This window comes from Terriglobia bacterium (genome assembly GCA_020073495.1).
Classification (GTDB): domain Bacteria; phylum Acidobacteriota; class Terriglobia; order Terriglobales; family Acidobacteriaceae; genus JAIQFD01.
This window is the reverse complement of record JAIQFD010000002.1, coordinates 229,206-459,346: the sequence shown is the minus strand read 5'-3', so window position 1 is coordinate 459,346 and position 230,141 is coordinate 229,206. Positions and strand designations below refer to the sequence as shown.

The 230,141-nt window shown below is 63.1% G+C and carries 215 protein-coding genes, 1 tRNA gene and 1 other RNA gene (2 of these 217 cut by a window edge); 115 read left to right on the top strand and 102 right to left on the bottom strand.

Annotated elements, in window-relative coordinates; all coding sequences use genetic code 11:
• The 8 genes from LAN37_05880 to LAN37_05845 form a co-directional block, all read left to right on the top strand.
• A protein-coding gene (locus tag LAN37_05880) for a tetratricopeptide repeat protein (protein ID MBZ5646739.1) crosses the window boundary here: on the top strand, positions 1–1,171 show its 3' portion. Its footprint begins 158 nt before the window's first position; only the last 1,171 of its 1,329 coding nucleotides appear in the window; its start codon lies beyond the left edge, outside the window; its stop codon occupies positions 1,169–1,171.
• Positions 1,171–1,611 carry a hypothetical protein gene (locus LAN37_05875; protein MBZ5646738.1) on the top strand — a complete coding sequence of 147 codons (441 nt, stop codon included), beginning with the start codon at positions 1,171–1,173 and terminating at the stop codon, positions 1,609–1,611. Before LAN37_05880 ends, LAN37_05875 begins: the two co-directional genes overlap by 1 nt.
• 4 nt (positions 1,612–1,615) lie before the next feature.
• Positions 1,616–2,173 (top strand): hypothetical protein, encoded by a 558-nt coding sequence (locus LAN37_05870; GenBank protein ID MBZ5646737.1) that lies wholly within the window; start codon positions 1,616–1,618, stop codon positions 2,171–2,173.
• Positions 2,174–2,221: 48 nt separating this feature from the next.
• On the top strand, positions 2,222–2,908 hold the full coding sequence (locus LAN37_05865) for a M48 family peptidase (protein ID MBZ5646736.1): 687 nt from the start codon (positions 2,222–2,224) through the stop codon (positions 2,906–2,908).
• A gap of 129 nt (positions 2,909–3,037) precedes the next feature.
• Positions 3,038–4,294: a Fe-S-containing protein gene (locus tag LAN37_05860; GenBank protein MBZ5646735.1), complete on the top strand. Its 1,257-nt coding sequence runs from the start codon at positions 3,038–3,040 to the stop codon at positions 4,292–4,294.
• Positions 4,295–4,296: 2 nt separating this feature from the next.
• Positions 4,297–5,550, top strand: coding sequence for an ABC transporter permease (locus LAN37_05855; GenBank protein ID MBZ5646734.1), 1,254 nt, complete (start codon positions 4,297–4,299; stop codon positions 5,548–5,550).
• Entirely contained in the window at positions 5,547–6,650 is a 1,104-nt protein-coding gene (locus tag LAN37_05850) for an ABC transporter permease (protein MBZ5646733.1), read from the top strand. The genes LAN37_05855 and LAN37_05850 overlap by 4 nt, the downstream gene beginning before the upstream one ends.
• Positions 6,650–7,879, top strand: coding sequence for an ATP-binding cassette domain-containing protein (locus LAN37_05845; protein ID MBZ5646732.1), 1,230 nt, complete (start codon positions 6,650–6,652; stop codon positions 7,877–7,879). Before LAN37_05850 ends, LAN37_05845 begins: the two co-directional genes overlap by 1 nt.
• Positions 7,880–7,978: 99 nt before the next feature.
• On the opposite strand, the gene LAN37_05840 is transcribed toward LAN37_05845, so the two are convergent.
• Positions 7,979–8,917, bottom strand: coding sequence for an energy transducer TonB (locus LAN37_05840; protein MBZ5646731.1), 939 nt, complete (start codon positions 8,915–8,917; stop codon positions 7,979–7,981).
• Positions 8,918–9,290: 373 nt separating this feature from the next.
• Between LAN37_05840 and ileS the strand changes: the two genes are divergently transcribed.
• Positions 9,291–12,065 (top strand): isoleucine--tRNA ligase, encoded by a 2,775-nt coding sequence (ileS, locus tag LAN37_05835; protein MBZ5646730.1) that lies wholly within the window; start codon positions 9,291–9,293, stop codon positions 12,063–12,065.
• A gap of 46 nt (positions 12,066–12,111) precedes the next feature.
• Complete coding sequence (gene lspA, locus LAN37_05830) at positions 12,112–12,615, top strand: signal peptidase II (GenBank protein MBZ5646729.1); 504 nt, start codon at positions 12,112–12,114, stop codon at positions 12,613–12,615.
• Positions 12,616–12,652: 37 nt separating this feature from the next.
• Here lspA and LAN37_05825 read toward each other — a convergent pair whose 3' ends face one another.
• The 3 genes from LAN37_05825 to LAN37_05815 form a co-directional block, all read right to left on the bottom strand.
• Complete coding sequence (locus LAN37_05825) at positions 12,653–14,938, bottom strand: transglycosylase SLT domain-containing protein (protein MBZ5646728.1); 2,286 nt, start codon at positions 14,936–14,938, stop codon at positions 12,653–12,655.
• An 8-nt stretch (positions 14,939–14,946) separates the two neighbouring features.
• Entirely contained in the window at positions 14,947–16,008 is a 1,062-nt protein-coding gene (locus tag LAN37_05820) for a hypothetical protein (GenBank protein MBZ5646727.1), read from the bottom strand.
• A gap of 89 nt (positions 16,009–16,097) precedes the next feature.
• Positions 16,098–16,469, bottom strand: coding sequence for a cupredoxin domain-containing protein (locus tag LAN37_05815; protein ID MBZ5646726.1), 372 nt, complete (start codon positions 16,467–16,469; stop codon positions 16,098–16,100).
• A 134-nt stretch (positions 16,470–16,603) separates the two neighbouring features.
• Between LAN37_05815 and LAN37_05810 the strand changes: the two genes are divergently transcribed.
• Both LAN37_05810 and LAN37_05805 read left to right on the top strand, forming a co-directional pair.
• Entirely contained in the window at positions 16,604–17,236 is a 633-nt protein-coding gene (locus LAN37_05810; protein ID MBZ5646725.1) for a sigma-70 family RNA polymerase sigma factor, read from the top strand.
• Positions 17,233–17,478: a zf-HC2 domain-containing protein gene (locus tag LAN37_05805; GenBank protein MBZ5646724.1), complete on the top strand. Its 246-nt coding sequence runs from the start codon at positions 17,233–17,235 to the stop codon at positions 17,476–17,478. The genes LAN37_05810 and LAN37_05805 overlap by 4 nt, the downstream gene beginning before the upstream one ends.
• A 70-nt stretch (positions 17,479–17,548) precedes the next feature.
• Here LAN37_05805 and LAN37_05800 read toward each other — a convergent pair whose 3' ends face one another.
• The 3 genes from LAN37_05800 to LAN37_05790 all read right to left on the bottom strand — a co-directional run bounded on the left by LAN37_05800 (position 17,549) and on the right by LAN37_05790 (position 20,925).
• Complete coding sequence (locus LAN37_05800; protein MBZ5646723.1) at positions 17,549–18,046, bottom strand: CBS domain-containing protein; 498 nt, start codon at positions 18,044–18,046, stop codon at positions 17,549–17,551.
• 165 nt (positions 18,047–18,211) lie between these two features.
• Positions 18,212–19,324 (bottom strand): M48 family metalloprotease, encoded by a 1,113-nt coding sequence (locus LAN37_05795; protein ID MBZ5646722.1) that lies wholly within the window; start codon positions 19,322–19,324, stop codon positions 18,212–18,214.
• Positions 19,325–19,650: 326 nt separating this feature from the next.
• Positions 19,651–20,925, bottom strand: a complete 1,275-nt coding sequence (locus LAN37_05790) for an inositol-3-phosphate synthase (protein MBZ5646721.1) — start codon at positions 20,923–20,925, stop codon at positions 19,651–19,653.
• A 195-nt stretch (positions 20,926–21,120) separates the two neighbouring features.
• On the opposite strand from LAN37_05790, the gene LAN37_05785 reads away from it, so the two are divergent.
• On the top strand, positions 21,121–21,687 hold the full coding sequence (locus tag LAN37_05785) for an SgcJ/EcaC family oxidoreductase (GenBank protein MBZ5646720.1): 567 nt from the start codon (positions 21,121–21,123) through the stop codon (positions 21,685–21,687).
• Positions 21,688–21,782: 95 nt separating this feature from the next.
• Entirely contained in the window at positions 21,783–22,529 is a 747-nt protein-coding gene (locus tag LAN37_05780; protein ID MBZ5646719.1) for an SDR family NAD(P)-dependent oxidoreductase, read from the top strand.
• Here LAN37_05780 and LAN37_05775 read toward each other — a convergent pair.
• The 4 genes from LAN37_05775 to LAN37_05760 are packed head-to-tail and all read right to left on the bottom strand — an operon-like array spanning position 22,526 to position 24,558.
• A complete protein-coding gene (locus LAN37_05775) occupies positions 22,526–23,149 on the bottom strand; it encodes a DedA family protein (GenBank protein ID MBZ5646718.1) in 624 nt (207 codons plus the stop codon). The two genes, LAN37_05780 and LAN37_05775, sit on opposite strands and share 4 nt — an antisense overlap.
• A gap of 22 nt (positions 23,150–23,171) precedes the next feature.
• Positions 23,172–23,444 (bottom strand): hypothetical protein, encoded by a 273-nt coding sequence (locus tag LAN37_05770; protein ID MBZ5646717.1) that lies wholly within the window; start codon positions 23,442–23,444, stop codon positions 23,172–23,174.
• 19 nt (positions 23,445–23,463) lie between these two features.
• Complete coding sequence (locus tag LAN37_05765; GenBank protein ID MBZ5646716.1) at positions 23,464–23,691, bottom strand: hypothetical protein; 228 nt, start codon at positions 23,689–23,691, stop codon at positions 23,464–23,466.
• 48 nt (positions 23,692–23,739) lie between these two features.
• Positions 23,740–24,558: a heme-dependent peroxidase gene (locus tag LAN37_05760; GenBank protein ID MBZ5646715.1), complete on the bottom strand. Its 819-nt coding sequence runs from the start codon at positions 24,556–24,558 to the stop codon at positions 23,740–23,742.
• Between the two features lie 107 nt (positions 24,559–24,665).
• Here LAN37_05760 and nth point away from each other — a divergent pair, with 107 nt between their 5' ends.
• The 3 genes from nth to LAN37_05745 are packed head-to-tail and all read left to right on the top strand — an operon-like array spanning position 24,666 to position 28,683.
• Positions 24,666–25,511 carry an endonuclease III gene (nth, locus tag LAN37_05755; GenBank protein MBZ5646714.1) on the top strand — a complete coding sequence of 282 codons (846 nt, stop codon included), beginning with the start codon at positions 24,666–24,668 and terminating at the stop codon, positions 25,509–25,511.
• A gap of 44 nt (positions 25,512–25,555) precedes the next feature.
• Complete coding sequence (locus LAN37_05750; protein ID MBZ5646713.1) at positions 25,556–27,490, top strand: S9 family peptidase; 1,935 nt, start codon at positions 25,556–25,558, stop codon at positions 27,488–27,490.
• A gap of 53 nt (positions 27,491–27,543) precedes the next feature.
• Positions 27,544–28,683: a potassium channel family protein gene (locus LAN37_05745; GenBank protein ID MBZ5646712.1), complete on the top strand. Its 1,140-nt coding sequence runs from the start codon at positions 27,544–27,546 to the stop codon at positions 28,681–28,683.
• Here the strand turns inward: LAN37_05745 and LAN37_05740 are convergent, their stop codons facing one another.
• The 4 genes from LAN37_05740 to LAN37_05725 are packed head-to-tail and all read right to left on the bottom strand — an operon-like array spanning position 28,684 to position 32,521.
• Positions 28,684–29,496, bottom strand: coding sequence for a uroporphyrinogen-III synthase (locus LAN37_05740; GenBank protein ID MBZ5646711.1), 813 nt, complete (start codon positions 29,494–29,496; stop codon positions 28,684–28,686).
• Positions 29,493–30,428, bottom strand: a complete 936-nt coding sequence (gene hemC, locus LAN37_05735; protein ID MBZ5646710.1) for a hydroxymethylbilane synthase — start codon at positions 30,426–30,428, stop codon at positions 29,493–29,495. Before hemC ends, LAN37_05740 begins: the two co-directional genes overlap by 4 nt.
• Before the next feature lie 6 nt (positions 30,429–30,434).
• Positions 30,435–31,709: a glutamyl-tRNA reductase gene (hemA, locus tag LAN37_05730; GenBank protein ID MBZ5646709.1), complete on the bottom strand. Its 1,275-nt coding sequence runs from the start codon at positions 31,707–31,709 to the stop codon at positions 30,435–30,437.
• The gene (locus tag LAN37_05725; GenBank protein MBZ5646708.1) at positions 31,706–32,521 is read right to left on the bottom strand and encodes a cytochrome c biogenesis protein; all 816 of its coding nucleotides are present in this window, start codon (positions 32,519–32,521) and stop codon (positions 31,706–31,708) included. Before LAN37_05725 ends, hemA begins: the two co-directional genes overlap by 4 nt.
• 179 nt (positions 32,522–32,700) lie before the next feature.
• Here LAN37_05725 and LAN37_05720 point away from each other — a divergent pair, with 179 nt between their 5' ends.
• The gene (locus LAN37_05720; GenBank protein ID MBZ5646707.1) at positions 32,701–33,162 is read left to right on the top strand and encodes a nuclear transport factor 2 family protein; all 462 of its coding nucleotides are present in this window, start codon (positions 32,701–32,703) and stop codon (positions 33,160–33,162) included.
• Here the strand turns inward: LAN37_05720 and LAN37_05715 are convergent.
• From LAN37_05715 to mutS, 8 genes are all read right to left on the bottom strand, one after another.
• Complete coding sequence (locus tag LAN37_05715) at positions 33,159–33,539, bottom strand: hypothetical protein (GenBank protein MBZ5646706.1); 381 nt, start codon at positions 33,537–33,539, stop codon at positions 33,159–33,161. The genes LAN37_05720 and LAN37_05715 overlap by 4 nt on opposite strands.
• 11 nt (positions 33,540–33,550) lie before the next feature.
• Entirely contained in the window at positions 33,551–35,371 is a 1,821-nt protein-coding gene (locus tag LAN37_05710; protein ID MBZ5646705.1) for a hypothetical protein, read from the bottom strand.
• 98 nt (positions 35,372–35,469) lie between these two features.
• A complete protein-coding gene (locus tag LAN37_05705) occupies positions 35,470–36,270 on the bottom strand; it encodes a TIGR00282 family metallophosphoesterase (GenBank protein ID MBZ5646704.1) in 801 nt (266 codons plus the stop codon).
• A 77-nt stretch (positions 36,271–36,347) separates the two neighbouring features.
• Positions 36,348–36,905 (bottom strand): hypothetical protein, encoded by a 558-nt coding sequence (locus LAN37_05700; protein ID MBZ5646703.1) that lies wholly within the window; start codon positions 36,903–36,905, stop codon positions 36,348–36,350.
• Between the two features lie 9 nt (positions 36,906–36,914).
• Positions 36,915–38,348 (bottom strand): ABC transporter substrate-binding protein, encoded by a 1,434-nt coding sequence (locus tag LAN37_05695; protein MBZ5646702.1) that lies wholly within the window; start codon positions 38,346–38,348, stop codon positions 36,915–36,917.
• Positions 38,349–38,508: 160 nt separating this feature from the next.
• Complete coding sequence (locus LAN37_05690) at positions 38,509–39,696, bottom strand: anhydro-N-acetylmuramic acid kinase (protein ID MBZ5646701.1); 1,188 nt, start codon at positions 39,694–39,696, stop codon at positions 38,509–38,511.
• Positions 39,693–40,775, bottom strand: a complete 1,083-nt coding sequence (gene nagZ / locus LAN37_05685) for a beta-N-acetylhexosaminidase (protein MBZ5646700.1) — start codon at positions 40,773–40,775, stop codon at positions 39,693–39,695. Before nagZ ends, LAN37_05690 begins: the two co-directional genes overlap by 4 nt.
• Positions 40,776–41,100: 325 nt before the next feature.
• Positions 41,101–43,710: a DNA mismatch repair protein MutS gene (gene mutS / locus LAN37_05680; GenBank protein MBZ5646699.1), complete on the bottom strand. Its 2,610-nt coding sequence runs from the start codon at positions 43,708–43,710 to the stop codon at positions 41,101–41,103.
• A gap of 141 nt (positions 43,711–43,851) precedes the next feature.
• On the opposite strand from mutS, the gene LAN37_05675 reads away from it, so the two are divergent.
• A complete protein-coding gene (locus tag LAN37_05675; protein ID MBZ5646698.1) occupies positions 43,852–44,847 on the top strand; it encodes a hypothetical protein in 996 nt (331 codons plus the stop codon).
• Positions 44,848–44,886: 39 nt separating this feature from the next.
• Here the strand turns inward: LAN37_05675 and LAN37_05670 are convergent, their stop codons facing one another.
• From LAN37_05670 to LAN37_05635, 8 genes are all read right to left on the bottom strand, one after another.
• Positions 44,887–45,687 carry a thioredoxin domain-containing protein gene (locus LAN37_05670; GenBank protein MBZ5646697.1) on the bottom strand — a complete coding sequence of 267 codons (801 nt, stop codon included), beginning with the start codon at positions 45,685–45,687 and terminating at the stop codon, positions 44,887–44,889.
• A gap of 138 nt (positions 45,688–45,825) precedes the next feature.
• The gene (locus LAN37_05665) at positions 45,826–47,466 is read right to left on the bottom strand and encodes an NAD+ synthase (protein MBZ5646696.1); all 1,641 of its coding nucleotides are present in this window, start codon (positions 47,464–47,466) and stop codon (positions 45,826–45,828) included.
• 48 nt (positions 47,467–47,514) lie between these two features.
• The gene (locus LAN37_05660; GenBank protein ID MBZ5646695.1) at positions 47,515–48,552 is read right to left on the bottom strand and encodes a hypothetical protein; all 1,038 of its coding nucleotides are present in this window, start codon (positions 48,550–48,552) and stop codon (positions 47,515–47,517) included.
• Between the two features lie 77 nt (positions 48,553–48,629).
• On the bottom strand, positions 48,630–49,517 hold the full coding sequence (locus tag LAN37_05655) for a CPBP family intramembrane metalloprotease (GenBank protein ID MBZ5646694.1): 888 nt from the start codon (positions 49,515–49,517) through the stop codon (positions 48,630–48,632).
• Positions 49,518–49,534: 17 nt separating this feature from the next.
• Positions 49,535–50,569, bottom strand: a complete 1,035-nt coding sequence (locus LAN37_05650) for a GHMP kinase (GenBank protein MBZ5646693.1) — start codon at positions 50,567–50,569, stop codon at positions 49,535–49,537.
• Positions 50,559–51,974, bottom strand: coding sequence for an aminotransferase class V-fold PLP-dependent enzyme (locus tag LAN37_05645; protein ID MBZ5646692.1), 1,416 nt, complete (start codon positions 51,972–51,974; stop codon positions 50,559–50,561). Before LAN37_05645 ends, LAN37_05650 begins: the two co-directional genes overlap by 11 nt.
• 99 nt (positions 51,975–52,073) lie before the next feature.
• Positions 52,074–52,649: an NADH-quinone oxidoreductase subunit B gene (locus LAN37_05640; protein ID MBZ5646691.1), complete on the bottom strand. Its 576-nt coding sequence runs from the start codon at positions 52,647–52,649 to the stop codon at positions 52,074–52,076.
• 64 nt (positions 52,650–52,713) lie between these two features.
• Positions 52,714–53,736: a zinc-binding dehydrogenase gene (locus tag LAN37_05635; GenBank protein ID MBZ5646690.1), complete on the bottom strand. Its 1,023-nt coding sequence runs from the start codon at positions 53,734–53,736 to the stop codon at positions 52,714–52,716.
• A gap of 80 nt (positions 53,737–53,816) precedes the next feature.
• On the opposite strand from LAN37_05635, the gene LAN37_05630 reads away from it, so the two are divergent.
• Genes LAN37_05630 through LAN37_05615 form a run of 4 tightly spaced genes read left to right on the top strand, consistent with a single transcriptional unit; the run spans position 53,817 to position 57,698 of the window.
• Complete coding sequence (locus LAN37_05630; GenBank protein MBZ5646689.1) at positions 53,817–55,373, top strand: glycosyltransferase family 39 protein; 1,557 nt, start codon at positions 53,817–53,819, stop codon at positions 55,371–55,373.
• Between the two features lie 48 nt (positions 55,374–55,421).
• Entirely contained in the window at positions 55,422–56,252 is an 831-nt protein-coding gene (locus LAN37_05625; GenBank protein MBZ5646688.1) for an XdhC/CoxI family protein, read from the top strand.
• Positions 56,253–56,301: 49 nt separating this feature from the next.
• The gene (locus LAN37_05620; protein MBZ5646687.1) at positions 56,302–56,985 is read left to right on the top strand and encodes a nucleotidyltransferase family protein; all 684 of its coding nucleotides are present in this window, start codon (positions 56,302–56,304) and stop codon (positions 56,983–56,985) included.
• 53 nt (positions 56,986–57,038) lie between these two features.
• The gene (locus tag LAN37_05615; GenBank protein MBZ5646686.1) at positions 57,039–57,698 is read left to right on the top strand and encodes a haloacid dehalogenase-like hydrolase; all 660 of its coding nucleotides are present in this window, start codon (positions 57,039–57,041) and stop codon (positions 57,696–57,698) included.
• Here LAN37_05615 and LAN37_05610 read toward each other — a convergent pair.
• Positions 57,695–58,006 carry a cytochrome c gene (locus tag LAN37_05610; GenBank protein MBZ5646685.1) on the bottom strand — a complete coding sequence of 104 codons (312 nt, stop codon included), beginning with the start codon at positions 58,004–58,006 and terminating at the stop codon, positions 57,695–57,697. The two genes, LAN37_05615 and LAN37_05610, sit on opposite strands and share 4 nt — an antisense overlap.
• A gap of 104 nt (positions 58,007–58,110) precedes the next feature.
• The gene (locus tag LAN37_05605) at positions 58,111–58,500 is read right to left on the bottom strand and encodes an iron-sulfur cluster assembly scaffold protein (GenBank protein ID MBZ5646684.1); all 390 of its coding nucleotides are present in this window, start codon (positions 58,498–58,500) and stop codon (positions 58,111–58,113) included.
• Positions 58,501–58,519: 19 nt separating this feature from the next.
• On the opposite strand from LAN37_05605, the gene LAN37_05600 reads away from it, so the two are divergent.
• From LAN37_05600 to LAN37_05580, 5 genes are all read left to right on the top strand, one after another.
• Complete coding sequence (locus LAN37_05600) at positions 58,520–58,714, top strand: hypothetical protein (protein ID MBZ5646683.1); 195 nt, start codon at positions 58,520–58,522, stop codon at positions 58,712–58,714.
• Positions 58,715–58,837: 123 nt separating this feature from the next.
• Positions 58,838–59,290 (top strand): (2Fe-2S)-binding protein, encoded by a 453-nt coding sequence (locus LAN37_05595; protein MBZ5646682.1) that lies wholly within the window; start codon positions 58,838–58,840, stop codon positions 59,288–59,290.
• Entirely contained in the window at positions 59,287–61,368 is a 2,082-nt protein-coding gene (locus LAN37_05590) for a xanthine dehydrogenase family protein molybdopterin-binding subunit (protein MBZ5646681.1), read from the top strand. The genes LAN37_05595 and LAN37_05590 overlap by 4 nt, the downstream gene beginning before the upstream one ends.
• A gap of 107 nt (positions 61,369–61,475) precedes the next feature.
• Positions 61,476–61,967: a GAF domain-containing protein gene (locus tag LAN37_05585; GenBank protein ID MBZ5646680.1), complete on the top strand. Its 492-nt coding sequence runs from the start codon at positions 61,476–61,478 to the stop codon at positions 61,965–61,967.
• Positions 61,968–62,013: 46 nt separating this feature from the next.
• Positions 62,014–62,406, top strand: coding sequence for a (deoxy)nucleoside triphosphate pyrophosphohydrolase (locus LAN37_05580; GenBank protein ID MBZ5646679.1), 393 nt, complete (start codon positions 62,014–62,016; stop codon positions 62,404–62,406).
• A 3-nt stretch (positions 62,407–62,409) separates the two neighbouring features.
• Here the strand turns inward: LAN37_05580 and LAN37_05575 are convergent, their stop codons facing one another.
• Together LAN37_05575 and LAN37_05570 are read right to left on the bottom strand one after the other, a co-directional pair.
• Positions 62,410–63,660 carry a divalent metal cation transporter gene (locus LAN37_05575; GenBank protein MBZ5646678.1) on the bottom strand — a complete coding sequence of 417 codons (1,251 nt, stop codon included), beginning with the start codon at positions 63,658–63,660 and terminating at the stop codon, positions 62,410–62,412.
• Between the two features lie 76 nt (positions 63,661–63,736).
• On the bottom strand, positions 63,737–64,981 hold the full coding sequence (locus tag LAN37_05570) for a CBS domain-containing protein (GenBank protein ID MBZ5646677.1): 1,245 nt from the start codon (positions 64,979–64,981) through the stop codon (positions 63,737–63,739).
• A 230-nt stretch (positions 64,982–65,211) separates the two neighbouring features.
• On the opposite strand from LAN37_05570, the gene LAN37_05565 reads away from it, so the two are divergent.
• The 5 genes from LAN37_05565 to LAN37_05545 all read left to right on the top strand — a co-directional run bounded on the left by LAN37_05565 (position 65,212) and on the right by LAN37_05545 (position 67,219).
• The gene (locus LAN37_05565) at positions 65,212–65,661 is read left to right on the top strand and encodes an ATP-binding protein (protein ID MBZ5646676.1); all 450 of its coding nucleotides are present in this window, start codon (positions 65,212–65,214) and stop codon (positions 65,659–65,661) included.
• Positions 65,658–66,005, top strand: a complete 348-nt coding sequence (locus LAN37_05560) for an STAS domain-containing protein (GenBank protein MBZ5646675.1) — start codon at positions 65,658–65,660, stop codon at positions 66,003–66,005. The genes LAN37_05565 and LAN37_05560 overlap by 4 nt, the downstream gene beginning before the upstream one ends.
• 116 nt (positions 66,006–66,121) lie before the next feature.
• Positions 66,122–66,364, top strand: coding sequence for a hypothetical protein (locus LAN37_05555; protein ID MBZ5646674.1), 243 nt, complete (start codon positions 66,122–66,124; stop codon positions 66,362–66,364).
• A gap of 129 nt (positions 66,365–66,493) precedes the next feature.
• Positions 66,494–66,649, top strand: coding sequence for a hypothetical protein (locus LAN37_05550; protein ID MBZ5646673.1), 156 nt, complete (start codon positions 66,494–66,496; stop codon positions 66,647–66,649).
• Between the two features lie 120 nt (positions 66,650–66,769).
• Positions 66,770–67,219, top strand: a complete 450-nt coding sequence (locus tag LAN37_05545; GenBank protein MBZ5646672.1) for a hypothetical protein — start codon at positions 66,770–66,772, stop codon at positions 67,217–67,219.
• 11 nt (positions 67,220–67,230) lie between these two features.
• Here LAN37_05545 and LAN37_05540 read toward each other — a convergent pair whose 3' ends face one another.
• The 3 genes from LAN37_05540 to queF form a co-directional block, all read right to left on the bottom strand.
• Positions 67,231–68,412, bottom strand: a complete 1,182-nt coding sequence (locus LAN37_05540; GenBank protein ID MBZ5646671.1) for a glycosyltransferase family 2 protein — start codon at positions 68,410–68,412, stop codon at positions 67,231–67,233.
• Positions 68,412–69,653 carry an MFS transporter gene (locus tag LAN37_05535; protein MBZ5646670.1) on the bottom strand — a complete coding sequence of 414 codons (1,242 nt, stop codon included), beginning with the start codon at positions 69,651–69,653 and terminating at the stop codon, positions 68,412–68,414. Before LAN37_05535 ends, LAN37_05540 begins: the two co-directional genes overlap by 1 nt.
• A 97-nt stretch (positions 69,654–69,750) precedes the next feature.
• Positions 69,751–70,146 (bottom strand): preQ(1) synthase, encoded by a 396-nt coding sequence (gene queF, locus LAN37_05530; protein ID MBZ5646669.1) that lies wholly within the window; start codon positions 70,144–70,146, stop codon positions 69,751–69,753.
• Positions 70,147–70,449: 303 nt separating this feature from the next.
• Here queF and LAN37_05525 point away from each other — a divergent pair, with 303 nt between their 5' ends.
• From LAN37_05525 to LAN37_05510, 4 genes are all read left to right on the top strand, one after another.
• Positions 70,450–71,679 carry an efflux RND transporter periplasmic adaptor subunit gene (locus LAN37_05525; GenBank protein ID MBZ5646668.1) on the top strand — a complete coding sequence of 410 codons (1,230 nt, stop codon included), beginning with the start codon at positions 70,450–70,452 and terminating at the stop codon, positions 71,677–71,679.
• Positions 71,676–72,641: a tetratricopeptide repeat protein gene (locus LAN37_05520; protein MBZ5646667.1), complete on the top strand. Its 966-nt coding sequence runs from the start codon at positions 71,676–71,678 to the stop codon at positions 72,639–72,641. Before LAN37_05525 ends, LAN37_05520 begins: the two co-directional genes overlap by 4 nt.
• 135 nt (positions 72,642–72,776) lie before the next feature.
• Entirely contained in the window at positions 72,777–74,060 is a 1,284-nt protein-coding gene (locus LAN37_05515) for a TolC family protein (protein ID MBZ5646666.1), read from the top strand.
• A complete protein-coding gene (locus LAN37_05510) occupies positions 74,057–74,830 on the top strand; it encodes a prolipoprotein diacylglyceryl transferase (GenBank protein ID MBZ5646665.1) in 774 nt (257 codons plus the stop codon). Before LAN37_05515 ends, LAN37_05510 begins: the two co-directional genes overlap by 4 nt.
• Here the strand turns inward: LAN37_05510 and LAN37_05505 are convergent.
• Entirely contained in the window at positions 74,820–75,545 is a 726-nt protein-coding gene (locus LAN37_05505; GenBank protein MBZ5646664.1) for a class I SAM-dependent methyltransferase, read from the bottom strand. The two genes, LAN37_05510 and LAN37_05505, sit on opposite strands and share 11 nt — an antisense overlap.
• An 89-nt stretch (positions 75,546–75,634) precedes the next feature.
• Between LAN37_05505 and LAN37_05500 the strand changes: the two genes are divergently transcribed.
• Positions 75,635–76,831, top strand: coding sequence for an ABC transporter permease (locus tag LAN37_05500; protein MBZ5646663.1), 1,197 nt, complete (start codon positions 75,635–75,637; stop codon positions 76,829–76,831).
• Positions 76,832–76,836: 5 nt separating this feature from the next.
• Positions 76,837–77,568: a polyprenol monophosphomannose synthase gene (locus tag LAN37_05495; protein ID MBZ5646662.1), complete on the top strand. Its 732-nt coding sequence runs from the start codon at positions 76,837–76,839 to the stop codon at positions 77,566–77,568.
• 433 nt (positions 77,569–78,001) lie between these two features.
• Here LAN37_05495 and LAN37_05490 read toward each other — a convergent pair whose 3' ends face one another.
• The 4 genes from LAN37_05490 to dcm are packed head-to-tail and all read right to left on the bottom strand — an operon-like array spanning position 78,002 to position 81,227.
• Entirely contained in the window at positions 78,002–78,457 is a 456-nt protein-coding gene (locus tag LAN37_05490; GenBank protein ID MBZ5646661.1) for a very short patch repair endonuclease, read from the bottom strand.
• 5 nt (positions 78,458–78,462) lie between these two features.
• Positions 78,463–79,254: a hypothetical protein gene (locus LAN37_05485; protein ID MBZ5646660.1), complete on the bottom strand. Its 792-nt coding sequence runs from the start codon at positions 79,252–79,254 to the stop codon at positions 78,463–78,465.
• The gene (locus LAN37_05480; GenBank protein ID MBZ5646659.1) at positions 79,248–80,285 is read right to left on the bottom strand and encodes a hypothetical protein; all 1,038 of its coding nucleotides are present in this window, start codon (positions 80,283–80,285) and stop codon (positions 79,248–79,250) included. The genes LAN37_05485 and LAN37_05480 overlap by 7 nt, the downstream gene beginning before the upstream one ends.
• A gap of 3 nt (positions 80,286–80,288) precedes the next feature.
• Complete coding sequence (gene dcm, locus LAN37_05475) at positions 80,289–81,227, bottom strand: DNA (cytosine-5-)-methyltransferase (protein MBZ5646658.1); 939 nt, start codon at positions 81,225–81,227, stop codon at positions 80,289–80,291.
• Between the two features lie 562 nt (positions 81,228–81,789).
• On the opposite strand from dcm, the gene LAN37_05470 reads away from it, so the two are divergent.
• The 4 genes from LAN37_05470 (at position 81,790) to LAN37_05455 (ending at position 84,742) form a co-directional block, all read left to right on the top strand.
• A complete protein-coding gene (locus tag LAN37_05470) occupies positions 81,790–82,164 on the top strand; it encodes a hypothetical protein (protein MBZ5646657.1) in 375 nt (124 codons plus the stop codon).
• 266 nt (positions 82,165–82,430) lie between these two features.
• A complete protein-coding gene (hpnJ, locus tag LAN37_05465) occupies positions 82,431–83,945 on the top strand; it encodes a hopanoid biosynthesis associated radical SAM protein HpnJ (GenBank protein MBZ5646656.1) in 1,515 nt (504 codons plus the stop codon).
• 12 nt (positions 83,946–83,957) lie between these two features.
• The gene (locus LAN37_05460) at positions 83,958–84,362 is read left to right on the top strand and encodes an EamA family transporter (protein ID MBZ5646655.1); all 405 of its coding nucleotides are present in this window, start codon (positions 83,958–83,960) and stop codon (positions 84,360–84,362) included.
• A complete protein-coding gene (locus tag LAN37_05455; GenBank protein ID MBZ5646654.1) occupies positions 84,362–84,742 on the top strand; it encodes a hypothetical protein in 381 nt (126 codons plus the stop codon). The genes LAN37_05460 and LAN37_05455 overlap by 1 nt, the downstream gene beginning before the upstream one ends.
• 10 nt (positions 84,743–84,752) lie before the next feature.
• Here LAN37_05455 and hpnE read toward each other — a convergent pair whose 3' ends face one another.
• From hpnE to recN, 13 genes are all read right to left on the bottom strand, one after another.
• Positions 84,753–86,147: a hydroxysqualene dehydroxylase HpnE gene (gene hpnE, locus LAN37_05450; GenBank protein ID MBZ5646653.1), complete on the bottom strand. Its 1,395-nt coding sequence runs from the start codon at positions 86,145–86,147 to the stop codon at positions 84,753–84,755.
• Positions 86,144–87,034, bottom strand: coding sequence for a phytoene/squalene synthase family protein (locus LAN37_05445; GenBank protein ID MBZ5646652.1), 891 nt, complete (start codon positions 87,032–87,034; stop codon positions 86,144–86,146). Before LAN37_05445 ends, hpnE begins: the two co-directional genes overlap by 4 nt.
• Positions 87,031–87,978: a squalene synthase HpnC gene (gene hpnC / locus LAN37_05440; GenBank protein ID MBZ5646651.1), complete on the bottom strand. Its 948-nt coding sequence runs from the start codon at positions 87,976–87,978 to the stop codon at positions 87,031–87,033. Before hpnC ends, LAN37_05445 begins: the two co-directional genes overlap by 4 nt.
• A 27-nt stretch (positions 87,979–88,005) precedes the next feature.
• Entirely contained in the window at positions 88,006–89,043 is a 1,038-nt protein-coding gene (locus LAN37_05435; protein MBZ5646650.1) for a zinc-binding dehydrogenase, read from the bottom strand.
• 14 nt (positions 89,044–89,057) lie between these two features.
• Complete coding sequence (locus LAN37_05430; protein MBZ5646649.1) at positions 89,058–90,176, bottom strand: zinc-dependent dehydrogenase; 1,119 nt, start codon at positions 90,174–90,176, stop codon at positions 89,058–89,060.
• Positions 90,177–90,902 carry a hypothetical protein gene (locus tag LAN37_05425; GenBank protein MBZ5646648.1) on the bottom strand — a complete coding sequence of 242 codons (726 nt, stop codon included), beginning with the start codon at positions 90,900–90,902 and terminating at the stop codon, positions 90,177–90,179. It abuts the gene before it with no gap.
• Positions 90,889–91,875 carry an NAD-dependent epimerase/dehydratase family protein gene (locus tag LAN37_05420; protein MBZ5646647.1) on the bottom strand — a complete coding sequence of 329 codons (987 nt, stop codon included), beginning with the start codon at positions 91,873–91,875 and terminating at the stop codon, positions 90,889–90,891. The genes LAN37_05425 and LAN37_05420 overlap by 14 nt, the downstream gene beginning before the upstream one ends.
• A gap of 18 nt (positions 91,876–91,893) precedes the next feature.
• Positions 91,894–92,292: a hypothetical protein gene (locus LAN37_05415; GenBank protein ID MBZ5646646.1), complete on the bottom strand. Its 399-nt coding sequence runs from the start codon at positions 92,290–92,292 to the stop codon at positions 91,894–91,896.
• Between the two features lie 23 nt (positions 92,293–92,315).
• Entirely contained in the window at positions 92,316–93,437 is a 1,122-nt protein-coding gene (gene hpnH / locus LAN37_05410; GenBank protein ID MBZ5646645.1) for an adenosyl-hopene transferase HpnH, read from the bottom strand.
• Positions 93,438–93,441: 4 nt separating this feature from the next.
• On the bottom strand, positions 93,442–95,451 hold the full coding sequence (gene shc, locus LAN37_05405; GenBank protein MBZ5646644.1) for a squalene--hopene cyclase: 2,010 nt from the start codon (positions 95,449–95,451) through the stop codon (positions 93,442–93,444).
• 8 nt (positions 95,452–95,459) lie between these two features.
• Positions 95,460–96,434 (bottom strand): 4-hydroxy-3-methylbut-2-enyl diphosphate reductase, encoded by a 975-nt coding sequence (locus tag LAN37_05400; GenBank protein MBZ5646643.1) that lies wholly within the window; start codon positions 96,432–96,434, stop codon positions 95,460–95,462.
• A gap of 137 nt (positions 96,435–96,571) precedes the next feature.
• The gene (locus tag LAN37_05395; protein ID MBZ5646642.1) at positions 96,572–97,027 is read right to left on the bottom strand and encodes a cytochrome c oxidase assembly factor 1 family protein; all 456 of its coding nucleotides are present in this window, start codon (positions 97,025–97,027) and stop codon (positions 96,572–96,574) included.
• Positions 97,024–98,700: a DNA repair protein RecN gene (gene recN / locus LAN37_05390; GenBank protein ID MBZ5646641.1), complete on the bottom strand. Its 1,677-nt coding sequence runs from the start codon at positions 98,698–98,700 to the stop codon at positions 97,024–97,026. Before recN ends, LAN37_05395 begins: the two co-directional genes overlap by 4 nt.
• A 147-nt stretch (positions 98,701–98,847) precedes the next feature.
• Here recN and tolQ point away from each other — a divergent pair, with 147 nt between their 5' ends.
• The 6 genes from tolQ to bamD all read left to right on the top strand — a co-directional run bounded on the left by tolQ (position 98,848) and on the right by bamD (position 103,934).
• Positions 98,848–99,540 (top strand): protein TolQ, encoded by a 693-nt coding sequence (gene tolQ, locus LAN37_05385; protein MBZ5646640.1) that lies wholly within the window; start codon positions 98,848–98,850, stop codon positions 99,538–99,540.
• Positions 99,541–99,543: 3 nt separating this feature from the next.
• Positions 99,544–99,966, top strand: a complete 423-nt coding sequence (locus LAN37_05380) for a biopolymer transporter ExbD (GenBank protein MBZ5646639.1) — start codon at positions 99,544–99,546, stop codon at positions 99,964–99,966.
• On the top strand, positions 99,950–100,726 hold the full coding sequence (locus LAN37_05375) for a TonB C-terminal domain-containing protein (protein MBZ5646638.1): 777 nt from the start codon (positions 99,950–99,952) through the stop codon (positions 100,724–100,726). Before LAN37_05380 ends, LAN37_05375 begins: the two co-directional genes overlap by 17 nt.
• Positions 100,727–100,775: 49 nt before the next feature.
• Positions 100,776–102,107: a Tol-Pal system beta propeller repeat protein TolB gene (gene tolB / locus LAN37_05370; GenBank protein ID MBZ5646637.1), complete on the top strand. Its 1,332-nt coding sequence runs from the start codon at positions 100,776–100,778 to the stop codon at positions 102,105–102,107.
• A gap of 114 nt (positions 102,108–102,221) precedes the next feature.
• The gene (pal, locus tag LAN37_05365) at positions 102,222–102,932 is read left to right on the top strand and encodes a peptidoglycan-associated lipoprotein Pal (protein ID MBZ5646636.1); all 711 of its coding nucleotides are present in this window, start codon (positions 102,222–102,224) and stop codon (positions 102,930–102,932) included.
• Positions 102,933–103,100: 168 nt separating this feature from the next.
• Positions 103,101–103,934: an outer membrane protein assembly factor BamD gene (gene bamD / locus LAN37_05360; GenBank protein MBZ5646635.1), complete on the top strand. Its 834-nt coding sequence runs from the start codon at positions 103,101–103,103 to the stop codon at positions 103,932–103,934.
• 4 nt (positions 103,935–103,938) lie between these two features.
• Here bamD and LAN37_05355 read toward each other — a convergent pair whose 3' ends face one another.
• The gene (locus LAN37_05355) at positions 103,939–104,250 is read right to left on the bottom strand and encodes a (2Fe-2S)-binding protein (protein ID MBZ5646634.1); all 312 of its coding nucleotides are present in this window, start codon (positions 104,248–104,250) and stop codon (positions 103,939–103,941) included.
• A gap of 530 nt (positions 104,251–104,780) precedes the next feature.
• Here LAN37_05355 and LAN37_05350 point away from each other — a divergent pair.
• Positions 104,781–105,011, top strand: coding sequence for a hypothetical protein (locus tag LAN37_05350; GenBank protein ID MBZ5646633.1), 231 nt, complete (start codon positions 104,781–104,783; stop codon positions 105,009–105,011).
• A gap of 251 nt (positions 105,012–105,262) precedes the next feature.
• Entirely contained in the window at positions 105,263–105,538 is a 276-nt protein-coding gene (locus LAN37_05345; GenBank protein MBZ5646632.1) for a hypothetical protein, read from the top strand.
• A gap of 230 nt (positions 105,539–105,768) precedes the next feature.
• Here LAN37_05345 and LAN37_05340 read toward each other — a convergent pair whose 3' ends face one another.
• Positions 105,769–107,154 (bottom strand): peptidase C45, encoded by a 1,386-nt coding sequence (locus LAN37_05340; GenBank protein MBZ5646631.1) that lies wholly within the window; start codon positions 107,152–107,154, stop codon positions 105,769–105,771.
• A 133-nt stretch (positions 107,155–107,287) separates the two neighbouring features.
• The gene (locus LAN37_05335; GenBank protein ID MBZ5646630.1) at positions 107,288–108,592 is read right to left on the bottom strand and encodes an FAD-dependent oxidoreductase; all 1,305 of its coding nucleotides are present in this window, start codon (positions 108,590–108,592) and stop codon (positions 107,288–107,290) included.
• A gap of 216 nt (positions 108,593–108,808) precedes the next feature.
• On the opposite strand from LAN37_05335, the gene LAN37_05330 reads away from it, so the two are divergent.
• Both LAN37_05330 and LAN37_05325 read left to right on the top strand, forming a co-directional pair.
• Positions 108,809–109,189, top strand: coding sequence for a hypothetical protein (locus LAN37_05330; GenBank protein MBZ5646629.1), 381 nt, complete (start codon positions 108,809–108,811; stop codon positions 109,187–109,189).
• A gap of 210 nt (positions 109,190–109,399) precedes the next feature.
• Positions 109,400–110,137 carry a phosphate uptake regulator PhoU gene (locus LAN37_05325; GenBank protein MBZ5646628.1) on the top strand — a complete coding sequence of 246 codons (738 nt, stop codon included), beginning with the start codon at positions 109,400–109,402 and terminating at the stop codon, positions 110,135–110,137.
• 136 nt (positions 110,138–110,273) lie between these two features.
• Here the strand turns inward: LAN37_05325 and LAN37_05320 are convergent, their stop codons facing one another.
• From LAN37_05320 to LAN37_05305, 4 genes are all read right to left on the bottom strand, one after another.
• Positions 110,274–119,696, bottom strand: coding sequence for a hypothetical protein (locus LAN37_05320; protein MBZ5646627.1), 9,423 nt, complete (start codon positions 119,694–119,696; stop codon positions 110,274–110,276).
• Between the two features lie 200 nt (positions 119,697–119,896).
• Positions 119,897–119,973: transfer RNA gene (locus LAN37_05315), tRNA-Arg, on the bottom strand.
• A gap of 29 nt (positions 119,974–120,002) precedes the next feature.
• Positions 120,003–120,284 (bottom strand): OsmC family protein, encoded by a 282-nt coding sequence (locus LAN37_05310; GenBank protein MBZ5646626.1) that lies wholly within the window; start codon positions 120,282–120,284, stop codon positions 120,003–120,005.
• Positions 120,285–120,488 (bottom strand): hypothetical protein, encoded by a 204-nt coding sequence (locus tag LAN37_05305; GenBank protein MBZ5646625.1) that lies wholly within the window; start codon positions 120,486–120,488, stop codon positions 120,285–120,287. It abuts the gene before it with no gap.
• A gap of 176 nt (positions 120,489–120,664) precedes the next feature.
• On the opposite strand from LAN37_05305, the gene LAN37_05300 reads away from it, so the two are divergent.
• Entirely contained in the window at positions 120,665–121,138 is a 474-nt protein-coding gene (locus LAN37_05300) for a hypothetical protein (GenBank protein ID MBZ5646624.1), read from the top strand.
• Positions 121,139–121,196: 58 nt separating this feature from the next.
• On the opposite strand, the gene LAN37_05295 is transcribed toward LAN37_05300, so the two are convergent.
• From LAN37_05295 to LAN37_05285, 3 genes are all read right to left on the bottom strand, one after another.
• Positions 121,197–122,165 carry a phosphoesterase gene (locus LAN37_05295; GenBank protein ID MBZ5646623.1) on the bottom strand — a complete coding sequence of 323 codons (969 nt, stop codon included), beginning with the start codon at positions 122,163–122,165 and terminating at the stop codon, positions 121,197–121,199.
• Positions 122,166–122,361: 196 nt separating this feature from the next.
• Positions 122,362–122,793, bottom strand: a complete 432-nt coding sequence (locus tag LAN37_05290) for a zinc-ribbon domain-containing protein (protein ID MBZ5646622.1) — start codon at positions 122,791–122,793, stop codon at positions 122,362–122,364.
• A 192-nt stretch (positions 122,794–122,985) separates the two neighbouring features.
• The gene (locus tag LAN37_05285) at positions 122,986–123,435 is read right to left on the bottom strand and encodes a transcriptional repressor (protein ID MBZ5646621.1); all 450 of its coding nucleotides are present in this window, start codon (positions 123,433–123,435) and stop codon (positions 122,986–122,988) included.
• 279 nt (positions 123,436–123,714) lie between these two features.
• Between LAN37_05285 and LAN37_05280 the strand changes: the two genes are divergently transcribed.
• The 4 genes from LAN37_05280 (at position 123,715) to LAN37_05265 (ending at position 129,282) form a co-directional block, all read left to right on the top strand.
• Entirely contained in the window at positions 123,715–126,273 is a 2,559-nt protein-coding gene (locus LAN37_05280) for a penicillin acylase family protein (GenBank protein ID MBZ5646620.1), read from the top strand.
• A 121-nt stretch (positions 126,274–126,394) separates the two neighbouring features.
• Positions 126,395–127,426 (top strand): flippase-like domain-containing protein, encoded by a 1,032-nt coding sequence (locus LAN37_05275; GenBank protein ID MBZ5646619.1) that lies wholly within the window; start codon positions 126,395–126,397, stop codon positions 127,424–127,426.
• 90 nt (positions 127,427–127,516) lie between these two features.
• Complete coding sequence (nrdR, locus tag LAN37_05270) at positions 127,517–128,008, top strand: transcriptional regulator NrdR (protein MBZ5646618.1); 492 nt, start codon at positions 127,517–127,519, stop codon at positions 128,006–128,008.
• 242 nt (positions 128,009–128,250) lie between these two features.
• Positions 128,251–129,282 (top strand): NAD-dependent isocitrate dehydrogenase, encoded by a 1,032-nt coding sequence (locus tag LAN37_05265; protein MBZ5646617.1) that lies wholly within the window; start codon positions 128,251–128,253, stop codon positions 129,280–129,282.
• Positions 129,283–129,342: 60 nt separating this feature from the next.
• Here the strand turns inward: LAN37_05265 and LAN37_05260 are convergent, their stop codons facing one another.
• The 4 genes from LAN37_05260 to LAN37_05245 all read right to left on the bottom strand — a co-directional run bounded on the left by LAN37_05260 (position 129,343) and on the right by LAN37_05245 (position 132,046).
• Positions 129,343–129,723: an STAS domain-containing protein gene (locus tag LAN37_05260; GenBank protein ID MBZ5646616.1), complete on the bottom strand. Its 381-nt coding sequence runs from the start codon at positions 129,721–129,723 to the stop codon at positions 129,343–129,345.
• A gap of 190 nt (positions 129,724–129,913) precedes the next feature.
• The gene (locus LAN37_05255; GenBank protein ID MBZ5646615.1) at positions 129,914–130,345 is read right to left on the bottom strand and encodes a c-type cytochrome; all 432 of its coding nucleotides are present in this window, start codon (positions 130,343–130,345) and stop codon (positions 129,914–129,916) included.
• A gap of 290 nt (positions 130,346–130,635) precedes the next feature.
• Positions 130,636–131,388 carry a 1-acyl-sn-glycerol-3-phosphate acyltransferase gene (locus LAN37_05250; GenBank protein ID MBZ5646614.1) on the bottom strand — a complete coding sequence of 251 codons (753 nt, stop codon included), beginning with the start codon at positions 131,386–131,388 and terminating at the stop codon, positions 130,636–130,638.
• Between the two features lie 139 nt (positions 131,389–131,527).
• Positions 131,528–132,046, bottom strand: a complete 519-nt coding sequence (locus tag LAN37_05245) for a DinB family protein (protein MBZ5646613.1) — start codon at positions 132,044–132,046, stop codon at positions 131,528–131,530.
• A 548-nt stretch (positions 132,047–132,594) separates the two neighbouring features.
• On the opposite strand from LAN37_05245, the gene LAN37_05240 reads away from it, so the two are divergent.
• The 18 genes from LAN37_05240 (at position 132,595) to LAN37_05155 (ending at position 150,852) form a co-directional block, all read left to right on the top strand.
• Positions 132,595–133,011, top strand: coding sequence for a hypothetical protein (locus LAN37_05240; GenBank protein ID MBZ5646612.1), 417 nt, complete (start codon positions 132,595–132,597; stop codon positions 133,009–133,011).
• A gap of 558 nt (positions 133,012–133,569) precedes the next feature.
• The gene (locus LAN37_05235; GenBank protein MBZ5646611.1) at positions 133,570–134,091 is read left to right on the top strand and encodes a hypothetical protein; all 522 of its coding nucleotides are present in this window, start codon (positions 133,570–133,572) and stop codon (positions 134,089–134,091) included.
• Positions 134,092–134,334: 243 nt separating this feature from the next.
• A complete protein-coding gene (locus LAN37_05230) occupies positions 134,335–135,360 on the top strand; it encodes an IS110 family transposase (GenBank protein ID MBZ5646610.1) in 1,026 nt (341 codons plus the stop codon).
• Between the two features lie 831 nt (positions 135,361–136,191).
• Complete coding sequence (gene hemH / locus LAN37_05225; GenBank protein ID MBZ5646609.1) at positions 136,192–137,223, top strand: ferrochelatase; 1,032 nt, start codon at positions 136,192–136,194, stop codon at positions 137,221–137,223.
• Between the two features lie 101 nt (positions 137,224–137,324).
• Positions 137,325–137,936, top strand: a complete 612-nt coding sequence (locus tag LAN37_05220) for a Rieske 2Fe-2S domain-containing protein (GenBank protein ID MBZ5646608.1) — start codon at positions 137,325–137,327, stop codon at positions 137,934–137,936.
• 154 nt (positions 137,937–138,090) lie between these two features.
• Positions 138,091–138,957: a cytochrome b N-terminal domain-containing protein gene (locus LAN37_05215; protein MBZ5646607.1), complete on the top strand. Its 867-nt coding sequence runs from the start codon at positions 138,091–138,093 to the stop codon at positions 138,955–138,957.
• Positions 138,958–139,045: 88 nt separating this feature from the next.
• Positions 139,046–139,975, top strand: a complete 930-nt coding sequence (locus LAN37_05210) for a cytochrome C (GenBank protein ID MBZ5646606.1) — start codon at positions 139,046–139,048, stop codon at positions 139,973–139,975.
• A 213-nt stretch (positions 139,976–140,188) separates the two neighbouring features.
• Positions 140,189–143,446 (top strand): cytochrome c, encoded by a 3,258-nt coding sequence (locus tag LAN37_05205; GenBank protein ID MBZ5646605.1) that lies wholly within the window; start codon positions 140,189–140,191, stop codon positions 143,444–143,446.
• 170 nt (positions 143,447–143,616) lie between these two features.
• Complete coding sequence (locus LAN37_05200; protein MBZ5646604.1) at positions 143,617–144,381, top strand: carboxypeptidase regulatory-like domain-containing protein; 765 nt, start codon at positions 143,617–143,619, stop codon at positions 144,379–144,381.
• 269 nt (positions 144,382–144,650) lie between these two features.
• Positions 144,651–145,553, top strand: a complete 903-nt coding sequence (locus LAN37_05195; GenBank protein MBZ5646603.1) for a COX15/CtaA family protein — start codon at positions 144,651–144,653, stop codon at positions 145,551–145,553.
• A complete protein-coding gene (gene cyoE / locus LAN37_05190; protein MBZ5646602.1) occupies positions 145,550–146,482 on the top strand; it encodes a heme o synthase in 933 nt (310 codons plus the stop codon). The genes LAN37_05195 and cyoE overlap by 4 nt, the downstream gene beginning before the upstream one ends.
• 38 nt (positions 146,483–146,520) lie before the next feature.
• Positions 146,521–147,468, top strand: a complete 948-nt coding sequence (locus tag LAN37_05185) for an ATP-binding cassette domain-containing protein (GenBank protein MBZ5646601.1) — start codon at positions 146,521–146,523, stop codon at positions 147,466–147,468.
• A gap of 30 nt (positions 147,469–147,498) precedes the next feature.
• Complete coding sequence (locus LAN37_05180) at positions 147,499–147,708, top strand: hypothetical protein (protein MBZ5646600.1); 210 nt, start codon at positions 147,499–147,501, stop codon at positions 147,706–147,708.
• Positions 147,698–148,543, top strand: coding sequence for an ABC transporter permease (locus LAN37_05175; GenBank protein MBZ5646599.1), 846 nt, complete (start codon positions 147,698–147,700; stop codon positions 148,541–148,543). Before LAN37_05180 ends, LAN37_05175 begins: the two co-directional genes overlap by 11 nt.
• Entirely contained in the window at positions 148,543–148,965 is a 423-nt protein-coding gene (locus LAN37_05170; protein ID MBZ5646598.1) for a DUF420 domain-containing protein, read from the top strand. Before LAN37_05175 ends, LAN37_05170 begins: the two co-directional genes overlap by 1 nt.
• Positions 148,966–148,968: 3 nt before the next feature.
• The gene (locus LAN37_05165) at positions 148,969–149,235 is read left to right on the top strand and encodes a hypothetical protein (GenBank protein MBZ5646597.1); all 267 of its coding nucleotides are present in this window, start codon (positions 148,969–148,971) and stop codon (positions 149,233–149,235) included.
• A 49-nt stretch (positions 149,236–149,284) separates the two neighbouring features.
• Positions 149,285–150,148 carry a hypothetical protein gene (locus LAN37_05160; protein ID MBZ5646596.1) on the top strand — a complete coding sequence of 288 codons (864 nt, stop codon included), beginning with the start codon at positions 149,285–149,287 and terminating at the stop codon, positions 150,146–150,148.
• 17 nt (positions 150,149–150,165) lie between these two features.
• On the top strand, positions 150,166–150,852 hold the full coding sequence (locus LAN37_05155) for a hemerythrin domain-containing protein (GenBank protein MBZ5646595.1): 687 nt from the start codon (positions 150,166–150,168) through the stop codon (positions 150,850–150,852).
• Here the strand turns inward: LAN37_05155 and LAN37_05150 are convergent.
• The 6 genes from LAN37_05150 to LAN37_05125 form a co-directional block, all read right to left on the bottom strand.
• Positions 150,839–152,029 (bottom strand): PAS domain-containing sensor histidine kinase, encoded by a 1,191-nt coding sequence (locus tag LAN37_05150; GenBank protein ID MBZ5646594.1) that lies wholly within the window; start codon positions 152,027–152,029, stop codon positions 150,839–150,841. The two genes, LAN37_05155 and LAN37_05150, sit on opposite strands and share 14 nt — an antisense overlap.
• Before the next feature lie 304 nt (positions 152,030–152,333).
• A complete protein-coding gene (locus tag LAN37_05145) occupies positions 152,334–155,009 on the bottom strand; it encodes a serine/threonine-protein kinase (protein MBZ5646593.1) in 2,676 nt (891 codons plus the stop codon).
• A gap of 235 nt (positions 155,010–155,244) precedes the next feature.
• Positions 155,245–155,625 (bottom strand): 4Fe-4S dicluster domain-containing protein, encoded by a 381-nt coding sequence (locus tag LAN37_05140; GenBank protein MBZ5646592.1) that lies wholly within the window; start codon positions 155,623–155,625, stop codon positions 155,245–155,247.
• A gap of 52 nt (positions 155,626–155,677) precedes the next feature.
• Positions 155,678–155,992 (bottom strand): hypothetical protein, encoded by a 315-nt coding sequence (locus tag LAN37_05135; protein MBZ5646591.1) that lies wholly within the window; start codon positions 155,990–155,992, stop codon positions 155,678–155,680.
• 410 nt (positions 155,993–156,402) lie between these two features.
• Complete coding sequence (locus tag LAN37_05130; GenBank protein MBZ5646590.1) at positions 156,403–159,987, bottom strand: acyl-CoA dehydratase activase-related protein; 3,585 nt, start codon at positions 159,985–159,987, stop codon at positions 156,403–156,405.
• Between the two features lie 47 nt (positions 159,988–160,034).
• Positions 160,035–161,654 carry an activator of (R)-2-hydroxyglutaryl-CoA dehydratase gene (locus LAN37_05125; protein ID MBZ5646589.1) on the bottom strand — a complete coding sequence of 540 codons (1,620 nt, stop codon included), beginning with the start codon at positions 161,652–161,654 and terminating at the stop codon, positions 160,035–160,037.
• Between the two features lie 641 nt (positions 161,655–162,295).
• Between LAN37_05125 and LAN37_05120 the strand changes: the two genes are divergently transcribed.
• The 4 genes from LAN37_05120 (at position 162,296) to LAN37_05105 (ending at position 165,773) form a co-directional block, all read left to right on the top strand.
• A complete protein-coding gene (locus LAN37_05120; protein MBZ5646588.1) occupies positions 162,296–162,790 on the top strand; it encodes a single-stranded DNA-binding protein in 495 nt (164 codons plus the stop codon).
• A 62-nt stretch (positions 162,791–162,852) separates the two neighbouring features.
• Entirely contained in the window at positions 162,853–164,103 is a 1,251-nt protein-coding gene (locus LAN37_05115) for a hypothetical protein (protein ID MBZ5646587.1), read from the top strand.
• 57 nt (positions 164,104–164,160) lie between these two features.
• Positions 164,161–164,493, top strand: coding sequence for an iron donor protein CyaY (cyaY, locus tag LAN37_05110; GenBank protein MBZ5646586.1), 333 nt, complete (start codon positions 164,161–164,163; stop codon positions 164,491–164,493).
• Positions 164,490–165,773, top strand: coding sequence for a phospholipid carrier-dependent glycosyltransferase (locus LAN37_05105; GenBank protein MBZ5646585.1), 1,284 nt, complete (start codon positions 164,490–164,492; stop codon positions 165,771–165,773). Before cyaY ends, LAN37_05105 begins: the two co-directional genes overlap by 4 nt.
• A gap of 47 nt (positions 165,774–165,820) precedes the next feature.
• On the opposite strand, the gene LAN37_05100 is transcribed toward LAN37_05105, so the two are convergent.
• Together LAN37_05100 and LAN37_05095 are read right to left on the bottom strand one after the other, a co-directional pair.
• Complete coding sequence (locus LAN37_05100) at positions 165,821–166,621, bottom strand: FecR family protein (GenBank protein MBZ5646584.1); 801 nt, start codon at positions 166,619–166,621, stop codon at positions 165,821–165,823.
• A gap of 109 nt (positions 166,622–166,730) precedes the next feature.
• Positions 166,731–167,720 carry a YpdA family putative bacillithiol disulfide reductase gene (locus LAN37_05095; GenBank protein MBZ5646583.1) on the bottom strand — a complete coding sequence of 330 codons (990 nt, stop codon included), beginning with the start codon at positions 167,718–167,720 and terminating at the stop codon, positions 166,731–166,733.
• A gap of 250 nt (positions 167,721–167,970) precedes the next feature.
• Between LAN37_05095 and fumC the strand changes: the two genes are divergently transcribed.
• Positions 167,971–169,359 (top strand): class II fumarate hydratase, encoded by a 1,389-nt coding sequence (gene fumC, locus LAN37_05090; GenBank protein MBZ5646582.1) that lies wholly within the window; start codon positions 167,971–167,973, stop codon positions 169,357–169,359.
• Positions 169,360–169,456: 97 nt separating this feature from the next.
• Here the strand turns inward: fumC and LAN37_05085 are convergent, their stop codons facing one another.
• The 3 genes from LAN37_05085 to ffs form a co-directional block, all read right to left on the bottom strand.
• Positions 169,457–170,884, bottom strand: a complete 1,428-nt coding sequence (locus tag LAN37_05085; GenBank protein ID MBZ5646581.1) for a beta-lactamase family protein — start codon at positions 170,882–170,884, stop codon at positions 169,457–169,459.
• Between the two features lie 69 nt (positions 170,885–170,953).
• On the bottom strand, positions 170,954–171,952 hold the full coding sequence (locus tag LAN37_05080) for a ketoacyl-ACP synthase III (GenBank protein MBZ5646580.1): 999 nt from the start codon (positions 171,950–171,952) through the stop codon (positions 170,954–170,956).
• A 280-nt stretch (positions 171,953–172,232) separates the two neighbouring features.
• Positions 172,233–172,330, bottom strand: an RNA gene (ffs, locus tag LAN37_05075) — signal recognition particle sRNA small type.
• Between the two features lie 100 nt (positions 172,331–172,430).
• On the opposite strand from ffs, the gene LAN37_05070 reads away from it, so the two are divergent.
• The 15 genes from LAN37_05070 (at position 172,431) to LAN37_05000 (ending at position 189,329) form a co-directional block, all read left to right on the top strand.
• Positions 172,431–174,623, top strand: a complete 2,193-nt coding sequence (locus LAN37_05070) for a DUF3488 and transglutaminase-like domain-containing protein (GenBank protein MBZ5646579.1) — start codon at positions 172,431–172,433, stop codon at positions 174,621–174,623.
• Positions 174,620–175,462, top strand: coding sequence for a hypothetical protein (locus tag LAN37_05065; GenBank protein MBZ5646578.1), 843 nt, complete (start codon positions 174,620–174,622; stop codon positions 175,460–175,462). Before LAN37_05070 ends, LAN37_05065 begins: the two co-directional genes overlap by 4 nt.
• A gap of 21 nt (positions 175,463–175,483) precedes the next feature.
• Positions 175,484–176,977: a 30S ribosomal protein S12 methylthiotransferase RimO gene (rimO, locus tag LAN37_05060; GenBank protein MBZ5646577.1), complete on the top strand. Its 1,494-nt coding sequence runs from the start codon at positions 175,484–175,486 to the stop codon at positions 176,975–176,977.
• Positions 176,978–176,999: 22 nt separating this feature from the next.
• Positions 177,000–177,263 carry a DNA gyrase inhibitor YacG gene (yacG, locus tag LAN37_05055; protein MBZ5646576.1) on the top strand — a complete coding sequence of 88 codons (264 nt, stop codon included), beginning with the start codon at positions 177,000–177,002 and terminating at the stop codon, positions 177,261–177,263.
• Positions 177,244–177,744, top strand: coding sequence for a phosphatidylglycerophosphatase A (locus LAN37_05050; protein ID MBZ5646575.1), 501 nt, complete (start codon positions 177,244–177,246; stop codon positions 177,742–177,744). The genes yacG and LAN37_05050 overlap by 20 nt, the downstream gene beginning before the upstream one ends.
• A 30-nt stretch (positions 177,745–177,774) precedes the next feature.
• Entirely contained in the window at positions 177,775–178,830 is a 1,056-nt protein-coding gene (locus tag LAN37_05045) for a gluconolaconase (protein MBZ5646574.1), read from the top strand.
• A 63-nt stretch (positions 178,831–178,893) separates the two neighbouring features.
• On the top strand, positions 178,894–180,138 hold the full coding sequence (locus tag LAN37_05040) for a competence/damage-inducible protein A (protein MBZ5646573.1): 1,245 nt from the start codon (positions 178,894–178,896) through the stop codon (positions 180,136–180,138).
• An 89-nt stretch (positions 180,139–180,227) separates the two neighbouring features.
• Positions 180,228–180,815, top strand: a complete 588-nt coding sequence (gene thpR, locus LAN37_05035) for an RNA 2',3'-cyclic phosphodiesterase (GenBank protein ID MBZ5646572.1) — start codon at positions 180,228–180,230, stop codon at positions 180,813–180,815.
• 103 nt (positions 180,816–180,918) lie between these two features.
• Positions 180,919–181,608 (top strand): glycerol-3-phosphate 1-O-acyltransferase PlsY, encoded by a 690-nt coding sequence (gene plsY / locus LAN37_05030; GenBank protein ID MBZ5646571.1) that lies wholly within the window; start codon positions 180,919–180,921, stop codon positions 181,606–181,608.
• Positions 181,605–182,627 carry an NAD(P)-dependent glycerol-3-phosphate dehydrogenase gene (locus LAN37_05025; GenBank protein ID MBZ5646570.1) on the top strand — a complete coding sequence of 341 codons (1,023 nt, stop codon included), beginning with the start codon at positions 181,605–181,607 and terminating at the stop codon, positions 182,625–182,627. Before plsY ends, LAN37_05025 begins: the two co-directional genes overlap by 4 nt.
• 178 nt (positions 182,628–182,805) lie before the next feature.
• Positions 182,806–184,599 carry an HD domain-containing protein gene (locus LAN37_05020; GenBank protein ID MBZ5646569.1) on the top strand — a complete coding sequence of 598 codons (1,794 nt, stop codon included), beginning with the start codon at positions 182,806–182,808 and terminating at the stop codon, positions 184,597–184,599.
• 148 nt (positions 184,600–184,747) lie between these two features.
• Positions 184,748–185,695, top strand: a complete 948-nt coding sequence (ftsY, locus tag LAN37_05015; protein MBZ5646568.1) for a signal recognition particle-docking protein FtsY — start codon at positions 184,748–184,750, stop codon at positions 185,693–185,695.
• 200 nt (positions 185,696–185,895) lie between these two features.
• A complete protein-coding gene (ribD, locus tag LAN37_05010) occupies positions 185,896–187,035 on the top strand; it encodes a bifunctional diaminohydroxyphosphoribosylaminopyrimidine deaminase/5-amino-6-(5-phosphoribosylamino)uracil reductase RibD (GenBank protein MBZ5646567.1) in 1,140 nt (379 codons plus the stop codon).
• Positions 187,036–187,677 (top strand): riboflavin synthase, encoded by a 642-nt coding sequence (locus LAN37_05005; protein ID MBZ5646566.1) that lies wholly within the window; start codon positions 187,036–187,038, stop codon positions 187,675–187,677.
• 647 nt (positions 187,678–188,324) lie between these two features.
• Positions 188,325–189,329 carry a hypothetical protein gene (locus LAN37_05000; protein MBZ5646565.1) on the top strand — a complete coding sequence of 335 codons (1,005 nt, stop codon included), beginning with the start codon at positions 188,325–188,327 and terminating at the stop codon, positions 189,327–189,329.
• A gap of 29 nt (positions 189,330–189,358) precedes the next feature.
• On the opposite strand, the gene LAN37_04995 is transcribed toward LAN37_05000, so the two are convergent.
• From LAN37_04995 to LAN37_04980, 4 genes are all read right to left on the bottom strand, one after another.
• On the bottom strand, positions 189,359–190,150 hold the full coding sequence (locus LAN37_04995; GenBank protein ID MBZ5646564.1) for a hypothetical protein: 792 nt from the start codon (positions 190,148–190,150) through the stop codon (positions 189,359–189,361).
• A 62-nt stretch (positions 190,151–190,212) separates the two neighbouring features.
• Positions 190,213–190,536, bottom strand: a complete 324-nt coding sequence (locus LAN37_04990; GenBank protein MBZ5646563.1) for a hypothetical protein — start codon at positions 190,534–190,536, stop codon at positions 190,213–190,215.
• Between the two features lie 81 nt (positions 190,537–190,617).
• A complete protein-coding gene (locus LAN37_04985; GenBank protein MBZ5646562.1) occupies positions 190,618–191,421 on the bottom strand; it encodes an ATP-binding cassette domain-containing protein in 804 nt (267 codons plus the stop codon).
• Positions 191,418–192,017, bottom strand: a complete 600-nt coding sequence (locus tag LAN37_04980; protein MBZ5646561.1) for a molybdenum cofactor guanylyltransferase — start codon at positions 192,015–192,017, stop codon at positions 191,418–191,420. Before LAN37_04980 ends, LAN37_04985 begins: the two co-directional genes overlap by 4 nt.
• 178 nt (positions 192,018–192,195) lie before the next feature.
• On the opposite strand from LAN37_04980, the gene LAN37_04975 reads away from it, so the two are divergent.
• Positions 192,196–193,245, top strand: coding sequence for a potassium channel protein (locus tag LAN37_04975; protein MBZ5646560.1), 1,050 nt, complete (start codon positions 192,196–192,198; stop codon positions 193,243–193,245).
• A gap of 47 nt (positions 193,246–193,292) precedes the next feature.
• Here the strand turns inward: LAN37_04975 and LAN37_04970 are convergent, their stop codons facing one another.
• Positions 193,293–193,640 carry a hypothetical protein gene (locus tag LAN37_04970; GenBank protein MBZ5646559.1) on the bottom strand — a complete coding sequence of 116 codons (348 nt, stop codon included), beginning with the start codon at positions 193,638–193,640 and terminating at the stop codon, positions 193,293–193,295.
• A gap of 209 nt (positions 193,641–193,849) precedes the next feature.
• On the opposite strand from LAN37_04970, the gene LAN37_04965 reads away from it, so the two are divergent.
• From LAN37_04965 to LAN37_04935, 7 genes are all read left to right on the top strand, one after another.
• Positions 193,850–194,995, top strand: a complete 1,146-nt coding sequence (locus LAN37_04965) for a BON domain-containing protein (GenBank protein ID MBZ5646558.1) — start codon at positions 193,850–193,852, stop codon at positions 194,993–194,995.
• Between the two features lie 5 nt (positions 194,996–195,000).
• The gene (locus LAN37_04960; protein MBZ5646557.1) at positions 195,001–195,531 is read left to right on the top strand and encodes a hypothetical protein; all 531 of its coding nucleotides are present in this window, start codon (positions 195,001–195,003) and stop codon (positions 195,529–195,531) included.
• A gap of 104 nt (positions 195,532–195,635) precedes the next feature.
• Positions 195,636–196,457, top strand: coding sequence for a hypothetical protein (locus tag LAN37_04955; GenBank protein MBZ5646556.1), 822 nt, complete (start codon positions 195,636–195,638; stop codon positions 196,455–196,457).
• Between the two features lie 121 nt (positions 196,458–196,578).
• Complete coding sequence (locus LAN37_04950; protein ID MBZ5646555.1) at positions 196,579–197,553, top strand: prepilin peptidase; 975 nt, start codon at positions 196,579–196,581, stop codon at positions 197,551–197,553.
• Complete coding sequence (locus LAN37_04945; GenBank protein MBZ5646554.1) at positions 197,550–198,878, top strand: PAS domain-containing protein; 1,329 nt, start codon at positions 197,550–197,552, stop codon at positions 198,876–198,878. Before LAN37_04950 ends, LAN37_04945 begins: the two co-directional genes overlap by 4 nt.
• A 66-nt stretch (positions 198,879–198,944) precedes the next feature.
• On the top strand, positions 198,945–199,520 hold the full coding sequence (locus LAN37_04940; GenBank protein ID MBZ5646553.1) for a hypothetical protein: 576 nt from the start codon (positions 198,945–198,947) through the stop codon (positions 199,518–199,520).
• A gap of 53 nt (positions 199,521–199,573) precedes the next feature.
• Positions 199,574–200,923, top strand: coding sequence for a sigma-54 dependent transcriptional regulator (locus tag LAN37_04935; GenBank protein MBZ5646552.1), 1,350 nt, complete (start codon positions 199,574–199,576; stop codon positions 200,921–200,923).
• Between the two features lie 20 nt (positions 200,924–200,943).
• Here LAN37_04935 and LAN37_04930 read toward each other — a convergent pair whose 3' ends face one another.
• Positions 200,944–201,531 carry a DinB family protein gene (locus LAN37_04930; protein ID MBZ5646551.1) on the bottom strand — a complete coding sequence of 196 codons (588 nt, stop codon included), beginning with the start codon at positions 201,529–201,531 and terminating at the stop codon, positions 200,944–200,946.
• 26 nt (positions 201,532–201,557) lie between these two features.
• Between LAN37_04930 and LAN37_04925 the strand changes: the two genes are divergently transcribed.
• Positions 201,558–202,190: a hypothetical protein gene (locus LAN37_04925; GenBank protein ID MBZ5646550.1), complete on the top strand. Its 633-nt coding sequence runs from the start codon at positions 201,558–201,560 to the stop codon at positions 202,188–202,190.
• Here the strand turns inward: LAN37_04925 and LAN37_04920 are convergent.
• A complete protein-coding gene (locus LAN37_04920; protein MBZ5646549.1) occupies positions 202,159–203,307 on the bottom strand; it encodes a tetratricopeptide repeat protein in 1,149 nt (382 codons plus the stop codon). The two genes, LAN37_04925 and LAN37_04920, sit on opposite strands and share 32 nt — an antisense overlap.
• 206 nt (positions 203,308–203,513) lie before the next feature.
• On the opposite strand from LAN37_04920, the gene uvrC reads away from it, so the two are divergent.
• Positions 203,514–205,340, top strand: coding sequence for an excinuclease ABC subunit UvrC (uvrC, locus tag LAN37_04915; GenBank protein ID MBZ5646548.1), 1,827 nt, complete (start codon positions 203,514–203,516; stop codon positions 205,338–205,340).
• Between the two features lie 14 nt (positions 205,341–205,354).
• On the opposite strand, the gene LAN37_04910 is transcribed toward uvrC, so the two are convergent.
• Together LAN37_04910 and LAN37_04905 are read right to left on the bottom strand one after the other, a co-directional pair.
• A complete protein-coding gene (locus LAN37_04910) occupies positions 205,355–206,170 on the bottom strand; it encodes a hypothetical protein (protein MBZ5646547.1) in 816 nt (271 codons plus the stop codon).
• Between the two features lies 1 nt (position 206,171).
• On the bottom strand, positions 206,172–207,098 hold the full coding sequence (locus tag LAN37_04905) for a hypothetical protein (protein ID MBZ5646546.1): 927 nt from the start codon (positions 207,096–207,098) through the stop codon (positions 206,172–206,174).
• Between the two features lie 166 nt (positions 207,099–207,264).
• On the opposite strand from LAN37_04905, the gene LAN37_04900 reads away from it, so the two are divergent.
• The 3 genes from LAN37_04900 to LAN37_04890 are packed head-to-tail and all read left to right on the top strand — an operon-like array spanning position 207,265 to position 210,490.
• Entirely contained in the window at positions 207,265–208,644 is a 1,380-nt protein-coding gene (locus LAN37_04900) for a sodium:solute symporter (protein ID MBZ5646545.1), read from the top strand.
• Positions 208,641–210,044 carry an amino acid permease gene (locus LAN37_04895; protein MBZ5646544.1) on the top strand — a complete coding sequence of 468 codons (1,404 nt, stop codon included), beginning with the start codon at positions 208,641–208,643 and terminating at the stop codon, positions 210,042–210,044. Before LAN37_04900 ends, LAN37_04895 begins: the two co-directional genes overlap by 4 nt.
• A complete protein-coding gene (locus tag LAN37_04890) occupies positions 210,044–210,490 on the top strand; it encodes a hypothetical protein (protein ID MBZ5646543.1) in 447 nt (148 codons plus the stop codon). The genes LAN37_04895 and LAN37_04890 overlap by 1 nt, the downstream gene beginning before the upstream one ends.
• A 1-nt stretch (position 210,491) precedes the next feature.
• On the opposite strand, the gene glgA is transcribed toward LAN37_04890, so the two are convergent.
• A complete protein-coding gene (glgA, locus tag LAN37_04885; protein MBZ5646542.1) occupies positions 210,492–211,949 on the bottom strand; it encodes a glycogen synthase GlgA in 1,458 nt (485 codons plus the stop codon).
• Positions 211,950–212,045: 96 nt separating this feature from the next.
• Between glgA and rsmA the strand changes: the two genes are divergently transcribed.
• Together rsmA and amrB are read left to right on the top strand one after the other, a co-directional pair.
• Positions 212,046–212,894 carry a 16S rRNA (adenine(1518)-N(6)/adenine(1519)-N(6))-dimethyltransferase RsmA gene (gene rsmA, locus LAN37_04880; GenBank protein MBZ5646541.1) on the top strand — a complete coding sequence of 283 codons (849 nt, stop codon included), beginning with the start codon at positions 212,046–212,048 and terminating at the stop codon, positions 212,892–212,894.
• An 82-nt stretch (positions 212,895–212,976) separates the two neighbouring features.
• Entirely contained in the window at positions 212,977–213,786 is an 810-nt protein-coding gene (gene amrB / locus LAN37_04875) for an AmmeMemoRadiSam system protein B (protein MBZ5646540.1), read from the top strand.
• A gap of 58 nt (positions 213,787–213,844) precedes the next feature.
• On the opposite strand, the gene LAN37_04870 is transcribed toward amrB, so the two are convergent.
• From LAN37_04870 to ruvC, 3 genes are all read right to left on the bottom strand, one after another.
• A complete protein-coding gene (locus LAN37_04870; protein ID MBZ5646539.1) occupies positions 213,845–215,380 on the bottom strand; it encodes a FecR family protein in 1,536 nt (511 codons plus the stop codon).
• An 88-nt stretch (positions 215,381–215,468) separates the two neighbouring features.
• Positions 215,469–216,185, bottom strand: a complete 717-nt coding sequence (locus LAN37_04865) for a hypothetical protein (GenBank protein ID MBZ5646538.1) — start codon at positions 216,183–216,185, stop codon at positions 215,469–215,471.
• A complete protein-coding gene (gene ruvC, locus LAN37_04860; GenBank protein ID MBZ5646537.1) occupies positions 216,182–216,688 on the bottom strand; it encodes a crossover junction endodeoxyribonuclease RuvC in 507 nt (168 codons plus the stop codon). Before ruvC ends, LAN37_04865 begins: the two co-directional genes overlap by 4 nt.
• Positions 216,689–216,835: 147 nt before the next feature.
• On the opposite strand from ruvC, the gene LAN37_04855 reads away from it, so the two are divergent.
• The 4 genes from LAN37_04855 to LAN37_04840 are packed head-to-tail and all read left to right on the top strand — an operon-like array spanning position 216,836 to position 222,600.
• Positions 216,836–218,359 carry an insulinase family protein gene (locus LAN37_04855; protein MBZ5646536.1) on the top strand — a complete coding sequence of 508 codons (1,524 nt, stop codon included), beginning with the start codon at positions 216,836–216,838 and terminating at the stop codon, positions 218,357–218,359.
• Complete coding sequence (locus LAN37_04850) at positions 218,356–220,539, top strand: insulinase family protein (protein ID MBZ5646535.1); 2,184 nt, start codon at positions 218,356–218,358, stop codon at positions 220,537–220,539. Before LAN37_04855 ends, LAN37_04850 begins: the two co-directional genes overlap by 4 nt.
• Complete coding sequence (locus tag LAN37_04845; GenBank protein ID MBZ5646534.1) at positions 220,536–221,174, top strand: FkbM family methyltransferase; 639 nt, start codon at positions 220,536–220,538, stop codon at positions 221,172–221,174. Before LAN37_04850 ends, LAN37_04845 begins: the two co-directional genes overlap by 4 nt.
• Positions 221,175–221,208: 34 nt before the next feature.
• Positions 221,209–222,600, top strand: a complete 1,392-nt coding sequence (locus LAN37_04840) for a cytochrome P450 (GenBank protein MBZ5646533.1) — start codon at positions 221,209–221,211, stop codon at positions 222,598–222,600.
• Positions 222,601–222,624: 24 nt separating this feature from the next.
• Here LAN37_04840 and LAN37_04835 read toward each other — a convergent pair whose 3' ends face one another.
• The 8 genes from LAN37_04835 to LAN37_04800 all read right to left on the bottom strand — a co-directional run.
• Positions 222,625–223,725: an aromatic ring-hydroxylating dioxygenase subunit alpha gene (locus LAN37_04835; GenBank protein MBZ5646532.1), complete on the bottom strand. Its 1,101-nt coding sequence runs from the start codon at positions 223,723–223,725 to the stop codon at positions 222,625–222,627.
• A 42-nt stretch (positions 223,726–223,767) separates the two neighbouring features.
• Entirely contained in the window at positions 223,768–224,589 is an 822-nt protein-coding gene (locus LAN37_04830; GenBank protein ID MBZ5646531.1) for an acyl-CoA dehydratase activase, read from the bottom strand.
• Positions 224,567–225,412 carry an acyl-CoA dehydratase activase gene (locus LAN37_04825; protein MBZ5646530.1) on the bottom strand — a complete coding sequence of 282 codons (846 nt, stop codon included), beginning with the start codon at positions 225,410–225,412 and terminating at the stop codon, positions 224,567–224,569. The genes LAN37_04830 and LAN37_04825 overlap by 23 nt, the downstream gene beginning before the upstream one ends.
• Positions 225,409–226,683: a 2-hydroxyacyl-CoA dehydratase family protein gene (locus LAN37_04820; GenBank protein ID MBZ5646529.1), complete on the bottom strand. Its 1,275-nt coding sequence runs from the start codon at positions 226,681–226,683 to the stop codon at positions 225,409–225,411. Before LAN37_04820 ends, LAN37_04825 begins: the two co-directional genes overlap by 4 nt.
• Before the next feature lie 9 nt (positions 226,684–226,692).
• The gene (locus LAN37_04815; GenBank protein MBZ5646528.1) at positions 226,693–227,865 is read right to left on the bottom strand and encodes a 2-hydroxyacyl-CoA dehydratase; all 1,173 of its coding nucleotides are present in this window, start codon (positions 227,863–227,865) and stop codon (positions 226,693–226,695) included.
• 23 nt (positions 227,866–227,888) lie between these two features.
• Positions 227,889–228,659: an SDR family oxidoreductase gene (locus LAN37_04810; GenBank protein ID MBZ5646527.1), complete on the bottom strand. Its 771-nt coding sequence runs from the start codon at positions 228,657–228,659 to the stop codon at positions 227,889–227,891.
• Positions 228,656–229,552 (bottom strand): amidohydrolase family protein, encoded by an 897-nt coding sequence (locus LAN37_04805; protein MBZ5646526.1) that lies wholly within the window; start codon positions 229,550–229,552, stop codon positions 228,656–228,658. The genes LAN37_04810 and LAN37_04805 overlap by 4 nt, the downstream gene beginning before the upstream one ends.
• A gap of 229 nt (positions 229,553–229,781) precedes the next feature.
• Positions 229,782–230,141, bottom strand: the end of a protein-coding gene (locus LAN37_04800) for a 2-oxoacid:acceptor oxidoreductase family protein (GenBank protein MBZ5646525.1). Its footprint extends 1,098 nt past the window's final position; only the last 360 of its 1,458 coding nucleotides appear in the window; the start codon falls outside the window, past its right edge — the gene reads right to left on this strand; its stop codon occupies positions 229,782–229,784.

The following is a 230,141-nucleotide window of genomic DNA, read 5'->3' as shown; positions in this document are numbered from 1 at the left end:
CGACAAGAACGACTACACCACCGCCGAAGCCAAACTCCAGCAGGCCACGGCCGCCGATCCCAAGGACTACCGCGGATGGTACGACCTCGGCTTTGTGTACAGCTCGACCGATCGTAAGCCGCAGGCGATCGAAGCCTACCGGAAATCTGTCGACCTGAAGCCCGACGCCTTCGAGCCGAACGCGAATCTTGGGGTGCTGCTTGCCGCCCGCGGCGACGCCGACGCGGAAAAGTACTTGCGCGCTGCCACCCGGCTCAAGCCTGCCATGTCCAAGCCCGAGCAAGGTCAGGCACGCGCCTGGATCGCGCTGGGATTGTTCCTTGAGAACAGGAATCCGGCCGAAGCCATTCGCGCATTCCAGGCAGCTTCCCTGTTGACGCCAGCCGATTCCCAGCCGCACCTCACCGCTGCCATGCTCCTGGAGAAGCTGGGCAACTACGATGATGCCGAGAGGGAGTTCCAGGCGGCAATCCGGCTGGATCCCAACTCCGATCAAGCGCAGGCGGGACTGGCGAATGTCTACATGCGCTCGAAGCGTCTGCCTGAGGCGGAGACCGCGTTGCGCAAGTACCTGGAACGCAATCCCAATAACGTCAACGCGCATCTCCAGCTGGGACGCATCCTTCGCGAACTAGGCCACGCCCCGGAGGCACGCGCCGAGTTCGAAACCGCGGCGAAACTGGCTCCGTCCGACGGGGCCGTCCTGCGTGAACTGGCAGCCGGCTACTCCCTGGAGGGAAAGTTTCCCGAGGCCGAAACCCGCTACCGCGCCCTTGTCCAGCAGCAGCCCGACGACCCCGACCTGCGCTATGCGCTCGGCTCGGTTCTCCTGCAGCAAAGGAACTTCCCCGAAGCAGAGCAACAGATCCTCGGCGCGGTAAAGCTGAAGCCCGATTTTCCGGAAGCTTACGGCGACCTGGCCGTCGCGGCCGCGGAAAACAAGCACTACGAGCTGGCCATCCGGGCCTTGGACGAGAGAGGGCGTTCCCTTCCTGAGATGCCCGGCACTTACTTCCTGCGTGCCACCTCTTACGACAATCTCCGGGCGTATCCTCAAGCCGCCGATTTTTATCATAAGTTCTTAGTCGTCTCGGCGGGCAAGTACCCCGACCAGGAATGGCAGGCGCGCCATCGGTTGCTCGCGATCGAACCCAAGGGGAAGAAGAACTGATGCGGAAGATGCTGATCATCCTCAGCCTGGCGTTGCTGGTGACCGGGGCGGCCGCCAAGGAACCGGAGACGCTGGAGCAGTTGAAGGCACGCACCGAAGCTACAACTGGAGCACGCAAGGCCCTGCTCTATGCCGAGGTGGTGCAGCGCGAGATTGAGATTGCCAACCAGCTTTTCACCGGTGGTGAGGCCGAGAAAGCACATGCCCTGGTCAGGGAGGCGGTCGGCTACGCTGAAAAAGCCCGCGACTCCGTCCGCGAGCACCCGCGCAGGATCAAGGACACCGAGATCGCCCTGCGCAAGGCCGAGCACCGCCTCAACGACATCCGGCGCACCCTGGCGCTCGAAGACCAGCCCGACGTCCAGGCCGCAGTGGACCAGATCGCCGCCATTCGCAAACAGCTCCTCGACCTGCTGTTCGCACCCAGGCACCAGAGGTGAAGCCGTGAGACCCCAAACTTTGCTCGTGCTGCTCCTGCTCGTCGCCGCGCTCGCGTCCGCCCAGCGACTCCGCCGCGACCCTCTCACCGAAGCCGAAGCCGACCACTTGCGCGAAGTCGCACAGGAGCCGGAAAAGCGCATCAAACTCATCATCAAATTCGCCCAAGCGCGCCTGGAGGCCATCGAGCAACTCCGCGGTGATCCTAAGATGGCCGAGGGCCGCGGCAAGAAGATCCACGATCTGCTCGAGGACTTCACCGTGATCGTGGACGAACTCGACGACAACGTCGACATGTATGCGAAGCGCAAGGACGACATCAGCAAATCGCTGGGCGAGGTCATCATCGCCGATGGCGCTTTTCAGTCGCGGCTGCAGGCTCTCAGAGACGCCGCCCAGTCCGATGCCAGGAACGCGCAGGAGTCGAAGGACTACCAGTACGTGCTGGAGAACGCCTTTGAGGCCGTCAAATCCAGCGAGCAGGACGCCCAGGACCTGCTCCGCGAAATTGCCAAGGCAAAACAGGAAGCCAAGAATAAGGGCAAAGAGAAGAGCAAGGACTAGCCGGCGGGCGTTCCTGTTCCGGCCCTGGTGTCTGGTAATCTATCCGCAGTGACCCCCGACCTCTCCCGCCTCTTTCAGGAGGCGCATCGCGAGCTGTGTCCGCGCACGCGGATGCCCGAGTTCCAGGTCGAGTTCTACGCCTTCGCCAACATCAATAACACCATCCGCCTGCGCCAGGACCGGCTCCTGGTGCGCCTCTCCGACCTTCTTCAAGGCGCTCCGGAGGCGGTGCTGAAGGCCATCGTCCACATCCTGCTGGCCAAGATCTACCGCAAGCAGATCGAGCCCGCGTGCGCCCAGCGTTACCGGCGCTACATTTCCAGCCGCGACCTCGCCGCCAAATCCCACGTCGTGCGCCAGGTCCGCGGGCGGAAGCAGCGGAACGGCGCCCGCGGCCAGGTGTACGACCTGCACGAGATCTTCGACGACCTGAACCGCCGCTTCTTCCACGGCCTGCTGGGGCGGCCCGAGATGACCTGGAGCCGTGATCACGCGCGCAAGAACCTGGGGCACTACGACCCCGCCCACAACACCATCGTGGTCAGCCGCGCCTTTGACCGCCACGAGGTCCCCCGCTGCGCCATCGAGTATCTCGTCTACCACGAGATGCTGCACCTGAAGCATCCGGTGAAGCTGCGCGGCAGCCGCCGCTGCTTCCACTCCCGGGAATTCCAGGCAGAGGAGAAGCTGTTCCCCCGCCTCGACGAGGCAAAACGCTTTCTCCAGCGGATGTAAGCTGCGGGGGAGGCCTCCGCGGCGTGACGGCCGTCACAACGGGGCGTGATATGGGTGATTGACCGCCGCCCGCCGCGGCGCGTATCCTATGAAGTTGAAATTGAAAATCATTTTCATAATCGTGGCACCATGCTCCAGGCACTGATCGTCACCCTTCGCGAAGGCGTCGAGGCCGCCCTCATCGTCGGCATCACCCTCGCCTACCTGGCCAAGATCGGGCGGCAGGACCTGCGCAAGAGCGTCTACGCCGCCCTGGCCGCAGGCTTTCTGGGCAGCATCGGCGTTGCCGTCCTGCTCTCCCGCACCGGCTTCAACCAGGACGTCTTCGAAGGCTGGGTCATGCTGGCGGCCGCTTTCTTCGTGGTCACCATGATCATCTTCATGGCGCGGACCTCCAAGGCGCTCAAGGGAAACATCGAGAGCAAGGTCGGGTCGTTGGCTACGCGGAGCTCCCGTATCGGACTGTTCGCCTTCGTCTTTATCATGGTGCTGCGCGAGGGAGTCGAGACCGTGCTGATCCTCTCCGCTGTCTCGCTCAACTCCACCGAGCTGATGAACTTCCTCGGGACCCTCGTGGGCGTCACCCTGGCGGTGGTTTTTGGCGTGATGTTCGTCAAGGGCAGCGTGCGCATCAACCTGGGCAAGTTCTTCAAGGTCACCACAGTGATCCTGGTATTTGTTGCGATCCAGTTGACCATCGCCGGCCTGCATGAGCTCTCGGAAAACGGCGTTCTTCCCTCCAGCAAGAAGGAGATGGCGCTCATCGGCCCCATCGTGCGCAACGACCTGTTCTTCTTCATTACGATCCTGGCCCTGGCCGCAATGATGGCGCTGTTCGAGTATCGGCGGCGCGTTCCCGTGGTCGCCCCCGACGCCTCCAGAGCGGAGCGCCGCAAGGCCAACTGGACGGCCCGGCGGGAGCGCCTGTGGATGGCCTCGATCTATGCCAGCTCGTTCCTCTTCATCCTCCTGGTGACGGCGGAGTTCATCTACGCCAAGAGCACCTCCGCGTTGTCGCCCGCGACCGAAGTGCAGTTCGTCAACGGCCAGGTCACGCTCCCGATCAACACGCTGGGTAAGGACGATTTCCAGCGCTTCCAGACCAACGTGAACGGTACCGAGGTACGGTTCTTCCTTTATCGCAAACCGGACAACAACGTCGTCGCTCTCTTCGACGCCTGCGAGATCTGCGGCCCGGTGGGCTTCTTCAAAGGACCGAACGGCGGGGTGATCTGCAAGAATTGCGCCGCGCCCATCAATCCGCAGACCGTGGGACAGGCAGGCGGCTGCAATCCCATCCCGCTGAAGGCCACGGTCGCAGGCGACAACCTGGTCATCGCCCAGGCTGATCTAGCGGAGGGCGCAGCGCACTTCAAGGCGCAGTAGCCATGTTCCTCCGCCTCGTCTATCAATCGTTCCTGCGGCAAAAGCGGCGCAAGCTGCTGGCCGGTGTGGCCATCACTCTGGGCGTGGCCGTGGCCACGGCCATGATCGCCGTCGCCACCGACATCGGCGACAAGATGAATCGCGAGCTGCGCAGCTACGGCGCCAACATCGTCGTCTATCCGCAAGAGGACACGCTCGATGTCGAGATCGGCGGAGTGAACCTGAAGCCCGCCAGCGATGGCGCCTTCTTAGACGAGAAAGACCTGCCGGCGATCAAGGGCACCTTCTGGCGTCACAACATCGCCGGTTTCTCGCCCTTCCTGCCGGCGCGCGCGAAAGTGGGCATGACCGACGTCGAGTTGGTCGGCACGTACTTCAACAAGGAGCTCAAGTACGGCGACGACACATTCCGCACCGGCGTGATCATCACCCATCCCTGGTGGAAGGTGAAGGGAGCCTGGCCGGCCGACGATTCCACGCAGGTCCTGGCCGGCGAATCGCTCGCCGCCAAGCTCGGCATCAAGACCGGTGACCAGATCGAGATTGCAGGACGAAAGCTACAGATCTCCGGCCTGCTCAGCACCGGAGGTCCGGAGGACCAGCAGATCGTCGGCCCCCTCTCGCTTGCGCAGCAAGTCGTCGGCCGCCCCGGCGCGGTACGCCGCATCCTGGTCAGCGCCATGACCAAGCCGGAAGACGCCTTCGGCCGCCGGGATCCCAACAGCATGAGCCCGGTGGACCGAGACCGCTGGTATTGCTCGCCGTACGCGAACGCCATCGCCTTCCAGATCATGGAAGTGATCCCGCACGCCCGGGCGGAGCAGATCCGCCAGGTAGCGCAGAACGAGGGCGTAGTCCTCTCGCGCATCAAGGGCCTGATGCTGCTGGTCACGTTGGCCGCGCTGATCGCCTCGGCGCTGGCGGTGTCGGCGGCCATGGCTACTGCTATCTTCGAGCGCAAACGTGAAGTGGGCCTGATGAAGGCCATTGGCGCCGGCAATTTCGCTGTGGGCGCGCTGTTCTTCACCGAGGCCGCATTGCTGGCCTTGCTCGGGGGCGTGGTCGGATTCGCCGCAGGTGTGGGCATGGCGCAACAGATCGGCCGCTGGATCTTCTCGTCGCGAGTCGCCGTTCAACCGGTTCTCTTCCCCGTGGTGCTGGCTGTGGCCGTGTTGGTGACCTTTGCTGGAAGCGCGGCGTCCATCCGGAAGGCCATGCGGTTCGACCCGGCGATCGTCCTGCGAGGTGACGCATGACCAAGAGGCAGATGTTCCTGCGCTTGCTCACCCAGCCCACACTGGTGCGCCGCGGTCGCACCCTGACGGCGTTGCTTGCAGTAGTGGTTGCGGCTTCGGTCGCCACGGCCACCTTGAACCTGTATACCGACGTACAGGCGAAGCTGCACAAGGAGTTCCGCAGCTACGGCGCCAACGTCGTCGTGACCGCGAGGGACGGCCAGTCGCTTCCCTCCGACGCTCTCTCCCGCATCGATTCCCTGCTCGCCGGGCACGGCATGGCGGTTCCCTACTCGTATGTCGTCGCCAAAACCTCGGATGGCACACCGATCGTCGCAGCCGGGGTTGACTTCGAGCGAGTCCGCAGGCTGAACAACTGGTGGTCCGTGACCGCGTGGCCTAGTGGAAGCGGCCAGGGGCTGGTTGGAGTACGCGCTCTCGCGGCCCTCTCATCGAGGGACAAGAACTTCAAGCTTATCTTTAATAATCACCCTGTAAACTTCGCTGCAACGGGGATATTGAAGACTGGCTCTGGCGAAGATAGCCGCGTATATCTTGCGCTCGACGAGTTCGTCGCCTGGTCCGGCGTGCCCACCTCCACCATCGAGATCGCGGTGACCGGCTCCACCGTGGAAATCTCGCAGATGATTGCCAAGATCGCGGAGGCTGTCCCCGGGGCGAAGGTCGAGCCAGTGCGCCAGATCGTCGAGGCCGAAGGACGCGTCCTGAACAAGACCCGCTTGGCACTGCTGGCCTCGACCTTGCTCATCGTTCTGACAGCAGCGCTTTGCATGCTGGCTACGCTCACCGCCTCTGTGCTCGATCGCCGCAAGGACTTTGCCGTCATGAAGGCGCTGGGCGCATCGGAGCGGACGGTCAACGCCGTCTTCGCCGCGGAAGCCGCCACCCTGGGCGCGCTCGGCGCCGTGCTGGGCTTCCTCGCCGGGCTGGGGATCGCCTTCCTGATCGGCAGATTGAACTTCAATGCTGCGGTTTCGCCACGGTTCGCCATCTTCCCTGCTGTGTTGCTGGGAAGCGTGCTGGTATCTCTGGGATCCGCGCTCGTTCCCCTGGCCCTGCTGAAGCGGGTACAGCCGGCCACGATTTTGAGAGGAGAGTAGTGTCCATCGAGCTCAAACACGTCAGCAAGGTTTATCCGGCACGGGCGGAAGGCAATGGTGGAGTGATCCGCGCGCTCGACGACGTAGGGCTGTCGGTGACGCCCGGCGAGTGGCTCGCTATCATGGGCCCCTCCGGCTCCGGGAAATCGACGCTGGTGAACCTGATCGGGTGCCTCGACCAGCCAAGCTCGGGCGAGATCTGGCTCGAAGGCGAGAACGTTGGCGCCCTGTCGGCCGCCGAACTGACCCGCTTCCGCGCCGAAAAGATCGGCTTTGTCTTCCAGCAGTTCCACCTGATCCCCTATCTCACCGCGCTAGAGAACGTCATGCTGGCGCAGTACTTCCACAGCATGACCGATGAGAAAGAAGCGCTCGAGGCGCTGGAACGCGTAGGCCTGGCCGACCGCGCGCATCATCTGCCGGCACACCTCTCCGGCGGCGAGCAGCAGCGCGTCTGCATCGCCCGCGCGCTGATCAACGACCCCAAGATCGTCCTGGCCGATGAGCCCACCGGCAACCTGGACGCACAGAACGAGGAGATCGTGCTGCGCCTGCTGCGTGAGCTCCACGCCCAAGGGTGCACCATCATCATGGTGACCCACGACCCGGTCATGGCGCGGCTGGCCGAGCGCCGCATCGACCTGCACCACGGCCGCATCGCCGCGCACGAGATCTTCTCTATGTCCGACGAAGAGCAGTTTGACGAGGTGCTGGAGGAAATGTGGGTGCTCCACGAGCATGGCGAGCTTGCGGAGGTCGGCCGCATGTCGGTGGACGGCGTGCTGCCGGTCTCCCTTGCGGTCGAGAAGATGGCGGAGCTGGGCCTGATCAGCGTGCGGCCGCATCCCCCGGAGCCGCACGACCACAAACACGTGGTAAATCCCTGCCACGATCAGATCCATCCCGGCGAGGTTGGCACGGCTGACGGCAGCCTGCTCGTCGAGTTCACCGACCGGGGCCGCGCCAAGGCCGCCGACATCATCCGCCGCCACCGCCTGGCCGAGCGGCTCTTCACCCAGACGCTGGAGATGGAGAACGAAGCCGAGATCGAGCAGCAGGCCTGCAAGTTCGAGCACATCCTCTCGCCCGAGGCCACCGAAAAGATCTGCACCTTCCTCGGCCACCCGGAGAAGTGCCCGCACGGCGCGCCCATCCCGGCTGGAACGTGCTGCACAAAGGTCCGCGCTGCGAAAGCGGTCGCAGCCAACACCCCGGTGTACGGCGACTGAGCTAAGATCCGGAAGGCTCCTCACACCGCAGCACGACAGTTCTTCGCGCAATAAGAAGGGGAAGGCGGCTTCGCCTTCCCCTTCGGAGTGTTGATCCACCTAGTACAGCCGGAAATTCACTTCCACGTTGATCTGCACCGCGACCGGACGGCCGTCCTTCATCGCGGGCTCAAACTTCCATTGTTTGACGGCTTCGACCGCCTTCTGATCCAGCCCCATGCCCAGACTGCGCGACACGCGGATGTCGTGTGGCCTGCCGTCCGGCCCCACGACGAGCCACAGCAAAACCACGCCCTGGTACTTGGCCTTGCGGGCTTCTTCGGAGTATTCCGGATCAGGCGTGGCGATCGCCCGCGGCGCCGATACGCCTCCGCCCACGCGGAAGACGCCGCCGCCGATCCCACCCCCGGAGCCGGGGCCTACGCCAGGTCCGCTGCCAGATCCAACCCCTCCGCCGGAGCCGGATCCGATCCCGCCACCAGAGCCCACGCCGTTCGACGGCGGGCCCACCACCTTCGACAACGGGTCGCCCAGGTTGGGCAGCCCATTCGCCGGGAGCTTCACCTGCGGCGGGATCACGACCGTGGGCTCCACCGCCAGCTTCGGGTTCTCATTGCGGATCACTACCGCCGGGGGCGTGATCTGCTCCATCGAAAGCTTGGGCAGCTTACCCTTGGGGGCCTGTAACTTGTCGCGGTCACCGCCGCCACCGCCACCGCCGATGGTGTCATTCTTCTTCGCAGAGATGGGAACGTAGTCCGATAGGTCAGGTGCTACCAACTGCACCGACTCCTGCGTCCTGACCTGCTGCACTACCTTGGCGCCTGCGAGGGACATCGCGATCAGCAACACCACCATGCCTGCGTGGATGACTAGCGAAGTGGCTGTCGCCTGCTTGCGATTGTCGTACGCGCCCCAGATGTCGCGCACCTTTACCGGCTTCGAGGTTAGTTGCAGCGGTGGCAGCTTCTCCGGAAAGAAGACATCGTGCAGGTTGCTCTTGAGCGAACTCCACCAGGACTGTTCGACGTTCTCCATGAGCCGCGCCAAGTGCAGGCTCGCATCGGACGCGTGGCCCGAAGAGTTGATTTCCTTGGGAAGGATGGACATCGAATTCGCCATAAGTTGTTTGGACCCGCTTGCCCCCGTTCCGGCTATCGATCAGCCGAGTTGCTGGTCAACGCATTAGATGCGTCCCAGCCCAGGAACGAAGAGAAAAAAACACCCCCGATGCCACTATGCCAAACCCTAGGAATCCTGGAAAGTTGCTGTGGGACATGTACATCCGGACGCCCTCGGCTTCTCCGCGCACGAGGGACTTAGGTGCCTCTATAATTGAGTTCTAGTCCTGCAACTGGAGGCACCGCTGGACCTGAAGGCTACGATCAACCTTCCTAAGACCGCCTTTCCCATGAAGGCCAACCTGCCGCAGAACGAGCCCAAGATGCTCGAGCGCTGGGACCAGATGCGCCTCTACGACCGCATCCGGCAGGCCCGGAAGGGTGCGCCCATCTACGTGATGCACGACGGCCCGCCTTACGCCAACGACGTCATACACCTGGGCACGGCGCTCAATAAGACGGTCAAAGACCTGGTGGTGAAAACCAAGACCATGGCCGGCTTCGACGCCCCATACGTCCCCGGCTGGGACTGCCACGGCCTGCCCATCGAAATTAAGGTGGACAAGCAGCTCGGCGGCAAGAAGCGGGACATGCCGGCCATCGAGGTGCGCCGGGCCTGCCGCGCCCATGCCGAGAAGTACGTGGACATACAGCGGCAGCAATTCAAGCGCATCGGGACCTTCGGACGCTGGGACGACCCCTACCTGACCATGTCGCCGCAGTACGAGTCCTGGGTGCTGCGCACGCTCTACGATATCTTCGAGAAGGGCCTGGTCTACAAAGGCCTTCGCCCCGTGTACTGGTGCATCCACGACCGCACCGCGCTGGCCGAAGCCGAGGTCGAATACGAACCGCACACTAGCCCCAGCATCTGGGTGAAATACGCGCTCACCAGCGACCCGGCGAAGATCGATCCCGCACTAGCCGGCAAGAAGGTCAACACCATCATCTGGACGACCACCCCCTGGACCCTGCCGGCTTCCATGGCGGTGGCGTTTCATCCCGATCTTGACTACGTCGCGCTGGAGTCCGGAGGAGAGGTGTACCTCGTTGCCGAGCCTCTGGCGGAAGCCACCGTCCAGGCCTGCAAACTGGCCAACACTCACTCCGTGGCGAAGTTCTCCGGCCGCAACCTGGAGTACGCCGCCTTCGCCCACCCATTCCTCGACCGCAAGATCCTCGGCGTACTGGCGACTTACGTCACGACGGACCAAGGCACGGGCGCGGTGCATACGGCTCCCTCGCACGGCGCCGACGATTTCTATACCGGCGTGAAGTACAAGCTCGACCAGACCTGCAACGTGGATGCGGCTGGGCGGCTGCACAACGGCTTGCCTGAGTACGAAGGCCTTACGGTATTCAAGGCCAATGAGCCGATCATCGAGCTCCTGAAGTCGCGCGGCGTGCTCATGGGCCGCGACAACATCGAACATTCGTACCCACACTGCTGGCGCTGCCACAACCCGGTCATCTTCCGCGCCACCGAGCAGTGGTTCATCTCCATGGACGCACCCATGGACGGAAGCAGCCTGCGCCAGCGATCGCTGGAAGAGATCAAGAAAGTAAAATGGGACCCGGCGTGGGGCGAAGAGCGCATCACCAACATGGTGGCCGAGCGGCCCGACTGGTGCATTTCGCGCCAGCGCGTCTGGGGCGTGCCCATCGCCTTTTTCTTCTGCGCGGCCTGCGACGAATTGCTCAAGTCAAAGGACGTGAACGGAGCGGTAGTCGACCTGGTTGCGCGCGAAGGCGTGGATGCCTGGTACACCAGGGAAGCTGCCACCATCCTTCCTTCCGGCACCAAGTGCCCCAAGTGTAGCGGCACAAAGTTCCGCAAGGAGATGGACATCATCGACGTGTGGTTCGAATCCGGATGCAGCCACGCGGCTGTGCTGGGGCACGAGTCCGGGCTGCCCTGGCCCGCCGATCTCTACGCCGAGGGTGGTGACCAATATCGCGGCTGGTTCCACTCCTCCCTTCTGTGCGCCGTCGGTTCCAAGAGCGCAGCGCCCTATCGCACTGTGTCGACCATCGGCTGGACCCTCGATCCGCAGGGGCGCGCCATGTCGAAGTCCCTCGGCAACACCGTCGATCCAGTGCAAGTGGCGGACAAGCTGGGCGGGGAGATTCTGCGCCTCTGGGTTTCCTCAGTCGACTTCCGGGAAGACGTGCGCAATTCCGATGAGATGATGCAGCGGCTGGCGGAACTCTATCGCAAGATCCGCAACACCTTCCGCTTCATCCTCGGGAACCTCGACGGCTTCGACCCGGCGCGGCATGTCGTTTCATTCGATCGCATGCCGCCCATCGACCGGCACATGCTTCTGCGCACCGCCGATTTCAGCCGCGACGTGCAGAAGTGGTACGAAACATTCGAATTCCACAAGGTCTACCAGGCGGTGCTGAACTTTTGCATTACCGACCTCAGCGCCGTGTACTTCGACGTGCTCAAGGACCGACTCTACACCTTCGCGCCCGACAACGAGGCGCGCCGCTCCGCCCAGACCGCCATCTGGCGCATCGGCGAAGCGCTGGTCCGCCTGCTGGCGCCCATCATGAGCTTCACCTGCGAAGAAGTCTGGCAATACCTTCCCAAGGTCGAGGGCCGCGCCGACAGCGTCCACCTGGCGCTCTTTCCCCAGGCGGAAGAGGTCACCGGGAAGATTGTCTCCACAACCGGCCTCGACCAGCTGCGTACCGACTGGGCTTCGCTGCTCGCCGTGCGCGACGAGGTCCTGAAGGCTCTCGAGTCCGCCCGCAACAACAAGCTGATCGGAAGCGGGTTAGAAGCCAGGGTAAGTGTCGTCGCAGCGGAAGCCATCTACTCGGTGCTGCAAAAGTACGCGCCCGAGCTGCGATACTTGTTCATCGTCTCTGCCGTCGAGGTGGAGCGTGCTGCCGGCGGCAATGGCGGTGCGGGCATCAAGGTAGAGGTGAGCAAGGCGCCGGGCCAGAAATGCGAGCGTTGCTGGAACTACTCGAGCCGTGTGGGCCAGAATGCGGCCTATCCCACCGTCTGCGAGCGCTGCACGGCTGCCCTGGAAGAGATCGCTGCTGCAGGATGATGTGGTTCAATTGGGTCATAAGGTGCCGACAAACTCGCCCCATGCCATGCGAAAGGCCCATCTGCTGATCGCCGTTGCGGTCCTGCTGCTGGACCGCCTCAGCAAGTGGGTCGTCTCCGGAAGGATCGCGCTGCACGAGAACATCAACATCATACCCGGATTTTTCCGTCTGACCCACGTGCAGAACCGCGGCGCGGCCTTTGGCCTTTTTTCCGAATCGCCTTCGGAGTACAAGGTCGCCGTGCTGGTGCTCTTCTCGCTGATGGCATTGGTCGTGGTCTCCGCCCTGCTGTGGAAGAACAGCCACACCCTCACCACCACCGGCGTGGGGCTGGCGCTGATCCTGGGCGGCGCCCTGGGCAACCTTTGGGACCGGATCGTCACCGGCCACGTCGTGGATTTCCTGCTCTTCTATGTCGGCAGCTACCAGTGGCCCGCCTTCAACGTGGCCGACACTGCGATCGTCGTGGGCGCTTTCCTTCTGGTCGGAGAGATCCTCTTCGCCAAGCCCCCGGCGCAGCACGCCGCCAGTCAGCGGCGACCCAGCTGACCGAGCCGGACACCCTGGCGCTTGGAATCTGGAACGACTAATGCTGCGACGCCGACTCGACTGCTGAGTCGCCGTACAGGCGCCGATACACCGCAGCATTGCGCACGATGGCTTGCACGTACTCCCTGGTCTCGGTGAAGGGGATAGATTCGACGAATTCCGCGACGTCGCGGAAGCCGCCGTGGCCACGCCACTCTGCGACCCGCTCGCTGCCCGCATTGTAGGCGGCGAGCGCGTACTCGACGTTCCCGTCGTACTTGTCCAGCATATGCCGGAAATAGCGCGTCCCCAGACGAAGGTTGACCGCCGGGGTAAGCAGCATACCGTAGCTGAAGCCGCGCATCTTGGTTTCCTTCGCCAGCTTCTTGCCCACGCCGGGCAGCAACTGCATCAGGCCGAGGGCATTGGCCCGCGAAACGGCGCCGGGATTGAATTCCGATTCCTGGCGGATGAGGGACGCCACTAAGTACGGGTCAAGCCCGTTGTCGCTGGAACTTCGCTTCAGGTCGGGCCAGTAGGGCCGCGGGAACAGGGTTTGCCAGAAATCGCGCGGGAGTTGCGGGAGGTCGAGCGCGAAATAGCCGGGATAGGCGCGCTTCAGCGTCTGCAGCGCGCGGTAGTACTGGCCGCTATCCTGGTAAATCTTGGCGATTTCCGCCAGCGCCCAATCGGCGGCGTTGGCGGCTTGAAGTTCGCGGACCGCGAGCTCCAGCAGCCCGCCGTTTTCGAGCAGCAACGCCTTCTGGGCGCGCAGGCTGTCGGCCGGCGGCGTCAGATCCGCAGGGACGGAGCGCACGGGCAGCGCAGGCACACGGGCCAGCGTGCCGTCGGATTGCGCTTCGCCGGGCTGAAAAAGCGCCAGCCGCTGCCGCGCCATCTCGGCGTAGTAGTAGCTGCGGTAGCGCTCGATGAGCTTCTGGTAATAGGCCCGGGCGCGTCCCCAGTCCTTCTCATCCTCGGCGATGCGGCCGCGCCAGTACAGCGCCGCTGTCACCTCCTGCGACTGCGGATACAGCGACACCTGCTGTTCGAATCGGTACTTGGCTTCGTCGCGGCGACCCAGCCGGTAGGTGAGCCAGGCGGCTCGCCAGTGCGAGTAGGGCGAGTACTTGCCGCCCGGGAACCGGTCGTCAATCTCGGTGTAGAGCGCGGCGGCCCGCTCGTACTCGCGGTCGAGCAGGAACATGTTGGCGGAGGAGAGCAGCGCATCCGCGAACCACAGGCTCTTGGGTGCCTGCTCCCGGAACTGGTCGAGGTACTGGCTGACCTTTTTCTGATCGGAGTGGGCCATCTGCTCCAGCACATACAGACGCTGAGCGTTGACTTCCTCCGTTGCGCCCGGGAGCTTCTCCAGAAGCTCGCGCGCCTCCCTCTCCCGTCCAGACTTGAAAAGTGCGTAGCCCAATCCCGCTTTGAGCGCGGGCAGATCATCCGGTGCCGCCTCACGCTGCAACAAGCGGAATTCCTGGACCGCGTCGGAGTATCGACGCCCCTGAACCAGCAGGTCGGCGCGCGTCTTGCGCTCGGTGAAGGAAACGGGCGGCAGCGCGACGGATCGCGCCAGGGTGTCGAGCGAGGCGCGCGCGGCGTCCGCCTGCGGGCTCAACGGCATGGTGTAGTAGACGTTCCGCAAGGTGGTGAGCGCCTTCGTGCTCTGCCCTTCCGCGGCGTAGGCGTGGCCCAGCGTCAGCTCGATATCCGCGCGTGTGGGCATGCGCCGCGCTTCGAGCAGTTCGATGGCGAGCTTGCCGTTGCCCGTAGTGACCAGCGCGTTCGCATACGCGACGAGGGCGTCTCGTGAAAGGATCGAGCCGGGATGGCGGGTATCAAAATCGCGCAGAACCTCCACCGCTGCCTCGTCCTTGCCCGTGGAGACGTATGCCTCGCCCAGGTGGTAATCAACGTAGTCGCCCAACTCATCGGCATGCAGACGTGCCTTCTTCAGCGCCTCGATCTCCTGGGGAGACTGTTGATCGAGATGGTGGGCGTAGGCGATAGCCAGCCAGGCCAGCGCGCCGGGATCTCCCGGATGGCTGCGCGCAAACTTCTCCACTCCGGCGTAGGCCGCCGGCGTGCGGTCGGACACCAGTTGCATCGCCATGGGCTTCAGATCGGCAGACGCGATGAACGCGCGGTGGATCTTGCGCAGGCGTAGCGGGATAACCGGCTTCTTCTTGCGCGATCTCTTAGTGGAGCTGTTGGTGGATTGTTTGGCAGCGCTGCCAGGTGTCTGCGAAGATGCAGGGGCCGCGTCGGACTGTCCGAACGCGAGAAACGACGCGAGAACAAAGACTACCTGGGTCACAAGCGACCGGAAGATCACATTCCAACTTACCGCGGGAATGTGTCTCCCAGCAAGGAGGGGTCGTTGTCTGCCAAGATGCGCACGACCTCCTTAGAAAAGTAATCAGCGGCGGCGGCTGGCGTCGAGCCATAGCGTTTGTCGTAGGTGGCGCGGCTCTTCTCGATGTCTTCCCTGAGCCGCTCGTAAAGGTCCTTGTGCTCGCGGCCCTTGGAAACCTTGTCCTTGTTGTAGAGCTTGATCTCGTCCACCAGCAGCTTGGCGAAGCGTTTGGCCTTCTTGTGAACCTCCTCGTCGCCAGGAGCGATAGCGGTTGCGGCCGCTGCCGGAGGCGGAGGCGGTGGTGGCGGAGGAACCTCGACTTCGGGTTCCGGCGCGCGCGGCGGAGGGGCGGCGGCGACCGGAGGCGGTGGAGCGGGCGCGGCGGCAGCCGGGGCTTCAGCCTCGGCCTTCTCCGGACCCGCGGTCTTGCGCAGCGACAGAACCTCGAGCCACAGACCGGCGCTTCGTACCAGCAGTTGCAGCGCGGAGTTGTCGATCTGCCAGGCCTTCTCGGTCCCGCAATCGCAATAGACCAGGGCAGCGACTTTCTCTTTCACGACCAGGGGCAGGATGAGCGCGTTCCCGTCAGCCGGATTGCCGACCGTCTGGTTGAACCCAGAGTCAAACTCGATGGCGGCGGCCGCGGCCGGATTCTGCGTCTGGAAGGCGCGCGCGGCCAAACCCTTGCCCGTGTCCACCTGGACATTCTTGACCACGGAATCGTCGGCAAAACCGCGGGCCTGCCAGCCGTTCGCTATGCCGCCACGGATCACGAAGAGGGCGGAGCGGCTGCAGAACTTGGCGCAGCCTTCTAGAAGGTTGCGCAGGATGTCGGTCTGAGCGGTGACGTCCTGGATGGCGGAGACGGCGCCATCGAGTTCGGCGCTGGGCGGCGCGGAGGTGAAGACAGGGCCTTTCTCTTCGAGCGCTGGCTTCACTTCGGCCAAGACGCGCGCCACGATGTCCTGGCGCAACTGAGAGAGGTGGGTATCGAGCTGCTCGCCCACCACACGTTCCACGATTTCTGCGATCTTCTTGGGATCGGCCACGGTTATGGACGGGCGCAGACCAGCCGGGAGTCCGGCAGCGCCTGTGCCGCGATTATATGGTGAATCGCCGGGGTGTCAACCGCAGGGCCTCATTCCACGATGATCTTCCCCACCATGTCATCGTGGCCGGGACCGCAGATGATCGAGCAGGTCATGGGAAAGACGCCAGCACGGTCGGCCTTGAAAATGATCTTGGCGGGGCGATGCGGCGGAATGGGTTCCTTAATGCCGAGGTCGCGGACGGTGAAGCCGTGCTGGACGTCGGCGGTCGAAACATCGAGCTCGACGAGCTGGCCTCTCTTGACCCGGATCACGGGAGGATCGAAGGAGTATTTCTTCATCACCACGGGAATGACCACGTCGGGCTTGCCGGAGTTGCAGCCCGCCGGGACCAGCGCAAGGGAGACGGCGATGGAACACAAAACCAACGATTTACGTAACACCGGGAGGGATTTTGTCATCACGCGTTTAATAGTTCTCTAACAGAGACGGGGTAGGCTCGTCCAATACCTGTCCCCCCGGAACGGCGACGGAGGGGGCGGAAGCGGGTACAATACTAGATTCGCCGGCAGCGAAATTGTTGCATCCGGAGACCATGGCTATCATCGAATCCAAAGTGAAGGACGAAGCCAGCGACGAACTGGCATTAGTCCAGGCTGCGAAGAAGGGCGACGTTTCCGCCTACGAGCAGCTGGTGAAGCGGTACGACCGGAATATCTTCCGGATCGCGCAGCACATCACGCAGAACCGCGAAGACGCAGAAGACGTCATGCAGGACGCGTTCCTGAAGGCGTACGAGAACCTCGAGCAGTTCCAGGGGAACTCGAAGTTCTACACGTGGCTGGTTCGGATCGCGGTCAACGAAAGCCTGATGAAGCTGCGGCGGCGGCGCACGGACAAGACCGTGTCGCTCGATCAGGAGATCGAGACCGAGGAAGACACCATGCCGCGCGAGGTCGCGGACTGGTCGCCGAACCCGGAGCAGCTCTACAAGCAGGGCGAGCTGAAAGAGATCCTGACGAAGACGATCAACGGCCTGCCGGCGAGCTTTAGGACGGTGTTCGTGCTGCGAGACGTCGAGGGGTTATCTACCGAGGAAACAGCCGAGGCGCTGGGGCTAAGCGTTCCGGCGGTAAAATCGCGGCTGTTGCGGGCCCGTTTGCAGCTGCGCGAAAGGCTGAACAAGTACTTTAAGAGACGGAAGAACAGCGGAGACGGCGCACAGTGACCTGCAAGGAGTTTCTGAAGGAGCTGACCGATTATCTCGACGACGCGATGGATTCCTCCACGCGCGCCGAGCTCGAAGAACACCTGCAGTGGTGCCACAACTGCTACGTCGTCTGCGATACCACCAAGAAGACCATTGAGATCTACCGCGATTCGAAGATGTACGAACTTCCCGAAGACCTCCGCACCCGGCTGGAATCGGCCATCATCAGCAAGTGCAAGGCGAAGAAGAAGACCTCATAGTTTGCAGTTCTAGTTTTCCCGTCTCGACATTTTGGACCTGCGGCACGAAGGACACTTCGTGCCGTTTCCTTCACGCCCCGGCTCCGGCAGAGAGGTCGTCGGAGAGCAGCTGGTTGAGCAGCCCTAGCATATCGGTCACGGTAAGGATGCCGACCACCTTGTCGTTCTCGATCACGACAATGGCTCCGATCTTCTTCTCGTAGAGCATGCCCACAGCGTCGCGGATGGCTGTCTCCGGCGCGACGGTGATGGGATTCTTGGTCATGGCGACCGTGATGGGCGTGGCTTCGAAGATCTGGTTGTACTCATCGGGGGTCATGCGGGCCAGCATGGAAGGGGCCATGCGGGAGACGTCGCGGTCGCTGATGATGCCAACAGGACGGCCCGACTCGTCCACGATAGGAACGTGCCGTTTGCCGGTGCGGCGGATGAGGAGGGCGGCATCGAGCAGGCGGGCTTGGTCGTTGAGCGTAGTGACGTTGGTGGTCATGTAGTCACGGACACACAACGAGCTGGCCGGCGTGGCCTCTTCGGCGGGTAGCGGCGTGCCGTCCTTCTTCTTTTTCACGGGTTCTCCCTGATTCGGCTGGTTCGCGGCGGATTTTAGCACTGGTCGGCGCAGCGCTCAATGCCAGATACGGCGCAAGTTCCGGCAGCTCACGCCCGAATAGGCCGCAAGCAGCAACGCCGGTGGCTTGACCACCGGCGTTCGAATTCTGCGTGCGATACGCGCTTAGTCGCGGCGCTTGAGTGTGGGCCGGTCCTCGTCCTGGCCCTTGGAGGAATCGTCGCTGGTCTTGCTGGGAGACGAGGTGCGCCGCAGGCTGGGACGGTTCTCCTGGTTGTCGACGATCTTGTGGCGGTTTTCGATCGCAGCCAGACGGGCTTTGACCTCATCGAATTCCGATGTGGTGACGATGTATTGCGGCTTGGGCGGAAGTACGTTGTTAATCTCCCGCTGAGTGGTTTCGATGCGCTCTGGCGTCTGCGGATGCGAGGCGAAGGCCTTGGCCAGCGTGCCGGGCTTCTTCTTCTCTTTGGCCTGAACCTTTTCGAAGAACGCGATGAAGGCCTGCGGATCGTACCCGGTGGCGTACATGTACTGGAGCCCGAGGTAGTCGGCCTCGGCCTCGAAACCGCGACTAAACTTCATGAAGGTCAGGGGCAGGCCGATTGAGGCGACGCTCTGGGCGGCATAGCCGATCCCACCGCCGATGAAGATCAGGGGGATGCTGGCCAGGTTGGCCCAGTTGAGGCGGGTCATCTGGCGGGTGGCATGGCGGGCCGCGACGTGCGCGATCTCGTGGGCCATGACCCCAGCCAGTTCGGCTTCCTCATCGGCGGCCAGGATGAGGCCGGAGTTGACGTAAAAGAAACCGCCCGGAAGGGCGAAGGCGTTGATCTCGTCGGAGTCGATCACCTTGATGGTGAAGGGGACGCGCGCGTCGGAGTTACGTACCAGGTTCTGGCCGATGCGATTCACGTACTCGGTCACGACCGGATCCTGCACCAGCTTGGCGGTCTGCTCGACCATGGCGGCATACTGCTTGCCCATAGCGATCTCTTTTTCGAGCGAGTACCAATTGCCCAGCTTGCTGCCCTTCCCGACCTTGCGATTGCCGATGTCGTCCACGTCGTTCTTGCCGCCGTCATGGCTCGCGTTCGGGGCGGTGGCTTGGGGCGTGGAGGCAGCGTCGGGGGGCGGGGCGGACGTGTCGGGGGCCTGTGCCGTGCTCCCCGACTGGGCCGCAGGCGCAGGGGCGGAGGAACCTGTCTGGTTTTGCGCCAGCAGGAACGGAGCGGCGAACAACACCACACCCAGTGCGATCAGCGCGCGAAACTTCATAGTGAGACTCCCTTGACCCATCCGAGTCGTGGTTATTTAAATTATAGCCCTCTTGTCACGCCCGTATCAGTGAATGAATCCCCTCCACCCAGTTAGACGCTAGAACGAGCACTTGGCGTTATCCGACAGCCCGGGAATCTTTCCGTTCCGGACAGACGTCGCATCTGGGGCCCAAAGATACAAACCCAGTACTCGACAACAAGATGCGCGACCGGAAAGAATCAGAGGACACGAGCCATGGGCGATTTGCGGTTCGCGATTGGGAAATGCACCCCCCGAGCGGCTGCGGGCGCAGTCACGAATAACGACTCTGGGACGGCAGGGCGCTAGTCGTAATATTCCAGGCCCAGGTGGGTGATCAGTTCCTCGCCCCTGAGGTGACGCAGGGTGTTCTTCAGCTTCATGAGCTGGATGAACAAGTCATGCTCTGGGTAGAGGCCGGGCGCGGTCATGGGTGACTTGAAGTAGAAGCTGAGCCACTCCTGGATGCCGATTCCCTTGAGTTCGTCGCTGCGCTGGGCCAGATCCATGAACATGACCAGGTCGAGGACGATGGGGGCGGCCAGGATGGAGTCGCGGCAGAGGAAGTCCACCTTGATCTGCATGGGATAACCGAGCCAGCCGAAAATGTCGATGTTATCCCAACCCTCTTTGTTATCACCACGCGGCGGATAATAGTTAATGCGGACCTTATGGAATATGTTGCCGTAGAGCTGGGGGTAGATCTTGGGCTGGAGGATGTGCTCCAGCACGCCCAGCTTGGACTCTTCCTTGGTCTTGAATGATTCGGGATCGTCCAGCACCTCTCCGTCGCGGTTGCCGAGGATGTTGGTGGAGTACCAGCCACTGAGGCCGAGCATGCGCGCTTTGAAGGCTGGCGCCAGTACGGTCTTCATCAGGGTCTGGCCGGTCTTGAAGTCCTTGCCGCAGATGGGAGCGTGATTACGGCGAGACAGTTCGTGCATGACCGGGAGGTCCACTGTCAGGTTGGGGGCACCATTGGCGAAAGGCACGTTTTCACTCAGGGCGGCGTAGGCGTAGATCATCGAGGGGGCGATGTTCGGGTCGTTCTTCAACAGGCCCTTCTCGAACGCTTTCAGCGACTGGTGCACCGCCGCGGGTCGCAGAAAAATCTCGGTCGATCCGCACCAAATCATGATGAAGCGCTTTGCGCCGGAATTCTTCTTGAAGTCGCGGATATCCTGCCGGAGCTGCTCGGCGAGCTCCATCTTGTTCTTGCCCTTCTTGACGTTGGGGCCGTCGAGCTTTTTCACATAGTTGCGATCGAAGACCGCCGGGCGTGGTGTGACCGACTGTAGGAAGTCCTTGATGGGATCGAGAAGCGAGCGCTCGAGAACGCCGGCATTGACCGCGGCCTCGTACATGTTGTCCTCGAAGATGTCCCAGCCGGTGAAGACAAGATCCTTGAGACCCGCGAGGGGAACGAACTTGCGGATCATCGGCGATCTGCCGTCAGTTCGCTTGCCGAGACGGACGGTGCCCATCTGGGTGAGAGAGCCGATGGGTGTGGCCGAGCCGCGGCGCACGGCTTCGACCCCGGCGACGAAGGTAGTGGCCACGGCGCCCATGCCCGGGATCATCACCCCAAGCTTGCCCTTGGCCGGCTCGATGTGGCTTGCCCCGGGTTTTTTCTTGTCACTCGCAGTCTTCGGCATCAGTCCCGTCCCTCTATGAAAGAAGCATCCCTGACAGGAAAACTCGTTATCTTCTCGTATCGCCGGGAGATTTGCAAATAGGTCGCGCTCATTGGAGAATGCACGCCGCGGAGGTTCACCATGCGCGGGAGCGCGATCGCGGTGCTGGTACTGACGATGCTGACGGCAGCGACGCCACAGACGAAGCGGAGGCCGTCCCGGCCGGTAATGGAAGCGTCGGCCACCGAGCAGAAGGCGCGCGCGGCAGAAGACCGCGCGGCCATCGAGGAATTGCAGCGCAAGGACATTGCCGCCAGCATGGCCTCTGACGTCGATGCCCTACTTTCGCTGTGGACAGATGACGGGGTTCTGCTGGCCCCTCAGCATGGGCCGATCTCGGGAAGGGCGGCCCTGCGGAAGTTCTACGAGCAGCAGCGCGATGCGACGGGCAACGCCGAGATCCTGGGATACGAGGAGCAGTGGCAGGAAGTACGGGTGATGGGGAAGTACGCGTACCAGTGGGGGCAGATCCACGCGCGCATGCGCACCGGCCAGAGCAGGGCGGAAAGCAGCACGCTGGTGAATGCCATGCGCATCCTCCAGCGCGCAGAGGATGGCACCTGGAGAGTCGCTCGCGCTATCTACAACGAGGCACAGTCGAGCACCTCGGTCGGAAAAGAACAGCTCCCGGAAGGAGAACGGCGCTGAAGGAGAAAATCGCGGTCATCACAGGAACGTCGAGCGGCATCGGCTTGCTGACGGCGGTCGAGATGGCGAAGGCGGGATTCCAAGTGGTTGCCACCATGAGGAGCCTTGAGCGGCGCGGGCGTCTGGACGAAGCCGCGGCCAAAGCCGGGGTGAGCGAGCGTCTCGACATCAGCAGGCTCGACATCACGGAGATCGATTCCCTGCCCGCCCTGGTGAGCGAGATCGTCCGCCGCCACGGGGGAATCGACGTGCTGGTTAACAACGCGGGGTTCCCCATGGCCGGCTTCGCCGAAGACCTCCGCCTATCGGAGATCCGAGAACAGTTCGAGACGAACTACTTCGGGACGGTGGCGCTCACGCTCGCCGTGCTGCCCCATATGCGGGAGCGGCGGTCGGGGCACGTGATCATGGTGTCATCGATCAGCGGGCGCACGGGCCAGCCCGTGGCGAGCGCATACTCGTCATCGAAGTTTGCCTTGGAAGGCTGGAGCGAAGCGCTGAGGCTGGAGATGCGATCGGTCGGGGTACACGTGGTGCTAATCGAGCCGGGCTCGTTCCAGACGGATATCTGGGACCGGAACCTGCGCATCGGCGAGGACGCACGCGGCCAGCGCTCCCCGAACTATGAACGCATCCAGCGCTATGCAGAGTTCGTAAAGAAAAAGGTCAGCAAGAAAGATCCCGTGGTAGTCGCGCAGCTGATTGCGCGCGTGGCGCGGGACCCGAATCCCCGATTGCGATATATGGTGGGCCAGGACGCGCACATCCAGCGGTTCCTCAGAACGATCCTGCCGTGGAACACGTATGAGCGGATCGTCCGGAAGGTTTCAGGGATCGGCTAAGCCGAGCGGATGCGGTGGGACCAGCGCGACCAGACGAACCAGATGGCCCCAATGACCAGCAGGGCTCCGATCACAGCGTCGAACTGGTGGAAGTACTTGCCGAGGTAGTGCCAGTTCTCCCCTGCCTTCATCCCCAGGTAGGCCAGCCCCAGGCACCAGGGGAAAGAACCGACGAACGTGTACAGGTGAAAGTGCAGGCGCGGCATGCGTGCGACGCCGGCGGGCAGCGCGATGAAGGTCCGGACCACCGGCAGCATGCGGCTGATGAGCACGGTCATGCTGCCATAGCGGGCGAAGAAGTGGTCGGCGAGGTCGAGTTCCCGCCGATTCAGCAGGATGTAGGAACCGTAGCGCTCGACCAGCGGGCGCCCGCCGTAGGCGCCGATCTCATAAGCCAGGAGCGACCCCACGTTGCAGCCGAAGGCGCCCGCCAGCGCCACCCACAGCAGCCGAAAGGTCCCGGTGTATACCAGGTAGCCGGAGAACGGCATGATGACTTCTGAGGGCAGAGGGATGCAGGCTGATTCGATGGCCATCAGGGCGACGATCCCGGGATAGCCCAGAGTGGAGATCACAGCGATGACGAAGGAACTGAGAGCCGCGATAATCTTCGCGATCATGAGTCGGATTGGGTGCGGCCGCTCAGGCGCCCGCCGCTTCTTCGGGTGGTGCGAGGGCGGCCTCGAAATCGGCGACAGCCTCGGTCACGTCCTGCTCACACTCGGCGCAGAGCGCGTGGCTGTCCTGGGGTTCGACTCCTTCGCTCTCCACCAGGATGGTCCCGCTGGTGCCGTACTCCTGCGCCTCCTCGTTCCAGACGAGGGTCTCTTCCAGCGTAGCATTGGTCACATTGCACCCGGCGAGCCGGATCGTGTAGCTGTGGGAGCCGCAGTGCGGGCAAGCGAACGGTTGCATAAGGGCTCGTTGGGTGCGATCAGAACTCCTGGGATTCCTGCGCGTAGGTATACCCCGGCAGTGAAGCGCCATCGGCGCCCTTCAGCACCTTGACGCGAATGGTGTCGGTCGAGGCGGCCGCCGCGCTGGCCGGGCGCAGCATGGCGTACTGCGTGAACAGTTCGTTGTAGAGCTTGGTCACAAGGTAGTTCTGCCCGTCTTCGTTATTACGCCAGACTTGTCCGAGCTGTATGGATTTGACTGCCATAGGGCATCAGGGTAGCCGCCGTGAGGCGCGGCGTCAATGACCGCCGCGCTAGCCCCTGCCGGGCGCCTCCCCGCTGAGCAGTTTGCCGAGTTGAGCGCCGGGCACACGAATGCCGACGTAGAAGGTGCCGAAGAGCGCGTACACGGCGCTGACCTCGTCGAAACGCATCTCGTAGATCAGCTTCTTAAAGATCATCGGGTCCTGGGCGAAGAGGTCCACGCCCCACTCCCAGTCGTCGAAGCCGATGGAGCCGGTGATGATCTGCTGCACTTTGCCGGCATAGCGGCGGCCGACCTGGCCGTGCTCGTCCATCTGGCGCTGCCGCTCTTCGATGGGGAGGGTGTACCAGTTCTTGTCTTCCCCGCGGCGACGGTCCATGGGGTAGAAGCAGATGTAGCGCGAATCGGGGATCTTGGGGAACAGGCGCGCCGACATCGCCTGCTTCTGCCGGGCCATGACTTCTTCCGTTTCCTTGTTCCACTCCGGTGTGTTGGGCTCGACACCGCGCTCGACCAGGGACCTGTAGAGCTTCACGGTAGATTCGTAGAGACCGAGCTCAACGACGGAGAGGTACGAAGTCGAGGGTTCCAGGTAGTCGGCCAGCTGCAGGTTCTGCAGTCGTATCTCGGCCGCGTTGAGCTCATCGAAGGAGTCGCGGAAGTGGACAAGCATCAAGTCACCCTTGTGCCCGAGCATGGAGTAGAGAGCCGTCTCGCCGGTCTGCTCGAGTGGCTCGAGGGCAGCAGCGGCTTCCTTGACCAAGGCCTGCTTTTCGCCTGCCGGAACCTTGCGCCAAGCAGACCACCGGACGCGCATCATCTGGTGCAAGACGCTGGAGCCTTCGATGGTCAGGGGCAGCGCGGGCAGGGGTTTACGGGCGGCCTGTATGTCAGCATTCGTGATCGGCGTTCTTTTTCCCACAGGAATCGGTCATTGTAGCGGGTACAGGCGCCATTGTAATCTCGTGGGTCGCTATGGTCCGAGGAGTCATCCCCCGACAGCCCGCAAAGACGGGACGGCACGAAGGAGCGCGCAAGGCGCTGGCCCGCCCCACGATCACGCCCACGAAGGGAAGAAAAGAAGTCCGGCCGGCCGCCAAGGCGAAGGCACCGAAGCCGGCGACAGGCCAGCCACCCGCGGGTTACAACCCGGTTGCGCCGGATCGCGTGCGCGAGATCCTGCGGCGGCTGGACGAACGGTATCCGGGCGTTACCTGTGCGCTGCACCACAAATCCGCGTGGGAGCTGCTGGTCTCGACCATCCTATCGGCGCAGTGCACGGACGCGCGCGTGAACATGGTCACGCCAGTCATCTTTGAAAAGTATCCGACTCCAGCGGATTTTGCGCGACTCAAGCCCGAGCAGCTCGAACCGGATATCCGCTCAACAGGATTTTTCCGGAACAAATCCAAGTCCATCGTCGGCGCGGCCAAGGCGGTGGTGGAACGGCACGGAGGGCAGGTGCCGGACACGATGGAAGAGCTGCTGGAGATGCCCGGCGTTGCCCGCAAGACCGCGAATGTGGTCCTGGGTACGTGGTTCCATAAAGCGGTAGGGGTGGTGGTCGATACCCACGTACACCGCATCTCGCGGCGGCTGGAGTTGACCAAGAACGATGACCCGCAGAAGATCGAGCAGGACCTGATGAAGGTGATCCCGCAGGCGAAGTGGATCGATTTCTCGCACCAGATCATCCACCACGGGAGGGCGCTGTGCGTCGCGCGTACGCCCAAATGCGCCGATTGCCCCCTGGAGAACCTCTGCCACGCCGCGGACAAGACATGGAGCACGGTGGAAAAGCATAAGACCGCAAAACCCTAGGACAGCTCATGCGCAACCTACCGATCCTCTTTGTGGTGCTACTGATGGCAACGGAAGTTCTCGGACAAATGACGCTCACCTCGCAGTTCATCACCGACCCTCAGCAGGTCAAGAGCAAGCCCAAGCAGGACCTGCTCACCTTCTCCGTCGACAAGCTATACATGACGCGCATTGTCGGAGGCACGTCGTGGTCGCCCGACGGGAAACGGATCGCGTTCGTCAGCAACATCAGCGGACGGAACAACATCTGGACCGTCCCCGCCGACGGCGGATGGCCGGAGCAGTTGACCGTCAGCGAGCAGCGGCAGGGAGCGCCGGCCTGGTCGCCAGATGGCCGGTACATTGCCTACCAGTCTGACACCAACGGCAACGAGCAGTGGGACCTGTTCCTGGTGAGCACGGCGAACGGGGACGTCACCAACATCACCAACACCCCCGAGATCGCCGAGGAAGGGCCGGCCTGGTCGCCGGATGGCAAGACGCTGGCCTACGTCGTGAAGCCGAAGACGGGAGCGAATTTCGAGATCCACCTGATGGACATGCTGACGCGGCGGCCACGGCCCCTGACCTCGGACACGCCGAAGGAATGGTCGTACTGGCGGCCACTGTGGTCGAAGGACGGAAAACGGATAGCAGCTACGCTCGCGCACGCCAACGGACGCGACGCAAACGTCTGGACGATCGACCTTAAGAGCGGACAAAGAACGAACCTTACGGAGCACAACGGAGAGCAGCTCTGGGAGGTCAACGACTGGTCGGAGGACGGAAAGACGCTGCTGGTCACATCGAATGCCGCCAACGGCTACGAGAACGTTGCGCTGCTCGACATCGCGACGAAGAAGGTCGGATGGATCACGCAAGATAAATGGGAAATCTCGGGCGGCAATTTCTCGCCTGATGGCAAGGTCGCGACGTTCACCGCGAATGTGGACGGTAATGTCGACCTTTACCTGTATGAGCTCGCGACCAAGCACTCGCAGGCTCTTCCCTTGCCCAAGGGGCTGAACGTGCCGGGTGGCGGCGCCAACACGGAATTCAGCCGCGATGGCTCGCGGATCCTGTATTACCACAATGGTCCCAAGGCGCCGAATGACGTTTGGGTGTACGACCTGCGCAGCAAACAATCGAAGCAGATCACGAACTCGCTTGTCGCCGGTGTACGGTCGGGGGACCTGGTCGAGCCGTTCCTGGTGCATTATCCGAGCACGGATGGCAAGTGGCAGATCTCGGCGTTCGTCTACATCCCCTACAACATGCCACGGGAGAACAAGCTGCCCGCCATCGTGTACATCCACGGCGGGCCGCAATCGCAGACGGTGAACGGTTTCAACCGCCAAATCCAATTCCTGGTGAACCAGGGATACGTGGTCGTTGCGCCGAACTATCGCGGAGGTACGGGATACGGTAAGGAATTCCTCCAGGCGAACCAGATGGACATGGGCGGCGGCGATTTGGCTGATGCGCTCGCCGCAGTAGAGTGGATCAAGAAGACCGGGTACGTGGACCCAAAGAAGCTGGTCGCAATGGGCGGGAGCTACGGCGGGTACCTGACCATGATGGCCGTGACCAAGGCGCCCGACCTCTGGGCGGCAGGCGTGCCCATCGTGCCCTTCGTCAATTGGTTCACCGAGTTCAAGAACGAGGACCCACAGCTCCAGGAAAGCGACCGCGCCACCATGGGAGATCCGGAGAAGAACAAGGACCTGTGGACAGAGCGTTCCCCGATCTTCTTCATCGACAAAATCAAGGCGCCGCTGCTGATCCTGGCCGGGGGTAACGATCCGCGCTGCCCGAAAGAGGAGTCGCAGCAGATAGCGGACGAACTCATGAAGCGTGGCGGCGTGGCCGCCCTGACGATCTACGAGAACGAAGGGCACGGCTTCTCCCGCATCGAGAACCAGATCGACTCCAACAAGCGGATCGCCGAATTCCTGAAGAAACACGTGCCCGTGCCCGACTGCGGCTGCTCCCTGGACTGAGCGCCGCCGCGAGAGTGAATCCCAGGGTGGTCGGGTGCCATCCATATCCTCTTATGGTGATCGCGGCAAGCGTGGTCGGCGTCGTGCTGGTGCTGCTGGTTTTGTGGGAGGGGTTCGAGACCATCGTTCTGCCGCGCCGGGTGACGCGCCACATTCGGCTGACTCGCCTCTATTACCGATCGACCTGGATCCCGTGGGTCACCGTCGTGCGCACCGTCAAGAACCGCCGGCTGCGGGAGACACTGCTCAGCGTGTATGGGCCAGCCTCGCTGCTGGGATTGCTTGCTGTTTGGGCCGCTGGTCTGATGTTCGGGTTCGGCTTGCTGCATTGGGCGGCCGGCACCGGCCCGCAGTCGCAAGCGCCGTACGGAGGGTTCTGGACGGACATCTATCTCAGCGGGACCACATTCTTCACCCTCGGGATCGGCGACGTCACGCCCCACACGCCTCTCGGTAGACTCCTGACGGTCCTCGAAGCGGGGATCGGGTTCGGTTTCCTGGCCGTCTCTATCGGCTATCTGCCCACCATCTACCAGAACTTTTCCCGCCGGGAGACCAACATCACGCTGCTGGACGCGCGCGCCGGTTCGCCTCCGAGCGCCGGGGAGCTTTTGCGGCGGCACGCTGTCGAGGGCAGCCTGGATTCGCTGAATGATTGGCTGCGCGACTGGGAAGGATGGGCGGCGGAGCTGCTCGAGAGCCATCTTTCCTATCCCGTCCTCTGTTACTTCCGCTCGCAGCATGACAACCAATCGTGGCTGACCGCGCTGACCACCATCCTGGACGCGTGCGCGCTGGTGATGATCGGCGTCGATGGCGTTCCTCCGCGCCAGGCCAAGCTGACCTTCGCCATCGCGCGGCATACGGTCGTGGACCTGGCGCAGATTTTCCGGACCAACCCGGAAGCGCCCCCGCAGGACCGCCTGCCAGCGGAGGAGATCCCGGGGCTGCGGGCATTCCTGGCGTCCGCCGGTCTGAAGCTGGGCGATGGCCCGGAGGCGGAACGGCGGCTGGGAGAATTGCGCGCCATGTATGAACCGTACGTCTTCGCCCTCGCCGATTACATGAGCATCCAGCTTCCCCGCTGGATGCCGACTTCGCAGCAGGCCGACAACTGGCAGACCAGCGCGTGGGGACGCATCGCGGGGATGGCGGCGCCCGCCTGCGCGTCCAAGCGCGGCGAACACTTCTGATCAGAGTTCTTCGGCGAGGACTTTCACCAGGCCTGGAATGGTGTACTCGCGCGCTTCCAGATGCACGGTCAGACCGAGGGTGCGGAGTGTCGCGGAAGTGACGGGACCGATGGACGCGAGGATGACCCCGGTGAGGAGGTACTTGTTGTCCTCGCCCAAGAGCTCGAGAAAGTTCTTCGCAGTCGATGAGCTGGTGAAGGTGATCGCGTGCGGCTGCTGCCCCGGCCGGGAGAGCACGTCGCGCAGGCGCTCGCGGGAGGCCTGGGGCACGACCGTCTGATAGGCTTCGACCACATTCACCGTCGCGCCAGCACTTCGTAGCTCCTGGGGAATGACGTCCCGCGCAACCTTGGCGCGTACCAGCAACACGCGCTTCCCTTCCACATTTTCTCGCAAAGCCTCAACCACCGATTCGGCGATGTATTGCTTGGGCATGACCGAGACGGTCAGCCCGCGGGCCTCAATGGCCTTCTTCGTCGCCGGCCCGATGGCGGCGATTTTCAGGCTCGAAAGATGTGCAGGAGGGAGCTTCGCCTGTTCCAGGCGTTCCATTAGGGCGCGCACGCCGTTGACGCTGGTCAGGATCAGCCAGTCATAGTCGCGAATGCCGCGGATGGCGTTGTCGAGAGGCTCGAAGGAGCGCGGCGGGCGGATCTCGATGGAGGGTATCTCTACGACGGTAGCGCCCAGCGCCCGGAGCTGCTCGGCGAGAGCGCCGGCTTGTTCTTTGGCGCGGGTGATGAGAATCCGTTTGCCCTTCAGTGGGTTTCGGACAGCGGACGGTGGCTGTAACCCACCAGAGTCGCCGCTCATGGCTGCTGCGGGGTGGTGACCACCTCGCCGTAGACTTCGCGGAGGATCTGTTCCGCGCCCTTCTTGCGGAGCGCGCGGCCGACTTCGACGCCCAGTTTTTCCGGGTCGCCGCCGGTCTGCTGCTCGCGAAGAACGAGCGAGCCGTCGGGACGGGCGACCACGGCGGTAAGGCGGAGAAGGCCGTCCACGGTTTCCGCATGAGCCCCGATCGGGACCTGGCAGCCGCCGCCCAGTGTGCGCAGCAGGGCGCGCTCGGCAGCGCAAGCCCGGCGCGTGGGAGCATCGTCGAGGAATCGCAGCAATTCTTTCGTGCGGGAGTCGTTCGAGCGGCACTCGATGCCGAGGGCTCCCTGGCCCACCGCGGGACAGACTACGTCCGGAGGAATGATCTCGCGCACGCGCTTGGTCAATCCCAGCCGGTTGAGGCCGGCAGAGGCGAGGATGATGGCCTTGTACTGCCCTTCCTCGAGCTTGCGCAGGCGCGTGTCCACGTTGCCGCGCAACGGATGGATGTCGAGGTCCGGACGGATCGCCTTGAGTTGCGCCTGGCGGCGCAGGCTGCTGGTGCCGACGCGCGCGCCCTTGGGCAGATCCTTGAAGCTGGCGTAATCGACCGACAGGAATGCGTCGCGCGGGTCCTGGCGCTTCATCACGGCGGCCAGTTCAAATTGCGGCTGCAGCTCGGTCGGCAGGTCTTTCAGGCTATGGACCGCCAGGTCCACCCGGCCTTCTTCCAGAGCCTCCTCGATCTCCTTGGTGAACATCCCCTTGGTGCCGACCTTGGCGAGCGCCACCTCGGTGATCTTGTCGCCCGTGGTCTTGATGATCTCGATCTCGACCTGGTGTCCCTGACCCTCAAGTAAAGCTTTAACGTGGTTGGCCTGCCAGAGGGCCAGTTGGGAGCCGCGCGAACCGATGCGAAGTTTGGCCATTCCGCGCTAGTTCTCCTCTTTCGAACTGCGCAGGTTGAAGATCCGCCGGATGACCGAGATCAGAGTGGTGGCTTCGGGGTCTTTGGCCGCGCTCTTGAGCGTGGTGATGGGGGTATGCAGCACCTTGTTGATGATGCCGCGGGTGATGGCGTCCACCGCCTGTTCCTGCTCGGGCGACAGCTGGCCCAGCTTGCCACGGGCGCGCTCGATCTCTGCCTGGCGGATGTTCTCCATGTGCTCCTGGAGGGAGACGATCGTGGGAACCACGCTGAGGGTCTTCAGGCGGTCCTGGAAACGGCGGACCTCGTCGGTGACGATGGCCTCGGCGCGGTCGGCTTCGCGTCGGCGGTCCGCGATGTGCTGGGCGGACACCTGCTGCAGGTCGTCGATGTCGTAGACAAAGATGCCGTCCAGCTTATTCATCTCCGGATCGACGTCGCGCGGGACCGCGATATCGATGAAGAACATGGGGCGGTTCTTTCGCCGGTGCAGGAAGGCCTCGCCATGCTCGCGGCGGAAGATGAAATGCGGTGCTCCCGTGGAACTGATGACGATGTCGGCCTTGTCCACGGTGTCGTAAAGCTGCTCGAAAAGGACGGCCTGGCCGCCGAACGCCTCCGCCATGTCCTGGGCTTTCTCGTAGGTGCGGTTGGAGACCAGGATCTGCTCCGCCCCGTGGGCCAGGAGGTGGCGGGCGGCGAGCTCACTCATCTTGCCGGCGCCGACGAGATAGACCACCTTGCCGCCCAGCTCCCCGAAGATCTTCTTGGCCAGATCGACGGCGACGGATGCGACCGAGACCGCCGAGGTCCCGATCTGGGTCTCGCTGCGGATGCGCTTGGCGACAGCGAACGCGCGGGTCACCAGCGCGTCAAGATGCGAGTTGACAGCCCCCACGGCGCGAGCCGCCGTGTAAGCCTCTTTGACCTGGCCGAGGATCTGGGGCTCGCCGACGATCATGGAATCGAGGCTGGAGGCCACTCGGAAGAGGTGGCGCACCGCATCGTCGTCGCGGTACTCGTAGAGATATTTTTCGAACTCCGTAGGATCGACCGCGAAGTATTCACGGATGAAGCCGCGCAGGTCGGCCTCGCCGCCGTTCTCGGCGTGGGCGAGGAACTCGACGCGGTTGCAAGTGGAGAGGATGAGCCCCTCCGTGATCCCGGGATACCGGCACAGGCTTTGCAGGGCGTCGGGGAGCCGCGATTCGGGGATGGCAAAGCGCTCGCGCACTTCGACCGGCGCGGTCCTGTGATTGACGCCGATGAGCCGGAATTTCATCGTTCGACGAATTTGTGCACGGCGCTGAAGTTGTTCGCCACCCAGACCACTAGCGCCGTGGTGAAGGCGAAGGCCGAAACGTAGGCGGCGCGACGTCCGCGCCACCCGGCGTTCCACCGCATGTAGAGCAAGACGACGTACACCGCCCACATCAGGACCGAGAGGACGATCTTGGGGTCACGGAAGTAGGTCGGGCCGAAAGTGGACTGTGCGATCACCGCACCCGCGATCAGACCGAAGGTCATGAACGGGAACCCGAGCAGCAGGGAGCGGTAGCCGATCTGGTCGATCGTCTCCAGCGCCGGCAGCCGCGAAATCAGCCCGCTGATCTGCTTGGCTTTGAGCGTCCGCTGCTGGAGCAGGTACAGCAGGCTGGCGGCGAAGCTGAAGAACAGGGCCGCGTAGCCGGTAAAGATCAGGGCGACGTGGATGAAGATCCATCCGCTGCGCAACAGCGGCGAACTGAACTGCGGCGGTTGCTGTCCCACCGCGGCGGAAAACGTGAGCAGGAAGACGACGGGAAAGATGAAGATCCCGAAGGCGTTGTTGCGCGAGCGCAGAAACGCGCCGAAAACGAACACCATCAGGAGGAACCCGAGGAGCGACTCGGAATTATGGATGGATGCCGGAAAAACGCGCCCCGCCTGCACGAACCCTTCGGTCAGCGAGACGAAGTGGAAGACGAAGCCGAGTCCCATGACCGGCATGATGATGCGCGAGAGCGACTCATTGCGGCGGGTAAGAGCGATGAATGCGTGGAGCAAACCCAAGCCGTAGAAGGCTGTCGCTACCCTGAGCCAAAGAAGCGGCATATCCGTAACCTTAGCATCTCCGATGAGCGCAGAACTCACTGTGACCTGCGTCACAGCAACCTGTGTTTAGAGAACACCCGATTATAGGCTGCGGTGCGTACCTCGGCAGGCAATTCCGGCCGCGCCAGAGGCTCCGTAAGCTGTGTCCAGCCGGGTCTGAACCCGGACCCGGAGGATTCATGCGCGCTGCGGCCCTGCTCTCCATCCTGGCGCTTCTCAGCTGCCGGCCCGCCTGGGCGGATACGCCGGAGAACGAGGTGCGGGCGGTCATCACCGCCTTCCAGGACGGCATGCGCGACCGCAACGTGGCCCACGTGCAGAAGACCGTCGGCAATGACGTTGTGTCGATCCTGGAGGGCTCACGACGTGACGGCTGGGAGGAGTTCCGTGACCGCCGCCTGGTGCCCGACTTCGCGCACCCTGCCCCGGCATCCCGGTGGGAGATCGTGAGGCTGAGCGCTTCGGCAGATATCGCCTGGGCTTACACCAAGACCACGCTCTCTTCCGCCGCCAAGGGCGATATGGTGATGTGGACGGTGTTCGTGCTGGAGCGGCGGGGCAAGGAATGGAAGATCGTGATGGTGGACCAGTCCTCCGGACGCCCGCATCCCGCGCCGGGGAAAAAGCCGCGCCGGCGCTAGCCCAGGTCCAACGACGACAGGACCGCTTCGATATTGCCCCCGTCGATCACCAACCGCAGATGCTCGCGGATGTTTTCGACCACGTCGAAGGCCTGGAACAGACGTAACTTGGCTGCGGCGTACTGTTCCGGATCGGTGAGCAGACGGCCGTGCTGCCCGGCCCAGACATCCAGCCCCTCCTGCTTCAGAAAGACGCTGGTGCCGTACATCGTCTTGCGGTCTGGAGTGATGTCGAAGATGAACTCGGTTGCGGGTGCGTCGGGGTCGTTTTCCAGCGCAGTCCGTTTCCCCACGAAGTAGTACTGGTACACGTAGCCGGTCGTCCCCGTGTATGTCTTCATGCGGCGGACGGTCGGCGGGTGGTTGCTGCTGCTCAAGGAATCCTCGGCTACTTCGACATCCAGACTTCCAGGTTTTGGTGCTCGGCTGACTGGATGATGTGCGGGGTGACCAGGACAAGGAGCTCGTCGGAAGCCTTCTCGTCGATTTCCTCACTGGCTATCAGGCCGAGGCCGACGACCTGTCCGAGACCCGGCAAGCCGGTCAGCGAACGCTGTTCCGACCGCGTGACATATCCCACCATGAGAGCGGTCTCGCCATTCTTCAGGTTGATGGTCCCATCGTACTCGCGGTTGGCGATGACGGGAATGCCATTGAAGGTCTGGCTCCCAAGGGCACGGATGTGCATCTCCATCTTTAGGGTCACGTCGGAGGTCGCGTGAATCTGTGGGGTCGCCTTCACGGTCAGCCCCAGGTCCTCGAAGGTGAACGAGGGAAACGCCGCCTGGAACGAGTTGTTCTGAATGACCTGGGCGATCTGCGGGGTGTTGAAGATGGGGCTGAAGCTGGCGTTCAAGATAGGATAGCGGGTGCCGATCAGAATGCTGGACGTGTCACCCTGCCGGGCGCGCATGGTCAAATGCTCCAGGCTCTTGACCGTGCTCTGGTTGAAGTTCACCGCGATTTTAGCGGGCTTGATGGCAAGGCCCATCAGCGTGATGCCACCGCCAAAGGTAGCGACCGGATTGGAGAGGATCGAGTTCGCCTGGTTCTGAAGCTGCGCCAGCAAACCTTGGATTGCCTGAGAGTTTGCCTGGTTGATGCCGCCGCCGCTAAACAATTGATTGATGAGGTCCTGGATGTTGGGCTGATTCTGCAACTGGCTCAGCACGTTGCTGAGATTGAAGAGCGTGTATTGCAGCGGCAACGTGACCCCGAGGTCTCGCAATGCGTCGGTGCTGATCTCGTACACCTGAATGTCGAGCATGACCTGCGGCGGCCCGCCGGAGAGTCCCTCCAAGAACCGGCTGGCGGCTTCCACAGTGTCTCTGGGCGCGCGGATGGTGAGGATCGACTTGTTCGCCTGGGTGGAGATGTGCCGGATATCGAACACCGCCCGCAGCATGTTCTGAAGTTCGGTCAGCGCTTGGGGCGACGTGGCGTCGGAGACGTAGAAGCTGCGCAGCGACATTCGCTCGAAGCGACGCCGGTTCTCGGGAGTGTCGGAGGCCACCAGGAACTGGTTCTCGGAAACGGGCACCCAGAAGATCTTGCCCAGCTTGCCCGCCACGAACATCGCCTGGTAGAAGCCGAGACCCGGGACATCGACCTTGGCCTGCTTCGCCTGGAACGAATCATCGAAGAAGACGGTGACGTTGAATGTCAAGGCGATGGCCTCGATCAGTCCGCGCGTGTCTCCCTTGTAATGGAAGCTGGCGGTCACGGGACGCGGTTGGAGCTGGACATCATCCACCGAGGCGGCCAAGCGCAGCGCGGGTGACGACTGGGGCGACTCCTCGCCAAGAGCGTCGCGCATGCGCTGCAAAGCAAAGTCATTCTTCGGATCGAGCTCCAGGGCGGTCCGGAACTCGGCCAGCGCCTCCACCTGCTGACGGTTCAGCATGTATCCATTGCCGCGCTGGAGGGCGTCGTACACAAGCTGCTGGCGGACGATCTCGCGAGCGGTCGCGTACTCGACGTTGTCGGGGACCAGGCGTGAGGCGTGGTTGAATTCGTCGAACGCCTCCTCGGTCTGATCGTTGTCGCGCAGCCGGACGCCTCGGGTGAACGCTTTGCGAGCCTGCTTCTGATCCTCGGGGGAAGCGACGCAGCTGCCGCCATCCGCGGCGGGGCAGGCTGGCTTGGTCGTATCCGCAGACCATGCCGGGAGCGCCAGCGCCAGGAACAGGAAAGTGGAGAGCCTCCGCATGTTTTGCGATTGTACCGCGAGACAGAGGGGCCCGGGTCAGGAGGTCGCGAGCAGGTCGCTACAGCAGTTGAAGCATGCGTCGGGGGCGTACTCTGGCATCACTCTCCCCGTAACACCAGCCGCTCGATGGAGCGAGCCCGCCCCGTGGCCTCATCACAATCGATGACCACGGCGCAGAGGCGCACATCGCCGGTTGCGGGCTCGAACTTGGCCGGCATGTTGGTGAGGAAGCGCTGCAAAATCATTTCCTTTTCCACACCGATGACGCTGTCGTAGGGGCCGGTCATGCCCACGTCGGTGATATACGCCGTCCCTTTCGGCAGCACTCGCTCGTCCGCGGTAGGCACGTGCGTGTGGGTGCCGACCACGGCGGTCACACGTCCGTCCAGGAACCATCCCATGGCAATCTTCTCGGAAGTCGCTTCGGCGTGCATGTCCACCAGCACGACCTTGGCTTTGATGCCGGAGAGCAGGGCGTCCGCGGTGCGGAAGGGATCGTCGTTGCCCCCCATGAATACGCGCCCCTGGAGATTCAGGATGGCATACGGCACGCCGGACGCGGTGGCGCCTTCGAAAAGGCCGTGGCCTGGGGCGCCGGCGGGATAGTTTGCCGGCCGCAAAACGCGACGCGCGCGACTCTTCAAATCTCCATCCGCCGACTTCAAGTACGGCATGATCTCCTTCTTGTCCCAGATATGATTGCCGGTGGTCAGGACGTCGATGCCGAGGCCGAGAAGCTCCTCGGCGATGGATGGAGTGATGCCGAAGCCGGCCGCAGCGTTCTCGGCATTGGCGATCACGAGATCCGCGCGGCGGGTCTGGGCGATGTCGCGGATGTGGTCCCGCACCACGTTGCGGCCCGGCCGCCCGAAAATGTCGCCTACGAAAACGATGCGCACTCTGGTCTGCTCCGCTCTCCACCGAGGCTTTCAGATTCGATGGTACCACGCGGGATTCGACGCCCCGTGGCGGGCGCTCAGGCGCCGGCGGCAGAGGAAGGAGCGGCTTCGGCGGCGCGCTTCACTTGCTCGAGCATAGCCCGGCGAATAAGGCCGGAGAACGGTTTGACCACCGTCCAATAGGTGCGGAAATTGCGCAACGCGGCTCGCCCGTAGCACTTCACACGCGTCTCGGTGGAAAGAAAGCAGCCGGATCCGTGCGGCTCGATCGCAAAGTTCCAGGCCACCTTGGCGTAGCCCGGCCGGCAGAAAGGAACGAAGTCGGACGGGGCGAGATCGAAGCACCGGCCGCCATCGGGACGCCAGAATCGGCCCGCTAGGCCGATCACGATCTCCTGATTCGGGGACTCCGCGAGCTCCACGAAGCCGGTTCCCGCCAAGCGCTCCTGCAGCGGTCGTTTCTGGCCGCGGCGCAATAGCCGTCCAGAGCGCACGGACATGAGGATGCGTACCAGCAAGGAACCCGCGAGGTCGGACGAGAGCAGGGCGCGCCAGGTCTCTTCCGCCGAGGCCCGGATTCGCACCCGGTGGGACGCATGGACGTCGTACTCGGGCATCTGCTCGTCGATCCTCATAGCACTACTTTAGCGGGCGAACTCGACCGTGCGCAGGAAATCGTAATTCCCAGAGGGACTGACGGCCACATCTTTCAGCCGGCCGGAATGCACCACGACGTTGTCGTAATACCAAAGGTTGATGTACGGCAGGTCCGTGGCGACGATGCGCTGGACCTCGGCATAGATCTGGCGGCGCTTGGCCTGGTCCAGTTCGCGGCGGCCTTCATCGATGAGAGCGTCCACGCGCGGGTTGGAATAGTAGCCGCGATTGGCGCGCTTGGGCGGCGTGCTGGTGGAATAAAAGACGTGCTCGAAGATGTCGGGGTCCTCGTTGCCGCCGATCCAGCGGAGCGAAAACAGTTGGAAGGCGCCCTTCTGCACATCGGCATAGAAGGTGGCGAATTCGAAGGTGCGGATGTCGAGCGCGATCCCCACCTCGCGAAGCTGTTCCTGGAGCACCGCGGCGAACAGGCGCGTGGATTCTTCGGTCGAGGTTTTCAGGGTCAGGTGAAAGCGGATGCCGTCGGGGCCGGGGCGATATCCAGCCTGGTCGAGGAGCCGGCGGGCGCGCGCCGGGTCGTGCTCGTAGGTGGGCACGTCAGCGTTATAGGCCCAGTGCTGGGGCGGCAGGATGCTGGAGGCCGGACGAACCTGGTCGCGCCACAAGGAATGGATCATGGGCCGGCGATCCATGGCGTAGGCGAGTGCCTGGCGGACGCGGACATCTTTCAGGATGGGGTCGCGCAGATTTATGGCGAGGTAGCTGTACACCGTCCCTGGTGATTGCTGAATCACTACGCCGGCTTCCTGTTTGAGCGCCGCAATCATGTCGGCTGTGAGCGAGGTGAGGGCGATGTCGGCGGAACCCTTGCGCAGCTCCAGCGCCCGGGTGGTGGTGTCCGGAACGACCAGAAAATCCACGCGGCGGATCTTCGGCTTGTCGCCCCAGTAGCTGTCATTGCGTTCCAGCACTACTTCCCTGTCCTGATCCAGACGAACGAAACGGAACGGTCCGCTGCCAATGGGGCGCGTGTTGAATCCGCGGGCGCTGCCGTAAGGGACGATTCCGATGGCCCCGTCCGAGATGTTCCACAACAGGGTCGCGAAAGGTTCCTTCAGATGGAAAATGACGGTGTAATCGTCGGGCGCGTCGATTCGGTCGACCGTGCGGTAGGTGCTCGCCTTAGGGCTGATGACCGTCCCGTTCATGACGCTGTCGAAGCTCCACTTCACATCGCGAGCGGTCAGGGGGCGGCCGTCGTGGAAGCGGACGCCGTGGCGCAGATGAAAGACATAGGTGACCGGGTCCGGGATCTCCCAGCTCTCCGCCAGGCCGGGGCGAAGGTTGAAGTGCTCGTCGCGCACCAGGAGAGCGTCGAAGATCAGCTTGTAGATTCGCTCGGACTGCGCGTCCGTGCCCACCCGGGGGTCGAGGTTCGCAGGGCTGGATTCAATGATCATCACCAGCGTGTTGGGATCGGGTCGCTCGGCACAGGAGGTCAGCAACAAGCATGCCACGAACGATAAGAACAACCACGGAAGAACCGGAGGACGCAGACGGAGAAAACACAAAAGGAATCCTCCGAGCCCCCCGCCTCCCCCGCGGTGAACTCCAGCCTGTTCACACATACGAAACCTTGCCTAGGATGGTGGGCTCTTGTGCGCCTGTGGCTGCTGGGATATTTCCTGGCCGTCGCCGCCATGTCTGGTACGCCAGGACGGCGAAGGCAACGGCCTCCTTTGCTACCGAGGGGACGCCGAAGTCTTCGGGATCGCGCAGGCGGAGACCGAGCGGGACGATCTCGGCTTCGATCATGCGCATGAGGGTCTTGTTCCTGGCGCCGCCGCCGGTCGCGATGTAGTCGCGGTAATGACCGGGGTCGGTCCCGCGAACGAGGCGCCCTCGATGCAAGCGGCGAGAAGACGGCAATACGAAGCGGCGCACCGCCCCGGCGATGGTGCGAGCGGTGAGCGCCGTTGCGGTGGCCACCATGTCTTCCTGCGGCGCTCGGCCTCGGAGGCGCAGGAAGCGCGTGACGAACTCGCGCCCGAACTGCTCCCGGCCGGCGGTCTTGGGCGGTTTCCTGCGGAAGAAGGGGTGGCGGAGTGCTTCGCGCAGAACACTTTCCAGAACTTTGCCGCGGGCGGCGATGCGGCCATCCCGATCGTAGGGGACGCCAAAGAGCTGATTTGTGACGGCGTCGATGACCATGTTACCGGGACCGGTATCGAAGGCGATGACCTGCTCAAGCGTCGCGCGGGCAGGTATGGCGGTCAGGTTGGCGATGCCTCCGATGTTCTGCACGATGCGGCCGCGGCGACGATGGCGATAGACGAGGTAGTCGAGGAACGGAACCAGTGGCGCGCCCTTGCCTCCGGCGGCCATATCCGCAGGGCGGAAATCGGAAACTACGGGAATGCCAGTACGCGCGGCGAGCACCGCGCCCTCGCCTGTCTGCCAAGTGCAGGCGAGCTTGCGTCCCAGGAACGGCGCGGGTTCGCCCTGGTGGTAAAGGGTCTGGCCGTGACAGCCGATCAGTTCCACGTCGACGCGTGCGCGCCTCTGGGCCCGGAGCACAGCGTCGGCGTAGAGCTCCCCGAGAAGGAAATTCAGGCGCGCGAGGTCGGCCACGCTTGCCTGGCGGGCGTTCATCGTACTCAGAATCATGCGGCGGATCGCCGATGGGTAGGGGAACTCGCTGTGGGCGAGAACCTCGAACCGGGTGTGCAGGCCGCGTCCGAAGCAGCGGGCGATGGCCACGTTGATGCCATCCGCCGAGGTACCGCTCATCACTCCGGCGACGATCACGAGGTCGCCTCACGGACTGTTTCTGTGAATCGGGACATCGCTTCCCGCAGCTTGCGTAGCTTGCGATCGGACGGCGCCGACGGGAATCGGCGCAATTCCCTTTCGTGATTCTTGAAGTCAAGGACGCGGCGGGCGGCTAGCCGCACCTGCTCCGCGAACTTCCTGTCTCGCTCCGCCTCGTGCACGACCGCGCGGTAGGCCGCCCAGACGTGCTCCTCGTTGTGACAAACCAGGAACATGTCGGCGCCCGCACGGATGCTTTCGACGGCTGCATGCTCGATGGATCCGGCCGCAAGAACGCCTCCCATCTCCAGGTCGTCAGAGACCACCAGACCCCGATAGCCGATCTTCTTCCGAAGAATGTCGGTGATCCACTTGCGCGAGATCGAGGCAGGCGTGCGGTCGCCGGTCACGTCGGGGTAGGCGGCGTGGGCAACCATGATGAAGGGCAGATTCTTGTGCAGCTTTCGGTATGGGTAGAGGTCCTCATTCCACAGCCGCCGCCATTTCTTCGGGACCATCGGCAGTTCGTGATGGGTGTCCAGGGTCGCCTCACCGAGACCCGGGAAATGCTTCCCGCATCCCAGGATCCGCGCCTCGCCAAGTCCTTTCAGAAACTCTTTCACGTAGGTGACGGTCTCCTTGGGCTTGGCCGACACTGTGCGCGACGTGAGCACGCCGCGCGAAGGCTCGCAGCCGAGATCCAGCACCGGCGCGAAGTCCACGTTAAAACCCAGCGCACGGCATTCCTCCCCGATCAGGAGTCCATGCCGGCGAAAAGCCTTCTTGCTCCCGGTGGCGAATACGTCGGCCGCTGCCGGAGCGGAAGCAACCACGTCCTTGAGCCGGTCCACCGTGCCGCCCTCCATGTCCACGCACAGAAACATGGGCGTGCGCGCCAGCGAACGTGTCTCATTCAGCAGTTCCCACGTCTGCCGCGGCTCCACGATGTTGCGTGCGAACAGGATGATCCCGCCGGGCTTCAGGGTGCTGATCGCCGTGCGGAGGCCAGCACTGATTCCCGCACCATCGAAGCCGAAGATCAGAAGCTGCCCGACTTGCTCGCGGAGATCAGACATGAGCCGAATCTACTCGGCCTGCCCGGAATCGCAAGGCCAATCCCAATAGAGGCAGCAGGATTGCTAACGCAGCAGCGAGATAGGCTCCGACGAAGTAACGATGTCCTGCTTCTTTCAAAATTGCCGGACCAACGTATGGATCGCGAAGTTCATCTGTAATCATGTATGCAAACACTATTGCGAGCGGTAACGCAAACAGTCCAGTCCAGGCTCTCCACCGACAAAGAACGAACCCAACAACGCCTGTCGATCCGCACACTAGGAAAAACCACCACAGCGCAGGCTCCTTGTCCATCACTTCGAAAATCAGGGATGCAATCACGTCTCACCCCAATTGCTTCTTGAGTTCGTGCAGCAGATTGAGGGCCTCGAGCGGGCTCAGGCGGTCGAGGTCGGTGGCCTTGATGCGGTCCACAATCTTCTGCGTGAGCGGGGTGAACATGGTGAGCTGCATGGAGGGCGGCGCGACTTCGTCGTTCGCCAGGTGGGCCGTGACGCGCTGCTCGGCGTCCTCGTGCTCCTTCAGCACCTCCCGTGCGCGCTCCACTACCTCGATGGGCAACCCGGCCAACTTCCCGACCTCGATGCCGTAGCTGCGGTCGGCGGCCCCGGGCTCGACTTTGCGCAGGAAGATGATCCCGCCGGCGCTCTCCTTCACCGAGACGTGATAGTTCTTCACGCCCGAAAGTCGCTCCGCCAACTCGGTCAGTTCGAAGTAATGCGTAGCAAACAGAGTTTTGGCGCGCGTGCGCGCGTGGATGTACTCGATCGCTGCCCAAGCAATTGCCAGGCCGTCGTAGGTGGCGGTCCCACGGCCCACCTCGTCGAGCAGGATGAGTGAGCGGGGCGTGGCCGTGTTGAGGATGGCGGCGGTTTCGGTCATCTCGACCATGAACGTGGAGCGGCCGCGCGCCAGGTTGTCGCTGGCCCCGATGCGGGTGAAGATGCGGTCCACTACGCCCAGGCGGCAGCGCGATGCGGGCACGAACGAGCCCATCTGCGCCATGATCGCGATCAGGGCCGCCTGGCGAAGATAGGTGCTCTTGCCGCCCATGTTGGGGCCGGTCAAGATCAGGATGGACTGCGTGGTCGAGTTCAGGAAGAGGTCATTGGGCACGAAGCGGTCGGCCGACTGCATGATCTCCTGGCGCTCGATGACCGGGTGGCGTCCCTGCACGATCTCGAGGTCGGCGGTTTCGTCAAACTCCGGCCGGCAATAGTCGCGGTTGGCGGAGAGGTGAGCAAAACAGGCGATCACATCCACCTCGGCCAGCGCCAGCGCGGTCTGCCGGATCCGCTTGGCCTGCCCGGCGATGAATCCCCGCAGCTCGGCGAAGATCCGCCGCTCTATCTCGACGATCTTCTCCTGCGCTTCGAGAATCTTTGTTTCGTATTCCTTCAGTTCGGGCGTAGTGAAGCGCTCGGCGTTGACCAGGGTCTGCTTGCGCTCATAGTCGGCAGGGGCCAGGTGCAGGTTGGGCTTGGAGATCTCGATGTAGTAGCCGAAAACGCTGTTGAATTTTACCTTTAGGGAGCCGATGCCGGTGCGTTGGCGCTCGCGCTCCTCGATGCGCGCGATGTACTGCTTGCTGTTGCGGTTGAGGTCGCGGAGCTGGTCGAGTTCCGCATCCACACCGGCACGGACGACGCCTCCCTCGGCGAAAGAGAGTGGCGGCTCGTCCACCAGCGTGTGCTCGATCAGATCACTGACATCCCGTAGCTCGTCGAGCAGGCCGTGCAACGCTGCTAGACGTTCGGCGCTGAGGCGGGCGACGGCGGCGCGAATGTTGGGAACGCGGCGCAGTGATCCCGCCAGCGCAAGCAGGTCACGCGGGTTGGCCGACTCCAACGTCACCTTGCTCAGGAGCCGCTCGAGGTCGAGTACGCCGTCCATGGCGCGCCGCAACTCCTCGCGCGCGATCGTTTCCCGGACCTGCACCTCCACGGCGTCGAGACGTCGGCGGATCTCCCCAGCGTCGATCGCAGGGCGCAGCATCCACGCCCGCAGCAGGCGCTTGCCCATGGGAGTGATGGTGGCGTCCAGGGTCCGGAACAGGGTGACATCGTCGCTGGTGCCGGCGAAGAGCGGCTCGATCAGTTCCAGGTTGCGCACGGTGACGGCGTCCAGCACCAGGCAATTCTGGCGTTCGTAGTAGCCGATGCGGTCCACGTGGTCGAGCGTGCCCCGCTGGGTGGAACGGATATAGTGCAGCACCGCGCCGGCGGCCGTTGCCGCCGCCGCACGGGCGGCGAGGCCAAAGCCTTCGAGCGAGAGCACACCGAACTGGTTTTCCACCAGCGGTATTGCGTGATCGGGTGCGAAGACCCAATCGTCAAGCGGGGTCTCGGCAAACGTGGCGCCCACGCGTTCCGTCCTGCGCTCGAACAGCGGCAGCGAGGAAGCGTAGAGCACTTCCCGGGGGCGCAGGGTCTGGAGTTCTTCCCAGACGCGGCGCTCGGCGTCGTCGCCGCTGAACTCGGTGGCGCGAAACTCCCCTGTCGAGAGATCGAGGGCGGCAAATCCGACCGCCTCCCCGACACGGGCCAGAGCGGCAAGGAAATTGTTCTCTTCCGAACTGAGAGAGGCGTCGGCCGCAGTGCCCGGCGTGACCACGCGCGTCACTTCCCGGCGCACGATACTCTTGGCTTTGCGCGGATCCTCCATCTGGTCGCAGATGGCGACCTTGTAGCCCTTGCGGATGAGCTTCGCCAGGTAGCCCTCGGCGGCATGGTAGGGCACGCCGCACATGGGCACGGCGATGCCCTTCTCCTTGTTGCGAGAAGTGAGGGTGATCTGGAGTTCGCGGGCTGCGATCACCGCATCTTCAAAAAAGAGCTCGTAGAAATCTCCCAGCCGGAAGAAGAGGAGCGCGTTGGGATGCTCCTTCTTGATGGCGGCGTACTGCCGCATGAGCGGAGTGGACGGCTCGGTCATCGCGCGGGCAACAGGGGCCGGTGCGCGGATTATAACAAGTCGCTGGTCTATGCTCTCAGATCGATCGCCGGCATTGGCGTGATGCGCTATGCGGTGTGTAAACTAATCGCCGCAAAGATCAAGGACCAATGACCGAAGTCTATGGAACTCCGTAAAGACCCCATCACACGTTCCTGGGTCATCACGGGCGATGACCCTGCGGAGCTTGAGCCCCTGAGCGAGCAGGCGTGCCTGTACTGCGCCAACGCTCCCAAACAACCCCACGTGATTTCCTCCATGCCATCGCTGGACGGGGGGCCGTGGTCGGCGCGCGCGGTGGTGCACCCAAAGGCGCTCTACCACGTCGAAGGGGACCCGCAGCGTCGCGGTGAGGGCCTGTACGACCGCATGCGGACCGTTGGGGCGCACGAGGTGCTGGTGGAAAACCCGCGACACGATGGCTGCCTGTGGAGCGCTAGCGACCCCGAGATCGAGCAGTTCCTGTTGCTGGCGGCCCATCGCATCGCGGACCTGAAACGCGACCGGCGCTTTAAGCACGTCACCATCTTCAAGAACCACGGAGCCGCCTCGGGGCAGGAGTTTCATCATCCGACCTCGCAACTGACAGCCACCACCTTCGTGCCGCGGCGGGTGCTCTACGAGCTGCGCGCCGGCCGTGAATACTTTGCCCAGAAAGAACGCTGCGTATTCTGCGACATCCTGGCGCAGGAGGAGCAGAGTGCGGTGCGCGTGGTCGAGGCACGAGGCGATTACATCGCCACTTGCCCGTACGCGCCGCGCGTGCCCTACGAGACCTGGCTCATGCCGCGCGTGCACGAAGCGTCGTTCGAGCGCATGGCTCTCTCCAAGCCGGGCACGCTCCGCGACATGGCGGCTCTGCTACGGCGCACACTCACGCGCATGCGAACAATCACCGAGGACTTCCACATGGTGCTTCACACTTCGCCTAACACCCTGCACAAGTCCGAGGTGCTCGACTACTGGAAGACCATCGACGACGACTACCACTGGCACATCGAGATCCTACCCATCCTGGACAAGAAATCGAAGTCTTATACGTTCAAAGAGGTGTACTTCACGCCGGTGACATCGGAGACGTCGGCGCGACGCATGCGCGAGGCCTCGCCGGGCGCCTAGCGACTCCCGCGTTGAGGCGAAAGCCGGCGTGAGCCGCTTTTACTGGTCGGGCTCAGATGCGGCAGGCGCTCGTATCTTTTGTCCCTCACTGGCTTCGAACTCGACCAGCTTTTTCAGGGTCTCGTAGGGGATCTGGCCCAGGTTCTGGATCTTTCGGCCGTTGATGAACAGCGTGGGTGTCCCTGAGACGCCGAGCGCCTTGCCCAGCGCCATCGAAGTTCGCACCTCCGCCTTGGCTACGTCAGAGACGACACAACGGGCGACGGCGACCCCATCCAGCCCGGACGCATTGACCAGTTCCTTGAGCTTGTCGCTGGCATTCGCCTGGGTGATGTCGAGCTGGTGGTCATAGACGGAGCGGATGAAGGTCCAGAAGGTGCGGGGCTTGCGCTGCGCTACGCAGTGGGCGAAGGACGCTGCCTTGAACGCCCAGGGGTGGAGCGCCTCCAGCGGGAAATGCTGGAATACGAGGCGCGCGGTGGGCACCTCAGCGAGAAGACGGTCGATCAGCGGTTGTGCCGCCTTGCAGTTCGGACATTGCAGGTCGCTGAACTCGACAATGGTCACGGGGGCCTTCGCGTCGCCGATCGAAGGTCCTTGGGCCTCGCGCGCCAAACGAGCCCGGTCGTCCGCGAAAGGATCGTCGCCGAAGGGCAGCGCCTCGCCGACGATCGCATGTCGTCCGTCTTGGGACACGAATAACTGCGTGAGCCGGCCTTCCCCCTCTCCGACCCGCAGGACCACCAGCGCCATCCCGGGAACTTCAGACTCGGCGATAGACAGGATCGTCCATTTGACGTTGGGGTCGTAGCCGAACATGCGATGCATGTAGGCGTTCACCGTATCTTGGGTGGGGAGGAGAACAGGCGGAGGCGAGGAAGGGGATCTCTTCTTCCCGCCTTCTTGCGCGAGAGTTGCGGACAAAAGCACAAGCACGGAGACGGCCAGGCAAAGAAGACGTCGCATGAGATCCCTTCCTCAGAGTTCGGATTTCTGGGCGATGGGGAAGCGCCGGCCGGCGCCGAACGCCTTTTCCGTGATCTTCAACCCGGGTGCGGCCTGCTGCCGCTTATACTCGCTGCGCTCGACCATCCGGATGACCGAGCGCACCACTGCGATATCGAACCCGTGGTCGCCTGCAATCTGCTCCGGCGTCCGGCATGACTCGACGTAGTCTTCCAGGATGACGTCGAGGATATCGTAGGGCGGGAGGGTATCCTGATCCGTCTGGTCCGGCCGTAGCTCGGCCGACGGAGCCTTCTCCAGCGTGTCCTGGGGAATCACCGGCCGGCGAGCGTTCACATAACGGCTGAGGCGGTACACCAGGGTCTTGGGCACATCGGAAATGACCGCCAGCCCCCCCACCATGTCGCCATACAGCGTGCAGTAGCCTACACCGAGTTCCGACTTGTTGCCCGTGCTCAGTACGAGGGCGCCGAACTTGTTGGAGAGCGCCATCAGGACGGTCCCCCGGATGCGCGACTGGAGATTTTCCTCCGTCACGTCTTCTTCCCTGCCCGCAAAGACCGGTTTCAGCAACTCGCAGTAGGCGTCGAAGACCTCCGTGATGCGCACCACTTCGAAACGGATTCCGAGGTTGGAGGCGAGAGTGCGCGCGTCGTCGATACTGCCGCGCGAGGAGTAGGGACCCGGCATGCTGACGCCGGTCACGTTTTCCGCTCCTAGCGCATCGACAGCCAGACACGCGGTCAACGCGGAATCGATGCCGCCACTCAAGCCGATGATCACCCGGGCGAAGCCGCACTTGCGCACGTAGTCGCGCGTACCCAGCACCAACGCAGCGTAGGCGCTGGCTTCGATCCCTTCCACCTGCGGATGAATGTCCCCGATCAGCGTATCGGTGTCAAAACAAACCAGGTCCTCCTCGAAGGAGCTGGCCTGCGCGACGACGTGTCCGTCCGGCGCGGCGACAAAGCTGGAGCCGTCGAAGACTAGGCTGTCGTCGCCGCCCACCTGGTTGACAAAGACCACCGGCACCTTGTACGTGGTGGCGATGGTCTGCAGCATCTTGAATCGCAGTTCCCTCTTGCCGATGTGAAACGGCGAAGCCGATACGTTCAGCAGGAAGGTCCCTCCCGCACCCAGCAGCCGCTCGACCGGGTCCACGCTGTAGAGCCGCTTGTGCCAGAAATGCTTATCGTTCCACGCATCCTCGCAGATGGTCAGGGCAAGCCGATGGCCGCAGAACGGGAGCAATTCCTGCCTCGAGGCGGGAGCGAAGTAGCGGACTTCATCAAACACGTCGTAGGTGGGCAGGAGCATCTTCGACTGGACGAACTCAACGCGCCCATCGCGGAGCAGCGCAGCCGAGTTCATGACCGACTTGCCGGTCTCTGTCTTGGCGGGAGTCACCAGCCCGCATATCACGGAGATACCGCGCGTGGCCTCGGCCACCTTCCGGGCCATCTCCTGGTTCTTGGCGACGAAGCTGGGCTTCTCGACGAGGTCGCGAGGCGGGTAGCCGCAGATCGCGAGTTCCGGAAAGACAACCAGGCTGGCGCCGGCTTGACGCGCCTGCTCAGAGACCTGGATGATTTTGGCCGCGTTGCGATCGAAATCCCCGACCGTGGGGTTGATCTGGCCCAAGGCGATCTTCACTGCACCAGTGTAAGACCCAGGGCACGGGACGCCAACCGCAAGTGGCGATTACCGTGGAGGAGGCGGAGGGCCTCCGGGCTCCCCGGGCTGAGGCGTACCGGGCCGAGCGTCGGGGTCGTGTGAGATGTCGCCCGGCTTGCGCGGCGCTGGTGGGTTCGCCGTCGCGCCGGTTCCTTCCGCCTCCTCGCCGGGACGACGCAACGTGGGCGCTGTGGCCGGAGGAGGCGCGGGCTTGGTTGCCGCCTGCTGGGTCTCCTGCCGGAGATCAATCTCCTTCGCCGTGCGGACAGCTTTCTGGCCGTCCACGCTCATGATCTCCACTCGCGCGACCTCATCTGCGACGAAGCGGATGAACTTTACCTCCTGGGGCGGCTCGCCGTAGATCCATTCCTCGTACTCGGTCGCGCCTTCCTTCTCACGCACTTTCCGGGGAGGCCGACCGATGGAGTAGAGCACCATCTGCCGGTTCATCCCTACCAGCACCTGATGGTTCTTGATGGCATCCCTGGCCTTGGACGGGATGGCCTCGAGGTAGGCCTCAAACGACGACATGGCGTGGAAGTCGAACACCCCGGCGAGCCGTTCTTTCAGTTCGTCCGCCGTGATCTGAGGAACGAACTTGTCGAATTGCAGCGCGACGAACGATCCCCACGCCTGTTCATCCGGCTGCGGCGCAACAGGCGTGCTGCCCCCAGCGCCTCCGACCTCGAGGTTGTGATACCACTTCCTCTTGTGCTTGGGACCGCCATTGATCTCAAAGATGATCACCTTGTCCTTGATGATCAGGTTGCTGATGCGGACGCGATCTCCCGGCTTGGCCGCAGGGCCATGGACGGCCACTAGCTGCTCGAGATCCTTGCCGTCGGGTACCAGCTTCCCTCTGGGCGTGATGGTCAGCCCTTGTGTGCCCATGGGGAACGGCTTGCGGATGTAAACCAATTCTCCGTTGAGGGCCCGGATGATGTCGAACCGGCCGGTCTGGCTGATGGGATGCGACCCTTGGTTCTTGTTCTTGCCTTTGTCCGCCCAGGCCATGCCGAGGAAGAGAAGCACGAAAATAGCAATCAAGGCTGGGTGACGGGGCATAAACGGCTCGTGGGTGTGTTTGCACATATCATTCGCCATTTTTCGGCGAATAGCAATGCCGGGCAAAGCTCCTGGCACTACATAGATTGGATGCCGCCGGCTGAGGTTACGTCCGCCGGTTTGTTCAATGGAATCTTGCTCCCCCGGAAGGCAACGAGCACGACCACCAGAGCCACCGCAACGGCAATCGTGCAGGCGGGCGAGGCTTCGGGCCCGTAGGCGCCTCCTGTGATCCACACCGGCCCGAGGGCCCGCGTGCGGAAGCCGATCGACATGTCCACACCGCTGACCGGCAGTCCGATCACCGCACCCAGTAAGAAATTCCACGCCCAATGCATGCCCCAGGGAAGCCAGAGCGTGCGCGCCCGCAGGTACGCGATGGCGAACACTACGCCGATGAGGACCGTATTGAGGAAACCTATCGTCGTCGCATGCGGATTTTTCAGGTGAACTGCCCCGAACGCGGCGGAGAATGCCGCGATCGCGCCGCCCCGGCCCGTAACTTCAATGAGACGTTGGAACGGGTAGCCGCGAAAGGCCACCTCTTCTGCCATGGCCGCGGTACTGAGCACTACGAAGACCTCGATGACGAACAGCGAGGCCGCATGTTGGATTGGCTTGGCCTCGACCTTCAGATCAGCGGCCGAGGCGATTACGGCGACCGTGATGATCGCCATCACCGCTCCCACCCCTATTCCCGCCAGAGCATGTCGAAGCGCCCTCCACCCGCCGGGAAGGCCCATCGCAGCCAGCCGGTGGGAAGCGACGCCATCGAACGCGCGCAGCATCCCCCCGTACCCGAGAAGCAGCGCAGCCATGAGTGCGGGGCGAAAAACCGCCTGCACCAGCTTCGTGTCTTGGCCACCGATCAGCGCGGCCAGTGAACTGGCCACGAAGTTCGCCGCGAAGAAAACGAGGACGGAGATGGAGAAGCGCCAGAACGGCCGTAGGCGGCCGTCTTCCATGTGATACCACGAGTAGCTCAGGTGCGCCTCCTGCTCCTGACGATCAAGCCGTCGCGGGCGACGCCCGAAGGCAGCACCTGACCGCCCATCCGCCGCATGACCTCAGCCACCCGCTCTTTCGCGCCTTCCTGCAGCAGGAAAACGATGCAGCCGCCGCCCCCGGCACCACAAACCTTGGCTGCCAGTGCGCCCTGGCGTCCGGCGGCAACGATGAGCCGGTCGATCAGCGGGGTGCTGATCCCAGGAGCGTTGGTCTTCCGCAGCTTCCACTCTGTCCGCAGCAGGAGTGCGACTTCCTCCCAGTCGGCCGCAGCAAGCGCCTGGTGCATCGCGCGGGCAATGGAGACGATTTCCTCGAAGTTGCGGAACACCTTGCGATCGCCGCCGATGTGCGCCTTGAAAACCTCCCAGTTGTTGATGCCGGACTGCCGGGGCGCACCGGTATACACCAGCAGGAAGCGGCGGTCGATCTCAGCGGGATCGACAGCAATGGCTTCGCGGTGGATCCCGTCGGGTTCCAGGCGGATGGCACTGACGCCGCCGTACAGCGCCGGGTAGTAATCCTGGCAGCCGGTGGGAACGCGGATCAGCTGCGCCTCCACGTTCTGGGCGATCACGCGGATCTCCTCCAAAGAAACCTTCCGCCCGGTGTAGCGGGCGAGCGCAGCGGTGGTGGCGATCACCAGCGCCGAAGAACCCGAGATGCCGGCCCCCGCGGGAGATTCGGAATGCGTCACGACCTCTAACCCGCCTACCGGGGAGAAGAAGCGCGTCAGGAGACCGGCGAGAGGGTGGTTGAACCTGTGCGCGCCGCACAGTGCGTCGAGGTTGCGGAAACGGTCTTCGCGGCCGGTATCGAGCGAGCGCAGCACGATCTCCCGCCCGCGCAGGGGCCGGACCTGGCAGCGAGTGCGGACATTGACCGCGAAATTGACGGTCAATGCCCCGGGATGGAAGAGGTACAGCGGCCAGATATCCACCGTGCCGCCCGCCAAGTCCACGCGGCATGGGGCATGCGCGATCACGCTGCTGGGAGAATCGTTACGAGCCATGGGATCTTGTGACGGGACGGACCTCGGCGGCCGCCGCCAGCACTTCGTCGACGATGGCGTCCACGTCAGCGTCCGTCGTGCGATGGTTGACGAAGCAGGCGCGCAGCGCGAACCGACCGCGCAGCGTGGCATTCGAGATGTAGACGCGACCGCGCTCGATGACCCGGCGCAGGATCGCGCTGTTGTAGCCGTCCAGATCGCTGCCCAGCTTGTAGCGGAAGCAGACGGCACTCAGTTCGGTGGGAGAAAGAAGCTCGAGTTCGGGAGCAGCGGCGATTTTGCGGACCAGCCGTTGCGCATGCTCCAGATCGCGCCGGATCGTTTCGCGGAATGCCGCCATCCCGTGATAGCGGAGCGACAACCACAATTTGAGCCCACGAAAGCGACGGGACAGTTCCAGCGACTCTTCAAAGAACGCGAATCCTTCGAGCAGGTCTTGTGACAGCGCCTTGGCGTAATCACCTGTGTGGGAGAATGCGGCCTGCGCGGCAGCCGCATCGCGATACAACAGGCATCCGCAGTCGACCGGCTGGTAGAGCCACTTGTGCGGATCGAGCGACAGCGAATCGGCGCGCGCCAGCCCGGAGAACCTCTCGGGCACGGCCAGTGCGGCGAGCGCCCCGTAGGCCCCGTCGACGTGGAACCAGGCGCCGTATCGCTCAGCCAGCTCGGCCATCTGGGGCAGCGGATCGATGGCGCCGGTGTTCACCGTTCCCGCCGACGCCACGATGGCGATGATCCTTTTCCCTGCCCGGCTGTCCGACTCGAGCGCCTGCGCCAGATCTTCGACACGCAACCGGTAGCCTTCGTCGGTCGGAAGCAGGCGCAGGCTGTCGTGTCCCAGGCCGAGCAAAGCAAGCGCCTTGGGGATGGACATGTGCACTTGATCGGAGGCGTAGACGATCCCCGGCTGCGCGCCTTTCTGGTTTGCGGGTGCTTTCGCCTCCCGGGCCATGGCGAGGGCCATCAGGTTGGCGGACGAGCCCCCGCCGCAAAGGCTGCCGGTGAATCCTTGGCATCCGATTGCTTCGGCGAGCCAACTCACGACCGTGCGCTCGATGGTGACCGCCGCCGGGGCGGATCGCCACGCGGTGACGTTCTGGTTGACAACGCTGGCCACCAGGTCCGCAACGGAAGCCACCGATTCTCCCGAGCCGAAGACGTACCCGAAAAAGCGGCCATTGCCCGGGCGCGAATGCTCGAAGATCTGGTTTACCGCATCGAAGGCCGCGGAGCCCATTCCCTGCTCTGGCAACGGCCCCGCAAATGTCTTCTGGGTCTGGTCCCCCGAGGTTCGAGGGAACGTGGAGCGGCGCTCGATCCCCGACAAGTAGTCGGTCGCGTCCTGCACGGCGCGCTGAGCGAGCCGACGGAATTTCTCCGGTGAGAGTTCTAGGGGGTTCATGTCGCGCGGTTATTCTACGACGTCACTCCACCGCTGGACGGAGCGAAGCGCAGATATCCGGCAAATCGTGCTAGGGAAAATGGTCCCGGCGCGGGTGAGCTACGCCAGGTTCAGCGCGCGCTTCAAGCTGCCCCGCTCTTTCATAATCTTGTCCTGCAGAACCATGATGGCGTAGATGAGCTGCTCAGGGCGGGGCGGGCATCCGGGAACATACACGTCCACGGGGATCCACTGGTTCACGCCCTGCACCAGCGCGTAGTTATTGAAGACTCCGCCGGACGTCGCGCAGGCGCCCATCGAGATCACCCACTTGGGCTCTGGCATCTGCTCGTAGAGCTGCTTGATGACCGGCGCCATCTTCTGCGAGACCCGGCCGGCTACGATCATGAGGTCGGCCTGGCGCGGCGACGGCCGGAACACCTCCGCGCCGAAACGCGCGATATCGAAGCGCGACGCACCCATGGACATCATCTCAATGGCGCAGCAGGCCAGGCCGAAGCTCATCGGCCAGAGCGAGCTTTTTCGCACCCAATTGACCGCCTTGTCCAGGCTGGTCAGGACCACGCCCTCAGGCGTGTCGCTTCCGAACGTCACCGAGCGGACCTGCCGCTCCCCCTGTGAGTCGCCGGCTGGGTTGGTGACGCGTTCGGCTTCCGGATTGAGGTGCTCGCTCATTTGCAACTCGCTATTGTAACCGCTCACTCCTTTAGATGCCCATCGTGCAGCGCGAGACTCCGGGTCACGGATTCAGCACGATCTTGCCGAACATCTCGCTTTTCTCCAGGCGCTCGTGCGCGGCGCGCGCCTCCCGCAGCGGGAAGGTCTTGTCCACTACCGGCTTCAGTCTGCCGCTGAAGACGTGCTTGAGCGCCTCGTGCAGTTCTCCCATGTATCCCATGTACGAGCCCAGGAACGAAAGCTGGCGCGAAAACAGGAAGCGGATGTCGAAACTGGCCTCGGGGCCGGTGGTAGCGCCGCAGGTCACCAGCTTCCCCCCGGCGCGCATCGACTTCATGCTCTCCTGCCAGGTGGCTTTGCCCACGTGCTCGAACACGATGTCCACCCCGCGCTTGGCGGTGATCTTCTTCACCTCGTCGGAGACCGTCTGCTTGTAGTGGTCAATGGTGTAGTCGGCGCCCAGTTCACGCGCCTGGTCCAGTTTGGCCTCGTTTCCCGCGGTCGCGATGACCTTGGCGTTGAACAGCTTGGCGATCTGGATGGCCGCCGTACCCACGCCCGAACTCGCACCCCAGACCAGCACGAAATCTCCCGGCTGGACCTGGCAGCGTCCCACCAGCATGTGCCAGGCGGTCAGGAAGACTAGGGGAACGCTGGCCGCTTCGTCGTAGGTGAGGTCGTTGGGAATAGGGATGACGTTGACCTGGGGTACGGCGATGTATTCGGCGTTGCCGCCGTCGTTCATATGCCCCAGCACGGTGAATTCACGACAAGAGCTCTGCCGTCCCATGACGCACTGCGCACAATGATTGCAGAAGGTCATGGGCGCCAGCAGCACGCGCTGGCCGACGTTGATGCCTTTGATGTACTCACCCACTTCGGCAACGTCGCCCGCGACATCACTGCCATTGATGTGGGGCAGCTTCAAGTTGGGCAGCCCTTTGCGGCACCAGAGGTCAAGATGATTCAGCGCGCAGGCTTTGACGCGAATGAGAACCTGGTCTTTGCGCAACACCGGGTCGGGAGCGTCCTCGTAGCGCAGGACCTCCGGCCCGCCGAACTCGTGATAGCGGATGGCTTTCATGGCGCTCTCCTGCAATGAACTTTTCGGGATGACGAAACGTAGAAAGCTAACATAAAGTCCGTGCGGGAGTCCGATATCTGATGTCCGTTACCGCTCCGGTCGAGGTTCCCTCCCAGGACACGAACGACCGCCTTCCCCGGCTCGCGTTGGGGACGGCCGCCGGTTTCGTCGTCGCCAAGATCGCGCTGCACGCCTTTACCAGCCTGCGTCACTACGGCTACTTCCGCGACGAGCTCTACTACCTCGACATGGCGCGCCATCTCGACTGGGGCTACGTGGACGCCGCGCCACTGATCGCGCTGTACGCAAAGCTGGCATTACTCATGGGCGGGTCGCTCGCCACGCTCCGCATCATCCCGGCTCTTGCCGGCGCCGGCACCATCATCCTCGCCATCCTGATCGCTCGAGAACTCGGCGGCAGCCGCTACGCCCAGTTCCTTGCCGGCCTCACCATACTTCTCTGTCCCGCGAGGATCGCCACCGACAGCCTCATGACCATGAATGCCGTGGAGCCGCTATTCTGGATGGGCTGCGCCCTGGTGATAGCGCGCATTCTGCGCGCCGGAAACTCGCGCCGGTGGCTGTGGTTCGGCCTCCTCGCCGGTTTGGGACTCCAGAACAAACACTCCACCCTGTTCTTTGGCTTCGCCGTCACCATTGCCCTGCTTCTGACGCCGCACCGCCGCGAGTTCCTGAAGCCATGGATGTGGATCGCAGGCGCCATCGCGGTCGCAATCTTCCTGCCCAACCTTGTCTGGCAGATCCGGCATCACTTTCCCACTCTCGAAGATCTGGAAAACGTCCGTCGCCAGGGCAAGAACGTGGTTCTCGGACCGGTTGCCTTTACCGTGCAACAGATCGTCTCGTTGCATCCTGCGCTATTCCCTGTCTGGTTGGCTGGTCTGATCTACTTCCTGCGCGACCGCCGCTGGCGCGCGCTTGGGATCACGTTCTTGGTCTTCTTCGTGACCATGGAGCTCGCCCACGCCAAGGACTACTACCTCTTTCCGATCTACCCCATGCTCTTCGCCGGCGGAAGCGTCTTGCTAGAAGGCTGGCTGCGAGACCGCGCGGCATGGACGCGCGCAGCAGTGGCTGCCGCCATCGCCATCCTTACGATCCCCGCGGTGCCGCTCGCGACTTGGATGCTCTCGCCCGAAAACTATCTGGCGTACTCGCAGGCCCTGGGGTTCAAGCCGCGCAAGGCCGAGGTCCACCACGAAGGCCCTTTGCCGCAGCCCATGGGTGACCAGTTCGGATGGGAAGAGCTCAGCCGCGAGGTGGCTCAAATTTACGATTCGCTGCCGCCTGCCGAGCGAGCCCAGGCGGGCATTTTCGCCGTGAATTACGGAGAAGCCGGCGCCCTGCACCTCTTCGGTCCCAAGTACGGTCTGCCCTCCGCTTTCTCCGACCACCAGAATCACTATTTTTGGGGACCTCCGCAGCAGACCTACGCCGCGCTCATCTTGCTTCAGTGGGATCAGGACGACGTCGAGCGTCTCTGCACTTCCTGGGAGGCGCCCATCGTGCACTACCATCCCTTCGGCATGGGCGAAGAGAACCAGCCCATCTATCTTTGCCGCGGCCCCAGGTTCGATATACGGCAGAGATGGGAGCGCTGGAAGCACTGGAACTGATGCTGGATTGACTGGACGGTGCGTGGCATCGAATAATCACGGCTTGGCATGGACCTCTACGAAGAGATCGTGAAACTGCGGCGCGAAGGACGGCGCGGGGCACTGGCGACTATCGTCAACGTTCGCGGCTCCATCCCGTCGTTCGAGACCGCCAAGATGCTGGTGCGCGACGATGGCTCGATCGTGGGCACCATCGGCGGCGGCTGCGTCGAGGCGGAGGTCTGGCAGGCGGCCCGCGAAGTGATGGAGCAGGAAAAGCCCCGCACCCTGACCTTCAATCTCAACAACAATCCCAAGTACGACTCCGGACTGGTCTGCGGTGGTACGCTCGACGTCTTCGTGGAGCCTGTGATGCCAGTGCCGCAGCTTTATCTTTTCGGTGCCGGACACGTGTCGCTGCACCTGTACAAGGTGGCGCGGCAAGCCGGCTTCGATGTCACCGTAGTGGACGACCGCGAGGCCTACGCCAACCGCGAGCGGTTCCCTGAGGCCCGCGAGATCCACGCCGACGACTTCGATCACGCCTGCTCCCAACTCTCCCTCAATGAGAACTCGTACCTAGTGATCGTCACCCGCGGGCACCGGGACGACATGCGCGTTTTGCGCTGGGCCGCAGGCACTCCGGCGCGCTACATCGGCATGATCGGCTCCAAGCGCAAGGTCATCGAGATCTACAAGGAACTGGAGCGGGAAGGCATCGCGCGTGAGAAGTTGGAGCGCGTGCACGCGCCCGTGGGACTCGACATTGGCGCCATCACGCCGGAGGAGATCGCCGTCGCCATCGTCGCCGAGCTGATCGCAGTCCGCCGGGGCGTCGAAGCCGGCCCTCCCCACATGAAACGTCCCGCGCGTACCGAGCCGGCGGGCCAGGACAGATAGGCGCTCCGAACTCCTACCCGCTCTCACCCCGTTCTGCTATCGTTGCCTCATGGCCCGTTCGCCCAGCCTCTGCGGCGTGATCCTGGCCGCCGGCGAATCTTCCCGTATGGGACGCGACAAGGCTCTACTGCCCTGGCCACCCGTCCCTGCCGGAGGGGAGAGCTATCGCCCCACGGAGGCGATCTCCGAGTTCGCGCGGGTGGCCGCACCGCCGCACACCCAGACCTTTCTTTTTGCGGCCATTTCCTTGCTGACTCCGTTCTCCGAGCTGGTGATCGTCGTGGGCGGCAAGAATTCCGATTCCATCGCGCCTGTGGTTTACTCCACGAGCGCCAGCCTGGTCGTGAACCAGCATCCGGAACGCGGGCAGTTCAGCTCCCTGCAAGTCGGTTTGCACGAGGTGTTGAACCGCGGGCGCGATTCGGCCATCGTGACCCTGGTGGACCGCCCTCCTTGCTCACCCGAGACCCTGCGCGCGCTCTGCTCGGGGTTCCGCGAGGCGTCTGAAGAAGGCAAGTGGGCGGTAGTGCCGGAGTACGAGGGCAAGCATGGCCATCCCGTCGTCATTGGGCGGGAGATGATCGAGGCCTTCCTGAAAGCGCCCGCCGGCTCGACGGCGCGCGACGTCGAGCACTCCGTCCAGAGCCGCATCCTCTACTTCCCAGTGACTGACCCCGGCGTCGTGACCAACGTTGACACGCCCGAGGACTACCAGCGCCTTCCCCAACCGTGACCTTCGCCACTCCCAGAAACATCTCTGACCGCGCCGAACGATTCGTTGACTCGGTGCTGCGACTCAATCCCCGCGTCGCAGTCTTCGATTGCGACGGCACCTTCTGGGAGGGCGATGCCGGAGCCGATTTTTTCTACTGGGAGATCGAGCAGGGCCTGATCCCCGAAGATGTGGCCCGCTGGGCGCTGCCCCGTTATGACGACTACAAGGCCGGCAAGGTCGGAGAAGAGACAATGTGCGGCGAGATGGTCACCATCCACGCAGGAATCGGGGAAGAGGAAATCTTCGCCGCTGCCCGGCGCTTCTTCGAAACAGTCGTGGCGAGGCGCATCTTCCCCGAGATGCAGCACCTGACCCACCGCCTGGCCGGGAACGGCTGCCAGCTCTGGGCCGTATCGTCGACGAACGAATGGGTGATCCGGGCGAGCGCTTCGCAGTTCGACGTCCCGGCCGACCGCATCCTCGCGGCTTGCGTCGCCATCGAGAACGGCCGCGCTACCGGGCGGCTGATCCGTGTGCCCACCGACGAAGGTAAAGCCACCGTGGTGCGCGAGCTGATCGGCGCTTCCGTCGACGCCGCCTTCGGCAACTCCGTCCACGACGCCGCCATGCTCGTACTGGCGCGCCACGGATTCGCTATCAATCCCAATCCTGACTTCGAGCCCCTCGCCGCCCGCAGCGGCTGGACCGTGTACCGTCCCGACCCCCTCTAGCGCTTCGTCTTCAGCGTGCGGATATGGTCCACGAGCTGTCGCACCTGAGCCGAAGTCATTCCCTTCCTCAGAAAGGTGTGGGGATACTGTTTGTGCTGCGTGCCGTTCCCGATCGTCTGAAAGAGTGCTTCGTCACTCATGTTCTGGATTTCCGGGGAGCGCAGGTCGGGGATCCGCATTTTCTTGGCGGCCTCTGTCCTGCCGTCACCGTTGATGTTGTGGCAGTGGGCACAGTTGGACTTGAACAGGGCGGCAGCTTCGTCCTGCGCGCAAAGCGGAGCTGCACACAGGATAAGCAGAATTAACAATGCTGCGGATCGTCGCAAGTTGCACCTCGTCGGCCAGGGAGCCGACATTGTGACTTTGGCGCATTTCGAATATGCGAAGATGTGACCGCGATCACTCTCCGGGTTTACGAAGGTAACGCTCCAGGTTCCTGGCGAAGCTGCCGTAGAGCCGACCGGAGCGCGTCCATGGCGAGATGGCTGGCGTGCATGGTCTCACCGCTCAAGCCGCCCAGAGCTTCAACAAGCCCCTCCCGTCGGATGGTGCCAGCCTCCGCCACGCTGCGACCGCTGAGCATTTCGGTCAACGCGGAGCCGCAGGCGATCGCGGTGACGCAGCCTTTGGTCCGGTATCGAACCTCGGCGATGCGGCCATCCTTCACGCGCAGCGCCAATTCCATGACGTCGCCGCAGGCGGGATTCTCGACTCGCGCCGACGCGGACGGATGCTCCATCTCGCCCGCGTTGCGGGGATGCTCGAAATGGTCGATCACCTGCGGCGAATACATGGCGGCCAATCCACTATAATCCCGCTTAGTGGGGGATTACGGGGGATACCTGCTCTCCGTCTTCCGTAAGAAGGAACTGGAGTCGCTGTTCCTGTTCGTCACCTCGACCTGTAAATCCCTGTGCCGGCCCTGCTTCCACTGGGATGAGCTGAACAAAGGCCGAGACCTGACGTTCGAGCAGATCGAGACCATCAGCCGCACCGCGCCCCGCCCCATCGTCTAGCTGCGCCCCGCGCCAAGCGTTTGTAACCCAGCCCCAGCGATTTCGTCTTTGACGATGTCCTTGCCAATCCTCAGATGGCAGGAGCACACTTCGTGTTCTCCAAGTTCTGCAACGGAGGCTGTGATGGCAATCAAACTCACGGTGAATGACAGGTCCTATTCGGTGGATGTCGCTTCCGACACGCCGTTGCTCTGGGTCCTACGCGACCACCTGGGACTGACCGGAACAAAGTTCGGATGTGGCATGGGAGTGTGCGGCTCCTGCACCGTCCATTTGGACGGCGAACCCACGCGCTCCTGCCAGACCGCGATCTCCGAGGTCGGCAACAAGAAGGTCACGACCATCGAAGGGCTGGCGGCCGGCCACGTCCAGCAGGCGTGGATCGCGGAGCAGGTGCCGCAGTGCGGATACTGCCAATCCGGCCAGATCATGACTGCGGCAGCTCTGCTGGCCAAGACGCCCAGACCCACGGACGCACAGATCGACAATGCCATGTCGCCCGTCCTGTGCCGCTGCGGCACTTATCAGCGGATCCGCGCGGCGATCCATCGGGCCGCCACGGGAGGTGCGCGATGAAAACCACCCGCCGTGACTTCCTCAAGGTGACCGGCGCCGCAGGAGCGGGGCTTGTCATCGGCTTCCATCTACCCTCCAGTCTTCAGGCCGCCCCGAATGATCCGGCAGCCTTCGAGCCCAACGTGTGGTTGCAGATCGATCCCGCGGGCAAAGTGACCATCACGTGCGCCAAGTCGGAGATGGGCCAGGGCGTACGCACGTCGCTCCCCATGATCGTCGCCGAAGAGTTGGACGCGGATTTCGCGCACGTGGCTGTCAAACAGGCGATGGGCGATCCGAAGTACGGCCAGCAGTTGACCGGGGGCAGCACCAGCGTGCGCACTTCGCTGGAGAAGCTCCGCAAGGCCGGCGCGACCGCGCGCGCCATGCTGGTCGCCGCTGCGGCCAAGGAGTGGAGTGTCGACGCCGGCGCCTGCCATACCGACAAAGGCTTCGTGACCGGTCCCGGAGGCAAGCGTGCCAGCTACGGGTCGCTCGCGGCAGCCGCCGCGAAGCTGCCGGTCCCCAAAAACGTAAAGCTCAAAGACCCAAAGGACTTCAAGATCATCGGCCAGCCGCTGCCCCGCACCGACCTGGGCGAAAAGGTCAGCGGAAAGGCCCAGTTCGGCATAGACGTCCGCCTGCCGGGCATGTTGGTCGCCAACATCGCTCGCTGCCCTGTGTTTGGCGGCAAGGTGGCAAAGTTCGACGCCGCCAAAGCCAAGGCCGTGCCGGGTGTGAAACACGTGGTCCAGGTATCGAGCGGCGTGGCTGTCGTCGGCGACTCGTACTGGTCGGCGCACAAGGGCCGCGAGGCGCTGGAGATCACCTGGGACGAAGGCCCGCACGCCCGCATGAATAGCGCCGACATCAGCCAACGCTTCGCTGAACTGGCCAAGGGAGAAGCCAACGTCGGAGAGAAGCACGGTGATGCGGGCTCCGCGCTATCCCAAGCCGCACAAAAAATCGAAGCGACCTACGAGGTTCCTTTCCTGGCGCACGCCACCATGGAGCCGATGAATTGCGCCGCCAGCGTGAAGGGCAACGACATAGAAGTTTGGGCTCCGACCCAGTTTCCCGAGAACCTGCGCGAACAAGGATCCAGCCTGCTCGACGTCAAGCCTGAGCAGATCAAGGTTCACGTCACCTTCCTCGGCGGCGGGTTCGGTCGACGTGCCGAATCTGATTACGCGCTCGATGCCCTCGCGGTCTCGAAGGCAATCAGTGCGCCGGTGAAGGTCGTATGGTCGCGCGAGGACGACATGCAGCACGACTGGTACCGGCCGGCCAGCTACCACGTGCTCAGCGGCGGCTTGGACGCGAAGGGGAAACTGGTGGCATGGAAGCATCGCGTGGTCGCGCCCTCCATCGGTGGCCAGCGCGGCTGGGTTAAACCGGGGGCGCTCGACAAGGATGCGCTCGATGCCGCGGTGGAGCTTCGTTACTCCATCCCCAACCTGCTCGTCGATTATGTGATGGCCAACACCGGCGTGCCGGCGGGATGGTGGCGCTCGGTGTACGCCTCTCAGAACGCGCTCGCTACCGAATCTTTCATAGACGAGCTCGCGGCGGCGGCGAAAACGGATCCGCTGGAATTCCGCCTCGCCATCGCCAATCCTCGCGCCGCCGGGGTCCTGAAGCTCGCGGCGGAAAAAGCCGGATGGGGCAAGCCGGCCGGTGGACGGGCCCAGGGCATCGCCATGGCGTTCTCGTTCGGCACCTATGTGGCGCACGTGGCCGAGGTCTCTCTGGAGCACGGCATACCCCGGCTGCGTCGCGTGGTCGCGGCCGTGGACTGCGGGATGTACGTGAACCCCGCGATCATCGAAGCCCAGATCATGAGCGCCGTGGTGTTCGGGCTGTCCGGCATGCGCTCGGCCATCACCGTCCAGAACGGCCGCGCGCAACAGAGCAACTTCCACGATTTCGAGGTCCCACGCCTGAACGATGTCCCCAACGTGGAAGTGCACCTGGTGAAGAGCGGCGAGAAGCCGGGCGGGATCGGCGAACCCGGATTGCCGCCGCTTGCCCCGGCCGTGCTCAACGCCATGGCGGCCGCCACCGGCAAGCGTGTGCGCAAACTTCCGCTCTCGGCCTGAGAACGGAGAAACGCGGAGGGGTCATGCATGCCCTTCCGCGTTTTCCGCACGCTCCGCAGCTCTAAGTAGCCGGTCCGGAGCACTGGCGACTGCTTTACAATGAGCCGATGCCTTTCGCCGTCGATACGCGACAGTTGGCTCAGGAACTCGACCGCGTGGCCGAAGGGGCGCGCACCGTCGAGGAACTGATGAGCATCATTGTGGCGCGGCTGATGGAGCGCCTGCCCAAGTACAACTGGGTCGGCTTCTACATGATCGAAAAGGGACGCACGGGCGCACCCGACATGCTGGTGCTCGGTCCCTATATCGGCGCGCCGACTCCGCACAAGCGTATCCCATTGGACAAAGGCGTCTGCGGCGCGGCCGCCAGCAGCGGCGAAACCGTGGTGGTCGACGACGTGAACAAGGACCCCCGCTACCTGGCGTGCTCGATCGCAACCAGGTCCGAGATCGTGGCTCCCGTGTACGCGAAGGGCCGTGTCGTGGGCGAACTCGACATCGACAGCCACACCCCGGCCGCATTCGATGCCGATGACCGCCGGCTCGTGGAGCACTGCGCCGAATTGGTGGGCCGCTATTTCGAGAAGACCGCCTCATGAGGATCCCCACAGGCCCCACTCCCGCACAGCACAGGATTCTCTCGCGATGAAGCAAGTCGTCGCTGCCCTGTTCCTCCATGACAACAAGATCCTCATCTGCCAGCGCACGCGGCATCAGCCCATGCCGCTCAAGTGGGAGTTTCCCGGCGGAAAAATCGAACAGGGCGAGCAGCCGCACGATGCCCTGGTCCGGGAGATCGAGGAAGAACTGGGCGTGGTGCCCACGATCGGTCCCGAGGTGGCCCGGATCCAGCACACCTACAAGAATGGCGGGGCGGTCAATCTGCGCTTCTACCTAGTGGAGAAATACAACGGCGACCTCGAAAACCGTATCTTCCGCGACATGCGCTGGGTGGACCGCTCCGAACTCCCCGCCTACGACTTCCTCGAGGCGGACCTGGAGATGGTCCGCGATCTGGCGGCGGGGAAAATCCTTTAGGGCCTATTTTCCTCTCAGGGTGAGGAACCAGCCGATGGTGAGCGCGATCATGACGAAGGTCGTCACCCATGCGATCACATTGAAGAGCCGCGAATTGGTGTGCTCGCCCATGAGCTCGCGCTTGTTCGCCAGCAGCAGCATGAAAATGAGCACGAAGGGCAACACCATGCCGTTGACCACCTGCGACAGGATACTGAGCTTCACCAGCGGGATATTCGGCGCCAGGATCACACCCGCTCCCGCCGCGATTAGGATGGTGTAAAGCCAGTAGAAGAACGGCGCTTCACTGAACTTCTTCCCCACGCCGGATTCAAACCCAAGGCCTTCACAGACGGTGTAAGCCGTCGAGATGGGCAGGATCGACGCCGCGAACAGCGAAGCATTGAACAGCCCCGCCGAGAAGAGGATGTACGCGTAGTCCCCGGCGAGCGGGCGCAAGGCCTGGGCGGCGTCCGCGGCGCTCCCGATGTCGCGCACCCCGTGGACATAGAGAGTCGCGGCACAAGCCACCACGATGAACCACGCGACCACGTCGGTGAAGATGCAGCCCGAGATCACGTCCAGCCGCGAGGCCCCGTATTGGCGCGCGGTCACTCCCTTCTCCACGATCGAGGCCTGGAGGTAGAACTGCATCCAGGGCGCGATCGTAGTGCCGACCAGCGCGATCACCATGTAGAGGTACGCGGAGTTGTCGAACGACCTCGCGGATGGCGGCCGGAAGGTTGCGGCCGCAGCTTCCCTCCAATGCGGCCCCGCCAGCACTCCGGCAAGGATGTACGCGAAGTAAAAGAACGAGGCGGTGAGGAAGATCTTCTCGACGCTTTTGTAGCTGCCCTTCACCACCATGAGCCACACGATGAATGCGCAGACCGGGACGCTCACCTGCCGGGGAACATGCCACAGTTCCAGGCTGCTGGCGATTCCGGCGAATTCGGCCACCACGTTGCCGAAATTGGTGATCAACAGTCCAGCCATCATCAGGACGGTGATGCGCAGGCCGTACTCTTCGCGGATAAGGTCGCTAAGGCCCTTGCCGGTGACCGCGCCCATGCGCGCGGACATCTCCTGGACCACGATCAACGCGACCGTGATGGGGATCATGGTCCACAGCAACGCGTAGCCGAACTGCGCGCCGGCAGCCGAATACGTCCAGATGCCACCGGCATCGTTGTCGACGTTTGCCGTGATAAAGCCCGGCCCGACGACTGCCAGGAACAGCAGGGTCCGGGTCTTCCAGCGTCTCAGCTTCCTCATGTCCGGCTTCGCATGTAGGGTTCACAGCCGAGCCAGAATAAACGCGGACCGCGAATCGTGCCAGATGAATCGAGAATTAAAGTTTGCTGCGCAGCAGGCTGATGACGTCGTCGGCGGTGATCACCCCGGTCATGCGGCCCGCGTCGTCCAGCACGGGAAGGGTCTGGAGGTTGTACTTGTCGAACAGTTCTGCCACTTCCTTCTCACTGGCCCCGGCGTGGCAGGAGATCAGCGGCTCCAGAGTGATTTGCTGCAAGGGCGTGCCTGCTGGAGAGACCACGATCCTTGCCAGCGGAACTGCTCCCAGCAACTTGGCATCGGGGCCGAGCAGGTAGATGGTGCCGACGCTCTCGATCCCGCCCTCGAACTGTTTCAGGGTCTCGACCGCGTCCTGCACCGTAGCCCCGGCGCCCATGGCGAGGTAGTCGGTGGTCATGCGGCCGGCTGCAGTATCTTCGCGGAACTCGAGCAGCTCTGCGACTTCCTCGCGTTCCTCCGGCTCCATCTCCTCCAGGATCTCGTCCGAGGTCTCCTTGGGCAGGTCTCCCAGCAGGTCCGCGGCCGCGTCCGGATCCATTTCCTCGACGATGTCCGCGGCCCGGTCGGAGTCGAGCGACTCCATGATCTTTACCTGCAGCTTGGGATCGACCTCCTCCAGCGCTTCGGCGGCGACGTGCTCGTCCAGCGTTTCGAACACGGCTTCGCGCTCGGCGGGAGCGAGTTCTTCGACGATGTCGGCGATGTCGGCGGGGTGCAGCTTGGAAAGGAGCTCGTGCTCGATTTTCAGCTTCACGCGCCGCGCCGGGTCGGTTTCGATCAGGTCGACGAACTCCCAGGGAATGATGCGCGGCGGGATCTTGGATACCAGGGCGTGCAAGGCTACCCCGGGCACCAGCCCTTTCAGCAGGCGCCGTATGGCGCCGCGGGCGCCGACGTCTACGCCGGAGACCTTCAGCTCGACGTGCGCGTTATGGTGGTCCTCGACCAGGTCCACGTCGTTGACGCGCACCACCTTGCGGCCGTGCACGTCGATGATCTGCTGGTCAAGCAGGTCGCGGGAGAGCAGCAGGAACCCTTCCCCGCCAATGAATGGCTGCCACTCTGCTGCGGGAGCGGACGCCCGCACCCCGCTCCGCTCCAATGCCTGGAGGGCGCGCGGCGGCAGCACCCGTTCGCCTTCCGGAGTCTTCACGATGATGCCGGAAACCCGGACCGCGTCTTCCTGCGGGCACATGGCGATCTCGCGCACCCGTCCGCCGACCCGGCCGGAAGAATCCAGCACGGGCGCTCCCAGCAGCTCCGATAGCGCGACCGTCATCATCCTGTGCCGAGAATACCGAATCGGGTCTCAGTTGTCAGTCGTGACATGCAACGAAGTTTCCGCCCTCACCAGGCTCGCCCACACCGGACTGACAGGGGTAACATTGACAATTGGCGACCCCCTAGGCAAACTAACCAATTCCCGGTGAATGCGTCCTGGACTTCGGAATTGGTTCCCGGGAGACACTCGCTCCAGCGACTGCCGACAGTGGACGGTAAAGCTTCTTGAAAATGACCGGGAACCGGGTCTCTTACACGCTCGAGTCGACTTTAGACAGCGTAAACAAGGCGGAGGAACTCTCTCTTCAGCTCGCAGCCAAAGCCGGCTTCGACGAGGACGAGTGTCAGAGGATCTCGATGGCGGTCCGGGAGGCGGCGGTCAACGCCGTCCTCCACGGAAACGCATATGATCCGAAGAAAAAAATGACCCTCTCTTACGAGAACACCGGGGGAGAGCTGGTCATACGGATCACCGACCAGGGCAGGGGGGTGGATTTGAACAGCATCCCCGATCCGCTCGCGCCGGAGAACCTGCTCAAGCAGTCCGGCCGGGGGATCTTTCTCATGCGTGCATTCATGGACGAGGTGCGCATCCGCATCTTGGACCCGGGAAGCGAAATTACCTTGATCAAGAAGGTGGCCGGCGGGACGCCCGCGGGCACCAAGGAGGAATCCAAGTGACGATGAAGGCCAGCACACGGCAGATGGACGGCGTGACGATCGTGGACCTGAGCGGACGCATCACCCTCGGGGAGGGCAGCGTTGTCTTGCGCGATGCCGTCCGCGACCTGGTCGGCAAGGGGAGCAAGAAGATCCTGCTGAACCTCGGCGATGTCACCTACATCGACAGCTCGGGCATCGGCGAGTTGGTCAGCGCCTTCACCACCGTTCGTAACCAGGGCGGTGAGCTCAAGCTGCTCAACCTGACCAAGAAGGTGCACGACCTGCTCCAGATCACCAAGCTGTACACCGTTTTCGACGTCAAGGACGACGAAGCGACCGCCATCGCGGCGTTCACCAAGTAGCCGGTCTTGCGGGCCCGGCCTCCGGGCCCGCTTCCCTGCCTGCCCCGCCGCTGCCGGCGCCTTTCCGGGAGCAGCGGATCACATCCGTGACGCTTGTCCGCTGCTAGACTTTCATTATGTCAAGAATCTCCCGGCTCGACCGCTCCCAAGTCGATGAGCAGGTCCAGGCCATCTTCGACGCCTTTCTGAAGGAGCGCGGCAACATCCCCAACATGTTCCGCACCGTGGCCCATCGGCCCCACATCGTGAAGACCATGATCGATCATTTCAAGGCGGTCATGGGCACCGGCACCACCGGTATCAAGCTCAAGGAACTCCTCTTTGTGCGGGTCTCGCAGATCAACCACTGCGAGTATTGACTGGCCTCGCACAGCGTCCTGGCAGGACGCCAAGGATGGAGCGAAGAGCAGATCCGGAATCTTTTCGATTTCCGGACGCGATCCGATTTTTCGCCCCGGGAAAAGGCGGCCCTCGAGCTGGCGGAACGTATGACGATCGATTCCAAGGCGGTCGACGACGCCTTCTGGTCCGAGCTTTCCAAGCACTACGACGAGGGAGAGATCGTCGAGTTGGCGGTCGCGATCGGACTTTTCAACTACTTCAACATCTTCAACAACACGCTCCAGATGGAGCCCACGAAATAACGCCGCTTGGCGCGGCGTCTGAGTCCCGCCGGCGTCATCCTGGGGACTGGCGAAGCCGCTGGAAGCATTTTTCTTACGTCACAGACTTCTCGCTTGCCGTGTCTTTACACTTGCGCCGTCGTGAGACTCGCGCTGATCCTCCTGATTACGAGCCTTGGTAACGCTGCGTGCCTGCCCTTCACCGAAGCTCCAAAGAAGCTCGGCTCGACCGTCTGCATCACCGGCAAGGTGCTGAGCGTCAAACAGAGTCCCTCAGGCGCTGCGTGGTTCCTTAATTTCTGCGAAGAGCGCAGGAACTGCCCATTCGCTGCCGTGGTTTTCACCAGAGACCTGCGCGACGTGGGCGACGTCCGCATGCTCGCCGGCAGGACCATCGAGGTCCATGGCCGGGTGCTGGAGTACAAGGGCGTGCCCGAGATCATCATCCGGGACGCGCGCCAACTCAAAGGCGAGGCTGCCAAGCTGCCGCCCGTCCCCAAGGAATTCGACGTCTCCAGGAAAGGCCGCTACAGCCCCGGCCAGACGAGAACCAAGCGCAGTACCACCAGCACAGACATCGAACAGAGATAACCCGGGCGTGGTTAGAGCGGGGTGAATTCTCCGCCCAGCATGCCTGCCCGCAGCTCCTCCAGCGGATATTTTGTTCCCCGCCACACCACGCCACCCTGCCACAGCGTCAGGAAGGTGGAGCGCAGCAGGATGAACACGAACATGACCGAGCTAATGGGGTGCGCCAGGAAGTAGATGGGAGAGATCTTCGTTTTCGTGGACATGCCCACATACAGCGCGAAGATCACGAACGTCGCCACTCCGTAACCCGCCTTCGCCCAGCCGTGCGCCAGCAGCAATCCCAGGAAGGGGCCCAGGTTGAACAGACCCAGAAGGAACGCCGCGCCGACGGCCCGCGGCCAGCGGAACAGCATCAGCGCGAACATGTTCTTGGTGAGGTTGTGCACGACTCCCATCCCGCCCTTGGCCCAATGGATCGATAGCAGGTCCGTGCCGAAGACGTTGCGCTGCGCGAACCCGTTCTGCTTGATGAGTTCGCCGAGCTTCATGTCGTCGATGACCGCCAGGCGCAGCTTTTCGTGGGTTCCGATGTTTTGGTACGCGCTGCGGCGCAACAGGTTGAATGCGCCCACCCCCATGTGGTCGCGAGTCTTGGGGTCGGCCACTTTCCATGGCCGATGACCGAAGGTAAACAGCGCCTGGAAAAAGGCGATCATCATGCGCTCGCCCGCCGATCTCATCTCAATGGTGGGGAAAATGACGAGGTGGTCGGCCTTCTGCTGCTCGACGTAGCGCAGGGCGCGGCGCAATGCGTCTGGGCGGAAGACGACGTCGGCGTCGGTGAACAGGATCCAGTCGCCACCTGCCTTCTGGGAGGCGAGCCACATGGCGTGCGTCTTGCCGAGCCAGCCGGCAGGCAATTCCTCGATGTGGATCACCCGCAGCCGCCCGCTGCCGTCCTCGGCAGCGATTCGGTCCATGACCCGGCCGGTCGTGTCCGTCGAGCGGTCGTCCACCGCGATGATCTCCAGCCGCGGATACTCCAGCCCCAGCAGCGACCGTAGGGCCCCCTCGATGTGCTCCTGCTCGTTGCGGGCCGGGACGATCACCGTCACCGAGGCGTCACTGGGTGCGCCATCCCACTCCGGACGTGCGATGTCCGGGATAGCGGGCATCCCGATCGCCGCATCCAGCAGCCGGTGCAACCACACTGCCCCCAGCAGCAGCCCTAAGATCCAAGAGAAGGTATGCATCAGTGTCCTGTCCCGGTTGGATTCGCCGCCAGCTGCTCCGGTCGCAATTTCGGGGCGAATCGCATCCCGTAAAACAAGATCGCGGTGGAAAGGGCGATGGCGAAGATGGCGGAGAGGAACGCGGTTTGCAGGTTCGCTTTGTCGGAGATCCAGCCCATCAGCGTGGGCGAGAACGCGTCGCCCAGCAGGTGGATGACAAACAGGTTCACGGCGATGGCGCTGGAGCGGATGTGGGCTCCCACCGAGTTCACCACGGCCGCATTCAATGGGCCCGTGTTGACCAGCAAAAAGAATTCCGCAGCCACGATCGCCGGAAACATCAAGGCCCCGGTGCCATAGATCGCGGCGAACATCAAAGGCACCCCGATCGCCATGCCCACGGCCGAGACAAAGTAATACGCCGCGGAAGTTCGCCGGAGCAACCGGTCGCCCAGCCATCCGCCGAAAAGCGTCGCCACCACTCCATTAACGGCTATGCTGACGCCAAAGAACCAGTCCGCGCGGTCCAGCGGCATGGCGCGCATGCGCGAGAGGAAGGTGGGCATCCACACCTGCATGCCGCCCAGCGCGAAGGTCATCATGGCCATGCCCAGGCTGGCGCTCCAGAACGCCCCGTTACGGGCAAGTCCCCACAAGGTCGCCCGCTCGGCGGTCTCCTCGAGCAGATCGTGGCTGCCACGCCGCGGCTCCGGCACCAGCGACATGAGCGCCGCCAGCACAAAGCCCGGTGCGGCGGCGACGTAGAAAGGCGTGCGCCAGCCGTAATGGTGCCCCAGGTGGCCCCCGACCACGTAGCCCACCGCCGTGCCCACCGGGATGGCCAGGTAGAAGATGGACAGCATCCGCCCGCGCTTGTGCTCGGGAAACAGGTCGGCGATGAATGCCGGCGCAATGGCCGCATAGCTGGCCTCGCCGATGCCCACGATGGTGTGCCGGATGAGCAGGGTCGAAAACTCGTGCGTCACCCCGGTCAGCAGCGTCGCGCCGCTCCAGACGGCGATGCCGGTCACGATAATGATCCGCCGCGGATAGCGGTCCGCCAGCACGCCCGCCACCGGCGCGAAGAACATGTAGGAGAAGAAGAACGCGGTGGTCAGGAACCCGAACGCGCGGTCGCTTCGCCGGAACTCCTCCTGGATCAGCGGCTGCACTGCGAACAGCACTGAGCGGTCGATGTAATTGATGAAATTGATTGCGGTCAGCAGGGCCAGCGTGGTTCGCGGGTAGAGCTTGGGTGCCATCCTGAGTTGGGCGAATATATCGTAGGAAGTACCGACTTGCGAGTCCCGAGTTGCGAGCACATTTCACAATTCGGTACCCGGCACTCGCGACTTGCCACTATTTCGGCCGCGGCCAGCGCGCCTCGACCGTCGTGCCGATCCCGCCCCGCGGACGGAAATCCCCCTTCACCACCGCCCACTTGGGTTTACAGGCGCGCACGACGTCTTCCAGCACTCGGTTGACGACGTTCTCCTGGAAGATGCCCAGGTTGCGGTAGCACAGCAGGTACTCCTTCAGCGACTTCAATTCCAGGCACCCCTGGACCGGCATATAGCGGATGGTGAGGACGCCGAAGTCCGGCAGCCCGGTCTTGGGGCATACCGACGTGAACTCGGGAATATCGATGACGATCTCATACGCCGGGAACTGATTCGGCCAGGTTTCGATCTCGGGGAGCACATGGTCGAGACCGGCCTGGGCATGCTCCGGCGTATACCGCGGCTTCTTGGGCATCAAGCCGATTCTAGCAGCGGGTTGAGCGAATCCACCACGGGGGCACGAGACCGGCCGAACCTTCCTCGGAGCTGGCGCTGTCTCCCCGCAGGCGACTCTTGGCGGTTCCTCGCATCTAAGGAAAAGGCTCGATTGCAGGCTGAAAGGCCGCTTTCAAGTCGGAAATGCAGTATTTCAGGCGCGTTCCCACGGCGGTACCAAGTGTGACAATGGGGCCAGCGGGTTCGAGCGTTGGCTATAGAAAGTCCGCTATACTTAAGGTTTTGCTGGGCTTATTTGCCGCCTTCGGGTAGGCGAGGTTTAATGAATCATCATCGGCTCATGGTGGTGGTCGCCGGGATCATAGTGGCGATCGTGATTCTAGGCGCCTTTGTCTCCCTTCGCCGGGGGGAGGTTCCGATCCGCGCCGAGCAGGCCGCTCGGGGCCCCATCGCCAGCACCATCACCACCAACGGGAAGATCGAGCCCATGGACAACTTCGAGGCCCACGCTGCCTCCCCCTCGACCGTCAAACGGGTCCTGGTCCATGAAGGCGACCGGGTTAAGCGCGGGCAGCTCCTCCTCCAACTCGATGACGCCGAGGCCCGTGCCCAGGCCGCCAAGGCCCAGGCCCAGCTCAAAGCCTCCGAGGCAGACCTCCAGGCTGTGAGATCGGGCGGGACCCACGAAGAGGTCCTGACCACCAGGTCCGACCTGGTGAAGGCGCGGGCTGAGCGCGAAGCCGCTCAGCGCAATCTGGACGCGATGCGCCGCCTGCAAGAGCGGGGAGCGGCCTCGCCGGCGGAGGTCGACGCCGCCCAGTCCCGACTCCAGACCGCACAGGCACAGCTTTCGGTTCTTGAACAGAAGGCCGGGGGCGGGCGTTACTCCAAGCCCGAAGTCGCCCGGGTCCACGCCCAGGCGGATCAGGCGGAGGCCGCGTACCAAGCCGCCCAGGAAGTTCTCCGTGACGCCAACGTGACTGCGCCCCGCGACGGTATCGTCTACTCCCTCCCGGCTCGTCACGGCGCCTTCGTGAATACCGGCGATCTGCTCGTGCAGGTCGCGGACCTCCACACCGTCCAGGTGCGCGCGTTCGTGGACGAGCCCGACATCGGCCGCCTCGCCAACGACCAGCGTGTCAACATCACCTGGGAAGGCCAGCCCGGCCGGACCTGGGAAGGGAAAGTCACGCGCGTTCCCAGCACCGTCCTTGTGCACGGGACGCGCACGGTGGGCGAAGTCACCTGCGCAGTGAATAATCAGGATCTAAAGCTGCTGCCCAACATCAATGTAAACGTGACCATCACCACCGCCAGGCGCGACGACGCGCTCCTCGTCCCCCGCGAGGCCGTCCACCAGCACGACAGCAGGAAGTTCGTGTACGAAGTGAGCAAGGGAGCGTTGCTTCGCCGATACGTCGATACCGGTGTCTCCGACCTGACCCGCATCGAGATCACCAGCGGACTTGGCGACAAGGCAGTGGTTGCGTTGGGTTCCGTGCGCGGCCAGGTGTTGAAAGACGGGATGGATGTGAGGATAGTCCAGCAATGAGAAGGCAGTTGGTCCTTATCTGTTTCCTGGCATCTTTTCTGGCCACGGTGGCCTTCGCCGCGTCTTCTACGCCGGAAGAACTTCTCTCTGCGGGACGCGTGGATGATGCGGTCAAGGCTCTCAAGACACGCACTTCCACTTCGCCCACTGATGCCGAGGCATGGCACTTGCTCTGTCGCTCGTACTATGCGAAGGCCCGCTGGGACGACGCCATCAACGCTGCCAAGCGGGCGGTCGCACTCAACCCGGACAGCAGCGACTATCACCTCTGGTTGGGCCGCTCCTACGGCTTGAAGGCCGAGAGCTCCGGTTGGTTCACCGCCCTGATGTTGGCCGGCAAGGTGCGCACCGAATTCGAAAAGGCCGTACAACTGGACGTTAACAACGTCGGTGCTCAGTCCGATCTGGCGGAGTTCTACACCGAAGCCCCCGGCATCGTCGGCGGAGGCAAGGACAAGGCTCGCCGCCAGGCCGAGCAGTTATCCCGCAGGGATGCTGCGGCCGCTCACTGGATCAAGGGCCTGCTGGCGGAGAAGGACAAAGATCTCAAATCCGCCGAGCAGGAATACCGCGCCGCCGTCACCGCCAGTAACGGTGAGGGCGGACGCTGGCTCGACATGGCGTCTTTCTATTACCGCACCGGCCGTAGCGACGACATGCAACACGCCATCGATCAGGCCATCGCCGCCGACAATAAGCGCAGCGAAGTCTTCTACGATGCCGCGTACATCCTCTACCGCTCCGACCGCAACCTTTCCGATGCCGCCAAGCTGGTGCGCCACTACCTGAGTTCGGACAACAAGGTGGAAGAGGCGCCCGCCTTCCAGGCCCACTATCTGCTCGGGAACATCCTGGAAAAGCAGGGGCAGAAGATTTCTGCGCTTGCGGAGTATCGCGCCGCGTTGGACCTCAACAGCGAGTTCTCCGACGCACGGAACGCCCTCAAGCGCCTCGGCCAGTAGTAGTTCACACCGCCAGGAAACGCAAAACCGCAGAGAGATCTGCGGCTGTTTCCTCTCGCTGCCTGATGCCTCCTGCCTTCTGTCGGCTTGTTATACTCGCCTGCCCCTCATTTTGCGGGCTTCATAGGTGGTGCCATGAGAGTTCTGCGAATCGTCCTCGTCTGCGTGATCTTGCTGGGAACGGCCCGGGCCGAGCCGATTCCTTTCCGGCGCGCGATCGAATTGGCCCTGCAGCACAGCGGCGTGACCGCCATCGCCGCCGCCGAACAGCTTCGCGCCCAGCAGTCTTACCTTGAGCTGCGCAATCTCTATCTGCCGCAGGTGGTGGTGGGATCCGGCCTCGGCTACACCAACGGGTTCCCCCTGAGCCTGGAGGGCGCGGCGCCGGCCATTTTCAACGTCACCACGCAACAGTACGTACTCAACCTGGCGAATCGCGATTTCATGCGTGCCGCCCGCACCGAGTGGGACGCCACCAAGTTCCGCAAGCAGGACAGCCGCGACCAGGTCATGCAGGAGACCGCGCTCACCTATATCCAGCTCGACCAGCTGGTCAGCGAGATCAGTGTCCTGCGCCAGCAGCAGCAGGCTACGGCAAAAGCGGAGGACATCACGCGGCAGCGCATCCAGGAAGGTGTCGACAGCCAGGTCGAGCTCACGCGCGCCCAGCTCAGCACCGCGCGCGTGCGTATGCGCCTCGCGGAAACGCAGGGCTCCGCCGACCTCTTACGCCTCCGCCTCGCGCAATTGACAGGCCTACCCGCCGATTCCATCGAGACCATGCCGGAATCAATCCCGGACCTCCCGGCTCCTCCGCAAGACGCTGACGCAATTCCCAGGTCCACCAGCAGCAGTCCGGCCGTGCAGCTTGCCGATGCGCAGGCCAAGGCCCAGGAGATCCGCGCTCGCGGCGAGCACAAGCAGCTTCTCCCCATGATCGACCTGGCCGGCCAGTACGCCGTCCTCGCGCGCTTCAATAATTACGACCAATTCTTTCTCCGCTTTCAGCGCAACAATGTGACCGTGGGGGCGGAGATCCGCTTTCCCATCCTCAATTTTTCCCAGCGCGCCCACGCAGAGGCCGCCGATGCCGAAGCTATCAAGGCGCGTCGCCAGGCGGATGGGGTCCGAGAGCAGGTCGCGACCGAAACCCTGAAGCTCCAGCGCCTGGTCCGCCAGTTGATCGTTGCACGCGACATCGCGAAGCTGGAACATCAACTGTCCCTGGCCGATGTGGACGCCGTGGGGGCGAAGATTGAGGCCGGGGCCGCAACGCTCCGGGACCAGGAGAATGCCCGCGCCTCCGAGCACGACAAGTATGCCGCCTATCTCAACGCCAGTTTCGAGCTCCAGAAAGCCCAATTGGCGTTCCTGCGCGCCACCGGCGGACTCGAGAACTGGGCCCTGGCGGCGAAATGATTCCCTTCCTCCACATCGGGCCTCTGCGGCTCGGGACCTACGGGCTGATGGTTTGGGCCGGCCTCGTCTGCGGATACCTGTCGCTTCAAGCCGACATGCGTCGCCGCAGGTTGCCCGGCGATCCGCTGAACATGATCTTGCTCATCGGCCTGGCCGGTCTCGCGGGATCGAAGCTTTATCACCTGCTCGAAAGGCCCGCGGAATTCTTCGCCCATCCCGTCCGGATGTTCTTCAGCGCCTCGGGCTTCGCCTGGTTCGGGGCGGTCCTCGGCGGATTGCTAGTGATCGCGATCTTTGCGATGTACTACAAGATCCCGATTTTCACCTTGCTGGATGCGTGCAGCCCCGCGGCGGCGATCGGCTACGGCGTCGGGCGCATCGGGTGCCTCCTCTCCGGGGACGGCGATTACGGCATCCCGACCTCCCTGCCCTGGTGCATGCGATTTCCCAACGGCCTGGTTCCCACCAGTCAGTGCGTTCACCCGACGCCCATCTACGAGTTCTTGGGCGCCGTCCTGATCTTCCTCTGGCTGTGGCGGGAGGCAACAAAGTCGGCAAATGGTGAACGCCCTGCGGGTTGGATCCTGGGCGAGTACTTCATTCTCACCGGCGCCGCCCGCTTCCTTGTGGAATTCATCCGCATCAACCCGCGCGTTTGGCTGGGCTTGACCAATGCCCAGATCGCCAGCGCGGGCTCTGCCATCGCCGGCGTCGTCCTTTTGCTTGTTCTTAGTGGAATGAAGAAGCGGCGGCTGGCAGCTAGCGGCTAGCGCCTCGAAGCCAGAACTGGGGCCCCTCCCAGAACATCGCGACCGCCAGCGGATACCTCACGAAGGAAAAATCCCGTACCCGGCGGAAGCCCTGCTCGCGCATGGCCCGGCTGAGCGCGCCACGGTCCACGTCGAAGTGCATCGGGTATTTGCGTTTCTGCGTTGTGATGGGGACGTGATACACCATCGCGCGGGCCCGCGAGGCCAGGTCGCCGATGGTTTTCGGCGCGTTCACCAGGTGCTCAATGACGTCCACGGCGAAGGTCAGATCGTTCGCCGGCAGCTCATCCTCGCCCGCGTAGAAGATCCGTGACTTCCACCCGCGTTGCTTCAGGCGCCACGCCAGGTACTCGGTCGAGGCATTGGGGAAGTCGCAGAAGCTGACCTCGAAGCCGCGCTCGATCAGCCGCAGGCCGTCGCTGCCGATGCCACACCCGAAATCGAGCAATCGCCGGCAACCGTGCTTGGCGGCGAAGTCGCCGATAATGTCGGCGTACGGATACCGCTTGCCGGCGTGCCACTCCGTCAGGTCGAAAAGGTAGGCGTTCGTATCCCGGTAGAAGCCCTCGATCTCGTCGGGGGTGTGCCTTGGCTTTGCATTCCAGTCGGTGATCAGATCGGAGCCCCCGGCCTCCTGCGCACGTTCCGCAAGGTAGGCGCGCAGTTCCTCGCGAGGCGAGGCGAATCTCTGGGCTGGCTCGACGGCGGCTGCCAAAAGTCCTCTAGAGTGGCCTGGGAGTAAGCAGAAGTTTATCATGCGCCCTGCGAGGGCCTGTCCCGCGCCTGTTATCATTTTTCCCGAGCATGAACCACGCTGAATCCTGGAGACTCGCTCTCGACGCTCTGCGCGCTGACAAGATGAAGGCCGCCCTGACCATGATCGGAGTCATCCTGGGCAGCGCCTGCATCGTGATGGTGGTCACCGTGGCGCTGACCGGCAAAAGGTACATCATGGCCCAGATCGAGGGCGTCGGCTCCAACCTGGTGTATGCCTACCTGGTGGGCGGCGGCTCCGGCCAGACTACTCCCCTCGCCGACCAGATCTCCCCCGAGGACATGATCGCGGTGCACGACACCATCCCCCAGGCCAAGCACGTGGCCGGCACCAACGACCAGCTGCTCTCCATGGTGATCAATGGCAAGGAACGCGCAGTCAGCCTGATCGGCGTTACCGAAGAATTCCAGGTGATCCGCAACCTCGAGATCCTCCGCGGCCGCTACTTCGACGCCGTGGACATGGAGACTTACAGCAAGGCCTGCCTCATCAGCGAACAGCTCTCCCGCCTCTACGGCCGGGAACCGGTGGGCGCGACCATCAAGGTGGGCGACTTGACCTTCACCATCATCGGCGTCTTCCGCGAGCGCGTCGCCACCTTCGGCCAATCGGAGATCACGCCGGAATCCATCATCGTGCCCTTCCCTCTCATGAAGTATTACATGGGGCAAGCGTTCATCCGCACCATGTACGTTCAGGCGGCCCAGCCGGAGGATGTGCTCTACGTCACGCGGCGCGTGCGCGAGATCCTGAGGAACCGCCATCGCCCCGACGCCGTGTACGTGGTCGAAAATCTGACTTCCCTCCTCGAGGCCGCGGGGAAGATCTCCTGGTCGCTGACCCTCGTGCTCCTGTTCGTCGCCTTGATTGCCCTCACCATCAGCGGCGTAGGCATCATGAACATCATGCTGGTGACGGTCACGGAGCGCACCCGGGAGATCGGCATCCGCATGGCGGTAGGAGCGAGACGACGCGAGATCCAGTACCAATTCCTGATCGAGGCCTTCATGATCAGCGGCACGGGAGCCATCATCGGCATCCTCATCGCGACCAGCATCCCGGTCATCATCCAGCCGTTCCTCCCCGGAAACCTGCACGTGCCCATCTCCGGCATCTCCGTGATGCTGGCGTTTCTGGTGACGTGCGCCTTCGGCATCGTCTTCGGCTACCTGCCGGCGAATCGGGCTGCCAGGCTCCAACCGACTGAGTCCTTGCACTACGAGTGAGCCGCGTGCGACTCAGCGTCATCTCTCCCACCTACAACGAGCGCGAAAACGTGGTGCCGCTGGCTGAGGAGATCGGACGCGCCCTCGCCGGCGTGGATCATGAACTGGTGTTCGTGGACGACGCATCGCCCGACGGCACCGCGAACGCCGTGGAGGAAATTGGCGCTCGAGATCCGCATGTCCGCGTGCTTCGCCGCTCCGGGACGCGCGCTCTGAGCGCCGCGGTGATCGACGGCTTCCAGGCCGGACGTGGCGAACTGCTGGCTTGTATCGATGCCGACCTGCAGCACGACCCTGCCATCCTGCCGCTCATGATGCAAGAGATCGAGAACGGCGCTGACCTCGTGATCGGCAGCCGCTACATCGCCGAGGGCGGTACGGGCGAATGGGGCTTGATCGGACGCATGGAATCCCGCGTTGCGACCAGGCTGGCGCACTGGACGCTGGGCCTGCGCCTGCACGATCCCCTCTCCGGATACTTCATGCTTCGTCGACAGGACTTCCAGCGCGTGCGCGCGGATTTGAATGGCAGCGGCTTCAAGATCCTGCTGGAGATTGCGGCCCACCTCAGGCCCAAGGCGCTGCGCGAAGTCCCGTACACTTTCCGGACCCGACGGGCCGGAACGTCGAAGCTGAGCACCCGCGTGGTAGTGGCGTACCTCCGCCAGCTCTGGCGGCTCTCTGCCCACGCCCGGCGCACCGATGCCCGGCCGGCACAGGCCGGCGCTCGCCGTTAGCCGGCGGCAACCGCCCTCCCCCCTGTCATCCTGAGCGAGGTGCGCGTCTTCGCACGCCGAGCGAATGGACCCCTCGAATGCAGGCAGCACAACCACCGCTCACAGGCCCTTCGGGCGTGAATGCCTCTGCAGCTTAGGGGAGAATCTGTAGCCCGGGCGTCACCGCCCGGCCAATTTCTTCACTTTCCAGTGTCATCCCGAGCGGCTGGTAGCCTTGGGCTTTAGCCCAAGGTCTCCCCGAGGGACCTGCTGTTCCTTCGCTGTGTACAAGCAGCTCCCTCACCGCTAAAGCGGTTCGGGATGACATTCATGTTGAACTTGTAGGCCGGGCGCCCTCGCCCGGCTCCTCAGACGGCGCGGCGAAAGTCGCGCCGTTCTTGTTTGGAGGAAGTACTGCCCGTGCTTTATCCGTTGCGGACGACGAAGGGCGCTCTTAGGTGCTACGCTTGACGGGTCGCGGGAATCGATTCCCACCAACTGAAAGCCGATTCTCTAATGCCCGCTGCACTCGTCGAATGCAGAGTTGTGGATCGCGGCGGAGCCGACACTCCCACATCCGAATCACAGTATACCCAGCCCTCTTCAGCGATCGGTTCGTGCTCTTGTCCCGCTGCAGGTTTCTATGAAGCTTTGCGACCCAATAGGTTCGATTCGCCTTCGGGATGTGTCCGCAATTCGGACAGACGTGCCAGAAGCAGCCGTCAACAAAGATGGCGACCCTTACTTGGTGAAAGACAAAATCTGGATTTCCCAAGATTCGAGGGGGGTGAACCGACCAACCGCGAAGACCCAACCGGATGAACATGCTTCTGAGCCGCAACTCCGTTGACCGATTGCGAACGGACTTAATTGCCCTCATGTTCGCGCTGCGAGCCTTGGTAGTCGTCATATCAGTCAAAGCACCTCGAGTCGCGGCGCACCGACCAAGTCCCCCAAATCACTCAGTCCTAAGGGAACAAAGTTCATCTGCTTGACTGGAAGATGCTGAGAGTCGATGTAGTCGTTGAAAAAAACACAGTACACGTGTACTTGTGGCTGAAATCGAGAATGACAAGCCAAAGAGGCGCTTGTTGTGCCTGTTGGCGGTCTCTCGATATCGATTTCCTTTAGAACTGCATTCTTGCACTGGACTGAAACAATCGGCTTGTGAGGAATTGCGCCGATCGGAAGCATCCAGAGAATGTCGAGCCCACCATCCTTCTCTTTCCGTCCAAGCAGGACCTCCGGCCTAAATCCGAGACCCTTGAGATAAGCATTGAATTCCGCACGTTTCTTGTTCCGAGTTCGGGGATGACCAACGCGGTGAATCGCTCCGGTCGTTCGGCGTAGTAGTTTCTCGGCGACTCCGATCTCGAACTGCTGGGCGTGGACTCCCCTGCTCCGAATACTAGCCATCGATTCGATGAAATTGATGAAGTCTATGTCGCCAGCAGTAAACCTCCCCGATTCATGGTCGTACACAAACGGAAGCGTCGAGCCTCGCTCCTCAAAGTGCTTGGCCAGAAAGTCGACGGCAGATCGCATTGCTTCAAAGCTACTTGGGCTGTGGTGCTCCTCGCGGAGTTCTGCTAGCAGCGGGGCATCCCCCAGCTTCGCTTCAAAGTCGCGCCCCGTTATCACTCGAGACTCTGTCGCCGACAACTCAGAGCAGATTGCTTCGAAGAACCTGAAGGTTGGAGTCAACATTGTTTGATGAAAGCTTTGGCTGCCGCCTCAAACTCCCGGAAATGAGCCAATAGCCGTTTTCCTTCAACACTTGATGGCTTGAGCACGAAGACCTCTCTTAACAATGTCCGCAACTGTTGCAGGATTCGACTAAGGCGCCTAACACTCTCGTCCTTCGTTTCGACAAAGAGCATTGCATCATCGAGATTACTCCCGGCTTCCAGCGCGGCAGACGCTTTGTCATCGTCGAGCACCTGCGACAATCGGGAAAGTTGTCGGGTGTCGGTGACCTTTGCCGTGTCGGGATCCCGCAATTTGGTCTTGGGGTCGAAAGTCCCATACACAAAGCCAAGCAAGCTGCGCAGTTTCTTTCGATCGACCTTCTTAACCTCAAGAGTATCCTTGTCGACATCTAACCCGATATATCCCTTAATTCCGGTACGGCTGAGTGATTCGCCGAGCTTCCAATAATCCTCGTCCTCTGGCAACGACTCCTTTGCCGTCGTCAAGGTTCTAAAGGGAACTAAGAGTCGACGGATTTCTTGTTTTGAAAGTCCAAGCTCTTTTACCACTTTCCCCAAATCCTCTTTGGAATGAATCTCCTGATCCAAGAATTTTGCCTTGCTCAGCGATGGCCATTGCCGGAATCCGAATAGGTGCCGCACGCCGAGGTAAACACGCATTTCGTTTTCTTGTTGGGGTGAGGGGTTTTCCGGAAAGCTTAGAATCGGAATTCGTGTAAGGTCGTCCTTTCGTCCGCGGTATTGATCGCTGTTAGCCAGGATATGTCTCACCGCAGCCAAACGACGATTACCCTCGATTACGATGTAATGATCTGCTTCTTTTCGGGTTATGAGGGGTTCGTAATCGATATATCCGTTCTGCAAGAGTGAATCAACGAGCTCAGCAGCGAAGTGGGGCTTGCCATAAAGATATTCTTGAATCTCGTCTTGTGACTTGCCCACTAACTCGCCGCCAAAGCGAGGATTGTCGGGATCGAAGCGAAGTTTGTCGGGGTGCTGGTAGTCGAAGACCGCATCCTGATTAGGCATGAATCACCACAATCCATCCAGTTGTTTCACAACGGCTTGAAAGAGTGGTGGCGGCACAGCATTTCCAATCATTTGGAACTTGTCCCTAGGAGTGCCGTGCCTCCAAGTGAAAGTCCTTGGAAAACCCTGCAACGCAGCACATTCAAGGTAAGAGAGCCGGCGCGCGGGCCCTTCGCGAACAAATTCCCATTTGTCTGTATGTACGCGCCTGAGCGGCGGACTGGAGGGGTGCAGCGGGACGTGCCGCCAATGGCCAACAATGCATGGCGCGGTTTCGTCCCAATCGTGCCGTCGCTTGCGAGAGAGGTAATACCAGTGCAGTGGCTCTGTATCGTATTTTCCTCGTGCGCTCCGAGACAAGCCTGCGATTGCATCCTTTTGCGTGAGGAATTTGTCGCCGCCGACCACGCCGTGCGTCGGTCGCGGAAAGGAGTACTCGAAGGAGATGTCCGATCGTACCCCGACGAGGAACACTCTCCTGCGGAACTGGGCGACGCCGTAGTCTCTAGCATTAAGAACTTTCCAGTGCACCCTATATCCGGCCGAGCGATACCTGCGCAGTTGATTGTTCAATAAGTCCTTGTTTACTCCATACGCCATTCCGTTGACATTTTCGACGACGAATACCTTTGGCAGCACCAATCTCAGCACTCGGTCAAATTCACGGTAAAGATAATTGATTGAATCGCCCCACTCTCGACGACCGCCCTGCGTAAATCCTTGACATGGGTAACAACCAGCGAGGAAATCCGCGGAAGGAAACTGAGAGTAGCTGGTGATGTCACCCTCTTCGACCTTGGCCGCAGGGATGTTGTCCCTGTAGGTCTTGCACGCCAAATCCCAGATATCGTTTGCCCAAACTATGTCAAACCCGGTTTGGTTGAGTGCATAGTCCGACCCGCCGCACCCAACAAAAAGAGAAATTGTTCTGATTTTCCGCATGACGCTAGTTGGCAGATTCTCTCCGGACACACCTTGCCGTTTGAAGCTTGATTTTGCAGTAAGGGAAGCTGTTCCTCCAAACAAAATCCGAATCCTGTTCTGGATTCGGAACAAGCCTCAGCGGCGGGTGCTTAGCTTGACGCGTGGCGCCGAACGGGTCACTTCGCCGGAATCTTGGCCTGCGCCATTCCACCCACCTTGATTGAAAAAAGTCATTTTTCACCTTTTCGTGCGGGGGCGGGTAAGCTGCCTGATTTGTGCGGGTTAGATGGTCCGATGTATAGCTTTCAGCAATGTCAAGAACTATTTTCCCAGGCTTGTAAGCTGCTGATTCGCGGCGAGTTGCAAGCCTGCCTCCCGCGGCCTGCTTCCTTCGATTTGCTAAGCTGGATGTAGTGGCCTTCATCTCTGCGCTCTGGACTCTGAACTCTGGACTTCTCCCTGCACTATGCGCTCTGTCCTATGCGCTATGTGCTCTGTACTATGCGCTTCCCCACATACCTGACATATCTTCCTCGCTAAGTCCTTTAGACCGACATATCGAGGGGGAGGGGGTACCCCAGTGACATCTGTCAGTATCAATCACGCCCGGACGCTCAGCGCCCGCCAGGCGCCCCGTTGCGCCCATCTCAAGGCCAACGGCGACCGCTGCGGCTCGCCGGCGGCTTCCGGCAAGGAGCTCTGCTACTTCCACGACAAGGCGCTCGCCGACGACCGTCCCGTCCGTCTTCCCGTGCTGGAAGACGCCAACGCTATCCAGGTCGCGGTCATGATCGTCATGGACGGCCTTTACCGCGGCAATCTCAACTACAAGAAGGCGGCTCTCCTGCTCTACGGACTCCAGATCGCCAGCTTCAACCTCCGGCATCTGCAGCTCACCCCCGCGGGAGACCTGGAGCTCGCGCCCCAGCCCAGCGAGACCAAGGAGTCCCAATGAATCGCGAAAGCGCCCTCCCACTGCCCGAGTCAGGGACCCGCGTTCATCCGCGTGCATCCGCGGCCAATGAGTTTCTCTGCGATCTCGGCGTTCTCGGCGGTGAAAAGACCGGTCCAGAGCGGGAATCGGGGCCTCCGCCGGATGCACTTTTTGCCGCTTTGGCTGCACATTTGGCATCGAATGCAGGAGAATCGCTTTACTAAATCCAATCCTTGCTTTAACTTTCGCGCTTCTCCAATGCGGGTGTTAGTATTAAAAGACTTACGATGGCTCTGAAAACGCTGTTCCTGAATCCCCCTTCGTTTGAGAACTTTGATGGCGGGGCCAGCTCCCGCTGGCCCGCGACCCGCGAGATCGAGTCGTACTGGTACCCGGTATGGCTGGCCTATCCGGCCGGCATGCTGGAGGGTTCGCGCCTGCTCGACGCGCCGCCTCACCACGTCTCCGCGGAACAGACCATCCAGATCGGCAAGGACTACGAGTTCCTGGTGCTGTTCACCAGCACGCCCGGATGGCAGGGGGACCAGAAGCTGGCCGCCGCCATGAAGTCGGCCAACCCCAAGCTCAAGATCGCCTTCGTTGGGCCCCCGGTCACCACCGAGCCGGAGCGCGCCCTGCGGGAGTGCAGTGCCATCGATTTCGTGGTCCGCCGCGAGTTCGACTTTGCCACCGTCGAGTTCGCCCAGGGCACGCCGCTGGAACAGATTCTCGGCGCCTCCTATCGCAAGAACGGCGGCATCGTTCACAATCCGGACCGCCCGGCCGTGGCCAACCTCGACGAACTGCCGGACGTGACTGCGGTCTATCAGCGGGATCTTGACGTCCGCCGCTACAACGTCCCGTTCCTGCTTTATCCCTTTGTCTCGCTCTACACTTCGCGCGGCTGCCCGGCGCAGTGCACCTTCTGCCTCTGGCCGCAGACCCTGAGCGGACACCCTTGGCGCACACGGTCCACCGACGCGGTTGCCCGGGAGATGGCCAAGGCCAAGGAATACTGGCCCTGGGTCCGGGAATTCTTCTTCGACGACGACACCTTCAACATCCAGAAAGCGCGCACCATCGAGCTCTGCGGCAAGCTGAAGCCGCTGAACCTGACGTGGTCCTGCACCTCTCGTGTGACTACTGATTTCGAGACCCTGAAGGCGATGAAAGAGGCCGGCTGCCGATTGCTTATTGTGGGTTACGAATCGGGCGACCCGCAGATCCTGAAGAACATCAAGAAGGGCGCCACCGTCGAGCGCGCCCGCCAGTTCACCAAGGACTGCCAGAAACTCGGCCTCGTGGTCCACGGCGACTTCATCCTCGGCCTGCCGGGTGAGGATCGCGAATCCATCCGGCGCACCATCGACTTCGCCAAGGAACTCGACTGCGAGACCATCCAGGTCTCGCTGGCGCATGCCTATCCCGGCACCGAGTTCTACGACTTCGCCAAGAAGAACGGCTTCATCATCAACGAGCAGGCGATGGTGGACGAAGGCGGCCACCAGATGGCCCACATCGAGTACCCGGGTATGCCCCGCGAGTACATGATGGAGATGGTCCACCGCTTCTACGACGAATATTATTTCAGGCCCAAGGCAGTGTTCCGCATCGTGCGGAAGGCGGTCTTTAACTCCACCGATCGCAAGCGGCTTTACAAAGAAGCCAAGTCGTTCCTCAAGCTGCGCGCGGCGCGCAACCGCTATGTCAAGGAACAGCGCGCCAGGCACACGCCGCTGCCCACATCCGAACCGCAGGCAGAGCCCGAGACCAAGCCGGCGGTCGAAGCGGTCGAAGTCTAACAAGGACCCGGTGTGAGCTTTCGCAAGTACCTGGTACTGGCAGCCATCGTCCTGTTCGGTTCCAGCGGCGACATCTGTCTCTCCTATGCCATGAAGAAGGCTGGCCCGCTTTCGGCCACCGACATCGCCCGCCTCATCAGCTTCGTTTTCACTCCCTGGGTGGCTATCGGGATCGTGCTGCTGATCGGCTTCTTCGCTTCCTATATGGCGGCTTTGTCCTGGGCCGACCTGACGTACGTTCTCCCGGCAGCGTCCCTGGGATACGTCATGCTGGCCTTGATGGCGCAGTTCCTCCTGCACGAACAAGTCACGCTGACTCGCTGGCTGGGGATCCTGCTGGTGAGCGGCGGCGTGGCGGTCGTGACCCGCGGACCCTCCTTGACTCCTGCACAGCCAGAGACCGAGGAAGGCGACTGATGTCCCCGATGCACACCTGGTCCGCGATCGCGGTGATTGTCGCCAGCTCGACCGCCGGAGACGTATTGACCGCCCGCGCCATGAAGGAAGTCGGACATGTCGGCGAACTGTGGCGCGAACGAGGGTTATGGGCGGTGCTGAAGGCAGTGGCCGGAAACGTCTACTTTGCCACCGGCATCGCCTGCATGGCCGTGTCGTTCTTCAGCCTGCTGGTCGCGCTTTCTTGGGCAGACGTGAGCCTGGTCGGCCCCGCCGCCGCTTCCCTCACGTTCATCACCAACGCCTTTGCCGCCAAGTTTTTCCTGAAGGAGGACGTGAACCAGCACCGCTGGGCGGCCGCCCTGCTGGTCGCTGGCGGCGTGGCGTTGCTGGCCGTCTGATTGCACGGATCTAGCCGAAGAGTCGCATCAGTCCGGACGGAGGCAGGTCCGGGATCAAGAATCGCTGCGTACGGCTGATGGCTTTCGTCAGCGCCTCCGCCGCCATGTAGCCGCTGCGCACGGCGCCTTCCATGGTCGCCGGCCAGCCGGTCGCGGTCCAATCTCCGGCAAGAAACAGCCTCGGCCAGGCCGTCCCATTTCCCGGGCGATATTCATCCGATTCCGGCAGTGCGGAGTATGTTGCGTGCAGTTCCTTAATCACCGTTGACTTCAGCACCTTGGCGTTGGCGACCCCGGGAAAGAACTCCTCCAGTTCGCGCAACGCGAGGTCGAGGATATCGTTCCGCGATTTGTCCACCAGGGACTTCGAAGAGCTCACTACGAGTTCTACATAGCTTCCGCCGTGCGCAGCTTCGCTTCCCTGCGCGTGCAACTTCGATTTGTGGAACATCCATTGGATCGTGCGGTCGAGCAGCACCGCGTGCTCCAGATCGGTGATCTGCCGGTCGAACCAGAAATGGATGCCGGTGATCGGGGAGGTCTCGAACCGCCCCAGCATCCGCCGCAGCGGGCCCGCGGCGTCGTCCTGGGGCAGTACCTTCTCCAGCGCCTGGAACGGAAGCGCTGAGATCGCGTAGTCCGCGAGCAACTCGCCCCCGGTCACACAAAGCCGTGCCCCGTTTGCCTCCGGCTTAATCGCATCCACACCCGCCCGCAGCCTCACTTCACCTCCGCGTGTCCGGATGTATTCCCCCGCCGCGCCGTAGAGTTCCGTGAGGGGCACGTTCGGTATGCCCATTCGACCACCTGCAGCGGATTTGAGGAAGGATTCGCGAAAGACCTGCGCCGCGTAACGGATCGACATGCGGTCCAGGTCTTCATTTAGCGCGCTCACCAGCACGACCTTCCAGAAGCGGTCGATGGCACGCTGCGTCTGCCGTTTGCTCTTGAGCCAGGCCAGGAACGGCTCATCCGTTTCTTCCGGCAGATTGCGCATGATTGACATCAGCGCGTGCCCGATCGCCATCTTGTCGCCCAAACCGAGCGAGTGCGCCGCCAGGAACGACAGCGTGTTGTGGAACGGCGCGGGAAGGAACGACGGCTCGATGTCCGACCGCCGCCCGCCTGGCTCCAGGAAGGTCAACCGGTCGTACCAGCGGATCTTCTGCTCCACTCCGATGCGACGGTAGAAATCGATCAGGTTGGTGCAGCAGCCCAGCAGGACGTGCTGGCAGTTGTCCACCACCTCGCCTGTGCCCGGATGTTCGTAGGACGAGGCCCGTCCGCCGACGTAGGGCCGCTTTTCTAAGATAGTGACCTGGAACCCGGCGTCTGCCAGCGCGCATCCCGCTGATAGTCCCGCCAGACCCGCTCCGGCGATGGCCACCTTGGGCGCGGCGTTCATGCGGTCAGTCGCAGCAGAAAGCCCCGCGACAGCACGCCCAACTTCTCCGGGACCGTAAGGCGCACGCGTTCGCTGAAGACGTCGTAATTGCGGCGGGCGATCTTTTCCAGCAGGCGGCGGTAGATCTCGACTAGAGTCCACAGTGCCGGGCGGCTGTCTTCGTCGATCAACGGCATCAATTCGTTGGCGGCGTTGTAGAACCCCCGCGCGCGCTCCGCCACCAGTTCGAGCACTGGCCGAACCGTGGACACATCGAATCCGTTGCCCAGGCGCGCCGGATCCAGGTCCGCCGGCGTCCGCCCGAACCGCGCCAGGTCTTCCTCGGGGAGGTAGAGGCGCCCCATGCGCGCGTCTTCCTTGACGTCGCGCAGGATGTTGGTGAGCTGAAACGCCACTCCGCACTCCTCGGCCAGCGTTTCGGCCTTGGGATCGCGATACCCGAAGATCTTGATGGCCACCAGCCCGACCACCGACGCCACGTAATAGCAGTATTTCCGCAGGTCTTCGAAGGTACGATAAACGATCGCGCCGCCTTCGCTGGGCAGGTCCATGGCGGTTCCGTACACCAGCTGGTCGAAAAGCTCCGAGCGGATCTCGAAGCGCTTCTGCGCGTCCGCCACCGCCATCAGCACGGGATCGTCGGTCGCATCCCCGGCCAGCACACGATGGAGCGCGTCCAGCCAGGCAGCAAGCTTCTCCTTGCGCTGCTCCAGGGTGACTCCCGGCGCGTCGCAGATATCGTCGCAGTAGCGCATGAAGGCGTACACCGCACACAGCGCGTCGCGCTTCTCCCCGGGCAGCACGAGAAATGCGTAGTAGAAGTTCTTCGCCGACGAGCGGGCGATGCCGCGGCAAACCGCGTACGCGTGCTCCAGCTGCGACCTCATGCCACTTTCCTCGCCGCCGCGCGCAGCACCAGCCAGAGCTTTCGGGACTTGGAGATCACCGGCCGCCCCTTCAGGACGTCATAGCTCTGGCGCTCGATGGCATTGAGGATCTCCTGCCCGCCGCGGCTGAACAGCTCGATGTCGATGGCCAGGTCGCGGTCCACCTTCTTCGCCAACGGCAGCCCGCTCTCGAACCAGGCCCGCGCCCGCGACACCTCGAATCGCATCAGCTCCAGAAACTGCGGCGTCGCCCGGCGCTGGGCGATGTCCCCCTCGCTGACGCCGAACTTGCGCAGGCTCTCCAGCGGCAGGTAGATGCGTCCCTTGGCGTAGTCCACGGTCACGTCCTGCCAGAAGTTCGCCAGTTGCAGCGCAGTACAGGTGCGATCGGAGAGCTGCTGCCGTTCCGCGTCCCGGTACCCGCAGGCGTACAGAACGAGATGCCCCACGGGATTCGCCGAATAGCGGCAGTATCCGAGCAGGTGGTCGAATGTTTCGTAGCGCGTGACCGTCTGGTCCTGACGGAAGGCCGTCAGCAGGTCGGAGAACTCGTGTTTGGGGATGTCGCAGGCGTGTACTGTCTCGCGCAGTGCGACGAACACCGGGTGCCGCGGCTCGCCCTCGTAGCAGGCATTCAGCTCCTGCTCCCACTGGTCCAGTAGCGCGAGCGACTGGGCCGGATCGCCCACTTCGTCGCCCAAGTCATCGGAGATGCGGCAATACGCGTAGAGGCTGTAGAAGTGTAGCCGCAGCTTGCTGGGCAGGAACCAGGTGGCGACTGAGAAGTTCTCGTAGTGGCGCCGGGCCAGGCGCTCGCAATAGGCCCTGGCCTCGGACAGCGACGGCGCGGATTCGGGGATAGCGTATTCGGGCGGCAGCGCCTGCCACCCGGCAGCCGGGATAGAATCGCTCTGATGGGAACCGTGGCTGATGGTCGATGACATGAGGCGCACGACTCCCGCCGCCGGCGGTCAGTGCCCGGGGATGATCGCGGTCTTGATGTCCCCGTTGCGGTTCAGCATGTGCCGCAGCACCTGCTGCAACCGCGAAAGCGGCGCTTCCCCGGTGATGTAGTCGGTCCCGCGGATCTTCCTTTCGGTGATCAGCGCGAACGCCTTCCGCACTGCCTCTGGCGTGTGGTGGAATGTCGCTTTCAGGCTGATCTCCGAATAGTGCAGGCGGTTCGTGTCCAGGGCGACGCGCGTTCCGCTGGCGCATCCGCCGAAGAAATTCACCGTGCCGCCTTTCCGCACCATGTCCACCGACCACTCCCAGGCCTGGGGACGGCCCACAGCTTCCACCACGACGTCGGCGCCGCGCCGGTCCGGACTGAGGGCGCGAACCGCCTCCACCGGGTCCTCGACGTCACCGATCTGCACGATGTCGTCCGCCCCGAAGCGCTTGGCAGCGGTGACCTGCGCGTCCCGCTTGACCACCGCGATCACGTTGCAGCCGGTCAGCTTGGCCACCTGCACGAACATCAGGCCGATGGGCCCGCCGCCGATCACCACCACGGTGTCGCCGATCTCCACGTTGGTCTCGTGCAGTCCGCGGAGCACGCAGGCCAGAGGTTCCGCCATGGCGGCTTCCTCGTAGCTGACGTTGTTGGGGATCGCCAGCATGTTGCTCTCGACGATGCGCCGCGGGATCTTGATGTACTCGGCATACGCGCCGTTATTGAATAGCAGGTCCTCGCACAGGTTCTCCTGGTGCTTGGAACAGTAGAAGCACATCTGGCAGGGCGCCGAATTCAGCGCCACGACCCGCATGCCTTTCTTAAAGCCGCGGACGTTGGGCCCGACCTCTTCGATGATCCCGGCCAGCTCATGTCCGAACAGGGCCGGCGGGACGATCATGCGGGCGTGGTAGCCGCGCTGGTACACCTTCAGGTCGGTGCCGCACGTCAACGCGACCTGTACCTTGATCAGGACTTCCCCCTCGCCCACACGGGGGATGGGAACCTTCTCGATCTTGACGTCCTCTTTTCCGTAGAGGACCGCCGCTGTCATGTGTCCGTTCACCATCAGTTTCCTTCCCAAGAGCTGCCCGGCTGAATAACCACCTTCATCGAGTCCGGATGCGGATGAGCAGCCAGATTCAACGCCTCCACCGCTTGCCCCAGTGAAAAGCGGTGCGAGATCAGGCGGGTCAGATCCATCTCCCCGCTGAAAACGAACCGCACTGATTCTTCCTGTAAATCCACGGAAGCGCTGTACGAGCCCAAAAGCGCCTTTTCGTCCACGCAGATCGCCGCCGGGTCGATGAAAGCCTCGCCCCGAACGGTCTGGGCGAATAACATCACCCGCCCACCCGGACGCGCCGCGTCCATGCCGAGCGGGATCAAGCTGTTGCCAGCCGTGGCCAGTACGACAGCATCGGCCCCGCGGCCCTCGCTCCATTGATGCACCTGTTTCACCGTGTCCTGCCTCGAGGCGTCAATGGTGCACGTGAGCCCAAACGATTTAGCTATTGTAAGCCTCTCACTGTACAAATCGGAAGTTATAACACGGGCTCCATATCGTTGGGCGAGGAATCCCAGAATGACCCCGATGGGGCCTTGCCCGACCACCAGTACCGTCTCTCCCGGCTGCGGGCGCAAGGTCTCAATGCCCTTCATGCACGTGTTGACCGGTTCGATGAACGACGCCTGCTCGTAAGAGACGCCATCCGGGATCTTGACCACGCCCTTGCGGACGATCCAATCCATGACCCGTACGTACTCGGCGAATCCGCCGCCACTGGGCTCGAACCCGGCCGTACATCCCACCTTCTTGTACACCGCGCACTGGGCGAACACCTTGTGCCGGCAGTAGTAGCACTCACCGCAGGGGATGTGGTGGAAGGCCATTACCCGGTCTCCGACGGTGACCGCGGTCACCCCGTCGCCCACCGCCGCCACTATGCCCGCCGTCTCGTGGCCGAAGATGCGGGGCGCTGAGTGCGACCCGGTGGAGATCTTCTTCAAGTCCGTCCCGCAAATGCCGCAGGTATGGACGCGGATCAGGATCTCGCCTGGCCCGGCCTGCGGTACGGGTACAGCTTCCAGGCGCACATCGCCCTTGCCGTGGTACACCGCCGCGAGCATCGTTCCCGGGATCGCATCCCGGCGGGTGCCTGTTACGGGTTGTGCTGCGACGGTCATCTACAAGAACTTCATGCTTGGTCTGAGCTTGCCGCGTACGCTGCGGAGGTCATCGATCTGAAGGATCGCGTCCAGCACGCCGCAGATCGTTTGCGCGGCCTTGCGCTGGTTCGCGGCCAGCCGGGCCACACTCCTCCACAGGTGGGGCCGCAACGCCACATGGCCCACGAACTTCGCCTCCTGGAACCTGCCCTCCGCGTCGATGAACGGCTCGACCGGTGGCAGGGGAAATTCCAGCGTGTCGGAGATCGCCTTCACCGCCAGGAACCCGCAGCCATGGCGATCCGCCACCGCCGCCACGGTGGCGGCTTCCATGTCCACGCACTGGGCGTCGTATCTGTGCGCCAGGTCGGATTTCTCCTCCTCGCGCAGCACCCGCGTGGCGCTCGCCAGCACCCCGCCCCCGAACACGGCCCGGAAGCGCGCGCCGGTTTCCGCGTCCACCACCACCTCCGGCGTGAACGGGGCTCCCGCTCGCATACGAGGCACCAGCGCTCCGGCGAAGCCGGCTGAGATCAACACCTCCACACCCTGCTTGGCAACCGCTTCGGCGGCCCGGCCTGCGGGCAGTGGACCGATCCCGGCACATACCAATACCGCGCGCTCAGTCTGGAACGCGTTCCAGTTCCTGCCCCGCGATCCCAGCGTGACGCTCCGCCAGTTCCTCACCAGCCCTGCGACCTCGCGAGGCATCGCCGTAATGATGCCGATCTTAGGCATATCCATGTGCCCGGAACCATTCCACCGCGCGGCGCAGCGCGCCGTCCACGGCGACCGTCTTCCAACCCAGTTCGCGTTCGGCCTTGGCCGAAGACGCAAACATCTTCTTACGCCCCATGCGGACCGCGTCCAGAGTCACGCGCGGTTCGCGCCTCAGCAAACGGCCCGTCACCACCGTGTCCACCACCCCCGCTGCCAGCGCCACCGCGTACGGGAGCTTCACTCTTGGCGAGGGCAGGCCGGTGATCGCTGCCAGCTTGTCCAGGATCTGCTTCAGCGTCAGGTTCTCGCCGCCCAGGATGTACCGTTCCCCCGGACGCGCCTTCTCCGCCGCCAGCAGATGCCCCTTCGCTACCTCGGCCACGTCCACCAGGTTCATGCCCGTATCCACGTAGGCCGGGAACTTCTTCTTTAAGAAGTCCACCACGATCCGACCGGTCGGGGTGGGCTTGATGTCCTGTTCTCCGATCGGCGCGGTCGGATTCACCACCACCACGTCCAGTCCGCTCCGCCCGGCCTCCAGCGCCACCTGCTCGGCCATGAACTTCGAGCGCTTGTAGTGGCCGATCATGTCCGCCAGCGCGACCGGCGAATCCTCGTCCGCCGGACGTCCATTCGCGGTGAAGCCCATCGTGGCCACCGTCGAGGTGTAAACGATCCGCCGTACCCCCGCCTCCTGTGCCGCCCGGATGATGGTGCGCGTTCCTTCGACGTTCGACCGGTACATCTCGTCCGGATCGGGGATCCAGAGCCGATAGTCGGCGGCCACGTGGAAGACCATCTCGCAGCCATCCATCGCCGTCTTGAGCGTGTCCGGTTCCCGCAGGTCACCCGTGACCCGCTCTGCATTGAGCGGATCGATCAGGTCCGTACGGCTCGTTTTCCGGACCAGTAGGCGAAGGTCCGCTCCCTGTTGTGAAAGAGCGCGCGCTACGTGGCTTCCCAGGAAACCCGTAGCGCCTGTGACAAAGACTTTCATCGCCACGCTCGGTGGCCGCTACTCGATCGCTTCCGGCTGCAGCGAAATGTTCTTCTCGCCCGCGGCTCGCCGTTCCCGGTACTGTCGCACCCAGTTTTCCCAGCTCTTGCCCGCCGCCATGTCGCGCCCCGAAAATGCCAGACCGGCGATATCGGCGTATGAGACCGAGAGTTTCCCGCTGCTGTCCTTGGGCAGCACCCGCACGTAGGAGTCAGCCAGCGTCCGGCCAGTCCGCCGGTCGAAAATATAGCCCTCGATCTTCGAGCCGTCCTTGCGCGTGATCACCACGTCGCCGCGATAACTGAACGCCTGCTCCAGGGCTACCCGCAGATCCTCTTCGGTGGCAACCTCCGGGACCCAGCCTTCGATGTGGTCCCGCTCGGCTCCGGGAACCACCTCCAGCGCCTGCGGATCGATTTCGCGCCCTGCTTCTCGGCCGCTCACGGACGGGTCTCCTGCGGCACCTGCTCCTCGATCTGCACCAGTGGCTCGAACGAATGCACGGGCTGCACCGGCTCTGTCAGAAGCTCAAGGGCCTCCGGATCCTTGTACTCATGGGAAAACGTCGCGCGGGCTGTGGCCCACAAGGCGCGCAGCGATCCGAACGTATCGTTCACCGCCGAGGCTTCGTAGCCGCTGTGCACCATGCAATTGGCGCACTTGGGGTTCCCCGATTCCGTGCCGTAGTGCTCCCACTCCGTGCTTTCCAACAGTTCTGCGAAGGAATCGGCGTATCCATCCTGGAGCAGGTAACAGGGCTTCTGCCACCCGAAGACGTTATAGGTCGGCATCCCCCACGGCGTGCAGCGATACTCGCGCTTGCCCATCAGGAATTCCAGGAACAGGGGCGACATGTTGAAACGCCAGTTCGGCTTGCGGTTCGACAGGATGGCGCGGAACAGCCGTCGCGTGCGCGCCCGCCCCAGGAAGTGGTGCTGGTCGGGGGCTTTCTCGTAGGAGTAGCCGGGCGAGAGCATCATGCCCTCGATCCCCAGCTCCATCATCTCGTCGAAAAAGGCGCGGACGCTTTTCGCATCGGCGCCGTCGAACAGCGTCGTGTTGGTCGTGACCCGGAACCCGCGAGCCAGCGCCTCTCTGATCCCCTCCACCGCCTTTTCGTAGCCGCCCTCGAGGCAGACGGAAAAATCGTGGTGCTCCCGCTGGCCGTCCAGGTGGACGGAGAAGGTCAAGTACTTGCTCGGCTTGAACAAGTGGATCTTCTGCTTCAGCAGGAGCGCATTGGTGCACAGGTAGACGTACTTCTTGCGCGCCACCAGGCCCTCGACGATTTCGCCGATCTGCGCATGCAGCAGCGGCTCGCCTCCGGGAATAGCCACGGTTGGTGTGCCGCACTCATCGACCGCCCGGAAGCACTCTTCCGGCGTAAGCTGCATCTTCAACACGTGGCCGGGGTACTGGATCTTGCCGCATCCGGCGCATGCCAGGTTACAGCGGAACAGCGGCTCCAGCATCAGGACGAGCGGATAGCGTTTGCGGCCCTTCAGCTTCTGCCGCACCACGTAGGTGGCAACCGTCCACATCTGTGAGATCGGTACCGGCAATCTTCTACTCCTGTTCCGCCTGCCGCCTGCCCCGCTCGGAGATCCTGTTGCCGCTCTCCTGCAAAACGCCGAACACTCGCTGGTAGGTCGTCAGCGCCAGCAACGGAAAATAGACCTCGTACAGGTGGTACTTCAGATAGAACACGCGCGGGAAGCCCGTCCCGGTGAATGGCGGGACGCGCCACGAGCCGTCTTTCTCCTGCGTGCGCAGCAGGTAGGCCACGCCCTGGGTCAGCGAATCGCTGCGCGTGTCACCGGCCGCCAGCAGGCCCAGGATGGCCCACGCCGTCTGCGAAGGCGTGCTCGGCCCCACCCCCTTGGTCGCCGGATCATCGTACGACCCGCAGGTCTCGCCCCAGCCGCCGTCGGGGTTCTGCACCGAGCGGATCCACTCCGCGGCATGCTGGATATAGGCTTCGTGGGTGTCCTCTCCCATCGCCTCCAGCCCCCGCAGCACCTGCATGGTCCCGTAGAGATAATTCACGCCCCAGCGGCCGAACCAGGACCCGTCCGGCTCCTGCTCCCGCTTGATGAACTCGATGGCGCGGTGCACGGCCACGTCCTGCCGCGTGTACCCGAACGCTGCCAGCATCTCCAGCACCCGTCCGGTGATGTCCACCGTGGGCGGATCGAGCATGGCGTTGTGGTCGGCGAAGGGGATGTACTGGAAGACCATCTTTTCGTTGTCGCGGTCGAACGACGCCCATCCGCCCTTCTCGCACTGCAGGGAGAACAGCCAGTCCATCGCGCGCTTGATGGACTTGAGCTGGTAGCTCTCGTCCGGGTGGTCGACGCGCGACAGCGCCAGCAGCACCTGCGCCGTGTCGTCCACGTCCGGGTAGTATTCGTTGTTGAACTCGAAGTACCAGCCGCCCGGCGGCGCGTTCTTGTTCTTGATGTACCAGTCGCCGCGCTGGGTGACCTGCTTCTTGAGCATCCAGTCGATGGCCTTCACCAGCCGGGGGTCGGTGCGCGAGACCCCGCTCTCGGCCAGGGCGAACGCTCCATAGGCCGTGTCCCAGATAGGAGACTTGCACGGCTGCATGCGGAAGGTGTCGTCCTCTTCGATGCCCAGCTTTTCGAACTCGTCCATGGCGCGGATCAGCTGCGGATCGTCGAGCGAATATCCCAGGCAGCGCAGCGCGATGATCGAGTTCATCATCGCCGGATAGATGGCGCCCAGGCCGTCGCTCATCTCGAACCGCTCCAGCATCCACTCTTCGGCCTTGCGGATGGCGATGGAGCGCAGCGGCCGCACATGCACCATTTCGAACCAGTGGGTGATGCGGTCCAGCACCAGGAAGAAGTTCCGCCAGCTGATCAGCTTCTTGTCCCAATGCAGGCGCATGTTCTTCTTGGTGCGCCCTTTGACGAACAGCTCTTGCACCCCCATCTCGGGCGGGATCTTCTTGAACGGCTTCCTGGCGTAGGCGATGGCCAGCGGCACCAGGATGCCCCGCGACCATGACGAGATCTCGTAGATGTTGAACCAGAACCAGTTGGGGAACAGCACGATCTCCGGCGGCACCGCCGGCACGCAGTCATAATCGTACTGCCCGAAGAAGCACAGATAGATCTTGGTGAAGGTGTTGACCGCGGTCACGCCCCCCAGCTCGTGGATCTTCTTCCGCGCCCGCGCCAGCGCCGGATGGCCGGCTTCGTACCCGGCGAGCTTCAGTCCGAAGTACGCTTTGACCGAGGCGCTGATGTTCGACGGGCCCCCCTGATAGATGCCCCAGCCGCCGTCCTCGTTCTGGTGCTGGAGGATGTAGTTCGCCGCCTTGGCGATGCGCCGCGGGTCGCCCGTGCCGAGCAGGGCATGGAGCACGATGTAGTCCGACTCGAGGGTGGTGTCGGCTTCCAATTCGCCGCACCAGTAGCCGTCCTCGTGCTGTAGCGAGAAGAAATACTTGCGGGTCGCATCCAGGGATGCACCCACGCGGCTCATCAAGCCGTCGATCTTGCCAAAAATCATGGGGGCGGGCCGTTGCTGCCCGCCGGGGGAGTTATCCATCGATCTGTTTACTCCGCATTCGCCGCGGCGGGGGCGATGGCTTCCACGATCTCGGGAGGCAGCCCGAAACGCACGTTCTCCGGCATCACCTCGATCTCGCGGACGTTGTCGTATCCGACCTGGGTGAGATACGAAACCACTTCCTCGACCAGGCACTCGGGGGCCGATGCCCCGGCCGTCAGGGTCACGGTCTTGACCCCGGCCAGCCACTTCGCGTCGATCGCTTTGTAATTCTCGATCAGGTAGGAGGGCGTGCCGTGGTTGCGCGCCACTTCCACCAGGCGATTGGAATTTGAGCTGTTGTCCGACCCCACCACCAGCAACAAGTCGGTCTGGTGGGCCACCTCTTTGACCGCCGTCTGCCGGTTTTGCGTGGCGTAGCAGATGTCGGACGCGGCGGGGCCCTCGATCGTGGGGTACTTCTTCTTGAGCGCAGCGATGATGTCGGCAGTTTCGTCCAGGCTGAGCGTCGTCTGCGTCAGGTACGCCACGCGCTTGGGATCGGGCACCACCAGCGCCTCGACCTGTTCCGGGGACCCCACCACCTGCGTCACCTCGGGCGCTTCACCCAGCGTGCCAATGACTTCGTCGTGATCGCGATGGCCGATCAGGATGATGCTGTAGCCCTCGCGGGCATACTTGACCGCCTCCACATGGACCTTGGTCACCAGGGGACAGGTAGCATCGATCACCCGCAGACGCCGGAGGCTGCTGCCATCCCGCACCTCGGGCGAGACCCCGTGGGCGCTGTAGATGACCCGCTCGCCCTCCGGGACTTCCTCCACACCGTCCACGAAGATCGCCCCTTTGGAGGTTAACTCCTCGACCACGTAGCGGTTGTGGACGATCTCCTTGCGGACGTAGATAGGCGGGCCGAAGGTCTCCAAGGCGATGCGCACGATGTCGATGGCGCGCACTACCCCGGCACAGAAGCCGCGCGGCTTCAACAAGAGCAGGGTCTTACCGTTTTCGAGTGGTCTCATCCCTCAACCAGTATACCGAAAGCTTCTGGACACGGAGGTGCAAAGTTATATCACTCCCGTTTCATGGTCAATGTAACTCATAGAAACTTAGGGAATTAGGATTGGCTCAGGAAATGGGGGAATGTGAAAAGGCGTGGTCACTGCTCCTGCACCGAGGCCGCACCGACGGGCAGCCGCACACGCTCTGCCTGGCCCTCGACTGCCACCTCCAGAGCTTGGAGTTCCCACCTCCCCATCCTCTTTTTCCCGACAACATAGATGGTGGCTTTCCCCGTGGGCCCGGAGATCGGGATCGCCAGATCGGCGCTGCCGGACGGCCCGCTCACGTTGATGCTGCCCGAGGTGAACCATCCCGCCTCGATGGGCGTTCCCAGCCGCTCGCGCACGGCAGGCGCCTGCTGCGCCCGGGCGACAGCCTCGCGGTACACGTCACTCGACCTCAGGCTCATCATGACCACACCCAGCACCACGACGACGAATGCGGTAAACGCGATCGCGAGCCCCATGATGATCGTGACCAGAAGGTGACGGGCGAACCAGCTCTTCTCCGGTTCGATCGGGGAGGAGGACAACGCTGCCGGTGGGGTGCTCATGCATTCGCCTTCAATAATTGCTCGGCGTGCTTGCGCGAAGTTTCGGTCAACTTGGCCCCGCTGAGCATACGGGCCAGTTCCTCCGTGCGCTCTTCCGATGTCAGGCGCCGTACGGAAGTCTTCATCCGCCCCTGGCTTTCCTTTTTCTGGATCAAATGGTGCAGGTCGGCGAAGGCGGCGATCTGCGGCAGGTGAGTGATGCAGAGGACCTGGTTGGACCGGGCCAGTGACTTGAGCTTCCTTCCCACGGCCTCGGCCGCACGCCCTCCGATGCCGTTGTCGATCTCGTCGAAGACCAGTGTGCGCTGCACCTTGCGCCTGGCCTTGCCGCTGGTGGCGCTCTCCGCGGTGGCCTTGAGCGCCAGCAGCACCCGCGACAGCTCCCCACCCGAGGCGATCTCCTCTACCGGATGCATGGGATCGCCGGGATTCGTCGCGATCATGTAGCTCACGCGGTCAAAGCCGCTCGCAGCCCAGTTCCCTGCTTCGTCGCTTCCGCTGATCTCGATCCGGAAGCGTGCCTTCATCGCCAGCTCGTTGATCTCCGCTTCGACCAGCTTCTCCAGCTTCTTCGCGGCCTCATACCGTTTTTTCGAGAGCCCGCGTGCCGCCGCGAGGTATTCGCCGGCCGCCTTGGCCAGCTCCTTCCGCAGCTCCTTCAGCACCTCGTCGCGGTTCTCGACTTCATTCAGCTTGCGGGCGGCCTCGGCGCCGTAGGCGATCACGTCGTCCAGGGTCTGCCCGTACTTGCGCTTGAGGCGATCCAGCAGGGCCAGCCGGTCTTCGATCTCGGCCAGGCGCTCCGGGGAAGCGTCGATGCCGCCGGCATAATCGCGCAACGTGGCCCCGGCGTCCTCGACCGTCGCCCGCGCCGACTCCAGCGCCGCCACCATCTCCTGGAACTTGCCGTCGTAGCGCGCCAGCTCCTCGATCTGCCGCGAGGCAGCGCGCATCGAAGTCGCCGCCGAGCCGTTCGCTTCATAGAGCGCGTCGTAAGCCCCCATAGCCGATGCGTAGATCTTCTCCGCGTTCGCCAGGACGCGCTTCTCGCTTTCAAGTCGCTCGTCCTCGCCCGACTCAAGCTTCGCCGAATCAATCTCTTTTTTCTGGAAGGACCACAGGTCCACCAACCGCAACCGGTCTTGCTCGTTGCGCTCCAACTCGGTGATGCGGCCCTGGATCTCTCGCCATTTCCCGTAGGCCGCCTCGGCGCCGCTGGTGTCTGCGCCCGCGAATGCGTCCAGCAGCTCCAGCCGCGATGCCGCGTCGAAGGAAACGATGGCCTCGCTCTGCGCGTGCACCGCCGCCAGCTCCGACGCCAGCTGTTTCAGCACCGCTACCGTGGCTGGCTGGTTGTTGATGAAGACTCGCCCTTTGGCGCCAATCTCGCGCCGCAGGATCAGTTCGATGTCCTCGGAATCGATGCCGTGCTCTTGCAGGATGGCGGGCACCCGCTTGCCTTCGACTTCGAATACCGCCGACACCACCGCCTTCTCCGCCCCATGGCGAACCATGTCGGGAGATGCTTTCTCTCCCAGGAGTAACGAGAGCGCATTGACCAGGATGGATTTCCCGGCGCCTGTTTCCCCGGTCAGCAGGTTCAGCCCCGGGCCGAACTCCACCGCCACGTTGTCGATGACCGCGTAGTTTTCGACGCGTAGTTCGAGCAGCACCAGGATCTCGAGTCAGGAAAGTTTTGCGCAGTCTAGCACAGCTTCCTTCACCCTCTGTCTCGCTGGTTCACACCCTCCGCACCCGGTACCTGCGCCTGTCGTGTCATTGACGCCCTGCTCCCGCTGGTGCTACGGTCGAAGCCGGAAATGTCAGTGCTCACAATCCCCTGTCTGTACATCGGCGGCGCGATCGTCAGTCTGATTCTGCAGAGCGGGATCGTCGCCAAGATCGTCCTCGTCATCCTGCTGTTCTTCAGCCTGTTTTCCTGGGCGATCATCCTTTCCAAGTGGCAGACCATCAGCCGCGCCCGCCAGCAGAGCGGCCGCTTCGTGCGCGCCTTCCGCAAGGCGGCGCGCCTCCAGGACGTGGCCACGGTCGCCGACCAGTTCCGTCCCAGCCCGTTGGTCACGGTATTCGAGTACGGCTTCGAGGAGTATCGCCGCCAGCTCGGCAACCCGACCGGCGTGGTGCGCAGCATGACCGCCGTGCAGCGCTCGTTGCAGATCGCCGCTTCGGAGGAGCTCACCCGCCTGGAGCGGCGCTTGCCCTGGCTCGCCACCACCGGCGCCGTGACCCCCTTCATCGGGCTGTTCGGCACCGTCTGGGGGATCATCGACGCCTTTCACGGGCTGGGCACGGCCGGCGCCGCCACCTTGCGCGCCGTCGCCCCCGGCATCTCCGAGGCGCTCGTCACCACCGCCGCCGGCCTGTTCGCCGCCATCCCGGCGGTCATCGCTTACAACCTGTTCACCCACTCTTTGCGCGAGTTCAGCGCGCGCATGGACGATTTCGCGCTCGAGTTCCTGAACGCCATCGAGCGCCCTGAGCCACCGGGGTAGCCGATGCCGACCATTGTCCCTCGCGGCCGCACCCTTTCCGAGATCAACGTCACTCCCTTTGTGGATGTGGTGCTGGTGCTGCTGATCATCTTCATGATCACCGCGCCGGTGCTGCAGTCGGGCATCGAGGTCGCGGTGCCCAAGACCAAGACGGTCAAGGAGATCACGGAAGAGCGGGTCGTCATCTCCATCACCCGATCGCAACGTGTCTTTTTGGGGAATGACCCGGTGAACATCAACGAGATCGGCGCTAAGTTGCGGCAGAAGATCCGCGACCCGCAGCACCAGCCGATCTACGTGCGCGCCGACGAGAACGTGCCCTTCGGCGCCTTTGCCACTGTCATGGACGCGGTCCAACAGGCGGGCATCACCAACGTGAGCATCGTGACCCAGCCGCTCGAGATCAAGAATGCCGGTCAGCGCTGACATCTTCTTCGAACGCGAGGAGTGGAAACGGCCGCTGGCCTGGTCCGTCATCCTCCACTCCGTCCTGTTCGGCGGCATGTTCTTCTACACCGTGTTGTTCGTCGGCTCCCGCGCCGAGACATGGGGCGGCACCGGTGGCGGCGGCGCCATCCATGCCACGCTGGTGAACAGCATCCCGTTACCCGCCAGCCAGGTGCAGACCCAGAACATCGTCGCCCACGACTCCAAGGGGCTCACCCAGTCGCTGCCGCGAACCAAAGAAGAGGCGCCGGAAGCCATCCCCATCCCCGAGCGCGAGACCAAGCGCAGGCCCGGGCCGCAGCGCAGCACCACGGCCAGGAAGATCGAGCCTCCGAAAGAGAACATCGCGCCCTTCGGGCAGGGCGGGCCGGTCAGCGGGCCCTACGGGGTCTTCCAGTCCGGGGGCGCAAAGGGCGGCTTTGGCTTCACCGGCGGCGGCGGGGACTTCGGCAGCCGCTACGCCTGGTACGTGGACGCCGTCCGCCGCAAGGTTTCCGAGAACTGGATGAAATACGAGATCGATCCCAGCATCACCGCCGCCCGCCGCGTCTACATCACCTTCGATATCCTGCGCGACGGCTCCGCCACCAACATCGAACTGGAGCAGTCCAGTGGCATCCCTTCGCTGGACCAGTCCGCTGTCCGTGCGCTTCAGCGCATCGAAACTTTCGGCCCCCTGCCCCCGGACTACTCCGGCAGCCGGGTGTCGGTCGAATTCTGGTTCGACTACCGGAGATGATTGAGAGATGCCGATGGAGCGTAGTAATATCGGAAAGCGATACTTGTGGATGAGGCGCTCACTCGCAGTCCTGTTCGCGGTGCTGGCGTGCGCGGCCGGGGCTGCCGCCCAGCAGGATTGGATCCGCACCGGCACCGGCCTCGGGGTCGAGAGGGTCCGGCTCGCCGCCGCGGACTTCAAGGCCACAACCCCGGAAGCCCCGACTCCCGACCTGCTCAAGGCATTCAACGAGACCCTTTTCTACGACCTGGAGAATGCGGGCATCTTCGACATGGTCTCGAAGAGCTTCTACCCCCTCCAGGTGCCGGGCACGCCGCAGGAGATGAATCTGGGGGCGTGGTCGAATCCCCCGCCCAACGCCAGCATGGTGGCCTTCGGCAATCTCGGCGGCGCCGCCGGCCAGGTGAGCGTGCAGGGCTGGCTGTACGACGTCAAGAACGCGCAGTCGCCGCAGGTCTTGGGCAAGCAGTACCGCGAGGCCGCCACTGCCGACAACGCGCGCCTCATCGCCCACCGCTTCGCCAACGAGATCATTTTTCGTCTTGGTGGCGGCATCCAGGGCATCGCCGAAAGCAGGATCTTCTTTATTAGCGACCGCAGCGGCCACAAGGAAGTCTGGGAGATGGACTACGACGGCGCCAACCAGAAGCAAGTGACGCACCTGGGCTCCATTTCCCTGTCGCCCCGCATCTCGCCCGACGGCTCGCGCGTGGCCTTCAGCTCCTTCGCCAAGGGCGGTGTGGACATTCTGGTGTGGTCCCTGGAGCTGAACCGGCTGGTCACCTTTCCGCGCTTCGGCGGCACCAATGCTTCGCCCGCCTGGTCCCCCGACGGCAGCAAGCTGGCTCTCTCTTCCTCCCGCACCGGCGATCCCGAGATCTACGTCGCGGACGCAGAGACAGGAGCAAACATGAAGCGCCTGACCAACTACCGCGGGACGGACATCTCGCCCTGCTTCAATCCCAAGAGCGGCGCGCAGATCGCCTTTGTCAGTGGTCGCACCGGCTTGCCGCAGATCTATCTCATGGACGCCGACGGCGCCAATCTCCAGCGCATGACCGATGGCGGCTACGCCGTCTCGCCTGCCTGGTCGCCCAACGGCCAATTCCTGCTCTTCGCCTGGTTCCGCAGGTACGGGCCGGGCGAACCGGGAGCGCAAGACATCTATATAATGGACGTCGCCAGCAAGCAGTGGGTGCAGTTGACCAGCGCGACTGGCCGCAACGATTCTCCGTCCTGGTCTCCCGATGGACGGCATATAGTCTTTCAGTCCAACCGCTCCGGCTCCGATCAGATTTGGACCATGCTGGCCGACGGCACTCAAGTCCGCCAGCTTACGACCCAGGGAAGAAACACGATGCCCAACTGGAGTTTCAAGTAGCGTGTACCCGGTGTTCCATCATGTTGTTGTCGCATCTCAGTAAGTCGGACGGCGGCACAGACCGCCGCCATGGCGAGATCGCTCGCACTGGAGGATGAGGTGAAGCAGAACAGGATGAAATGGTTGTTCTTGGTTGCATCATTCGCGGTGCTGATGACTGTAAGCGGCTGCAAAAAGAAGGAGACACCGCCTCCGCCGCCTCCGCCGCCTCCGCCGGCCCCCACGGCCTCGCTGACGGCCAATCCCAGCGCCATCGAGAGGGGACAGTCCACGACCCTTACCTGGCAGACGCAGAACGCCACGGACGTCTCTATCGGAGGTCTCGGTACGGTGGAGCCCAGCGGCTCACGCCAGGTTTCGCCGTCGGATTCGACCACCTTCCGCCTGACCGCCAAAGGCCCGGGCGGCACCCAGGATGCCACGGCGCGCGTGACCGTCTCCGTGCCTCCGCCGCCGGCCGTCGTCGGCGCGACCGACGAGGAGCTGTTCGCGCAGAATGTCAAGGATGCGTTCTTCGATTATGACAAGTACGACATCCGTCCCGACGCGCAGCAGGCCCTCCAGGCCGGCGCCCAGTTCCTGGCCCAGCATCCCAACATCCGCTTCACCATCGAGGGACACTGCGACGAGCGCGGTTCCACCGAGTACAACCTCGGCCTTGGCGACAACCGCGCCAATGCCGCCAAGAACTTCCTGGCCCAGGCCGGGGTCAGCGCCGACCGCATCAAGACCATCAGCTACGGCAAGGAGAAGCCGGTCTGCACTGAGAGCAACGAGACGTGCTGGCAGAGGAACCGGCGCGCTCACTTCGTGTACCAGAGGTAGCTCAACCTGTGTGGGCCGGGCCCAGCGCCCGGTCCACGCCCCTTTGTCGGTCGGGCCACGGCGACGCAGGCGATCGCGGACCTTTGCCTCTTCTGCGTCCTCTGTGGCTGCTTTTGCCCTGTGAGTTTATTCACGATGCGTAGCAGTCCCGCATCCTACGGACTATTTATGACCAAGAAGATTGCTCTGCTCGCTCTCTTGTCTATCGCCGTGCTCTCCACCACGCCGGCCCTTGGCGTGTCCAAGGAGATCATCCAACTCCAGACCCAGGTACAGTTGCTGCAGGACCAGATGTCCAAGATGCAGCAGTCGTTCGACGAGCGCATGGGTGTCATGCGCAATCTGATCGAGCAAAGCACCGACAACATCAACAAGGCGACCTCTGCTGTCGGCGGCCTGCAAAAGACCCTGCAGCAACAGAGCACCGACAACGCGGCCAAGCTCGACCAGCTTTCCGCCCAGATCCAGGCCTTGCACGACTCGCTGGACGAGATGAAGGCGCGCGTCGCCAAGGTCAGCAAGCAGTTGGACGACATGACCGGGGCCGGACAGAATCTGCCCCCGGGCGCGGCCACTCCCACCCCGGACCAGGCTCCTCCGCCCGACGTTCTCTACAACAATGCCCTGCGCGACTATAACGCGGCTAAATATCAGCTTGCGGTGCAAGAGTTCGCGGATTACTTGAAGTTTTATGGGAATACGGATCTGGCGGGGAACGCCCAGTTCTACATCGGCGAGATCGACTACCGGCAGCAGAACTTCGAGCAGGCCATCAAGGACTACGATCTCGTTGTCCAGCAGTACCCCGGCGGAAACAAGGCCGCTGCCGCGCAGCTCAAGAAGGGTTACGCCCTGCTCGAGCTTGGCCAGAAGAAAGAAGGGACCCAGGAGCTGAACAACCTCATCGCACGCTATCCCCGCTCAGTGGAGGCTACCCAGGCCCGCGACCGCCTCCGGCAGCTCGGCGTCACCGGACGCAAACCGCCGGCCGGCAAGCGTTAGCGGACTATTCCGACGGCAGAGTCCGCAGGCAGTACTTCACCTCCGCGGCGCAATCCACGACCCGCATGCCGGATTGCACGATCACCTTGCACGACAGGGCGACGTGCTGGGCCGTTCCCTCTCCCAGATCGTAGGTCACGCGGCAGTACTGGCATTCCTCGTTCCAGCAGAAGCGGCCATAGGAGATGGTCTCCGGCGCAAGGTACTGCAGCGCGCGCAGCAGCATGTTGCCGTCCGGCACCTCGTACTCTTTGCCTTTGACTGTGATTTTGACCAGCCGTTCGTAGGGACGGAAGACTGGGCCGGGCGTGCTCATATCGTTGCTCGGATTCTATCCACCCTCCGCCTGCCCCGTAAATAAAAAGCGCCTCCCGTGCGGCGGGAGGCGAGTGTCCTGTCGTGAGAGAGACCTGAATCCGCAGGAGCGGCGCTCTTGTGCCTGGCCTGCCCCCGAAAACCCTTCGCATCGCAAGAAGTTGCGGAAACTGAAACGGCCCCCGGAGGCTGTCCGGGAGCCGCACCCACGGGCTGTCGCTGGCGCCCAACGATTCCCTTATCGATAGGCGCCCGGCCGCATTCGCCCCCCTTACTCAAGGGCCCCTCTGGGCGGACGCAACGGCACGACTCAAGGAGGCGGCTGATTTTGGTCGGCCATTTTCCCCGTGCCCATGCAAACCCGGATCGGGAAGAAAGTTGCTCTCCGCACACTGCTCGGTGACCGCCGACACTGAAACCCGCATTCCGCCCCACTACGATCGGGGACAGCAGCGGCTTGTCGGGTCAGATCTGTGGGCGCTGCGCAGTCTCCGACGGGGCGCGGCGCTTGGGAAAAAGGAGGGTCAACCGATGGCCACCATCCTCCATCTGCACGATCGCGACAACGATTTCCATAAGGGCGCCTTTGAAGAAGACAACCCCTTCGATAAGCCCCAGACCTCGATGAGGGGACAATTGCCGCATCGCGATCAGGATCCCATGATCAAGGGCGCTGACACCGATTTTCCCGAGCCGGGCGAGAACCCAGAGCACAGTGGAGAGGAATGTGCTGTAGAGCGCAGCCCCAAGGCCGCCGCTTAGAACCAGGATTCGGGCCACAGGCAGAAAGAAGACGACCTAGCTGCATAGGGCAGCCCTCCTGATGATTGCTGCGGTATGGCGCGGCGCTTTTTCAGCCGCGCCTTTCCTATTCTCCCGAACTCCCACCAGAGCCCCCTCCGCCCCATGTGATGAAAATCACAACAGTCGGTGACACATGTCCTGTGCCGAGTGGCCACTCCAGATTTCAATGGAACCTGTAATCGGGTTCGTCCTTGTGGGAGGAGGCCCTTATGGAAGCTGAAGAGAAATTCTGGACCGCCAAAGTGATCGCTGAGATTTCGGCAGCGGATGTCATGCAGTTGGCCAGCGAGGTGGGCATGCCCGTCACTCCCGCCGAAGCCGCCGACCTGCTCAACAACGAGATTCGACGCCGCGGTATGCGCGACCACATGCTCGCCGCCGGGCGCGACTACCTTGCCGCCAGCCTCGAGTCCCGTCGCCAGCGCGCCTGGTGGGACCGCTCCTGCGGCAAGGGCAAGCACGAGGAAGCGAGGTTCGACGCATGATGCTCATCAACGTTGTCGCCGCCCTGTGCTTGCTGGCGATACCGACCACTTTCGGCTTCCTCCAGCTTCGCGACTTCTCACGAGAGCGAAAGCAGCGGTAGCTCTCGAGCAGGGTGGGCGGACTCCCCCTTCCGCCCACCTCCTCCCTGATTCTTAGGCACGTGACTGCGCCCTCGCCCCCAACCTGTCGCACGCCCCCTCTTGAGATTCAGCGCAAGCACGGCTGCTGCTCACGGCTTTTGCCCTGCCGTGAACAGCGTCCACGGGCCGGACTTCATGTCGCGCAACTTCGACGCCTGCCAGGAATACTCGGGATGTTCCGCCAGGAAGTCCTTGACCTGGAAGTCGGCGCCGCACGGGTGTCCGGCGCGCGCCGTGAAGCTGAGCGCCGACGCCATCTTGCTGTCCATCGCCTTGCCCTGCACTGCGCCCCCGGGGTAGTTGGGACCCCAAACCCACTCCGGGATTCCGCGCGAAGTGGCGTCCGCGTGCCCGCACAGCGTCCGCTCATTGGCCTGCTCCCGCTTGTCGATCACGTCGTAGTGGTCGGCCAGCGCCGTCTGTGCGAAAGCCGTGTCGATCTTCCCTTTCGACCCTTCGATGAGCTGCTCCCAGCGCGCACGCCGTGCGTTCGGCGAGCTGCGAGGGTTCTTCGCGTCGAAGCCGGTTTCTTCTGCGATCAATTTCGGGTCGCGCGCCCAATTCGAGCCGTGGAAATATCCGTCCTTCGTACGCCACACCGGCGTGTTCTTGAGGCCCAATTCCACCTGCGCGATCTCCCCCGTCTTGTTGTCCCCCACCAGCCAGTCGTTGGCGTACCCGCCATTGTTGCCGTCGCGCATGATCGAGACCCAGTCATCGATGGATTTCGCGTACTGCATCGCCTTCCGCGAGCGCACGAATTCGGGCTTGCCCTTGGGATCGAAGCCCTTGAACTGCGTGATGGTCGTCTCTGTCACCACGATTCCAGCGGCATTTACGCCGAAGTCGTCGTCGCTCGTGATCACCCCAGGGAAGCCGTCCATGAAAATGCGCTCCCCCTTCCGCGGCACGATGTCGAAGATCACCGTCCAGCGCTCGCCTTGCAGGTAGCTGGTCCAGTTGTTGTGCGCGACCACGATCTTCCCGTCGCGCGTGTAGCTGCCCGTGGCGATGAACGCGCTGCAGTTTCCCGGCGCGGCCAGCTTGGGCGGGTTCTCCGATCTCTGCTGCGCGTCCAGCCACGGGACGTAATAATCCGCCAGCTCTTCCATGGCATTGAGCGCCACCACTTCGTCCACTTCGAGCTTCACTCCGTGCGCCTTCAAGCCCTCGACGATGCCCTGCAGCTCCTGCTGGTATTCCAATTCGATGTGCGGCCACAACATCTCGCGGGCCGCCTGGCGGAAGAAACTCCAGTCCCGTTTCGTGTCGTGCGTCGCCCGCAGCTTGTAGGTTTCCATCGCATCGGCGATCTCCGGCGCCAGCAGGTAGCCGTGCTGGAATCCGATCTGCTCCGGCGACCCCTCCAGGTGAACGTAGATCCACCCGCCTTTGTCGAAGCGGTACGCCCCGCGCAGCCGCGCGTCCTCCGGGCTGGCCTGCGCCGGGAGGAACAGCGCCGCCCCCGCGCCCATCACGATGAAGATAGCGACAATTGGAAATAGTAGCGATTTCATCTGGAATCTCACCCTCGGGCCAGCATCCTAGCGGGTACGACCGCCCACATGCAATTGATCCGCTCCCCGCCCCTGCTGACCCGACCTCCGCTCACCCGATGACCCGATCCAGTATCTCGTTCGCCGCCCGGGTCCCGCTTGCCATGGCACCATTCACGGTGGCATTGTGCCCGGTGAACTCCGTCGCCTCTCCGGCGAAGAACAGGGTGTCGGCCACGGGCGCCGCCAGTTGCCGGGGCGCGTTCTCGCCGCCGGCCAACACATAGCTGTACCCGCCCCGGCAATACGGATCGGTGACCCAGTTGTGCGTGTGCGCCGACTCCACCAGCAACTCCAATCGCCCGCGCTCCACTCCCAGGATCCGCGCCAGCGACGTCATAGCGCGCTGCGCGAACTCCCCCTCGGAGCACTCTGCCATTCGCTCACCCCTCGGCCCGCCGGCCCAGCCCGTCAGCATGCGGCTGTCGAGCTTCGCCCACCAGGTCGGCACATCGGGATCGCGCGAAAAAAGAAAACTCATCCCTTTCAAGCGTCCGCCCTGCAACTCGTCCCAGAAGCGATGCCGGAAGCGGAGCGTGATGCGCAGCGCGGCGCCCATCTCCAGCAGGCGGAGCGGCTCGCGCTTGTCGCTCAGCTCGGGCTCGAACCGCACTGCCCCCGGCTCTCCCGGCGCTGCCTGCAACACCGCCAGCGGCAATGTGATCAACGCCCGTGGCGCAGTGAACGTCTGCTGCCCTCCCCCGCGGTTCGCTCGCACCTCCACCTGCTGCGCACGCCAGCGGATCTCATGCACCACCGTCCCCAGGCACACCTCGACCGAGCCCCGAAGTTGCGCCCGCAAGTAACGCACCAATGCTTCATATCCCTGCGCCACCCAATAGTGCCTCTCGCCCTCGATCTGCGCCGACGCCTCCTCGCCCCGCGCCAGCGCCCGCACGCTGATCTTCTCCGGGCGGGCGGCGTGGAAGCCCTCCACGTAGCGCATCGCGTCTGCCTTCCCTTCGTTTTCCTCTGGGAAGCACTCGTCGATAAACTCGCGGAACGACCGGTCGCGCTCTCGCGGCTCCGCCATTTTCTGCATCACACGCTCGATGTCTTGGAGAAGACCTCCGCATGGCTCCAGCCGTCCCTGGTCGGAAGACCACGGCTCCCCCGCGACTTCGCGCAGGCCCAGCCCAGCCGCCTCCGCGATCGAAAGGATCTCCGGCGGCCTCCCGTGTACGAACTCCGCCCCCAGTTCGATCGGTAGCTCCCCTCCTCCCAGGTTCAGCGTGCGGAGCCGCCCTCCCAGGCACTCGTGCGCCTCCAGCAGCGTGACCTTCAGTCCCGCGCCGCCCAGCAACACCGCCGCTTGCAGCCCGGCCACGCCGCCGCCCACGATCACCACATCAGACATCGGCTTCACCGCCTCCTGGGATAGTTCTCGGAATGGAACATTTTCATCCCTGGCGCTTGTTCCCGTTCAGAAACTGCGAAAAAACCTTTCTCCATTCGGGACTTTGTCCCAAGCAATGTGACCCGCGTCACCGCCAAATGTGGCCAGACGGGTTATCGTTTTATTAGGCTGAGAGGCAAGGGTCGGCCTTGTATCTCAGTCTGATTGGAGGCGGTTATGAAAGGCAATTCCGCTCCTCTCTTCCTGAGACTTGGGCTCCTGATGCTTGCCCTCATCGTGCTGGCCACGCTGGTCGCGGCCCAGGACAACACTGTCGGCAAGACTCGCGATCTGACGTTGCGCGAGCCCGCTCGCGCCGGTGATGTTGTGCTTCCCGCCGGTTCCTATTGGGTCACGCACGTGATGGAAGGCGAGCGCCATATCATGCTCTTCAAGGCGATGCGCGGCGAGAAGAAGGAATACCGGATCTCCTGCAAGATGCAGGCGCTCCCCAGCCAGGCGGCGCGCTCCGAGCAGCGCTTTGAAGAGACCCCCACGGGGACTCGGCAGCTGACCTCGCTGGTCTTCGCGGGCGATAAAGTCGAACACGTCTTCTGAAACGGACCCACCGCTTCGGGGCCGCATTTTCCGTGCCGCGAAAGAAGTAGTACTACATACGACGCGATTTCCCCCAATCCGGAGGCCTCACTCGACATCACAGCCCCACATGACATTCGTCACCGCCCGCCGTGCTGCCTTCCGGCTATCTTCTTCCCTTCGATGCTAGGAAGTGGGCTCATAATGGTAAATCGCGGCACGGGGCGGTCCATGGCATCGATTGCAAATCCCGGTCAGGTTCCTTCGCGCGCCAGCATCCGCGACCTCACGCTGCGTGCCGGCGAGATCGCTCGCGTCGGCTGCGAACTGGTCTCGCGCGAACTCCCCCGCAACAAGCCCGACCTCCTGAACCGCATCCGCCAGTACGAGGAAGAGCTCGATCATCTGAATCGCCTGGTCAACGAAGGCATCGTCGAGGAAATCTCCGGCGCCAGCGAGCCCGACATCCGAGAGCTGCTCGCCTGCCTGAAGTTCTTGCTGGAACTGGAGCGTATCGGCGACCTGCTGCTCAACGTGGTGAACCGCGGTCAGAGCGTTTCCGCCCGCCTCGAGAAGCGCGATCTCAAGGACCTGGCGGCCATGGCCGGCGTCCTTACCGGAATGCTCGTCGACGCGCTGAAGGCCTTTGCCGACCGCGATCTGAACCGCGTCATGGCCGTTCTCAAGGCCGACGCCGAGGTCGACCGCCTGCGCAATCTCATCTTCCTCCGCCACATCGAGAACCAGGAAGGCGAATCGCGCAGCGGCAGCTTCCACTTGCTCTACATGACGCAGAGCCTGGAGCGCGTCGGCGATCACGTGAAGAACCTCGTCGGTGAGGTCTGCCAGCTCATCACCGGGCACAGCGTTCGCCACCTCGTGCACTCCCGCCAGCAACCCGCCGAGCACGAGAAGTTCCTGGAGTGGCTCCGCCGCCGCCAAGGCAGCGAGCCCGACTCGCGGCAATAGCCTCCCGCCTGGCTGCCTGCCCTCCTGCCACCCGTCTTCTTCTGCACAAACGATGGAGGCCCCGGGCACAATCGAGCTGCCCACATGCGGGTGATTTGTTCTATTTCTTCAGCGCGCGCGTCCGTGTGTGCCGTGGCTACTGGACGTTCAGCGTGAACCCGAGCGTATGCGTCTTGCCGCCGCCGGTGCCGGTGAGTGCGATCTGGTACGTGTTTGGCAGGGCATGACCAGAGGCGCGCATGGGGAACGAGATGACCGTGCCAGCGGGCGAGGGTGTAAGCCCTGCGGGGGCGGTACAGGAGACGCCAGCGCCATTGCTCGAACACGTGAAGCTGACGCTTGTATTGAATCCGAATAGCGCGGTGACGGTGACGGGCACCTTGACGGAACCGCCGGGCGCTAAGTTCAGAGAGGTGCTCGTGGAGCTGAGGGAGAAGTCGGGTCCGCCCACCTGAATGGCTGCCGTGGCGCTATGTGCGGTCACGTTCGAGGTGGCGGTCGCGGTGATGGTATAGGGGCCGGGGGGAGTTGCAGCAATGGTTGTGACGTGCAAAGTGGTCGAGCCGCCCGCTGTCAGGCTGCTCTGGTCGAACTTGCAGGCAGCGCCGGCTGGAGATCCGGAGATGGAACAGGTCAGCTGAGCGGTGTTGGCGAAGCCGCTCGACGAGTTCATGGCAACGGAGTAATCCGCGCCCGAGCCGGGCAGTACCTGCTGCGACGGCGGAGTGAGCGAGAGAGTGAAATCCTGCACGGTCACCGAGAGCGCCTGGTTGTGCGTCTTGCCGCCACCCGAACTGGTGAGCGTCAGGTTGTACGTGCCGGGGGCGATCACGCCGAGCGTGGTCTGCACCGGCACGTTGAAGTTGCCGCCGGGCGGCACGGGGAACGGCGCCGGAGGTGTGCAGGTCATGCCCGCCGGAGCGCCGGTGCAGCTTATCGTCACGGTCGCGTTGAAAGCGTTGACCGGCGTGACCTGGAGGCCGAATGACGCACTTTCGCCGGCATTGATCGTCTGTGACGGCTGGGCGATGGCGACGTTGAAATCGTTGGTCGGAGTGACGGTGAGGTTGAATAAGGCGCCGCGAGTCGCGCCCGCGGAGATCCCCTGGATGTTGACCGTGTAGGGGTTCGGTGGAGTCACTGGCGCTGCTGCGATCGTGACCGAGAATGGCGTCCCGGCGGCGGATGCGGCGAGGGTCTGCGGAGTGAACACGCAAGAGATATTCGGATCGGGCGCGCAGGAGAGCTGCACGTTTCCGATGAACCCGTTCATTCCCGCCACGGCGCCGCTGACAGTGGTCGAGGTGCCGGCCTCGATGGTGCCGCTGGCCGTGTTCAGCGCGACGGAGAAATCCTTGACCACGAGGCTCAGGTTCGCAGTGTGGAGGTGGCCGGCGCCGTCGTCTGCGTTGATCTGCAAGGGATAGGCGCCAGGGCTTGTGCCGTTGGGCACAGTGACGCTGAAGCTGTAGGGCGTGCCGTTGGCCGTGGGTGTGATCGGCGAAACGGGGAACCCGATGCAGGACAGCGGCGCGGCCACAACGCACGACAGATTGATCGCTCCGGAGAATCCGGCGATGGCCGTGACCGTCCCGTTGATGCCTGGCGATGCGCCGACGAGCACATCACTGAACCCAGGCGCGAGCGCCAGGCCGAGGGAGTAGTCGGGCACGGTCACGGTGACCGGGACGGTGTGCGTGAGCCCGTCGGCGATGCCCTGCACGGTCAGGGTGTAGGTACCTCCGGGTAGATTCGAAGTCGCACTGAGCTGGAGCGGTACGCTGGAGCCCGGCGAGACCATAGCGCCCGACGGGAAAGTGCAGTTGATCCCAGCTCCGGCCGGTGGCGGGTTCACTCCCACGCAGGCAAGCACGACCGCCGTTGCGAATGGACCGATGGCGTTGGCGGCGATAGAGATCGAGTTGTTGCCGCCCGGGGGCACCGAGATCGTCGTCGGAGTCGCCGTCAGTTGGAAGTCCTGGCCGTTGGTGAGCTGGATGGGCAATTGACGCGTGAGTCCGGCGCCTGTGCCCTGAACCGTGAGGTTGAGCTGGCCCTTCTGCGATGCCGCGGTAGTGGTGATGGTCAGGGTCGAGGTCGCGCCGGCAGGGGTCGGAGTGACGGACGCGGGGACGAACGCGCAGGTCACGCCCGCCGGATTCCCCGGACATGTGAGCGTCACAGCGCTGTTGAACCCGCTCTGGGTGAACAGGGTGATGACGTAGTTCGCCGTGCCGCCGTTGGGATTCAGGATCGTCTGCGGCGAGCTGTTGGTGACGATGGCAAAGTCGGCGACGTTGATGGTCAGCGCCAACTGGCGGACCTGCACGCCGCCGAGCGCCTGCACGGTCAGCGGGTAGGATCCGGGACTGAGCGGGTTGGCCGGAGTCGCGGTCAGGGTCAGGTTGGTGCCGACCGTGTTGGGCGTCACTGTCGCTGGGCTGAACACGCAGCTGAACTGGTTCCCGAGGCAACTCAGGCTGACCGGGCTGATAAAGGTGGTGGTGCTGGCGCGGACATTCAGGGTGAAGATCGCGCTGGTTCCGACTGGCGCCACCTTGGTCGCGGCGGTCGTGGTCAGGAAGTACGTCGGGGTCGAAGGCGAGACCACCAGCGACACGTTCCGCAGATTGAGGTTGGGCGGCGCGCCCAGCACGAGAGCACCGCCGATAGCGATCGTCTTGGCCCCGGAGGTGATGTTCGAGGCCGTCATCACGGTCAGAGGGACAGTGTTGCCGGGCGAGGCGACGGCGGCCGAGCAGGTCACACCCACCGGCGGATTGAAGCAGGCGATCAGGACCTGCTGGGTGAAGCCGTTCAGGCCGGTGAGAGTGACGTTGTACATCCCTCCGGCGCCGGGCGGGACGGAGCGGGAGGTCGGCGAGATGGTGAGAGAGAAATTCTGCACGGACAGGATGACGGTGACGGCGTGCGTCTTGCCGCTCACCGGATCGGTGGCGGTCACGGTGATGTTGCTGTTCACCGCGGCGACGGTGGCGGGCACCTGGACGAGCAGGCCGGCCACCTGCTGGATCTGGTTCGAGATGGCGATGGGCGGCGGCGGTGCGATCGAGCACACGAATCCGGCGGGGCAGCCGGCGATGTTGAAGGAAATGTTTGCGGCGAAGCTATTGAGCGGCGTCAACGCCAGAGGCCAGCCGATGGTCTGGCCCGGCGTGGTGGTCTGCATCGGCGCCGCCAGCGAGGCAAAGGTGAAGTCCTGCACCAGGATGAGGTTCAGCGGCTCGGTGACGGTGTGCGAGGTGTTGCCGCCGCTGACGACGACATCGAACGAAGTCTGGCCGACGGAGGCGTTCGCGCCTACGGGCGCGGTGACCGTGACCGGCGTCCCAGCGGCGCCGGGCACGAAGTTATTCGCCGAGAAGTTGCAGGGGCCGACGTTGGCCGGCAGATTGTTGCAGGACAGCGTGACCGGGCCGGAGAACTGGTTGTCGGCGAAAACGGTGACGGTGTAGCTCGCCGTGTCGGTTTGAGCAAAGGTCAGCGGCGTCGGCGCGGAGAGATGGTAATCGTTCACCCGCAGGGTCAGCGGGAGGTCGTGGACCTTGGTCCCGCCGCGCTCGACGCCGTGCAGCGAGAACATCGAATCGGCCAACGGCGTGTTGCCCGGCGTGGTCGCGCTGACGGTGACGGGCGCGGAAACGGCAACGCTGAAATCCACGCTCGCGGGCTGCACCTGGCAGCTTGCTCCCGCCGGCAGCGCACCCGCGCAGCTCAGATCCACGATCGAGGTAAAGGCCCCATTCTTGCCGGAGGCGGCGTTGAACATCGCGGTCTGGCCGGGACGGACGGCGGCCAGCGGCGCGCCGCTCGAGAGCACGAAGTCGGGGAAAAATTGCAGGTTGAGCGAGAGCGGAGTGGTGTGCGTCACGCCGCCGCCGGCGCCCTGCACGGTGATGGTGTAGGGATTGGGCACGGAAGCGAGCGTGGTCATGACGGTGACGTCCACGTCCTGGCCGCCCGGGAGCGGCGTGACCGGGTTCTGGCTGAACGAGCAGCTCGCGCCTGCGGGCAGTCCGCTGCAGGAGAGCGTCACCGGCTGGTTCATTCCGCCGATGGCGGTGGCGGTGATGTGGAAGTCTGCGTTCTGTGTCTGCTGCACGGTCTGCGGGCCGGTGACGGTTGCAAGCGAGAAGTCGGCGCCGGTCATGAGAGTGACGTTCTGGGTGACGACCAGCGGGCTCGCGGTGGCTCTGATGGTCAGAGTGTTGCTGGCCTTGGGTGTGGTCGCAAGAACGGTGACCGTCAGGGTCGATGTGACACCCGCAACCGTGGGAGTGACGGTCGCGGGGACAAATGCGCAAGTGACGCCGGTAGGCAGAGGCGTGCCGCAGGAAAGCGTGACCAGCGAATTAAAGCCCTGGTCGGCGAAGAGTGTGAGTGCGTAAGTCGCTTTGCCTCCGCCCACCGGAGTGATGGCGGTGGAGGGCTGAACGCTGACGTGGAAATCCTTGACCGTGAGCGTGAAGTTCACGACATGAGAGACGCCGTTGCCGGTCGCTGTCAGGGGCACACTGTAGATGCCGGGCGGCGTGGCCGCGGTGGTCAGGATGCTCGCGCTGACAACCGTTCCCGTCGACAGCGGCGTGAACGTGCTTGGAGAGAATGTGCACGAGATCCCCGCCGCCACGGGCGGACAGGTGAGCGTGACGCTCGAGTTAAAGCCGTTTTGCGCCGTCGCACGGAGCGAGACGGGAGTCATCGTGCCAACGTTCACGGAGGCGGACGAGGTGGTGCTGGTGAGGGAGAAATCCACTACACGGAGTGTGACGGAGGTGGACTTGGTCACGCCCAGCGCCGTGCCAGTGATGCTGAAGGTGGAAGTCGGCGGGGTCACGCCGGCAGTGGTGGTCAAGGTAACCGTCGAGGGTTGGCCGGGAACCACCTGCGGTGGATTCGCCGTGCAACTCGCGCCCGCGGGAAGATTGCCACAGCCCACGGCAACCGCGGCAGTGGGCCCGGAGAAATTCTGTGCGCTATAGCTGACGGTGAAGTTCGCCGAACCTCCTGGAGGCACGTTTGCGGAAACGGGAGCGACGGACTGGGAAAGATTGAACAGCCATAAGTAGAAGTAGATCGAACGAGAGCCTGCCGTGCCCGTCGTGCGGATGTACGTCGCGTAATTAGTCAACGGAGCGGTCGAGGGAACGCTTATCGTCATCACCGACGTGCCGCCCGCAGGCCCGATCGTGGACGGGTTGAAAGTGCAGGTCGCTCCCGGGGGCGCCCCGGTGCATCCCAGCGTGGAACTGGCGTTGGTGCCGAACGATTCGACTACCAGCGGGATCTGCGCCGAGGTGCCGGCCAACATACTGATGTTGCGGTTCGGCATGGTGACGCGGAAGTCCTGGATCTGCAGGCTGTAATTGCCTGGGACGGGGACGCTCGCCGCAGGGAAGCGTAGTGGGCTCGCCGAGAGAGTGAAGGGGATCGTGCCGTTCCCGTAGACTCCGGGTGGGGCGTCGCTAGGCACAAGGGTCACAATCTGTATGGTGCGAGGCGAGGAGAGCATTTCCAACGAACCACTGCTGCTGCCGCAGTACGGAATGTTGCCCGCGCAGTGGAAGGCAATGTAATCGGAATATCCCCCGGTCGGTGTGGCCGCGACATTGTAGGTCGGGTAGGTATCGAACTTGACCCCAGTGAGACTCGTCGGCGGGATTGCCGCCAGGATGAACCCCTGGATGCCGGCGGTGATGTCCGCATTATGGACCGGCGCACCGGTTGCGTCATGAGTGAGGATGTGGACCGGGAAATTCCCTGCTGTCACTGAGGACGGAACGGTGTAAGTGATGATGACGTTCGTGAACTGGCCGGTGACGCTCGGCGGGTTCGCCGAGCAGGTGCTCGATGGGTCGATGGCGGTGCTATCGCAGCTGATCAAGACCTGGCCGGCGTAGAAATTGATCCCTTCCACGTAGAAGCTGAAGCTTCCGGTGCCGCCACTGAAGCCGGTGGAGGTCGTGCCATTGGGCATGTAGAGGATGTAATCCGGAAACACCAGAGACAACTGGATCGAATTGGTATGGTTGCCGTCGTTGCCCGAAACGGTCACAACAAAGGTGCCAGCCACAGTACCGTTGGGATTAATGGTCAGGTGGACCTGTGATGGGAAGCTGCTCACCGGGGTCACCGGAATGGAGCAGATGGGTCCCGGTTGATCCACCGAGCAGGTCAAGTTCACAGTCCCTGCGTACCCGTCGCGGGAAGCGACCGTAATGGTCGAAGTCAAGGCGTTCGGTGTGAGGATGGTGGGATTCGCGGCCAGGGTGAAGTCCGGATTCAGGTCCACTTCCAGCGTGAACGTCTGGGTGCGGGTGTCAGCAGGAAAAAGCTGGTTGGTGGCGACGATCGACGGAGTGAATGTTCCTAGGTCTGCGGTCAGGGTGCTGTGCACGACCATGGTGACGTCCGCCGTGCTGCCGTTCGCGAGATCAAGAAACGGTGACGGCTGGAACTCGCAGGTAGTGCCGTTGGGCATCCCGCTGCAGCTCAAGGTTGTCGTGCTCTGAAGCGGACCGAACCCTGTAACTGTGAACACCACCGGCACCGACATCGTGCCTCGCTTGATGACCAACGACGCGGGGCTCGGGGCTGAGACGGAGACGTCCACGGTGTGCAGTACGACCGGCAGCTCCACCGTGGTGCTGTTGGCGTCCGGGGCCACTACTTTGAGGGAGAAGCTGAAGTCCGCGACCGAGGGATCGGAGGCAGTGACGGTCACCGGAGTGCCCGATGTCGTTGGACTGACCGTCGCGCCGACGCAGCTGGAAGGAAGCGGATTGCCGCCGCCATCGCAACTGACGGTCACGGTGCCGCTGAACTTGGCCTGCGCGATGACAGTCACGGTGAACGTCGCCGGGTCGCCCACGAAGGTGGCCAGGCTGGCCGGTGAGACGCTGGCGCGGAAGGGGGTGGCGGTGAACAGGTCGGTCTGCCAGACGCCGCGGCCGTAGGTGGAGGCGCGCAGCTTGTTCTTGGAGCCGTCCTGGCTGGCGAATCCTCGAATGCGGGTGACGGGCGCGTTGGGCAATCCGGTGCCCCACTCCGTCCAATTCACGCCGCCATTCATAGTGACGAAGACACCGACGTCGGTGCCGACGTAGATGATGGTCGGGTCGTTGGGATCGACGACGACGGAATCGGCCGGGGCGTCGGGAAGGTCGCCTGTGATGTTCTGCCAGGGGAAGCCGGCAGCCGTGGTCTTCAGCACATGTCCGCTGCCGAAGTTCATGAGGGTGGCGTAGGCTGTGCGGCCGGTTGGATCGCTGGGGTCAATGGCAATGTCGGAAATCTTGTATCCGAAGGGGGTGACGTTCTGCATGGACCATGTCGAAGCTCCCCCGCTGGCATTGGTGGTGACGAAGATATTGCCGGCATTGGTACCCGCATAGATCACCTGGGAGCCGCCGGTGCCGGTGTTGCTGACCGGCCCGCCGGCAGCCAGGGCGCTCACCAGATTGTTCTCCGCACCGGTGCAGGTCGTTGCCGTGCTGGTGTCAAAGTTCGTGGTCAGAACATTCGCCGAACTCCATCCGCTGCCGTCGCTGTTGCCCCGCCAAACGCGGCAAGTGCCGATGATGATGTGGCTGGGCATGCCCGGATCGAGGATGTAGGGCGTATAGAAATCGCCGTGGTCGTTCCCGACCTTCGAATTGCCGATGGTGATGGTGGCGAAGCCGACGCCGGCATTGCAATTGATTCCCTGGGTGCAGCGCTGGATGGAGACATCGGTGTTGGCGGTGAACCACTCCAGGGGATTGCTGGGGTTGATGACGTTGAAGCCGCCGTCGCCGGCGTTCACGTTCATCCAGCCGAGGCCGCTGCCGGGATGGGTGGAGTCTACGGCTGAGGAGCCGACGTCCTGCGCGCCGCCGAGCACGGTGCTGTCGTCGGTAGGATGTTGGGAAAACGACACGAACTCGGTGAGGGATCCGAGCGTGCCGCTCAGGTCATCGAAGGCATTATGACTGCTGCACGTGCCGCCGAGCAGCCCCGGTCCGTTCAGGGCGCGGCTCACGCCGCCGTCGTGGCCAAAGTAGATGAGGTTCGGGTTCTGCAGCGGGAAGCTGAGGGAATGCTGGTCGGGGTGGACGTGCGCGGGAGCGCCCTCCACGGTGCAGCCGTACACGTGGGTCAGATTCAACCACGAGGTGCAACTCGACGCGTTCTGCGCGAGAGAGCACTTGTAGATATTGATGGCCCCGGCGTAGAGGTCGGTGCCAGTGCCGTTAGGCACGGCGGCGATCTCGAGGTCATAGTCGCCCTGGTCGATAGTGCCGCATCCGCCCTGGTCTCCGCAGCTATCGATCCCGCTTGTGCCGACTGTCAGCCAGGTGCTGCCGCCGTTGCTGGTTTTGAAGATTCCTCGGTCTTTCAGGTTGCCATCTATGTACCAGACGTAGAGGTCGCCGGTGACCGGCTGGATGGCGATCTCGCCTCGCTGGATGGGGCAAGTGGTCAACACCGCCGGCGGGCAGGCGGTGGTGGAGAGGACTGCTCCCCCGGGCTGGATTGCCAGGCGCGACCAGGTGACGCCGTCCACCGAGGAATAGATCCCGTGGAAGCGGACGGCGGCGAAAAATTTGTGCAGGGTGCGATGGTAGATGACCGAGCTGGTGCTGGCGGGCGTGATGGTGACGCCGCTGTCCTGCACACCGGCGTATTGCCAGGTGGCCCCGGCGTCGGTGGAGTAGTAGATCCCGCGAATATTGCTGGTGTCGATGCCGAGCGTGCCGGAGTTGCTGTTGGTGGTCGAGGCGACCACCAGGCTGGTGTTGTCGGTGGAGAACGCGATCTTGGAGAAGGCCAGACCCTTGAACGACTTGGTGCCGTTGTCGGCGGAGGTGATCAGCTCCCAGGTGTTGCCGCCGTCGGTGGATCGGAGGATGCCGAGGCCGTAGTAGGAGTCGCCGCTGCTGTTGGACTCGCCGGTGCCCACCAGGATGGTGTTGCTGTCATCGGGCTTAAGGGCGATGGCCCCGACGGCCAGGGTGGGCTGGTCGTCGATGAGCGGCGTCCACTGCACGTTTGCGGGGCTGGGATTGGCGGCGTTGGTGGACTTCCACACTCCTCCGTAGGCCCCGCCGACGTATACGGTGTTCCCGCTCGCATCGTTCTGGTCCACTACCACCGTAGTGACGCGGCCGGAATTGACGCCAAAATCCTGGCCGGAGCTTGGGTCCACGCCGATGGGCGCCGGACCGAGGCTTTCCCACGGAGATCCGGCGGGTGTGCCCTGAGTGGGCGCTGAAGGTTGTGAGGCGGGGGCCTGGGTGGAGGGCGGTGACGCCTGCGACTGCGCACGCTTGCTCAGCTTCTGCTGGTAGGCGCGGTGGCGGAGTGCAGCGCCGGACTCTCCGCGCAGAGTGCGTCCGCGGCGGAAGTAGCGCTCGCGTTCAGCGGGGCGGTCGCGCTCGCCTGCATCCTCGCCTTCCTTGGCGGGACGCGTTCCCTGTCCGAGGCTTGGGAGTGCGACCAGCAGGAGCAGGAAAACGACGATTAGGGACCTGGACGAACCCGCGGAAGCGCCGGACATCAAATCCTCAATCGTTCGGGGGCTTGGTTTGAGGGAGTGACCGATTTTTGAGTATGTTCCGTGCGGGAGTCGCTGTCAATCGCCGAACTATCCTGACAAGGTGACGGAAGTACCTGAAGGGCCTATGGTTAGATGCTTCCGGGGAGCCATCTCCCAGGGCCAACGCGGTGATGCAACTGATCGCTGTGGAATGAGAAGTCTGGAGGCCCCGGGCAGATTCGAACTGCCGACAAACGGTTTAGGAAACCGTTGCTCTATCCATCTGAGCTACGGGGCCCGTATCCAGTTTACGACAATCGGCGCGGCTCAGGACGGGCTGGCTGCGGCCACCAGCTCGTACGACGACGTGAGCTGGATCGCCTTGTGCAGCGTCCGATAGAGCGGGCAGCGCATCGCGTACAGGCCGTGCACCCGCTCCACCGTCTCCCGCGACGACTCCGGCGCCGCCACCTTCATGGCCACATGAATGCGCCGGATCACCAGCACCCCTTCTTCCCTCTCCACCTCGCCGGTGACGTCGGCCACCAGCCGGCCGCCGCTGGCATCGATCTGGCGCGCCTCCAGCGCGCCTGCGAAGGTGCCCATCATTCAACCCCCAGTTGCGGCGATGACGTAGTCGATGGTCGACGTGTGCGGCTCACCGATCTTCGCCGGGTCCATCTTGTAGTGTTCCGCGATCGCACCGTGCACGCTGAAGGTCACCGGATTCTTTTCTCCCGGCAGGTACGCGATCCGCACCGGCCCGGCCTTGCGCTCGATGCGTGACTTAGAGACATAGACGACGTCGCCCATGATCAGCTCCTTCCCCCCGAAACTCCGGGGCTTACCCATGCGATTCACCGGTCGCCAACAAGTCACACCTTTTATCGCACAAGCTCGCCACTTGCGCACCTACCCACCCAATCTTCATAATCGGTGCTAGGGCATTCCAGCCCTACATTCGGATCGGCTCGTGTGGGGAGTCGGCTATGCTTTTGTTGGTGCTGTCGGTAGTTCTCGGGCTCATCCCGCTGGCAGGGATCGTTCTCATCGCACTCGGGGGATGGATCGCGACCGTGGACGGCCTGTTCACCTCGCTCATTCTGGCCGCCATGTCGGGCGTGTTCTTCCTCAACGCTCTCCTCGAACTGCGCGCGCTCGGCCTGCTGCCGTTCCTGAAACGCCCGGATCCAGCCACCGCTGGCGCCGCACGGCCCGCCGCTGCTCCCCCGCCCAGCTCCGACGGCGTGGTCACCGAGACCGGTATCGTCGAAGGCGTCCACCTCTACGAGATGCCGGTCGGATATGCCGACAGGTCGTTCGTCAGCTTTCGCGCCGACGGATCCCCAGCCCCGCGCTCCATCGTTTTTGCCGGCAACGTCCAGCACCTGCGCCCCGGACACCGCATCCGCATCTCCTACAAGCCATCGGTCGAGGGTAACGTTCTGTTAGCTTCCGAGTGAAGACTGCGGCGGATGGGATGATTTGGGCGCAGCTTGGAAGGATTTCTGCTTGGCCGCTCTAGCCGGCCCGGTAGGCTTGCCGCAGCTCCGTCACGATCTCCTGCGCCGCCTGTCGCGCCTTCTCGAACTGGTTGGGTTCGAACGAGACGGCTCCCACGCGTGCGTGCCCGCCCCCGCCGTAGCGCTCGCAGATCTCCGCCAGGTTCACCATGTTTTCTTGGTTCGCCCACGGGTTCGACCCCACCGACACCTTCGTTCGGAAGCTCGACTTGCTCAATCCCACGCTGTACACCGACTCGGGATGCAGGTAGTACGGGATGAACTTGTTGTATCCCTCCAGTTCCTGGTCGGTGACGTCGAAAAACACGGTGCCGTCCTTCGATTCCGCGCGCTGCCGCAGCAGCTCGATCGACCGCTGGTGCCGCTCCAGCAGCGGCGGCAGCAACTCCGCCACGAACGGCTCGCGCACCAGCTCCCCCAGCGGCTTCTCCACCAGCAACGGGATCAGCCGCGGCACGAACTTCGGGTCCTGCGTGGACTCGATCACCATGGTCAGCTTCATCGCCGGAGCCCGCAACTCCACCGCCGTCGCCGGGTCTGAGAACTGCGCCCCGTCGATGATGTCCGCCCACTCCACCAGCTCCTCCACCGGCTTGGCGTTAAACCCGAAGTGCTTGTCGGCGATCACGGCGATGAACTTGGTGCACGACTTGAAATCCGGGTCATAGAACTTCTTGTTGCTCTGCTGCTGTTCGAAATGCGCCGCGTCTTCCGGCGTCAGGAACGCGCTTTGATGGTGGTCGAACCACCAGCTGATCTTGGGCGAGGTCGAGTACTTGAAATCCACGATGGCGTTCTCGTCGCCGTCGAACTTGCTCTCGTCGAACAGCGCGCCGGCGCGGTGCACCAGCCCTGAGTACTGGAACTCGACATCCTCCCGAATGCGCTCGCGGTAGAAGCGTGAGAACAGCGCCGCCGAGCACGCCCCGTCAAAACACTTGTCGTGATAGAAGACCCGGACCCTCAAAGCCACGTCCTTTCACTGGTGCGCGTGCCGCAAACCAAGAGCAGATACAAATGACATCCCCCGCTCCCAAAGTCAAGCCACACGGCAAGCGTGGCGCAACTCCGCGGTCTTTGATCCGCAATCACAAATCAGAAATCGAAAATCACAAATAAAACGGGGCGGCTCTCGCCGCCCCGTCTGCCTCAACCATGAGACTCTAGACTTGATTCGCCGCGAGCTCTCCCAGCACCGGCAACTTGAACTCCTGGTTGCCGTATGCCTTCACCGCGCAGATCACCGCGACCACGAAGATCGCCAGCGAGAAGAACGGCAGGATGACCCAGCCAATGAACGGCACGATCCCCAGCACGATGTGCCCGGCGATCGAGAAGATCCCCAGGAACAGCGCCTGGAACGAATGGAAGCGCACGAATTTGTTCCTGTTGTAGGGCTCGATCAGTAGGAAGATGATCGCCACGATCCACAGATACGCGAGCGCGCCCGCCAGATTGTCCTGCAATCCGCCGGACGCTTGTGCACCCGCGCCCGATCCTCCTCCCGCCGACGGCGCTCCGCTCTTCCCGCAAGCCGGACACGCCGTCGCCGTGTCCGCCATCTGCGCTCCACAACTCGCACAGAAACGTGCCATGGGTTCCTCCCTGTTCGCTTGGTTTCCCGGTTGATGTTGGGACGGCTGCCTGCGGCTGCTGCCCGTCAGCGCCCGCGCTGATTCCGCGCGAGTATCTTCGGCGCGCACAGTATCAAAGTCCTCTGCTGTAGGCAAGGACAACGAGCACGCCGGCGCCCCCAATCCGGAGAACGGGGGCCGGAATGGATCTGCTTAGGCCGGTCTCCGCGAGCCCTTCTTGCGGCAGTCTTCGCAGACCCCATACACCTGGAAGGTATGCCGCGTGGTCAAGTAGTGGTGCTTGCGCCCGATCTCCTGTTCGATCTTGTCCACCTCGGGAGAGAAGAACTCGACCGAGCTGCCGCACTCGGTGCAGACCATGTGGTGGTGGCTGCGCCGGTTGTACTGGTGCTCGAAGCGTGCGACCCCGTCGTGGAACGACACCTCGCTGGCCAGTCCGCACTCCGCCAGCAGCTTCAGCGTCCGGTACACGGTCGTGTAGCCGATCTTCGCGTCGCGCTTGCGCACCAGCCGCGCCAGCTCTTCCGTGGACAGGTGCTCGCGCGTCTCAATGAACGCCCGCAGGATGGTGTCCCGCTGCCCGGTTTGCTTGAGCCCCACCTTCTTCAGATGTTTGTGGAAGATCCCCTCGGCCTCGCGCATGGCGTCGCGCGAGATCACCGCGTGATCGTCGATCCGCTTTTGCACCATGGTTGATTCGAGCGCCGTCAGCTCCGCGAACCGGCCGGGATCCCTGGCCCCGCCCCCATTGCTTTACTCAACCGCCGATTCCGGCCACTTTTGATCAGCATACCATCCGCCCTTCCGTCCCCTCAAACAAATGCTTGCGGGGGTCATCTGCAGTCCGGCTTCTTCGCTCTTCCATCGGCGAGCGACGGCCGCAGATCCCCGCATCCCCGGATGTTAGAATCCCCCGCAGGCATGTCCACGCCCACCTCCGCTCCGGCCCCCCAACGCTCCGAGCGCGTCCCTCTATTCTGGAAGATCGTCTCCATCGCTTCGACCGTCCTTCTCCTTGTCTCTCTGGTCGCGGTCGTATGGATCGTCACCATCGCCCGCCGCGCCTTGCCCCAGCTCGACGGCTCCCTGCCGGTTCCCGGCCTTTCCGCGCCGGTGAAGGTCATCCGCGACGCCCAGGGCGTTCCGCACATTGCGGCCGCCAACCGCCACGATCTCCTCTTCGCCCAGGGGTTCGTCACCGCCCAGGACCGTCTCTGGCAGATGGACGCGCTCCGCCGCTTCGCCGCCGGCAATCTCGCCGAGATCTTCGGGACGCGCTTTCTCGCCCACGACGTCGGCGAGCGCTACCTGCTGCTCGGCCCCATAGCCGCCCGGGCCGCGGCCTCTCTCGCGGAACCAGATCGCGCGGAACTCCAAGCCTACTGCGACGGCGTCAATGCCTACATCAACTCCCATCGCGACGACCTGCCCATCGAGTTCCGCGTGCTCAAGTATTCACCGGCGCCCTGGACCCCGGCCGATTCCCTTCTCCTCGGCCTGCACATGAACTCGCTGCTCACGAACTTCTGGCCCTACGAACTCCAGCGGGACAAGATAACTGCCAAGCTCACGCCGGAGCTGGCCGCCGATCTGTATCCCGATTCGTCCTGGCGCGACCACCCTCCCGGCGCCGACTCCGCCGATTCCGAGACCGGAAGGGACCCAGATGGCGATGACGACGATGACGACTCGGACCGCCAGCGCGCCTCCGTGTGGGACAGCCTCCCGGGGTTGACGGAGCGGGATTTTGATGGCGTCATCCTGAGCGAGGCGCGCGTTTCGCGCGCCGAGTCGAAGGACCCCTACCCGGCCACAAATGCCGGCGACAAAACGCCCACGCCCCAAGTCCTCGCCGCACGGATCGCCCGTTGGGTTCCGGATCTCACTCTGCCTGGCTCCAACGACTGGGTCGTCTCCGGAGCTCACACCACCACCGGCAAGCCACTCCTCTCCAACGATATGCACCTGCCGGTCCAGATGCCCAACCTCTGGTACGAGGCACATCTGAAGGCCGCGGACCTCGACGTTGCCGGATTCACCCTCCCCGGCACACCCTTCGTCATCGTCGGTCATAACCAGCGCATCGCCTGGGGCTTCACCAACCTGGGCGCCAATGTCCAGGACCTCTTCATCGAGACCGTCAACGACAAGGGTGAGTACAAGACTCCCGCTGGATGGAAGAAACCGACTGTCTTCGTGGAGGTCGTCAAGGTGAAAGGCGGCAAGGACGTCAGGATCGCCATCGCCGCCACCCGCCACGGCCCCATCGTCAGCGAGCTTGCTCCTGGCGAAAAGCGCAAGCTGGCCTTGGCTTGGACCATCTACGACCCCAAGGGCGTGCCCATCTCATTCGGTCCCTTGAACGCCGCCCAGAACTGGCAGCAGTTCCGCGACGCGCTCTCCCGTTTCCCAGGCCCCGGACAGAACGTCGTGTACGCCGATTTGGACGGGCACATCGGCTATCAGGCGGCGGGATTCGTTCCTTTGCGCAAGTCCGGCGACGGCAGCCTGCCGGTCCCCGGCGACACCGATGACCACGAGTGGACCGGCTACATCCCCTTCGACAAGCTCCCCACCGTTTTCGATCCGCCCTCCGGCATCCTCGCCACCGCCAACGGCCGCATCGTCCCCAAGGGATATCCCCACGTCATCAGCACCCACTGGATGGCGCCCTATCGCACCGAGCGCATCTACAAGGTCCTGGAGTCGGGCAAGAAATTCAGCGCCGCCGACATGCTGGCGCTCCAGATGGATATCTACAGCGACTTCGACCACTACCTGGCGGACAAGCTGGTGTATGCGGTGGACCACACGCCCAAGGCTTCCCCGCGCGCCCGCGCCGCCGCCGACATCCTCCGCTCCTGGGACGGCCGCGTTACCGCCGATTCCGCCGCTCCCACCATCGAGACCGCTGCCCGCAACCAGCTCTTCCGCCTCCTGCTTCAGCCCAGGCTCGGCGCGCAATTCGTCGAGTACAACTGGTGGACGTCGCCGGTCGCGCTGGAGAACATCCTCGACCACCAGCTTCCCCGCTGGCTGCCCAAGACCTATCCCAGCTACAACGACCTTCTGGTTGCCGCGCTGGAGGCTGCGCTGAACGAGGGCAACGTCCCCCGCAAGCTTGAGGAATGGACCTGGGGCAAACAGGAGACCCTGACCGTCGAGCATCCTATCCTCGGCCAGATGATGATCGTGCGCCGCTGGGCCGGACCCGGTTCCGTTCCCATCTCCGGTGACGGCTACACCGTCAAGCAGATCGCCGCTGGCCTCGCTCCCTCCGAGCGCATGACCGTGGACTTCTCCGATCTCGACCGCTCCACCATGAACGTCGTCACCGGCCAGTCCGGCCAGATCTTCAGCCCGCATTTTGAGGACCAGTGGAAAGCCTGGTACGAGGGCGCCACCTTCACCATGCCCTTCAGCGACGCCGCCGTCTCCGCCGCGAAGAAACACGAACTCACCCTGGAACCGAAGAAGTAGCTACATCCGACGATCCGGCGATCAGCATGATCACGACCGGACGAGTGCTGGCTGAATGCTGAGTGCTGACTGCTGATTGCTAAATGCCTCTGCGTCATTTACTTTTCCCGGTCGGCCCTTCATGACCAAGAAGCGCATCATAGTCAGCGCGATCCTGATCGCCCTCCTGGTGGGGCTGGTGTACCTGCAATTCCGCGAATGGAAGCGCTTCAACTGGCACGTTTTCTTGGAGCGCACCCAGGACGCGAACGCCTTCTATCTCGCCACAGCAGTGGCTTTGATCTATCTGGACTACCTTCTTCGCGCCATCCGCTGGAAACTGTTCCTGAAACCGGTGTGCGAGGTGTCTTGGCGGCGGTTGCTGGGGCCAACGATGATCGGATTCACCGGCATCGCCCTGCTCGGACGCCCGGGGGAATTCGTCCGGCCCTACGTCATCGCCCGCAAGGAGAATCTGCCCATTTCCTCGCAGATGGCGGTATGGGCGGTGGAACGCATCTTCGACACCGGGGCCTTCGCCATCCTCGTGGCGCTCGACTTGGTCTTCGCCGGCAGTCTCAAATCATTGCAGCACTACCAGGCGTTCCGGAATGCCGGGGTCATTCTCCTTGTCGTAGTTCTGGCGGTTTCGTTGTTCATGGTCCTGCTGTATCGCAAGACGGAAGAGATGGCGCGCTGGGTGGAGCGCCGGTTCTCCCACGCCCCGCAGTTCGCGCGCAGGACCTCGCTGCGCATCCGCGAGTTCGGCCAGGGTCTGCGCACCATCCACTCGGTCGGACACTTCTTCAAGCTCGTGTTGATTTCGTTCGCCATCTGGCTGGTGATCGCCGCTGCGTATCTGCAGGTGGTCCATGCCTATGGCGGCAAGCTGCAGCACATGCAGATCTCGCACGTGATCCTGCTGATGGGGTCGGCCATGATCGGCTCGGTTGTGCAATTGCCGGCGGTCGGCGGCGGCACCCAGCTTGCTACCATCGGCATGCTGCACTACACCTTTGACGTGCCCCCTGAGCTCGCGGCCAGCTGCGGGGTGATGATCTGGCTGGTCACGTTCATGATGGTGATCCCGGTCGGGTTCCTCCTAGCACACCGTGAACACATCTCCTTCCGCGAGGCCACCCGCATTGTCGAAGAGGAAGAAGGAACGGCGTAGCCTTTCCCTTGACCCGGCGGCCCGATCTCCCGATGGCCCGATCCGGCGCGGCTGTTACAATGTGCAGTTCGCTTGGCCCGAGTTTTTCCCATGAAATGTCCCTTTTGCGGCTTCGTCAACGACAAGGTGGTGGATTCGCGCGAAGGCAAGGAGGGCGACTCCATCCGCCGCCGCCGCGAGTGCCTCAAGTGCGGCAAGCGCTTCACCACCTATGAGCGCATCGACGAGATCCCCTACATGGTGGTCAAGAAGGACGGCCGTCGCGAGAAGTTTGACCGCCAGAAGGTGCTCAACGGTCTGCTCCGCGCCTGCGAAAAGCGCCCCGTCTCCATGGGCAAGCTCGAGCAGATCGTCAACGAGGCCGAGGCCTTCGTCATCGACTCCCCCGAGCGCGAGCGCAAGACCAGCGAGATCGGCTCCCTCATCATGGAGCGCCTCAAAAAATACGATAAGGTGGCCTACGTCCGCTTCGCCAGCGTCTATCTCGACTTCAAGGATGTGAAGGAATTCATGCACGAGCTCAAGGACCTGCTCAGCGTCAAGGAGCAGACCACCGCTCGAGCACGCAAGACCAGCGGGTAGTAATCTATGCTGGTGTCATCCTGAGCGAGCACCGCGTGTTTCGCGGCGTGAGTCGAGGGGACCCCTACTCCGCCAAGCATAGGAAACCGATCACGCAATGGCTCATACCATCACATTGATTCCCGGCGACGGCATCGGCCCCGAGGTTGAGGCGTTTAGCGGGCGTGAGCGAAACGAGCGCAGCGAGTGCAGCGGGAGCCCGCTGCCGAAATCCCGAGCCAAGCGAGGGATCTCATAACACCATGGCCCACCGGATCACACTCATTCCCGGCGACGGCATCGGCCCGGAGGTCACCAACGCTACCCGCCGCATCCTCGAGGCTTCCGGCGTCCGCATCGATTGGGAGTCTTATCACGCCGGCGCTGAAGCCTTCGAACGCTACAAGGAATACATCCCCAAGGAACTAATCGACTCCATCGAGCGCACCCATTTGGCGCTGAAGGGGCCGGTCACCACCCCCATCGGCGGCGGTTTTCCGTCCATCAACGTCTCGCTGCGCAAGCGCTTCGACCTGTATTGCAATTTTCGCCCCATCTTGAACCTTCCCGGCCTGCCCACTCGCTATCCCGGCGTGGACCTCATCATCGTGCGTGAGAATACCGAGGGCCTGTACTCCGGCATCGAGCACGAGGTCGTCCCCGGCGTCGTGGAATCGTTGAAGATCATCACCGAGAAGGCGTGCACCCGGATCTCGCGCTGGGCCTTCGAGTACGCCCGCCGCGAGAAACGCAAGAAGATCTACGTCATCCACAAGGCCAATATCATGAAGCTCTCGGATGGCCTGTTCCTGCGCTGCTCGCGCAACATCGCCAAGGAGTATCCCGAGATCACCTACGGCGAGCACATCGTGGACAACACCTGCATGCAGCTCGTCATGCACCCCTACCAGTACGATGTGCTGCTGCTGGAGAATCTCTACGGCGACATCATCAGCGACCTGTGCGCGGCGTTTGTGGGAGGGCTGGGGCTGGTGCCGGGCGCAAACCTTGGGGACGCCTGCGCCATCTTCGAAGCCGTGCACGGCTCCGCTCCCGATATCGCGGGAAAGGATCTGGCCAACCCCACTGCGGTCCTGCAGTCTTCGATCCTGATGCTGCGCCACATCGGGGAGCGCGCGGCGGCGGACCGCGTTTACGACGCCCTCTGCCGGGTTTACCGCGCCAAGGAGCACCTGACCCGCGATGTCGGCGGCCAGGCCTCGACCAGCGAATTCGCCGACGCCGTCATCGCTGCCCTGGAAACCCCCGTCGCGGCTGAGGGCAAAGCGAACTGATCGCGCAAGATCCTTCGCCTTCGGCTTGAAATGGCCGCGGCCGGACCCGCTCCTCTGTCCTCAGCGCCCGAGCTCGCTCACCGCGATCGGCGTGGTCTCCAGGCGGAATCTCTCCACAGCCTCTTCCACCGTGTCGCAGATGGCGAACAGAGCGGTCAGCTTGGTCACCTTGAGGACGTCTTTCATGCGCTGCCCGAGCGCGGCCAGTTTCAGGTCGCCGCCCGGCGCTCGCGCCGACGTCATCAGGCTGACCAGCGCGCCGACCCCATTGCTGTCGATGGCTCGGACCTCGCTCAGGTTGAGTACGACGTGGCGGCCTTCCTGCAGCAGCTCCTTGACCTTTTGGCGCAGCAACGGCGCCTCTTCGCCGTACACGATCTCCCCATTGCAATCGACGACGGTCACGTCGCCGAGAATCCGCGTGCTGATCTGAAGCCTCATCCCTTACCTCCAGCGTCCTTTCAGACGCGCATCCGCTCGGGTTAGTCCGTGGTCCCTACGCCATCGGCTCGGGCTGACCGCCAGAGATCCGTCGCCTTCGGCTCAGGATGACCGCAGCGGGCTCGGACGCGCACCCCATCCGGCGCAAAATGCGCGCCGGCTGGGGACCCCGCTCGCCCGCTAAGCGCGGCTACTTCTGCTGTAGCGACTCGACGTACTTGTGCAAGTTGTAGATGCGCTGCTGCACCTCGGCCGGGTGGCTCTGGCTCAGCTTCCAGAAGATGGGCCCCCAGACCGGCATGTCTTGCGATCCGTGCGCAGTCACCGTCGTCTTTCCGGTCAGAATCGCTGCAAAGTGCTCCGAGGGGAATGTGCCCTTGTTCTTCTTGGCCAGCATGGTCAAGTCGGTGGGGACGGTCTTCATCGCCGGCGCCGCCGGTCCCTGCCCCTTGCCGTCCTTTCCGTGGCACGAGGCACAATAGCTCACGTACATTTCCTGCCCCGACGCCGGAGAGGTGTAGGTTGCCGGGACCTTCTTTACCGTGGGCTTGGCTGCCTGCTGCGCGACGATGGGTATCGCCGCCGCCATGACGATCAAGATCAGAGCAAACTTGCGAGACATAGGAATCCACCTTTCATGCCCGCCATGAATGAGACTACATCGTGACCGGGCCGGGGGCCGGCTCCCCCGCTCCCGCGAGCGAATGCCTCTCCACATAAGCATGTGCTTCCCGAGTCCCGGAAGCGGTGACAGGAATCACCCCGGCAGGTGACCGGCGAGCGCCTCGGCAAACGAGGAAAGTCCCGCCCCATTTACGCGATTGAATGATCGGGTAATGGATCAATCGGGTGATCGAAAACCTGTGCCCGACCGGGCGAACGGCAATCACGCGATTCCCCGATCACCCAATCCTACGATTCCGCCACAGCGGCTACCGTGGCGGCTCTCTGCACCCACTGGTACGCCAGCTTGGCGATGCGTTTCCGATCGCCTTCCATTGCCAGCGGTCCGCCGAAGCGCACGCGGCACTCGATCCCGTCCTTGGAGAACAGGTTCCAGGCGTGGGGCAGCGGCTCCATCTCGCCCCAGAAGCAGATGTCGTTGGCCACGCTGCCTTCCGCCATGGTGTAGCCGATCGTGGCCGGCGTGACCGGGACGCCAGCGTCGATCGCCGCCTGAAACATGGTCGAACGGAACGGCAGGACCCCGGTCCCATCGGTTGTCGTTCCCTCGGGAAACAACATGACCGGATGTCCCGTCTTCAGGCACCTGGTCAACTCACCGTAGGCGCGCACCGAATCGGTCGCCGAATGCCGCCATACGAACACCGTGCCGGTCAGCCGCGCGAACGGCCCGAACAGCGGCCACGACCTGACCTCCGCCTTGGACACAAAGCTGCACCCCATGGCCGCGCTGTACACCAGGATGTCGAGGTAGCTGAGGTGGTTGGAGGCGATCAGTCCGGTCGGCGGAATCACTCCCTCGATCTCGAAGCGCACCCCAAGGTGCGGCAGCAGGCGCCGGTTGTATTTCTGCAACCAGCGCGCGCGCTCGGCCAGCGTGAGCTGCCGCCGCAGCCGCATCCAGGCGAAATGCGCCAGCGCCAGGGTGGCGATGGCTACGATCCAGAAGCTCCGGCTCAGGCGGCGAAACAGATGGTTCATGCCCCAGACACGCTAGACAAGGATTTCCCCACGGTTCTGGGATTTTACCGTGCTCCGCAAGTTCCCGGTCCCGGCGGTCAGAGATCTGTGTGTGTCCGCCGGCATTGCGCCGCCCTGCACACTCGCCCGCAGTGCTGGTTTAGATCCTGTAGGAGGGCGGCTTGATGCCTTTGTCCCGGAGATAGATCTCAGCCTGGCCGCGATGATGCGCCACGTGAATGTACATGGCGAGCAGGATTTCTCGCCCCAGGAGCCGCCCATCGGGAGAGTTGTGCGCCGTGCTGAGCTGCTCCTCGGTGAGGTTGGGTATCACGGCAGAGCAATAGTCGAAGGAATCGCTTAGGAATTTGACGACAGCGTCCTTCTCGGTGGGGGACGGCAATGCCGGGGGGTCGGAATCCTTCAGACCAGCGCAAAACTGGTAGTTGGTGGTCGCGATGTGCGACATCAATCGGCCAAAGTCCATCGAGTCGGGGTGAGGGCGGAACGCGTACTGCTCCGGCGGCATGGCCTGCGCCACCTCGACCGACAGTTTACTGAGAGCGCCAAAGTGCTTGGCATATTCCCCGGCGGCATTGGCCGGGACCGCGGCGGCATCCGCCGCAAAGAGCGAAAGCGCAACCACAACAGCGAGCGCGACAACGGCGCGAGATTTCATGAGCATCTCCTTGGAGAATGTTGTTCCCTGCTAGAAATCACGGACCAGGCCTTGAGGCGCATCTCACCCCCGGCGGTGAAGGCTTGGACGATTTCAGCCCGGCTCCGTTAGCAGGTTCCGGGGCACAGCTCCTCACTGGAAGTAGCGGGCTGAGGTTTTGCTGAGTACCGAGTACTGGGTACTGGGTATTTCTTGTCAATCCCCCCAAAATCTGGATTCATCCGTAACGTGTTCTCGGCAAACGAAATATAAAATTGTGGAAAATGTCGGATTTGCCCCCTCCGATTTGTCATACTGGAGGTAGAGGGTCGAGGTTTTGCTGAGTACTGGGTACTTGGTACTTGGTACTTGGTACTTCTTGTCAATCCCCCCCAAGATCTGGATTCCTCTGCAACTGCTTGAAAACAGTCCGGAAACAAAAATCTGGAGCGTGGTACTTCCACCCCCGTCAATCTGTCATACTGGAATTAAGAGAGTGAGAAAGCAGCGCGGGCCTTGCCCGCGCTTTTTTTTCCTGCCTCCTGCATCCTGCGCGCTGCCCCCTGACTATGCCCGTTCGCCGCCGTCCCAAAGCTCAAGGCGAGCTGGCCGAACTTGTGTTCATGTGCAAGGCAACGACGGAGGGACTGGTGGTGGCCAAGCCTTGGGGCGACAACCTGCCCTTCGACTTCCTGGTGGGAGGCGGCACGCGATGGTGGCGGGTGCAGGTGAAGTCAACGCGAAAGCGCAGGTGGCGCAGTTACCAAGCGATCCTGGCACACTCGCTGAAATACAGGGGATACACGGCGGCCGACACGGATTTCATCGCAGTGTACGTGATCCCGGCCAAGGCGTGGTACGTGGTTCCCATCCGGGAGTGCGCGAGAAAGCTGGCAATCTGCTTGTTCCCGACGCGCGCCCCCGGGAAGAGGAGCGCGGGCCGCTTTGAGAAGTACCGGGAAGCCTGGCACCTGCTGCGCGGTTGACGACATTGTTGAACCTCACCCCAATTCAGAACATCCCCGCTCTAGCCAAACCCGGGCTAGGACGGGCCACCCGCCATAAGAATGCTTGGGCTCGCGCCCTCGCGGAAGTTCTGTCGCCCCTGAAGGGGCTCCGATCGCTAAACGAATGCTTACCCCGGGCTCACGCCCGGGGCTAGATTCTTACGCCCGCTGAAGCGGGCTGTGACCCTCTCTAAACGCAAATTCACAACCTTTGTCATCCTGAGGGACTTGAGTCCCGAAGGATCTCGGACCATGTGGGACCCGCGACGCTGTGTATCGGAACTGGAGGACGGCCGCCACTGAGCAAGAGGTTGGGGCGAGGCTGCGGCGGGGAAGGCGCGGCGGGAAAATCTCGTGGCCGCCTCAATCAAGGTGCTCACGCGCCCAGGTGCGCTCAGTCACTGAACCCTGGCGCTCTCTTCTGCTAACAAGGAGATAGGCCGGGAGTCGTCCGAAAGTCAGCACTCCACCCCAGCCAGCGAAGCGGGCGTGAGCGCGGCGACGCCCGGCATCCGCCCGCAGCGGCAGGAGGCTCGTATGAGCACCGCAGTCATCATCCCCTTCGCTCCGCAGACAACTGAAACCACAGCCGCCATGGAGCGGTACGAGCATGGCTACTCGGTGTCGAGGATGACCTCCGGGTTCGGCGAAACAATCCGTCTCGTTGGCATCTCTCTAGCGGGCGCTCTGTGGCTCTGCGCCCTCGTCGCCTACCAGGCGATCCCGGCCGAGCGTTCCGGCTTCCCCGTTGTGTCGGTTTCCCTGATCGCCGCCGCGCTGTGGATCGTATTAGTCTCACGCGTTGTGGGCGCGGGATTCCGGGTTCAGGCACAACTGCTCGAAGCGGCCGTCGATTCGGCCGTGACTGCCTCGCCCTTCCTCTCCAACCCGCAGCGCCTCGAGGTCATGTCGTTGCGCAAACCGCCGGAGGCGGTTGGGTGGCAGTGCTCACGCGTTCGCGACCTCGCTGTGCTCGGCCAGCACGGTCCAGGAGCATCGCCCTCCATTCCCTTGGCTGTCGTTCGGCCACGAGCAAAGGTCGAACAAAGGGTCGCTTAAGCCGCTGGCTGAGCGCTGAATCCACGCTTCTGCTGGGCACCGGGCTGTCCAGGGCGGGTACGCTTCTCCGCAACCTCTGCGATCGGGGCCGCCGCATTCCAGAGTTCGGAGCATCCTCGCCCTAGCCAACCCCGGGCTAGGACGGCCCACCCGCCCTGTAACTGGTGAGCAGGGGATTAATGAGATGGTCCGCCGCACGATCAACCGGATGGGATGATCGAGCACGACAGGAGGACCATCGACATGAAGATTCGTTCCATCGGCATCGACCTGGGCAAGACAACCTTCCATCTGGTGGCGCTTGGCGAACGAGGCAAAGCGATCATCAAGAAGAAGTTCTCCCGCCAGCAGCTTCTGAGTTTCACCGCGAACCTCGAACCATCCCTGATCGGGCTGGAAGCCTGCTCGGGATCGCATTTCCTGGGCCGGGCGCTTTCCCTGCAAGGCCACGACGTGCGCCTGATCCCAGCACAGTTCGTAAAACCCTTCGTAAAGTCGAACAAGAACGACTACCTGGATGCCGAGGCGATCGCGGAAGCGGTCGAGCGCCAGAACATGCGCTTCGTGCCCATCAAGACCGACGATCAGCTCGACCTGCAGGCCCTGCACCGAGTCCGGGAGCGATTGGTCTCGCGCCGCACCGCGGTCATCAACCAGATTCGTGCCTTCCTGCTGGAGCGCGGCCTCACCTTCTGCAAAGGGCCGGCCACCCTGCGGCGGCAGATGCCCGAGATCCTGGAGAACGGCGACCAGCATCTGTCCCCTCGGATGCGCGGCCTGCTGGCCTCGCTGTGGCAGGAGTGGAAGCAACTGGAAGAACAGATCGGCTCTCTCAGCGGCGAGATCGAGAGCATCTGCGCCAGCGATCCAGCCTGCCAGCGGCTGCGGCAGATCCCCGGCGTCGGACCGCTGGTGGCGACCGCCGTGGTCGCCGCCATCGGCAACGGTGCAGCCTTCGGCAAGGGACGCGAGTTTGCCGCCTGGCTCGGTCTGGTGCCGAGACAGTACTCGACCGGCGGCAAGCCCAAACTGCTGGGCATCAGCAAGCGAGGAAACCCGTACCTGCGCAAGATGTTCATCCACGGCGCACGGGCAGCAGTTCTCCGCCTAAAGCGGGAGGAATCTCCGATCGGCAGGTGGATGAACGGACTGGAGGCACGAGCGCCGCGCAACGTCCTGATCGTCGCCATGGCCAACAAATTGGCGCGGATCACCTGGGCCGTGCTGTCCAGCGGCGAACCGTACCGAGCCGCTACCGTGGCGGCCTAAGCAGTTCCACAAGCTTTCCCACCAAGGTCTGCAGAGGAGAACAGCAAGGACGAAAGAACAGTCAAACGGCGTGCCGGAGAACCTGGGGCGATAAATGGTCTTCCACGACCGCGGGATTTACCAGGACAGGCACGCGCGGAACTCATCATGGCCCGGAGAGGATCTCCACCAAGAGGCCGGATACATTTGCGCAGACTGAATTTCGTTCTTCACCTTCTCCCTCTTGCAGTCGCGCGGCGGACCATACATTACCAGGACAGGCACGCGCGGAACTCATCATGGCCCGGAGAGGATCTCCACCAAGAGGCCGGATACATTTGCGCAGACTGAATTTCGTTCTTCACCTTCTCCCTCTTGCAGTCGCGCGGCGGACCATACATTATCAACATCTACAGCTTAGTAGCAGGAGGAATCTTTCGCGACTTTAGTGGCGCGCATCTTTCATCGCCCCGCAAGCGTTTCTGACGGCTGAACGCTAGAGTAAGCCGATCCATCTATCAAGAGCCCGTAACTGTTGATAACAGACCTTCTCACCAGTTACGAACTGTTATCCCACCTGTTGTGGCCGTGATATCAGCGACCACAAGAGGGACCGCTGTGCGAACAGTCCTCCTCGCCCGGCCGGCTTGTGAGAAACAACCAAGCGCCACTGTATAGGCACTCCGCCGGCGGGCCTTGAATCCTCCGCGTCCTCCGAGTCCTCCGTGGTTCGTTGTTCGCTCCCACGGAACATGAAGTCCCGCTCCTGGCGCGGGTCTTCGCCGTCCGGGTTGACGCCTGCTCCGCCTCCCATTTACTATCTCGCACCACTCAGGTACTGGTGTGGGGAGAATGCCAGGCAAGCGACTCGGGGTCGTCCTCTTCCAACTCGGAGGTCCGGATACGCTCGAAGCCATCGAGCCGTTCCTCTATAACCTCTTCTGCGATCCGGACATCATCGACTTCCCTTTCGCGCGGCTGGGACGACGTCCGCTGGCCAAGCTGATCTCGGTGGCGCGCGCCAGGAAGGTGCAGCACCACTATTCCGTGATCGGCGGAGGCTCGCCCATACGGCGGCACACCGAGCGGCAGGCGCAAGCGCTGGAGTCCAGCCTGCGCCAGGCCGGGGTGGACGCGCGGTGCTTTGTCGCCATGCGCTACTGGCATCCTTTCACCGCCGAGGCCGTGGCCCAGGTCAAGGCCGCCGGATGCGACGAACTGGTCCTGCTTCCCCTCTATCCGCAATATTCCTCCACCACCACGGGCAGCAGCCTGAACGAGTGGGCGCGCCGCTGGCAGGGCGACGTCCCGGCTTGCGTGGTGCGGGAGTTCTATCGTAGTAAGATGTATTTGGCGGCGCTGGCGGAGAAGGTCGAGGCCGCCCTGTCCCGCTTCGGGAAGCGGGACGGCGTGCATCTCGTCTTCAGCGCCCACAGCCTGCCGCTCTCTGTTATAGAGAAGGGCGATCCGTATCAGCGGCAGATCGAGGAGACGGTGGCCCTGGTCTTGGAGCAGGGCGGATGGGCAAACCCCCACCGGCTCTGCTATCAGAGCAAGGTCGGGGCCAGCAAATGGCTGCAACCGTCGCTGCGCAGCACGCTGCGCGATCTGGCCGCCGCCGGAGCGAAGGACGTCTGCATGGTGCCGGTCTCGTTCGTCTCCGACCACGTGGAGACCCTGGGCGAGATCGACCACGAGGCGCGCGAGCTGGCCGCCACGCTCGGCATCCGGCGCTTCGAGATGACCGAGGGCTTGAACGACTCGCCGCGCTTCATCGCGGCCCTGGCCGAGCTGGTGATGTCCGCGGTCCCGGGTACGGTGCGCCACGAATCTCCGTCGCTGTGCGGGCTGGAGATCAGTGACGCTATGCTGGCGGCGGATTAGGCCCGTCGGGCCGGATGAATGTAGCCCGGCACGTCAGTGCCGGGAATGCGGGACAGTCAACGTGAGTCCCGTAGGGACGACTGAGCAGCGAAGGATTGTGAATGGCTGATACCGAAACCAAGACACCGCCGGCACCAGCGGCGCCTGCCACCAAGTACGTGGGCACTCCCGCGGTCGGCACCTCCAAGGCCGCTGCCGCCGGGGGCATCGCCGCCGTCGGGCCGCGCAACACCGAGGTGGACCAGCGGCGCCGCACCCTCATCTGGAGCGCCATCGTCGCCTTCCTCGCCGCCTGGCTGATCGCCTTCTTCCGCTTCTTCCTTCCCCGCACTCTTTTCGAACCCAACACCGTCTTCAAGATCGGCTACCCGGCGGACTACGGGCTGGGCGTGGATACGAAATGGCAGCAGGCGTATCGCATCTGGGTGGACCGCACGCCCGACCGCATGTTCATCATCTATGCGCGCTGCACCCACCTGGGCTGCACCCCCGACTGGAAGTCGGCGGAGAACAAATTCAAGTGCCCGTGCCACGGCTCGGGCTACGACAGCGAAGGGATCAACTTCGAGGGCCCGGCCCCGCGTCCCATGGACCGCGCCCACATCGAACTCGATCCCACCGGGCAGATCGTCGTGGATACCAGCAAGCTGTACCAGTGGCCCAAGGGGCAGCCCAGCAAGTTCAACGATCCCGGAGCGTACATCCCGGTCTAGCCGGTTGGTGTAGGACGGCCGCCCTCGGCGGTCGAGCAGGAATTGGGGGTTGTGGTTCATGGCGGAAGAAAAGAAAGACGCGCAGGTCAAGGAGACGCCGGCTGGCGGCAACGGACACGGCGACGGCAGCTTCATCAAGGACCTGAAAGACAGTATGAGCACTCTGCCCGAGGAGATGCTCGCCAAGGCCAAAGAACAGAAGGAGTTGCTGAAAGATCCGACTAAGACCCAGGTCTTTACCTCCATCTTCCGCCACAAGCACGACGACACGCCGCGCAACCGCGCCCTGGGCGTGCTGTCGAACGTCTTCCTGCACCTGCATCCCGCCAAGATCAATCGCGACGCTGTGCGCTACAGCTACACCTGGGGCATGGGCGGCATCACGTTTTACCTCTTCATCGTCCTCACCTTCACCGGCGTATTACTAATGTTTTATTACCATCCGAGTAAAGTGCAGGCGTTCCGGGACATCCTGTACCTGGAGCATGACGTACCCTTCGGAAAAATCCTGAGAAACATGCATCGCTGGGCGGCGCACCTGATGATCATCGCGGTGTGGCTGCACATGTTCCGAGTGTTCCTGACGGGCAGCTACAAGAAGCCGCGCGAGTTCAACTGGAACGTGGGCGTAATTCTTCTGGTGCTGACCCTGCTGCTGTCGTTCACCGGGTATTTGCTTCCGGACGATCAGCTGGGGTTCTGGGCGGTGACGGTGGGCACGAACATGGCGCGGGCGACGCCGGGGCTGGGACACGAGGGCCCGTTCGGTCCGCAACTGGGCATGACGCCGTACAACGACGTGCGCTTCGGGCTGCTGGGCGGATCGATCGTGGACGCGAATGCGCTGCTGCGAGCCTACATCTGGCATTGCATCGGGATCCCGATCATCGCGTCCATCTTCATGATCGTGCACTTCTGGAGAGTGCGAAAAGACGGCGGGATCAGCGGCCCGGCGCCGGTGCAGCTTGAGTCTGAGATCAAGGAAGGGCGCACGATGGTGAAAAGCGCCCGGAGTGCTTGACGAATCAAGTGCAGGTAGGGCTCCTTCGACTCGCGCCGCCGAAAATGGGCGGCGCTCGCTCAGGATGACACCAGTGGAGGAAAGGTAAATGGACTGGTACCAGCTATGGACGATCGCATCGACGCCTGACAACGTGCCAATCGTGGCGCTGCTGCCGCTGGTGATCTTCTATTGCTGGCTGGCGTGGAAGCAGGCGCGGGCCAACGACCAGCTCATCGCCCAACTGGAGACCGACCCGGCGATGGCCAAGACGCACCACCGCAAGACCTGGCCGTTCAAGCCGGGCTGGCAAAAGGAAATCCACGTGTGGCCGTTCCTGCTGCGGGTGGAGTTCCTGGCGGCGATCATCGTGACCATCATCCTGATGATCTGGTCGATCACGCTGAGCGCGCCGCTGGAAGAGCCGGCGAATCCCAACCTGACCATGAACCCGGCGAAGGCGCCGTGGTACTTCCTGGGATTGCAGGAAATGCTGGTGTACTTCGACCCCTGGATCGCGGGCGTGGTGATGCCGACGCTGATCATCGTGGGGCTGATGGTGATCCCGTACATAGACACGAATCCGCTGGGGTCCGGTTACTACACCCTCAAGCAGCGCGGGTTCGCGATCGGGACGTTCGTGTTCGGGTTCATCATCCTGTGGGTGAGCATGATCATCATCGGCACGTTCATCCGCGGACCGGGATGGATGTGGTTCTGGCCTGGGCAGACGTGGGACCACAACAAGGTGATCTACGAGGTGAACCGGGACCTGCCGGACCTGTTCGGCATCGTGTCGAACTGGGGCAAGATCATCTTCGGGGCGGTGGTGGTGGGAGCGTACTTCGTGATCGGCGGGCTGGCGGTGCACACGCTGTTCAAGAGGTACAACCCGCAGAATTACCGGCGCATGAGCTTTCTGCAATACAACACATTGATGATCTTCATTCTGCTGATGCTGTCGCTGCCGGTGAAGATCCTGATCCGGCTGTTGTTCCACATCAAGTACGTGTGGGTGACACCATGGTTCAATGTTTGAAGAGGTCCTTCGCGCTTCGCGCTCAGGATTTCGGCGGCGGGCTCCCGCGCGTGCTCGCTCACGCCCGCCAAGCGCCTCAAGGTGACACCATGGTTCAATGTTTGAGCTTCAGAAGTAGCGGTCCTTCGACTCGCGCGGCAAAAAGCGCCGCGCTCGCTCAGGATGACGCCAATCAAGTCTTTGTCGTGAACTGAAGGCGGGATAAAGAAGGCTATGGCGGAAGAACTTCAAGACGATCCGATAGTCACGAAATCGTACACGCTGCACTACCTGATCGCGTCGGTGCTGCTGATCGCGACGCTGTTCTGGGCGCTGTGGGACGAGGCCTACGGGCAACGTCCGTGGAAGCGTTACCAGGAGGAGTTCCGGACACGCTACCTGTCGCTGCTGCGGCAGACGCGCAGCACTTCCGGCAAGGCGGAAGAGCAGGTCAAGGATGACGAGGAATACAAGAAGCTGGACGCGGTGGCCAAGGCGGCGGAGGCTTCGGTTTCCGGAGAAGCGAAGCAGATCCAGCAGAGGATCAACGAACTGAACGAGAAGATCGCGATCGTGCAGAGCACGTTCACGGACGCGCGGGCGCACGTCACGGCCGACACTTACGACGCCGAGACCAGCAGCGGGAGCAGCCGGGAGCGCAAGCTGGCCGCCCTGGAGGAATACAAGAAGCAGCAGCAGTTCGAGGTCAACCTGCCCGAGTACAAGGGCAAGAAGCTGTCGTTCAACGAACTCGACGCACTCTACGCCGACCTGAAGAACCAGAAAGCGGCGCAGATCGGGCAATTGGCCGAGGTCACGAAACCAGCCAAAGCAGCGGCGGCCAGGCGCGACCAGTACCTCTCCGATCACATGTCGGAGCTGACGCCGGAGCAGATCGCGGGCCTGCAAAGGAAGATGGGGGATTCGTCGCTGAAGGACTCCCAGCGGTTCGAGCCGGAGATCCAGCAGATCAACGTGGCGTCGGCGAACATCGTAGACCGCTGCGAATCGTGCCACATGGGAGTGCGCGAGCCGGTGAAGCTGACCCTGGCGTCGATGACGCCGAAGGGGGCCAAGCCGGATGAGTACGCGCGCGCCTTCGTGGGCCATCCCAGAGAGCTGCTGAGCACTCACGACCCGGAAAAATTCGGCTGTTCGCCGTGTCATGGGGGCAACGGGCGAGCGACGACCAGCGTGGAGAAGGCGCACGGGCACTACGAACACTGGCTGTGGCCGCTCTTTGCCAAGGAGAACGTGCAGGCGGGGTGCCAGAGCTGCCACGCGGCGGACATGGTGCTGGCCGGCGATTCCGCGGAGATCATCAACGAGGGCAAGGACCTGTTCCGGCAGCGGGGATGCAACGGCTGCCACCGCTACGAGGGCTACGACAAGGAGCCGGAGGACCTGCAGAGCGCGCGGCAGCAAATCAAGCAACTGGAGCAGCAGAATAAGGACAACCTGAAGCAGGCGGCGATCTTCACCAAGCAGGGCGACAACGCCAGCGACAACGCGGAGGCCAACCGGCTGTATGCCAGGGCGGAGGCGCTGAAGATCGAGAACAGCAAGATCTTCGGGCGGATCGAGCAGCTCGACCTGCAATCGCGCAACCTTCTGCGCGACATGAAGAAGATCGGGCCGAACCTGAAGGACGTGCGGGCGAAGCTGAACAAGAACTGGATCCCGGTCTGGATCCACAAGCCGACGGAGTTCCGGCCGACGTCGAAGATGCCGAACTTCCGGCTGAATGACGAGCAGGTGAAGTCGATTTCGGCGTACCTGTGGCAGACGGCGGTGAGCGATGCCCTGCCGCAGCAGAAGCCGGGCAACGCGGCGCACGGCAAGGACCTGTTCGAGACCCGGGGCTGCATGGCGTGCCACTCCATGGGCGAGGGCAGCGAGCTGGTGGGCGGGACGTTCGCCGCCAACCTGACGCGGGTGGGCGAAAAGGCGAACTACGACTACCTGGTGCGCTGGATCCATAACCCGCGGCAGCGCACGCGCCCCTATTGCGCGTACGAGAAGAAGGACATCGGGCCGGAGGATTACGCGAAGAAGGGCCTGCCCTACGTGTTCGACGAGGCGCACAGCCGGTGCCCGAACGACGGCCACGAGCTGCAAATCCAGAACATGACGGTGATGCCGATCCTGCGGCTGTCGGAGGACGACGCGCGGGACATCGCCACCTACCTCATCGGGCAAAAGAAGAAGGACCCGTCGTCGTATGCAAACGCCTCGTTCATGGACGATCCGAAGCTGAAGGAGGCGGGACGGGGGTGGATCCGGCATTTCGGCTGCGCGGGCTGCCACGAGATCTCGGGGTTCGAGGAGGAAGGACGCATCGGGACGGAGCTGACTGCGGAAGGCTCGAAGCCGATCGAACGCCTGGACTTCGCGCTGCTGACGCATCCGGCGGAAGTGGGCGGCAAAGAGCCGATCACCGACGCGGAAGACCTGGAGCGGCTGCCGGAAGGCCCGGCCAAGGGCCCGTGGTACGACCACAAGGGCTTCTTCGAGCACAAGCTGGCGGAGCCGAACATCTACGACCAGGGCAAGATCAAGTCGGAGACGGAGAAGCTGCGCATGCCCAACCTGCACCTGAGCAAAGAGCAGGTGCGGGCTCTGACCACGTTCCTGCTGGGCAGCCAGGAGACTTCCCTTCCCGCGAGCTACCAGTACAAGCCGGAAGACTGGCGGCATGACGTGCAGGAAGGCTGGTGGATCGTCAAGAAGTACAACTGCATGGGTTGCCACCAGTTCCTTTCCGGACAGCCGAGCACTCTGATGCAACTGCCGCGCTACCAGGATCCGGACTGGAAAGAACAGTTGCCGCCCAAGCTACTTACCGAGGGCGCGCGCGTCGATCCCGAATGGCTGCTGCGGTTCCTGCACAATCCCTCGCTGAGCGAGTCGGACACAAATCGCAACGGGGTGCGTCCGTACCTGAAAGTGCGGATGCCGACGTTCAACTTCTCGGAGAGCGAGCTGCGGAAGCTGGTGCGTTTCTTCCAGGCGGCGCAGCAGCAGCCCATGCCGTACATCCGGCAGCAACTGGAGGCGCTGACGCCGAAAGAAACGGAGATGGGGCGGAGCCTGTTCTCGTCGGTGGCGGCCCCCTGTCTGAAATGCCATGCCACAGGCGACGCCGCGCACGACCAGCACGCGACGGCGCCCAACTTCCTGATGGCCAAGGACCGCTTGAAGCCAGGATGGACGGAGCGGTGGATCATCGATCCGCAGTCGATCAGCCCGGGGACGTCGATGCCGTCGGGGCTGTTCCACAGGCAAGGCGAGCAGTGGGTGTTCAGCGGGCCGACGCCAGCCTCGTTCCAGGGGTACGACAAGGACCACACCAAACTGCTGGTGCGGTACATCTTCGCGCTCACGGCGGAAGAGCAGAGGCGGGTATCGGGCATGATGAAGAGCGGGCCGGCCAAAGCGTCGAGCGCGAAGCCGGTGAAGCCTTCGTCGTCAGCAGCCGGTAGCGGAAGGTAAAGCAAGGCCTCACCACAGAGGGCACAACGGTCGCACAAAGGTCACGAAGGGATACCTGCTGGGCGGGTCGCAGATACGCCCCCACATCACCACATTAGACTCGCTAGAGTTAGAATGTCTGATTTGACTAAGAGATCTAAACGCATAAGGAAGGTACAGACGTCATGAAAATGGCAAAGTTGATCGCATTAGTGACCATGCTGGGCCTGCTGCTTTCGGTGGCAGGCTGCAGCAAGAAGGAAGAACCGGCGGCGCAACCGGCCGCCCAACCGGAGGCCAAGAAGGCGGCGCCGATCGATCCAGCCACCGCGGCCACGGTGACAGGCACGGTGAAGTTCGACGGCAAGGCGCCGAAAGCGCAAAAGATCGACATGAGCCAGGACCCGGCCTGCAAGGGCGACAACGTCAACGAGGCAGTGGTGGTGGACAACGGGAAGCTGGCCAACGTCTTCGTGTACGTGAAGGAGGGGCTGGGAGACCGGACCTTCGACGTCCCGAAGGAACCGGCGAAGCTCGACCAGCAGGGTTGCCGCTACCACCCGCACGTGATCGGCGTGATGGCGGGGCAGACGGTGGAAATCGTCAACAGCGACAACACCACGCACAACATCCACCCATCGCCCAAGGACAACAAAGAGTGGAACGAGTCGCAGCCGCCCAAGGGCGCGCCCATCGACAAGACCTTCGCCCGCCAGGAAGTGCTGATCCCGGTGAAGTGCAACCAGCACCCGTGGATGAAGATGTACATCGGGGTGGTGAAGAACCCGTTCTTCGCGGTGACCGGCAAGGATGGCAAGTTCGAACTGAAGGGCCTGCCGCCGGGAACGTACACAGTAACGGCCGTGCACGAGAAGTACGGGGCGCAGGACGTGAAGGTCACGGTAGGGCCCAAGGAGAGCAAGGCCGCGGACTTCACCTTCAAGGAAGGCGCGTAAGCAGTGGATAGTGGTTAGTGGATAGTGGCCAGGAGCGGCGGGCGGAGATGCCCGCCGCAACGGCCTGCGGGAAGCAGGCCCAGCCTTTGGTACACTGTCACGTCGGCGTGTGACCGGGATCACTGGGGGTCTTTTCCCGGATCGGGAAGCAAGAAATTCCATCGTCCGCCGGCATGGCGGAATCGATTCTCCCGTAGAAGCTTCACAGGAGCAGGGGTCTGCAAATCACCGAGGTCCAATACAACCGGCGGCTGCACAGGTTCACGTGCGTGCTCGCCGGCTGCACCTTCCTGCTGCTGATCGTGGGGGCGCTGGTCACCAGCAACGAGGCCGGGCTGGCGGTGCCGGATTGGCCGACCTCGTTCGGCAACTGGCCGGTCACCTATTCCTACTTCCAAGTGCCCATGGCGGGCGGGATCATGTACGAACACGGGCACCGCATCGTGGCCCAGGTGATCGGAGTGCTCACCATCATTCTAGCCATCTGGACGTACCGGTCGGAGCAGCGCCTGTGGATGCGCCAACTGGGCTGGGCGGCGCTGGGCACGGTGCTGGGGCAAGGGATCGTGGGCGGGCTGACGGTGATGCTCTACCTGCCCTGGGCGATCTCGACAGCGCACGCGGCGCTGGCGCAAACGTTCTTCTGCATCACGGTGGCGATGGCGCTGTTCACCAGCCGCGGATGGATCGAGAGTGAACCCTTGCACCTGGCGGAAGCGAAGCATCCGAGGCTGCACACGCTCACGCTGTTATCGGTGGGGGCGGTCTTCGTGCAGCTCATCCTGGGAGCGGGGTTCCGGCACAACGGGATGAAGCTGGTGCCCCACCTGTTCGGAGCGGTGGTGGTGACCACTCTGCTGGTGTGGACGGTGATGCGGGTGCTGTCGGAATTCTCCCACTACAAACAACTGGGCCGTCCGGCGATGGCGCTGCTGTGGCTGCTGATCCTGCAACTGTCGCTGGGTTTCATCGGCTGGATGACGCGGATGACGTATGCATCAGCGCCGCAGCCGATGCTGCCGGCGGTGCTGGCGACGGTGGCGCACGTGGTGAACGGCGCTCTGGTGCTAGCGATTTGCGTGGTGCTGGCCATCCAGACGCAGCGGCACGTGGCGATGCGTCCGCTGGTGGTGCTGGCGCACGCGCCGGCGGCCAAGGCGGCAGGCGCATGAGCAGCATCACCTATCCCACTCCGGTGGCACGCAACGGCGTACTGTCGCTGGCGCAGGACTATGCCGAACTGTTCAAGGCGCGCGTGACCTCGCTGATCGTGATGACGGCGTGGTGCGGGTTCTACTTCGGCGCACTGCGGTCGGGGGCCAGTTCCCTGTCGTGGGGGCTGTTGCACGCCCTGCTGGGCATCGGGCTGGTGGCCGGCGGGACAGCGGGATTGAACGAGGTCATCGAGCACGAGGATGATGCGCTGATGCGACGGACGGAGCGGCGTCCGCTGCCCGCCAAGCGCATGGGGATGCGGCACGCCACCATCGTGACCATCCTGGCGACGTGCATCGGGGTGGTGTACCTGGCGCTGGCGTGCAACCTGCTGACCGGCCTGCTGGCACTGGCGACGTCGGCGGCGTATTTGGGGCTGTACACCCCGCTGAAAAAGATCTCGCCGCTGTGCACCTTCGTGGGAGCGTTTCCCGGGGCGATGCCGGGAGTGCTGGGCTGGACGGCGGCGCGCGGCCGGCTGGAATGGGAAGCGCTGGTGTTGTTCGCAATCGTATTCTTCTGGCAGTTCCCCCACTTCCATTCCATCGCCTGGCTGTACCGCGAGGACTATGAGCGGGCGCAGATCCGCATGCTCCCGGTGGTGCACGCCGACGGGCGCTCGACGGTGCGGGCCATCGTTCTATACTCGTTGGGTCTGATCCCGGTCAGCATGGCGCCGACGTTCCTGCACATGGCGGGCCGGATATACTTCATCGCGGCGTTGCTGCTGGGCATCGGATTCCTGTGGATGGGTTTGCGGCTGGGCCGCATGCGGCTGGCTGCGACGGCGCCGCGGTCGAAAGCCCCGGCGCGGCATGTGCTGATCGCCAGCGTCGTCTACCTGCCGATCCTGTTCGCCGTGATGATGCTGAATCCGGCGATGTAGACAGCCGAGGGCGGCTGTCCCACACGAGTTTCCTCTCCATGGACAATGCCGTGATCCAAGTCGCGTCGCTGGGGCACCGGTACGACGACCGCGTGGCGCTGGACGATGTGTCGTTCGAAGTGCGGGAGGCGGAGATCTTCGGCCTGCTGGGACCGAATGGAAGCGGGAAGACCACGCTGTTCCGCATCCTGTCCACGCTGATGCTGCCCAGCGCGGGACGGGCGACGATCATGGGATTCGATACGGCGCGCGACCCGAACCAGGTGCGGCGGCAGATCGGGGTGGTGTTCCAGGCGGAGAGCGTGGACGTCAAGCTGACTGCCGCGGAGAATCTGTGGCACCAGGGGCATCTGTACGGGATGCGAGGGGCGCCGCTGAAGCAGCGCATCCTGGAGATGCTGGGCCGGGTGGCGCTGGGCGACCGCGCCGACGACAAGGTCGAGACCTTTTCCGGCGGGATGCAACGGCGGGTGGAGCTGGCCAAGGGGCTGCTGCACCATCCGTCGGTGTTACTGCTGGATGAGCCGACCACGGGACTGGATCCGGGGGCGCGGCGGGACCTGTGGCTGTACCTGAGCAAGCTGAGAGATGAGGAGCAAATCACCATCATCGTGACCACGCACCTGATGGAAGAGGCTGAGCACTGCGACCGTCTGGCGATCCTCAGCCACGGAAAGCTGGTCGCGCTGGGCACGCCGGCGGAGCTCAAGCATGAGATCGGCGGAGACGTGATCCTGCTGGAAACGGCGGGAGATGCGGAAGCGCTGGCGGGAAAGATCGGGCAAAGATTCGGAGTGAAGCCCGCGGTCATGGACGGCAAGGTGCGGCTGGAGATCGAGCAGGGACACAGGTTCGTCACCGACGTGGTGGAGGCGTTTCCGGGGGAGATCCAGTCGGTGTCGGTGAGCAAGCCGACGCTGGAGGATGTGTTCATCGACCGGACAGGACACAGGTTCTGGAACGAAGGAAATGGCGATAGAAAGTAAAATATAAGCAGAGGGACGGATCGCGTGGGGATGCTGGTGATCAGTGTCGTGCTGGGATTGCTGCCGCTGGCGGGGATCGGGTGGATCGGGGCCAGCGGGTGGCTGGAGACGGTGGACGGGCTGTTCATGAGCCTGATCCTGACGGCGATGGCGGGCGTGTTCCTGCTGAATGCCGGCTTGCAGGCGAAAGCGATGGGGTTGATCCCCGGTTCGGACAAGAAAGCGGCGAATGGCGCATAGCACCACCATTGCGGCGGAGGAAACGGCCCAGAGACGCGCGGTGACGCGCCAGGGGAGCAGCGGAATCCTGCTGCCGGCGGCTTCGCTGTGGTGGCGGGAGATCGTGCGCTTCTACCGGCAGAGGAGCCGGGTGATCGGGGTGATCCTGTCTCCGCTGCTGTTCTGGCTGGTGATCGGATCGGGCTTCGGGACGTCGTTCCGCGCAAAGGACGGAAGCGGGCACTACCTGGAATACTTCTTCCCCGGCGCGCTGACCATGATCGTGCTGTTCACCTCGATCTTCGCCATGATGTCGGTGATCGAGGACCGCAAGGAAGGGTTCCTGCTGTCGGTGCTGGTGGCGCCCATCAGCCGGACGGTGATCGTGCTGGGCAAGGTGCTGGGCGGAACGACGCTGGCGGCGGCACAAGGGCTCATTTTCCTGGTGTTCGCGCCGTTCATCGGCGTGCATTTCGGCCTGGAGCAATTCGGGCTGGTGGCGCTGATCGTCGTCCTGGTTTCGTTCTCCCTGACCGCGCTGGGATTCGCCATCGCCTGGAAGATGGACTCGACCCAGGGGTTCCACGCCATCGTGAACCTGCTGCTGATCCCGCTGTGGCTGCTGTCGGGGGCACTGTTCCCGCTGAGTGGAGCGTCGGGGTGGATCCGGTGGATCATGCGCGCCAACCCTCTCACCTACGGCAATGAAGGGCTGCGGGCAGTGCTGTTCCCGGGCAGCGCAGCCGCGGAATTCCCGGTGAGCACGTGCGTGTCGGTGCTGGCGGGATTTTCCGTCGTGGTCTTCCTGGCCGCGTTCCTGATCGCCAACCGGCGGAGCACGAAACCTGCCGCCTGATGCCAGACTACGCGATCTTCCCGGTCATCAACGCCAGCCTGAATGCCACCAGTGCGCTGTTGATCACGACGGGAATCGGATTGATCCGCGCCGGGCGGCGAACTGCACACCGTGGAGTGATGATCGCGGCGGTGGTCTCGTCTTCCCTCTTCCTGGCTTCATATCTTTACTATCACGCGCACGTCGGGTCGGTGCGGTTCACCGGGCAGGGGTGGATCCGGCCGGTCTATTTCGCGATCCTGCTGACGCACACGGTACTGGCCGCGGTGGTCGTGCCGCTGGTGATCGTCACCCTGGTCCGCGCGCTGCGGGAGAGGTTCGACCGGCACAAGGCGATCGCGAAGTGGACGTATCCAATATGGCTGTACGTGTCGGTGACGGGAGTGGTGATCTACATAATGCTATATCGGCTCTATGCGTGATCTATGGCAAGCGTGCGATTAAGAATCGATATTGGCGGTACCGTTGGCGATGAAGCGTGGCGCCGAATCGAGCATTTCGGCGAGATCCAGAGCGCCACGTTCGGGGCGGAGTATGGGTCGAGCGGCGAGTGCAAGCACGCGCCCGGGGCTCCGCATGCCATGGGAGAATGGCGCGGAGCGGTGATCAAGCTGCAGACGCCATTGCTGGCGCAGTATGCGGTATCACATTACCTGGAGCAGCCGGGAGTGTTGGATGCAGATGTTGAATGACGGAGATGATCGATTTGTGATTTGTGAATTGTGATTTGTGAAGTCGACGATGAGCGAACAACTGCAGACCGAAAACGCCCCACTGGCCGACTCGATTACGCCGAAGCGCGGGCACATGTCCACGCGGACAAAGATCCTGTTCTGGCTGACGGCGTGGGGGATCGTGCTGATGCCCTTCCTGTTCTGGCAGAGCACGTGGTTCGGGCGTCCGCTGACAGACAACGAGCTTTCCCAATACCTGGCCGATACCAGCAAGCCGCGGCACATCCAGCACGCGCTGGTGCAGGTGGGAGAGCGCATGGGGCGGGGCGACCGGTCGGCGCAGCAGTGGTACCCGGCGCTGGTAAAGCTGGCGAGTTCTCCGGTGGAAGAGATCCGCAACACCGACGCCTGGGTAATGGGACAGGACGCTACGCGCCCCGAGTTCCACCAGGCACTGCTGGGAATGCTGAACGACGCCTCGAGCACGGTGCGGGGGAACGCGGCGCTATCGCTGGTGCGCTTCGGCGACGCCAGCGGGCGGCTGCAGATCCTGGCGCTGCTCCAGCCGGTAACGGTAAGAGCGCCGCACGCCGGCACGCTCTCCGATGCCGCCAAGCCGGGGCAGACAGTGCGGGAGGGCGGGCTGGTGGCGCGCATCGGAAACGACGACGTCCGCGCTCCCTCCACCGGACGCGTGGTCTCCGTCAGCTCAAGGGCGGGGACGCCGATGGAGAATGGGGCGGAGATCGCGGTGCTGGCGCCACCGGTCGAGCAGGTGTGGGAGGCGCTGCGGGCGTTGTACCTTGTGGGACAGCCAGAAGACCTGCCGGTGGTCCGCCCTTACAAGAGCGCGTCGCCCGACGTGCCGCAACATATCCAGCAACAGGCCGCAGAGACAGAACGCGCGATCCTGGAACGGACCCGCAAATAACCCGACGTGGAGGATTCATGCAAGACACTCGTGACCGCCGCCGTTTTCTGACTCAAACTGGACTTTTGGTGAGCAGCCTCGCAATCTCACCATCGCTCGCGCTGCACGCCCAGCAAAAAGACGAAGAAGAGGATGTCTCGCCGGTTGAGGACCTCATGCGCGAGCACGGGCTGCTCAACCGCGTGCTGATGGTGTACGAGGCATGCGGACGGCGAATCGCCGCGAGGAGCGGCTTCGACCCTGCTGTCTTGAACCAAGCGGCCGAGATCATCAAGAGCTTTATCGAGAGCTACCACGAGAAGCTGGAAGAGGACCACCTGTTCCCGCGCTTCGAGAGGGCCGGCAAGCTCACCGATCTGGTAGCCACTCTCCGCAAGCAACACGAGGCCGGACGCACCGTGACCGCGCGCATCCTGCAAGCCACCAGCGGTACGGGAGCCAGGCGCCGCGGGGCCCAGGTCATCCGCGACATCAACCTCTTTGTTCGCATGTATCGGCCGCACGAGGCGCGCGAAGACACCGTGCTTTTCCCTGCCTTGCACTCCATCGTTTCAAGAAACGAATACGACGCGATGGGCGAGGACTTCGAGAAAAAAGAACACGAGCTCTTCGGCAAGGAAGGCTTTGAAGGCATGGTGGACAAGGTCGGAGAGCTAGAGAAAAAGCTCGGGATCTTCGACCTGGCGAAGTTCACGCCCGCTTAAGCTCTTGCTGATGCACCGCCAGAGTCACGGGATAGGACGCGTAGAATGTCGTGCCGCCGGCTTCGGTCGAAGTGAAATCCAGCTTCCCGCCGAGGTACTTCTCGGTCAGGAACTTCATGCTGTAAGTGCCGAGGCCGCGGCCCGCTCCCTTGGTCGAAAAAGAACGGCTGAAGATCTGGAGACGGACGTTCTCGGGCATGTAGGTCCGGTTGTGGACCCAGAGGACGATCCGGTCCGCGTCGAGGCGACAGCCAAGGGTGGCGGTCTCTCCCGGCGTAGTAGCCTCGAGGGCGTTCTTGACCATGTTGCGGAGGACGCGGCTCAAGAGGCGCTTGTCACTCTGGAAGAGGATGTCGACGCTGTCGTCAGCAACCCTCAGCCGGCGGCCTTCCATGACCTGCTGACGCCGATACACAGCGGAAACTTCATCCAACAGCTCCAGCGAGCGCACGGGGGCGATGCGAAGCTGGAGGTCGCCGTTCTCGGCAGCGACGAGCTGGCGCTGCGCGTCAAGCTGGTCCAGGAGCTGATCGGCGAGAGCACGGATGTGGCGCACGTGCTCCTGTTGTCCGGCATTTTTCTGTGACTGAGGACCCAGACCCTGCGTGCTCAGCAGCAAAGACATCGCCTGGAGAGTCATGGCCGTGTTGGTCACGTCATGCAGGAAGATGCGCTCCAGGAACTCCCGTCGTTTCTCGTCCCCGATGTCAGCGGCCACGAAAAAAGTGAACTTCTCGCCTTCGAACTCCATAGGGCTGGCCCAGATCCTGAGGTCCAAAGCCGAGCCGCTCTGTTCGCCGGCGATGGTGAGGCGGCACTCCTCGACCGCGGAGCGGCCGGCCTGGCTCTGGAGGACAGCCTTGACGGCCCCGCAGCAGCTGCAAAAGCGGGTGGTGCCGCAGCCGGCCTCGGACTCATGGCCATGCTTGCAGCCGAAAAGCTCACCGGGCCGCAGGCCCACGACGAGGGAGCGATCGGGGCGATGCGCGGCCTGCAACGCGGCCTTGTTGGCGTAGACGATCTGCCGTTCGGAGTTCAGGATCAGGACCATGTCGGGGACATAATCCATCAGCTCGATAAAGACACGGGAGCCGGCGAAGTAGGCAGATTGGCGGGCCAGCACGTCGGGGTCAGCACGCGCCGCGGGGGCAAACTCGGTGGCGGCAAAGGCAACCATATCCCATCCCCCAGGGAGCTCCAGACGGCTGCCATCCTGCCACCGGATGGCGGGGCGCTCGGTGACTGATATCACCGATGGCAGTGACGTGCAGGAGAGTCGCCTAGGGTAGCTGCATTCGTTCAGGAGGAGAGCAGGAGGAGCATCAGGGCCTGTAACAAAACTCTACATGTGGATGCTTACCTCGTGGGTTCTTAAGCTGCAAGTGCGGGCGCATGCCTGATCACTCCCAGCCTCCTTCAATCGGCATCCAATGACGTCCGGGTCGCGCTGGACTCTTAGCACTCCAGCCGATGAAAGGTCATCAGCGTTGCAATAAATTCATGATTACAACTACATCGGCATCCATGCGTGCCACTGCGGCGTAAATGTGCTTCGAATCTGAGGACCATGAAACCCGCCGGGCGATTTCGGTAGCGGTCTTGCCGAAATCAGTCACTTGCCGCAAGGGGCCGCCACTCGTGGACAGGAGATAGATGTTGGTGGTGACACCGTCCGCCAACATAAGGGCCAGCCATTTGCCGTCCGGCGAAACCACGGGTTGAACCAAGTAGGAGAGCGGCAGCCGCGGAGCCGGGATCCGGGCAAGGAGTTGCGAAGGTGCGCCCTCCGGTCGAGCAAGATGAATCTCCACTTCTTGGCCACCCGCCCGACTGCTCATCCGGAGGAAGTACAGGGTTTTGCCGTCGGGAGCTGGCGCCGAACCTATAAACGAGCTGTCGGTACGCACCTGCACCGGCTCCCCACCGTCTACCGGGACTTTGGTGATCCTGTACGGCTCACCTTCGCGCCCCTGGGGTGAAATGTACAGCCACTTTCCGTCATGCGACCATGCGGCCCAGCCGCCCTCGGCGACCAGTCGGCGCAGGTTCGAACCGTCCGGATCCACCACCCACTGGTCGCCGACCTTCGTGCCGGGCCTCCGCGTGAAAAACGTGATATGACGTCCGTCGGGCGACCACACCGGCACTCCCACTGCGACTCGGGGATCCTGTTCGAAGGTGATTTGCCGGACTTCTCCCGAGCCATCGAGCTTCATGACCCACAAGTTGCTATGCCCACCTGACTCTGACAGGTACACCATTTCGCCACCATCGGGACTAAGCGAAGGCGTCTGCACTTGTCCCGTCTGATTTGTCACCTGGATGGCCCGCCGCACGTTATCGGCAGGAGATCCGTTGATGGAGAATTCCCACACGTTGACATCGCGCCGCAGGTCGGCAACGAACACCCGCCCGTTGCTGTCCACGTCCGGATCAAGAAAACTGGTATCGCCGAACGTCAACTGCCGCACCGGGCTGCCGTCCAGCTTGGCTACGAACAGGTCCATATTCGGCAAATAAAGTGCGGTGGTATTCCGCGATGAGCTGCACAGGATGCCAGAGCCGTCCGGCAGCCACGAGTATCCCGCCATGAACTTGAGATCGTGGGTGATCTGGCGTGGTTCGCCTCCCGAAGTGGCAATGGTAAAGACGTCGTAGTTGAATACGCGTCCGCGCCTGAAGGCGATCAGCCGATCGTCAGGAGACCACCGCGGAAAACCGTAGTCATAGCCCTGAGCCAGCGCGGCCAGCGCGCGCGGGTTGCTCCCGTTCCGATCCGCGACCACCAGTTCCGGCTTATCGCTCTCTCGGCGGAAGTAAGCGATCCGCTTTCCGTCATGGCTGATGTCTCCGCCGGTGAAGCTGGTGGCCAGGCGCCGGGGGCTTCCGCCGAGCGCAGGGATGTCGTAGATCGCACCACCCTGCGGCTCCGGCTCCTCCGAAGGAGAGAAGTAGATGACCGAGCCCGAGTCTGGCGACCAGCGAGGATAAAAGTGGGGCACATCGTCCCGCGTTATCTTCAGCGGCGCGCCGCCGGCCAGCAACCGGACCCAGATATGCGGCGTGCCGGCGCCCCCCGAGAATGCCACGGCCTTGCCATCGGGGGAAACCGCCGGTGACTGTTCCATGCCGACGAAATCCGTCAGCCGTTGCAGCAGCACGGGCGCGGCCGTTTGGCGAACCGGCACAGGGCGCGGCCGCAGCCAGAGATAACTCAATAGTCCCGCAGCCGTCAGCAATATCAGTATGACGGCAGCGGGCCACCGCCGCTTGAACGCACCAGGGACGATCGCCGCGACAGCGGACGACATGTTGGTGATCCCCTCCAGCGCGAAGATCACATCCCGCACGGTCTGGAATCTTTGGTCCGGGTCTTTTTCGAGGGCATGCAAAATGATGCGGTCCAGCGCAGTGGGAATGCGGTGATCGCTCTCAGACGGAAGGGGCGGATCGACGGTGAGCACGTTCGCGATCGTGTCTGCTGCCGTCTTTGCTTGGAAAGCACGACACCCAGTAACCATCTCATAGAGGATCGCTCCAAAACTGAAGATGTCGGTGCGGTGGTCAGTGGGCAAACCGCGCGCCTGCTCGGGCGACAGATAGCCCACCGTGCCCAGCATGACGCCGGCCTCTGTGTTGAGCGTAAGGGTTGTGCCCTCTTTGGCCGCATTTTCGCTGCGGACCAGCTTGGCCAATCCGAAATCCAGGATCTTTGTATGCCCGTCCCGAGTGATGAAGATGTTCTCTGGCTTCAGGTCGCGATGAATGATTCCGCGCTCGTGAGCCGCGGCAAGTCCGCGCGCAATCTGGATGGCGAGCTCAATGGCCCGCCGGAGCGGCAGGCGCTCTCGCGTGATCCGCTGCCGCAAGGTCTCACCCTCCAGCAACTCTGACACGATGTAAGGAATGCCATCCTGCTGGCCGACATCGTAGACAGCGAGGATATTGGGATGATTGAGCTGGCTGGTGGCTTGCGCCTCCTGCTGGAAGCGACGAAGTCGGTCGGCATCCGTCGCGCGGGATGACGTCAGCACCTTAAGGGCCACGTAGCGCCGCAGCCGCGGGTCGTGCGCACGATAGACCTCGCCCATTCCGCCAGCACCAAGGAGCGAAATAAGCTCGTAGGGACCAAACCGGGATCCTGCGGCTATCGCCATCCCCAGCTCCAGTCGCGCGGATTATACCGAGATGTTGTGCGGCGTCGGAAGTGCTTTGCTCCATCCAGAATGGCTGCGGGACGCTATTTGCGGAACAAGTCCTTCATCCACAACCGCTTGCGCGAGTAGGCCTACTGTTCACCGATGCTCCGGCGCTTTTAGCAATGTCGTTCCGGGTGACGGACAAACCGGACATTGGGCTGGTGATGACCTGTGAGAGTCTTGTTACAGGCTCTTAGTACTTCATGGGGCCGACTTCTTTTTCGACCTCCGTGGTATCGACCATGACGATGGCATCCCAGGGGCAGCCGTCGAGGAAAGCGCCGTCCGGGCCCTTGCTGGTGCACTTCTTGCAGCCGATGCAGAGTAGCGGGTCCACCTGGATGCGCCCGAAGGGGGGATGGTCCTCGTCGGGAACCCAGAACATGCAGTCTTCGACCGGGCAGTACTCGACGCAGGCGGGGGAGCCGGCGCAGCCGGTGCAGCATTCCGTGATCACCGCCAGCTCCTTGGGCTTCTTCTTGCGCGCGGTGAGCGTGCCCTTGGAGCGGGGTTCGAACTTCTGTTCGTCAGGAACCAGACCGGGAGCTTTCTGGATTGCCGCGGATTCGGCCATGAAAACCTCAGTGGTCAGTACTCAGTACTCGGTACTCAGTCAACCGAGCTGACTAGCTAACCTTCTTGTCGCCTATCGGAATGTGACTTCCTAAAGCTGCCTCGATATCGTTGGGGGTGAGCTTTTCGCCGTCGTTCATGCGGCGGAGGAGGCCGTCGATGATGTCCTTGGCCTCGTCCTTCTTGTAATTCTTTATGAAGCCGTCGTAGAAATGCGCGCCCGACAGGGCGCGATTGATCTCGTATTCCTTGTTCTGGTCGTTGAGTTCGGTGAAATAGACCACGCGATACTTACCGGTATAAGTCTCCTCGCGGTAGATCTCAAACATGATCTTGTCGGCTTCCATCAGCATGAAGACAAACCCCACATCAAGAAAGGCAGCTTTATTCTAGCAGAGAGGTAAAGGCGATCCGGGGCGGATATGGGGCGCAGAAGGGCTGGAGCCGAGGGGAGGGAGGGCTCAGCCCTCGGCCTCGTCGTCCCAGAGAACGGCCAGGGTGCACCCCGCCAAGGGAATCCACAGGGCCAGCAGCACCGTCCAGTAATTCAGACTCGACACGATTGAGATATCCATTGTCCATACCCCGAAGAAGGAGGGCCCGTGCGCGGGCGTAACTTAAAGTAATGCTTTAAGTGCTGCCGGGTCCCCGATCCGATCGTTGACTATGGTACGGCCGCCAAACTCGGGCAGCAAGGTAACTACCGTAATCCCCGCCCGGCTCAGGGGACGCAGCCCCTCAGCAGATGGGCGGGGCCTCCGTCGGGATGCAAATATTGTTAATCGCCGCTCAAATGGGCCAGCTCGCCGGTCTCCGCGCCCTGTGGAGGCGGAGCGATGTTGACCAGAGCGTCGACCGCCGGGCGATCCACCCCCCGGAACTTGTCGGCGGTGGTCAGCTCGGCGCGGAGCTGTTCCTCGAACTTCTTGAGCTGCTCCTCGATGGACAGGTGCTTCTGCTTGTTGCGCACCATGTCCTCGCGGTAGCGCTTGAGGAAGTAGCCGATGGTCTCGACACGGATCTTGATGGAGCCGGTCGGCTTGTTCTCGTCGATGTCCTTGAAGCAGAAGTACGGCGTGCCCGAGTGCTCGACGATCTCCTCGATCACGGTGTAGATGGGAGCGTCATGACCACACTTGAAGCTGGAGAGCTCCAAGGCCACCAGGTTGGGATGGCGGGCGATGTACTTCGCCGCCCAAACCTTGCGCGTGGTGTTCTCCGAGTAGGAGTTCTTCCAGGCGTCGGAGACGTCGAGCGGGTGCTGGATGATGCCCGCTTTCACTTCGTCACCGAAAAGGCGCCAGATGATCTCGTCATCCAGCGGCAGAGAATCCTGCGAGAAGACCGGGTAGCCGAGCTTCTGGAACTCTTCCAGGATCTCGTGGTTTATGCCGGGATCGTTGTGGTACGGACGGCCCAGTAGCACGATGCCCAGGCGATTCTCGGCCTCGAGGCGCTTGAGGACCTCGCGGGCTGTGGCGCGCATGATGTCGTTGTCGAACTTGCGCATCGCCGCCAGGCCTTCCTTGCAGGCGCGGAAGTTCTCTTCCTCGCTCAGGCCGAGAACGTCTTTCCAATCGTCGTACATCTGGCGGGAAAGGACGACCTCATTATCCAGGCAGGTCAGCGTGTCTTTCCAGATCACGCCCTTCTCGGCGAAGAGGTTCCCCTCCTTGGTGAAGGCCGCCTTGACCGATGCCGGGGTCGCGGTGACCGTCGGGCATGCGCGGCTGGACTGCGTGTTCACCAGGAAGGTGGGCAGCGCGTCGATCATGGGGAAGAAGATGATGTCGAGCTGCTTCTTGGGGTGCACCGAGTAGAGCAGGTTGTGCACGTGGGGGATGCCCACCTTGGACGGGAAGCACGGATCGATGGCGCCGCGCTTCGCGCCTTCCTTGTAGAGCTGCTCGTTGGTGAACTCCGACCAGTGCAGGTTGTCGGCCTTCACGCCCAGCGACTCAAAGTAGGCGGTGAAGAAGGGCCCGCAACTGTACATGTTGAGGGCGCGCGGCATGCCGATCTTCAGTTCGGCGCGCTTCTTCATCAGTTCCACACGCTTCTTCTGCGCTGCCGTGAACTGCAGCTTGGGCAGCGGGTCGGCCACCATCGGGGGCTCGTAGCTCTTGAACGCCGACTTGGCCGCGATCTCGACCAGGTTCGGGTTCTCCTTCTTGATGGCGTCGATGTTGCCCTTGATGACGCGCATCTCTTCGACGTTCTCCACCGTGCCCTTCTCGCAGGTGGCGATGATCAGGCGTTGAGCGCCCTCGGCCAGCGGGACCTTGGTCTTGGCCGGGCCCTTGTAGCTCGGGTTCGGCACCGCGGTCTTCACGTCGATGAAGGTGCGCAGGCACTTGTTCTTGCAGAAGTAGCAGCGCGTGTCCTCGTTGCGCGTGGTGGTGAAAGTGATGGACGCGACGTTGTCGAGGCCGACAAACTCCGTGGTCTTGCCGTTCTCCCACAGGCGCACTGCCTCGAAGGCGCAGCCGATGGCGCCGGCTTCGCCGCAGTGCTGGTGCACGATGACCTCGGGCTGAACTTCCTTGCCCTTGAAGCGCGACTCGATGAAGTCCACCTGCGACTTCACCGCCGCGAGGTTGTGCTGCGTGCCCCCCTGGAGAACGAACTTGCTGCCGATCGCCGACAGGTTGGGGATCTGGGAAACGTACAGCCAGATGTTCTTGGGAAGCACGTTGCACAGGCCGGCCATGATCTCTTCCGGTTTCCAGCCCTGGCGCTGGAAATCCACGATGTCGGACTGCATGAACACCGCGCAGCCGTAGCCGAATTGTGGGAAGCCCTTGGCGTTGAAGGCAAGATCGGCAAATTCCTCGACTTTGAAGCCGAAGCCCTCGCAGGTGCCCTGGAGGAAGTATCCATTGCCGGCCGAGCACTGGGTGTTGAGCTTGAAGTCCTTAACCCGGCCGTCCTTCAGGATGATGATCTTGATGTCCTGTCCGCCCACGTCGCAGATCACGTCCGCGTCGGGATAGAAGTGAAGCGCGGCTTGGGTATGCGCGACCGTCTCGACCAGCGCCACGTCGGCGCCGACCGCGTCCTTCAGGATGTCCTTGGCGTAGCCGGTCGTGCCGACGCCCAAGATATTGAGCGTCGCGCCCTGATCGGTGACTTGCTTGGCGACCTTGGCGAGAACTTCCTGCGTGTCCTCGATGGGGTTGCCGCGGGAGAGCTGGTAGGTCTTGCAAAGGATGTTACGGTCCTTATCGACCAGCACAGCCTTGGTCGAGGTCGATCCGCCGTCGATGCCGATGAAGCCTTCCACCACCTGTCCGGGCTGGAAGGTAGTGGCGATGAACTTCTTCTTCGTGAACTTCGTCTTGAAGGCTGCGAGCTCGTCGGGGTCCTTCGCCAATGCCTGGGCGGTACCCTTCTTGGCTTTTTCGATATTGCGGCCTTCGGTGATGTACCACTCCAGCTTGGAGTAGCCCACGTACAAGCCGATGCCGGGATCTTCCTGCTTGCCGAACTCGACCGCGCCGATACAAGCGAAGTACTGCGCGTTATCCGGCGTCTTGATGAGGGTTTCGGGATCGACACCCTCGGGCAGCGGGTAATTGCGTTCTTCCCAGATCTTCGGGATGTTGTGCTTCCAGCAATCGCGCATGCCCTTGATGTAGCAATTGGGGCCGCCGAGTAGCAGTACGGTCGGACGCAGAGTGTTGCCGCGGGTCAGCACCGAAAGGTTCTGCTGGATGATGGATTCGAACAGCGAGGCCATCAGTTCGTCCGGCGGCACGCCCTGCTTCTGCAGGCCGTTGATGTCGGTCTCGGCGAAGACGCCGCACTTGCCCGCGACCGGGTGCAGCTTCAGGCCCTTGTATCCCATCCCGCAGAGCTGGTCGGAGGGAATACGAAGCTTGGCGTTGATCTTGTCGATCACGGCGCCGGTGCCGCCCGCGCACTTGTCGTTCATCGAGGGCAGCTTCTTCTTCTTGCCCGTCTCTGGATCTTCCTTGAAGATGATGATCTTCGCGTCCTGGCCGCCGAGTTCGATGACCGAGCCGCATTCCGGGTACAACTTCTCCACCGCGAGGGAGACGGCGTTGACTTCCTGCACGAACTTCGCGCCGATGTGCTTGGAGATGCCCGAGCCGCCCGAACCGGTGATGAACGCGCGGAAATTCTCCGGAGGCGTGTTGGGGAAGTCAGCCTCGATGGCCTTCAACATCTCCAGCGCCTTCTCCGGCTGTTTGGTGTCGTGGCGCTGGTAGTCCGCCCAGAGAATGTCGTCGGTGTTGCCGTCGATGACGACGACCTTCACCGTGGTCGAGCCCACGTCAACGCCCATCCAAAGCATCTCGTAACGCTTGTTGCGATCCGCTTTTTCGGTCAGTCCCGGCATTCAGTCTCCAGTCGATCTCGGTTGTCGGTTCTCAGTCGTCAGACTGTCTAGTGCGCTTCGGCGTGGTACGGAACTTGCGCGCCCATCTTCTCGGCCACGTGGATGGCAAAGTTGGCCGCGGTGCCGATCACGCTCTTGTACTTGGGCACGTGATACAGCGCGGTCTCCATCTCCGGATGCTGGGCCACGTAGGCTTTCAGCTCTTCCACTGTCTTGCCGAGCTTCTCGAGCACGTCCTTGAACTCGAGCTTGGCTTTCGCCTTGGCCTCGCCCAGCGCCATCTGCACGCGGCTGTGGGCGTTGATCTCGCCCTCGCCCGAGGTCTCGATGGGGAGGAAGATCATGTCCTTGTAGTGCGCCACCACGGCCGACTGCGCGCCGTCGGACTGCGTGGAAGGCATGCAGCCGAAGGGCTTCAGAGAGAGCACCATGTGGCACAGCTCTTTGTTCGAGTAGTAGATATTCTTCGCCACTTCGAGATGGCCTTCGCCGCCGCCCGCGCGCGAGTTGTAGTAGGGGTGGCCGAGGCGCTGGAGTTCGTACTGGTTCACGAGCCGGTGGGCCGTGCCGCCCAGCGCGTCGATGATCTTGTGGTACTCGCGGGCGAAGATGACCTCGGCGGCCTTCAGTTTCATCAGGCGCTGGCGGTAGCTCCACTCGATCTTTGCCTGCTTGTCGATGCGCCACGCCGGAGGCATGACCGCGCCTTCTTCGAGGCCCTTGGTGTCGCGGATCTTCTGCACCACCTGGTGGATCATGTACATGATCCAGGTGCCGATGGGCTCGACGATGATCTGCGCGCCTTCCTTCTCCAGGAAGTGGAACATGTTGAAGTTGCCGTCGCCTTCGGTGGTCTGCGCCCAGAACTCGCCGGTGATCTTGACGATGGGCTTCACGCGGAAGCGGTCCACCTTGATGGAGTCGTAGCGGCCGCGCACATGCTCCAGCGCGGTGGTGTAGTCGTCGCTGTAGAGCTGGTTGAGGAACTTGCCCAGGTACTCGACGGTGCCCTTCATCGGGACCTTGGAGCCGAGCTTGCCGAGCTGCTTCTCGACCGACCACGGCGACTTCTTCTTCAGCACTTCGTGCATGTAGTCGATGACTTCGTCGAGCATGGCATCGGTGGCGCCGGCTTCCAGCTCGAAGGGCCGGATCTGGTATGCGACTTCGTTGATGATGTCGCCCATGTTCAGCGAGTTGAGCAGGTTGAGGAAGAAGTCGAGGTTCATGCACAGGCCGGCCTCGGCGTCGGACTGATTCAGTCCACCCGACTGCTGGAAGAGCATGACGCGGAAGCCGTCGTAGCCGGAGTTGCGCAGGGCCAGGCGGTACTCGGCCTCGTACATGCCGAAGCGGCAGGGGCCGCAGGCGCCGGCGGTCAGGAAGACGTAGTTGTTGATCAGGTCTTCCCGCTTGATGCCCGACTCTTCCAGCTTCTGGAGGTACTGCACCACGTTGCCGACGGTGAAGTAGGTCGGGTTGCACTGGCCATTGTTGCCGTATTCCTTGCCCAGCTGGAACGCCTTGACGTCCGGCGTGGGTACGACCTCGCAGCGGTAGCCGAGGCCTTCGAGGGCGCCATGGACCAGCTTTTCGTGCTTCCAGGTGAGGCCGCCAAAGAGCAGGGTGGTCTTGTGGCGCTGGTCGGCGGTAAAGCCGCGCTCGATGGGCTTATGGAAGTGATGCACTTCCTTTTGCACCAGCCCGGCTTCTTTTTCGAGGCGCGCGCGCTCTTCTGTCACACGCTGACGGATCATGTCTTCGATGGACTGAATCTGAATCAATCCCTGACTGGGTGCCGGATGCGTCGAAGTGCTCATTTCCTCCACCTTTTGTCCCCTTTTGGGACTGAAATCTGTTGGTTCGACCAGTCGCCCGGTCGCGGCAGTCCTAAGGCGTGGGTCGGACGCCCACACAATCGCCACGGCTCGACTAACGACCGTGGCTGGGGCCCCCACCATCCAACGCGGGCATTTTTTCAGCGGAACCCCTTAATTTCTAATGACTTTGTAGCGAACGGCGGGAATTAGGGGTTCAAACGGCGCGGCAGAACCTTGAGCGGGATTGGAAGTTTCGTTATATCAGTGACTTACGTCGCATGGTGGGGCCGCTGGTGGTGGGAAAGCCGCGGTGACAGTCGATTTCTTGACATGCTGGTGAACTATTCAGCGAACACACAAAAGACCTCACCACAAAGGACAGGAAGGCAGGCAGGGAGGGGTACGAAGGAAAGCCGCCGAGTAGCCGTGCCACGAGGGGAATCAACTGGTATAGTGCTCGCAACTTTACATAGATCGGAGCCGCCCTCATGGCCAAGAGCGTCAATAAGGTCATCCTGATCGGAAACCTGGGGAAGGATCCCGAGGTCAAGTACACGCCCAACGGCACGGCCGTGGCGAAATTCAGCCTGGCCACCAACGAGCGCTACAAAGACAAAGAAGGCAACTGGCAGGACCGCACCGAGTGGCACAACATCACGGCCTGGCAACGCACGGCGGAAATCGCCGGCGAGTACCTGAAGAAGGGACGCACGGTGTACATCGAGGGGCGCCTGCGCACCGACTCCTGGGAAGACAAGAACACCCACGAAAAGAAGTACCGCACCGAGATCGTGGTGGAGAACCTGGTGCTGCTGGGCGGCGGACGGGGCGAAGGCGACGAGGGCGGCGGCGGACGGTCGCGCGGCGCCGGGGCCGGGGCCGCCGCCGGAGCCGCCGCCGGAGCCGGCAACGTGGACCAGCGCCCGCAACACGAAGAGGCTTCGCAAGCCACGGGTATCACGGACGAAGATATTCCGTTCTAAGGTGGACGCAGCGGGCGCCGCGTGAGGCGCACCTCTGCGCTGCTGTGTACGGACATTCCCGCATGAAGAACTTGCAGTTGCGCGCCGGTCGCCTTGTGGCAGGTATCTTGGGTGTCTTGCTCTCCCTGTTCCCAATAGCATTCGCAAATGCTGATCAGTCCGGTCAAACGTTTGCTCACTTAAGGGCTGAGCACCAATACATCCTCGACGAATTGAATACTAAGGGAGACAAGGGGGGCCCAGTCGAGCTAGATGACGACCAAGTCCCAGCACTCCTGAAAAGTGGCTGGAACCTCGCTGGGCAATGGGCTGCTGCGTATCTCGAAAGCCATCCTGCGCCGACGGCTCGTGAATTGAAGACCATATTCGATGGTTTTGCCCCCAAGCCCAAGGGCGTGAAATCCCAATATGGCGACTTCTTCGAGTATCACACCTACTGCTTCGAGGGCAGCGTCACACGTATTGCGCCAGCCGTTTACGTCGCCCAGGCTCACTACTGGATGGACAATGACACTGGGACCTTCTTCGTCGTAGCGCACGATCGAAATGGCAGGTTTCGGGCTCGATGGAACATCAAGGACTTAGCCGAAAAACACTATGCCCAGAGAGACGAGATCGGCCGATGGGTACACCTTACCCGTCGCGCCTACTACAACGGTCCGCTAGATGTTAGAAAGGTCCTGGCACTCTCGCCGGCGTTTAACGGTCATCCGCGGTTCCTCGTGGACGCATTTCAATCAGCGCATGGGGGAACGGCTCTTGCTCAATTGAGCGTTTGGGAATGGAACGGTTTTGAGGCGTTGCCGCTGTTGATCAAGACCTATCACTACACTTGGGACGACGGCACGTTTCGTTTCGACGGAAAGATGCTGCGAATCGGGACCAAAGAGGAAACCCAGTCGTTCTCTTCATGTGGAGGGTGTCCGGAACCGCGCGGGATTTGGACTATCCGGATCACTCCGAAGGATGTACAGGATCTTGGGCACAGATTCCTTCAGCCGGAAATGGAATGGGCAGACGAGTTGCTCTCCAAAATCAGCGCAGGCGCAGACACGGCAGGTCTCGCGCGACCAGACGTGGTTTCAACCATTAAGCGCGTCATGCAGGAAATAAGCAGCGAGAATCAGCAGCCGAACGAATCCGAAAAAGAGGATCGATTCTATTGGGGTATGTTGAACACCTTCCGCTCAATCAAGCCAGGACAACACGGAGTTTTCGAATTGGCGCTGGATGAGGCTCGGCTGCGGTTCACATATGTACTTCGCAACGGCAAGCCGTATTTCACGAAGGTAAGAGTCGACAAAGTAATTTAGGCCGGGGACTTTGGTTGTCCGTAGTTTGGCACTGAGCTGTCTTCTATAATTTGTCCCATGGACGAGCAGGATTTCCGGCGCAAGGCCGATGCAGCCCTGGAGTCGCTGAAGCGCAGCCTGATGGCGGCTGAGGACCAGGCCGACATCGAAGTGGAAGATCAGGCCGGGGCGCTGCACATCTGCTTCGAAGACCCGCCGGCGAAGTTCGTCATCTCGCCGCAGTCGGCGACCGGACAGATATGGATCTCCGCACTCTCCACCAGCTTCAAGCTTGACTGGTCGGATGCGGCCAACGATTTTGTCTTCACCAAGACGGGCGAGCGGCTAAAGGCCCTGATGGCGCGGCTGATCAACGAGCAGCTCGGCGAGCAGGCGGTCACGCTGACTTGAGCGCGTCGCGGCGGGTCATTCTCACCAGCATCGTCCTGTTCGCTGCAACGGAAGCCCTGCTGCTGATCCACATCCAGTACCCCGAGCAAGTGAATTTCGACGAGGTTCACTACGTCAGAGCCGCTCGCGCGTTGCTGGAACGCTCGTCAAACACGAATTATGAACATCCCCCGCTGGGGAAGTACCTCATCGCTGTGGGAATACGCCTGATGGGGGATCGGCCGATCGGTTGGCGCCTGATGCCGACCATTTTCGGCTCGCTCACCCTGGTCGGTATTTACTTGTGGGCACGCCTGATCTTCCGCCGCGAAAGCACCGCGATCTGGGTGGCTCTGCTCACGATGGTGAACGCATTCCTGTTCGTCACCGGGCGTATCGCCATGCTCGACGTGTTCATGTTTGCCTTCACGCTGTTCGGCATGGTCGCCGTGTGCGCGCTGTGGGCCGCACATGATAAGAGACAATCCAACCGCTTGCTCCTGATCGCCGGCCTGATGTTCGGCTTAGGGATGGCCTGCAAGTGGGTGGCGCTGGCGGCGTGGGCGTTCTCGCTGGTTGGGATCGTGTTCGTCCGGATCCTGCAACACGCCGGAAGTACGCTTTTCCGCGCGCGCCGGCCAGACATCGAGGAATGGTACACACCGGAAACTTTTCGCTACGTCGGCTGGGGCTCCCTGGTGGTTTGCCTGGTCGTGCTCCCGGTGATCGTGTACTCGGCAACCTTCGTCCCGCTGCGCTGGGTGCCGGGGCCGAATGCGTCCTGGTCCGGACTGGTGCGCATGCAGCGCGACATCGTGCACGCGCATGCAACGGTGGAGCGGTGGCACCCGTACAGCAGCTTCTGGTGGCAGTGGCCGGCGACGCGGCGCCCGATGTGGTACGCCTACGAGGCCGATCCGGAGGACATCGAGTACGGGCGCGGCGTCATCCTGCTGGGGAATCCGGTGGTGATGTGGGGAGGACTGATCGCGCTGGCGATCTGCCTGTGGCACTGGCTGCGCGACCGCAGCCGCGCCACCTTCTTTGCATTCGCCTGGTGGGCCGCTCTCTACTTTTGTTGGACGTGGGTGCCGCGACACTTGACCTTCTATTACTACTATTACCCGGCCGCCATGACCCTGGGCATTGCCCTCGCGTACGTCTTTCAGCACTGGGGAGAATACCGGTTCGTGCGCTGGGGACAGTGGCTTTTGCTGGTATTAGCGATCGTGACGTTCATCGGCCTGTATCCGTTCCTGGCCGACGTTCGCATGCCAACCCGTGTGATGCCGGTCGGGTAAAGACAAAAGGCACGCCCGCGGGCGTGTCTTTCGTACTCCCGAAACGATTATTTCTTAGCCGCATCGCCGGTCGGAGTGGGAGTCTGGGTCGGCTCGCCGTGGCTTCCGGTCGTACCGACGCCGATGGCCACGCTGACGATCGCGACACCCAGACCGATCAAGAGATTGCGCAGGAAGTGAGAACCGCCCGCCCCGCCCCCGCCGCCTTCGTCGGTGGTGGTGTCAGAAATGCTCCCCTGCTGGATGCCGGGAGGAGTGGGCTGCGGCGTGCCGATCCCGTTTTGGGTGATCTGCACCATCTGTCCGGCCTGCACGATCACCTGCTGGCCAAAACCGGTCACGATCACTGTCCCGCTGTAAACGATCACGGTCGTGACACCGGTCGAGGGGTTGTATTCGATGTCGTAGTCAGTGCCGACGACCCCGGCCACCGCGTTCGGAGTCTTGACCTCGAACTTGCCACCGGGCTTGGTAATCGCGACCACGCGGCTGCGGAGCTTGCCGTAGTTCAGCTCGAGCTGGGTCTGCTGCGAGTTCGCGTCGTGCTGCACGATCTTGAGCTCGCTGTTGGAGCCGACGCTCAAGATGGAGCCGTCGGTCAGACCGATGCGGGCGCGGCCCGAGCGCTCGGTCTTGATGAGATCGTTCCAGTGAACGTCGTCCTTGACCTTGGCCGGGGCGCTGTTGCGCGTGGCAGTGGGGATCAGAGCTGTGATCTGTCCTGCGGACTGCGCGGATCCGCCTGGCGCTCCCTGGGGAACAGCGAAGGTCGAGAGCGGCGACAACAGATAACAGAGAATCAGTGCGAGGGCTTGGTAACAGATGCTGTGTCCGGTCGTCGTTTTCATAGGCCCGCTTTCACACTACCACCCCGATATTCTGCTTTCTAAGAACAGCAGTCGTCAAGTGCTTTCGCGGACAAATCGCCGGGGATGGGTGACTGGAGCCCCTGTCCGGTCAGCCACCCAGTTTCGCGGCCGCGTCCACAGCGATCTGGCGGCCGTGGAAACGGCCATTCTCGATGAAGATCTCGCTCGTCCGGGAGCCTGCGATGACCACACCAGCCAGGTAAATGCCGGGGACATTGCTCTCCAGGGTCTGCGGATCGCACTTGGGCCGGCAGTCGTCGGAGGTGATCTCCACGCCCAGGCTGCGCAGAAAATCAAAATCGGGATGGTAGCCGGTCAGGGCGAAGACGAAGTCGGCCTTTCGCGTGACTTCCCCCTCGGGGGCCTGCACACGCACGCAGTCGGGGCGGATCTCCACCACCTGGCTGCTGAAATAGGCCGTGACCTCCCCGCTCTTGATACGGTTCTCGACATCGGGCTTGATCCAGTACTTGACGCTGGGACTCATGCCGGGGCCGCGATGCACCAGAGTGACCCGGGCGCCGTGGCGCCACAGTTCCAGCGCCGCGATGGCGGCCGAGTTTTTGCCTCCAATCACGATCACGTCGCAGTCATAGTAGGGATGGGGCTCGCGGTAGTAATGGAAAACGTGCGGTAGCTTCTCGCCTGGAATGCCCATCAGATTGGGCAGATCGTAGTACCCGGTGGCCACAACCAGCTTGCGGGCAAGGTACTCGTGGGGGCGGCCATGGCGGTCCACGGTGTGGATGTGGAAGTCGCCGTCGCTGCCGGAGATCCGGCCCACCAGCTGGTACTGGCGAACGTCGAGCCGGTAGTGTTCCGCGACCTTTCGGTAGTATTCGAGCGCTTCCTGGCGCGTGGGCTTCTGGTGCGCCGTGGGAAAAGGGATGTCGCCGATCTCGAGCAGCTCCGGCGTGGTGAAGAAGGTCATGTTGGCCGGGTAGTGAAAAAGCGAATTCACCAGGCAGCCCTTGTCCACGCAGACGGCGCGCAGTCCGGCGCGCTGCGCCTCGATGGCGCAGGCCAGGCCAGTGGGCCCGGCACCGATGACTAAGATGTCGAAAGCGGGGTCAGCCATATGTGTGAAGGATTGGATGATACTCGCGTCTTTCGCGCTTCAGTACACAGTACGCGGTACTCAGTGAATGGCGATCAGCGGGAGCAGCTGTCCAGCACTGCTAGGGGGTGCAGTCCAACCTTTTTCCGTGCCCCGTTGTCCCCACGGTGCGATAATTCTCTGTTTTGATACTCATTCATTCTGAGTGCTGAGTACCGGGTACTGAGTACTCTTCTCATAGGAGCCAGCCATGGCCACTGCAATCGAACCCATGACCAACACACGCGTCGAATCGGACAGCATGGGCACCATCGAGGTGCCGTCGAACGTTTATTGGGGCGCGCAAACGCAGCGATCGCTGCTGCACTTCAACATCGGCCGCGACACGATGCCGCCGGAGCTGATCCGGGCCTTCGGCATCCTGAAAAAAGCCTGTGCCCTGGTCAACCAGGACCTGGGCAAGCTGCCCGCCGACAAGGCCAAGCTGGTCGTGCAGGCGGCCGACGAGGTCATCGCCGGCAAGCTCAACGACCAGTTCCCGCTACGCATCTGGCAGACCGGCAGCGGCACCCAGACCAACATGAACGTGAACGAGGTCATCTCCAACCGCGCCATCGAGCTGGCCGGAGGCGAGATGGGCTCCAAGAAACCGGTGCACCCCAACGACCACGTCAATATGTCGCAGTCGTCGAACGACACCTTCCCCGCCGCCATGCACATCGCCGCGGCGGAGCGGGTGCAGAGGGCGCTGATCCCGGCCATCCAGACGGTGGCGGATGCGATCAAGGACAAGGCGAAGCAATTCAACGACGTGGTCAAGATCGGGCGCACCCACTTGCAGGACGCCGTACCCCTCACCCTGGGACAGGAGTTCGGCGGGTGGGCCAGCCTGCTGGAGCGCGACATCGCGCGCCTGAAGCAGGTGCTCGAGGGCCTCTACGACCTGGCCATCGGCGGCACGGCGGTGGGCACCGGGCTGAATACCCATCCGGAATTCGCCGAGCGCGCGGCGAAGAAGATCGCGGAGCTGACCGGTCTTCCCTTCCGCTCGCATCCCAACAAGTTCGCGGCGCTGTCGGCGCATGACGAAATCGTGTTCGCGCAGGGCGCGCTGGAGACCACCGCGGCATCGTTCATGAAGATCTCGAACGACATCCGCTGGCTGGCCTCGGGCCCGCGCTGCGGGCTGGGCGAGCTCAGCATTCCGGAAAACGAGCCGGGCTCTTCCATCATGCCGGGCAAGGTGAACCCGACGCAGTGTGAGGCGATGACCATGGTCTGCGCGCAGGTGCACGGCGCCACGGCTGCGGTCGGCTTCGCCGGCACGCAGGGCAATTTCGAGCTTAACGTCTTCAAGCCGGTGATGATCTACAACTTCCTGCACTCGGTGACGCTGATCACCGACGCCTGCCACGGCTACGTCGAGTTCATGATCAAAGGCATCGACGTGGACAAGGCCAAGGTGGACTGGTACGTGAAGAACTCGCTCATGCTGGTGACCGCGCTGGCGCCCAAGATCGGATACGATAAGGCGGCGAAAGTGGCACACACGGCGCACGTCGAGCACAGCAGCCTGCGTGAGGCCGCAGTGAAGCTGGGCTACCTGACGGGCGAGGAATTCGACCAACTGGTCAAACCGGAAAAGATGACGCACCCGTAAGGAAGTACTCAGTACCCAGTACCTGGTACTCAGAGCGCGCCCCAGGGGCGCGCTTCTTATGTGCTTCGGCGCCGTCTGTCTCGGCGGTGAAATTTTTCTATTCTGTCGCTGCCATCAGCTGGTACTGCTCGATCTTGCCGTCCGGCATATCTCTTAGCGTGATGCGAACCGTCTTGCCGCCCTTGAACTTGACGGTGTAGGCGCGGAAGCCCATGCCGCCGCGCAAACTGTGCGAGGTCTGCTTGAAATCTTCCGGCGCGCCCAGCGGGCCGAGACTGTCGGCGAAATCCTTGAGCGCCTGGTCGGTGAAATAGCTATTGCAGTTGTCGGTGAACAGCGCCCGATCGATCTGCCCGTGCTGCAAGCCGTCGAAGACCCTGCGAACCAGTTGCAGCCGCTCTTCCATGTTCTTGTCTTGGGTTGGAAAGAGCACGGGGCCGATCTTATTGGCGATCTGACCCGCGGCCGCAGATGCGTCGAGGTTGGTGAGGACGACCACGGCGGCACGATCGTCGGGATAAACCACGTTCTGCGCCACAAAGCCCGATACCTCTCCTCCGTGCGAGAGCATACGGTGGTCTTGCTCCATCCCAACGCGCACACCGAGCGCGTATCGCGTGCCCACGCCATTCTTCAGGCGGACCTCGGTTTCCATCACCCGGTAGGAGGCAGGTTTCAGCAGCTTCTGGTCCATCAGACTGATGTCCCAGCGCGCCAGGTCTGCGGCGGTCATCGCCAATTCGCCGGCTGCGAACATCCAGCCTTTCCCTTCTTTTGGAGCCGGGCGCGGCGGACCCAGCGCATACCTCAAGTACCCGACCGGGTCGGCCGGCGTCTCTTTTGCGATGTGCATGCTGACGGTGCTCTCCATGTGCAGGGGGATGAAGATGCGCTGCTTCAGGAATTCCATCAGCGGCATACCGCCGGCCTTCTCCACGATCAGCCCCGCGATCACGTAGTTGGTGTTGCTGTACTGCCATTTCGTGCCCGGATCGAAGTCGAGGGGGATGCGCGCCCAGTGGTCGAGGATCTCTTGCGCCGTGACCGGCTTCATCATCATCGGCATGACGTAGTCCTGAGGCCAGAAGTCCTGATAGCCCGAGGTCATCGAGAGCAGCTCGCGGATGGTCACTTCCCTGCCGCGCGTAAGCTTGGGCACGAACTTCGAGACCGGATCGTCGAGCGAGAGCTTCCCCTGCTCGGCCAGCATGAGGATGGCGGTCGCGGTGAACTGCTTGCTGATCGAACCGATGCTGTAGCGCATCTCGGGACGCGCCGGCACGGCAGGATCCAGGTTCGCGTTGCCGTATGCCTTGGCATAGTAGATCTGGCCATCCTTGACGATCGCTATCGAAGCGCTGGGCGCACCCGTAGCGGCAAGAGTCTGGGTGGCGATCTCATCGATCTTTTTCTGCAGGTCGTCCGGCAGGCTGGGCTGCGATTGCGCGAACACCGACAAGGCAAACGACAGCAGGAGAAATGGAACGAGCACGTGCGCGGATCGAAGCTTTTGGTTGGTGCGCATAGGATAAGCTCCCGTTGAAAACTGGTGAGTGTAACACTCGACCGTTTCAGAAGGTCGCGCGGATGGTCATCAGTACGCCCAGCGCAGCAAGGTTGCGCCCGCGGTGAAGCCCGCCCCAACGGCGGCCAGCAACACCAGGTCTCCCTTTTTCAATTTCCCGCGATCGCGCGCGGTCTGCATGGCCAGTGGGATGGTGCCGGCGGTGGTGTTGCCGAACTCTTCGATGTTGGTGATGACGCTCTCCGGCCTCAGTCCCAGCCGGTCGCCGGTGGCCCGGATGATGCGCAGGTTGGCCTGGTGAGGGATGAAGCAGTCGATGTCCTTGCCGGAATAGCCGTTGCGCTCCAGCAGCCGCTCGCACATGTCGGCCATCTTGCGCACGGCGTACTTGAACACCGCCTGTCCGTCCTGGTGGACGAAATGCATCTTCTTGTCCACGGTCTCGTGGCTGGAGGGATGAAGACTGCCGCCACCGGGCATGTAGAGCGAGCAGCCGCCCGAGCCATCCACTTCGTGAAGGTAATCGATGATGCCCAGGCCATCGCCGTCCGCGGGCTCGACCAGCACCGCGCCCGCACCGTCGCCGAAGATAACGCATGTGGCACGATCGGTGTAGTCGATGATGGAAGACATCACATCGGCGCCAATCACCAGCACCTTCTTGTGCGAGCCGGAGGCCACGTACTGTGCCCCGCACTGCAGCGCATACACGAACGCGGAGCAGGCGGCGGAGATGTCGAAGCCCCAGGCGCCGGGACAGCCCAGCTTGTGCTGCACCAGGCAGGCCGTGGAGGGGAAGAACATGTCGGGGGTGACCGTGCCGACGATGATATGCTCCACTTCGTTCGGCTCGATGCCGCGCTCTTTGAGGCAGGCCCGCGCCGCCTCGACCGCCAGATCGGACGTTGCCTGGCCATTCTCGACGATATGCCGCTGCCGGATGCCGGTGCGGTCTACGATCCACTGATCGGAGGTCTCGACCATCTTCTCCAGGTCGGCGTTGGTCAGCAGGCGCGGAGGTACGTAGGTCCCGAGTGCCGAGATCTTGGCCCTGATCGGACTAGGCAAGAAAGTTCTCCTTGAATAAACCCCTTATTCTGACGTATCAACGCGGCCAAGTCTATGGGATCGAGTGGCGGGCAAGACGGCGCGCGCCGCAGAGACAAAGAGCCAGGTATCGGGGAGCCCACTGCACATACAAGATGCGTTCTTCCCAGGGCTGCGCGGCGTACGCCGCTTCGCCCTCGCCGCCAGCCCGCGCGCGACAGCGCGGACTGGCGGCTCACCCGGAACGGGTTCTTGCATGTGTTACCGCCGGAATGCGGATGCCGGTAAAGAACAAAAAGCCAGGTATCGGGGAGCCCACTGCACATGCAAGAACCCGTTACCGTTGCTTCCTTCCGGACCTGGCGGGGTTGGCGGGGATGCGTCGCGTAGGACCCGACACCTGACGAAAAGTATTTTATCATCTGGCCATCGGGTGATCGGGCCGAGTAATGTGGGTTTGCGGAAGCCTTGAAACTCGGCCCGATGGCCAGATCGCCAGATGGGGAACTTGTCCATCCTCTCGACCCAGCGTCCCGCGCCGGTCCCGGCGCGCACCGCGGTGGAGCGTTATTTCGAGGTCTCGCTCTACCTGTTGATCGTGACCGGTTTCGCCACGCTGGTCAGCACAGGCAAGCTGGATCTGCTGTCAGCCTTCGTCGTGACCACGGCGCTGCTGTTGCGCGGCCGGCAGTTACTCAAGCACGACACGACGCTGCTCTCCGAGGGCTGGACCAGCCGGCTGACCGTCGCTTACGCGGTCTTCTGGTTCGTGGATTTCTACGTACTCTCCGGCAAGAACTTCATCACCGCGACCGTGCACCTGCTGCTGTTCGCCACCGTGGTGAGGATGTTCTCGGTGCAGCGCCATCGCGACCACCTGTACCTGATCGTGCTGTCGTTCGGCGCGGTGCTGGCCTCGGCGCTGTGGACAGTGGACACCATCTTCCTGGCCATCTTCTCCGTTTTCCTGCTGCTCGCCGTAGCCACCTTTATCAGTATGGAGATGAAGCTGTCGGCGGAAGGGGCGCAGAGCCGCGCGCGGGAGGCAGGCGCGGTGCGGCGCATGGGGGTCTCGCTCTCGGGGACGGCGGTCGCGCTGGTGGCGGCCATCTTCGCCGGAGGATCCGTGCTGTTCTTCATCCTGCCCCGCTGGCAGGCGCGCTATCTGAGTTCCTTCGCGCCGCGCAACGAGCTGGTCACCGGCTTCAGCGATGACGTGAAGCTCGGCGACATCGGTGAGATCAAGCGCTCCAGCCAGGTGGTGATGCACATCCAGATCGACGGCGACACGCAAGGCGCCTTCGACCTGAAGTGGCGGGGGGTAGCGCTGGGCATCTTCGATGGGACGCGCTGGAGCAACCCGCCGCAACAGCGCGTGCTCCATCTCTCCAGCGAGGGAGGTTTCGACCTGACCCGGTCCGACGCCACCGCCGCCGGCATCGCGGCCCCGCCGCGGTGGCGGCGCTTTGTGCGCTACCGCGTGCTCATGGAGCCCATAGGGACCAACGTCTTCTTCGTCGCCGCCAAGCCGCAACTGCTGTACGGGCCGTACCGGGAGATAGCGACCGACGACGCCGGGTCCATCTACAACTCCGACCGCGACCGGATGGTAAGCGCGTACCGCGCCGTCTCCAACATCTACGAGCCCGACCCTGCGACCCTGCGCCCCTCAAGCCGGGATGTGCCGCCGCAGGTGGCGCTGAACTATTTGCAGCTCCCGTCGGTCGATCCCCGGGTGCGGAAGCTGGCGGCGGAGATCACCGCCGGGGCCAAGAACGAGTTCGACAAAGCCGCGGCCATCGAGGAATACCTGCGGAGCAAGTACGGGTACACGCTGGTGCTGCCGCGCCAGCTGGCCAAGGACCCGATCGCGGATTTCCTTCTGGTGCGCAAAGAGGGACACTGCGAGTACTTCGCATCCGCGATGGCGGTGATGCTGCGCAGTCAAGGCATCCCGGCGCGCCTGGTGAACGGCTTTCGCACCGGCGAATTCAACGGCATCACCGGGAGCTACATCATCCGCGCCAGCGACGCCCACACCTGGGTGGAAGTCTTCTTCCCCGGAATCGGCTGGGTGAGTTTCGACCCGACACCTCCCGACCCCAAGCAGATGCCCACCTCCTGGTCGCGCTTCCTGCTGTATCTGGACGCGGCGCGCGAGTTCTGGCGCGAGTGGATCATCAACTACGACTTCCAGCATCAGGCGACGGTCTCGAACACGGTGATCTCGCGCGGGCGCCTGGGGTTCGATCGCGCGCGGCTGTGGGTGCGGAAACACTACGAACAACTGATCGAGCGGGCGCGGCACACGACGGAGAACGTCAGCGCGCAACCGAGCCGGTACGGAGCACGGCTGGTCGGGGCGGTGGTGCTGCTTCTGCTGTTGGTAAATGCGGGCAGGCTGTGGCGCGGATGGCGCGACCGCCGCCTCGCCCTGCGCCCGGAGCGCGCGCCTCAAGCCGCAGCCAGCATCTGGTACGGACGCATGACCCGGCGCGTGGCGCGCCGAGGATGGCGAAAGCTGGTGACACAGACGCCCGCCGAGTTCACTCTGACCATCGAGGACCCAGCGCTGCGCCGCGCGGTGGAGGAATTCACGCGCCGCTACGAGCGCGCCCGCTTCGGCGACTCGCCGGAGGACGCCCGCGCGCTGCCTTTACTCTTCGAGGCGATCTCCGGCCTGCCACGATGAGCCTTTCCCCTGCCCTCGCACTCCGCCGGGAGATCTCCGAGCGCAACCGACGGTATGCCGCTGCCCACCACTACATCTTCGTCGAAAGCTATGGCGAGGCGCCGGTGATCGTGTACGAGGCTGACGACGAACGCCGCCTGCACGGGAACTTCCTCGACGCGGCGTATCGTGCCATCCTGGGTGATGCCGCGTGGCGCAAGCGGCTGGCGAAGGCACACACGCACCGCAAGTCCTTGCCGCACATGTTCGGCGGTAAACGGAAGGAACTGGATAGCTGCATGAGCTCCGACGCGCTGCTGATGAATGTGTTCTGCTATCCGCGGACGTTTGCGGATGGGCGCGTATGCCGGCGGCTGGGCGTGGCGCCGGACGTGCGCCCACAATTCGGCTTCAAGGCCCGCGTGCCCCTTGCCAATGGCCGCTCCGACCGCACCGAAGTGGACATGCTCCTGGGCGACCTGCTGATTGAATCGAAGCTGACGGAGAATGACTTCCAGCAGAAAGCTAAAGCAGTGGTTGAAGCTTATCGCGATTTCCCGGAGGTCTTCGACCGGCGCGCGCTGCCGCAGTCGCGCGAGCAATATCTCTCGTATCAGCTGATCCGAAACGTGTTGGCGGCGCAGGCGCTGGGGATGTCGTTCTGCGTCCTGCTCGACGCGCGCCGCCCCGACTTGCGCGAAGAGTGGCATGCGGTGATGCGAGCGGTGCGCCCGGTGGATCTGCGGCTCCGGTGCAAGACACTGACCTGGCAGGAGCTGGCGTCCGACCTTCCAGCCCGTCTGCGTCGCTTCCTGGCAGAAAAATACGGCATCGAGGCGGCGTCCAGCGCACCGGCGTAGTTGGTAGAATAAGAAGATTGCATGCCTGAAAACACCCTGACAGTGGAGGCGCCCGCGCAGTCCAGCGCGGCCGTGTCGCCCAGGAAGAAGATTGGCTTCGTGAGCCTGGGCTGCCCCAAGAACCTGGTGGACAGCGAGGTCATGATGGGCCTGCTGGCGTCTGCGGGGGCGGAGATCACGCCGCGCGCAGAGGAAGCCGACGTCATCGTGGTCAACACCTGCTCCTTCATCGAGACGGCCAAGCAGGAGTCGGTGGACGCCATCCTGGAGATGGCACAGCACAAGCTCTCGGGCCGGGCGCAGAAGCTGATCGTGGCCGGATGCCTGGTCGAGCGCTATCGCAACGAGATCCAGAAGAACATCCCGGAAGTGGACGCGGTCGTCGGTACGGGAGGGCTGGAGCAGATCCTGGATGCGGCGGGCATTGCCCGTGTGGGACAGCCGCCCTCGGCTGTCTTCCAGGGCCCGTTCATGATCTTGCAGTCGCGCTCGGAAGGAGACGCTCGCGAGCAAGCTGGCCGTTTCTCGCGGGAGTCGTGGGACGGGGCCATCGCCGACCTGCCCAACTACCTCTACGACGAGAACACGCCGCGCATGCTGGCCACGCCGAAGCATTCGGCGTACATCAAGATCGCCGAGGGGTGCGATCATCCCTGCTCGTTCTGCATCATTCCGCAACTGCGCGGCAAGTTCCGCTCGCGGCGCTTCGAGTCGGTGGTCGCCGAGGCCGAACGCCTGGTGCGCGACGGGGTGCGCGAGATCACGCTCATCGGCCAGGACACCACCTGCTACGGCGAAGATTTCGAGCTGAAGGACGGCCTGGCGCTGCTGCTGGCTAAGCTGGCGGGGATCGAAGGACTGCGCTGGATCCGCTTCCTGTACGCCTATCCGAACAAGATCACGGGGCGGCTGCTGGAGACCATCGCCGCACACGAAACGATCTGCTCCTACATCGACGTGCCCTTGCAGCACGCCTCGCCAGGGGTGCTGAAGCGCATGAAGCGGGGAGCGGGCGCCGACATCTTCCTGCGCTCCATCGACAAGATGCGGCGGACAATCCCCAGCCTGACGCTGCGCACGTCGTTCATCGTCGGTTTTCCGGGCGAGACGAAGCGCGACTTCGAGCAACTGTGCGATTTCGTGCGCGAGGCGCAGTTCGACTGGCTCGGCGTTTTCGGCTACTCCGACGAGGATGGCGCAACGGCCCACGGTCTCGACAAGAAGGTGGCGCGCGCGGAGATCGAGCGGCGGCGGCGCAAGTTGATGTCCATCCAGAAGCAGATCAGCCGCAGAAAAAAGCGCGGGCTGGTCGGGCGCGAGTTCGAGCTGCTGCTGGAAGGGCCATCCAGCGAGACCGAGCTGCTCTGGGAAGGGCGCACCGAGATGCACGCACCCGAGATCGACGGCACGGTTTTTGTCAGTGACCCCGGAGATAACGAACTGGTCGCCGGTCGGTTCTATCGTTGCGAGATCACCGAAGCGCACGACTACGACCTGGTCGCGCGCCTGTTGTAGTCGCCAGTCGCTAGCGGGAGCCATGCCAAGAAGGCGAGTACGCAGCCTGCGTTGCCCGACCTGCCGCAAGCTGGTCCTGCGGAAGGATCCGGAGTTCCCTTTCTGCTGCGAGCGCTGCCGGCTGATCGATCTGGGCAAGTGGGCGAGCGGGGCGTACGTGATCTCGCGCCCCATCACCGATCCGGAGGCGATCGGCGACGCCGAGATCCGGCAAGCCCAATTCGAGCAGGATCGCAGCCGAACCGAAGGTCATTCCAAGGAGACCCATGAGCGACGCCGCTCCTGAAGCCGCGCCCAAGCGCACGCACTGGGCGTGGGTGGTGGGGACGTTCTTCGGCATCGGCCACCTTCGCCCCGGCCCGGGCACGTGGGCTTCGGCGGCGACCATGGTCCTGTGGTATTTCGCCGCCCGGCAGATCCCCCAGGGATTTCAAATCCCTGCGGCGTTGGCGGCCGCGATCGCTGTGACCGCCGTCGGGATCCCCGCCGCCACCGTGGTGGAGCGCGAAAGCGGGCGCCATGATCCTTCGTTCGTCGTCATCGACGAGGTTGCCGGCCAGATGCTCGCGCTGGTGGCGGCGCCGCTCCGTTGGAAATCTCTGATTGCGGGCTTTATACTTTTCCGTGTCTTCGACATTGTGAAGCCACCGCCGGTGCGCCGCCTGGAACGATTGCCGGGAGGCGTCGGCATCATGCTCGACGATGTCGGAGCCGGGCTTTACGCTCTCATCGTGGTCCAGGTGCTGTTGCGACTGGGCCTGCTTTAACCGCGGACGGGAACGCCGCATCCAAAACACATGGGCATTTCGGATCGCCTGCTCGGCAAGAAGAACGTGAACGGCAAGCCGCACATCGAAGCGGTGGTCCCGGGGTTCGCCCTGCCCGGAGGGGAATTCCGCGTCGTGGGCAGCGGTCTCAAACCGCCGGACCTTCACCGCCCGCGGGTGAAGATCGGCGAGTTGGAGGCGCCCATCGTCATCAGCTCGGACGATTTTCTGATCGCGCGCGTGCCGGAGACGGCCGTTTCCGGCGCCGTAGTGGTTTCGACCAATGGCTCCTCCAGCAATCCGTCGAACCTCGGGGTGGCGGTCACTATCGCCGAGAGCCTGCACCCGGTGGCCAATCCTGCGCTCGACGCAGAGGGCAACATCTACGTCACTTTCTCCGGCTCGCGCGGACAGAAGGTGCCTGTTTCCATCTACAAGATCGACACCAACTACCTGGTGAAGCCGTTCCTCTCCGAGATGATGAACGCCACCGCCATCGCCTTCGACCGCGAAGGGCAGATGTACGTTTCGTCGCGCTACGACGGGACGGTGTACCGGGTAGCGCCGAACGGGACGATGTCGTCCTACGCCGAGGGCATGGGCATCGCGACCGGCATCGCCTTCGACCGCGAGCAGAACCTGTACGTGGGCGACCGCACGGGCACCATCTGGCGCATCGCGCGCGACCGGCAGATCTTCGTCTTCGCCACGCTGGAGCCGAGCATCTCCGCCTACCACCTGGCGTTCAGCCCGAGCGGCGACCTGTTCGTGGCCGGGCCCACGACTTCAAGCTTCGATGTCGTGTACAAAGTCGACCCCCACGGGAGCGCGAGCGTCTTCTACCGCGGCCTCGGACGTCCACAGGGCATCGCTTTCGACGCGGAAGGCAACCTGTATGTCGCGGCCTCTCTCGGCGGCAAGCGCGGCATCGTGAGGCTCACGCCCGATGCCCAGGCCAGCACCGTGGTCTCCGGACACAGCCTGGTCGGCCTCGCCTTCGCCCCAGGCCGCTCCGCCATCCTCGCCACCACCAACGCGGTGCACCACCTGACCTGGAATATCCAGGGGAAGTCGCTGCTCGACTAGCATGCAGCGGCCGGATCTCAGCCGACTCTCAGGGGCTGAGTGCTGAATGCTATCCTTTCCCATGTGATCGCCGAGATCGTTGCCATCGGGTCGGAACTTCTCACGCCGTACCGCCAGGATACGAACTCCCTTTATTTGACCGAGAAGTTGAACGCGCTGGGGATCCAGGTCGCCTTCAAGACCGTGGTGGGCGACAGCCGCGAGCATCTCACCGCCGTGGCGCGCATCGCCATGCAACGGGCGGACGTCGTCATCTTTATGGGCGGGCTGGGACCGACCGAAGACGATCTGACGCGCGAAGCCGTCGCCGACGCGCTGGGAATCGAATTGAAGCGCGACCCCGAGATCGTCACCGAACTCTACAAGCGCTTCGCCGCCCGGCGCATAAAGATGCCGGACAACAACCTGCAGCAGGCGGACGTGCTGCCCGGCGCGTTCGTGCTGCCCAACCCGCGCGGAAGCGCCCCCGGACAGTGGCTGGAACGTTCCGTCGAAGGGCGTAACCGCATCCTTCTGCTGCTGCCGGGTCCCCCGTGGGAACTGAAACCGATGTTCGACGAACAGTGCTTCGAGCGACTGAAGGCAAACCTTCCGCCCGCATTCCTCGGCAAACGCGAGCTGAAGATCGCCATGATGGGCGAATCGGAGTGCGACCGCCGCGCCTCCGCCATCTACAAGAAGTACGACGACGTGCGAACCACGATCCTGGCGGATGTGGGCGAGTGCCAGCTCCACCTGGTCTGCCGGGCCGACGCCATGGAAACGGCGCAGGCGCGCGTGGACGAGCTGGCGGGAGAACTCGAGGACGAGTTCGACGAGTTCGTCTTCGCCACCCACGGCGAGACGCTGGAGCAGATCGTCGGCTACTACCTCGACATGCGGGGCGCCACCATCGCCGTCGCCGAATCGTGCACGGGCGGCATGCTGGCCACGCGCCTGACCTCGGTCAGCGGCAGCTCGCGTTACTTCCTGGGCGGCGCGATCGTGTATTCCAACGATCTTAAGAAGATCTTTGCCGATGTCCCTCCGCTGCTCATCAAGGAGAAAGGGGCGGTGAGCAAGGAAGTGGCGATCGCGCTTGCCGAAGGCATCCGGAAGAAGTGCAAGGCGACCTTCGGTGTCGGCGTGACGGGGATCGCGGGCCCGGGCGGCGCCTCGGAATCGAAACCGGTCGGGCTGGTGTACGTCGCCCTCGCCGATGGGAGCAGAACCGACGTGGTGGAGCGGCATTTTCCCGGCGACCGCGAGCGCATCCGGCGCTGGGCCACGCAGCAGGCGCTGGACCTGGTACGACGAAAGTTGATGTAGGCGATTTGTGATTTGTAATTTGCGATTTGTAAAGTAACGGTCACCCGTCGCGACGTCAGACTTTGCAAATTACAAATTGCAAATCACACATGCGTTTATTCGTCGCTCTCGACATCCCGGATGAGATCCGGAACAAGATCCGCACCTTAATGGAAGGCGTGCGTGGCTTCGCGCCCGACGTGCGCTGGGTGGCGGCGGAATCGCTGCACGTCACGCTGAAGTTCATCGGCGAGCAGCCCGACGACAAGCTGGCGGCGATCAAGGAAGCCCTGTCTGGAGTCGCAGGCGATAGGATGGACGTAAGCTTCCGCAGCACCGGCTTCTTCCCCACGGCAAAGTCTGCACGCGTGTTCTGGATCGGGATCGAGGCCGACGAGCGTCTGGCCCGGCTTGCGGGTGCAGTGGATGCGGCGCTGGAACCGCTGGGCATCGAGCGCGAGCGGAGAGCGTTCTCGCCTCACCTCACCCTGGCCCGCGCGGGCTCGGGGCGTCCCCAACGCATGAAGGAAGACCGCGCGAACCCCACTTTCCGGCGCTTGCAGGAGCGATTGGCGCAGATGCCCGCACCCGAGTTCGGTACAATGACCGCGCGCGAATTCTCTTTGTACTTGAGCACGCTGTCGCCGAAAGGTGCGCAGTACTCGAAGCTGGAGCGGTTTGTGCTACGGAGCAGTTAGCACTTGGCAGTTTGCTTTCGGCACATCAATCTGCGTGTCAGGGTACGGCTTTAGCCGTGCCGATTCGGATGCAATGAGAAAAGGCGGCTTTAGCCGCTGGGGAATGCTGAGTACCTACGCCATCATCGCTGTTGTTTCTTATCTGCTCGGTTCGATTCCGTTCGGCTACATCCTCATGCGCGTCTTCCGTGGCGAGGACGTGCGGGCGTCCGGTAGCGGCAATATCGGAGCGACCAACGTTGCACGCAAAGCCCCCGGCTTGGGAATTGCGACACTGCTGCTGGATGCCGCAAAGGGTTTCGCGGCAGTCATCGTTGCGTATGGGTTCTTTCGACATGAATTGCTCGGGTGGGCACAGCTGTTAGCGGATACCCAAATGTATGATCCAGTCGGCCCGCCATTCCCGCCCGCCCCATACCTAGCCGGATCGATAGCAGCGATTTGTGCGATTCTAGGTCACATGTTTCCTGTGTGGTTAAGATTTCGCGGAGGAAAGGGTGTCGCCACAGGCGTCGGTGCCTTCTTAGCTCTCGCCCCAAATGCAATCGGAGCCGTGTTGCTCATCTTCATTGCGGTGGTGATTGCCTCGCGGTATGTCTCTCTCGGTTCAATCGCTGCAGCGGCGGCGTTTCCTCTGTTTGCTTACATACTGAATCGCAAGGAGTACCCACCACCAGTTCTGCTCCTCATGGCGCTGGCTTCCGCTCTCATCATCCTCAAGCACCACCAGAACATCCGGCGCCTGCTCGCCGGAACCGAGAACCGCCTCGAGCTCAAGAGGACACGCGCATGAACATCGCGGTCATCGGCGCCGGCGCCTGGGGTACCGCGATCTGCATTGCTCTCGGCCGAAAGGGCGGCCACCGCGTCCGCCTGTGGGCCTACGAGAAGGAAGTCTGCGAGTCCATCAACACGCACCATCTCAATGAGTTGTTCCTCGCCGGACTTCCTGTCCCGGCGAGCGTCACAGCGACCAACGACTTCGCGCAGGCGCTGGACGGCGCGCAGATCGTGGTCAGCGTGATGCCCTCGCACCACACCCGCCGACTCTTCCAGCAGATGAAGCCGCACCTGCGGCCGGAGATGCTTTACGTCAGCGCCACCAAGGGCATCGAGAACGAATCCCTGCTGCGCATGACCCAGGTCATCGCCCAGGTCCTGGACGAGAAGTTTCCCTTGCGCATCGGGGCGCTGAGCGGGCCGTCGTTCGCCAGGGAAGTGGCCAAGGGCGACCCGACTGCGGTCGCCATCGCCTCCAACGACCACGGGCTGGCCTGCACCGTGCAGAGAGAGTTCAGCGACCCGTCATTCCGCGTGTACACCAACGACGACGTGGTCGGGGTCGAGATGGGCGGCGCCTTGAAGAACGTGATCGCCATCGCTGCCGGCGTCTGCGACGGCATGGGGCTGGGTCACAACACGGTCGCCGCGCTGATCACGCGCGGGCTGGCGGAGATCACGCGCCTCACCGTCGCCTGCGGAGGCCAGCCCCTGACCATGTCCGGGCTGGCCGGCATGGGCGACCTGGTGCTCACCTGCACTGGCGGCCTATCGCGCAACCGCAGCGTCGGCGTGGAGTTGGGCAAGGGCCGCAAGCTCGACGACATTATCGCCGGCATGCGTGGCATGGTGGCGGAGGGAGTGTTGACGACCAATGCCGCCGTGGGACTCGCCGCCAAAATGAAAGTGGAGATGCCGATCTCACAGCAGATGCACGCCATCCTGCACCAGGGCAAGCCGGCGCGCGACGCCATCCGCGAGCTGATGACCCGCCCCGCCACCGGCGAACTCAACTTCCAGACCTCCGCCTAGTTTCCCAAAACGGCATCCAGGGTCTTCAAATTCCCTGCATCCCGCGCCGCCCGCTCGCATCTGCTCCTGAGGCCTCCCTCAGCCTTGCAGGTCAATACTTTAGTAACCCGGCGGGCGTGAATTTTGCGCTAAGGCCGAAGAGATTCGCGGTACAATCCGTCGCAATTCATCCGTCATTATGCCCAGACGTATACCCATCCTTCATCTGATTCTGGCCGTGCTGGTGCTGATCAGCGTGGTTCCGCTGTACTTCTATGCGGACAAGGTGGTGGCCACCAACCGCGATCGCCTGAAGACCAACGAGATGCTCTCGCAGAACACGGTGACGCGCTCGATGAGCGATCAGATCGAGCTGCGGCAGATGTCGCGCCATGCCATGCTGGCGAATTTTTCGTCGGCGGTGGAGATTGCCAGCGGCGGCAACATCACCGGCGACCACGTGGCCACGCCTGAGCTGCGCGCCCTGCTGGAGCGCTTCGTGACTTCCAGCGGCGACATCGCCTACGCCACCCTGCTGAACGAGGATGCCAAGGGCATCTCCGCCGGGCGGATGGCTCCCGACGTTTTCATGCAGCGCGAGCTGGAACGCGCCTTTGCCGCTGCCCGCGACAGCCGCGACTATACCGGCCAGCCCCTGGCTGTGAGCACCGGCAAGGAGTCCAGGACGGTCATGCTGGTCAGCGCGCCACTGAAGGTGGATACGCGCTTCCTGGGGATGATCGGCGCGGTGGTGGACCTCGAGTTTGTCATCAAGCGGCTGCGGGAAGCCGACCAGGGCGGCCTGTTCACCTACGTGGTGGACCATCAGGGACGCCTGGTGGCCGCCGCCGACCCGTCTTATGCCACCGGCCAGGACATGACCAGGTTCGAGATCGTGAAGAACTTCGCCGAACAGGGTGGCAAGGCGCAGTTCGCGGCCACCCGCGAGTTCAACGTCATGGAGGGCAAGGAAGAGGTGCCCATGCTGGGCACCTACAGCCCGGCGCAGACCCTGGGTTGGGCCGTGGTGGCACAGAAAAAGCAGAAAGACGCCTACCAGGGCGTCTTCGAGATGCAGCGCTCAGCGCGACTGTGGGCGATCTTCGCGGTGCTGATGAGCATCGTCATCTCCTTCCTGGCGGCGCGTTCCATCACCCGCCCGCTCGACATCCTGACCGAGTCGAGCCAGGCCATCGCCAAGGGCGATTTCTCCAGGCGCGTCCACCTCAAGAGCCGGACGGAGTTCGGTGAGCTGGCGGATACTTTCAATTCCATGTCCTCGGACCTGGAGCGCTTCGTGCAGGACCTCAAGCGCGCCGCCGAGGAGAACCGCGAGCTGTTCATGGGCTCCATCCAGATGCTCGCGGGCGCGGTCGACGAAAAGGACCCGTACACGCGCGGCCACTCCGACCGCGTTACCAAGTACTCCGTGCTGCTGGCCAAGGAACTCGGGCTGGAGCCGCACGAAGTCGAGAAGATCCAGATCTCGGCGCAACTCCACGACGTGGGCAAGATCGGCATCGAGGACCGCATCCTCAAGAAGCCGGGTGCGCTCACGCCGGAAGAGTTCGAGGTCATGAAGACCCACACCACCAAGGGCGCCACCATCCTGCGCCCGGTCACGATGCTGAAGGACATGATCCCGGGCATCGAGCTGCACCACGAGTCGCTGGACGGGCGGGGCTATCCCTATGGACTGAAGGGCGACCAGATCCCGCTGGTGGCGCGCATCATCACCGTGGCCGACACCTTCGACGCCATGACCACCAACCGTCCCTACCAGGCGGCGATGGACCCCGAGTACGTGGTGCGCATCATCAACTCGCTGGCCGCCACCAAGTTTGATCCCAAAGTAGTGGGGGCTCTGACCGCGGTGTTCGAGCGTGGCGACCTGAAGATCCGCCGTGCAGCTACGGTCCAGCCGGAAGCTGCGCCTGCCGTAGCTGGCGCCGGCGGCGCCGCTCCTCAGCCCGTGCAAGTCGCAAAGTCCTGAGAACTTAACCGCAGAGATCGCCGAGACCGCAGAGGGATTGAAAGCCTTTGCGGTTTTTCTCTGCGTGCTCTGCGATCTCCGCAGTTCAATCTTTTCGTCGCGCACCTCCGTATAATTGACTGTTTCGCTGAGGAACCGGGACGCACTCATGATCCAGACCCTTTTCGGAAGCATCGAGCAGGAGCCCAGTTTCTTCGACCGCATGAAGCAGGCGGTCACGAAGACGCGCGAGAGCCTGGCCGAACGCATCGAGGATATCGTCTCCATCGGCAAGGAGATCGACCGCGACACGCTCGACGACCTGGAGGCCACGCTCATCGCCGCCGACCTCGGAACCACCACCACGCACGAGATCCTGGAGAAGCTGCGCGACAAGGCCGACCGCCGGCAGATCAAGGACATCAACGAACTGAAGCGGCTGCTGAAGGAAGAGATCGCGGGCATCCTGACGGCGGCGGAGAAGCCGGTGCGGACAGTAGAAACGCCGCCCGAAGTGATCCTGGTGGTGGGCGTCAACGGCACGGGCAAGACCACCACCATCGGCAAGCTGGCGCAGACGCTTCGCGCCCAGGGCAAGACGGTCCTCCTGTGCGCCGCCGACACCTTCCGCGCCGCCGCCATCGAGCAGCTCGAGATCTGGGGCCAGCGCACCGGAACCGAGGTCATCAAGACCAAGCCGGGCGGCGATCCTGCGGCGGTGCTCTACGACGCCGTGCAGGCAGCGAAGTCGCGCCACACGGACTACGTCATCGTGGACACTGCGGGGCGCCTGCACACCAAGTCGAACCTGATGGCCGAGCTGGACAAGATGCGGCGCGCCGCCGGCAAATTGGTGCCGAGTGCGCCCCACGAGACGCTGCTGGTGATGGACGCGACCACGGGGCAGAACGGATTGCAGCAGGCACGTTTGTTCACGCAATCCGCGGGCGTGACCGGCATCGTGCTTACCAAACTGGACGGTACGGCGAAGGGCGGCGTGGTGGTCGCGATCTCGCGCGAGCTCGGATTGCCGGTGCGGTATGTCGGAGTCGGTGAGAAAGCCACCGACCTGCTGCCGTTCAAAGCCGAGGATTTTGTGGAATCTTTATTCGCGTAGCGATAGATGAGAGTCCCACAATTCCGCCGATTGATCGAATGGCTGAAGCGCCGGCGCAAGCCAGCGGCAGAACCTCCCGAGCCCTATGCATATCGCCCTGTGCCGGTCCGTCGCGGCCCCAAAGGGCGCAGCGGCGCGGTGGCAGTGGCGGAACCGGAAGACGATCGAAAGTGAGAACTCATCCCACTGACGTCACCTTCATGCAGGAAGCGCTCGAGCTGGCCCGGAGCGGCGTAGGCCTCACCTCGCCCAATCCCGCCGTCGGCGCCCTCGTCGTGGACGCCTCCGGCGATGTCGTAGGCAGCGGCACACACACCTACGACGGCGTAAAGCATGCGGAGGTGCTAGCCCTCGAACAAGCCGGCGACAAAACGCGCGGCGCAACCTTGTACGTCACGCTGGAGCCGTGCCCGCACCAGGGGCGGACCGGACCGTGCGCCGCAGCGGTGATCGCGGCCGGTATCAAGCGTGTGGTCGCAGCCACGCACGACCCGAACCCGCAGGTCGGAGGCAAAGGCTTTGCGCGCCTCCGCGCCGCAGGCATCAAGGTCACACAAGGTGTGCTCGAGGCCGAGGCGTGCAAGCTCAACGAGTGGTTCGCCAAGTACATCCGCACCAAGCTGCCGCTGGTGACGCTGAAGGCGGGCATGACGCTGGACGGCAAGATCGCACCGCCACCGGGCGAGAGCGACAATCCGTCGGCGCTGGGATCGAGAGGCGCCACCGGCGGCTGGATCACCAGCGAGCAGGCGCGCGCCCACGTGCAAGAGCTGCGGCATGCAAGCGACGCCATCATGGTCGGCGTTGGCACCATCGTCGCCGACGATCCCCTGCTCACCGACCGCAGCGGCCAGCCGCGGCGCAGGCCGTTGCTGCGCGTCATCGTGGACTCGCGGCTGCGCCTGCCGCTGGGATCCCGCCTGGTCAAGACGGCGAAGAACGACGTCCTGGTCTTCTGCTCCCTGGCCGAGGAGAAGAAGAAGCGCGCGCTGGAAAAGCACGGCATCCGCGTCGAGCAGGTCTCGCTCGGACCCGCCAACGACGGGCGTCCCGACCTGGTGCGGATCGCCAGGCGGCTGGGCGAACTGGAGATCACTTCCCTGCTAATCGAGGGCGGCGCGCTGGTGAACTGGGCGGCGCTCGCCTCGGGCATCGTGGACAAAGTGTTCCTTTATTACGCGCCGAAGATCCTGGCGGGGACGGGCTCGGTCCCATTCGCCGGAGGCATGGGCTTCCGGCGCATCAGCGAAGCCGCATACGTGAAGAACATCACGCTTCACCGCTTTGGCGAGGATTTCGCAGTCGAAGGTTATCTTCGCGATCCATACGAGGTCTTATAAATGTTCACCGGACTCATCGAAGAAGTCGGCAATGTCCTGCGCGTGACCGGCGGCGACGGCACCACGCGCCTGGTGGTCTCCTCCAACAACCTCATCCAAGAGATGAGAAAGGGCGACAGCATCGCGGTCAGCGGAGTCTGCCTGACCGCCGTGGAGTTGAAGCCCGACCGCATCGGGTTCGATCTGGCGACCGAGACGCTGGCACGCACCTCGCTGGGCCGATTGAAGCCAGGTTTCGAGGTGAATCTCGAACTCCCGATGAAGGCCGGCGGGCGCATGGGCGGGCACATCGTCCAGGGACACGTGGACGGCGTGGGCATGTTCCTCGGCCTGGAACGCATCGAGGGCAAAGAGGATTTCTGGCTTTACGTCGAGATTCCCGCCGACCTGGCGAAGTACGTGGTCTTCAAGGGCTCGATCTCCATCGAGGGCATCAGCTTGACGGTGGCGCAGATCGAGGGCACAAAGGTGACGGTCGCCATCATCCCCCACACCTTCGAGGCGACGAACCTGAAGTCGCTCAAACCCGGCGATCCGGTCAACATCGAGGCCGACATCATCGCCAAGTACGCGGAGAAAATGCTTCGCGGTGAGGCGCCGCGCGAGATCAACGTGGAGAAGCTGGTCAGCGAAGGGTTTTGAGCGACGGTCCAGATTCAGACCCCCTCCCCCCTACCGTGATCTGTTGAAACAAAGGACTTAGCGCTTGAGATCTGTTGCATCTGTGCAGAAGTCGCTTTGTTTGCAACGCGGAGTTTGCAAAATAAGTTAAACAAAGAAGTTAGTCGCTGTAGCTAGTAGCCAGGGGCCGGGTAAGTCACGGAAGAGCGCTGGTTTTTCAAAGATCGGCGGCTGCGGAGGCAGCGGGGCGGGCGCGAGGCTCGCTACATCCAGAGTAGCAAATCGAAGAGGCGGGAGTGCGGCGGGGCAGAACGATTTGTCTTGCAGGATCAGCGAGTTAGGGGCACGAAAAATAAAGCTCTTGACATAGCTTAGAGCTATACAAATCCAGATTTTGCGCGTGTCTTTGTTTTCAGGGAGTTGCGGTGGGAGAAAAGACCCACACTGCAAGGACAATCCCCACCCTGTCGCTCGAAAGGAGCGAGCAACAAGGGTGGGGCACCCGCAAAACCTTTTCCAGCGCGAAAGGGTGGGCCAGCCCCCAGGGGATCCTATATGGAGAAGTCACATTTCACGCTGGACTAAATTTTGGGGGGCAGGTCACAATGACCTTGGTAATTTGCTCGCTCCAGAGTTCCCTGCTGGAGTTCATGATGGGGAGAAGGACCATGAAGCGAACGATCATCGCCCTATCGCTTCTGGTAGCTGTTGGATTATCAACCGGGTGCAACAAGGCAAAGGATGAGGTCTTGCCGGATGGCACCGGAGTGTTCGGGGAACGTACACTGAAGGACGGCACCAAGACGATAGTTCGTGTTCAACAGCCCAACGGGAGGAAGGATTTTGACGTGACTATACTTCCGGACCGCACCCAGAAAATAGGGCACAGTGAATTCCCCAATGGAGGAAAGAGTTTTGACGTGACGATTCTTCCAGACGGCACCGTAAAGACAGGACGTGAGGAACATCCCGATTGGTCGAAGGGTTTTGACGTGACTCTGCTTCCAGACGGCACCAAGAAAGTAGGGCGTACTGAATTCCTCAACGGGGAGAAGGATTTTGACCTAGTTATACTCCCAGGTGGCAAAGAGAAAGCAGGTCGCATTGAATGGCCCGATGGAACCAGAGAACTGAACGTCGAGCGGATGAGTGCGGTTTATTGCTATCACGATGGAGTATATGCTCAGACCCATGGATACCTAGATCGCGCGAAGGCAGACTTTGAAACAGTCCTCGCTAAGTTTCCAGCGAGCAGTCTGGTCGATCAGGCCAAGCAGCGGCTCGCAGCAGTAGACACAACGATTGCACTACAGGGAGAAGTGGATCTGGCGGAAGAGCAGCGGCGTAGGGCGAAAGAGCAGCGGCGTAGGGAAGAGCAGGAACAAGCAGAGCTAGAGAACGGCCAGCCAATTGCGTACGTTGAGTTTTATGTAAAGTCGCATACAGGTCTGGTAATTGACAAACGGTATCGTTTTCGGGCAGCCATTAATCAAGACCTCTGTCTTGGTGACACCTTGAACGACCATACACACCTAGCATGTGGACCGAAGGCATCATTTGACAATGACGCGGAATATGAAGCCCTCTTGCGTGGCTCATTTTGGACGATGGGGACTATCGTTGCCTCGATGGGAAGTGACGGGCACATTCAAATCCACAAGGTGCTTCGATGAAAACGTAGATCGAACGTCAGAACGCTGAATTAGGTGCTCTCCGACGAGAGTCCAGCCTGATACTGCGCCCGGTGCATTGAGAAACCTTGGTCGTCGAGCCAATCTCTAAACCGTTTGGGTTGCAGAAACTCTGGCAAATGAGCACTGCGCTGAAGGTAACCGTCATTAACATCGAGTCCACCCCACCGCTTCAGTAGATTGCTCTCGACCCTGTAGGCTCGATTCCGCCACTCTCCGATTGGAATGCACCGAGCAAATAACCCAGATTCTCCGGGTTTGCCGTGAGCAACGATGTCCCCAGCGTTGACCGAATTCCAGCGAGTATGAGCGTTATACAACTTCTGCGTGTCAGGCACCTGAGTGACATCAAGTGGTCGTCCCGCAAGTGTAAACAGCCCGATTAGTGCGTACTCCAGTCTTCCGCCACAGATCGGCTTTAGCCCTGCATAAAAAACAAGGAAATCGTCCTCGCCGAACTGCATCAACTTCCTACCTCTCTTGCCATCATCGCCGTAAGTCAGGCGCAGAAAATCCGGATCGAGATGCATAGGCTGATGAAGTAGCCGAGCAGGGAGTTGAAAACATATGTTATTGCTCTCCCCACACTCACGCTCGAAGTCTGCAAGTGCTGAAGGCACTTCTTTTCCGTAAATTCGTTCCCCATCCTTGATGTAGCCCGAGTTGTTGTAACGATCTCTGATCGGAACGAAAATGAATCGGTTAGTCTCGGTATTGACAGGGGCATTCCAATCGCCAGACTCTTCGGACTGGTCGATTCCGACTCTTATCAAAAGTCCCCTCATGAATTTGCTGCCTGCCAAGAGTTATGGGTGAGCACCTCGGCGAACTTGATCTGATCGCCTCACTACGGTTCATGTAACAACTACATAGTGTAAGTGGGTTCGCTGTCTGATTTGTCCAGTTGCGAGGTGGAATCTTGTTCCTGATCCTGCCCGGTGATTCCCAGGAAAGCGTTGGCAAGAATTTCGAGCCGTTGCTTCTTTTCCTTCAGGTCTCGGCTGTTGTCCCGCATATCCAACGCAATCCGGGACATCTCCGTGGCAATCGCCAAGGGTGTGTCGGGTATTAACCAATCTTGTTCCTGACACAGACTTGGCGGGTTCCATGCTTTCGCCTCTGACCGATTATTTACCTTATCAAATTCTTGAGGGGCGGGTGGCCCAGGCTTTCGCCCCTCACCGATCATTAACGTTATCAAGTCCTTGAGGGTACCCCCGAGGTTTTCGGAGTGCCGAATGGGTGGGCCAGCCCCCGTGGTTCGCTTGTCCTAGGCCGGTGGGGACGCGCCCGGCTGGTCGCGGGTCGGCTCCTGGCCGGGAAGGACGAGTTCGTCGAGGCGGAGGAACTGCTTGAGGGTGGGCTCCGAGCTGCGCTCCATCTCGGTGTAGGGGCCGAAGAAGATGGCGCGGGCCTCATGCAGGAAGACGATGCGGTCGGCGAGCTTCTCGGCCAGGCGCATATCGTGGGTGACCACGATCGAAGTCAGCTTCAACTGAAACTTTAACTTCTTGATCAGATCGCCCAGCAGTTGGGCCATTAGCGGGTCCACCATGGTGGTGGGCTCGTCGTACAGGATGCACTCCGGCTGGGCGGCGAGGGCGCGGGCGATGGCCACCGAGCGCTTCATGCCGGTGGAGAGGTCCGAAGGCAACTGGTCGCGGAACTGCTTGACGCCGACCATCTCCAGCAGGCCGTCCACCACCTGGTAGACCTGGACCTCGTCGAGGTCGCGGCGCTCGCGCAGCGGGAAGGCCACGTTCTCGCCGACCGTGAGCGAGTCGAAGAGCGCCCCGTTCTGGAAGACCATGGTGACCTTCTTGCGGATGCGCTCCATGTCACGTTCGCCGAAATCGGTGACGTCCTCGCCGGCCACGATGATGCGCCCCGAATCCGGCTTGAGAAAACCAATGAGGTTGTGCAGCGCGACCGACTTGCCCACGCCGGAGCGGCCCAGGATGCAGAGCGTCTCGCCGGGCAGGACGTAGAAGCTGACGTGGTCCAGCACCTTGTGGTCGCCGAACGCCTTGGAGACATCCTGGAACTCGATGTAGGGCTGCGGTTCGTGGTTCATGAGGTCCGGGCCGGCTGAGTGCGCACCGCGCGCTCCAGATCCTGCGGCGTGTTGAGATTGTCGAACATAGCGGGAAAGATATCAACTTCGGCCAGCTCCGCCTCTTCAATGATGCGCACCGAAGTCCGGGCATAGAGCGGATCGATCTTGTTGTGGCCGGCGCGCAAGGCTTCTTCGGCGAGCTCGGCGAATTCCAGCCGGTAGACGGCGCAGAGCGTCTGGTAGAAGCCTGCAACCCGGGGCACGGTGACCACGGCGTCGCAGCCCCACGCCTGCACCACGATGTACTTCAGGGCGGCCTCGGGCAGGAAGGGCATGTCCACCGCCAGCACCAGGTTCAGCTCGGTGTTGCTGGCCTGGAGAGCGGCGTGGATGCCGCCCAAAGGCCCGCGCTCCGGGTAAAGGTCTTCAATCACCGGGCCGAACAGCTCGAACTTCTCGCGCGCCCCGACGATGCACGCGCGGCTGGCAACGGTTCGCGCCTTGAGCAGAGCGCGGGACAGCAGGGTTTCTCCATCGAACTCGACCAGGGCTTTGTCGGAGCCCATGCGGGTGCTTTTGCCGCCGGCGAGGATGAAGGCGGAAACGTCCTGCATGGGGAGAGTGTAATGCCAGACGCGTGCCTCCGGAACTGATTTTCCTTCCACTCAGCGCCCAAGCGGGACTGAGGACAGGCGGAGCGGGAGCGCCTCTGCGCGCGCCGAACCGGCGGGAAGGCCCGCAAAGCTGTGCTACAATCCGCTCGCTTTCCCTTCCCCGAGACCCGCGCCACACATGGACATCCGCCGAAGACTCGCCTACGCGCTGCTGGTGATGGTGGTCATCACGGCGGCGGCCGTCACCGGCTACCGCCTGCTGGGTGGAAGCAACGTCTCGCTCCTGCAGGCGCTCTACATGGCGGTGATCACCCTGGCGGGCGTGGGCTACGGGGAGATCGTCGACACCAGCCACAGCCCCGCCCTGCGCATCTTCAACATGTTCGTGGTGCTGTTCGGGGTAACCATCACCGTGTACATGTTCTCGGTGGTAACGGCTTTCCTGGTCGAAGGCGAGATCACCAATATCTTCTGGAGACGCAAGATGCAGAAACGTATCCAAGCGGTAAAACACCATTACATCATCTGCGGCCTGGGCGACACCGGCCGCTACGCCGTCGAGGAACTCCAGAAGACCGGGACCCCTTACGTGGTGGTGGAGCACACGGAAGAGAACATCAAGAAGTTGCAGGAGCACGATCCGGTCTACAAGGAAGTCCTCTACGTCACCGGCGACGCGACCGATGAGAACACGCTGGACCAGGCGGGTATCGATCGCGCCCGAGGGCTGATCGCATCGCTGGCCTCGGATAAAGACAACCTGGTCATCACGGTGGTGGCGCGGCAGAAGAACCCGAACATCCGCATCATCGCGCGCTGCACCGACCAGCGCTTTGCCGAGCGGTTGATGAAGGCGGGCGCGAACTCGACGGTCTCGCCCAACCACATCGGTGGGATGCGCATGGCCAGCGAGGCGCTACGCCCCCACGTAGTCGGCTTCCTCGACGTCATGCTGAAGGAACACGGGCGCACGCTGCGCATCGAAGAGATCGACATCGGCTCGGGCTCTCCCTGGGTGGGAACGACGCTACAGCACATCGACCTGCGTCACCGGTACAACCTGCTGCCGCTGGCCATCCGGCAGGAGGACGGGTCGTTTCTCCCCAATCCGCCGGACAACCACCAAGTGCAGGCCAGTACGGTCATCATCGTCATGGGCGACGTGAGCGAGCTGAAGCGCGCGCGGCATGCCGCGGCGTCCGGTGCGGCGATGGTGGCGCCGGGGTAGTTTTGTTCGCGCTTAATGCGCAAGCCGGAAGGCCTGCGCTTCCACCCTCAGTGGATGTCCACGCCCACGATGCGTCCGGCGACGTCGACCTCGAGATTGGCGGCGGCGGAGAGGACGGAATCGCCGGTCAGTCCGGGGATGGAGATGAAGACGCGAGGGTCCACGTAGTTGGCGGACTCGCGATGCGCTTTGATGAAAGAGAGGGCGTTGTCGTTGCGGTACTTCTTGGGAACAATAAAACTGAGATCGGCCAGGTCCCCGCTCTCGGAGACAGAAATGCCTACCTCGACAGGCACGCGCATGTGAACCTCGACGTCCCCTTTCGAGGCATTCGGTTTGAGCAGGACGTAGTACTGGCAGCGTCCCTCGTTGGGGTCGAATTCGGATCTTTCCACGTTGATCATGCAATTGGCCGCTGGATTGTTTATCACAGGGAAGAGTGGAACCCAAGTGCCGAGAGTAACCGAGCGGGTAACCGCAACTTGTGCGCGGCGCGCGGGTTAGTGCGGACAGGAAAAATCCTGGGCGGAGGCAGTCGAAAACGGCGGCTCCGCATCTAAACTACCGGGTAATCGAAGCACAGGGTCCTGACCAGGAGCAACCTATGAGCGCCAGACGCTGGAGCTGCGTCGCACTTGCCACATTAATTTTCGCAATAGCGGTGAACGTGGGCTGCAACCGCGCCCGCAGCGATGTGCAGATCGCCAACGATGTGCAGCAGAAGATCCTCGGCGACGGCAACGTCCCCACCAAGCAGGTCACGGTTTCGGCGAACAACGGCGTGGTGACGCTGTCGGGCAACGTGGGCAGCGAACTGGAACGCACGGCCGCCGCCAATGACGCGGCGTTGGTCGAGGGCGTCCGCACGGTGGTGAACAACCTGACGGTGATGGAGGCGCAAGCGTCTGTGCCGGCTCCGGTGGAGGAGGCACAGCCGCCAGAGCCCCCCGCTCCCGCGCGCAAGCCTTCGCCGCGACACGTAGCCACTGCGCCGCGGCGCAGCAGTACGTACCAGCAGGCGGAAATGACGCCAGTCCCACCGGCGGCGCCCGCCGTGGCGCCGGCGACAGCTCCGGTCTCGCAGACACCAGCACCGCCTCCGCCGCCCAAGCCGGTCACCATCCCCGATGGCACGACCTTGTCGATCCGCATGATCGACCCCATCGATTCGGACCGCAATCAGATCGGCGACCGCTTCCACGCGACACTGGATACGCCAATCTCGATCGGTGACCAGGTCATTCTGCCGCAGGGCGCCGACATCGAAGGCCGCGTGGCGCAACTTCGCTCCTCGGGACACTTCACCGGCCAGTCGGAAATCGCGCTGGAGCTCACCTCTGTCAGCGTGAACGGGCGGCGCTACAACGTGCAGACCGACCAGTACTCGCGCCAGGGGAGCTCGCGCGGCAAGAATACGGCGGCCAAGGTGGGTGGGGGCGCGGCGGTCGGAGCCATCCTGGGCGGGATCATCGGCGGGGGCAAGGGCGCCGCCATCGGCGCGACCGTGGGCGCAGGCGCCGGCACCGGCGTACAGGCGGCCACCAAAGGCCAGCAGATCCACATCACGCCCGAGCAGCTCCTGGCCTTCCGCCTGGAGAGCCCGCTGACGGTGACGCCGTCGGCCAGCAACAGCCGCCGCCCGCGCGCGCCCATGACGACCAGCGAGAATGTCCACGACTACTCGAACGACCAGAGCCCTCCGCAACCGGACGACACTAACCCCCCGGTGCTGAAGCGCCGCGAGGAGTAGCTGGAGTGACGAGACCCGAGGGCTGCGGTATGCTCGACACGGGCTGCCTCAGCCCTCAATTCATGCCCAAGATCACCGCCCTCATCCACACCCGGAACGACGCCAGGCGAATCGGAAGGACGCTCGATTCGCTGCGGCCATGCGACGAGGTGCTGCTCATTGACAGCGCCTCCGACGACGACACCGCGAAGATCGCACGCGAACACGGGGCGAACGTGAAGCAGGCGATCGTGGGCGTCGAGCCGGGTGCGTACGCCGTCGACACGCTTCACGATTGGGTCCTGTGCCTTCTGCCCGGCGAGGCGTTGAGCGAGGGGCTGGAGGCGACGCTGTTCGAGTGGAAGGACACTGAATCGGACGAGGACACGCCGGGATTCGCGTTCTCGGTGCGCGAGGACACCGGCAATGGCTGGAAGATGTGCCCGCTTGAAATGCGGCTGGTCAATCGTAACCGGACGGAATGGACCGGCGAGCTTCCCCCGAACGCAGATGGGGCCGGAGAACTCCACGGCAACCTGCTACGCTTCCGCGACTGAGGCGGGAGAGGCTTGATTCGAGGCGGATGCTAAGATAATTTCAGGTGCCGGGTGATCGGGACGACGATTCCGACCGATGAATACCAGGGTGTGAGGGTCGATTTTTGCGATTCTTTCTGTCGCTAGCACTCATCTTGCCTGCAGCGTGCGCGTCTGCCCAGCAGGGCGGCATCCCTTCCGCACCTTCCGCACTGTCCCAATCCGCGCAACCCGGAACCGTCGAGGCGCAAAGCCAGGCGACGAATCCGCCACCGGCCCAGTCCGGCACGCCCGGCGTCGCCGGCGACGCGAACCAACCGCCCGCGAAGCCAGCGGACCAGGCAGCCACGCCATCCAAGCAGCAACCCCAACGAATCCTCGGCATCATGCCCAACTTCCGTGCCGTCAGCGCGGGCGCGATCCCGCCGCCACCCACGCCGAAGCAAAGCTTTATACTCGCCACCAAGAACAGCTTCGATTACTCGTCATTTCTGTTTGTTGGGATCACTTCGGCCATCGCCGAGGGCACGGATGCTCACCCCGAACTCGGCAAGGGCATGCCCGGCTTCGGGCGCTACTACTGGCGGGGGTTCCTCGACAAAACGGATGGCAACTACCTGGTGATCTTCGCCTTGCCGACAATCTTCCATGAGGACGAACGCTACTTCGCACTTGGCGAAGGCGGTTTCTGGAAGCGTTTCAGCTACGCCGGCTCACGAATCCTCATTGCTCGCGATTACCACGGCCATAATACCTTTAACATCGCCGAGGTATTCGGTCGCGCCGCGGCGCAGGGAATCTCGATCTCCTACTATCCTCCCAAGAGCCACACCGGGGGGGCGCTCGCCAAGAAATACGCGTTCGCTCTCGGCCGCGACGCTCTCACCAACGCCTTTCGCGAGTTCTGGCCGGACATCGCCACGCACGTATTTCATCGTCATCCATGATCCCGAATGCCGTTCGGCAACACCCGGAGTCGCGTAGAGGTCATCCACCTCGGTAACCCGGCCTGGCCCGCCTTCCGACGTATAATCGCCAGAAATCCCCCTTGAGCACCGGCGAATCAGCGTGAACTTTGAGACTAATTTATTCGGCGCGGCGGTACTCCTGTTCGGACTGTTGTTGGGAAGCTTCCTGAACGTGTGCATCCACCGCCTGGCGTTGCGCTGCTACAGCGACGAGGAACTGGCCGCGCAAGGCCTGTCGCGCAAAGAACTGTCTATCGTCAGCCCGCCGTCGGCCTGCCCCAAGTGCCACCACCCGATCCGCTGGTACGACAACATCCCGGTGGTAAGTTGGCTGGTGCTCGGTGGCCGCTGCCGCGACTGCAAGGCGCCAATCTCGCCGCGCTATGCCGTGGTGGAGCTGCTGACCGGGCTCCTGTTTCTGGGGTGTTATGCGGCCTTTGGACTGTCGCTGGCGGCCCTGAAGTTCTGCATTTTTTCTTTTCTCATCCTGGGATTGATCTTTACCGACGCCGAGCACAAGCTGCTGCCCGACTCCCTGACCCTCCCTGGCCTGGTGCTGGGGATGGTCTTCAGCACCATCGTCCGCGTTGACAACTCCGTGACCTTGCTGCTGACGGCCTGGATGAAGATCCCGTTCCCCTCCTGGCAGTGGGCGTCGGTGATGGATGCCGCGTTGGGAGCGATAGTGGGGGCGTCGTTCATCTACGGCGCAGGGGCGATCTATTACCACGCGCGCGGGGTCGAGGGCATGGGCTTCGGCGACGTGAAGCTGATGGCCATGGTAGGAGCCTTCCTTGGGATCAAGCTCACGGTGCTGACCATCTTCGCCGCGTCGTTGACGGGCACGTTCTTCGGGGTCGGGACCATGCTGGTGGTCTGGATGCGGCGTACCCGGCGCCGCCTGGTGAGAACCCATGAAGACCTGCGGCGAGCGCGACGACGCGCCTGGAGGTCGGCCCGGATCGTCTATCGCCGCTACGAGATGCCGTTCGGCGTATTCCTGGGGAGTATGGCGGTGCTGGCAGTCTTTTTCGGCAATACTGTGTTCGCCTGGTACATGAGCCTGTACCGATGAAGCTACTCACCAATCCGTTGGTCTTGCGCATGGTGATCGTGTTTCTCGCCGCCGCCTTCCTGTTCGTCCTCGGGATCTACGTGATGCGGCGTCTGCGCAAGGACCTGGCGGGCGAGGCGGAACAGCGCCGCCCCTCGGTGGATGGCCCTGAATTCCAGCTTGCCGCCTATCACGGTGTGATCCAGCGGCTGAAGGAACAGGAACAGGAACTCCAACGGGTGCGCCAGCAGGCCAGCGAGCGGGCCGCGGCCTCGCAGAACCTAAGCGAAGTGGTGCTCTCCAACCTTTCGAGCGGCGTGCTGCTGTTCAACAGCACCGGCATGGTGCGGCAGGCGAACGAGGCGGCCAGGAAGATCCTGGGATATGGGACGGCGTTCGGGATGCACGCGCGCGACCTCTTCCGCGGTGTGGCGGAAGTGCGGCGAGAGACGGGCGAGATCGCGGATGAAACGCTGGCCGGCGCACTGGCCGCGGCCGCGCGCAATGGCGTCGCGTATCGCCGGCTGGAAGCCGATTACACCACGCCGGCAGGGGAGAAGCGTGTGCTGGGCATCACGCTTTCGCCGGTGCGCGGCGCTGCGGACGAGGCTCTGGGCACGGCGTGCCTGGTCAGCGACCTCACCGACATCACCACCCTGGAGCGCCAGATGCGCTTGCGCGAGCAACTCGCGTCGCTGGGCGAGATGTCGGCCGGCATCGCACACGAATTCAAGAACTCGCTGGCCACCATCTCCGGCTATGCCCAGATGCTGCGCGGCGACAACGATCCTCAGACCGTGCAGCAATTCGCGGGAAAGATCGTGGACGAGACGGGTAACCTGACGCGCATCGTGACCGACTTCCTGGCTTTCGCGCGGCCACAGGAACTGGCGTCTCAGGCCGTTGACCTGCACCAGACGCTGGAAGATTGCGGGCGCGAGGCCGGCGTCGAACTCGACGTCGGTGGCGTGCCCAGCGGCTTCTCCATCTGCGGCGACCCGACGGCTCTCCGCCAGGCCTTCTCTAACCTGCTGCGCAACAGCGCGGAGGCGGCGCGGGACAGCGGATCCGTCCGGGTGCAGGCGTCGGCCGAAAACGACTCCCAGGGAGCGCGGCTCACCTTGCGCGACAACGGCCGGGGCATCCCGCCCGAGGCGCTGCCCCGCATCTTCGTCCCGTTCTTTACCACCAAGAGCGAGGGGACAGGCCTGGGGCTGGCGCTGGTGCACCGCATCGTGAGCCAACACGGGGGAACGATCGCGGTGACTAGTGACCAAAGTGGCACGACGTTTACCCTATCGTTTCCCGCGGAAAAGCTGGCTACAACGACGGCAAAACAGGGATAAGATATAGAGGGAGTGGCAAGTCGGGGTGCTGTTTCCGGGACCCCAGGAACAACCAGGATGGTCGTTATGAAGCGGATTCTGTACGTCGTGCTGGCAGGGCTGTTGATCGGGATGGCGGCGAATGCGTGGGCGCAGCAGGAAGTGTCGCTGGGCGACTATGCGCGCAAGCAGCGAGAAAAGCAGAAGCCCACTTCCCCCACCTCCAAGGTGTGGACGAATGATGATGTCGGCTCCACCACCACCACCACTACCACTACCCCCGCGGAGGCCTCCGCGGTGCCTGCCGACACCGGCGCCGCGGCGAAGGATGCCAAGGGCAAGGAGAAGGAGATGTCCGCCGACGAACGGGACAAGGCTGCGGCGGAATTTAGGGCCAAGATCGCCGAGAAGAAGAAAAAGGTCGCCGAGATCCAGCGCAACATCGAGGTCTCCAACCGCGAGTTCAAGCTGCACAGCATCGACTGGTACACGAACGCCGGCAACGCCTTGCTCAACAATCCGCAGAAATACAAGGAAGAGACCGACAAGCACAACAAGGAGATCGAGGACCTTCAGAAGCAGCTGGCCGATGCCAACGCGGAAATAGAGAAAATCCGCGAGGACATCCGCAAGGCCGGGCTCTCGAGCTCGGTCGGCGACTAGAATTCGAGAGGCCGTCGCCCCCAGCAGCGCACCTGCCTGGGGGCTTTTCCCTTATGGACACGATCCTGCTGGTCGAGGACAAGGCTGAGCTGCGCGAGATGCTGGAAACAGCACTGCGGCGCATGGGGTATGAAGTGACCCCGGCATCGAACCTGGCCCAGGCCCTCGCTGCGCTGGAGCGGCAGGGGTTCTCCGCCGTGCTGACCGACCTGAAGCTGCCCTCGGGCTCGGGGATGGACGTGCTCCAAGGGGCCCTGGACGTCGACCCCGCGATGCCGGTGGTGGTCATGACCGCATACGGCACCATCAGCGACGCCGTGGCCGCCATGCGCGACGGCGCCTTCGACTTCATCCAGAAGCCGATCGAACTGGAGCACCTGAAACACCTGCTGCGCCGGGCCATCGAGCGGCAACAACTGCTGCGCGAGAACCTGGTGCTGAAAGAAGAGTTCTCGCGGCGCGCCGGCTTCCCCCGGATCATCGGCGAGCACTCCAGCATCCAGGCGGCAGCGCGCGAGATGCAGCGCATCGCGGTGACCGAGAGCACGGTGCTGCTGCTGGGCGAAAGCGGCACCGGCAAGGAGCTGTTCGCGCGCGCCATCCACCAGGTCAGCGGACGGGCCCAGAAACCGTTCGTCGCACTGAATTGCGCCGCCATCCCCGAGAGCCTGGTGGAAAACGAGTTATTCGGCCACGAGCGCGGTGCGTTCACCGGCGCCGACCGGCGCGCGGCCGGCAAATTCGAACTGGCGCACGGGGGAACCATCTTCCTGGACGAGGTCGGTGACCTGCCCGCGTCATCGCAATCAAAGCTGCTCCGGGTGCTGGAGGAGAAAGTGGTGGATCGCCTGGGGGGCACCGCACCGTTCCGCGCCGACGTGCGCGTGATCGCCGCCACCAACAGCGATCTGGAAGCCGCGGTGCAGGCCGGGACCTTCCGCCGCGACCTCTACTACCGGCTGGCGGTCTTCCCTCTCCGCATCCCGCCGTTGCGCGAGCGTGGCGACGACGTGGTGCTCATCGCGGAACGATTCCTGGAATCGTTCCGCCGGGAACTGAAGAAGCCCCGGCTCAAGTTCGCGCCCAGCGCGCTGGCGGCCATGCGTTCGCACAACTGGCCGGGCAATGTGCGCGAACTGCAGAATGTCATCGAACGTGCCGCCATCCTGAACGATGGCGAACTGGATGCCGCCGCGCTGGGGCTGTCGGCGAACGTGAGGGCGGCCGCGGCAGCCGGCGAATCGCTGGCCGAAACATCCTCGAAGGCCGTCGAATCGGTGGAACGAGCCAAGATCGAAGCCACCCTGCGGGAGTGCAAGTGGAACAAGGCCAACGCCGCGCAGCGCCTGGGAATCTCCTACAAGACCCTTCTCAACAAGATCCACGCCTACGGTCTGGACTAGCCGGTAAGGGAGGAATCCCGCTACGTCTGCCCGCTGGCGGCCGGCAATCTTCCTCGCAGGGCGATGACCTGCTTCATGTGGTGGTGAGTGTGGCGGTAGTGGAATTTGCGCCAATCGGTGACGGTGAAGGGCCCGAGAACGGGGTGGTCAGCGAGCTTCACGCCGGCGCCAAACTTGCGCTCCAGGTCGGCAAGCACGCCGTCCATGGCCACGAGGTTTTCGCGGATCTCGCGCGCGACCTGATCCGGCGGAGCACCTTTGGGGAGGCTGAAATTGGGCGCGGGCCGCCCTGAGGGAAAGTAGCCGAGGTCGGCGACGACTCGGGTGGAGAGCCACTTCACAAAGCTGCCGCGGCCGGCTTGCGGCTGGCCGCTATCCAATGCTTTGCGCAGCGCGGAGACACTGGTGCGGAACGTGGCGGAAAGGTGTTCGAGGATCTGCGCCACGGACCACTTCCCTTCCGCGGGATGCCAGATCATCTGCTCGTTGGAGATACCTCCGGTGACGGAATCGATTTCCTGCAGCGCGCGTTGCAGCCAAAAATCCATACCGGCCTCGGTGGTGTCAAATAGAATAGCGTCGGACTGCACGCGTATGCGCGCAGGCACGACAAGGCATTATACGGACGGTAGATATGAGAAAGCTGGCTCTCCTATTGCTTGCGGCGCTGCTAACCGGATGTTCGTCGGAACCGCAGAAGCCCGCATCCGAAACCCCGTCGAAGCCGACGGCGGCGCAGAGCAAGGCGCCTGAGTTTGAGACGGGGCGGACCGCTTTCTACAGGATGTACACCACGGCGCGGATCTGGGCGCCGGACGCGAAACCCTTCCGGCTGCAATCCGTCCCCACGAAAGGTTCGTCGGGCGCGGAGGGCAAGGCCGAGATCTGGCTGGCGTGGTTCGCCTCGCCGGGGAAGCGCGCGGTGAAGCCTTACACCTGGAGCGGCGGCAGCGGAGAAAACATGCCCGAGCGCGGCATCTCCTTCGGTCCCGACGACTCCTTCAATCCCTCGAACACGTCGACCCAGCCGTTTGACGTCAACTTCCTGAAGACGGACAGCGACCAAGCCTACAAAGCGGCGCAGGAAAAGGGTGGAGACGCGTTCCTGAAGAAGGCTCCAGGCACTCCCATCATCTACACGCTCGACTGGGACGGGAAGAGCAACGAGCTGATCTGGCACGTCATTTACGGAGACACGCCGACCAACTACAAGCTGAAGATCGCGGTAAATGCATCTACGGGCGGATTTCTGAAGAAGGAGAAGTAACCTTCCCCTGCTGCACCTGGGGAGCAAGACGCTGCATCTCGCGCTGGGCGTCAGGGGCGAAGTCGCCGGCTGGATCCAGCTTGAGGTAGGTCTGGTAGTTCTGGAAGGCGGCGGAGAACTCGCCCGTCGCCTGGAGCGCCTGTGCCAGGCGGAAGATGGCGCGGGCGTTGTCGGGATCGACTTGGGCCACATCGCAGAAGCGCTGCACCGCTGCGGGGAAATTCTTCTGCACGAGCAACACCTCACCCGCCCGGAGATCGTGATCCACCTCGGCCTGCTTCAAACGTGCGGCGTCCGCCCGGATGAGGGGGGCGAGCCGCGCGAGAGCTTCCCTGGCAGCCGCAACCTGCGAGCCGTCGGGGAACTGCCGCACGTACTCGCTGTAATAGACGGCGGCCTCTTCCATCTGTTTATCCTTTTCCAGCGCGTCGGCGAGCTTGAACGTGGCCAGCGGGTAGCCCGGCCGGAGGTCCAGGGCCTCGCGGTAGCGGCCGATCGCTCCCTTATAGTTGGAACGCTTGTAATAGTAATCACCCACCTCGACGTCCTTCTCCGCCTTGTGCGGATTGTAGGGGCGCATCTCGATGACATCGATCTCTCCCGACGTGGGCTTGCTGGGAGGCGGGTTGTAGGTTTCCTTGCTCGAGCTGCTTCCGGATGAGATGTGCGCCGGATATTGCTGCTGACCCTGTGCCGCTTCCTGCGCGCGACGGGATTGCTCTTCGGGGAAACTCAAGTCGGAAGCCGGCTTCGCCGGGGGAGCGCTCTGAGCGGAAGCTGTCTGCTTCTGATCGGCGGTCTGTTGCTTGTCGGGTGGAGTGGCCTTGTCTTTGTCCTTCGATTCCGGAACGCCCGGGGCGGGAACTGTCGCCGGGGAATCGTCACCCTGCTTCCCCCAGCAACTCGTCAAGAACACATGCGTGCACCCATCGGCGAACTGGTCTTTGACGCGTTGCTTCAAGCTCTTCTTTTCCTTCTGATCAGGAGTGTCGTCCGGGGTGGTTCGGGGCAGGTGGGGTAAGTTGGCGCACCCGGGCGCGGAACCGCTAAGCGCAGGTTGCTGCGCTGACGCAAGAGTTGCCGCCAGGCAGAACAGGATGGAGAGACGCCGCAACATGGTCACTCATATTCTAAAGGCCAGCGGAGACAAAAAGTTGTTCTGAGCACGAGAAAGAAAAATAGTCATCCATTGCCGGGCGAAGTGACCGGGGTGCAAGCTGCGTCGCCAGCGCTCGGGCGGCTGGTAGCATAGAAGGAAGTCCCTGACGAACGGCGAACCATTCTGCACGGCCGGCCGGGGTCGGCCGGCCTGCGACAGAAACGATGGACCTGAGAGAGAAAATCCGGGAACTGCCCCCCCAGCCCGGGGTGTATCTGTACAAGAACGCCGCGGGAGAGGTGGTGTACGTCGGCAAGGCCAAGAGCCTGCGGGCGCGGGTACGATCGTACTTTCTCGAGGGGGCGCAGGAGGACGCCAAGACCGGTTCCCTGCTGCGCGAAGCGGTCGATATCGAGTACATCGTCGTCGACAACGAAAAAGAGGCGCTGGCGCTCGAGAACAACCTCATCAAACAGAAGAAACCTCGCTTCAACATTCTGCTGCGCGATGACAAAACCTACCCCTACATCAAGCTGACGCTGGGCGAGCGCTTCCCCCGCGTGTACGTAACGCGGCGGCTGAAGAAAGACGGGAGTGTCTATTACGGCCCCTACTTCCCAGGCAACCTTGCGTGGCGGCTGGCTGACGTGATCCACCGCAATTTTCTGGTGCCCTCGTGCACCGTGGACCTGACGCGCTACCACCAACGTCCCTGCCTGCAGTACTACATCAAGCGCTGCCTGGGACCGTGCGTGAAGAACCTGACCACCCACGAGACGTACGCCGAGGCGGTCCGAGACGTCCGGCTGTTCCTGGATGGGCACCACTCGGACCTGGGGCGCTCGCTGCGCGAGCGCATGGACCAGGCGGCAGCGCAGCAGGAATACGAGCGCGCAGCAAAGTACCGCGACCTGATCTCGACCGTCGAGCAGCTTGGGGCCAAGCAGCGCATCGCGGCGGCCGTGGGCGACGATGCCGACGTCTTCGGCTACCACTTCGAGGCCACCATGCTCGCGGTGAATGCCTTCCACATGCGCGGCGGGCGGATCGTGGACCGGCGCGAGTTCTTCTGGGAAGACTTGCCGATGCTCGCCGACGGCGCCAGCTTCAATCCCGGGGAATTCTTCTCTGCCCTCCTGAAGCAAATCTATCTCGATCAGCAGTACGTCCCGCGCACGGTCTATGTGCCGGTCGATTTCGAAGACCGGCAGACGTTGCAGGAGCTGCTGGCGGAGAAGCGTGGGGCCAAGGTCGAGATCGTGATTCCCCAGCGCGGCGAGAAACGGTCGCTGGTGGATCTGGCAGGACAGAATGCGAAGCAGTCGTACGAGCAGCGCTTCCGAGTGATGAAGCCGGCCCTTAAGGCCATCCAGGAGGCGCTGCAAGACGCGCTGACACTGCCCGCGCTGCCGCGGCGCATCGAGTGTTTCGACATCTCGCACCTTCAGGGCGCGGAGACCGTGGCGTCCATGGTGGTCTGGGAAGACGGCAAGATGAAGAAGTCGGACTACCGGAAGTTCATCATCCGCACAGTGGAGGGCGTGGATGACTTCGCCTCGATGCGCGAAGTGGTGGGGCGGCGGTACAGGCGGGTGCAGGCGGACAAGGGAAAGATGCCCAGCCTGGTGCTGGTCGACGGCGGCATCGGGCAGTTGCACGCGGCGGCGGCGGCGCTGGAGGAGCTTGGGATCATCAACCAGCCGCTGGCCGCGATCGCCAAGCGCGAGGAGATCATCTACGTCCAGGGGCAGGAGAACGAGCCCGTGGCGCTCGACCGCCACTCGCCCGTGTTGCACCTGGTGCAGCTCATCCGCGACGAATCGCACCGCTTCGCTGTCACCTTCCACCGCAAGCGGCGCGAGATGCGCGACCGCAGTACGGAGCTGCTGGAGATCCCCGGCATCGGGGCACGTGCGTCGAAGAGGCTGCTCCAACACTTCGGCAGCGTGCGCGCTATCCAGCAGGCGGACGCGGCGGCGCTGTCGGCCGTGGTGAATGGCAAGCAGGCCGAGGCCATTCTCGAATACTTCCGTACCACCGCAGCATCTTGAACTATCGACCGGAATCAGCCGGAAGTTTCCGATGAGGAATTCTGCCGTTTTTCGCGCTCACTCAGCTCTTCAAAGAGGTACATCTTGACGGTCGCCGGAAGGCGCGAGTGCTTAAGAATCTCCTGGATAGTGTGGCTGGAAAACGACCGCACGAATGCGAGCACGCGGCCGAGCGGCGTGTGGTGGCTTTTCAGCAGCGCGAGCTGGATCTCGCGACGCAACGACCACTTGGAGTGGCGGCAGACCCGCTCCACGAAGTGCACGGGAACGCTATCGCGGCCCAGCGCTTTGACGATGCTGGCCTCGGTCATGCGCGGGTTGAGCAGCGCGGCTTCGACGATGCGGGTCTCGGGATCGCAGAGCAGCGCCTCGGCCACGCGGTTCGAGCCTTGCTTGGCGAGAGTCAAGCGCTCGCCCATGGACGTGGTCTCCAGGCGCTGGACAATCTGATCTTCGGCAGCGCGCTTGATGTCGGGCGCCACCGCCGGCGTCAATGCGACCTGCATGAGTTCGAAGGCGTACAGCATGCGCACCATGGGAAGCGAGACGTGGCGGGGGGTGCGCGGGTGGCCCACGATCGCGGAGACCACCTTGCGGTGCTTCATCACGCTGGCATTCTTGACCAGTATTTCGACCACCCCGAAGGGGAGGTCGCGGCGAGCCAGCAAAGACAACGTGAGGTCTTCATTCATGCCGGGGTGCGCGGCGGCCTCGCGCAACACGTCGGCAGACTGGCTCTGCAGGAGTTGCTCCAAGCGGGCGATTTCCGCGGGAGCGACCCGCGCCTGGCGTGGGGCGGCACTGTGATCGCGATGGGGGGTATCGCGCATGTCAGCCGAAAATACTCGATGGGCGAGCCTTGCGACGGGCGACCGCGAGCGCACCCTCGACCGGTTCGCGTTCGCTGAGACTGACGCGCACATGCGGCCGGCGGCTGCGGACCACTTCGGTGAAGGCTTCCCGGATGATCGCCGAATTGCGAAAAATGCCGCCGCACATGGCAACCTCGGTGGAGGCCTTCTCGTTCGGCCACAGGCGGCGCAGGACGATGTGGCAGAGCTCGGCGAGCTCTCCGGAGGCACGCAGCAAGATGCCGCGGGCGAGATCGTCGCCCTGATTCGCGTGCTCGGCAACGTGCGGAAACAGTGCGGCGAAGTCAGGCGGCGGAGTCGAGCCGACGAAGCGCACAACGTCGTCGTACGTGGCGAGATGCCAGGTGTTCATGATGGCAGGAAGGAAGCTGGTGGTCTCGCCGGCATCGTGTGCGCGCAGGGCCAAGGAGACGGCGGCGCGCCCGATCCAGTCGCCAGACCCTTCGTCGGAGACAACCGGGCCCCAGCCACCGGCGCGCGCGGTATCGTTGCGCTCGTTACGTCCGTAGGCGATCGAACCGGTCCCCGCGACCACGACCACGCCAGAGTCCGCCGGAAATGCCGCTTCGAGGGCGATAGCCATGTCGCCGACGAACTCGATCTGCCCTCCTACGGTCGCAGCGATGAGACGGCGAGCGGCGTCGGCATTCTTGGGATTCGAAGCTCCGGCCAGGCCGTAGCAGGTACGGTCGAGGATCGCGGGCTTTATCCCGGCGGCGGCACAGGCTTGCTCGATGGCGGCGCGCAGGTTGACGCCGGCCTGCTCCTCGCTCACGCGCGACAGCTTCGCTGTGCCAGCGGACCCCCGCCCGAGGATGGTGTGCTCGTCGCCCACCGCGCAGTCCGTCTTGGTACCCCCGCCGTCAATGCCCAGGAAGTAGCCCACGGGGAGTTTCTATCACAGGTATGCGAGAATCCGGACACTTACAGTTTCCAGTTTCTCATTTCTAGTTTCTGGTTGAGTCTCGAATCGGGAGGAGCGGATCCACCGCCTAGACACCACAGACCTGCTGATCGTGGCCGCGTATCTGGCGGGGATCACGCTGTTTGGGCTGCGCTACCGGAAATCGCAGCGCACCCTGCGCGACTACTTCCTGGCCGACCGCAACGTGCCCTGGTGGGCGATCGCGCTCAGCATCGTCGCCGCGGAAACCTCGACGCTCACCATCATCAGCATCCCCGGACTGGCGTTCGAGACCAACCTGGGCTTCCTGCAAGTGGTCTTTGGGTACCTGGTGGCCCGAGTCATCATCAGCCTGATCTTCATCCCCCAGTATTTTCGCGGCGAAATGTTTACGGCGTACCAGCTCATCGACCGCCGCTTCGGGCAACGGCTGCGTTCGCTGACCGCGGGGCTGTTCCTGGTCACGCGAGCTGCGGCGGAGGGGGTGCGCGTGTTCGCCGTGTCCATCGTGGTGGGGATCGCCCTCGGGACAGGCGATGTGGCCTCCATCGCCATCATCACCGCGTTGACCATGATCTACACGTTCGAAGGCGGGATGGCGGCGGTGATTTGGACGGACGTGGTGCAACTGGCCATCTATGTCGGCGGCACGCTGGTCGGCTTCTACACCATCCTGCACATGGTGGGCGGCTGGACGACGGCGCAGCAGGTCGCGTCGGCGGCGGGCAAGTTCCGGGTGTTCGACTTCACGCCAGACTTCTTCCGCACCTACACATTCTGGTCCGGGCTCATCGGCGGAACATTTCTCACGACCGCCAGCCACGGCACCGATCAACTCATGGTGCAGCGGCTCCTGGCGGCTAAGAACGAGCGCCAGTCGAAGGTGGCGCTGCTGGCCAGCGGGGTGGTCATCCTGTTCCAGTTCACGCTCTTCCTCGTGATCGGGGTGATGCTGTTCGCGTACTACAGCTTCGATGCCCGCGGTACCAGATTCATCGCCAGCCTTGGAGCCGACCGTATCTTTCCCCGATTCATCGTGGAGCAGATGCCGCACGGGATCTCGGGGCTGTTGATCGCGGCGATCCTGGCGGCGGCCATGTCGAACCTGAGCGCGGCGCTCAATTCCCTGTCTTCGACCTCGATCGTGGATTTCTACCTGCGGCGCAATCCGGGCGCCGATGAGCGTGAACGGGTGCGCGTCTCGCGCTTCGCCACCATCGTTTGGGCGATCGTGTTGTTCGCGCTGGCGCTTCTGTCGCGCCGCGGCGGACACGTGGTGGAGGTCGGGCTTTCGATCGCGTCGGTGGCGTACGGCGCTATGCTGGGCGTCTTTTTGCTTGGCCTGCTGACCAAGGCGGCGAACGAGCGCGGCGCGATGCTCGGCATGCTGTGCGGATTCGTTCTCAACGTGTACCTGTGGCTGGGAACCAAGGTGCCCTGGACCTGGTACGTGATGATCGGTTCGGCGGTCACCTTCGCGGTCGGGTATATTGCCAGCCTGATGCTGGGGGAAAGACAAAGGACATGAGCACGCCAGGAGGAGCTGCCAGCGAACGGCAGCTTCCCCGCGAACTTGGCGCCGGGCACGCCGCTGCCATCGTGGTGGGCACGGTCATTGGCAGCGGGATCTTCCTGGTCCCCGCCGAGATGATGCAGGCGGTCGGCTCTCCCGGATTGGTGTACCTGGCGTGGATCGCCGGCGGAGTCCTGTCGTTCTTCGGGGCGCTGACCTATGCCGAGCTGGCCGCCCTGAGGCCGCAGACCGGCGGAGAGTATGCCTACCTGCGCGACGCCTACGGCCCATTGTTCGGCTTCCTGAACAGCTGGACATGGTTCATGATCGCCAAGCCGGCCTCGATCGCCACCGTCACCGCCGGGATCGTGCGCACGCTGGGCGAATTCTCCGTATTCTCCTTCCTACCGTCCCGTGTGTTCGCGCCGCTGCCCGTGACCTACGAGCAGGTGGTGGCGATCTCCTGCGCCCTCTTCATCTCCGGCCTGAATTACATCGGGATCCGGAAAGCGGCGGACTTCCAGCTCGTTTTCACCATCCTGAAAGTGGCCATGATCTGCGCCATCGTGGCCGTCGGGTTCAGCTACGTACGCGGAAGTATCGGCAACTTTTCGACCCGCTTCCAAGGCGCGCAGGGCGGGATCGCGGGATTCATGGCGGCGCTGGTGGCGGCGCTCTGGGCCTACGACGGCTGGAACGACCTGACCATGGTTTCGGGCGAAGTGCGCCGCCCGGAGCGGAATCTTCCCATCGGTCTCATCGGTGGTGTGGCCGTGCTGATCGGGCTATACATGGCGGTGAACGCGGCGGTGCAGTACGTGATGCCGGCGGCGGTGGTAGCGGTTTCGAAGCGTCCCGCGGCGGACGCGGTCGAAGCCGTGCTCGGCGCCTGGGGCGCCGCGGCACTTTCGGTGGGGATCGCGGTCTCGATGCTGGTGACGCTGAACGGAACGGTGATGAGCGGGGCGCGGCCGGCGTTCGCCATGGCTCGCGACGGCTATTTCTTCCGCGCGCTGGCGGAAGTCCATCCGCGCTTCCGGACGCCTTCGACGGCCATCGTGGTGCAGGCCATCATGGCGATATTGCTGCTCCTGCTCGCGGGCACTTTCAAGCAGTTGTTCTCGCTGTCCATCTTCTCCGAGTGGCTGATCTACATGGCGGCGGCGGGAACGGTGTTCGTTTTCCGCAGACGCGGCGACACCAGTCCTTATCGCATGTGGGGCTACCCCGTTGTTCCGGCAGTGTTCATCGCGTCTTCGGGAGTCTTGCTGTACTACACGTTCCTGGACAACTTGCGCAACTCGATCGCCGGATCGCTCATCATCGCGGCCGGCATACCGATCTTCTACTTCTTCGCCCGGCGGAAGCGTTCTGTCGAACACCCCGGCGGGGGGACCTTGGGGGAACCTTCGTGATGGACTCTGGCTGGGGGTTCGTTATCTACATTGCTCTGAAATTCCTCGCCTACGTCATGTGGTGCTACGTGGGAGTCGGGTTACTGCGATACGAGCGGACCTTCCGCGCCGCGCTGGGCTACGGCGCGCTGCGGGTCGTGATCGGCGTGTTCTTCGGGATCGGTGTCTTCGTGGTCGGCGGGATGGCGCACCTGGAGGTCCCCCGGAATCCCACGCTTATGTACCTGGAGGTCTATGCCCCGGTGCGGTGGATCGAGTGGGGGATCATGGCGGCCTTGTTGAGGCGCCAGGACGCTGGGGTTGTGCCCTTCCTCATCGGCAGCGACAACCAGGCGCGGCTGTGGAGGATCGGAGGGATCCTGGTCTCGATCTTCGCGGACCTGCCCGTGCTGCTCTCGACCTCGGGAGCGAAGGAAATGCTGCCGGTCGGCCGATTCCTCTGCTAGCTCAGGCGGCAGCCGAGCGCGTCTGCCGCACGCGCTCGTACACACGCACAAACTCCTTCGCGGAGTTGTTCCAGGAGAAGTCCTTCGCCATGCCGTTGCGCATGAGTTTCTGCCAGCCGGCCTTATCCTTGAACGCGGCCAGCGCCTGGTGGATGGTAAGCAGCAGCGCTTCTCCGCTGTACTCGCTGAACTTGAAGCCAGTGCCCTTGCCCGCCTTGGCGTCCCAGGGCTCGATGGTGTCGTCGAGGCCGCCGGTGGCGCGCACCACCGGCACGGTGCCGTACTTCAGGCTGTAGATCTGGTTCAGACCGCAGGGCTCGTAGCGCGAGGGCATGAGGAACATGTCGGCCCCGGCCTCGATCTTGTGCGCGATGGCATTGTCGTAGGCCACTTTGACCGCGATCTTCTGCGGGAACTGCTTGTTGAGGCGGCGGAACAGGTCCTCGTACTCCTTGTCGCCCGCGCCCAGGGCGACGATGATCAGCTCTTCGCGAGCCAGGCGGTCGGCGATCTGGGAAATCAGGTCAAACCCTTTCTGCGCCGCGAACCGCGACACGATGCCGATGACGGGCAGGTCGACGTTGGCGCCGGTGCAGCCAAATTCCGCCAGCAGGTCCCTCTTGCACTCCGCCTTGCCGCTCAGGTCCTCGGACGAGTACTTGGCTTTGATGAACTTGTCTTTCTCCGGGCTCCACTGGTCGTAGTCCACGCCGTTCAGGATGCCGGTGACGGTGGCAGCACGGCCACGCAACACGCCTTCCAGGCCGAAGCCGTACTCGGCGGTCTGGATCTCCTGGCTGTACTTCTTGCTGACAGTGGTGACGAAGTCCGCGAAGGTAAGAGCCCCTTTAAGGAAATTCACCTTGCCGTAGAATTCCATCTTGTCGATGGTGAACAGGTCCCAGGAAAGCATGAGCAGCGGCAGAGTGTCCGGTGGGAACAGGCCCTGGTAGCCCATATTGTGGATGGTGAGAACGGAGGGCACGCCGCGGAATACCGGGTCCTCCGCGTAGACGGAACGCAGCAGCACGGGAATGAGCGAACTCTGCCAGTCGTGGCAGTGGAAGACGTCGGGCACGCCGAGGATCTTGGTGGCTTCCAGCACCGCGCGCGAATAGAGCGCAAAGCGCTCGGCGTTGTCGGGATAATCGCCGGTCGGAGTGCCGTAGAGGGCGTCGCGCTCGAAGAAAGGCGGATACTCGATAAAGTAGAATTGCACGCCCGAGTGCTTCCCGCCGTCTAACACGGAGCAAAAACGATGGCTGTCGTCGAAGGGTATGGTGACGCTTTTCAGGACGGTTTTGGGATCGGTGAGCTTGGTCTGCTTGTAACGCGGCAGGTAGACTGTGACGTCGTGGCCGAGGGCGGAGAGGGCGGGCGGCAGTGCGCCGACCACGTCCGCCAGGCCCCCGGTCTTGGAGAAAGGAACGCACTCCGAGGCCGCGAAGGCGATACGCATTGGGGAGACCTCCGAACAGGCGAGATCCGCGATGGCTTGCGGGCGGAAGGTCTAGTCTAAATCCCGTAACAGGAAGGGTCAACGCAAGGGAGCTGCATGGGTAGAAGGCCCGCGAGGGAAACGCGGCGTCCCAGATTGGGACAGAACTTTCTCGCCGATCCGAGGGCGGCGGAACGCATTGTGAACGCGTTGGGCGACGTGTCGCAGCGCGTGGTCATCGAGATCGGCCCCGGCCGGGGTGCGCTGACCTCACTGCTGGCGAACCGCGCCGGGTACCTGATCGCCATCGAGCTCGACCGGGTCCTGGGAGCGCAATTGCGCATGAAGCACGCCAATCGGCCGAATCTCGAGATCGTGGAAGGGGACGTGCTCGACATCGACCTTGGCAGACTGATGCGCCGCGAGCGCCGGACCTCAGGCGATATCCACCCGGGCGCCAGCGACAAGGCGGTGGTCGTCGGCAACCTGCCGTACTACATCACTTCCCCCATCCTCCTGCACCTGCTGCGGTTCCACGAGGTGATGACGGAGATTGTGATCATGGTGCAGAAGGAGGTGGCGGACCGCATCGCGGCCAAGCCGGGGTCGCGCGACTACGGGCTGCTTTCGGCGACGACGCAGCTCTACGCCAAGATTGAAAAGCTGTTCACGCTACCTCCGGGCGCGTTCGCGCCGCCACCCAAAGTTCACTCCACGGTGCTGCGCCTCACGGTCCAGCCACAGGTCGAGAGCCTAAAGGTTTCGGGTCGGGAGTTCGAGGATTACTTGAAGCTTTCGTTCGGCCAGAAGCGAAAGACGCTGCGCAACAACCTGCGGGAGCGCTACCAGGACGAAGACATCCGCCGCGCTTTGGCGGCGGCTGGAGTGAAAGCGGATGAGCGCGCCGAGGCCATTTCCCTAGCCAAAGCTGCCTCCATGTTCCGTCACCTGCGTGGAACACAGTAGGCGAAGCGCGGCGGCTCCGCAGGTCGCATGACGTTGCGCTTTGCCGGGGCGCAGGCGCACAATCCCTGAGCAGGAGGTGCCTATGCCTCTTGTACGGCACCCGGCGGTCGCCGGACGCTTCTATCCCGCCCAGCCGGACGTCCTCCTGCATGACATCAAGTCCTACCTGCGGCCTACGGCCGAGAAGGTAACCGCCCTGGGCTGCATCGTGCCCCACGCCGGTTATATGTACTCGGGGCACGTGGCAGGAGCGGTGTACGCGCGCCTCGATCTGCCTTCCCGTTACATCATTCTGTGCCCCAACCATACCGGCATGGGAAAACCGCTCGCGGTGATGAAGCAAGGCGTGTGGGATACGCCTCTCGGCCAGGCGCGGGTGGACGAGGAACTCGCCGCGGAACTGCTGAAGTCCTCGAAACTGGTCAGCGAGGATGCGGATGCCCATCGGGCCGAGCATGCGCTGGAAGTGCAGCTTCCTTTCCTCCAGGCCATGCAGTCGAACTTCACCTTCGTGCCGATCACGGTGGGAGTCGGCTCGTTCGAACCGTTGCAGGGGCTGGGAGAGGCCATGGCGAGCCTCATCGCCAAGTGCAAGGAACGCGTGCTGATCGTCGCCTCCAGCGACATGAACCATTACGAGTCGGACGCGGTCACGCGGGTCAAGGACCACAAGGCGATCGACAAGATCCTGGCTTTGGATCCGCGCGGGCTGTTCGATGTGATCATGCACGAGGACATCAGCATGTGTGGCTACGGGCCGACGGTGGCCATGCTCACGGCGGCCAAGATCCTGGGCGCAAGTTCCGCAGAACTGGTGAAGTACGCGACCTCAGGCGACGTCTCCGGCGACCGCAATATGGTGGTGGGTTACGCCGGGGTGATCGTCCGCTGATCCCCGCAAAAACAAAATGGGGCGACCGCGATGGCCGCCCCTTTCCCATTGATCACGATTATTTCTTTTCACCACCCGTGCTTTTCGACCCGCTACTGCTGCTGCTGGTGGAGCGAGACGCGCTGCCACTGGAGTGGGACGTGCTGCCACCAGAGGACGCCGAGGAACGGGACCCGTCGGAAAAATGCGGCCCGGTCTTCGTCGAAGATGGACTCGAAGAAGACCGCGGATGAGTTGCTGCCGGTGGCGGAGGCGCGGCCGCCGGAGGCGCCGAGCGGGGTACAGGAGCGACGCTGGGCGCAGTGCCGCCAGCACCCTTCTTCATCCCGGCATCGCGATCCACGTCGGCACGTCGGTGCGAATGCACTCCGGGAGCCGCCGAAGGTGCAGGCGTGGTTGTGGCCGGCGCCGTCGCTGCCGGGGCAGCAGGAGAGACCGCCGACGATGGCGGTACCGGACTCACGCGCCCCTTCTTAGCCGCTGACGTGTTGGCCTTGCGCTCTTGATCCAGAGTCCAGCGGGTGAAGCGCTCGCTGCGGACCGTGTCAATCGGGCCCTTGCCGACCACGACAGTCCCCGGCACGACTCCGGGGGTCGTCTTGACCATCGGCGGCTGCGGAGCGACGTATCCCACCGGCGCACGGTAGATCACCGGCACTGCGTACCAGGTGTTCCAGGTGCGTGCCGGGCGCCAAGCCCATCCGTACCCCGGAACGTATATCCAGCTTCCGTAGCGGTAAGGCATCCAGCCCCAGGGATAGGCCGATACCCACATGTAACCGTGGCCCGGGTAGTACATCCAGGCGCCGTCGCCGAAGGGATCCCAGGACGGGCCCACGTTATAGGGACGCCACAGCAATCCGTAGCTGGAATACTGTGCAAAGCTGCCGAAGTAATTCAGGTCGCTATAGCCGTAGTTGTATTGCGAGTTGTAGCCCTCGTGATGCGTCGAGGCGTAGGTCTCGCGATACTGGTCGCGCTCCCGGTTCCAGGCATCGTAGCTTTCCTCATCCACACCCTTCGCCAGCTGGTACTGGGACGGATCCTCGAGATTGAGAGCGAAGGTCTCGTCCTTCTTGACGCGCACCGAGCCGCTCTCAGTACGAGCATCGACGTCGCCTTTGAAGACCGCGAGCCGGACCTCGGAGCCGCTGCGGGAGATACGGAAGCGGGCCGGATGGGTCAGAGCAATCGTCTGGCTGCCGGTTGTGATGGTGAAATCGTCCTTTTTCCTGGTGGCCTCAAGGTAGACGGTCCCATCGATCAGATCGATCCCAGACACGCGCTCGCCGGAACTGCGCAAGCCGAGCTCATGGAACGCCACAGAAGTGTTGGGAATAAGGCGGAGAGTACTGCCGTCCTCGAATTCGACCTCGGCGCTGGCGCTGTCGCGGGTCGCCAGTTGCGCCCCTTGAACGACGGGCAGGTTGAGTACGGCGCGCTCGAATCCGCGGCCCGTGCCGCGATCGATCTGCACGTCGCCGTCTACGTAACTCAAGCGCACGATGCGCGCGAGAGAGTCCGCCCAGGCGGGCAGCCCTGCGCAAACGAGCGCCGAAAGCAGAAGTGCGTAGCCCACTTTTCGGATGGACATATGGAACTCCCACCTCAATCCTATGTCTTTGGATGCCCTAACGCCAGCCAGTGTTGCTCTCCGGCGGCATTGTTCCCACTCCGCAAGGTCAGTGCGCGGAGGAAGAGGCCGTTTCTGCGGAGGCAAGGATCAGCAGGCGTCGAGCGCGCTGCCGGGCCAAGTCCATGACGTTCGGGTCGTCCGCGATTTGGCGTAACAACGGTTCTATAGCGTGGACTTCGGCCAGGTAGTGGTCCTTCGCTGCCTCTTCCATGGCCTTGAGCTCGGCGTTCAGACCCATCCGGTCGAAGCGACGCAGGTACTCCAGCTTGCGCCCGTAATCGAGCGTGTTCTCAATCGCCTGAAACAAGTGTGTCAGGTCCATCAACTGGGCATTCTCCGACCAGTTGTAGGTAGTCTGGAAGCGGCGGTCGGGATCGGCATAACTGAACGTCTTGCGACCAGTGAAGGCGATCCTGTGCTTGGTGAAGTCGAACTGTCCGCGGAAGTAGTCCAGCGCCTTTGCGGCAGCGAAGATGCGCTCGCGGGTGGCATCGGTAACCGTGAAATTCCGCGTGTAGGGCTCGGCGGGGTCGCCCGTCTCGTCGACCGCGGTGTAGGTGGCGCGTCCTGCGGATTCGATGGAGATGGAGTAATGCGGCGGCTTGGCTACTGGCCAATCGAGGGTGAACGTGACCGTCGGGACAGCGGTAGACTTGGCGTCAGGCTCCGGCTTGGGAGCCTGTGCCCATCCCGCCATCGCCAGAAGCAGCACCGGCACCAGCAGGTGTGCCGGGTTCCCCCAGCGTGGCCCTGGCGCCGTCATCTGGTTCCGCCGGCACCCTGGCGCAACAGGGTCGCCGAGGTGTGCAGGTGGCAGATGGCGATGGCCAGCGCGTCCGCGACATCGGAGGGCTGCGGGGGTTCCTTCAGACCAAGCAGGCGCGCGACCATCTGCTGCACCTGCGATTTTTCCGCCTTACCGTAGCCGACCACCGCCGACTTGATGGTCAGAGGGGCGTACTCGGCGACCTCCAACCCGCAACTGGAGGCGGCGAGCATGGCCACGCCGCGCACCTGCCCCAGCTTCAGAGCCGTCTTGGCGTTCAGCGCGTAAAAGACATCCTCGACCGCGGCGACGTCCGGGCGGTGTAACTGGATGATGGTGCGCAGCTCGCTGAACACGTGCGCTAGCCGCATGGCCAGGGTGAGGCGCATCGAGAGCTTGATGGCGCCGGAGGTCACGTGCACGAGCTTGAGGTCACTTCCCTGCTCGACGATCCCGTACCCTGTCACTTCCCCGCCGCAGTCGATCCCCAGAACACGCATTGCATCCATGCTACACCAGCACCGCGCCGCTCCGGAGAGGCCGTGCCGCCTCTTCATCTGTGCCAGAAAGGGACGTCTCACGATTTGACACGTCTCTCGTCCAACCAGTAGTGTCGAATGTTTGTACGCTGACGCGTGGAGGTCACAATGAAGTCCCCGCGACGCGGGCTGGTGCTCGCGTTTCTGCTTTTCTTCCTCGTTCCCGCCTGGGCCCAGGACGTCGCTTCTTTCGAAAAGCGGGTCACAGTCAAGAAACTCCCCAATGGATTGACGGTCGTCATTTGCCAGCGTCCGGAGGCGCCGGTGTTCTCGTTCTACACATTGGTGGACGCCGGCTCGTCGCAGGACCCGTCCGGAGAAACCGGTCTGGCCCACATGTTCGAGCACATGGCTTTCAAGGGTACGGACAGGATCGGCACCAAGAACTGGCCGGCGGAGAAGATCGCGCTGGAGAAAGTCGAGCAGGCGTACGCGGCGTACCGGGCCGAATCGCTGAAGGAGGTCGGCAAGGACCCGAAGAAGCTGGAGGAACTGCAGAAAGCCTGGAAGGATGCCATCGCCGAAGCCGACCAGTACGTGATCCCGGAAGAATTCTCGAACGCGATCGAGAGCCAGGGCGGCGTAGGGATGAACGCCTCCACCAACATGGATCAGACGGACTATTTCTACTCCATGCCGGCGAACCGGACGCAGCTCTGGGCCTACATGGAATCGGAGCGGATGCGCAACCCCGTCATGCGCGAGTTCTATAAGGAGCGCGACGTGGTCATCGAAGAGCGGAGGATGCGGACTGACAGCAGCCCCATCGGCCGCCTCGTGGAACAGTTCCAGTCATCGGCGTACATCGCGCATCCGTATCACCGGCCTACCATCGGGTGGATGTCGGATCTGAACAACTTTTCCGCGACTGACGCGCTCAATTTTTACAACGTTTATTACGTGCCGGCGAACATGACCGTCGCGGTCGTAGGGGACGTCAAGCCGGAGCAGTTGCTCCCGCTGGTGGAAAGATACTTCGGCCAGATCCCCACCCGCCCGGAGCCGCTACCCCTCCGCACGCAGGAACCAGCGCAGAAATCCGAGCGCGAGGTCGTGCTCGAGGACCGAGCCCAGCCGTTCTACCTCGAGGGCTACCACCGTCCAGATTACCGCGATCCCGACGACGTGGTGTACGACGCGATCACTGACCTGATGTCGAACGGCCGCACTTCGCGCCTGTACCGATCGCTGGTCCGGGACAAGAAGATCGCGGCCGATGCGGAAGGGTTCAGCGGCTTCCCCGGAACCAAGTACCCCAGCCTGTTCGCGTTCTACGCGGTGCCCACGCCGGGCCATACGACGGCTGAACTGCGCGAAGCGATCCATGCCGAGATCGAGCGGGTGAAAGCGCAGGACGTCACTGACGAAGAGCTGAAGATGATCAAGACCCGGGCCAAGGCGGACCTGATCCGCAGTCTGGGAGAGAACGAAGGGTTGGCGACCGCACTCGCGATCTACCAGGCGCGGTTCGGCGACTGGCGCGAGCTGTTCCGGCAGGTGGACAAGATCGATAAGGTGACGAAATCAGACATCCGGCGCGTGGCCAACACGATCTTCGTCCCAGAGAACCGTACGGTGGGCATCCTGCAGACACGCAAGCCGGCCGCCGCGACCAAAGGAGGCCGGCAATGACCATCTTCCGCCGTGTAATGATCGCATGTCTGGTGGCGGTCGCTGCGCTGCCCATGACGGCGCAACAGGCGCAGCCCGAGCCGCCCAAGCCCGAATGGCAGCAGATCCCCACCCCGCCGCTACCGCCATTCCATCCTCAAGAACCAAAGCGGATCCAGCTCAAGAACGGCATGGTCATCTTCCTGCAAGAAGACCACGAGCTGCCGCTGATCGACGGCACCATGCGCATCCGCGGCGGCGGGCGCGACACTCCCGCGTCGAAGAGCGGCGTCATGTCCATCTACGGCGAGTCGTGGCGAACCGGTGGGAGCAAGTCCAGGACCGGCGACCAGCTCGACGATTTCCTCGAAGCCCGCGCCGCCAAGGTCGAGACCGGCGGCGGCGTGGACTCGACCAACATCAGCTTTTCCTGTCTCAAGGGCGATTTCGACGATGTGTTCGCCGTGTTCGTTGATCTGCTCCACAACCCCGAGTTCCGTGAGGACAAGATCGATCTTGCCAAAGACCAGGTGAACACCGCTATCTCGCGCCGCAACGATCAGATCGGCAGTATCGCAAGCCGCGAGTCCACGAAGCTGGCCTACGGCACGGAGAACCCATACGCTCGCCAGGCGGAGTACGCCACCGTCGCGTCCGTCACGCGCCAGGACCTGCTCGACTTCCACAAGAAACACGTGCAGCCGAATAACATCATTCTCGGCATCACCGGCGACTTCGACAGCAAAGCACTGGAGGCCACGCTGCGCAAGGCGTTCGACGCCTGGGCGCGCGGTCCGGCATACAAGCAAACGCCGGCGGAGTTCAAGGGCGCGAAACCGGGGGTCTATTTCGTCGCGAAGGAAGATGTGAACCAGAGCGCGATCCGCATGATGTATCCGGTCAACGTGACGCGCCGCAGCCCCGATTACTTCGCCATCGAAGTCATGAACGAGGTGCTCGGGGGAGGGTTTGCGTCGCGCCTGATGACCAACGTCCGCTCGAAGAAGGGGCTCGCTTACGCGGTCGGCGGCGGATTGGGAGTGCCGTTCGATCATCCCGGCATCCTCCGACTGTCGCTCGGAACCAAGAGCCAGACGACCGTCGAGGGCACACAGGCGCTGAAAGAGGAGATGGTGGGCATGCTCCAGCATCCGCCGACCGATGAAGAGCTCAAGCGCGCCAAGGACGACATCCTCAACGCGTTTATCTTCAATTTCGATTCGAAGGCGAAGGTGATGCGGGAGCGGATGGCGTACGAGTTCTACGGTTATCCGGCCGACTTCCTCGAGCAGTATCGCAGCGGGATCGAGAAGGTGACCACGGCCGACGTGGCCCGGATGGCGCAGAAGTACCTGCATCCGGACCAATTGGCTGTGCTGGTGGTCGGTAACGACAAGGATTTCGACAAGCCGCTGGCATCGCTGGGGCCGGTGACGACGATCGATATCACCATTCCTCCGCCGCCGGGCGAAGAGAGCGCACAGCCGGCGGGAGCCGCAGGCAGCGCAGCTCCTGCGAGTTCCAACGCCGAGGGCAAGGCGCTGATCGCAAGAGTGGTCGAAGGAATGGGGGGCGCTGCCAAACTGGACACGGTCAAGGCATTCCGTCAGACCGCTACCATGACCATGCAGTCGCCCCAGGGACCGACTGAAATGGAGTACGAATCGATCGTCGTGCCGCCGGACCACTCGCGCACCACCATGCAGACGCCGATGGGGGAGATCACGATGGTGCTAGGGCCCAACGTAGCCTTCATGCAGTCGGGCGACAGCACCCAGGAGATGCCGCAACAGCAGCGCGAAAACGTAGCTAACAGCAACAAGCGGGACTTCATCAACATAGCGCAGCACCGGGATGACCCGAAGTACAACTTCGTCGCCGGCGGAACGGAGAAGATTGGGAGCGTGGAAGCCCGGATCGTGGAGATCGATGCCGATGGCGCACGGGCCCGGTGGTTCGTCGATCCGCAAACCGGCCACGTGCTGCGAGCCATCTTCGAACGCAATACACCCTCTGGTCCGGTGCAGACGACCGCGGATTATTCCGATTGGCGGACGGTCAACGGCATCACATTGCCCTTCAAACGCACGCTCACCGAGGGCGGTAAAGTGGGCGGTGGGGCGGAGATCAAGGAGTTTGTGGTCAATCCGGCGGTGGATCCGAAGCTTTTCGAGAAGCCACCTGCCTCGGCGCAAAAGTGAGCCTTTCGCTGCCGATCCTTAAGGGGCCGCTCAAGGGCATGCGGTGGCTGGTGGCCACGCGCGTCAACTTCTTTATGGGAACCTACGAGCCGGAGCAGACCGCGGCGTTTCAGCAAGTGGTGCGCCCGGGATCCGTAGTGTACGACGTGGGCGCGCACTACGGTTATTACAGCCTGCTGGCGTCACAGTTGGCCGGGCCAAGTGGCCGGGTGATCGCTTTCGAGCCCTCGCCGCGTAACCTTTCTGTGCTGCGGCGTCACATCCAACTCAATCATGCGGACAACGTTACCGTGCTGGAAACCGCCGTCAGCGATCACGAAGGCGAGGCACGCTTCGATGATCGCGCCGGCTCGGGCGTGGGCCATCTCTCGCCGACGGGTCCTATCACTGTCCGGCTGACGACGCTCGATGCACTTGGCGAGCGCTTCCCTGCCCCTGACGTCGTAACGATCGACGTGGAAGGCGCGGAAGAGGCCGTGCTCGCCGGCGGACGCAGCCTGCTGGAGCACACACGACCGGCCATCTTCCTCTCTACACACGGGGCTGCGCTGCGGGAGAGCTGTACGCGAACGCTCACCGGGCTTGGCTACCACCTGCGCGAACTCGTGCCCGGCGAACTGCTGGCCACGCCGTGACCACTTCCCCGCGTCCTGTGGTGAAATAGCTCCGATGTCCAGATACGCCTACCCGCCGGGGCCTCGACCCAAGCTGCCCGGTGCAAACATGGTTCCGTTCCGCCGCGACATGCTCAAATTTCTCGCCAAGGTGCAGCGAGAGTACGGCGACATCTCCTCCTTCACCGTAGGCAATCAGCGCATCGTGCTGATCGGCGATCCCGAGATGATCAGGGACGTGCTGGTCACGAACAACCGCAAATTCTTCAAGGGACGCGTGCTGCAGCGGGCCAAGCGGTTGCTGGGAGAAGGACTGCTGACCAGCGAGGGCGACCTGCACATGAGGCAACGGCGCCTGGCGCAGCCGGCGTTCCATCGCCAGCGCATCGCGGGTTACGCGGAGAAGATGGTTGCCTACGCGGCCCGCGCCCGCAGCCGCTGGCAGGATGGCGTCACGCTCGACATGCACGAATCCATGATGCGCCTCACACTGGCCATCGTCGCGCGCACGCTCTTCGACGCCGATGTCGAGAGCGACGCCGAAGAGATCGGCGCGGCGCTCAGCGACATCATGGGACTGTTCGGGTTTCTCCTCTTCCCCTTCTCCGAATACCTGGAAAAGTTGCCGTTACCGCCCGTCCGGCGGATGGAGCGCGCGAGAGAGCGGCTTGACCGCATCGTGTACCGCATCATTAACGAACGGCGCGCCCGCGGCGAGGACCGCGGCGACCTGCTCTCCATACTGCTCAGCGCCACCGACTTCGAGGGCGACGGCACTGGCATGACCGACGCCCAATTGCGAGACGAGTGCCTCACCATATTCCTGGCCGGTCACGAGACGACCGCGAACGCGCTGACCTGGACCTGGTACCTGCTGTCGCAGAATCCGGCGGCCGAGAAGCGCTTCCACGAGGAAGTGGATCGCGCGCTAGCTGGCCGGTTGCCGACAGCCGGCGATTATCCGCGCCTGCCCTACACGGAGATGGTGCTGTCGGAATCCATGCGCTTGTACCCTCCGGCATGGAGCGTAGCGCGGCTCAATGTTGAGCCGTACAGCTACGGGCGCTACACATTCCCACCGCAAACCCTGTTCCTCATGGTCGAGTATCTGATGAACCGCGATGTGCGCTGGTTCCCTGAGCCGGACAGGTTTCTTCCCGAACGCTGGACGGCGGAGCAGAAATCGGCGCGGCCAAAGTTCGTTTACTTTCCCTTCGGGGGCGGTCCGCGCCAGTGCATCGGCGAGGGCTTTGCCTGGATGGAAGGTGTGCTGCTGCTGGCCACGATCGGGCAGCAGTGGCGCATGCGGCTCGACCCCGGCCAGCGCATCGCCATCCAGCCGCAGATCACGCTGCGCCCGAAGTATGGCATGCGCATGAAGCTGGAGGCCCGCACTGCGGCGGCGGCTGTAGCGCCTGCCCCAGCCACGCAGACCGCCGGCTCTTGATATCGGAGCCGCCCAGGAAGTGCGTTATTTCGCCGCCCGCTGGCGATTGACGACCGGTGTCTCCATCATTTGCGCGTACAGGGTGTGGAAGTGGTGCAGGCATTTCTCCTGCTTCGCCGAGTACCGCCCGCGGTGGTAGCTGCGCGAGCGCAGGTTCTTCTGCACGACCTCGCAAATGTGCCCGTCTTCCATCTGCACTGAGTCGCTGAACTCCACCGTCTGCTGCGGCAGGCCGGTCACGAACGTCTCCTCCGGAAAACACCACTCGAACTTCGCCACGCACTTCTCCGGTCCAAGCGGGAGGACGATGTTGAGCGAGACGTTATCGGGGTAGCAGTTGAGCATCCAGTTGGGAAAGACCCAGAAGTATTCGGCCACATCGCTGCCCGATTGCTGCTGGTATCGCCGCGGGCCGTCGGCGGCATTTTCCGCCCCGCGGATGGGGCTCAGTTGCCGCGAGTAACCGGCGCAGGTCTCGGTGAGGTAATTGCCGTAGTCCAGCTCGCGGTTCAGGCCGGGATGCACGCTGGGCAAGTGGTATCCCTCGAGGAAGTTGTCGATGTAGGTCTTCCAGTTGCAGTCCATGAGGTAATCGCGGCGATAGAACAACTGCATGCGATCGAAGCCGAAGCGTGCCGCTTGCTGCGGCAGCTCGCCGAGAGTGTGCGCGAGCGACGGACAGCGGTCGTCAAGATTCACGAACACCAGCCCCGACCACTCCTCGACCCGGATCGGGACTAGGCCGATCTCCTCGTGGCGAAAGTTCTCGGTGCCCTCCATCTCCGGCGCGTTCAGCAGCTTCCCTTCGAGGGAGTAGGTCCAGCCGTGATAGCCGCAGCGGAAGACCTTGCGCGAACCACAGCCCTCCGCAGGCGGTCCGGCGCGATGCCGGCAGACGTTGTAAAAGGCGCGCAGTTCTCCGGCGTTGTCGCGGACGACTAGCAGCGGTTCTCCAACCAGTTCTGTGGTCAGGTAGTCGCCTGGATTCGCGAGCTGGCGGATGTGTCCGACGACCTGCCACGTGCGCGCGAAGATCTTGTCTTTCTCCTCGGCAAGCACGGTGGGATCGGTGTAGAGGTTCGAGGGAAGGGTCCAGGCGCGGGCCTGGTTCGGATCGACATTCATGGCCAGACGATTTTATCGCGCGGCATGCACGCGCCGCTCGGATCACCGCCCGGCCGGAACAGGTTCTCCTTTGCGTGATTCGACACGCTTCAGGCCAAGCAGTGCGGCGCCGATGGCGCAGACCTCATCGCTGCCCTCGGGCACGTGCACGGGCACGCCCAGGCGCGATTCCAGCGCCTTCACCATCCCGCGCTGCCGGGCCACGCCGCCGATGAAGGTAAGCTCGTTGCCCATGCCCACACGCCTCAGCAGCAGGGAGGCGCGGTCGGCGAGTGAATCGTAGATGCCGCGCACGATGTCTTCCACGCTCACCCCCGCGCTGACGTGGTTGATGATCTCGCTCTCCGCCAGCACCGCGCAGACGCTCGAGATGGGCTGCGGGTTCTCCGCTTTTACCGCCAGCTCGCCAACGTCCTCCAGGCGGATCTCCAGGTATTTGGCGGCGCGCACGATGAAACTGCCCGAGCCCGCCGCGCACTTGTCGTTGCTCTTGAACTGCGCGACACGGCCGGCCTCGGTCAGGCGGATGGCCCGTGTGGACTGGCTGCCGATGTCCAGTACGGTCGTGGTCCGCGGGACCAGGAAGCGAGCGCCCCGGGCGGCGCTGGTGATGTCGGTGATCTGGATGTCGCGGAAGGAGGCGGCATAGCGGCCGAAGCCGGTGGTCGCGATGTAGGCCTCGGTCAGCTTGATCCCGGCCTGCTGCGACGCCAGCTCCAGGGCCTCATGGGCGGCGCGCTCGAGCTGCACCCCGGTCTTTACCGTTCCCCGCCCGATCACTCTCGGCCTCGCGTCACCATCCGCCTGGATAACGACTGCCTTGGTGATCCCCGACCCGATATCAATGCCCGCTACCAGTCGCATGCGCGCTCCTCCAAATGCCGGTCTCGAAGCTCTGGTCCATCTTCTCCAGCGCGAACAGCGCGGCCCCGATGGCGCCCACGAAATGCGCGTCCGGGCTGACTTGAAGCGTTACATTCAGGACTTCCTCTAACGCCTTGACCATGCCTATGTTCTTCGCTACGCCTCCGGTCAAGGTGATGTCCGGCTCGATGGGCACGCGGCGGGCCAGCGACACCGTCCGCCGGGCGATGGCCAGGTTCACGCCGCGCAGAATGTCTTCCGCCTTTTTCTCCTGCGCCAGGTACGACAGGATGTCGGACTCCACGAACACCGTGCACACCGTCGTGATCTTCACCGGCTTGGTGCCCTTCAGCGACATCGGCCCGACCTCGTCCAGCGAAAGCCCCATGACCTCCGCCGCGTTGGCCAGGAAGCGCCCGGTCCCCGCGGCGCACTTATCGTTCATGACAAAGTCGAGCACCTCGCCGTCCTTGCCCACGCTGATGGCTTTTGAGTCCTGTCCGCCCATGTCGATCACCGTGCGCGTACCGGGAAACAGGAAGTGGGCCCCGCGAGCGTGGCAGCTGATCTCCGTCATCTGCGCATTGCCGAAGGTGATCTTGTACCGTCCGTAGCCGGTGCCTACCACGAAACCGACATCCTGTGGCGATAGGCCGGCGTCGCGCCATGCCTGTTGGAAGCCGTGCTCTGCCGCCTTCTGCACGTTGGCGCCGGTATCCACCAGCGCGCGAGCCACCACCTCGGGGCCGCGGTCGCCGTTATCGCGCATGATCACCGACTTGGTTTGCGTGGAACCCACGTCCACTCCGGCTGCGAATCTCATCTGGCCTCTTGGTGCATGCGCGTCAGGTGCTGATGTTCCAGCGACTCGAAGAACGCATCAATGCGGTTCCTGGTCTGCGCCTCGGCGAAATAGCGCGGATCTTCCAGGTCCGATTCCAGGTACAGGGTGGGGATGCCCAGCGTCTTGGTGAAGTAGTCGCGCATGTCGCCCTGCCCCGCGGAGAACAGCCGGCAGCTCTTCACGAAGTGGATGATCAGCCCGTGCGCGTTCCACTCTTCGACGTAGCGCCGGATCTGCTCGTAGCGTTGCAGGTAGTTCCGGTTGGTGACGTTCTGCGCCAGCATGTGCAGCGCGACCGCCTCGAAGGGGTGCTCGGGATCGTGGCGAGCGCCGAACTCCCACAACCCGCCGACGGTCGAATAGGTCGAGGCCACCGCGCAAGCCTTCCACTTGGCGAACATGTCGCGGAAGGTGCGGAAATACGGGTACGGCGGCGGGCCCTCGATCACGACGCGGAATTTCTCCGCGTCGTAGATGCCCTGCCCCCCGGCGACCTTCTCTTCCATCTCCTTCAGCGCGATCTCGAAGAATTCCACGCCCTCAGGCGTGGCGCGGTACACGTAGAGCGGGCCCATGAGCGTGATGGCGTCGAAATAGGCGTCGAAAGGTGAGGGCGTCAGGCGGGCCAGGTGCTTGATCTTCGACCACAGATCCTCGACCCGGCTGGAGCAGCGCACGGCCTGCTGGAAACGGTCGTAATCGAATTTTCGGCCGGTGATCTCCTCCAGTCGCTGCACCACTTCCTTCAGTTGCCGGATAACGTAGTCGATATCGGCCCGCGACGGCTCGTCGGTCCGCAGGAAAGGCACGTCGAGCATGTACAACGGTGCGCCCTGCAGCTCCGCGACGTGCTCGAACCACTTGATGTAGGTGTTGCAGCCGACGAAGTTGCACAGCACCAGCGAAGGCGTCGGCAGCTTGCCATCGGCGGGGGTCAGGCCCTTCAGGTAGGCGCCGATGTCGGCCTTCACGTAGGCGCAGTTGTCGGCGGCGTAGCCCAGCTCCTCCGCTACCAGGATCGGCTCGAGCGACTGGTGCCGGATGGCGAGTTGCAGCGCGTTGATCTCCGGATAGAGGGGCACGGCGCCGAATCCCTCCAGCAGCTCGACGCAATTGCCGGAGATCATCATTGCGGCCGTGGGCGGGCTGCCGGTCCGCGCAGCCTCGTCCAGGCGCTCGTACCACTTCAGCATCAGCTCTTTCTGTCTCTGGTGGATCTGCCCGCGGTACTCGCTTCGCGCCTGCGTCATACTTTCCTCTCAATCGAACAGCAACGACTCCACAAAGGTCTCGACCTCGTTCTGGAGGCGCTCGAAGGTGAACATTTTTTCCTCGAACTCGACCAGAAGATGAGGGATGCCGGCGGCTTCCAGTTCGCGCTTGTACAGCACGTAGTCGAAGTAGGCCGGCTCGCAGAACTTCGCCACCAGCAGGATCACCGCTTGCGCGCGGTTGCGCCTCGCCTTGGCGATCAGCTCCTTGTGCCGGGGCTTGCGCGCATCGTGGCGGACGGAGGAATACACCGACAGGTCAAGGTAGCTCTTGGCGAGCTCCAGGAGCGGGTCTCCGCTCTTCGGAATGTCTCCCGTGAACCAGCGTGGGCCGAGGATGAAGTCGTCCTCTACCACGTAGCATCCCGCCTGTTCGATCAGCTTGATCAGTTGCAGCGGCGGCTGCTCGCAGAACGAGCCTTCCACCAAAACGCGAACGCTGTCCCGCGGCTTTGCGCCGTTCTGGACCGCTTCCGCCAGCGCTTGCGCCAGGCAGCCGTTGTGCTCCTCGACGGGCAGGAAGTTGCCGGCCCGCACCACGGCGTACAGGTCCGATGTGCGTAGCCGGTGAGGGTTCTCGGAGCGGAAGCGGTAGAGCTGCCGCGTCAGCGTGCGATTCTCGTTGTAGAGGGCGATCGCCTGTGACAACGCCGCGTCGTCCGCGCGTCTTCCGCCCACGGCCTCCAGGCCCTCCCGCAAGCGTGCGTATTCCGCACACAGGAATTCCGCGCTGGCGGGGGACGAGGGGTTATGCGGCAGGTGCAGGAATTCCACAAATTTCTGCGGGAAGTTGCGTTTCATCACGAAGGCCAGGTTGCGCGCCGAATCGCAGATGGAGGAGAAGAGCAGGCCGTCGAACAGGTCGAGGTGGCCGGTCAGGCCCATCTCCAGCGTGGTCTTGACGATGGAGCAGATGAACGAGCCGAAGCGCGCGTCGGCGTGCTGGATGTCGAGTTGGTCGCCCGCGCCGTTGAGCCCCACCGGCAGCATGCCGCAGGCGTGGATCAGCTCCAGGGGCGCATACACGGGAAAGTAGCCGATCACCGGGCGCCGGTTCTCGTCCTTCCAACGCCGGACGGAGGGGAAGCTCAGGTCCTGGATCAGCTCCGCGTATCTATCGAACGTTCGTTCTATCCCCAGCGACGGCACGGTCGCGCTCAAGGTACCCTTCCCTTCTATTCCGGTCAGACCATGGTCAGGCCGCCGTTGACGCTGGTGACCTGTCCGGTGATGTAGCGCGCCGCGTCCGAGGCGAGGAACGCCACCAGGGGCGCGATCTCGCAGGGCTCGGCGAAGCGTTTAAGCGGAATGGCATTGACGATGGAGCCCAGGATCTTCGAGGCGAACTCGTCCTCGCGCATCTCGGTCAGCAAGCCGGTCTCGACCAGCCCGGGGCAAACCACGTTGACGCGGATGTTGTCGCGCGCATGCTCGCGCGCCAGCGTCTTGGAAAAGGCGACGATCGCCGCCTTGGCGCCGGAGTAGATGGCCTCGCCGAGGGAACCGACGCGCGCCGAATCGGAGCTCAGGTTGACGATCGCTCCCTGCTTGCGCGATTGCATGTGCGGCAGCACCACGTAGCAGGTGTGGATCACGCCCTTGTAGTTGATGGCGATGATGCGCTCCCACAGCTCGGGTGTGGTCTTGACGAAGGGCTGGATGCGGTCCCATCCCGCGTTGTTCACCAGGATGTCGATCTTTCCCAACTGCGCGACGGCCTGGTCGCGCATGGCCTGGACCTGCTCCAGTTTGGTGACATCGGTCGCGCAGGCGAGCACGCGCCGCCCGGTGGCGCTTGCGATCTCGCGCGCCGCGGTATCGGCTTCGTCGAAGCGCAGATCGGCGATCATCACCTCGGCGCCGCACTCCGCAAGCACCTGCACGATGGCGCGGCCGATCCCTCGCGCCCCGCCGGTCACCACAGCGCTCTTCCCTGCCAGGTCCACCAGGCTCATGCTTTGCTGACTCCGACAGTCTCTACGGTCACTGCGGCCGCGGGTTTTCCCAGCCCGAACAGCTCGACCGCGTTGTCATGTAGCAGCTTGCGCTTGACGTCGTCTTTCAGCCCCAGCTCGTCGACCTGCCGCAGAGATTCTTTCCAAGACAGGCCGTTGGTGCCCCAGAGGCAGCGGTCGCGTCCCAGGCGGCTGTTGATGAACTGCACGATCTGCGGGGAGAGGTACTTCGGCATCCAGGCATCGACGCCGAACCAGATGTTCTCCCACTTGTAGCAGACGGAGAGCAGCTCATCCACCCACGGCCAGCCGGTGTGCGCGCCGACCATCTTCAGTTCGGGGAAATCGCAGGCGATGCGATCCAGTTGCATGGGGCGCGCGCAGTCGCTGGGCATGGCCTCGAGCACGTGGCCCACCTGCAGGGAGACGGGAACGCCCAGTTCCACGCACTTGGCGTAAAGCGGGTACATCTTGGCGTCGTTGAGGGGAATGTCGAAGCCGTAGATGTGGACGTACACGCCCTTGAAGCCGCAGGTGCGCACCGACATCTCGATCTCGGCCAGGCTCTCTTTGATGCGGAACGGGTTGTAGCCGGCCAGCCCGACGAAGCGGTCGGGATATTTCTGGGTGTACTGGAGGACGTCCTCCAGGCGCGTGTCCATGTACATCCACTTGCGCCAGTAGGACCACATCTTGCACTGCACGATGAAGACCTTCTCGACGCCGGCCGCGTCCATCAGCGCGATCATCTCCTCGATGGAGTTGTAGCGCGGCAGGCCGCCGATGGCCTTCTCCATGCGGCAGACCAGCTCTCCCTGCTTGGCGCGGTCCCACTGCTCCATGAACTCGCGGGTCGCGACGTAGTACATGAAATCGATGGCCGGAACAGGCACCGACACCCCCATAGTTCGAACGTTCGTTCGAAAAATACCCTCCCGCCGGGGAACGCGCTATGACACAAGTCACTGCTGCGAGTGACCGCGGTCACAGGGTGGGAAAAGGGGAAAGCGCCGGAACGGGTACCGGGTGAATCCGGCGGCAGGTATGGATGATGACCCGTTCCGGCTTATGAATCCTTGGGGCCCTCGCCGCCCGGCCTGCTTCGGCCCGCCAGCGTCACTGCTAACTCGCGAACCCGTCCGGCTGGGACAGGGAGACGTGCAGCTCGTGCTCGTCGTAGCGCCGGCCCAGGGCCAGCGCCTTCCGGTTCAGCTCGACATACTTCGGGTTCTTGACCTTGGCCTCGAGCACCGCCTCTGCGGTTGCCGCCTGCAGGCACTCGGTTTCGGCCAGCAGAGCGCCCAGCAGGATAGTGTTCGCCACCTTGGCCGATCCCAGGTGGTCGGCCATGTCGAACGCCGGCACGCAGACCGCGCGTGCGCCCTGCGGCACCTCGAAATCTTCCGGCAGCCGGTCCCGGCTGTAGATGATGAGCCCGCCGGACTCGACCTGCGGCGCGAACTTGCGCAGGGAGATCTCGTT

Bases quoted from the DNA above. Each gene is read 5' to 3' on its own strand.
- LAN37_05875 (MBZ5646738.1), top strand. From the start codon at position 1,171: ATGCGGAAGATGCTGATCATCCTCAGCCTGGCGTTGCTGGTGACCGGG.
- LAN37_05860 (MBZ5646735.1), top strand. From the start codon at position 3,038: ATGCTCCAGGCACTGATCGTCACCCTTCGCGAAGGCGTCGAGGCCGCC.
- LAN37_05855 (MBZ5646734.1), top strand. From the start codon at position 4,297: ATGTTCCTCCGCCTCGTCTATCAATCGTTCCTGCGGCAAAAGCGGCGC.
- LAN37_05850 (MBZ5646733.1), top strand. From the start codon at position 5,547: ATGACCAAGAGGCAGATGTTCCTGCGCTTGCTCACCCAGCCCACACTG.
- LAN37_05840 (MBZ5646731.1), bottom strand. From the start codon at position 8,917: ATGGAGAACGTCGAACAGTCCTGGTGGAGTTCGCTCAAGAGCAACCTG.
- ileS (MBZ5646730.1), top strand. From the start codon at position 9,291: ATGAAGGCCAACCTGCCGCAGAACGAGCCCAAGATGCTCGAGCGCTGG.
- lspA (MBZ5646729.1), top strand. From the start codon at position 12,112: ATGCGAAAGGCCCATCTGCTGATCGCCGTTGCGGTCCTGCTGCTGGAC.
- LAN37_05815 (MBZ5646726.1), bottom strand. From the start codon at position 16,469: ATGACAAAATCCCTCCCGGTGTTACGTAAATCGTTGGTTTTGTGTTCC.
- LAN37_05810 (MBZ5646725.1), top strand. From the start codon at position 16,604: ATGGCTATCATCGAATCCAAAGTGAAGGACGAAGCCAGCGACGAACTG.
- LAN37_05795 (MBZ5646722.1), bottom strand. From the start codon at position 19,324: ATGAAGTTTCGCGCGCTGATCGCACTGGGTGTGGTGTTGTTCGCCGCT.
- LAN37_05790 (MBZ5646721.1), bottom strand. From the start codon at position 20,925: ATGATCCCGGGCATGGGCGCCGTGGCCACTACCTTCGTCGCCGGGGTC.
- LAN37_05785 (MBZ5646720.1), top strand. From the start codon at position 21,121: ATGCGCGGGAGCGCGATCGCGGTGCTGGTACTGACGATGCTGACGGCA.
- LAN37_05780 (MBZ5646719.1), top strand. From the start codon at position 21,783: ATGAGGAGCCTTGAGCGGCGCGGGCGTCTGGACGAAGCCGCGGCCAAA.
- LAN37_05775 (MBZ5646718.1), bottom strand. From the start codon at position 23,149: ATGATCGCGAAGATTATCGCGGCTCTCAGTTCCTTCGTCATCGCTGTG.
- LAN37_05770 (MBZ5646717.1), bottom strand. From the start codon at position 23,444: ATGCAACCGTTCGCTTGCCCGCACTGCGGCTCCCACAGCTACACGATC.
- LAN37_05765 (MBZ5646716.1), bottom strand. From the start codon at position 23,691: ATGGCAGTCAAATCCATACAGCTCGGACAAGTCTGGCGTAATAACGAA.
- nth (MBZ5646714.1), top strand. From the start codon at position 24,666: ATGGTCCGAGGAGTCATCCCCCGACAGCCCGCAAAGACGGGACGGCAC.
- LAN37_05750 (MBZ5646713.1), top strand. From the start codon at position 25,556: ATGGCAACGGAAGTTCTCGGACAAATGACGCTCACCTCGCAGTTCATC.
- LAN37_05745 (MBZ5646712.1), top strand. From the start codon at position 27,544: ATGGTGATCGCGGCAAGCGTGGTCGGCGTCGTGCTGGTGCTGCTGGTT.
- LAN37_05740 (MBZ5646711.1), bottom strand. From the start codon at position 29,496: ATGAGCGGCGACTCTGGTGGGTTACAGCCACCGTCCGCTGTCCGAAAC.
- hemC (MBZ5646710.1), bottom strand. From the start codon at position 30,428: ATGGCCAAACTTCGCATCGGTTCGCGCGGCTCCCAACTGGCCCTCTGG.
- hemA (MBZ5646709.1), bottom strand. From the start codon at position 31,709: ATGAAATTCCGGCTCATCGGCGTCAATCACAGGACCGCGCCGGTCGAA.
- LAN37_05725 (MBZ5646708.1), bottom strand. From the start codon at position 32,521: ATGCCGCTTCTTTGGCTCAGGGTAGCGACAGCCTTCTACGGCTTGGGT.
- LAN37_05720 (MBZ5646707.1), top strand. From the start codon at position 32,701: ATGCGCGCTGCGGCCCTGCTCTCCATCCTGGCGCTTCTCAGCTGCCGG.
- LAN37_05710 (MBZ5646705.1), bottom strand. From the start codon at position 35,371: ATGCGGAGGCTCTCCACTTTCCTGTTCCTGGCGCTGGCGCTCCCGGCA.
- LAN37_05700 (MBZ5646703.1), bottom strand. From the start codon at position 36,905: ATGAGGATCGACGAGCAGATGCCCGAGTACGACGTCCATGCGTCCCAC.
- LAN37_05695 (MBZ5646702.1), bottom strand. From the start codon at position 38,348: ATGATCATTGAATCCAGCCCTGCGAACCTCGACCCCCGGGTGGGCACG.
- nagZ (MBZ5646700.1), bottom strand. From the start codon at position 40,775: ATGTCTGATCTCCGCGAGCAAGTCGGGCAGCTTCTGATCTTCGGCTTC.
- mutS (MBZ5646699.1), bottom strand. From the start codon at position 43,710: ATGACCGAGCCGTCCACTCCGCTCATGCGGCAGTACGCCGCCATCAAG.
- LAN37_05675 (MBZ5646698.1), top strand. From the start codon at position 43,852: ATGGAACTCCGTAAAGACCCCATCACACGTTCCTGGGTCATCACGGGC.
- LAN37_05660 (MBZ5646695.1), bottom strand. From the start codon at position 48,552: ATGCCCCGTCACCCAGCCTTGATTGCTATTTTCGTGCTTCTCTTCCTC.
- LAN37_05655 (MBZ5646694.1), bottom strand. From the start codon at position 49,517: ATGGAAGACGGCCGCCTACGGCCGTTCTGGCGCTTCTCCATCTCCGTC.
- LAN37_05650 (MBZ5646693.1), bottom strand. From the start codon at position 50,569: ATGGCTCGTAACGATTCTCCCAGCAGCGTGATCGCGCATGCCCCATGC.
- LAN37_05645 (MBZ5646692.1), bottom strand. From the start codon at position 51,974: ATGAACCCCCTAGAACTCTCACCGGAGAAATTCCGTCGGCTCGCTCAG.
- LAN37_05640 (MBZ5646691.1), bottom strand. From the start codon at position 52,649: ATGAGCGAGCACCTCAATCCGGAAGCCGAACGCGTCACCAACCCAGCC.
- LAN37_05635 (MBZ5646690.1), bottom strand. From the start codon at position 53,736: ATGAAAGCCATCCGCTATCACGAGTTCGGCGGGCCGGAGGTCCTGCGC.
- LAN37_05630 (MBZ5646689.1), top strand. From the start codon at position 53,817: ATGTCCGTTACCGCTCCGGTCGAGGTTCCCTCCCAGGACACGAACGAC.
- LAN37_05625 (MBZ5646688.1), top strand. From the start codon at position 55,422: ATGGACCTCTACGAAGAGATCGTGAAACTGCGGCGCGAAGGACGGCGC.
- LAN37_05620 (MBZ5646687.1), top strand. From the start codon at position 56,302: ATGGCCCGTTCGCCCAGCCTCTGCGGCGTGATCCTGGCCGCCGGCGAA.
- LAN37_05595 (MBZ5646682.1), top strand. From the start codon at position 58,838: ATGGCAATCAAACTCACGGTGAATGACAGGTCCTATTCGGTGGATGTC.
- LAN37_05590 (MBZ5646681.1), top strand. From the start codon at position 59,287: ATGAAAACCACCCGCCGTGACTTCCTCAAGGTGACCGGCGCCGCAGGA.
- LAN37_05585 (MBZ5646680.1), top strand. From the start codon at position 61,476: ATGCCTTTCGCCGTCGATACGCGACAGTTGGCTCAGGAACTCGACCGC.
- LAN37_05580 (MBZ5646679.1), top strand. From the start codon at position 62,014: ATGAAGCAAGTCGTCGCTGCCCTGTTCCTCCATGACAACAAGATCCTC.
- LAN37_05575 (MBZ5646678.1), bottom strand. From the start codon at position 63,660: ATGAGGAAGCTGAGACGCTGGAAGACCCGGACCCTGCTGTTCCTGGCA.
- LAN37_05570 (MBZ5646677.1), bottom strand. From the start codon at position 64,981: ATGATGACGGTCGCGCTATCGGAGCTGCTGGGAGCGCCCGTGCTGGAT.
- LAN37_05565 (MBZ5646676.1), top strand. From the start codon at position 65,212: ATGACCGGGAACCGGGTCTCTTACACGCTCGAGTCGACTTTAGACAGC.
- LAN37_05555 (MBZ5646674.1), top strand. From the start codon at position 66,122: ATGTCAAGAATCTCCCGGCTCGACCGCTCCCAAGTCGATGAGCAGGTC.
- LAN37_05550 (MBZ5646673.1), top strand. From the start codon at position 66,494: ATGACGATCGATTCCAAGGCGGTCGACGACGCCTTCTGGTCCGAGCTT.
- LAN37_05540 (MBZ5646671.1), bottom strand. From the start codon at position 68,412: ATGCATACCTTCTCTTGGATCTTAGGGCTGCTGCTGGGGGCAGTGTGG.
- LAN37_05535 (MBZ5646670.1), bottom strand. From the start codon at position 69,653: ATGGCACCCAAGCTCTACCCGCGAACCACGCTGGCCCTGCTGACCGCA.
- queF (MBZ5646669.1), bottom strand. From the start codon at position 70,146: ATGCCCAAGAAGCCGCGGTATACGCCGGAGCATGCCCAGGCCGGTCTC.
- LAN37_05525 (MBZ5646668.1), top strand. From the start codon at position 70,450: ATGAATCATCATCGGCTCATGGTGGTGGTCGCCGGGATCATAGTGGCG.
- LAN37_05520 (MBZ5646667.1), top strand. From the start codon at position 71,676: ATGAGAAGGCAGTTGGTCCTTATCTGTTTCCTGGCATCTTTTCTGGCC.
- LAN37_05515 (MBZ5646666.1), top strand. From the start codon at position 72,777: ATGAGAGTTCTGCGAATCGTCCTCGTCTGCGTGATCTTGCTGGGAACG.
- LAN37_05510 (MBZ5646665.1), top strand. From the start codon at position 74,057: ATGATTCCCTTCCTCCACATCGGGCCTCTGCGGCTCGGGACCTACGGG.
- LAN37_05500 (MBZ5646663.1), top strand. From the start codon at position 75,635: ATGAACCACGCTGAATCCTGGAGACTCGCTCTCGACGCTCTGCGCGCT.
- LAN37_05490 (MBZ5646661.1), bottom strand. From the start codon at position 78,457: ATGACGACTACCAAGGCTCGCAGCGCGAACATGAGGGCAATTAAGTCC.
- LAN37_05485 (MBZ5646660.1), bottom strand. From the start codon at position 79,254: ATGTTGACTCCAACCTTCAGGTTCTTCGAAGCAATCTGCTCTGAGTTG.
- LAN37_05480 (MBZ5646659.1), bottom strand. From the start codon at position 80,285: ATGCCTAATCAGGATGCGGTCTTCGACTACCAGCACCCCGACAAACTT.
- dcm (MBZ5646658.1), bottom strand. From the start codon at position 81,227: ATGCGGAAAATCAGAACAATTTCTCTTTTTGTTGGGTGCGGCGGGTCG.
- hpnJ (MBZ5646656.1), top strand. From the start codon at position 82,431: ATGGCTCTGAAAACGCTGTTCCTGAATCCCCCTTCGTTTGAGAACTTT.
- LAN37_05455 (MBZ5646654.1), top strand. From the start codon at position 84,362: ATGTCCCCGATGCACACCTGGTCCGCGATCGCGGTGATTGTCGCCAGC.
- hpnE (MBZ5646653.1), bottom strand. From the start codon at position 86,147: ATGAACGCCGCGCCCAAGGTGGCCATCGCCGGAGCGGGTCTGGCGGGA.
- LAN37_05445 (MBZ5646652.1), bottom strand. From the start codon at position 87,034: ATGAGGTCGCAGCTGGAGCACGCGTACGCGGTTTGCCGCGGCATCGCC.
- hpnC (MBZ5646651.1), bottom strand. From the start codon at position 87,978: ATGTCATCGACCATCAGCCACGGTTCCCATCAGAGCGATTCTATCCCG.
- LAN37_05435 (MBZ5646650.1), bottom strand. From the start codon at position 89,043: ATGACAGCGGCGGTCCTCTACGGAAAAGAGGACGTCAAGATCGAGAAG.
- LAN37_05430 (MBZ5646649.1), bottom strand. From the start codon at position 90,176: ATGACCGTCGCAGCACAACCCGTAACAGGCACCCGCCGGGATGCGATC.
- LAN37_05425 (MBZ5646648.1), bottom strand. From the start codon at position 90,902: ATGGATATGCCTAAGATCGGCATCATTACGGCGATGCCTCGCGAGGTC.
- LAN37_05420 (MBZ5646647.1), bottom strand. From the start codon at position 91,875: ATGAAAGTCTTTGTCACAGGCGCTACGGGTTTCCTGGGAAGCCACGTA.
- shc (MBZ5646644.1), bottom strand. From the start codon at position 95,451: ATGGATAACTCCCCCGGCGGGCAGCAACGGCCCGCCCCCATGATTTTT.
- LAN37_05400 (MBZ5646643.1), bottom strand. From the start codon at position 96,434: ATGAGACCACTCGAAAACGGTAAGACCCTGCTCTTGTTGAAGCCGCGC.
- LAN37_05395 (MBZ5646642.1), bottom strand. From the start codon at position 97,027: ATGAGCACCCCACCGGCAGCGTTGTCCTCCTCCCCGATCGAACCGGAG.
- tolQ (MBZ5646640.1), top strand. From the start codon at position 98,848: ATGTCAGTGCTCACAATCCCCTGTCTGTACATCGGCGGCGCGATCGTC.
- LAN37_05380 (MBZ5646639.1), top strand. From the start codon at position 99,544: ATGCCGACCATTGTCCCTCGCGGCCGCACCCTTTCCGAGATCAACGTC.
- LAN37_05375 (MBZ5646638.1), top strand. From the start codon at position 99,950: ATGCCGGTCAGCGCTGACATCTTCTTCGAACGCGAGGAGTGGAAACGG.
- tolB (MBZ5646637.1), top strand. From the start codon at position 100,776: ATGAGGCGCTCACTCGCAGTCCTGTTCGCGGTGCTGGCGTGCGCGGCC.
- pal (MBZ5646636.1), top strand. From the start codon at position 102,222: ATGAAATGGTTGTTCTTGGTTGCATCATTCGCGGTGCTGATGACTGTA.
- bamD (MBZ5646635.1), top strand. From the start codon at position 103,101: ATGACCAAGAAGATTGCTCTGCTCGCTCTCTTGTCTATCGCCGTGCTC.
- LAN37_05355 (MBZ5646634.1), bottom strand. From the start codon at position 104,250: ATGAGCACGCCCGGCCCAGTCTTCCGTCCCTACGAACGGCTGGTCAAA.
- LAN37_05350 (MBZ5646633.1), top strand. From the start codon at position 104,781: ATGGCCACCATCCTCCATCTGCACGATCGCGACAACGATTTCCATAAG.
- LAN37_05345 (MBZ5646632.1), top strand. From the start codon at position 105,263: ATGGAAGCTGAAGAGAAATTCTGGACCGCCAAAGTGATCGCTGAGATT.
- LAN37_05340 (MBZ5646631.1), bottom strand. From the start codon at position 107,154: ATGGGCGCGGGGGCGGCGCTGTTCCTCCCGGCGCAGGCCAGCCCGGAG.
- LAN37_05335 (MBZ5646630.1), bottom strand. From the start codon at position 108,592: ATGTCTGATGTGGTGATCGTGGGCGGCGGCGTGGCCGGGCTGCAAGCG.
- LAN37_05330 (MBZ5646629.1), top strand. From the start codon at position 108,809: ATGAAAGGCAATTCCGCTCCTCTCTTCCTGAGACTTGGGCTCCTGATG.
- LAN37_05325 (MBZ5646628.1), top strand. From the start codon at position 109,400: ATGGCATCGATTGCAAATCCCGGTCAGGTTCCTTCGCGCGCCAGCATC.
- LAN37_05320 (MBZ5646627.1), bottom strand. From the start codon at position 119,696: ATGTCCGGCGCTTCCGCGGGTTCGTCCAGGTCCCTAATCGTCGTTTTC.
- LAN37_05310 (MBZ5646626.1), bottom strand. From the start codon at position 120,284: ATGATGGGCACCTTCGCAGGCGCGCTGGAGGCGCGCCAGATCGATGCC.
- LAN37_05305 (MBZ5646625.1), bottom strand. From the start codon at position 120,488: ATGGGCGACGTCGTCTATGTCTCTAAGTCACGCATCGAGCGCAAGGCC.
- LAN37_05300 (MBZ5646624.1), top strand. From the start codon at position 120,665: ATGCTTTTGTTGGTGCTGTCGGTAGTTCTCGGGCTCATCCCGCTGGCA.
- LAN37_05290 (MBZ5646622.1), bottom strand. From the start codon at position 122,793: ATGGCACGTTTCTGTGCGAGTTGTGGAGCGCAGATGGCGGACACGGCG.
- LAN37_05285 (MBZ5646621.1), bottom strand. From the start codon at position 123,435: ATGCGCGAGGCCGAGGGGATCTTCCACAAACATCTGAAGAAGGTGGGG.
- LAN37_05280 (MBZ5646620.1), top strand. From the start codon at position 123,715: ATGTCCACGCCCACCTCCGCTCCGGCCCCCCAACGCTCCGAGCGCGTC.
- LAN37_05275 (MBZ5646619.1), top strand. From the start codon at position 126,395: ATGACCAAGAAGCGCATCATAGTCAGCGCGATCCTGATCGCCCTCCTG.
- nrdR (MBZ5646618.1), top strand. From the start codon at position 127,517: ATGAAATGTCCCTTTTGCGGCTTCGTCAACGACAAGGTGGTGGATTCG.
- LAN37_05265 (MBZ5646617.1), top strand. From the start codon at position 128,251: ATGGCCCACCGGATCACACTCATTCCCGGCGACGGCATCGGCCCGGAG.
- LAN37_05260 (MBZ5646616.1), bottom strand. From the start codon at position 129,723: ATGAGGCTTCAGATCAGCACGCGGATTCTCGGCGACGTGACCGTCGTC.
- LAN37_05255 (MBZ5646615.1), bottom strand. From the start codon at position 130,345: ATGTCTCGCAAGTTTGCTCTGATCTTGATCGTCATGGCGGCGGCGATA.
- LAN37_05250 (MBZ5646614.1), bottom strand. From the start codon at position 131,388: ATGAACCATCTGTTTCGCCGCCTGAGCCGGAGCTTCTGGATCGTAGCC.
- LAN37_05245 (MBZ5646613.1), bottom strand. From the start codon at position 132,046: ATGAAATCTCGCGCCGTTGTCGCGCTCGCTGTTGTGGTTGCGCTTTCG.
- LAN37_05240 (MBZ5646612.1), top strand. From the start codon at position 132,595: ATGCCCGTTCGCCGCCGTCCCAAAGCTCAAGGCGAGCTGGCCGAACTT.
- LAN37_05235 (MBZ5646611.1), top strand. From the start codon at position 133,570: ATGAGCACCGCAGTCATCATCCCCTTCGCTCCGCAGACAACTGAAACC.
- LAN37_05230 (MBZ5646610.1), top strand. From the start codon at position 134,335: ATGAAGATTCGTTCCATCGGCATCGACCTGGGCAAGACAACCTTCCAT.
- hemH (MBZ5646609.1), top strand. From the start codon at position 136,192: ATGCCAGGCAAGCGACTCGGGGTCGTCCTCTTCCAACTCGGAGGTCCG.
- LAN37_05220 (MBZ5646608.1), top strand. From the start codon at position 137,325: ATGGCTGATACCGAAACCAAGACACCGCCGGCACCAGCGGCGCCTGCC.
- LAN37_05215 (MBZ5646607.1), top strand. From the start codon at position 138,091: ATGAGCACTCTGCCCGAGGAGATGCTCGCCAAGGCCAAAGAACAGAAG.
- LAN37_05210 (MBZ5646606.1), top strand. From the start codon at position 139,046: ATGGACTGGTACCAGCTATGGACGATCGCATCGACGCCTGACAACGTG.
- LAN37_05205 (MBZ5646605.1), top strand. From the start codon at position 140,189: ATGGCGGAAGAACTTCAAGACGATCCGATAGTCACGAAATCGTACACG.
- LAN37_05200 (MBZ5646604.1), top strand. From the start codon at position 143,617: ATGGCAAAGTTGATCGCATTAGTGACCATGCTGGGCCTGCTGCTTTCG.
- cyoE (MBZ5646602.1), top strand. From the start codon at position 145,550: ATGAGCAGCATCACCTATCCCACTCCGGTGGCACGCAACGGCGTACTG.
- LAN37_05185 (MBZ5646601.1), top strand. From the start codon at position 146,521: ATGGACAATGCCGTGATCCAAGTCGCGTCGCTGGGGCACCGGTACGAC.
- LAN37_05180 (MBZ5646600.1), top strand. From the start codon at position 147,499: ATGCTGGTGATCAGTGTCGTGCTGGGATTGCTGCCGCTGGCGGGGATC.
- LAN37_05175 (MBZ5646599.1), top strand. From the start codon at position 147,698: ATGGCGCATAGCACCACCATTGCGGCGGAGGAAACGGCCCAGAGACGC.
- LAN37_05170 (MBZ5646598.1), top strand. From the start codon at position 148,543: ATGCCAGACTACGCGATCTTCCCGGTCATCAACGCCAGCCTGAATGCC.
- LAN37_05165 (MBZ5646597.1), top strand. From the start codon at position 148,969: ATGGCAAGCGTGCGATTAAGAATCGATATTGGCGGTACCGTTGGCGAT.
- LAN37_05160 (MBZ5646596.1), top strand. From the start codon at position 149,285: ATGAGCGAACAACTGCAGACCGAAAACGCCCCACTGGCCGACTCGATT.
- LAN37_05155 (MBZ5646595.1), top strand. From the start codon at position 150,166: ATGCAAGACACTCGTGACCGCCGCCGTTTTCTGACTCAAACTGGACTT.
- LAN37_05150 (MBZ5646594.1), bottom strand. From the start codon at position 152,029: ATGGTTGCCTTTGCCGCCACCGAGTTTGCCCCCGCGGCGCGTGCTGAC.
- LAN37_05145 (MBZ5646593.1), bottom strand. From the start codon at position 155,009: ATGGCGATAGCCGCAGGATCCCGGTTTGGTCCCTACGAGCTTATTTCG.
- LAN37_05140 (MBZ5646592.1), bottom strand. From the start codon at position 155,625: ATGGCCGAATCCGCGGCAATCCAGAAAGCTCCCGGTCTGGTTCCTGAC.
- LAN37_05130 (MBZ5646590.1), bottom strand. From the start codon at position 159,987: ATGCCGGGACTGACCGAAAAAGCGGATCGCAACAAGCGTTACGAGATG.
- LAN37_05120 (MBZ5646588.1), top strand. From the start codon at position 162,296: ATGGCCAAGAGCGTCAATAAGGTCATCCTGATCGGAAACCTGGGGAAG.
- LAN37_05115 (MBZ5646587.1), top strand. From the start codon at position 162,853: ATGAAGAACTTGCAGTTGCGCGCCGGTCGCCTTGTGGCAGGTATCTTG.
- cyaY (MBZ5646586.1), top strand. From the start codon at position 164,161: ATGGACGAGCAGGATTTCCGGCGCAAGGCCGATGCAGCCCTGGAGTCG.
- LAN37_05100 (MBZ5646584.1), bottom strand. From the start codon at position 166,621: ATGAAAACGACGACCGGACACAGCATCTGTTACCAAGCCCTCGCACTG.
- LAN37_05095 (MBZ5646583.1), bottom strand. From the start codon at position 167,720: ATGGCTGACCCCGCTTTCGACATCTTAGTCATCGGTGCCGGGCCCACT.
- fumC (MBZ5646582.1), top strand. From the start codon at position 167,971: ATGACCAACACACGCGTCGAATCGGACAGCATGGGCACCATCGAGGTG.
- LAN37_05085 (MBZ5646581.1), bottom strand. From the start codon at position 170,884: ATGCGCACCAACCAAAAGCTTCGATCCGCGCACGTGCTCGTTCCATTT.
- LAN37_05070 (MBZ5646579.1), top strand. From the start codon at position 172,431: ATGGGGAACTTGTCCATCCTCTCGACCCAGCGTCCCGCGCCGGTCCCG.
- LAN37_05065 (MBZ5646578.1), top strand. From the start codon at position 174,620: ATGAGCCTTTCCCCTGCCCTCGCACTCCGCCGGGAGATCTCCGAGCGC.
- rimO (MBZ5646577.1), top strand. From the start codon at position 175,484: ATGCCTGAAAACACCCTGACAGTGGAGGCGCCCGCGCAGTCCAGCGCG.
- yacG (MBZ5646576.1), top strand. From the start codon at position 177,000: ATGCCAAGAAGGCGAGTACGCAGCCTGCGTTGCCCGACCTGCCGCAAG.
- LAN37_05050 (MBZ5646575.1), top strand. From the start codon at position 177,244: ATGAGCGACGCCGCTCCTGAAGCCGCGCCCAAGCGCACGCACTGGGCG.
- LAN37_05045 (MBZ5646574.1), top strand. From the start codon at position 177,775: ATGGGCATTTCGGATCGCCTGCTCGGCAAGAAGAACGTGAACGGCAAG.
- thpR (MBZ5646572.1), top strand. From the start codon at position 180,228: ATGCGTTTATTCGTCGCTCTCGACATCCCGGATGAGATCCGGAACAAG.
- plsY (MBZ5646571.1), top strand. From the start codon at position 180,919: ATGCTGAGTACCTACGCCATCATCGCTGTTGTTTCTTATCTGCTCGGT.
- LAN37_05025 (MBZ5646570.1), top strand. From the start codon at position 181,605: ATGAACATCGCGGTCATCGGCGCCGGCGCCTGGGGTACCGCGATCTGC.
- LAN37_05020 (MBZ5646569.1), top strand. From the start codon at position 182,806: ATGCCCAGACGTATACCCATCCTTCATCTGATTCTGGCCGTGCTGGTG.
- ftsY (MBZ5646568.1), top strand. From the start codon at position 184,748: ATGATCCAGACCCTTTTCGGAAGCATCGAGCAGGAGCCCAGTTTCTTC.
- ribD (MBZ5646567.1), top strand. From the start codon at position 185,896: ATGCAGGAAGCGCTCGAGCTGGCCCGGAGCGGCGTAGGCCTCACCTCG.
- LAN37_05005 (MBZ5646566.1), top strand. From the start codon at position 187,036: ATGTTCACCGGACTCATCGAAGAAGTCGGCAATGTCCTGCGCGTGACC.
- LAN37_05000 (MBZ5646565.1), top strand. From the start codon at position 188,325: ATGAAGCGAACGATCATCGCCCTATCGCTTCTGGTAGCTGTTGGATTA.
- LAN37_04990 (MBZ5646563.1), bottom strand. From the start codon at position 190,536: ATGATCGGTGAGGGGCGAAAGCCTGGGCCACCCGCCCCTCAAGAATTT.
- LAN37_04985 (MBZ5646562.1), bottom strand. From the start codon at position 191,421: ATGAACCACGAACCGCAGCCCTACATCGAGTTCCAGGATGTCTCCAAG.
- LAN37_04980 (MBZ5646561.1), bottom strand. From the start codon at position 192,017: ATGCAGGACGTTTCCGCCTTCATCCTCGCCGGCGGCAAAAGCACCCGC.
- LAN37_04975 (MBZ5646560.1), top strand. From the start codon at position 192,196: ATGGACATCCGCCGAAGACTCGCCTACGCGCTGCTGGTGATGGTGGTC.
- LAN37_04965 (MBZ5646558.1), top strand. From the start codon at position 193,850: ATGAGCGCCAGACGCTGGAGCTGCGTCGCACTTGCCACATTAATTTTC.
- LAN37_04945 (MBZ5646554.1), top strand. From the start codon at position 197,550: ATGAAGCTACTCACCAATCCGTTGGTCTTGCGCATGGTGATCGTGTTT.
- LAN37_04940 (MBZ5646553.1), top strand. From the start codon at position 198,945: ATGAAGCGGATTCTGTACGTCGTGCTGGCAGGGCTGTTGATCGGGATG.
- LAN37_04935 (MBZ5646552.1), top strand. From the start codon at position 199,574: ATGGACACGATCCTGCTGGTCGAGGACAAGGCTGAGCTGCGCGAGATG.
- LAN37_04925 (MBZ5646550.1), top strand. From the start codon at position 201,558: ATGAGAAAGCTGGCTCTCCTATTGCTTGCGGCGCTGCTAACCGGATGT.
- LAN37_04920 (MBZ5646549.1), bottom strand. From the start codon at position 203,307: ATGTTGCGGCGTCTCTCCATCCTGTTCTGCCTGGCGGCAACTCTTGCG.
- uvrC (MBZ5646548.1), top strand. From the start codon at position 203,514: ATGGACCTGAGAGAGAAAATCCGGGAACTGCCCCCCCAGCCCGGGGTG.
- LAN37_04910 (MBZ5646547.1), bottom strand. From the start codon at position 206,170: ATGCGCGATACCCCCCATCGCGATCACAGTGCCGCCCCACGCCAGGCG.
- LAN37_04895 (MBZ5646544.1), top strand. From the start codon at position 208,641: ATGAGCACGCCAGGAGGAGCTGCCAGCGAACGGCAGCTTCCCCGCGAA.
- LAN37_04890 (MBZ5646543.1), top strand. From the start codon at position 210,044: ATGGACTCTGGCTGGGGGTTCGTTATCTACATTGCTCTGAAATTCCTC.
- glgA (MBZ5646542.1), bottom strand. From the start codon at position 211,949: ATGCGTATCGCCTTCGCGGCCTCGGAGTGCGTTCCTTTCTCCAAGACC.
- rsmA (MBZ5646541.1), top strand. From the start codon at position 212,046: ATGGGTAGAAGGCCCGCGAGGGAAACGCGGCGTCCCAGATTGGGACAG.
- amrB (MBZ5646540.1), top strand. From the start codon at position 212,977: ATGCCTCTTGTACGGCACCCGGCGGTCGCCGGACGCTTCTATCCCGCC.
- LAN37_04870 (MBZ5646539.1), bottom strand. From the start codon at position 215,380: ATGTCCATCCGAAAAGTGGGCTACGCACTTCTGCTTTCGGCGCTCGTT.
- LAN37_04865 (MBZ5646538.1), bottom strand. From the start codon at position 216,185: ATGACGGCGCCAGGGCCACGCTGGGGGAACCCGGCACACCTGCTGGTG.
- ruvC (MBZ5646537.1), bottom strand. From the start codon at position 216,688: ATGCGTGTTCTGGGGATCGACTGCGGCGGGGAAGTGACAGGGTACGGG.
- LAN37_04855 (MBZ5646536.1), top strand. From the start codon at position 216,836: ATGAAGTCCCCGCGACGCGGGCTGGTGCTCGCGTTTCTGCTTTTCTTC.
- LAN37_04850 (MBZ5646535.1), top strand. From the start codon at position 218,356: ATGACCATCTTCCGCCGTGTAATGATCGCATGTCTGGTGGCGGTCGCT.
- LAN37_04840 (MBZ5646533.1), top strand. From the start codon at position 221,209: ATGTCCAGATACGCCTACCCGCCGGGGCCTCGACCCAAGCTGCCCGGT.
- LAN37_04835 (MBZ5646532.1), bottom strand. From the start codon at position 223,725: ATGAATGTCGATCCGAACCAGGCCCGCGCCTGGACCCTTCCCTCGAAC.
- LAN37_04830 (MBZ5646531.1), bottom strand. From the start codon at position 224,589: ATGCGACTGGTAGCGGGCATTGATATCGGGTCGGGGATCACCAAGGCA.
- LAN37_04825 (MBZ5646530.1), bottom strand. From the start codon at position 225,412: ATGAGATTCGCAGCCGGAGTGGACGTGGGTTCCACGCAAACCAAGTCG.
- LAN37_04820 (MBZ5646529.1), bottom strand. From the start codon at position 226,683: ATGACGCAGGCGCGAAGCGAGTACCGCGGGCAGATCCACCAGAGACAG.
- LAN37_04810 (MBZ5646527.1), bottom strand. From the start codon at position 228,659: ATGAGCCTGGTGGACCTGGCAGGGAAGAGCGCTGTGGTGACCGGCGGG.